Raw genomic sequence first — 224,460 nt, forward strand, 5'->3', positions numbered from 1 at the left:
TGTGGTTACAGCTTGGGGTGATTAATGAACAGGCGGCGGTGCTGGCGCGTGACGCCGGGATGAATGTGGTGATGGATCGCTGTCCGGCGATTGAGATCCCACGCCTGGGAATGGCGAAGTAATAAAAAACCCGGTCAGCCATCGGCTACCGGGTTCTTGTTAGTTACGCAGGCGCGGGGCCTGTAACTGTCTGCGGATCGTTTGCGCCAGTTCATCCATGGAAGGCTGTTCAGGGTGTTCATCCTGCTGCTCGCCACTTAGCTGGGCTTCGGCAAGATAGGTGTGCACGGCCTGGCCTTCGTCGTCTTCCATCACCACGTGGTACCAGGGGGCGGCGCGGAGTTCTGCGTTGACCGCCAGTTCATCCACTGACGGTTCATCGAGAGAATATTCCGGGTCGATATCCACGACCACGCCCAGGTATCCTAACAGGGAGTGGCGGACCTGCTGGCCGATACCGAATTTGCTGGCAATCATAGTCACCTCCCGGGAAACGTTACTTACACTATAGGTGTGGGCAACATTCCACTTTTCAAGTTACATGATGCGACAGGCAAATCCTTTCAGATACAGCCCTTCCGGATAGGTAGCGATCACCGGATGATCGGCCGCCTGACGGAACTGCTCTATAAATTGTACATCACGCCCGGCATCTACAGCGGCATCTGCGACAATTTTCTGGAACAATTCGGTAGTCATCAGGCCGGAACAGGAGAAGGTCAGCAGCACGCCGCCAGGGTTAAGCAGCTGGATCGCCAGCATATTGATGTCTTTATACCCACGACAGGCGCCCATCAGCTGGCTTTTGTTTTCGACGAACTTCGGCGGGTCCATCACGATCACGTCAAACTTCTCGCCCTGATCGCGGTATTTGCGCAGCAGCTTGAAGACATCGTCGCGAACAAATTCGGCTTTGCTCAGATCGAGCTTGTTCAGCTCAACGTTCTGCCTGGCCACATCCAGCGCTTCCTGAGAGGTATCGACGCTCACTACCTGGCTGCAACCGCCCATCAGGGCCGAGACCGCAAAGCCGCCGGTGTAGGAGAAGCAGTTCAGCACGCGTTTATCGGCAACGTACTGGCGGGTCGCCAGACGGCTGTCACGCTGATCGAGGTAGTAACCGGTTTTATGGCCACCCTGAATATCCACCAGCAATTTCATGCCGTGCTCTTCAATCGGCAGCAGGGCAGGTGGCAGTTCGCCCGTCACGGTACCCTGGGTCAGTTCCATGCCCTCTTTTTTACGCACCGCAACGTCGCTGCGATCGTAAATGGCGCACTCTGGATACAGGGTCTGCAGGGCGCTGATTAACGCCGCACGCTGATACTCTGCACCTGCGCTTAACAGCTGCAGCACCAGGAAGTTGCCGAAACGGTCGATGGTCACGCCTGGCAGACCGTCGGATTCACCGGCGATCAGACGATAGCTGTCCAGCCCGTCGCGTTTTGCCAGCCAGTCGCGCCACTGCTGCGCCTGCTGCAGACGACGAACGAAGAAATCGATGTCGATGATTTCATCTTTATCGAAGGTCCAGACGCGCGCGCGGATCTGGGACGCCGGCGAGTATGCGCCGCGCGCTAACCATTTACCCTGATGGTCAACGATATCGATAGTTTCTCCGAGACTGGCTTTCCCTTCCATACGGGCAACCGCACCAGAAAACACCCAGGGATGACGGCGCAGTAATGACTTCTCGCGCCCTTTGGCTAACACTAAACGTACACTCATAATTTGCTATTCTGTCGCTTCAAAAAGATGGCCGCCATTTTCCCGAGTTCGGGGGGGAAATGCAACGCGCCATACACGGATAAGGGGAACGATGATGTCAAAAGTCTGCACAATCGCATGGGTTCACGGCACGGTTCAGGGAGTTGGCTTTCGTTACAGCACGCAGCGTGAAGCTACCGATCTGGGGTTGACCGGGTACGCGCGCAATATGGATGACGGAAGCGTCGAGGTAGTGGCCTGCGGCGAGGCGGAACAGGTCGAAAAACTGCTCGCCTGGCTTAAGGCGGGCGGGCCGCGCATCGCCCGGGTTGAAAAGGTTCTGTCAGAGCCGCATCAACCCGACCGGGACTACGTTAATTTCGGTATTCGCTATTAAATGCATTTCACGGGTTTAGGCAGGCCGGCGATCTTGGTCGCCTGTTTTGCCGGGCCTTTCGGGAACAGACGATACAGATAGCGACTGTTGCCTTTCTCCTCGCCGTACTTATTGGCCATCGCTTTTACCAGCATACGGATGGCGGGGGAGGTATTAAATTCCAGATAGAAATCGCGCACAAACCGCACCACTTCCCAGTGCTCCGGCGTCAGGGCAATCGACTCTTTTTCGGCAATAATAGCCGCCAGGCCTTCGCTCCACTGGCTGGTCTCTTTCAGATAGCCTTCGCTATCGGTCTCAATCTCTTTACCGTCAAAGTTCAGCATAATCATCACAGGTTTATCGAAAACCGCGGCAGTTTACCAAAAAAGAAAGCCCCGCATAAGCGGGGCTTTTTATACAGCACTGTCGGTTAATCGCGGCTGGCGAAGCCCAGGATGCTCAACAGGCTGACGAAGATGTTGTACAGCGACACATACAGGCTCACGGTAGCGCGGATGTAGTTGGTCTCGCCGCCATGAATGATGTTGCTGGTTTCCATCAGGATCGCCCCGGAGGAGATCAGGATGAACACCGCGCTGATAGCCAGGTGCAGAGCCGGCAGCTGCAGGAAGATGTTCGCCACCATACCGACCAGTACCACCACGATGCCCGCCATCAGCATACCGCCGAGGAAAGACATATCTTTGCGGGTGGTCAGCACGTAGGCAGAACAGCAGAAGAACACCAGCGCCGTGCCGCCCAGCGCCAGAGCGATCAGATCGCCCATCCCGGCAGACAGGTAAGTGTTAAGCATTGGCCCCAGGATGTAGCCCAGGAAGCCGGTGAAGGCGAACGCGGACAAAATACCCACCGGCTTGTCAGCAGTTTTGTAGGTCAGGAACATCAGACCGTACATACCGACCAGCGTCAGGATCAGCCCCGGAGACGGCAGCATTAACACGGTGCTGGCGGTTGCCGTCAGCGCGGAGAAGGCCAGCGTCAGGCTCAGCATAAAGTAAGTATTGCGCAGCACCTTGTGGGTGCTGAGTAGCGATGTGCGGTCGCGTGAAGAACTAATAATACGATCCATGAGTCACTCTCTTATGACAGATGTAATTAACGGCAAGAATAGGAAACGACGCGCCGGTTACAAAGTGGTTTTACCCATCTTTACTCAGCGTCTTAGGGTCAGAGCCAGCATGAAATGTTCCACAACGTCCACTATGCAGAACGAACCGCGGTTTGTCGGGATTAATCAGATCAAGCTCTTATAGGTCACTGAAATATATTGCCTTATTCCCGTCGCAACGCTAAGAGTTATTTTGCATCGTCACAACTACACTATAAGGCGAAGGACATGAAATCATCATCACGCGCTACATTTACCCTCTCTTTGCTGACGGCAGGCATCCTTTGCGCAAGCGCAACGGCCTTTGCCGCCAGCGTACCGGCAGGTACTGAGCTGGCAGAGAAGCAGGAACTGGTCAGGAATAATGGCAACGAACCGGCGTCACTCGATCCGCATAAAGTCGAAAGCGATGTCGAATTCAATATTATCAGCGATTTGTTCGACGGGTTGGTTAGCGTCTCCCCGAATGGCGAGATCCAGCCGCGACTGGCGGAAAAATGGGACAACAAAGACAACACCGTCTGGACCTTCCATCTCCGCCCGGGCATTACCTGGAGCGACGGCACCGCCATCACCGCTCAGGATGTCGTCTGGAGCTGGCAGCGGCTGGTGGATACAAAAACCGCCTCGCCGTACGCCAGCTACCTCGGCAGCATGCTTCTGGTGAACGCCACCGATATCGCTGAGGGCAAAAAAAAACCCGACACTCTGGGAGTTAAAGCCCTGAACGATACCACCCTGGAAGTGACGCTGACCCAGCCTAACGCGGCCTTCCTTGCCATGCTGGCGCACCCGTCGCTGGTGCCGGTCGATAAGGTGCTGATTGGCCGCTATGGCGATAAGTGGACCAAGCCGGAACACTTTGTCAGCAGCGGGGCCTATACCCTCAGCCAGTGGGTGGTCAACGAGCGGATCGTTGCCGAGCGTAACCCGCGCTACTGGGATAACGCCCATACGGTGATCAACAAGGTGACGTACCTGCCGATCACCTCCGAAGCCGCCGACGTGAACCGCTACAAGGCGGACGAAATTGATATTGTCTACACCGTGCCGATCAACCAGTTTGCCCAGCTGCAAAAAACGATGGGTAGCGAGCTGGACGTCTCTCCGCAGCTGGCAACCTACTACTACGAATTCAACACCACCCGTCCGCCGTTTAACGACCCGCGCGTGCGTCAGGCGCTGAATCTGGCGCTGGATAAAGACATTATCGCCGGGAAAGTGTTAGGACAGGGGCAACGTCCTGCGTGGGTCATCAGCCAGCCCGATATCGGCGGTGTTAAACTACACAACCCGGACTACGCCAGCTGGCCTCTGGAGAAACGCATTGCCGAAGCGAAGAAGCTGCTGAACGAGGCGGGCTATAACGACAGCCATCCGCTGAGCTTTAAGCTGCTGTATAACACCTCGGAATCGCACCAGCGGATTGCCATCGCCGCCAGCTCGATGTGGAAGAAAAACCTCGGCGTGGAGGCGAAGCTGCAAAACCAGGAGTGGAAAACGATGCTGGACACCATGCATACCCACAACTTTGACGCGGTGCGCTACGCCTGGATCGCCGACTACGACGATGCGGCCACCTTCCTGAATAACTTCCGTACCGGCGACAGTCAGAACACCAGCCAGTACAGCAACCCCGCCTATGACGAGGCGCTGGTCAATGCGGCAAAAGCGAAGACTACCGCCGAGCGCGGCACCTTCTACCAGCAGGCTGAAGATCTGCTCGCCCGGGACGTACCGGCGATCCCGGTTTATCACTACGTTCGTACCCACCTGGTGAAGCCGTGGGTAGGGGGCTTTACGCCGGATAAGCTGGGGTACTACTACACCAAAGAGATGTACATCAAAAAGCACTAAGGGTCGGTGGTAAGATTGCGTGCTGATAAAATGGCCAGAATGTTGTCTATTCAACCGATTAAACGCATTTTGGCTATTTTTCAGGCGAACGATTGGGCTCATACTTTACAGCGTACACGGAGGTGTTTATAGTTCGCCTCACTTAGGAAGCGTGGCCGAGCGGTTGAAGGCACCGGTCTTGAAAACCGGCGACCCGAAAGGGTTCTAGAGTTCGAATCTCTACGCTTCCGCCAAATTTGAAAGCCCTGCGATAGCAATATCGCAGGGCTTTTTCTTTTATTTAATCAAAGCGCGATTCGCTCGCTTCCCAGCTCCAGGCATCATCCGCCGTCAACCTGTCGCCCAGCTCCTGGTAAACGAAGTTATAAAAATCTGCGCTGGCATCGTAACCCGAGTAATCGACCACCGCGAGGCCAACGAAGGCGCCGGTAAAGAACCCACCATAGCTTTGCAGGACATAGTCATCTGAGAGAACCGCGGCATCCAGTTTGACAGGGATCTCAGTGAAAGTTACGCCATCAAAGCTGTATTCATAGGTATAACTCTCCTTGCGAACTTTGGTGCGGAACCAGACGTATTCTGTCCCTGCGGGGATCTTAATCGCGTTATCTTTCAAATAAGAGGTGTATTTACCACGGTTATTTTCACCTATTTCGATGACAGAACCATTGATTTCATTCCAGGTAATGAATACGAAGCTCCAGTGGCGGTCATTATAATAATTCGTCAAACCTGCCATCTGTTGATAATTAAACGGGTTAAATTTGACTTTAACCTGCGCGTCAAAATAAAAGGCTTGCCAGCGTCGGGCGATCAACGAAAGGTCATGGGTATTGGCCAAAGAACCTTGTCCATTTAACGTCAGCTTTCCATCGCCTGTGGTCCCCATTTTTTCGGTGAACGGGACACGAAGCGTATTCCAGTTAATATCCAGTGTCGCAGTGTTGAAATCGTCGTGCTGGCTATGATCTTTTGCGCTTTCGGTAAAAATGGCATCGGATGGCCCTTCGACAAAGGTTTTACCGCCATGACCTCCTTCAATACGTGGCCAGCCATCGTTATCCCAGTAGACTTTCTGAATAGACGTTTCCCGGCCTAGTGTTGACCAGCCCCGCGGATCATAGACTGATTCACCTCGGCGATTCCACGGACGTGCGCAAAGCGAGGCGTAATACCATTCCCCGCTCGGAGTCGAAACTAAAGCGCCATGTCCCTGCTTCTGAATATAGCTATCTGGCGTATCGACGTTGGTTAAGAATACGTCGCCTGGCTCGGTTTCGAAGCTGTTGGCCTCTAAGGTTTTTGAACGTGCCACCACTTCCTGGTGGGTAAAGACAGTCCCACCCTGGGCGGCGAAAAGATAGTAATAGCCGTTCAGTTTATAGAGATGCGGCCCCTCAACAAGGGCAACGGCAGTGCCGCGATAAATAGTCCGCGCGGTCTCCGGTTTTAATTTTAGCGTGCGGGTATCCAGCTCCGTTAAGGTGATGCCATTAAAGGGATGATGGTATTCGCGATGATCCCAGGTTTGTTGAACTAAATATTTACGGCCATCGTCGTCATGGAAGAGTGACGCATCAAATCCGACGCCGTTAAGTTTAATGGGATCTGACCAGGGGCCACGAATATCGGTGGCGGTGGTCAGGTAATTCTTCATGTCCTTAAAAGCACCTTCTGTGATTTTCACATCGGTGTAAACCAACCAGAATTTACCGTCGGCATAAGAGAGTGCCGGTGCCCAAATCCCCCCGGACGAAGGATTGCCTCGCATATCTAAAAGCGCTGTTGTAGAGAGTGGACTGGGCAGCAGATTCCAGTTTTGCAGGTCTTTTGATTCATGTAAACGAACGCCAGGAAACCACTCAAATGTTGAGTTTGCAATATAGTAAGTGTCTTCAACACGGATAATGCTTGGGTCCGGGTTAAAACCAGGGAGTACAGGGTTCTGAATAAGAGACATAGCATTCTACCTTTTAAATTTTACTGACTTATCGTGTTCTGAGGCTTTTCAATGAAAATATAATCAGACGCGGATCTCATCAAGCTGACGATTAATATCTGTGACATGTTTATCTGAGATTGGATAAAGATGGATAACGATCATCGAGATAAAGGCTAAAACGATAGGGATCCAGACCGCGGTGATAATTATACCGTCGATAGCAGTCGCACTTTGCTGCGCACCTGTTTCGTTAAAGCCATAAACAGCCAGTAACCACAGTGGAATCGCGCCGCCGATAGTAAAACCAATTTTGAAAAAGAGACCCATAATGGCATTGATGATGGCAGCATTGCGCTTGCCTGATTTCAGTTCACCATAAGCAATGACTTCAGGGACCAGTGCCCACATAAATCCGGTCGCCGAGGTTAAGCCCCATTGTTTAATAAACGTAGCGATATAAGCCAGCCAGAGTGCATCATGCATACCCTCGCGTGACCAAACGTAAGTCAATAATTCCCCCACAATAAACATGCCCAGGAAAATGTGGAAGAACCCTTTTTTGCCAAAAATTTTCTTAAGCTTTGGCCAGAAAATGGGGAACAGAATGCCCGGAATTGAAGCAACAAGGCCAACGGCGCCCATCCATTCAGAATGGCCGACAACATACTGATTGAAAAAGCCGTTTACCGTGTTCATGAAGAACATGAATGTAAAGGCCAGCATGAAAAAGAGTCCGAGAATAACCAGGGGGCGATTATTTTTGAGTTCGAGGAATAAATCTGTCGTTTTAACGTTCGCCGTTTGCTCAGCAGAGGCAACAACGCGTTCTTTGGTAAATTTGTAGCAAATGAAAAGTGCAACCGCTCCGATTATCATATAAATCGAGTAAACACCAAACCAGGCGTAATTCGCTGAGGGATCGGTGTAATTCCCCATATTGAGTTCAAGCCCAAAAAACCCCGTATCCTTGAGGCTACGATCTTTTGGCGAGGCCATCTGGACAAACATCGGAAAGAGGGTATAGACCAGAAGATTGGCACTGTTTGCCAGCATCATGCGCGTACTGGTCAGTTTATCAATAGATTCAGGATCTCTCGTTAAGGAGGCATTTAGTGAACCATAAGGAATATTCACAACGGAATAAACGAGATCCAGGGCCAGATAAACGATAAATGCAAAGGGAACGGAACCTTTGACGCCAGGAATCGGCGCGAAAAGTAAAGCGGAAAGAATAACCAGCGGCACGCCCGCCCTTAAAATCCAGGGACGATACTTTCCGGCCTTTGAACTTCTTTTGTCAACATAGGTTCCTACCATCGGATCCCAAAACACATTGATGATGCGGACAAAAAGAAATATGAATCCCGCCGTGGCTGTCCCGATAGTATTTACCGTCAGCATGTGAAGCGCCAGAAAACCCCCGATCGTGCCAAATACCAGGTTTTGCGCAAAGTCTCCCATCCCGTAACCAATGCGCTCCCCGCGAGATAATTTATGATATTCATCATGCCGGCTTTGCATTATCGTTTTACTCATTCTAATCCGATCTCCGATTTGTTTTATGAATGTTAGGCTCTTTCTGACACAGGTGGCACGGGAGAATCCATTACGTTTTTAAATTAAGTAATTATGTTTTTTTATTTCTGTGATCGTCGAGGCATAAGGGTATTTTTGCGACGAGGTTCACGTTTGAGCATTATCTTACTCTGATAGTGAAATAACGTAATTGAGCAAGCGGCATGGAAAATGGAGGGTATGTCCCTGTCGATTATTTGCCGCATTCCGCGGTTGGTACAAGCGCGCTTTGAATAATAAATTTGAGTGAAGGAGATAGCCTTACGATAATAGTGTGAATCCTCTGGCCCCTAAAAAATAAAAATCAACTTGTTCTGATGATAGCGACATATTCTGTCCATCCGGAACGGGGTGGTTATTGTCTGAATAAAATTTAAATATATTGAGATAACCATGAATATGATTAAAAAACTTCCCTTAACAATGGCGGTTCTCGCCGCGCTTTGCCCAATTTCTGTCCTCGCGCAGGAATTTACGCAGGAGCAAATCGACGCCATTGTGGCCAAAGCGGTGGATAAAGCCCTGGCGGATCGCCAGGCGAAAATGGATGCCGCGGTGGCGAAAAAAGCCGACGTCATCACCGAACCCCAGAGTGCCGCCCAGTCCCCGGATATGGCGATCCCGTTCGGGATTAAATTTACCGGCTATGCCCGCTACGGCGCGCACTTCCAGGCCGCCGATCAGAAATATGTCGCGGTGGACGGCTCCTACAACGGCGCCTCGGCGATTGGCCGTCTGGGTAACGAAAGCAACGGCGGTGAATTCCAGCTCTCGAAAGTCTTCAAGGGCGAAAACGGGGCCATCTGGGACGTCAACGTGATGATCGACCACTGGGGCGACGAGGTTAACCTGAAAAAGGCCTACGCCGGGGTGACCAACATTCTGGAATCCAACCCGAACGCCTATCTGTGGGCGGGGCGTGACTTCCACCAGCGTCCGCAGCAGGGCATCAACGACTACTTCTGGATGAACCACGACGGCCAGGGTGCCGGGGTGAAGAACTTCGACATCGGCGGCGTGCAGTTTGACGTGGCCACCGTGGCAGCGGTGGAATCCTGTAGCCCGGAAGTGATGGACGATGAAGCCAACCCGTCGCGCATCACCTGTACCGGCGGCTCCGGCACCGGCGACAAAGGCAACTACGCCGCCACCTCCAAAATTCACGGCATGAAGCTCGGCCCGCTCGACCTGGAGCTGTACGCCAACTACGGCTTTGACTCGAAAGCCATCGACACCGACGAGCGGATGAATGCCTGGCAGGGCGGCGTGGTCCTGAGCCACACCAACGACAGCGGCGTCAACAAAGTGATCGCCCGTTACTCCGATAACTCGGACAACAGCGTGTTCAACAAAACCGAGGATCTGACCACGGTGTACGCCAGCTTCGAAGGGCTGCACAAGTTCACCCAGGCGACCCAGGTGGAGTACATTCTGGCCTTCCACGACTACGACAACAGCCGGGACAGCACCGACAACCGCAAGAACTACAACGCCATCGTGCGTCCGATGCACTGGTGGAACGACGTGCACTCCACCTGGCTGGAGGCGGGCTGGCAGCATGTGGATTACGACAACGGCGGGGATAACAAGGGCTGGAAGCTGACCCTGTCGCAGAACATCTCTATCGCCATGGGCCCGGAATTCCGTCCGATGCTGCGCTTCTACGCCACCGGCGGCAAGGTGGATAACGAGCGCACCGCGCGCGTGAACAATACCCAGGACGAAACGCTGGACGACTTCAACGTCGGCGCGATGTGGGAGGCGTGGTTCTAAGGTAAAAGCAAAACGGCAACGCAACGTTGCCGTTTTTAGTGTGTGCGCCCTCTCCCCGTGGGAGAGGGTCGGGGTGAGGGCATCAGACCGCACCGCATCTTGCTGCGCCGGGTGGCGCTTCGCTTACCCGGCCTACGGTTTTTGTAGGCCCGTGCAAGCGCAGCGCCGCCGGGCAGGAGCCGTAGTCCTCCGTTCCACCAGACGCGCCGTAAACACCCGGCTGGCGGGTTGTTCGGCATCCGCGGCGAGCAGCATCTCACAGGCCGCCTCCGCCATCTCTGCCAGCGGCTGGGCGAAAGTCGTCAGCTGATACCCCAGCCAGCTGGCCTGTTCGATGTCATCAAAACCAATAACACTGATCTCCTCTGGAATGCGCAGGCCAAACTCGTGGCGTGCGGCATCGATAAATCCGCAGGCGATTAAGTCAGTGACGCAGAAGACACCGTCCGGCGGTGAGGCCTGGCCGAGCAACGCCCGGGCGGCGAGGACGCCGGTCTGGTAACTGGCGCTGCCGGGGCGGATCAGCGTGACCTCGGTGTTCCTTTCGGCAGCGGCCTCCAGAAAGCGCATTTCGCGGGTAATCATGCTCGGGGAACGGGTGGAGGAGGAGACAACCGCCAGACGGCGGCAATGTGCGGCTATCAGGTGGTCACAGGCCTCCTGCATCGTCAAGCTGTAGTCGATATCAATATTGTCCGCGCTGGGGAACTGCCCCATGCGGTTAATCGCGATCACCTGCTGTCCGCTCTGCAGGCACAGCTCTATCAGGGACGCGGGCGGTTTGCCCGACAGCACGATGGTGGCGGTTGAACGATAGTTCAGGGTTTGCTGCAGTGCCTCTCTGGCGCTCGCTTCGTCGTCGTCGGTGTTGATCACCATCACCGCGCGTCCGGCCTGGTGCAGGCGGCGGGTCAGGTGGTCAAGCAGGCTCGACTGCCAGGGGTACGACAGATTGCCGCCAAGAATGCAGACCGGGCGGCTCTCCTCCCGGGAGAGCCCCCGCGCCAGATGGTTGACGTGATAATTCAGCGCTTCGGCGGCGGCCAGCACCTTACGCCGGGTATCCTCAGACACGCTGCGGCCCGGCGTAAAGGTTCGCGATACCGCAGAACGGGAAACCCCCGCCAGGCGCGCCACCTCGGTGGCGCTGGCGAAGCCGGGATTTTTCCTCAGACTGTTATTGCTCATGACGCTGTTCCACTCCGGCGAGGGCTCGTTCGCGGATAATGGCATGTTCGGCCAGGCGGATCAGCGACGGCTTCGGCGTTTCATACCACTCGTCCGGGTGGAGCTGGCGTCGGTCGCGGATAAGATCGATGGCCGCATCGAGCGTCGGGAAGCGTTCCGGGCACTCCAGATGCATAAACAGCGCCACCAGGGCCACAGAGCGACTGCGTCCGCCGCGACAGTTGACGAGGATATTGCCGCGTTTACGGTTTCGGTAAGAGGCTTTATCCGGGATCTGCTGGAGCAGGGCCGAACGCATCAGCTGATAGCCAGCGTGCAGCATCTCGGGAGCATTGCCTTCGCCGTCCACCAGCCCCAGCTTGTAATAGCGGACCGGGCCTGAACCATGAGCACGCAGTTGTACAGGCGCGCCGGCTTCCGGATGCGTCACCCAGTCGATATCGAGGTTCACCGCGCAGTTAATCACGATCCCGATATCGTGTTCAGCCAGCAGGGCCGCATCGCTTACCCCGCTGGATCCGCCGATATAAATATCCACGTTCCAGCCGGGAAAATCCTCGGCGATCAGGCTGATGGGCGGGCGAGGGTAGTGGCCTGCCTCGGGCTTCGCCTCTGTTTCGATGGTCAGGGGAATACCCGCCGCAGCCGCAAGGTCAGCAGCAATGCCTGGCGCGGCGGCCAGCACCGGCAGGCCGTTGAAAATACCCTCGGCACTGTCAGGAACCACCCCCGTCAGGCCGCCCGCTTCACGCACCAGCAGCAGCCCCGCCAGGCAATCCCAGGCGTTCATATGGATTTCGAGATACCCGTCGGTGCGACCTTCTGCCACCCAGGCCAGCGCCAGCGCCCCGGAGCCGCCCCGGCGCACGCTGGTGCCCAGACTGAGCAACGAGCCCAGCACCTTCAGGTAGTGATTCTGGCCGTGACGGGCAGACCAGCCCAGCTCAACGGCGGCCCGCTGCGGGTCGATAATGGCGGTGCAGCGCAGCGGCTGACCGTTTTTCAGGGCGTAATGACCGCGACGGGCCAGATAGAGCTCCTGGCTGACCGGGTTGTAAACCGCCCCCAACTCGGTCACGCCCTGGTGAACCCACGCCATACAGACGCAAAAGTGGGGGATGCCGCGGGCGAAGTTGGCGGTGCCGTCGATGGGATCTACTACCCACAGGCTCTCCGCGCTGGCAGGCTGGCTGGCGGACTCTTCGCCGAGGATCAGATCGCCCGGGAACGCCCCGGCAAGGGCTTCCAGAATCTGCTTCTCAACGAAAGTATCGGCCTCGGTCAGGATATCCTGATGGCCCTTCAGGGCATACTCGCCCGCTTTCCGCGACTGGAAGAAGCGCAGGGCGGTATCCCCGGCATCAACAATAATGCGCTTCAGGGCGGCTTCCCGCTGTTCAATATCATGAGTAGTCAAAGTGTGCTGCCTGTTCAGAATGAAAATGTACGCTGAAAACTACTTTTTGTAGTTCAGGCTCCAGATGTCCTGCCAGTCCTGGCGGCTTTCCCAGTCCCCCTGGGCGGTGGCGGTCAGGTATTCCATCAGCTCGCCGCGATGCTTCTCAATGCCGGAGGCTTCATCGGCGGGGAGGTTCACCTTCTGGTTAGTGGACATTTTGCCGTCCACCCCCTGAGGCGCAATGCCTTCGGCGGTCAGCAGATAGTGGGCAAAGAGCTTCGCGGTGTTCGGACTTTTACTGCCGGTCGCCACCACGCCGAGGCTCGGGTAATTCCAGCCGATAAACGGCTTGAGGCCGCTGCACAGACCCAGCTTCATCCCCTGCTTGTTGTCGCGGAACTTGGCGGTCGACACCAGGCCGACAAAGTCAGTTTTGCTGTCCGGCGCGCCGATAGCGGATGCGGCATCGTTATCGGAGTGGGTGAGCAGCACACCGTTGGCCGCCAGCGCCTTCACAAAGGCCGCGGTGGCAGACTTCTCGTCGGTTTGCAGCGGCTTGCCAAACGCCTGCTGATAGGCATCGCGAACCTGCTGGTCATAGTGGGTTTCCATCTGGCTGAACCAGTCGGTATAGGCCGGTTTGCTGGTAGGATCCTGCATCGCGACGCGGCCCCGCCATTTCGGCTCGGTCAACTGCCAGAGATTGGTCACCGGACAGGTGGCGTGATGATCGGTGTTATAGGCGAACACGTTCGGGGCCAGCACGACGGTGAGGGGATCCTGATAGCGGGGGGCAATGTCGCCTTTCAGATCGTCCGGGACCCAGCTCTGAACATAGCCTTTTTTGAGTAACTGCGTCATCCCGGCAGGGGCATCTTCAACGATAGCGACATCGGCGCGGACGTTTTTGGCCTGCGCTTCCCGGCTCATGATCTCGATGATCTGCGGCGCATCGGCCTTAACCCCCACGGCCTGTAATCCGTACTGCTCGCTAAAGGCTTTTGCCTGCTGCACGATTTTACCGGTCGAGGCGTAAACGGTAATCGGCTGCTCCTGTTTTGCGGCAGCGATCAGCTTCTGCAGATCGAAGTTTTCAGCCTGAGCGATGGCGCTGCTCAGCAGGGCTGTGGCGATAAGGACGGCGGACAACTTGCGCTTCATGGGATTTCCTTAAGAGTCAATTGAGGTTAATTCGCGGTCACGTCGTGACGCAGTCCGTTGCGGTTAAAAAAGTGCAGGGACGAGGTTGGGAGCTGGCAATGCACCTGCTGACGCGCCTGCCAGCGCGGTCTCAGCTGAGTGGAGTGGAACAGCCGGTCTTCGCCCGCCACCAGCTCAATCACCCAGCTTCCGCCGGTGGGCATAATGTTATCGATGGTCATCGGAACGGCGTTGCTGCACGACTCGGCGCTCAGGACGATCTCTTCCGGGCGAATGCCGCAGAGCTGGGTCTGATCGTGCAGGGTAAAGCGCCGCTGAAGATGCTGCGCCAGCTCGCTACAGGGCTGATGAAGCGGGATCATGTTCAGGCGCGGGGTGCCAATAAATTCCGCGACAAAGCGGTTGGCCGGGGTGGCGTAAATCTCATCCGGGGTGCCTACCTGCTGCATCTGCCCGGCGCTCATCACCGCAATGGTGGTGGCAAGGGTCATCGCCTCCCACTGGTCGTGGCTGACAAACACAATGGTGGTGCCAAAGGTTTCATGCAGGCGACGCAGCTCGGCGCGCATCTCCAGGCGCAGGGTGGCGTCGAGGTTCGAGAGCGGCTCGTCCAGCAGCAGTACGCCAGGATTAACCGCCAGCATGCGGGCCAGGGCCACGCGCTGCTGCTGCCCGCCGGAGAGCTGCGCCGGATAGCGTTTGGCGTAATCGGCGATGCGCAGTTTTTCCATCACGTCCTGGCAGCGGGCGATACGCGTTTTGGTCGGCACTTTCTGCAACCGCAGGCCGAAATCGACGTTCTGCTCGACGGTCATATGCGGCCAGAGCGCATAGCTCTGAAAGACCAGCCCGATGCCGCGTTTTTCCGGCGGTACGTAAGTGCCCCGGGCGATGGAGTCGACAACCCTGTCGCCAATGCTTATCTCCCCGCCGCTGGCGTGTTCGATACCGGCAATCATCCGCAGGATGGTGGTCTTGCCGCAGCCGGACGGCCCCAGCAAACACATAAACTCGCCATCTTTCACCGTCAGGTTGATGTTATTAACCGCCGGAGCATCGCTGCCAGGGTAGGTTTTGCTGAGATTCGTTAAGTGGATAGTGGGCATCTTATTTCTCCAGACCATCAGCCAGACCGGTGCCGGTGATCTTCTGGATCATCACCGTTCCGGCCCATGAAATGAGGGCAATCATCAGCACCACGGCATTGGCCGCCTGCTGGTAGTTGTAGTCAATCAGGCGCAGGGACCAGGTAGTCAGCACGTCCGTGGCGGGGGTGGCGAGGATAACGAACAGGCTGACCCCTTTAATCCCTGAGATAAACGGCAGCAGGATCCCGGTCGCCAGCGGCGCGGCCTGGATCGGGATGACAATACGGCGGAGGCGGGCGAACCAGCCAGCACCGGCAATCCGCGCGGCTTCTTCGGCCTCTTTCCCGAGTTGGGTCATCGCCGCGATGCCGGAGCGGCTGGCATAGGGCATTTTTTCGGCAATCAGCGCGAGGATCAGAATCAGCGGGGTGCCGTACAGCGCCGGAACCGGCCCGCGGGCCACGGCAAACAGCGACAGAAAGGCGGCGGCGAAGGCGATACCCGGCACCAGATAGGGCAGGAAGGTCAGCTGGCGCAGGCAGGCGGCGACCCAGCGGAAGTGGCAGCGCAGCACCGCGTAACCCACCAGCAGCCCCAGCACGCCGCAGGCGAGGGAGGCCGAGCCAACAATGACCAGGGTGTTCCACACCGTGTGCCAGAATTCGCCGCTCAGCAGGATCCCGTTGTGCAGGGCCACGGTATCGAGGTTGCGACCAATCCAGTAATCGAGGGTGAAGTTATCGGCGCTGAAGCGGCCCGGAAGGATCATCACCGTCGACAGGAACAGGGTCAGGAGCGGGATCGCCACCCCCAGCAGGACGAATACCAGCGGCAGGGCGGTCGCGGCGCTGCGCCAGCGTCCCAGGCTGCGGCGGCGCTCCATCACCCCTTTTCCGCCCAGGGTCACGAAGCGTTTCGCCTCGCGCAGCATTTTCATATCCAGCAGCAGGGTCAGCATGCCCATCAGCATGATCACCGCCGCGATCACCGCCGCCACGCCGGACTGGCGCGTGCCGATGGCCCGGTACAGCCCGGTAGAGAGCGTATCGAAATGCACCGGCAGGCCGAGAATATAGGGCAGGGCGAACTCGCCGATACAGTCCGCGAAAATCAGCAGGGCGGCGGAGAGTAGCGCCGGGCGGACCAGCGGGATAATAATTTTAAAGGCGATAACCCGGCGGGACGCGCCGAGGACCTGGGCGCACTCCTCCATCTGGCTGTCCATGCGCTTCAGGGCGTTACCGACAATCAGGATCACCAGCGGGGCGTAGTGCAGCACCATGATGGTCACAATCGGGAAATAGCCGTAAGCCATCCAGTTCGGGGTCTGGATCCCCATCGCCTCCAGCCATCCCGGCTGCCCGCCGATGGCGTGGTTCTTGAAAAGGGTGCTCCACGCCAGGGCGAAGGTCCAGGAGGGCAGCATGAAGGGCACGATAAGCAGGGTGGCAAACCACTTGCGGCCCGCGATATCGGTACGATTCACCAGCCACGCCAGCACGATGCCAACCACCAGGGCGATGGCAACGGTGCTCAGCGCCACCGCGAGGGTGTTAAGTAATGGCGTCCAGAGCAGAAGATCGGACATGCGCGATGTCAGCGTGCGCAGGAGGTAGTACGTGGTAAATGCCCCTTCGGTTGCGCCGGTGCGGCCTTCATCTCCGCTCTGCACCAGCAGCGCATTAATTAACACGGAAACGACCGGGGCCAGGATTATCCAGCTGAACAGACCGAGCAGCAGCACTGCCAGCAGGTTGGCGGGCTCATGACTGATAATCGACAGAGTATGGCGGAGCTTTTGCCACGCGCCGTGGCGTGGGTGGATATCAGATGGGTAAGACACTGGTTTATCCCTGGCTGTGAAAGACAGTCAGGAATATATCGACGCAATGTTACATTTTTGCTAAAAATTTGCACATATGTGCAAAAAAGTGCGCCGGGTGCAAAACCGGAACATTATCAAATTCTTCAATTCCCCTCTTTACATAGCGCGCAGAGATGTTTATAGTGCGCCTCACTTTGGAAGCGTGGCCGAGCGGTTGAAGGCACCGGTCTTGAAAACCGGCGACCCGAAAGGGTTCTAGAGTTCGAATCTCTACGCTTCCGCCAAATTTGAAAAACCCTGCGATAGCAATATCGCAGGGTTTTTTGCTTTTTGCCCGCTATCCCCCGTCGTGACCTGGATACTTAGCTTATTTTGATGTCATCCAGGTTGATATCTTCCTCTTCCTGCTCATTGTTTATAACAACATCACGAGGAACGTCTTTTTTGATGACGGCATAGATAGTTGCTGTTACCACGATATTTACCAGCAATGCCATAACACCCGCCATAGGTTGTGACATGGTAGGGATCATCAAAACACCACCAAAAGGTACTGTTGCATCCGCACCATAAACCATGGTGACCGCACCCCCACAAGCGCCACCGATGGCCGCCGCAGTAATACCGCGCACGATATCATTCATAACGATAGGTATCGATCCTTCAACAATATTGACGACTCCCATAGGAACCGCCGACTTTAACATTTCGATCTCTTCGTTGTTATAGATGTTTTTGCGAAGAAGTTTGGCAATAAAAAATGCAAGTCCTAAACCGATAGGTGTGGCCGTATTAACTAACTGAAGGGCAGTAATAGGCTCATTTATACCCTGCGCCTGGAGCGTTAAGACGAATGCGAAGCAGGTTTTATTGATCGGTCCGCCAAAGTCAATGATACACAACGCCCCAATAACAGCACCCAGGAGTAAATTAGATGACGTCCCCATACTTCTCAGGAAGGAGGTTAGTGCGTCTGTAAATAGACCAATAGGCGTACCAATGATGTAGACCATTATCAGTGCACTGCTAATGGATGCAAAAAATGGAACAATCAATGTAGGCATTAAACCCCGAGCCCAGCCCGGAACCTTGACATTTTTTATGATTGCCAGAGCAATATACCCGGATATGTAGCCCCCGATCATCCCCCCGATAAAGCCCGCTCCTATGGCGTTAGCCGCCAGACCGACGATAAAACCTGGTGCAATACCGGGTTTGCCTGCGATCGAGCCGGAAATACCGATGGCAATGACGACGGGTAAGAGTCCGAGTGCCTTTGCACCCATGGTGGCTAAGGCCTGCCACAGATCAAATTGACCTGGGACTAATGCGTCCTGCACCGTACCCCCAAGACCCATTCCGATGGCAATAATAAATCCAGCCCCACAGACAATGGGGATCAGGAATGAGATAGCCGTCAGCAGATGGCCCTTAGGGTTAGCTGCTTGCCATATTTCTTTTATATTCATAAGTTACGCCCTTGAATTTATATAGGATACGTACAGATAAAAGTTATGAATTGACTAATTCGCTGAGTTTTTCAATTAGCTTATTTGGAGATTTAACCGCCATTTCTGTTGGTACTTTGACGACTTTCTTTCCTGCAAATCGTTCTTCACCAGACACTTTTACATCAGCGGCTAACAGGACGATGTCGGCTTGTGCAATTTCATCCGCGGTTAATGCGTTCTCGATACCTATAGTGCCTTGCGTTTCGATTTTGACATTGTGCCCGGCTTTTTTTGCTGCTATTTCAATTTTCTTCTGCGCAATATAGGTGTGTGCAATACCGACAGTACAGGCGGTAATTCCAACGATATTCATGATATTTCTCCAGGGTTTAATCTATTGCCATGCTAGGGTCGAGGTGGTAATTACATTAAGCGTTAGCGCCTTCATTTTCAGCGTTCAAAAGGTCAATAATTTTCTGGGGGTCGTTTTCCTGCAGTAACTGTTCTATTATTTCCTCGTCTGCCAGCGAACCTGACACCTGGGCTAGTAATCGGATGTGAGTCGCATTTTGATCCACCAGACAAACTGCGAATAAAATAATGCAGCGGACATCGCTACCATCCATCGTTTCCCAGGGGATTTCATATTGGGTTCGTCCAATAGCCAGCGCCGTACGGGCTACGCCTGAGGATTTACCATGCGGGATCGCAATATGATTTTCGAATCCAGTGGACCCTTGCTCCTCGCGCAGCCAGACATCTTTCAGAAAATCATCTTTATTAATAACAGAACCATCCCGTACCAATAAATCCGTTAATTCTTCAATGGCTTCTTCTTTACTTTTAGCCATCATATTTAACTTAATATTATTTATATTAAGCACATTCGAAATATTCATAACGCACCTTCATTAATATAAGAGGGTTACAGCACGCTCAACCGTACAAATCAACAACGAGGGCAAAGAGACAGACCGGTTAAATAGACTCCATGCCCTGCGCCATGGCTCAATACGGCTGAGCGCGCTGCAAGTTTCAGGCGGCGACTTCGCGCTGGTAGATATCGACCATTTTATCCCAGGCATCACTGACATCATCTGCCAGGGAGAACAGCCCCGAGGTCCCGACAATAAACACGTCAACGCCGGATCGGGAGATGACATTAAAGGTTTTCTCGTTGCAGGAGCCGTCAATCTCAGTCAGGTAGTGGTAACCCTGCGCTTCACGCATCGCAATCAGCTGTTTAATTTTATTAAGCGATTCTGGAATAAATTTCTGCCCCGCATAGCCTGGATCAACCGACATAACGGTCACTTTATCCAGCAGATGGGCGTACTCTTTAATCGCATCCGCCGGGGTTGCCGGGTTTAAAACTACGCCACAGCGACGACCCGCATCTTTAATCTGGTTCAGCAGACGGAAGATTTTGTTATTCGCCGTCTCCGGATGGAAGCTGATAATATCGGCCCCTGCATCAATGCACATCGGAATAATATCTTCCGGGTGATTCACCATCAGATGCACGTCAATCGGCACATCGGTAATTTTCTTCAGGTTTTCGATAAAGAACGGTGATAGCGTAATGTTCTTCACATAACTACCGTCCATAATATCGACGTGATAAAAATCAGCCCGCTCGTTCATGGCCGTAATTTGTTCTCTGAACTGCGTTAAATCCATACACATTAACGAGGGCGAAAATTTAGCCGCCATACTGCACCTCCAATAGCATTAATTAGTTAAACAGTGACACGACATGCCCGAGAATGATGCCAACGACGCCGAAGTCCGCATCGCCAAAGGTGGTGGACGCAAAGCCAAGGTCGCCCATCATAGGCAGCAAAATCGCAGGTAAAAATGAGATCAGCAGACCGTGAGCGAAGGCACCCACCACCGCGCCGCGACGACCGCCGCAGATGTTGCCGTAAACGCCCGCCGTCGCGCCGCAGAAGAAGTGCGGCACCAGGCCAGGAACGATGACGCTTAAACCAAACAGTGGGCACAGGAACATACTCACCAGACCGGCGGCAAAGCTTGACAGAAATCCAACAATCACCGCGTTCGGGGCGAACGGAAAGACGGTAGGGCAGTCGAGCGCTGGTTTGGCATCTTTCACCAGCTTGTCGGCGATGCCTTTAAAGGCCGGGACAATTTCGGCAATAATCATGCGCACACCCGCAAGGATGATCCACACGCCTGCCGCGAAGGTCAGCGACTGGATAATGGCGAAGATGATAAAGTTCTGACCACCGCTGATGCTGGTCTCAACAAACTCTTTGCCTGCCACCAGGACCAGAATCACGAACAGGATCATCATCGTCAGTGAGATGGCGACCGAGGAGTCACGCAGAAAGTTGAGTGATTTCGGCACCTTCAGCGCTTCAATCGACGGGCTGCCTTTACCGATCAATTTACCCACCAGCGCCGACAGCAGATAGCCGGTTGAACCAAAGTGGCCCAGCGCCAGGTCATCAGTACCGGTTATTTTGCGGGTGAAGGGCTGCAGAATGGCTGGAGATACCACCATCATGATGCCGAGGATCACCGCCCCCACCAGTACCACCCAGAACGGCGACAGACCGCCGACAGAGAGGATGACAGCCAGCATCGCCGACATATAGAGCGTGTGGTGCCCCGTCAGGAAGATGTACTTCAACGGCGTAATACGGGCCAGGACAATGTTAAACAACATCCCCAGCACCATAATCATTGCCGTCGCGGTACCGTAGTTTTTCTGCGCCAGCGCCGCCATGGCGTCAGTATTGGGTACAACCCCCTGAATATGGAATGAATGCTCAAACAGCTGGCTAAACGTCGTTAACGTAGTGGCGACAATCGCCGCCCCGGAGGTTAATATCACAAAACCCATAATGGTTTTAAGGGTTCCGGAAATAACATCGGAAAAGGCTTTTTTCTGCAATAATAAGCCGATGAGGGAAAACAGACCGACCAGTATTGCTGGTGTGCCTAACACATCATGAATAATAAACTGCAGCATAGAAGGACTCCGTAGGGCCGCAAATAATTAATCAGAGATTTTCGGAGAGAATTTCTTTGATTTTATTGTTATCCAGCAGGTTAGATAAACCAAATACCTGTGCAGAATGGCTGGTCAGATGTTCAGCAATATCCCTGGCGCTAAGAATAATATCGGCGGTTTCGCTTTTTGCCGACGTCAGATCGGTATGGGAAACCTCTGCTTCTTTATTCAACTCTTTAATGATTTTTTTTACGTTCATTTCGACGATAAAGCTGCTGCCTAAACCGTTACCACAAACAATCAGAATCTTTTTCATCTCTACCTCACTATCCATTTATAACCCGTTGAATTGATTCAATTGATGATGCTTTCAGCAGCGCTGAGAGTCGTTCATCATCGCTAAAAATGTCCGCCAGGGCAGTAATCATATTGATGTGCTCATCACCTGAAAGCGCACATAACATAATCACAACGTAAACAGGGTCGTTCTCTTCTGCGTCAAAAGAGACGCCTTGTTTAATATGCAAAAGCGATAACCCATTTTTAATTGCGCCTTGCTCCGGGCGAGCATGAGGCATCGCCAGGCCAGGGGCTAAAACATAATAAGGGCCCAGTTCCTGATGGCTGTTAAAAATGGCTTCAATATATTCTTCAGTAATCGTCTCTTTCGCCAGTAAGGGCTGGGCCGATAACCTAATGGCCTGTTTCCAGTCGCTGACTGAATCCACAATCTGGATATTTTCTGCAGGTAACCAGGTCGTAATCATAAATACCCCGATAGCGTTGAAAGTGAGTTTACTATAGTGGAATGACTTTATGGCTTACCGTGATCTTCCTCTCAAAGTTAGCGCTAACATGGCAATAATGTTAAAATTCTTGTTACCGCTAACTTTATTAACGATACTGCTCATTACTTTGCAGTTGGGCAATGCGCAAAACGCCAAACATCATTTACAATGGCTGCCCAGTCAGGCGAAAGGAGGAGATCAGTGCAGACGTTAGATGCGGACGATAGCGCGAGAGAAAAACGCAGGAAAAACACCGGTAAAATTACGCTCGCTGAAGTTGCAAAACTGGTCGGCGTTAGCACGATGACCGTGTCACGCGCGTTACGTATGCCTGAAAAAGTGAATCCTGAACTGCGCACCCGTATTGAAGCGGCGGTGAGCGAGCTGGGCTATGTGCCAAACCTGCAGGCCCGCAGCCTCGCCTCCGCTGACTCCAGCCTGGTGATGGGCGTCGTCCCCTCTTTTTCCTCTCCGGGCTTTCTTGCCGTCTCTGAAACGCTGCAGACCGTACTCGCGACCCAGGGCTACAGCATGATGTTTATCGAGTCCGGACAGGGGGGGCAGAGTGAAGAAAAAGCGTTTGCGCAAATGCTCGCCTACAACCCGGCGGCGATTGTTCAGTTCAATATCGATAACATCAGCAGTTGTTCGCAAATGATCAGTAACACCGGCGTACCGGTAATTGAGATTGGTGCCATCAATCGTGATGCAAGCTGGGTCAGCATTGGCGTTGACTACGCTGCAGCCATCAAAAAGCTGGTCACATCGCTTGTCCAGGCCGGATATAAAAATATCGGCCTGCTTTGCACTGCTTCCAATAACATTATGTTTCGCCAGGTACTGAGCGGCTGGAACAGCGCTATGCTCTCGGTTAACCACTCTCCGCATCGCGTGGTGACGTCTCACCTGGCAGCAGGGATTACGACCGGTTTAAACCTGCTGGGGGATATTCGTATCACCTGGCCTGAGCTGGATGCGCTGATTTGTACGTCTGATGAAATAGCCTGCGGCTGCATTATGGCCTGCCACGGTGCGGGGCAAAAAGTGCCTGACGCGCTGGCACTGGCTAGTTTGAGTGGGGGCACCCTTGCCGCCGTTTGCTCACCGGCGCTGACTGCGGTCGAATTTCCCTGGAGTGAAACGGGGACTGTCGCCGGAAAAACATTGCTTGATCTACTGGATGGCAAATCGACAGATAACGCCATTGAATTACCCTCAACTTTGCAGGTTCGCGCCAGCACCAGAAAGCCGTCATCCCGGTAAAACAGTTATCCTGCCGACTACGGCAGGATAACTGTGCGTCACTGGATATCCCCTGGCTGATGTCCGCTGCGGCCACGGGTTTCTCTCTGCAAAACGATCAGGACTTGAACAGATTCTTCAGCGTGTGCGGCTGGCAGCGCAGATACTGGTCCGGCGCATGCACCTGGGCACCCAGCTCCGCCGCCGCATGCCATGGCCAGCGCGGATTGTAGAGCGCGCCCCGGGCGATCCCAATGATATCCGCATCCCCGCTGGCGACGATGGACTCCGCATGTTCAGGGTCAGTGATTAACCCTACCGCCACCACCGGAATATTGACGGCAGCTTTTACCGCGCGTGCCAGCGGCACCTGATAGCCGGGGTAGACCTCAATCTGCTGATCGGGATGCAGACCGCCGCTGGAGACGTGAATCGCATCCACTCCGCGGGCTTCCAGCATTTTCGAGAATTCCACGGCCTCTTCGAGATTAAATCCGCCCTCGACCCAGTCGGTTGCGGAGATACGCACGCTGATGGCTTTATCTGCAGGGAAGGCTTCCCGCACCGCGTCGACGATCTCCAGCGGGAAGCGGGCGCGATTTTCCAGCGAGCCGCCGTAATTGTCCGTGCGCTGGTTAGAGAGCGGGGATAAGAACTGATGTAACAGATAGCCATGCGCGGCGTGGATCTGGATCAGGTCGATATTCAGTCGGGCGGCACGTTTGGCAGCCTCGGCGAACTGGTTGCGAATTTCGGCCAGGCCATTGCTGTCGAGAGCGGTGGGGAGGGTATAGCCTTCGCTGTAGGGTACCGCAGAAGGGGCTAAGGTCTGCCAGCCGCCCTGTTGATCGGGTGGGATTTGACCGTGCTTATCCCACGGCTTATAGGTTGAGGCTTTACGGCCCGCATGGGCCAGCTGGATGCCAACAGGAATATCTGACCACTTACGGATAGTGGCAAGCACCCGGCCCATCGCTTCTTCTGTCTTGTCATCATAGAGCCCGACGTCAGCGTAGGTAATCCGGCCTTCAGGGGAAACGGCTGCCGCCTCAATGGTGAGCAGGCCCGCGCCAGACTGGGCCAGTTGCCCCAGATGAAGGGTATGCCAGTCAGTCATACAGCCCTCTTCGGCGGAGTACTGGCACATCGGGGCGATCACGATACGGTTTTCGAGTTCAAGATTGCGGATACGTAACGGTGTAAACAGCTTGGGTTTAGACATACATGTCACTCCAGATTGCAGCGTTAGAAATGGGATGTGGCGATTTTTATACCTGAATATTCATCAACATACCGCACAGCCAGCGATAACAGAACCTCACGTTTGCGCAAAAGTACGTTGCGTCAGACGCAACGCTGCTGAATTTGCACTATTCACTTTCCGACTCCGGGGAAAGATGCGCCATCAGAAAATCGACAAACACCTTCACTTTTTTAGTGTTCCTGCGGGTGGGATGGTAGATGGCATAAATCGCGGAATCATCCTCACCGTCGTTAACTTCCGTGCGCCATTGCGGCAGTAACCTGATCAGCTTCCCGTCCTGAATATCCTTGTCGATCAGCCAGTCAGGCAGGAGCGCAATGCCATAGCCACTTAACACCGCTTCGCGCAAAATTTCTGAGTTGTTGCACTTCAGCGTGCCTTTCACATCAATGGCGATCTGACTCTCCCCATTGAAATACCACTTCGTTTTCCCGGACGAATAGGAAAAGATCAGGCAATTGTGATTCTTCAGATCTCCAGGCACCTCAGGATAGCCATTCGCTTTCAGATAGTCCGGGCTGGCGCAGACGCACCGACGCTGGGAAAGTAACTTACGCGCGATCAGGTTAGGGGAGTCGACCTTACCCAGGCGGACAGTCAAGTCTAGCCGCTTTTCCACCAGATCGACGACCTCATCGGTAAAGGTCAGATCCAGGGAGATTAACGGATAGCGGCGGGAGAAGGGGGCCAGCAGCGGGGCGATATGCAGCCTGGAAAACGAGACCGGCAGGCTGATCCGTAACACCCCCCGGGGCTCCCCGGTCTGGTCCCGCACTTCCTGATTGGCGTACTCCAGGTCGTTGAGGATCCTCACCGCGTGTTCAAAATAGACATGCCCGGCCGCCGTCAGCACCACGCTGCGGGTCGAGCGGGTCAGCAGCTGCGTACCCAGCACCTTTTCCAGCCCGTCGATCTGACGCGTCACCGAAGAGGTCGCCAGCGCTAATTTTCTGCCTGCCGGCGCGAACCCGCCCTCTTCGACGACCGTAATAAAGGCTTCAAGCGATGCCAGCATATCCATTTTACTCTCCCCGAATCGTTGCGCATGGCGCAACTCTGTTAGCTGTTTTAACTATATTATCACCATTAAGTAACAGTGTTAGCCTTCTCCACAGTGAGAGGTGAAACATGAAAATATCCATTACCGTTACGTCAGATTTTATTTGTCCCTGGTGCCGGATTGCGGATGCCCGGCTGGAAAAGGTACTGCAGGCGTTACCCGACGACGTCGAGGTTGAGGTTGACTGGTTGCCCATGGAGCTCAACCCGGGCATGCCGCTGGAGGGCATGGAGCGTGTCGCCTATCGCCGGGCTAAATTCGGCAGCTGGGAATATTCACATCAGCTGGATGAGCACACTGTGGAGAAGGGGAAAACGGACGATGTCACCTTTAACTACCCGGCCATTCAGCGCGTGCCTAACACCTATGCGGCCCATCGATTGATGCGGTTTGCGGCTGCCGGAAAGGCCCGAACCCTGCTGGTTAAGCGTCTGTTTCAGGCGTACTTCGAGGAGGGGAGAGATATTGGCGACCTCAATGTGCTGGTGGATGTGGCTGGCGAGTGTGGGATGGACAAAGAGGCTGCGCGCCAATATCTGTTGAGTACCGCGGGAGAAGCGGAGGTGATCCAGCTGGAGGATCTGGCGCGGCAGGGCGATATCAACAGCGTACCCACCTTTGATATTGCCGGTATCAGGCTGACGGGCGCCGTTCCGGTGGATCAGCTCCGCTATTACATCATGGATGCTTATCGCGACCGGCTTAAAGGGGAAGGAGCGAAATATGAACGGTGAAATGCACCCGAGAAAGCGGGCCCTGATTATCGGCGGCTCGTTAGGGGGATTATTTGCAGGGAACATGCTGCAGCAGGCGGGCTGGGACGTCGATATTTTTGAGCGCTCGGCTCAGGATCTCGACAGCCGGGGCGGCGGCATCGTGCTGCAACCCGAAGTGGTAGCGTTAATCCGCCGCAGCGGCATCGAACGCGACTGGGACAATCTGGGCGTGCGCTCAGCGCACAGAGTGGTGTTTCGCCCTGACGGCTCGGTGGAGCACAAACAGTATGCCCCCCAGGTGCAGACCTCGTGGTCATTGATCTACTCCCTGATGCGCTCGACGATTAGCGATATTCATTACCATAAAAATCGTCTCCTTACGGATATCACGTTTCCTGATGATCATCACGTCACCGCCCACTTTGCAGGGGGCGCAAGGGAGACCGGGGATCTGCTTATCGGGGCTGACGGTAACGGTTCGTTTGTGCGCCAACTGCTGTGGAACGACACGCCGGACTACGCGGGGTATATCGCCTGGCGCGGGCTGGTGCCGGAAAACGCCATGCCCGAACGGGCCAGACAGCAGCTTCATGGCGATTTTGCTTTCGCCAGCAACCTGGGGTCGCACATTCTGGGCTATCTGGTGCCGGGTGCGGATAACGATTTACGGCCAGGCCACCGCTTTTACAACTGGGTCTGGTATCGGGTCGTTGATGACGCGCAGCGGGAAGCGATCATGACGGGTACCGACGGTGTGGCGCGACGTTATTCCGTGCCTGAAGGGCTGCTGGCCGCACGCTGGAAGGCGCATCTTGATACTGAAGCACAAACACTCCTCCCGCCCGGCTTCCGCGACATTGTGCAGGCAACAAAGGAACCCTTTGCCCAGGCTATACGCGATCTCGCGGTCGATAAGATGGTGAAGGGCAGGGTGATCTTACTGGGCGATGCCGCCTCTATCCCCCGGCCTCATACCGCGGCGAGCACCTCAAAAGCGGCCGCTAATGCTCTGGCCTTAGGCGATGCCCTGCAAGCCTGGCCTGATGACACGGACAAAGCCCTGTCTGAGTGGGAACGGGAGCAAATTTTCCGCGGCAAGTATTTACGCAAAGTGGGGATGAGTATGGGCGATCGGCTGCTTTTCGGCCGGGCTTAATCGGGGGCCATGCAGGCTCCCTGGTCCGTTTTACATTCCGCTGTCATGCCTGCAAAATACCGACCTCACTTTTCATAAAAGATACTCCTGATGAAAAAATCCCTGCTGTGCGCGCTCCTTGCTCTTCTGTCCGGCTCCGCCTTTGCGACAACCGAAGAGGCGCAGATCGCGAAGGTGGTGAACCCCACCATTACGGCGCTGATGAAGGCGCAGGCAATTCCGGGTATGGCGGTGGCGGTGGTTTATCAGGGCAAGCCGTACTTCTTCACCTGGGGGCAGGCGGACGTGGCCGGGAACAAGCCCGTCACCCGCCAGACGCTGTTTGAGCTTGGCTCGGTGAGCAAAACCTTTACCGGGGTGCTGGGGGGCGATGCGGTGGCGCGCGGGGAGATTGCGCTCAGCGATCCTGCCAGCAAGTACTGGTCGGCGTTATCAGGCAAGCAGTGGGAAGGGATCACGCTTCTGCATCTGGCGACCTATACCGCGGGCGGCCTGCCGCTGCAGGTGCCGGACAACGTCACCGATGCCGCATCGCTGGAAAAATACTACCAGACCTGGCACCCGGAGTGGGCCCCGGGCAAGAAGCGCCAGTATGCCAACGCCAGTATTGGCCTGTTTGGTGCTCTGGCGGTTAAACCCTCGACGCTGAATTTCGAGCAGGCGCTCACCCGCCGGGTGCTGAAGCCGCTCAACCTCACCCATACCTGGGTCACCGTCCCGGCCAGCGAGCAGGCGAACTATGCCTGGGGCTACCGGGACGGCAAGGCCGTCCACGTCTCGCCGGGTATGCTCGATGCCGAAGCCTACGGGGTGAAAACCTCTATCGTCGATATGGCAGGCTGGCTGCAGGCCAACATCCAGCCGGAGGGCATCCGGGACGCGTCGCTAAAACAGGGGGTGGCTCTCGCGCAATCACGGTACTGGCAGGTGGGGGATATGTATCAGGGCCTGGGCTGGGAAATGCTGAACTGGCCGGTCACCTCCCAAACGCTGGAGGCGGGGGCGGATAATAAGTACGCTCTGGCGGCACGCGATGCCAGGGCCATCACCCCGGCACAGCCGCCGGTAAAGGCCTCGTGGGTGCATAAGACCGGGGCGACCGGCGGCTTTGGTAGCTACATCGCCTTTATCCCCGAGAAGCAGCTCGGCATTGTGATGCTGGCGAACAAAAATTACCCCAACCCGGAACGGGTGAAGGTGGCGTATCACATTCTGGAAGCGTTGCAGTAAATTCGGGGGCCTACAAAACCTGTAGGCCCGTGCAAGCGCCGCGCCGCCGGGCAAAGTACGGCTCAGCAGGTGAATGCCTTTTCCTTCGCCAGCAGGAACGGGCGCAGATAGGCCACGGTATTCGACAGCGGGATCACCTCATCCGCGAGATTAATCTTCAGCACGTCGCGGATGTAGGTCCGGCGAGTCACAATCCGCGCCCATACATCAGGATACGCCGCCTGAATTTTCTCCTGCAATGCCTGGTCCGCAAGGGCGATACTCTCTTCAGCGCTCACCCCGGTGTAGCCCGGCACGGAGGGGATAATATCAATCTGCAGGATCATCCCGCTTTTCAGCGTCTCGGTGGAGTGAGGGTAAATCGGGGAGGACATCCACTCCTCATCGGCGCTGAGATGCCCCGGATTGAGATGCCAGCCGTACTGCGCTTTATTGAGCACCTTTTCGATATGGGCATACATCTCGCCGCCCGGCATCCCGATATGGATAGTCTCAAGCCAGCTGGCGACCGCTGCAAAATAGGGTTTTGCCACCCGATCCAGATAATCTTTTTGCGCTTCAGGCAGCTCGCTCTCATCGGCAATCACAAATCCGGTCCGGCTCGATAGCCCGCCTTTAAACCCGGTGGTCATCGACAGCGGCTGGCCGCGCTCCAGCTTTTTATAGGTGGGATAGAAGTTCGCCTTCTCAAAACGCTGCCCGGTGGCGGCGATGGTGACTACCGTCTGATACTGGCCTTCCGCCGCGAGCAGCGCCCCCAGTTCGGTTTCGCGTATCCCCGGCTCTACCGCGTTCATGGCATTCAGCATGCAGCCGGAGGCGAGGTTGGCACCATATTCATAATGGGCGATTTCGTTCGCATTGTTAGTCACGCGAGCGCCGTTATCGCCGCGGATAAACAGATGTGCAGCGTTCTCAAGCTTCGCGCCAGTGCTGTTTTTCAGCGCCTCGACGATAAAGTGCGGCAGGTCGAACAGTTGCGTATTGTCCGCCCCGGTTGAGGTAAACATTTTCCAGCCAACCAGCCCGATTTTACCCAGCTTGTGAAGGCCGATATCGCTGAACAGCGTCTCCAGCGAAGCCTCATTCTCCATCGGCTGATTCGGCAGCGAAAAATAGGGGCAGTGCTTTAACGTAACCGGGAGCCTGGAATGCTGCGCCATCTTCAGGTTTTCATTGCCCAGAATCGCCGTCGCCGCGCCCGATGTATCAAGGATCAGCAGACCCTCTTCGAAGCGCGGGACAAAGCCGGTCAGGTACTCGAAGTTCCCCCCGTGCTCCTTATCAGCATAAATCACGAGGGCGTCAAAGCCCGCCTCGCTCATGCGGGTCAGCACCTTATTTTTACGCTCAAGCATCGTCGCATCGGTGAGCAACACCGGGGCAACAGCCGTAAAATTGCGTGGTGCCGGGATGGTCTGCAGCTGGATCATCATTTACCTCATCATCAGAAAGCGGGGAGCGTCAGGAACTTTTTTGCGCATGCACCCGCACGGTGGAGGCAGGCGAGTTGATCAGTTTATTGGCCGGGCGCACCGGGCGGCGCACCAGTTCCCCCTGACAGTTGGGGCAGCGATGGTTGAGATGGGTTTCTACGCAGTCGGCGCAGAAGGTGCACTCAAAGGAGCAGATCCGGGCGTCCTGGGCGTCAGGGGGCAGGTCACGATCACACCATTCACAGTTCGGGCGAAGTTCGAGCATAGTTTCCTTCCTTTCAGCAGGTTGCGTCTGCCTCACTATGCCAGAGAGATTGCAACCCCGCGACAGCGATGTCGCAGGGTTGAGATCAGCGTCCACGCTGGCCACCGGGATGAACGAGTACGGCGACCAGCTTAAGCAGTAATCCTCAGCGCGGCAGGTAGCGCGGCGCCGGTTCGCCGGTGCGGGCGCTGGCAAACAGCGCCAGCCGGGCCTCTTCGTAGCGTGCCCACAGGGTTTCATCGTGCATCGGCGGAATGGTGATCAGCTCCCCCTGATCCAGCCCGGCCAGCGCCGCATCCACCATGTTGTCGGTGGTCATGACCGACCCGGCGGGCAGTTCGTCAGCGGTGATGCCGGACAGCTCCCAGATCTCGGTGGCGGTGGCTGCCGGTAATACCGCCTGGATCCGCACCTGGCTGTCGGCAAACTCCTCCTGCAGCCCACGCGTAAAATTCAGCACCCAGGCTTTGGTGGCGCTGTAGAGTGCGCTGCCCGTCCGGGCATGGAGCGACAGCACCGAGGCGATATTAATCAGCGTGCCGCGATTGTTCTGCGCCAGACGCGGTAGCAGGGCATACGTCAGGCGCATCAGGGCGGTGGTGTTGAGGATGTTGATCGCCTGATGCTGCGCCACATCTCCCGCGAGGAAGGGGGCCATCTGGGCGGTCCCGGCGTTGTTGATCAGTGTGTCGATAGCGGTGTTGCTGCGCAGGATCTCCTCCACGGCGCGGATCCCGGTTTCATCGGTAAGATCCGCCGTCAGGGTGGTGACCTTCACGCCATAGCGCTGCTCCAGCTGTTCCGCCAGCGCCAGCAGACGCGCTTCCCGGCGGGCGACCAGCACCAGATCGTAACCGCGGGCGGCGAGACGGTCGGCGTAGACCGCGCCAATCCCGGAAGATGCACCAGTAATCAAAGCCGTTGAACGTTGTGTACTCATTGTAACACCTCAAAAAACGTTAATTGGTTTCAAAATAAAACCAAACAGAGCCTGCGTCATTTGGTTTTATAATGCAACCAATGTCGACAGAATTTTTGATCTTTGCGGTGGGGAGGAGGTGAAGACCCGGCAGGATGTTGGCCGCCGGGTAGGGAGAAACGTTAAATCATTTTACTGTTATGCCGAGCGCGTTGCTTTGTACGCCAGCCACTCGCTCCAGACATTCTCCGGATCTATGTCAGGGTAGCCACGCTCTTTGGCCATATCTTCAGCAATCTCTTCAGGTAGCTCAATGGCCGTGGCGCTGTCGCGAATCAATTCAACCTCTTCCTGGGTCAACTCATGTCCCATTTCGCGCTCTTTAGCCACCAGCACGGCGATCAGGGCAGGAACAAATACAATCGTCATTTCTGATAATCCTCTGATATGTCTGCAAGCCACTGTATCACTGACTGTTATGCCAAAAAACATAAATGCCCTTTCGGGCATTTATGTTTTGACTGAATGTATCCTGTCAGATACCGGTTAGTGCCAGAACAGCGCAATCAGGATAATGATTGGGATCGGGACGCCTAAAAAGAACAGCAGTAATGAGCGCATATAAACCTCCTGGAATAGTAAGTATTAAAGATCGCGTTGACGGCCACCGAAGGTCGCACACAGGCTGGCTACGAAAGCACCGGCCAGCAGAGAGATGAATGTCCAGAGCATAAGATAGCTTGTGGTTTTACGTGCAGTATCAGCCACTTGCTGAGCTTTCTCTTTCGTTTCTTTTAATTTAGCCTGAGCTTTGTCATAGGTGGTTTGTACGCGTTGTTCAGCCTCTTGCTGGCTGATACCCGTACGTTGAGCAATCAGCTGCGCGACATACTGACGATCTTCCGGCGGTAACTGACCGGTGGTGATGCTGTTGGTGAAAATACCGGTAACTTCATTCAACTGTGCTGGAGTGAGATCCTGCTGAGGTGCCGGGGCAGCGGGCGCTGCTGCTGGCGCATCTGGCGATGCTGGGGTAGCTGGTGCGGCAGCAGGTGTACCTGGACGGAACATCGAATTAACGAAGTAGTCCATTGGCGAACCTGAACCTTCAGAGGAGGCGTTAGCCATACCCGCTGCGCCACCTACCGTCGCTGCGGCAGCGCCGCCTGCAACGGAACCCACCACTTTAGCACTTCCACCCACAATGGAACTGACGGTGGAGGTTAACAACATTGCCGAGACCAGGGCAGCAACAGCCCAGGATAAAAACCCGTGGGCGGTATCGCGGAAGTAAACTTCATTGGTATGGGTACCAACCCATTTGGTACGCAGGCGTCCGGCCAGATAGCCCCCCATACCTGACGCCACGATTTGCGTGAACGTCAGCCAGCCTATCGCCGCAATACCTACCGTACCGGCTTCAAGTCCGTCATTTTCCCAGGGCGATACGGACGTCAGGCCTAATCCGGCGCCCAGCATTAGCAGAATTAACGACAAGGATGCCGCTGCCGCCGCGCCCGCAAAGATGGCGCCCCATGATACGGCACTGGTGGTGCTGCTCGCGACGGTTTCAGGCAGACGCGGATCAGGATACTGCGTGTTAACCGTGGAATGATCGTGAATGTGAGTCATAGCTGTTGTCCTTTAAATAATCTTACGCCGGAACGCAGGTCTGTTGTTTGCGTTCAGTACCAGGAACTGATTGAAAAAACAGGAAACCTATCCATCTTCAACATTGAACCGCTTTCAGGACCGATCTATACACCTTATAACGAGGCGATCGCTAAAAGTTAAAGAAAATAAAACAGCTGAAAAGTGAATATAGACATCTATTCAATGATCTTAGGATAGTTGATAATTTTGCTCCGGGCACGTTTTGCTTCAAAGAAATAAGCGTAACGGCAGCGATGACGCTTGAAACACAAATTTCCCGCACAGGCTTTCCGCCTGCAATAATATTTCAGGAGTGTACTGCGCTCATTAAAAATCCGTTACCGCTTAAGATAACGGATTTTATAATATTCCTTACTCTTCATCAGGCGCGCCAGATTTAATAAACCCTTAGGCGACGCCGGTACCACCGTCTGAGCACCAGACCTGACCGGAGGCATAAGAGCTGCTGTCAGACGCCAGCAGAACATACAGGGGGGCGATCTCAACCGGCTGACCGGGTCTGCCCAGCGGGGTATCTGCACCAAACTGTTGCACTTTTTCCTGAGGCTGACCGCCGCTGGACTGCAGTGGTGTCCAGTATGGGCCCGGAGCCACCGCGTTTACCCGAATACCTTTTGGGCCAAGCTGTTTGGCAAGGGATTTGGTGAAGGCCACGTTGCAGGCTTTGGTCTGGGCATAATCCAGCAAGATTTCGCTGGGTTTAAAGGCTTGAACCGAGGAGGTGTTAATGATGGCCGCGCCTTCAGAGAGGTGGCGCAGCGCGGCACGCGTAATCCAGAAGGGGGCATAGACGTTGGTTTTAAAGGTCGCGTCGAAAGCCGCGGTCGTGAGCTCCTCAATGGACTCGCAATACTGCTGTCTCCCGGCATTGTTAACCAGAATATCGAGGCCGCCCAGTTCACTCACCGCCCGTTCAACCAGGGTATCGCAAAACGATTCCACCCGAATATCACCCGGGATGGCGACAGCTTTACGTCCTTCCGCCTGAATAAGCGCGATAACGGCCGCAGCATCAGACTCTTCTTCGGGCAAATAACCAATGGCCACATCGGCACCTTCACGGGCGTAAGCGATCGCTACTGCACGTCCAATTCCGGAGTCGCCGCCGGTAATAAGGGCTTTTTTACCTGCAAGTTTGCCTGAACCAATATAACTCGTCTCGCCATGATCGGGGATTGGCTTCATTTCTGATGCCAGTCCAGGCATTTGTTGTGGCTGCTCCACAAACGGTGGACATGGGTAGTGTTTTGAAGTGTTGTTTCCTGATGTCATCCCGGCCTCCTTAGTTATTGAATATAAATAATAGCCACTGTGACGTGACACACATTTCCGGGAGGTATAATTCAGACTATTCTTCTTTTGGATATATTTTTGCTTTTTTGCTTTTTATGTCATACCCCAAAAACAGCGGCTTCTGCCAAAGGCACTGATAAGATAGGATTGGACAGGGCGTAATAACTCAGTAAGAGGGTTTTATTTTTATCCCTATGATCAACGATAATTATGTGGCGATTTCGTCAAAGATATTTCTTCCGCCAGAGACGCCGCGGAAGTTTTTTAGATTTTATCATCTCGCAGAATACGAAAAATAAATAACCTATGACAACCCAACAGCAGTTCAGCTTTGCCACCCGCCCGCTGGTGCCCTTTGCCCATGATTACACCCATGGCGAAACGGAGCCCTGGCATAGCCACATCTGTGCCCAGCTTCTGCATACCCTCAGCGGGGTGGTGCGCGTGGAGACGGTGCAGGGGTTCTGGATTGTGCCGCCGGGGCGGGGGGTCTGGCTGCCCGCCGGGACGCAGCATCGCCTGCTGATCACCGGCAACGTGGCGGCCCGGACGCTGTTTATCGATCCCTTTGCCCGGGCGGATTTACCGTCGGTTTGCCAGGTGGTACAGATTTCCACCCTGCTGCGCGAGCTGATCATCGCCTCGCTGCAGTTGCCGGAACGCTATGCGGCGGGCAGCCGGGCGGAGCGTATTTATGAGCTGATACTCGATGAAATTCGCGGGATAAGCGTGTTGCCGTTCAATCTGCCCGAACCCGAGGCGCCTGCGTTGCTGGCACTGTGCCGTCAGATTCAGGCCGAGCCGGGCACCCGCTGGACCACGGCGCTGGCCGCCAGCCAGCTCAACATCAGCGAGCGTACCCTGCTGCGGCACTTTCGCCAGCAGACCGGGCTGGCGTTCAGCGAATGGCTGCGCCGGGCGCGGCTGATGGAGGCACTTAACCGCCTCGCCCAGGGACAGTCCGTGCTCCGGGTGGCGCTGGACCTCGGCTATGAGAGTCACAGCGCCTTCAGCGCCATGTTCCGCCGCACCCTCGGCGTGGCCCCGAGCGACTACTTCCAGCCCGAATCGCTCTCCGGCAACGCGTTCAACAGCGCCTGAAGCGACGCCCGGGAAACATCGTTGTCGATGCCGGTTCCCCAGCGGCTTATGCCCTGCTTAAAGCTGCAGCGGATATAGGCCGCGGACCGGCTTTCGCTGCATCTGCCGAGCGTATGCTCGTGATAATCCTCGATCGCAAACGTCAGGTTAAAGCAGCGCTTTATCGCACCGGCGGCGGCCGAGAGCAGCCCGTTGCCTTTCCCCTCTAAGGTCACAATCCCGTCGGCGGTCTGCACACGGGCCCACAGGGCCAGCCCACCGTCCGCCTGGCTTTCGGTCCGGTAGTCCAGCAGCTGGCGCGGGGCGAGCTGATGCGGGCCATACAGCTCGCGATAGAGCTGCCACAACGCACTCAGCGTCATCTCGCTCCCTTCCCGGTCAGTGTGCGCCTGGACGTGGCGGCTGAAGTCCTGCTGCAATGCCCGGGGCAGTACCAGACCATGATTTTGCTCCAGCATCCAGGCCGCGCCGCTTTTGCCGGACTGGCTGTTGACGCGGATCACCGCCTCATAGCTGCAGCCGATATCGTTCGGGTCGACCGGCAGATAGGGCATCTCCCACCGCGGGGAGGCTGACTGTTCCCGGGCGTGAAAACCTTTCTTGATCGCGTCCTGATGCGAGCCGGAGAAGGCGGTAAACGCCAGCTTGCCGGCGTAAGGATGGCGCGGATGCACCGGCAGCTGGTTGCACTGCTCCACCAGCTCCACCACCTGCTTCATGTCGCTGAAATCGAGCTGGGGCGAAACCCCCTGGCTATAGAGGTTCATCGCCAGCGTCACCAGGCAGACGTTCCCGGTGCGCTCCCCGTTACCAAACAAGCAACCTTCCACCCGGTCGGCTCCGGCAAGCAGGGCCAGCTCGGCACTGGCGACGCCGCTGCCGCGATCGTTATGAGGATGCACGCTGATGCAGACCTCACGTCGGCGGGAGAAGTGACGGCAGAAGTACTCAATCTGATCGGCATAGACATTGGGGGTGTTGACCTCGACCGTGGCGGGCAGGTTAACAATCATCGGCCGTGCGGAAGAGGGCTCCCAGACATCCGCCACCGCCTCACAGATTTGCAGGGCAAATTCCGGTTCGGTAAAGCAGAAGGTCTCCGGGGAGTATTCGTAGTTCCAGTGCGTCTGCGGGTTGGCTTCGCACAGGGCGCGGATCTGGCGCGTGGCGCTGACGGCGAGCTGGATAATTTCTTCTTTGCTCTGGCGAAAAACCAGCTGGCGGAACAGCGGCGCGGTGGCGTTATAGAGATGCACCGTGGCGCGTTTAGCCCCCTCCAGCGAGGCAAAGGTGCGCTCAATCAGATCGCTGCGCGCCTGGGTCAGCACCTGAATTGTAATGTCATCCGGGATGCGCTGCTCTTCAATCAGCTGACGGACAAACTGAAAATCCGTCTCTGAGGCGGAGGGAAATGCGACCTCAATCTCCTTAAATCCGCACTTCAGCAGTTGATCCCAGAAGCGCAGCTTGCGCGGGATATCCATCGGCTCGGCCAGGGCCTGGTTGCCATCGCGCAGGTCGGTAGAGAGCCAGCGCGGGGCCTGGGTCAGGATCTTGTCCGGCCACTGGCGGTCGGGTAAAGCAATCGGGGCAAAGGCGGCGTACTTCTGCGAGGGATTAGGCAGCATGGTTTTTCTCCAGGTGATGTTGTGTTGTTATCCTGGCGAAAAAGGGGGCAGGGTACTGGCGCAAAACTGACAACCTGTGGTGAGGATCCGCCACATCAGGTCACCCTGAGCAGCGCCTCCGCCATCAGCTGCTCCAGCAATGTCCGGGCTTTGGTCCCCTCCTTATGTTGCAGGGTGATCCCCAGGCTTCCCGGCGTGGGCAGAACCTTTCCCGCCACCCGCAGATTGCCCGGCATCCCGATCCGGGTGCGCAGCGTGACGCCAAGCCCCGCCTGTACCGCGGCCCAGATCCCGCTCAGGCTGTGGCTGACAAATACCACCCGCCAGGGGATGCCCGTCCGGTTCAGGCAGTCGATGGCATGGGACCGCATCAGGCAAGGGTGATCAAACATCACCAGCGGCAGGGGCTCGCCCCCGGCCAGCAGGGCGCTGATGTCCAGGTCCGGGGGCTGGATCCACGCCATCTGGCTCTGGCCGATCGTCCGACCCTGGCGCTGGGCGTGCGAATCCTGCCACAACAGCACCATATCGAGGGCGTCATCATCGAAGGCATTCAGCAGGGGCTGGTTGCGATCCACCCGGGCGATGATCCGTACCCCGGGATGATAGCGTTTGAACTCTCCCAGGATGCCTGGCATCAGCGACTCGCCAAAATCCTCCTGCATGCCGATGCGGATCTCCTCCTGCAGCTGTTCGCCTTTAATGACGCTCTGCATCTCATCATTCAGGGCCAGCATCCGACGGGCATAGCCCATAACGATCTCGCCGTCGCGGGTCAGCGTCAGGCCGCGACCCCTCTTCATCACTAGCTCCGTTCCGCACTGCTGTTCCAGCTTTTTCAGCTGAGCGCTGACCGCCGAGGTGGAGCGGCACAGGCGGAGAGCAGCCTGGGCAAAGCTGCCGCACTCCATGCCAGTAGCAAAAGTGCGCAGAGCATCAAGGTCGAGGGTTAGGGGAAGTTTGTTCATTATCGTCCTGAAATACGGGATGGTAGGTCACGGATTATTTGATTTTCAGGATGAATATATCGCGCCAGAATCGCCTGACTGTCAATACGGAGAGAACACCATGGCGAAATCACTCACGGCTGAAACCCTGTCCCGCGTCGCGCCAAAGTTGGCCGAGCTGAGCAGAGAGCTCCTGTTCAATGATATCTGGCAACGTGACGGGCTTTCCCGACGCGATCGCAGCTTGATCACTCTCGGTGCTCTGACGGCGTTAGGGCGGGTGCAGCAGCTGCCCTGGCATATCGACTTCGCGCAGCAAAACGGCCTGAGCAGAGAGGAGATCGCCGAAGCCTTCACCCATCTGGCGTTCTACGCCGGCTGGCCTGCGGCGGTGTCAGCGCTTGGCTGTCTGGACGAGGAGTAACGCCGATGCCTTTCACCCGTATCTCCCTGCGACCAGGTTACAGCGATGCGCAGATAACGCAGATCTCGGACATTCTGCAGCACAGTCTGGAGGCAGAGTTTGCCGTCCCGCCCGGGGATCGCTTTCAGATTTTTGAGGAGCTTCCGCCCAGGCTACGCGTGTTTGATCCCCACTACAAAAGCAGAGGGCGCAGCGATAACTTTATCCAGTTTCATATTCTGGCGGGCAAGCCGCGCTCGTGTGAGCAGAAGCGAAACTTCTGCCGCCTGCTCTGCAAACGACTGCAAGCGGTGCTGGATATTCACCCGAATGATGTGATGGTGATGATCCGCTTCAATACCGCCGATGACTGGAGCTTCAGCCAGGGCCGGTTGCTGTCGGAGGAGGGGTTATGATTGTGAGGCGATGCGTTGCCACTCCTCTCGGGTGATTTCCCACAACTCCGTGTCCAGCTCACCGGCAACGTATTGCCCTTTTTCTACACGCACTAACCGCATGCCGCTGCGCTCGGATAAGCTTCTGGACCGGCTATTAATGGCGGCTTTCGGGGCGCGCAACACCTCGCGATCCAGGTCGGTAAACCAGAAGCGGGTTACTGCCTGGCAGGCTTCGGTCATGTATCCCTGACCCTCATATTCCGGGACCAGCCAGAAGCCGCGGTTATTGTCCGGCGTATCCATCAGGCAAATAACGCCGATGACCTCCTGCGGCTCTGCTTTCCGGCGTAGCGTCCAGAACCAACCTTTACCTTCTTTGCTTGCTGGCAACGCCACGTTTTCAACATAGTGCTGCGCCCCGTTATCGGGATAGGGCCAGGGGACGCTGGCGACCAGGTAACGGACAATTTCCCAGCGGGGGAAGATGCGCTGGATCTGGGGGGCATCTTCGAGGGTGAGAGGTTTCAGCAGTAAGCGTTCGGTTTCGAGCGGTGGGGTGGGCATGGCTTATTTTCCTTGTTGAGCGGATAACATCATATGCGGCAAATCATAATGAAGCGTGATAATAAATATAAAGCGTATATGAAAATATATGATATGGATAACTTATCTGAATTAACTCTGATTTTTGCTTTTACGCAGGGGATATCCCGGATGTTTAGAATGAAGTTATATAGGGTTTTTCTTCAGTCTAACACTCAGAGGCATTAAGAGATGTATTACCTTAATTCTGTTAAATGGCCACCTACTGAAGAGGGGGGATTAAGACGATTAAGGCTCGGCGAAATAAATTTAGCCAGCACGCTTTACGGTTACAGTATTTATTACCATAAAGTCTGGGTCCATCGTGATAGTTACCTCCCTTTCAATCTGCAGAATCCTGGGCAGGCAATGGCGCCTAATGGCGAAATGTGGTTTCGGGCCGGAACATATGAGGATGATTTTTCTATGCCTGGAAAGGAAGATACTCCGGGCGCCCAACATGTTTTCTTACATGAAATGATGCACGTCTGGCAGCATCAGCGCGGAATGTGGGTGCGCACTCGTGGCGCGTTTTCGTGGATGGCGGATTATAATTATAGTCTGGATAAAGCAAACCTGAATGAGTACGGTATGGAGCAGCAGGCTTCTATCGTCAGCGACTACTGGTTATTAAAACACTATGGGTTTTGGGGAAATAGCCACCTTTATAAATACAAGGATTATGATCCATCTAAACCTACATTAAGATTATTGCGCCAATACGAAAAGGTATTAGGGGATTTTCCTGGATGAAACAAATCATATTGTTCATGATGCTAGTTCTATTGACGGGATGCCCACGCAGAGGATACGAAGGTGAGGAATTAGGGGTAAATCGAGCAATCTATATAGACGGCAATCGAGTCTGCTTCACTATTGATAAAAATGAGGTGTTAAGCCGTTATGGATTATCCATTAACGGCAAGAAATATAAACGTATTCTGGTTAATGATTTCGTTCACCTGACCTATCCTGACACTTGTTTTAAGGTTAATTTAGAAAAAGGGGTGCGTTATGCGGTGAGCTATACACTTAACGATAAGAACTATAAATACGCTTTAATTATTGATAATGAAGATACTGTTATCGACTTACGGAGATACTAACCATGTCATTACCTGCCTATTTATTTCTTTATGATGAAAACGGAATGTTATTAAACGGTGGAAGCCTGGCGCTGGGTCGCGAAGGCGCGGTCGAGGTGATGAGCAGCAGCTACGGCCTCAGTCAGCCGGTTGATCCTCACACCGGACGAATGGGCGGAACGCGGCAGCACGCACCCTATGTTATCCATAAGCAGGTGAATAAATTATCCCCCTTTCTCGCCAATTGTATTTGTGAAGGTCGGCGGCTAAAAAAAGCCGAGATGAAATATTATGAAACCAACGAGGCAGGCATTGAGCGGGAAATCTACCGGGTCACAATGGAAGGCGTTGTGATTGTATCTGTCAATGCCAATCACACCTATATACCGGGATCCAACAGCCACAATATGATTGAAACCATAGGATTGCGCTATAACAGTATCGAATGGTATTACCTGGATGGGGTGATTAAATATACCGACGCATGGTCTAAGCCTGCACCACAACAGCAACAGACCAATCAATGAATCGCATTCATCTCTGCACTGGACTGATTAATTGAGCGTCTGGTGCAGAAATGCACCCGGAACTGGTGAAGCGAAAGTGCAGCCGCGGGTCCAGCGCAGGAAGATGCGATCTGTATGCACGGATCCGCGTCAGATATCTTGCGGTGATTAGACGGAGGAGGGGGCAGACATCAAAAATAGATGGCAGTAATCAACGATCCTACCAACCGTAGAAACAACCCTATCCTGGGGCTGCACAAACAAATTAAACCTCTGTATTTGTGTGTGTTTATTGGTATCGAATAACCCGCTGGCTTGTTTTTTGTACAAGCAGAATAGGGTTTAACCTGCCCCAAATAACAATTCAGACCTTCCTTAATCCAGTTCAGGAAACGCCAAAGTTTCTAACTCATTGATTTTAATGCATTAAATTTTTAATGGAATTTATTGAATCCATAATGCCCTGGTGACATATATTAATAGCATTATAACTAAATTATACTTCTGTACATACGACGGAAAGGTGAGGCTAGAATGCGGTTAATTGTCTTGTTGTTAAGCTTTGTGATATCCACCCAGGCCTGGGCTGGTGAGCTTTCCAAACCTGCCGGTAAAGTACTTTTAACGATGTCCGGTAATATACAAAATACAAATGAAGACGGAAAAGCCGTTTTTGATATCGCCAGCCTTGAGAAACTGGGCATGGTCAGTTTCCAGACCACTTCTCCCTGGTACGATGGGCGCCCTACCTTTACGGGTGTTCCCGTGCAAAAGCTGATGGATTATGTCGGGGCGAAGGGGACTGTCGTTAAGGTCACCGCGCTTAATGACTACACCACCATTATCCCTCTCAATGATTTCAAAAAATACAACGTTATCCTGGCCTTGAAAATTAACGGAGAATATATGCGTATCCGTGATAAAGGCCCATTATTCATCGTGTATCCTTATGACAGCATACCTGAACTGAACAATCAGATTTACTATTCAAGATCTGCATGGCAGGTCAGCAAAATGACGATTGAATAGGCGTTCAGGAGAGCATCATGAACAGGATACTGGCGGGCATCATTTTTTTCCTCTTTATCTCCACCGGATATATCTCTTTTCTGGTGCATGAAAGGCAACAAGAGTTACAAAAACTGACCCACTACACCGATTCATGGTCTGCTGCGCAGCTGGTATCAGAATATTACCGATTTGAATCCGTGCTGGGTCTATACACTATCGATGACACGCTATCGATCGATGATGTCCGCCTGCGTCTTGACATTATGCTCAGCCAGAGTGATTTAACGAAAGAAGGTGATTTAGGGCGCTATATTGAGAGCAATAAAGCACATCAGGAATTGGCTCTCCACCTCGAAAAGACACTTAAATATCTGGATGTTCATCTTGAAAAAATGACCCGTTCAGAACTCGAAACATACCTGAAAACAATGCACACGCTTGATGCGCCATTAAGCCATCTTTCATCCAGTGCATTGGATAAGGATGTTACCTCGATTAACAGTGCTAACCTCAAAATTCAAACGCTGTATTATATTTATTCAACGACCTCTGTTCTGCTGATTATACTGAGTGCCATATTAGGTACGCTGATATTCTATCAGAACAGAAATATTCTTCAGGCGCATCTTCAGGTAAAGAGCCTTGCTGAAGAGCTTCAGACATCAAAAGAGAAACTACAAATCCAGAATGCGCAGCTGGAATATGATGTCTATCACGACTCCCTTACCGGAATGAATAACCGCCAGTTTTTCTGGGGTAATCTAAAAAAAGTCATCGAGATTGCTGAAAGAAATAATAAAGCTGTAACGGTGATGTTATTTGATTTAGATCGGTTTAAAGAGATTAATGATACCTGGGGTCATGATGCCGGCGATATGCTGTTACGCCAGATATCCGACCGTCTGACGTCAATAGGTCTGACTTCAGAAACGCTTTATCGCTTAGGTGGGGATGAGTTTGCCTGTCTTTCGTCTGGCCTGACCGAGAGCAGCGCTGTCCTGCGGGCCCAAAAAATATGTGAGGCTATCAACCAGCCCTACACGATTGATAATACGATTGTGAATATCGCCACCTGTGTCGGTATCGTTATTTCAGAGACTGAACGCCGCGCCGACTATCTGTATAAATTTGCCGATCTGGCGCTGTATGAAGCTAAAAAAGAGGGCTCCGGTCAGATAAAAGTCTTCCGCCAACGCATGCTACAAAAGCTGCTGGAAAGCCGAACCCTTGAACACGATATGGCCATGGCTTTAGTGAATAAAGAGTTTGTGGTCTATTATCAGCCGATCGTCGATTCGTTCACCCAGGATATTTACAGCTATGAAGCTCTGATTCGTTGGGTGCATCCTCTGAAGGGGCTTCTGTCGCCGGATAGCTTTATTCCGGTGGCTGAAAAAACAGGCATGATTAATGAGATGGGCAAATCTGTGCTGGAAATGGCCTGCAGGGAAGCGGCGTCCTGGGCGGTTCCGGCAAAAATTTCAGTGAATGTCTCTCCTGTTCAGCTAAGCAGCAAAGCCTTTGCCGGGATAGTGTTGTCCATCCTCAAAGAGACCGGCCTTCAGGCCGACCGTCTTGAACTGGAAGTGACGGAATCTTCTCTCTTTGCCGGGAGCAGTACGCCGGTAAATACGCTTAACAAACTCCGGGCCCTGGGCGTGAGAATCTCCATCGATGATTTTGGTACCGGATACTCTTCTCTCTCCCGGCTGAGCAAGCTTGCCTTCGATAAAATCAAAATCGACAAGTCCTTCGTGCATTCGATCTCAACCCAGGAAGATGCCCTGACGATAATCAAACTCATCACGGGTATGGCGAAGTCCCTGAATATGAAGACGGTTGCGGAGGGGGTTGAAACCCAGGAACAGCTGGAAAACCTACAGGCGCTGGGCTGCGATCTCGCGCAAGGCTATCTGTTTGGCAAGCCTCAGCCGGGTATCGATGGGAAAATCAGAAACGGTTAAATCGCGAACCTGCTTCACGCTGTAAAGTGAAGGGGCGATGCCCTGTCATTCCTCGGCCATTGGATACTTCGGCACAACCTCTTCCGGCCCCAGCTCCCGCCCGTCACTCGCCACCATCGCCAGCTTCTGCAGCGGCTTCCGATCGCGAGCATCCACCAGCACCGTCCCGACATCCCCTTCCGCAAACAGATGCGCATTCCCCCACTGGGAGAGCGCCACCAGCACGGTTTGCAGGGCGCGGCCCTTTTCGGTCAGAACATACTCCTGCCATGCGCTCCCGTCAGAGGCGGGTTGCAGCACCAGGATCCCTTCTTCCACCAGCAGTTTCAGCCGGGTTGCCAGCATATTTTTCGCAATCCCGAGGCTCTTCTGGAACTCGCCAAATCGCGTCACCCCGCTCAGGGCATCGCGCACAATCAGCAGTGACCACCAGTCGCCGATAATATCCAGCGAGCGGGCAACAGGGCAGGGACTCTCTTCCAGGCGGGTACGTTTCACGGCGGCTCCTTATCAGTAGTGAGTTTTATTATAAAACCATTCTGGCCCGGCGTACAAAGTAAGCCGTCACTTTGCGGGTGGGCTCCAGGTAATCCGTCACAAATCTGTCACACTGTTTACGACGATAAAACAGAATGAGGAATTAGGGATGAGAAAAGCACTAATCGCTGTCGCCGTAGCGGGCAGCATCGGCTTGTCTGGCGGCGTCCAGGCGCAAACCGCGCCGGAAGGGTATCAGCTGGAACAGGTTCTGATTATGAGCCGTCATAACCTGCGCGCGCCGCTGGCCAATAACGGCAGCGTGCTGGAGCAGTCGACCCCGGAAAAATGGCCGGAGTGGGATGTGCCGGGCGGGCAGCTCACCACCAAAGGCGGGGTGCTGGAGGTCTACATGGGCCACTACATGCGTGAGTGGCTGGCGGAGGAAGGCGTAGTGACCGCCGGGGAGTGCCCGACGGCAAACAGCGTCTATGCCTATGCCAACAGCCTGCAGCGCACGGTGGCAACCGCGCAGTTCTTTATCACCGGGGCCTTCCCGGGCTGCGATGTGCCGGTGCACCATCAGGAACAGATGGGCACCATGGACCCCACCTTTAACCCGGTGATCACCGATAACTCCCCGGAATTCCGCGAGAAAGCCCTGCAGGCGATGAACACCGAGCGTCAGGGGATGAAGCTTGAGGAAAGCTATAAACTTCTGGAGCAGATGACCGACTATAAAGATTCGCCATCCTGCAAAGAGAAACAGGTCTGCTCCCTGGCCGAGGCGAAAGACACTTACAGCGCCGAGTACCAGAAAGAGCCAGGCGTCTCCGGCCCGCTGAAGGTGGGTAACTCGCTGGTGGATGCGTTCACCCTGCAGTATTACGAAGGCTTCCCGCTGGATCAGGTGGCATGGGGCGAGATCAAAACCGACCAGCAGTGGCGGGTGCTGTCCCAGCTGAAAAATGGTTATCAGGACTCGCTGTTCACCTCGGCGGAGGTGGCGCGCAATGTGGCAAAACCGCTGGTCAAGTACATCGACAACGCGCTGGTCACCGACCAGGCGAAAGCGCCGAAGGTCACGCTGCTGGTGGGGCATGACTCCAACATCGCCTCGCTGCTGAAAGCCCTCGACTTCAAACCCTATCAGCTGCCGGGGCAGTACGAACGCACGCCGATTGGTGGCAAGATCGTCTTCCAGCGCTGGCACGACAAGACCGGCAACCGTGATTTGATGAAAATTGAGTATGTTTATCAGAGTACGGAGCAGCTGCGTAATGCCCAGGTGCTGAGCTTAAAAGCGCCTGCGCAGCGCGTCACGCTGGAGCTGAACGGCTGTCCGGTGGATGCGGATGGATTCTGTCCGGTAGAGACATTTAATACGGTGTTGAACACGGCGGCGAAGTAAGTGTAACCCTCTCCCCACCGGGGAGAGGGGGAAAACAATCAGACGTTTTTGCGCTCAATGGTCTGCTCGCCCCAGAACAGCGAGTCTTTGTCGGTTTTGTCGAAGGCGATCACCAGCACTTCATCGCTGCCTTCTTCCCAGATTTTCTCGGCCAGTATTTCGTCATATTTCGCGACTTCAAAAATCGCCTCGGCGATCTCCGGCGACGTATTACGTAAACGCGCGAATTCACCGACGCGATGTGCTTTAGCTTCTTGAGTAGGCATAGCGATCCTCCAGTTGAGAGTTAACCCTTCAGTTTAGCAGCCAGACCGGCAACGTATTCACCCTGATAGCGGGCAATGTTCAGTTCCGCTTCCGACGGCTGGCGCGAGCCGTCGCCACCGGCAATCGTCGTCGCCCCATAAGGCGTGCCGCCGCGCGTCTGAGAAATATCAAACAGCTCCGGTGTTCCGTAGCCGATCGGCACAATTACCATACCGTGATGGGCGAGGGTGGTCCAGGTTGAGGTGATGGTCTGTTCCTGACCGCCACCGGTGCCGGTGGAGCTGAACACGCTGGCGATCTTGCCGTGTAAGGCATTCTTCACCCACAGCCCGCCCGTCTGGTCGAGGAAGGTGCGCATCTGTCCGGCCATGTTGCCGAAGCGCGTTGGGGTGCCAAAAATGATGGCGTCATAATCGCCCAGCTCCTGGGGTGATGCCTCAGGGGCATCCTGCGCTTTTCCCCCGGCTTTGGCAAAGGCGTCTGCCGGCATGGTTTCCGGTACGCGTTTAATCACCACCTCAACCCCCTCGACTTTCCTGGCGCCGTCCGCCACTGCATGAGCCATGGTTTCGATGTGTCCGTACATGGAATAGTAGAGCACCAGAATTCTCGTCATTTCGCTTCACTCCTCGCATGATTTTTAAGGCAGCGGCATGCTGCCCTCTTTTAAAGATATGACGTGACAGCGAGACTGCAAATCTGGACGCCATTTATTTGATTTGCAACATAAAACCGGGCTCCTCCTCCTTCGTAGCAAAATGACACATTTTCGCTATTGAGGATTTCTGGAATGATAAGAAAGGCTTATGGTTCCGTTTCGGCGAGCGTCATACGAAAGGCTGATTTCATATTGCAGAATATTACGGTTAGCTGGATGAATGCGCATACTCCACTAAGCTTAGGTTCACGTGGCGCAGATAAAGAGACTTTTTTAGCGTCGCCAGGTGAAAGAATAGCCTTCACTGAAAGCAGTATTAAGTCTTATGTTTTATAACTCTGGAGGTCCGACATGGCAAACCATCGTGGTGGGTCAGGTAATTTTGCAGAAGACCGTGAAAGAGCATCAGAAGCAGGACGTAAAGGTGGCCAGCAAAGCGGGGGGAACTTCAAGAATGATCCTCAACGCGCATCCGAAGCTGGCAAAAAAGGGGGCAAAAATAGCCATGGCGGCAACAAGAGCAGTTAAGTTGTAGCCAACTGAAGTATGGGTCTCATGACCACAGGCACCCCCCGCCGCCGGGCTCCCCGGCGGTTTTTTTATGCCTGTTATTGAAGTGTTATCAAATTCCTTTCACACTAGCGGATTAACTCTTTTTGCTGGTGTCCCATGTCCTCCTCCCGCTATGCCTTTTCGATCAAACCGCAGGAAGCGATCCTGATCCTTATCACCATGTTCTGGGGTGGGACATTTCTTGCCGTGCAGTACGCGGTCACGCTCAGCGATCCCTTCTTTTTTGTCGGTCTGCGTTTCGCCACGGCGGCCATCGCGGTGGCGATCATCTCGTTGAAAACCCTGCCTGGGCTGACCATGACCGAGCTGAAAGCCGGTCTGGCAATCGGCGTCTCTATTGCGATGGGCTACAGCCTGCAAACCTGGGGATTACAAACCATTCCCAGCAGTAAGTCGGCGTTTATCACCGCCATGTATGTCCCGCTGGTGCCGCTGTTACAGTGGCTCTGCCTGCGCCGGATGCCGGGCGTGATGTCCTGCATCGGCATCGTGCTGGCCTTTATCGGCCTGATCCTGCTGGCGGGGCCCGACGATAACCTGCTGGCACTCGGCAAGGGGGAGATAATCACCCTGGTGGGCGCGGTGGCGATTGCCGCGGAGATTATCTTGATCAGCGCCTGGGCCGGGAAGGTGGACGTTAAGCGCGTCACCGTCGTGCAGCTGGCGACCGCCTCGCTGGTGGCGTTTCTGGCCATGATCCCGGCCGGGGAGTCCGTCCCGCCTATCTCATCCGGGCTGGTGATTGTCGCCCTTGGGCTGGGGATTTTCAGCGCCATCATTCAGGTGACGATGAACTGGGCCCAGCGCAGCGTCTCCCCGACCCGGGCGACGGTGATCTATACCGGGGAGCCGGTATGGGCGGGGATCTTTGGTCGTCTGGCCGGGGAGCGTCTGCCGCTGCTCGCCCTGGTGGGGGCGGCCTTTATCATTGCCGGCGTGCTGGTGAGCGAGCTGAAGCTGAAAAGAAAGAAAAAGGCGCTGGCGGAGGCCGACAGCGCCACGCTGGATCAAGGCTCCTGAGTCACGACATCGCCCTGAGCTACCCCCGCCATCCGGCGGCTGAGCAGGGCGTTGAGCGCAATCGCGCCAAAGGTGGCGGTGCCGATCCCGCCGAGGGTAAAGCCCCCGAGGGAGAGGGCGAAATCACCGGCGCCCAGCACCAGGGTCACGGCGACCATAATCAGGTTGCCGTTCTGACTGAGATCGACCCGGTTCTGCACCCAGATCCGCGCCCCGGCCACCGCAATCAGGCCAAACACCACAATCGACGCTCCGCCAATCACCGCCGCCGGGATGGTGTGGATCAGCGCGCCAAATTTAGGTGAAAAGCCGAGCAGGATAGCGATGACTGCCGCCGCCACGAACACCAGCGTCGAGTAGACTTTGGTCACCGCCATCACGCCGATATTCTCGGCATAGGTGGTCACGCCGCTGCCGCCCACCGAGCCGGAGAGCATGGTCGCCAGCCCGTCACCGACAAAGGCCCGCCCCATATACGGGTCCATATTACGCCCGGTCATCCCGGCCACCGCCTTCAGGTGGCCGAGGTTTTCCGCCACGAGGATCACCGCCACCGGGGCGATCAGCATCATCGCCTGGCCGTTAAAGGTCGGCGAGGTGAGCTGCGGCAGGCCGAACCACGCCGCCTGCTGGACGAGGGCAAAATCGACCGGTTTGCCGAGCCCGAAAACGCTGGTCAGCAGGGCGTAGATCAGGCAGGCGAGGATCAACCCGACCAGGATCAGCAGCCGCTGGATCATCCCCCGGGTAAACACCGCTACCAGGCCGATGCACAGCACCGTCACCACCGCCATCCAGCTGTCAAACGCCGAGCCGGACACGCCTTTCACGGCGATGGGGGCCAGGTTCAGGCCAATCGCCATCACCACCGCCCCGGTGACCACAGGCGGCATCAGCCGTTCGATCCAGCGGGTACCCAGTTTCATCACCACCAGGCCAATCACCGTGTAGATCGCCCCGCAGGCGATGATCCCGCCCAGGGCGACGCTCAGCTGCGGGTTGATCCCCTGACCGCTAAAGCCCGTCGCGGCAATCACCACCCCGACAAAGGCCGCGCTGGAGCCGAGATAGCTTGGCACCCGTCCGCCGGTAATGAAGAAAAACAGCAGGGTGCCGATGCCCGACATCAGTATCGACAGGTTGGGATCCAGCCCCATCAGAATGGGCATCAGCACCGTGGCACCAAACATCGCCACCGCGTGCTGCACCCCCATCACCGCGGTTTGCGCCAGCGGGAGACGTTCATCCGGCGCGACCACGCCGCGTTCATCTGAGGTCGATTTCAACTGCCAGTGAGGAAAACCGAATAGTGCCATCAGCTGCTCCTTAAGGAGGATTAACAGGCGGGTCGCATCAGGGCGTGGTAGCCGCGGTCAAACCACACCAGGCCCTGCGGCACCGGGTGGCGGGTAATTGCAACGATCTCGCAAAACAGAATGTCGTGGGTGCCCACGCTCACCACCTGGCTAATCCGGCAGTCGAACGAGGCCAGCGCGTCCGCCAGGCGCGGACAGCCGGTGGCCCCGATCTGCCACTCAGCAGCGGCAAAGCGATCGGCCATCGGGGTTTTACCCCCGAACAGATTCGACAGCGACTCCTGCCCGGCGCTGAGGGTGTTAACGCACAGGGTGCGGTTATCGTTAAACACCGGCCACACCGAGGCCCCGCGATTGAGGCATACCAGCAGTGTCGGCGGCGAATCGGTGACGCTGCACACCGCGCTGGCGGTAAAGCCCGCCTCGCCGGCCGGGCCGTCGGTGGTGATGATGTTTACCGCCGCTCCCAGACAGGCCATCGCATCCCGGAAGTCTTGTTTATCAAGGTTCATCTTCGCTCCTTATAGCAGCCCGCAGGCGTCGTCAAAACTCAGGCGCGGCAGTCGGCCATACAGCTTGCTGGTGTCGCCGTAGCCAATGTTGATCAGCAGATTGCTTCTCAGGTTGCTGCCGGTGAAGAAGGCCGCATCCACCTTCTCCCGGTCGAAGCCGGACAGTGGCCCGGTATCGAGCCCCAGCGCCCGACAGGCAACAATCAGATAGGCGGCCTGCATCGTGCTGTTGCGAAAGGCGGTCTCCTCTGCCAGCTGCGGGCTGGCGGTGAACCAGCTCCGGGCATCGCCATGGGGAAACAGCTCCGGCAGCCGGTCGTAAAACTGACTGTCCCAGGCGACGATGGCCGTCACCGGGGCGGTAAGGGTCTTTTGCAGGTTGCCGCTGGAAAGCGCCGGGCGCAGCTTCTCTTTGCCTTCCGGGGTGCGGATAAACACCATCCGCGCCGGGGAGCAGTTGGCGGAGGTCGGGCCCCACTTCATCAGGTCGTACACCTCGCGCAATGTCTCGTCGCTGACCGGGCGGTCCAGCCAGCCGTTATGGGTGCGCGCGTCGGTAAACAGCGCGTGCTGGGCGGTCGGGGTGATGGCTTCACTCATGGCAGCTCCTTCGATAAACGTTCGTGGCGGTGCAGCAGGCTGGCGAGCCCGTTTTGCAGCAGGGCGTTGAAAACATCCGGCTCGGTGACGTTGCAGGCGTGGCCGCCCCGGGGCATCACCGTGATAACGCTGTCGGGCAGGGCGGCGTGCAGCTGGGATGAACAGACGGCAGGCACCAGCAGATCGTCGGCGGAACAGATAATCTGCACCGGGCAGCGGATATGCGTTGTCTGACGACTGAAGTCGGCCCGCTTCAGGGCATTCAGCCTGCGCAGCAGGGTGGTTTTGCCCTGAAAATGGGCCAGCGCCAGGGCCTCTTCGGCCTCCATGCGCGGCTGACGGGCGGCCATCCAGTCGGCGGGATAGAGAAACAGCGGCTGAGCCTCCACCCACGCCTGGGCGCCACCGGCATGCAACAGCCGCTCGCGCACCTGGAAACAGCGCCGGGTATGGGGATGCAGCGTCAGCCAGCCGTTGACGCATACCAGCGCCCGGATGGCCGCGGGACGATCTACCGCCAGCTGCAGGCCGATCAGCGCCCCCAGCGCATGACCCACCACGCAAAAGCGCGTTATCCCGGCGGTCTCCAGCGCCTGCCACAGCTCATCGGCCATTTGCGCCAGGCTGTAGGTCTCCGGCAGTTCGCCGGGGTTGTTGCCGGTGCCGCGCTGGTCATAGCAAACCACCTGATACTCCAGCTCCAGGTCAGCCAACTGGGGCAGCCAGTAGCTGCCGCTGCCCCCCAGCCCGGCGATCAGCACCACCACCGGTGCGCCGTCAAAGGGTGGGGGAGAAAGGGAAAGATTCATGGCAACCTCACCGGCCAATGTGGGCGATGGTGGCGATCTCCACCAGCGCCTCGGGTTTCACCAGCCCGCACTGAATGCAGAACCGCGCCGGTTTATCGCCGGGGAAAAACTCGGCGTAGATCTCGTTAATCGCGGCGTAGTTTTTCCAGTCGGTAATAAAGATGCTGTTGAAGGTCACGTCCGCCATCGTCCCGCCCGCCGTTTCGATAACGCGCTGGATGGTCTGTAGCACGTGACGGGTTTGCGCCTTTGGGTCATCGGGAAACACCACGTTGTTGTGAGCGTCGAACGGCAGGGTGCCCGAGACGTAGACCACCCCGTCCGCCAGGGTGCCGGGGACGAAGGGGGCAATCGGGGTGCTGGTGCCCGGGGGAATAATCACAGATTTCGGCATGGTTGAGCTCCTCAGGCGATACGGGCATAAGCGGCGGGGGAAAGGGCATCGCAGAAGGTGGCGACGTCGCTGACCCAGCCAAAAAAGGTTTCGATGTTAAACAGCGCGGCCTGCTGGGCAAACGCCGGCCCGGCCTGATGCGTGGCGTCTTCCAGCACCACGCCGAAATACTCAAGGAAGAAGCCGTCGCGCAGGGTCGATTCCACGCAGACGTTAGTAGCGATGCCGGTAAAGATCAGATGGCGAATGCCGCGGCTGCGCAGCAGGCTGTCCAGCGGGGTATTAAAGAAGCCGCTGTAGCGCGGTTTCGGCAGCACGATATCCCCCGGCTCCGGCACCAGCTCGTTCACCAATTGGTAATCCCAGCCGCCTTTCGCCAGCAGCTTGCCCTGCAGTTCCGGGCGCTGGCGCATGGTTTTCAGCGCATTCGATTTATGGAAGTTGGGCGAGCCGGGGCCGCCCGCCTCTACATACTGTTCATCCCAGCCGTTCTGGAACCAGATAATCTGCATCCCGGCGGCGCGCGCGGCGGCGACGGCGGTTTTGATGTTCTCAATCACCGGCCGGGTAGCGGAGACGTCAAACCCGGCCAGATCGAGATAGCCCCCGGGGCTGGCGTAGGCGTTCTGCATATCCACCACGATCAGGGCGCTGTGCTGCGGGTCGAAGGTGATGGCTTCAGGGCGTGCGGGTAATGTTGTCATTACGCCACCTCCTTCGTTAACGCAGGAATATGAGATCGGCACTGCATCAGAGGCTGAATGCGCTCGCCGAAGGTTTCAATCCCGGTCAGGAAATCATCGAAGGTCAGCAGCACGCCCTCGGCACCCGGCACGCTGGCGACCTCATCGAGCATCCGCGCCACGCTGGCATAGGATCCCACCAGGGTGCCCATATTGATATTCACCGCCGAGGTCGGGTCGGCCATCTGCCGCACGTTGGTATCCGCCCCGGAGCGGGTATCTTTCTGACTCTGCTCGCTGAGCCAGCTCAGGGCTTCCTCGTCGGCCCCGGCTTTGTAGTGTTCCCATTTGGCCCGCGCCGCCTCGTCGGTTTCATCGGCGATGACCATAAACAGCACGTAGGAGCCGACATCGCGCCCGGTTTTCTCTGCCGCCTCTTTCATCCGGGCCGCGGTTGGTGCAAAGGCCGCCGGGGTGTTAACCCCTTTACCGAAGCAGAAGTTGAAGTCGGCATATTTCGCCGAGAATTCCATCCCCGCATCGCTCTGTCCGGCGCAGATCACCTTCATCGGCACCGAGGGCTGCGGGCTGACCCGGCAGTCGTTCATGGTGAAGAACTCGCCTTTGAAATCGCTCTTGCCGGTGCCCCACAGATCCCGCAGAACCTGGACATACTCGGTGAGATAGTCGTAGCGCTTCGAGAAGTACTCATCCCCCGGCCAGAGGCCCATCTGCTCGTACTCCGGCTTCTGCCAGCCGGTGACCAGGTTAACGCCAAAGCGGCCGCCGGAGATGGTGTCGATGGTCGAGGCCATTCGCGCCACGATGGCCGGAGGCAGGGTAAGGGTGGCGGCGGTGGCGTAGATCTGGATCCGCGAGGTGACCGCTGCCAGCCCGGCCATCAGGGTGAAGGACTCCAGGTTGTGATCCCAGAATTCGGTTTTACCGCCGAAGCCGCGCAGCTTGATCATCGACAGGGCAAAGTCGAAGTGATAGTGCTCCGCTTTTTGCACGATGGCCTTGTTCAGCTCGAAGGTCGGCAGGTACTGCGGCGCGTGGGTGGAGATCAACCAGCCGTTATTGCCAATGGGAACGAATACGCCAATTTTCATCACGAACCTCTCTTCATCACAACGTGGGGGTGAAAGTCAGACGTGGCGCTGCATCCTGCATCTCCTGTTCAGCCGCGTAAGCCTGTTTTGCAAAGGCGATGCCAGGTTTGAAATTGCTAATGTTATTAACGTGTTAACGGTTGGTTGATGAAATGCAGGTGGCGAAAGTGGACTGTCTGGTCAAAATAGTTGCACACAAAGCAGGCAGTCGTGCGCGGTGGCGGTGCAGATTGTCGTGGTAACAGCAGGGTTTTTGCTATGCTGGGAGCAGATCAACAAGGAGTGAGCCCATGGCACAAGGCGCAGTGAAAACAACCGGTAAACGTTCGCAGGCGGTGAGCGCGAAAAAACAGGCGATCCTCTCGGCGGCGCTGGAGACCTTCTCGCAGTTTGGCATTCACGGCACGCGGCTGGAGCAGGTGGCCGAGCTGGCGGGGGTGTCAAAAACCAATCTGCTCTACTACTTCCCGTCGAAAGAGGCGCTGTACGTTTCCGTCCTGCAACAGATCCTTGATATCTGGCTGGCGCCGTTGAAGGCGTTTCGTGAGGAGCTCACCCCGCTGGTGGCGATCCAGCAGTATATCCGCCTCAAGCTGGAGGTCTCCCGGGATTATCCCCAGGCATCAAGGCTGTTCTGTCTGGAGATGCTGCAGGGGGCACCGCTGCTGAAAACGGTGCTGAGCGGGGATATGAAATCGCTGGTGGATGAGAAGTCGGCGATCATTGCCGGATGGGTTGCCACCGGCAAACTGGCGCCGGTGGACCCGCATCATCTGATCTTTATGATCTGGGCCGCCACCCAGCACTACGCCGACTTTTCCGCGCAGGTAGAGGCGGTGACCGGCAAGTCGCTCAAGGATGACGACTTCTTCCACAGCACGGTGGATAACGTGCAGCGGATGATTATCGAAGGGGTTCGGGTGCGTTAACTGGCGGGTGGGAGAGGGCAGCTTAAATCGCCCTCTTCGCACTGCATCAGCGAGGCCAGAAAGGCTTCGCGCTCGCTGGTTTTTTCCGTCATGCACTGGTTGACGATCATTGGCTGGACGGAGCCGCCAGCGGTGCCCGAGCCGATAACGGCGCAGTCGGCATCGCGCAGGGCGATCCACGCCTGTTGCGCCTTTTTCAATAGATCGCGCTGGGGTGCGGCGGCACGCTTCATCACAGCCTGGTAAGTCTGGTTCAGGGTTTTATCCGCCGCCTGGTATTGCTGCGCGGTGCAGGTATTCAGGTCCAGTTGGGTGCTGGCGTTAGCGCACTCATCCGCCAGGGCGCTGGTGCTCAGCAGTAACGCGGCACCTGCGATCAAAGCTCGTTTCATGACTCCCTCCGTATAAAAAAGCCGGGTGGCAGCTTCGCCTTACCCGGCCTACAACATCAAAACCGTAGGCCCGGTAAGCGCAGCGCCACCGGGCATCAGGCCGCACAGTGTAGCCCCGGTAAGCGTAGCGCCACCGGGGAGAGATTGCACGCTTAGCCGATGGTCATCAGGCTGGCGTTACCGCCTGCGGCGGCGGTGTTGACGCTGAGGGAGCGCTCCACGTACAGACGTTCCAGCTGCAGATTGTCTTCGCCACGGGCGAAGCCCTGCACCGACACAATCGCGCCGCTACGGGCTGCCACCAGCTCGCACAGCTCGCGCAGCTGGTCGGAATCCCCGTGGTAGATCACCGCATCAAACGGCTGACTGGTCAGCACATCTGCTTTGGCAAAGCGAATACGGTCGGTCACCGCCTTCGGCAGCTGCTTCGCCAGGTCGCGGTGCAGGCCATCTTCCGGCCACAGCACTTCACACCCGGTGGCTAATGCTGCCGCCAGCTGAACCAGCGCATCCTGCTCGTTATCCGCCACGCAGAGCACGCGCTCGCGCGGCATCAGGGTCCAGGTGTTGCGCTCGCCGGTCGGGCCAGGCAGCACGCGCTGGGTCCCGGCCTGCGCCAGCTCGCCATACTGTTGGCACAGGGCGCGCAGTTCAGGGCGTTTCTCTGCCCAGCTCGCCAGCGCTTCCAGCGGCTGCGTCAGGACCGCTTTCACCTGCGTATCCACCGGGTATTGTGCATCCTGACGACCCAGGGTCACGCCGAGGGCGTTGGCCGGACGGTTCGCCAGCAGGCGGTAGAGGTACATTGGTCCCCCGGCTTTTGGACCGGTGCCCGACAGCCCTTCGCCACCGAACGGCTGCACACCCACGACCGCGCCGACCATATTACGGTTCACGTACAGGTTGCCGACCTTGGCGCTGCCGGTCACCTGAGCGATGGTTTCGTCGATACGGGTATGCACGCCCAGCGTCAGGCCGTAGCCGGAGGCGTTGATCTGCTCGATAAGCTGATCGAGGTTGTTACGGTTGTAACGCACCACGTGCAGCACCGGGCCGAAGACCTCTTTTTTCAGTTCGTCGAAGCTTGCCAGCTCGATCAGCGTTGGCGCCACGAAGGTACCGGTCTGCCATTCGCGGGCATCTTCGCTGTTCTCACGCACCGCCTGGAACACCGGGCGGCCCTTGGCGCGCATCGCCTGAATGTGATTCTCGATGTTGGCTTTGGCTTCGGCATCAATCACCGGCCCAATGTCGGTGGTCAGACGGCCAGGGTTACCCATCCGGCACTCGCCCATCGCGCCACGCAGCATTTTCAGGGTGTGGTCGGCGATATCATCCTGCAGGCAGAGCACGCGCAGGGCGGAGCAGCGCTGTCCGGCGCTGTCGAAGGCCGAAGCCACCACATCTACTACCACCTGTTCGGTGAGGGCGGAGGAGTCGACGATCATCGCGTTCATGCCGCCGGTCTCGGCGATCAGCGGAGTCGGACGGCCCTGGGCATCCAGGCGGGTAGCGATATTGCGTTGCAGCAGGGAAGCCACTTCGGTGGAGCCGGTGAACATCACCCCGCGCACGCGATTGTCGGCGGTCAGCTTGGCACCCACGGTCTCGCCGCGGCCAGGCAGGAGTTGCACCACGCCAGCCGGGACACCGGCTTCCAGCAGGATGTTGATCCCCTGGGCGGCGATCAGTGGCGTCTGCTCGGCCGGTTTCGCCAGCACGCTGTTACCGGCGGCAAGGGCGGCAGCAATCTGGCCGGTGAAGATCGCCAGCGGGAAGTTCCACGGGCTGATACAGACCACCGGCCCCAGCGGGCGATGGGTTTCGTTGTCAAAGTCGTCACGGACCTGACCGGCATAGTAGTGCAGGAAGTCAACGGCTTCGCGCACTTCAGCGATGGCGTTACTGAAGGTTTTACCCGCCTCGCGCACCAGAATGCCAATCAGCTGCTGCATCTGATCTTCCATCAGCACCGCAGCGCGCTCCAGGATCGCGGCGCGCTCCTGCGGCGGGGTGGCGAACCAGATTGGCGCGTTGTTTACCGCGCTGTCGAGGGCCAGATCCACTTCCTGTTCGGTCGCTTCCCGGGCAAAGCCGACGATATCTTTCGGCTCGGCCGGGTTGATCACTGGCTGCATTTCGCCGTTGCTCACCGGCTGCTCGAGGATCGGTTTGGCCTGCCATTTCTGCAGGGCGCTGTTGAGCAGCGACGAGGAGAGCGATGCCAGGCGGTGCTCGTTGGCCAGATCCAGGCCGGAGGAGTTGATGCGACCTGCGCCGTACAGCTCGCGCGGCAGGGCAATCTTCGGATGCGGCAGACCAACCTGACCCTCCTGGGCTGCCATCTTCTCGACGGCCTGCACCGGATCGGCCACCAGCTCATCCAGCGGCAGGGTGGCGTCGGCGATACGGTTCACGAAGGAGGTGTTAGCCCCGTTCTCCAGCAGACGACGCACCAGGTAGGCCAGCAGGGTTTCATGGGTGCCAACCGGAGCATAAATACGGCACGGACGGTTCAGTTTGCCATCCGCCACTTTACCGGTGACCTGCTCGTACAGCGGTTCCCCCATGCCGTGCAGGCACTGGAACTCGTACTGGCCAGGATAGTAGTTCTGGCCGGCCAGCTGGTAGATAGCCGCCAGGGTGTGGGCATTGTGGGTAGCGAACTGCGGGTAGATCAGGTTCGGCACGCCGAGCAGCTTTTTGGCGCAGGCGAGGTAGGAGACGTCGGTGTAGACCTTGCGGGTATAGACCGGATAGCCCTCCAGGCCCTCCATCTGGGCGCGTTTGATCTCGCTGTCCCAGTAGGCGCCCTTCACCAGACGAATCATCAGGCGGCGACGGCTGCGGGTGGCGAGGTCGATCAGATAGTCAATCACGAACGGACAGCGTTTCTGGTAAGCCTGAATAACAAAGCCAATCCCGTTCCAGCCCGCCAGCTCCGGTTCGAAGCACAGTTTTTCCAGCAGATCGAGGGAGATCTCCAGACGGTCGGCCTCTTCGGCGTCGATGTTGAGCCCGATATCATACTGGCGGGCCAGCAGGGTCAGGGACTTCAGGCGCGGGTAGAGCTCTTCCATCACCCGATCGTACTGGGCGCGGCTGTAGCGCGGATGCAGGGCGGAGAGCTTAATGGAGATCCCCGGGCCTTCATAAATGCCGCGGCCGTTGGAGGCTTTACCGATGGCGTGGATCGCCTGCTGGTAGGAGACCAGATAGGCCTGTGCGTCGGCGGCGGTCAGCGCCGCTTCCCCCAGCATGTCATAGGAGTAGCGGAAGCCTTTATCTTCCAGCTTGCGGGCGTTGGCCAGCGCTTCGGCGATGGTCTCCCCGGTCACGAACTGCTCGCCCATCAGGCGCATCGCCATGTCCACGCCTTTGCGGATTAAAGGCTCGCCGCTCTTGCCGATAATGCGGTTCAGGGAGCGGGAGAGGCTGGCTTCGTTGTGGGTGGAGACCAGGCGGCCGGTGAACAGCAGACCCCAGGTGGCGGCGTTAACGAACAGCGACGGGCTGCGGCCAATGTGGGAATGCCAGTTGCCGTTGCTGATCTTGTCGCGGATCAGCGCGTCGCGGGTGGCTTTGTCCGGGATACGCAGCAGCGCTTCCGCCAGACACATCAGGGCCACGCCCTCCTGCGAGGAAAGGGAGAACTCCTGCAGCAGGCTCTGCACCATCCCGGCACGGCCGGTGGCGGTTTTCTGGCTGCGCAGTTTTTCGGCCAACTGATACGCCAGGCTGTGGGCCTGGGAGGCAATCGGCTCCGGCAGGCGCGCCTGCTCCAGCAGCATTGGCACGGCGTCGGTCTCTGCGCGGCGGTACGCAGCGGTGATGGCCGCGCGGCTTACCGACTGAGGCAGGATCTGCTCGGCAAATTCGAGGAACGGCTGGTGGATCTCTTCGACAACGTCGCTCTGCTCGTCGCTCTCATTGGCGGCACCGGACAGCAGGGCTGGCAGCTCTGGCAGGGCGTCGTCGCTCTCCAGCTTTTCCAGATAGTTAAAGATGGCCTGCTTAATTAACCAGTGCGGCGTGCGGTCAATTCGCGTGGCTGCCGATTTAATCCGTTCGCGGGTCGCGTCATCCAGCTTAACCCCCATGGTGGTCATGCCCATGCCAAAAACTCCTGTGATTCAGTAGCGCTAGTGTAGTTAACGTGAAATATCCACTATGTTGCAACTTTGTGCAACCTCGTTAAATGTGACCCGGTTTGCAAGCTGGAAAATGAATAGATTGTTACGTCATGGTTAACCATAAAAAAGATGTGGATTTTCGCTGTCAACCCTGGTTTCATGCGGCGCTTAACACTTTTTGAAGGTGCAACCGCGAAAAACGTGAGCGAGTGCAACCTCCAGCAAACTGGTGTGAAACCGGGGATGAAATTGATGTAAATGCAGTGTTAAATCGTTTGTGTCATGGCAACGCATACGGCAGGATACGCGCGGCCAACAGAAACACACATCATCACCCCCTCGTTCCGGGGGTGGAATAAAGACAGCCGGGAAGGCTGTCGAACATCTTTGCGGAGTATTTAAATGGCAATTAGCACACCGATGCTGGTGACATTTCTTATCTATATTTTTGGCATGATCCTGATAGGGTTCCTTGCATGGCGTTCTACCAAAAACTTTGATGACTACATTCTGGGCGGACGCAGTTTAGGGCCGTTCGTGACTGCACTCTCTGCGGGTGCATCGGATATGAGCGGCTGGCTGCTGATGGGCCTGCCGGGCGCCATCTTCCTCTCCGGGATCTCCGAAAGCTGGATCGCCATCGGTCTGACGCTGGGCGCATGGATTAACTGGAAGCTGGTGGCCGGGCGTCTGCGCGTACACACCGAAGCCAACAACAATGCCCTGACCCTGCCGGACTACTTCACTGGCCGTTTCGAAGATAAGAGCCGCATCCTGCGTATTATCTCTGCGCTGGTTATTCTGCTGTTCTTCACCATCTACTGTGCCTCCGGCATCGTGGCCGGGGCGCGTCTGTTCGAAAGCACCTTCGGCATGAGCTATGAAACGGCACTCTGGGCGGGCGCGGCGGCAACCATCATCTACACCTTCGTGGGCGGGTTCCTCGCCGTCAGCTGGACCGACACCGTGCAGGCCAGCCTGATGATTTTTGCCCTGATCCTGACCCCGGTGATTGTGATCCTCTCCGTGGGCGGCCTGGGGGATTCTCTGGCAGTGATCCAGCAGAAGAGCATCGAAAACGTCGACATGCTGAAAGGGCTGAACTTCGTGGCGATTGTCTCCCTGATGGGCTGGGGGCTGGGTTACTTCGGTCAGCCGCACATCCTGGCGCGCTTTATGGCGGCGGACTCGCACCACACCATCGTTCATGCCCGTCGTATCAGCATGGCCTGGATGATCCTCTGTCTGGGCGGGGCCTGTGCAGTGGGCTTCTTTGGGATTGCCTACTTCAACAACAACCCGTCCCTGGCGGGTGCGGTGAACCAGAACGCCGAACGCGTGTTTATCGAGCTGGCGCAGATCCTCTTCAACCCGTGGATCGCCGGTATTCTGCTCTCTGCCATTCTGGCGGCGGTAATGTCCACCCTGAGCTGCCAGCTGCTGGTCTGCTCCAGTGCCATCACGGAAGATCTCTACAAAGCCTTCCTGCGTAAGAACGCCAGCCAGAAAGAGCTGGTGTGGGTCGGGCGCTTTATGGTGCTGGTGGTGGCCCTGGTCTCCATCGCCCTGGCGGCAAACCCGGAAAACCGCGTGCTGGGTCTGGTGAGCTACGCCTGGGCAGGCTTCGGTGCTGCTTTTGGTCCAGTGGTGCTGTTCTCGGTGCTGTGGTCCCGCATGACCCGCAATGGCGCGCTGGCGGGGATGATTATCGGTGCGGTCACCGTGATCGTCTGGAAGCAGTTCGCGTGGCTGGGGCTGTACGAAATCATTCCAGGCTTTATCTTCGGCAGCATCGGGATTGTGGTCTTCAGTCTGCTGGGTAAAGCCCCTTCTGCCACCATGCAGAAACGCTTTGCTGACGCAGATGCACATTACCACTCCGCACCGCCAACGAAGTTACAGGCTGAGTAATTTGTCTTCTCCCTCTCCCTGAGGGAGAGGGCCGGGGTGAGGGGGAACCATCATCTTCGGAATCTAAGCCGGGCATGCCCGGCTTTTTTTATTGCTAATTTCTGCAACTTACGGTCATATCGCTGTGCTAAAAAAATAATGAGGATAGCGAACAATGACATTCAAAACAGGGCTCATGGCTGGCGCAATATTACTGCTGGCCGGCTGCAACGCCCCATCCCACAGCACCGCGGATAACACCTGCAAAGCCGATAATCAGATGCAGCAAACCACCCTCTATTTTGGCCTGAACCGTCCGGCAGGGGAGGCGATCACCGGCCAGGAGTGGCAGCAGTTTGTCGATCAGGACGTGACCCCGCGTTTTCGCGATGGCTTAACGGTGTTTGATGCGCGTGGGCAGTGGCTGGGGAATGACGGGAAAGTGGCGCGCGAATCGAGCAAGGCGTTGATGCTGATCCACGGGAAAGATGCGCAGAGCGAGAGCAACATCGAGACGCTGCGAAGGATTTATAAGCAGCGCTTTGCCCAGGAGTCAGTGATGCGCGTCGACCAGCCGGTGTGCGTGCAGTTTTGATGAAATCTGCCGGGTGGCGCTAGCGCTTACCCGGCCTACGAAACCCGTAGGCCCGTGCAAGCGCAGCGCCGCCGGGCAATAAACTACAACACTAATCCCGCAAAACTCGCCGATAACAGGCTTACCAGCGTTGCGCCGTACACCAGGCGCAGGCCAAAGCGCGACACCACGTTGCCCTGCTGCTCGTTCAGCCCCTTAATCGCCCCGGCCACAATGCCGATCGAGGCAAAGTTGGCGAAGGAGACCAGGAACACCGACAGAATGCCCAGCCCGCGCGGGGTCATCTGTGCCGCGATTTTTTGTAGCTCGATCATCGCCACAAACTCGTTTGCCACCAGCTTGGTCGCCATAATCCCGCCCGCATGCAGGGCATCACTCAGTGGAATGCCCACCAGCCACGCCAGGGGATAGAAGACGTAACCCAGAATCTGCTGGAAACTCAGGCCGAAGATGCTGGAGAAGAGGGCGTTAACGGCGCTGATCAGGGCAATAAAGCCAATCAGCATCGCCAGAATAATCATCGCCACCTTAAAGCCAGCCAGAATATATTCTCCCAGCATCTCGAAGAAGCTCTGGGACTCATGCATCTTCTCCAGCTTAATTTCCGGCTCCGCTTCCGGGCGAGTCGGGTTAATCACCGTCAGGATAATAAAGGTGCTGAACATATTCAGGATCAGCGCCGCCACCACATATTTCGCCTCCAGCATGGTCATATAGGCTCCGACAATCGACAGTGAAACCGTCGACATCGCGGTAGCCGCCATGGTGAACAGACGACGCGACGAAAGATCCCCCAGCACCCCTTTGTAAGCAATGAAGTTTTCCGACTGGCCAAGCGTCAGAGAGCTGATGGCGTTAAAGGATTCGAGCTTGCCCATGCCGTTAACCTTCGACAGCAGGGTGCCAACAACGCGGATAATCACCGGCAGAATACGCCAGTGCTGCAGAATCCCGATCAGCGCGGAAATAAAGATAATCGGACACAGCACGCCGAGGAAAATAAAGGCCAGCCCTTTTTCACCCATTCCGCCAAATACAAAGTTGGTCCCTTCGGCGGCATATTTCAGTAATGACTCGAAGAAGCCTGAGACGTACTGAATAACAAACAGGCCACTTTCGGCGTGGAGGAAAAAGAATGCCAGCGCAATCTCAATCACAATAAGTTGGATAACGTAGCGAATGCGAATGTTGCGGCGGTCAAAGCTGACCAGCCAGGCCAGCGCAAGGATTACCACCAGCGCCAGCAGGAAGTGCAGGAATTGATACATAGTTGATTTTCAGCAGATTAATGAGGCGCTTATTTAGCCACAGCCCGCTGTAACCGTAAATGAACTTTTACGACATAACTTATGAACCCTTTAGTCACCTGAGTGATTATCTTCTGCTTATGGTTTTACATCCTGTCATCAAAACGCAGCATATTTCGCTTGTATTTCTTATTGCCGTAATGATAATCACTATCAAAAGAATTTACTTTTCTTTGCATCAGTTGACCGTGAATAACATTTAAGGTGTCGGCATGTTTGTTCCATTTCTCATTATGTTACGTGAAGGCCTCGAAGCGGCCCTTATTGTCAGCCTGATCGCCAGCTATCTGAAACGTACTCAGCGCGGCCGCTGGATCGGCGTGATGTGGATCGGCGTCTTCCTGGCTGCCGCCCTCTGCCTGGGTCTGGGCATTGCGATCAACGAAACCACCGGGGAATTCCCGCAAAAAGAGCAGGAGCTGTTTGAAGGCCTCGTGGCGCTGATTGCGGTGGTGATCCTCACCTGGATGGTGTTCTGGATGCGTAAAGTGTCGCGTAACGTCAAGGTCCAGCTGGAGCAGGCAGTGGACAGCGCCCTGGCGAAAGGCAATCACCACGGCTGGGCGCTGATCATGATGGTCTTTTTCGCCGTGGCGCGTGAAGGGCTGGAGTCGGTCTTCTTCCTGCTGGCCGCTTTCCAGCAGGATGTCGGCATCTGGCCGCCGCTGGGTGCGGTGCTGGGTCTGGCCACTGCGGTGGTGCTCGGTTTCCTGCTCTACTGGGGCGGGATCCGCCTTAACCTCGGCGTCTTCTTCAAATGGACCAGCCTGTTTATTCTGCTGGTAGCCGCCGGGCTGGCCGCGGGGGCGATCCGCGCCTTCCATGAGGCGGGCCTGTGGAACCACTTCCAGGATGTGGCGTTCGATCTCAGTAATATCCTGTCCACCCATTCGCTGACCGGCACCCTGCTGGAAGGGATCTTCGGCTATCAGGAAGCGCCGAGCGTCAGTGAAGTGGCGGTGTACTTTATCTATCTCATTCCGGCGCTGGCGCTGTTCTTTATGCCATCGCGGCCGGGCACGCAGCCGTCGCATACTGCGCCCTGAAGTGCTCACTGTAGTTACAACATACTTTTAAAAGGGAAAGGTTATGACTATTCAACTTCGTCGCACCGCTTTGCAGGCGGGTATTGCCGCGCTGCTTACCTCCGCGTTTTATGTTCAGGCGGCAGATGTTCCGCAGGTAAAAGTGACGGTCAATGATAAACAGTGTGAGCCGATGACCATCACGGTCAACAGCGGTAAAACCCAGTTCATCATCCAGAACCACAGCCAGAAAGCGCTGGAGTGGGAGATCCTCAAAGGGGTGATGGTGGTGGAAGAGCGCGAGAACATCGCCCCGGGCTTCACTCAGAAGATGACCGCCAACCTGCAGCCAGGTGAATATGACATGACCTGCGGCCTGCTGACCAACCCGAAAGGTAAGCTGATCGTCAAAGGTGCTGCCACCGCCGACGCCGCCAAAGGCGACGCGCTGCTGAGCCTCGGCGAGGCCATTACCGCATATAAAGCTTACGTCACCAAAGAGACGGCGGACCTGGTGGCTGGCACCAAAGCCTTTACCGACGCGGTGAAAGCGGGCGATATCGAAAAAGCCAAATCCCTGTACGCGCCAACCCGTCAGCACTACGAGCGCATCGAGCCTATCGCCGAGCTGTTCTCGGACCTGGATGGCAGCATCGATGCCCGTGAAGATGACTACGAGCAGAAAGCCGCCGATCCAAAATTCACCGGCTTCCACCGTCTGGAGAAAGCCCTGTTTGGCGATAACTCCACCAAAGGGATGGAGCAGTACGCGACGCAGTTGAACAGCGACGTGCTGGAGCTGCAAAAACGCATCAGCGAGCTGGCCTTCCCGCCGTCAAAAGTGGTGGGTGGCGCGGCAGGGCTGATTGAAGAAGTGGCGGCCAGCAAAATTAGCGGGGAAGAAGACCGCTACAGCCATACCGACCTGTGGGACTTCCAGGCTAACGTCGAAGGCGCGCAGAAGATCGTTGACCTGCTGCGTCCCCAGCTGCAGAAAGATAACAGCGAACTGCTGGCGAAAGTGGATGCCAACTTTAAGAAGGTGACCACCATTCTGGCGAAATACCGCACCAAAGACGGGTTTGAAACCTACGACAAGCTGACCGATGCCGACCGTAACGCTCTGAAAGGGCCGATCACCACTCTGGCAGAGGATCTGGCGCAGCTGCGTGGCGTACTGGGTCTGGACTAAGTTGATGAACAAGCATGATGAGTACGACGTTGTGGAACCTTCACGGCGTCGGTTGTTAAAAGGGGTCGGGGCGCTTGGCGGCGCCCTTGCCCTGGCGGGCGGCTGTCTGGTGGCGCATGCGGCAAAACCGCAGAGCGCGCCGGGTACGCTCTCCCCGGATGCGCGGATGGAGTCCCAGCCGTTCTACGGTCCGCATCAGGCCGGAATTTTAACCCCGCAGCAGGCGTCGATGATGCTGGTGGCCTTCGATGTGCTGGCCAGCGACAAAAGCGAGCTGGAGCGTCTGTTCCGCCTCCTGACCCAGCGCATTGCCTTTCTGACCACCGGCGGCCCGGCACCCGACACGCCGAACCCACGTCTGCCGCCAATGGATTCGGGGATTCTGGGGGCCTTTATCGCCCCGGATAACCTGACCATGACGGTGTCGCTGGGGGCCTCGCTGTTTGACGATCGCTTTGGACTGGCACCACAGAAACCAAAATCGTTGCAGAAGATGGTGCGCTTCCCGAATGACTCCCTGGATGCGGCCCTGTGTCACGGGGATCTGCTGATCCAGATTTGCGCCAACACCCAGGACACGGTGATTCATGCCCTGCGGGATCTGATCAAGCACACCCCGGATCTGCTGAGTGTGCGCTGGAAGCGGGAAGGGTTTATCTCTGACCACGCCGCGCGCAGCAAAGGCAAAGAGACGCCGGTGAACCTGCTCGGCTTTAAGGATGGCACCGCCAACCCTAACAGCCAGGATGTGCCCCTGATGGAGAGCGTGGTATGGGTAACGGCCGATCAGGGTGAACCGGCCTGGGCGGTGGGCGGCAGCTATCAGGCGGTGCGTATTATCCAGTTCCACGTGGAGTTCTGGGATCGCACGCCGCTCAAAGAGCAGCAGACCATTTTTGGCCGGGACAAGCACAGCGGCGCGCCGCTGGGGATGAAAAACGAGCATGACGTGCCAGATTACGCCAGCGATCCTGACGGCGAGATCATTGCGCTCGACAGCCACATTCGCCTTGCCAACCCGCGAACGAAAGAGACCGAATCCAACCTGATGATGCGCCGGGGCTACAGCTACTCGCTGGGGGTGACCAACTCTGGCCAGCTGGATATGGGCCTGCTGTTTGTCTGCTTCCAGCACGATCTGGAGCAGGGCTTTTTGACCGTGCAGAAGCGTCTGAACGGCGAAGCGCTGGAGGAGTACATCAAGCCGGTAGGTGGGGGCTACTTCTTTGCTCTGCCTGGCGTGCGTGATAAAAACGGCTGGCTTGCTCAGGGGCTGCTCACGGCCTGAATCCCGTCCCGCTTACCCCTTAAGCGGGACGATTTTTTTATGTTCCGCTATCCCGTTGTTATACTTCTGTAATATTCCCCAGGCAGATTAAGTGACGTTGTCAGGCGATTCTTAAAGTTGCATTCAGGTAAAAATAATGTTGCATTCATGCTAAATCCTGATGTACTTACATTAAGAAAGCGGTAAACCTTACAGTGAATATGCATCACTCTGGAGATCGCGAATGGTTGAGTCCTCACGTGGACATGGTAAACGCAACAACCGCAGCACCCGGCGCGGAGGCCCACACTCCGGCAGCGATCTCTTCACCGAAAAATTCTCCCCCTCCACAGCAAATCCTGATTTTTCCGACCCGCCGTTTGGTGAGCATAGCGATCCGGCTGGGTCATTTAACCAAGTAAGCTCTGGCTTAGAAGGAAGCCAACCCTCAGATGTTTGTTCGCCTAATCGTACCGATGCCGGTACGAGTGATGAATACCAACAACTCAAGGTGCTATCCATGGGAAGACAAAAAGCAGTGATCAAAGCTCGTCGTGAAGCAAAACGTGTGCTGAGACGGGATTCACGTAGCCATAAACAGCGTGAAGAAGAGTCGGTCACCTCGCTTGTGCAGATGAGTGGCGTAGAAGCAATTGGCATGGCGCGGGACAGCCGGGATATGACGCCAGTTGTGGCACGCAATGACGCTCAGGCGCAGTACCTGAATGCTATTGAGAATAAGTCGCTGATTTTCGCCACCGGTGAAGCCGGGTGTGGGAAAACCTGGATAAGTGCAGCCAAAGCGGCAGAGGCTTTGATTCATAAAGACGTCGATAAGATCATTGTCACTCGCCCGGTATTGCAGGCCGATGAAGATCTCGGCTTCTTGCCCGGTGATATTTCGGAGAAGTTTGCGCCATACTTCCGGCCCGTTTATGACGTGCTGGTGAAGCGGTTGGGCGCATCTTTTATGCAGTACTGCCTGCGGCCGGAAATCGGCAAGGTAGAAATTGCGCCGTTCGCCTATATGCGCGGACGTACATTTGAAAATGCAGTTGTGATTCTCGACGAGGCTCAGAACGTAACTGCTGCGCAAATGAAGATGTTTTTAACGCGCCTCGGGGAAAACGTGACGGTAATCGTAAACGGGGATATCACCCAGTGCGACCTGCCGGCCGGCGTCAAATCGGGTCTGAGCGATGCGCTGGCACGTTTCGAGGAAGATGAGATGGTAGGGATAGTGCAGTTTACCAAAGATGACTGCGTGCGCTCGGCCCTGTGCCAGCGGACACTGAACGCCTACTATTGAGTCTGTTACTGTGTGCAGAGCCCGGGAAACCGGGCTTTGTTGTTTGTGCGACCGCTTTGTTCCCTCTCCCCTGGGGAGAGGGTTAGGGTGAGGGGCCCAGACCGCACAGGGTCGCATTAAGCACCGGGAGAATATAAAAAAAAGCCCGCATTTTCATGCGAGCTCTTCTTTAAATATGGCGGTGAGGGAGGGATTCGAACCCTCGATACGTTGCCGTATACACACTTTCCAGGCGTGCTCCTTCAGCCACTCGGACACCTCACCATATTGTTTTGCTGCCTTTCCTCTCGGGGGCAACGGGGCGCTACTATAGGGAGTCAGGCTAAATCGGTCAAGCAGATTTTCCGCTTTAATGCGCGTTCGGTTAAGCAATAATCAGCTCCACGGTTTTTATACCGTGGAGCGAATCATTAACGCTGTGAATCGAGCACTTCGCTGTTCTTCACCACCTCTTGCGCCTTACCGTAGCTTTCCATCAGCAACTGATAGGCCGGGAAGATGTGGGTATAGACTTCCGCCCACTGCGCTGCATCCTCACGATTCCAGGTGCGCTGGATCTCCGAGGCGACCGCGGCGGTATCCATTGGCACTACGCCCGCCTGCACCACCCGCGCCAGGGTGATCTCCTGCGCCATTTTGCTGTAGGTGCCCGAAGCATCAATCACCGCAAACACTTTGTACCCGTCAGCCACCGCGCTGATCGACGGGAAGGCCATGCAGACGCTGGTGATGGTCCCGGCGATAATCAGCGTTTTGCGCCCGGTTGCTTTCACGGCGGCCACGAACTCCGGGTTATCCCAGGCGTTGATCTCGCCTTTACGCGCCACGTACTGCGCATGCGGCGCGTTAGCATGGATCTCCGGGATCAGCGGCCCGTTTGGCCCTTGCGGCACGGAGGCGGTGGTGATCACCGGGATATTCGCCAGGCTGGCAATTTTTGCCAGCGCCGCAGCGCGAGCACGCAGCTCCGGCATCGGCATGTCACCAACGGTCTGGAACAGGCCGCTCTGGTGATCGATCAGCAGCATCACCGCATCATTCACATCAATGACCGGACGCGCACCGTTAAAGTTAGCTGGGGTAGACATCATTCTCTCCTTTATCAGGTTCAGATCTGGCCGAAGCGGCCGGAGTTGAAATCGCGAATGGCTTCTGCGATTTCGGTTTTAGTGTTCATCACGAACGGCCCGTAGCCGACGATCGGTTCATTCAGCGGCTCCCCGGCCATCAGCAGCACTTTGGCGTCGCTGCTGGCTTCCAGGTGCAGTTTTTCTCCTTGCTGACTCAGCACCACAAGCTGGGCTTCACCCGCCCCGGCGGAACCGTTCACCGTCACGCTGCCTTCCAGCACCACCAGCGCGGTGCTCCAGCCTTCAGGCTGAGCGAGCGTCAGATGACTGCCCTGACGCAGGGCGATATCCCAGACGTTCAGCGGGGAGTAGGTGTGCGCCGGACCGGATACATCCTCATAGCGCCCGGCGATCACCCGCAGCGTGCCGCTGTTATCGGGCAATGCCACCACCGGGATCTGGCTGCTGGTGATGCTCTGGTAGCCCGGCGTCGCCATCTTGTCTTTCGCCGGCAGGTTGACCCACAGTTGCAGCATTTTTAGCTCGCCACCCTGCTGCGCAAAGGCGCTGGAGTGGAACTCCTCATGCAGAATGCCGGACCCGGCAGTCATCCACTGCACGTCCCCCGGGCCAATCACGCCACCTTTTCCCGTTGAGTCGCGGTGCTCCACTTCGCCGGAATAGACGATGGTGACCGTCTCAAAGCCCCGGTGGGGATGCTCACCCACGCCGCGTTTTGCGCCATCCGCCGGGAAGCTGTGCGGCCCGGCATAGTCCAGCAGTAAAAACGGGCTCAGCGGCTCGCCGTGGGTCTGGTAAGAAAACATCGAACGCACCGGGAAACCGTCGCCAACCCAGTGCTGGCGGGGTGCGGTATAAATGCCTGTTACGTTTTTCATCCTCTTCTCCTGATGTTCTGTCGATGTAATTAGCTTATATTCAGGTTTAATATCCCGGTAGATAGCAAAAATGACATTCACTGTTCCTTATATGGAACGATGAGGGCGATATGCAGGATCTGAATGATTTCGTATGGTTTGTGAAGGTGGTGGAGCACGGGGGCTTCGCAGCGGCGGGCCGGGCGCTTGACCAGCCTAAATCCAAACTCAGTCGTCGGATTGCCCAGCTTGAGACGCGGCTCGGCGTACGCTTGATCCAGCGCACCACCCGGCAGTTTACGGTGACGGAGGTGGGGCACACCTTTTATCAGCACTGCAAGGCGATGCTGGTAGAGGCCGAGGCGGCGGAAGAGGCGGTTGCGGCGTTGCAGGCCGAACCCCGCGGCATGGTGAGGATCACCTGTCCGGTTACGCTGCTGCATGTTCACGTCGGGCCGATGCTGGCGAGGTTTATGGCGCGCTACCCGGGCATTAATCTGCAGCTTGAGGCGACCAACCGGCGGGTGGATCTGGTGGCGGAAGGCATTGATGTGGCGATCCGCGTGCGTCCGCGCCCGTTCGATGACAGCGATCTGGTCCTGCGGGTGCTGGCCGACAGGGGCCACTGCCTGGTGGCGGCGCCAGCGTTGATCGCCCGGCTGGGAACGCCGGGGGTGCCGTCCGAACTCAGCGTCTGGCCCGGTCTGAGTATGGGGGAGGGGAAACAGGTTCATAAGTGGGCGCTGAGCGGACCGGAAGGGGCGAGGGCGGAGATCCATTTTCAACCGCGGTTGATCACTACCGACATGCTGGCGCTGCGGGAAGCGGCGATGGCAGGGGTGGGCCTGGTGCAGTTGCCGATGTTGATGGTCAAAGACCAGCTGGCCTCTGGGGCGCTGGTAAAAGTGCTTGAGGCATGGGAGCCGCGCCGGGAGGTGATCCATGCGGTCTATCCTTCGCGGCGTGGGCTGCTGCCGTCCGTCAGAACGCTGGTGGATTTTTTGACCGGGGAGTATGCGAGGATGGTGGAGGAGTGAGTGGGTTTGGGTTTTGTAGGTCGGGTAAGCGAAGCGCCACCCGACGCTGTAGACGAAAAAAAAGCCCGCATTTTCATGCGAGCTCTTCTTTAAATATGGCGGTGAGGGAGGGATTGACTCGCTGCGCTCGCCCTGCGGGCAGCCTGTTCGCTGCGCTCTCAGGCTGTCCAACTGGCTGTCGCCAGTTGTCGAACCCCCAGTCGGGGGTTCTCATCCCTCCCTCTCGGGAGAATATAAAAGAAAAGAGCCCGTACTTTCGTACGAGCTCTCATCTCGAATATGGCGGTGAGGGAGGGATTCGAACCCTCGATACGTTGCCGTATACACACTTTCCAGGCGTGCTCCTTCAGCCACTCGGACACCTCACCATATTGTCATCCCGTTGTTGCCGGGACGGGCGCTAATGTAAGGAAAAGCCTTACTTACGTCAATCAACTTTTTCAGTAAATTAGCGCGTTGAGACAAACTTCAACCAACATGATTTCGAATTGTGCTGAATGTGCCTCTTTTATCTACAACCACCCTGGGCGCAAAATTTGTTATGCTGCGATGCAGTTGAAAATGAACGTAAAACCGCGCAACAGAAGGCAATCGCAATGGATATCATTTTTTACCACCCGACATTTGATAACGCTTACTGGATTAAAACGCTTTCGGCGGCGCTGCCGGGCGCACGGGTTCGCGAGTGGAAACGCGGCGATAATGAACCGGCGGATTATGCCCTGGTGTGGCATCCCCCGGTAGAGATGCTGCAGGGGCGCAATCTGAAGGCGGTGTTTGCCCTCGGCGCGGGCGTGGACTCGATCCTCAGCAAACTCAAAGCACACCCGGAGATGCTGGCGGAAAGTATTCCTCTGTTCCGTCTTGAAGATACCGGCATGGGTCAGCAGATGCAGGAGTATGCCGTAAGCCAGGTGCTGCACTGGTTCCGCCGCTTTGATGACTATCAGGCCTTAAAACAGCAGGCCCGTTGGGAGCCGCTGGCTGATTATCAGCGCGAAGATTTTACCATCGGTATCCTCGGGGCAGGGGTGCTGGGTGCTAAGGTGGCCGAAGCGCTGGCACCCTGGGGCTTCCCGCTGCGCTGCTGGAGCCGCACCCGCAAGGACTATCCTGGCGTCACCAGCTTTGCCGGGATGGAGGAGCTTCCGCAATTTTTACAGGGCACCCGGGTGCTGATTAATCTCCTGCCGAATACCGCGGAAACCGTTGGGATCATTAATAGCGGCCTGCTGAATCAGCTGGCGGATAACAGCTATCTGATGAACCTGGCGCGCGGCGTTCATGTGATCGAGTCCGATCTGCTGGCGGCGCTGGAGCGTGGCAAGCTGAAAGGGGCGATGCTGGATGTTTACAGTAAAGAGCCATTACCTGCTGAGAACCCATTATGGGCCCACCCGCGCGTGGCCATGACCCCGCACGTGGCGGCGGTGACGCGTCCGGCAGAAGCTGTGGCCTATATCGCGCGCACCATCACCCATCTGGAAAAAGGCGAGCCGGTCACCGGGCAGGTCGACAGGCAGCGCGGATACTGAGTCAAACCCGGTCATCGCCGGGTTTTTGCTAATAAACGCCTGGGATAACTGCTATCCTTTGGGAAACACGAGAGGAGAAAACGATGTACCCCGTTGACCTGCATATGCACACCGTCGCCAGCACTCACGCCTACAGCAATCTTCATGACTATATCGCCCAGGCGAAGGTAAAGAACATCAAACTCTTTGCGATCACCGATCATGGTCCGGATATGGCAGATGCCCCGCACTACTGGCACTTTGTGAATATGCGTATCTGGCCGCGGGTGGTGGATGGGGTGGGGATCCTGCGCGGCATTGAGGCTAACATCAAAAACACCCAGGGTGAGATTGACTGTACCGGCCCGATGCTGACCTCTCTGGATCTGATCCTCGCCGGTTTTCATGAGCCGGTATTTCCCCCGCAGGACAAAGCCACTAACACCGAGGCGATGATCGCCACCATTGCCAGCGGCAACGTGCATATCATCAGCCATCCGGGTAACCCGAAATACCCTATCGACATTCAGGCTGTCGCCCGGGCTGCGGCTGAACATCACGTGGCGCTGGAGATCAACAACTCCTCCTTTATTCACTCCCGTAAAGGCAGCGAGGCGAACTGCCGTGACGTTGCGGCGGCGGTGCGTGACGCTGGTGGCTATGTGGCGTTGGGCTCCGATTCCCACACCGCGTTTACGCTGGGTGATTTTAGCGAGTGCCGCAAGATCCTCGATGCGGTGGACTTCCCTGAAGATCGCATTCTGAACGTGACGCCACGCCGGTTACTCGATTTCCTGGCGTCACGCGGTATGGCACCGATTGCCGAATTTGCTGAATTTTAACTGTGTAATGGACTAAATAAATGAACGAGTTTTCCATCCTCTGCCGCGTACTGGGTTCTATCTATTATCGCCAGCCGCAGGATCCGCTGCTGGTGCCGCTGTTTACCCTGATCCGCGAAGGCAAGCTGGCGAATAGCTGGCCCCTTGAGCAGGATGAGCTGCTGCAACGTCTGCAAAACAGCTGCGACATGCAGCAGATTTCAGCGGATTACAACGCACTGTTTGTGGGAGAAGAGTGTCGCGTGTCGCCTTACCGCTCTGCCTGGGAAGAGGGGGCGACCGAAGCCGAAGTGCGTGCGTTTCTCTCCACACGGGGTATGCCCCTGACCGATACCCCTGCCGACCATATCGGTACGCTGTTGCTGGCGGCCTCGTGGATTGAAGATCACGCGGCAGAAGATGAAAACGCGGCGCTGGAAACCCTCTTCGGGGAGTACATTTTACCCTGGTGTGGCGCGTTTCTCGGCAAGGTCGAGGCGCATGCCACCTCGCCATTCTGGCGTACCATGGCCCCGCTGACCCGTGACGCCGTTGCCGCTATGTGGGACGAGCTGCAGGAAGAGAACGAAGAGTGATCTGGATCACCTTCTTAATGTAACAGCAAATCTCAATTTGCATATTATGTGTTCTTGATCTCATTTCATGGCCGCGTATCTGCTAAGATGCGCGCCATGAACATATTACTTTCTATTGCAATCACGACTGGCATCCTCTCCGGGATATGGGGTTGGGTTGCTGTCTCTCTTGGACTCCTGAGTTGGGCGGGCTTTCTGGGCTGCACAGCCTATTTCGCCTGCCCGCAGGGTGGCGTGAAGGGGCTGTTTATCTCGGCCTGTACGCTGATGAGCGGCGTGGCGTGGGCGATGATCATCATCCACGGCAGCGCGCTGACGCCTCATCTGGAAATTGTCGGCTACGTCATGACCGGCGTAGTGGCGTTTTTGATGTGCATCCAGGCAAAACATCTGCTGCTCTCTTTTGTCCCTGGCACCTTTATGGGGGCCTGCGCCACTTTTGCAGGGCAGGGGGACTGGCGGCTGGTGGTGCCTTCGCTGGCGTTAGGGCTGGTGTTTGGTTACGCGATGAAAAACAGCGGACTGTGGCTGGCGGCGCGCAGAGAGAGGGCGCGAAGCGTGACGGCGTTAAGCAAATAAAAAAAGGCGAGACCAGAGTCTCGCCTTTTTAATGCGCTTTCTGTCAGGATTCTGGCGGCGTTGACATCTCGCGGTATTTCACCAGAACATCGTTTTTCACTTCGTTCTTGTTTTGCAGATCCCACAGGCCGCGATCGATACCGTCGTTAATCAGGAAGATCACCCCGGTTTCAAGAGCGGACATCAGGCAGAGCATCACCGGTTCGTTAGAGGTATAACCGATTTCGCCTTCCAGCAGTCGCTGATAGTCGATAAAGCGGAACACCCCGGCCTGAACCTCGTACGAGAGAATGGTTTTGCTGGTGGTGACGGAGGATAAGATCTCCCCGGTACTGACGTTGACCACACGCAGGTTCACTGCAATCTGATCAAGCTGGTACTGCGTATTACCGCCGATACCGAAGTAGCGCGCCCCGACACCCCCCGATTTCACATTACTTTCGTAACCGATAATCGAGCCTTCAACCATGACGTTTGCCGCCGTGAGAGAGTGCAATGGAATACGGTTATTCATCGCCACGGTGCCGTTATCCTGCGCCGCACGAATGATTTTGCGTTCGTTGAGCAGGTTTTGCAGCCCCTGACGTTCCAGAGGAATAAACCAGCGAGAATCTTTCAACGCCGTAACCAACATTGCGGTGGCGCTTTGCGGAACAGCGGTAGAGAAGTTACTTGCCGGATAAGGTTTAAATTGACCCGTTTCATCCTGAATATTGTAAACCGACACGTAGATCTTACCCGTTGGCAGTGGTAATTGGGTTAAATCACGATAGCTTTGGGCGCGAGGCATTAATGTCGGTTTTGCTGCCTGATTGGGCGGAGCAGTTAAACAACCGCTCAATAAGCACACTGCAACAAGTATGAGAAAGCGCTGCATGATTATTGTCCTTATCTCGACTATGTCTAAAAGTCGGTGGAATTACTTTGCAAGCCAGCGACCTGAATGGTGGAAGTTCTCCCCGTTTTCCGGTCTGTGACATTTAACTGCATTTGTCCGTCCGCATTGGCGATGTCGACAATAAAGTCGCTGGTCACCATCCGGCCCGGTTTACCGGTGTTGATGTTGGTCAATAATCCGCCCAGAACCTGGGCCTGGATTGCCTGGGTAAAGTTATCCAGAGCGCTTGGGGTCTCAATACCGAAGTCATCGTCGGCGCTCGGATCCCTGTAGGAGTTTTGCGCCTGGGCTGAGTTTAAAAGAAAAGAGCCATTATTGGGGTTGCCCCCGAAGTTAGGATTACGGAACTGAAAAGTCATATTTCCGGCCCAGCTCAACGATGGAATGAGCAGTAAAGCGATAACTGCATAGACAACACGCATGAATGCCTCCGAATTAAAACTCGTCTTGCGCTAAATCGCCGGTACTGAGCAGAGCTTTATCGATCTGCAGACGATTTAATGCTTCTTCGGTTTGAGCCAGAGCGAAGACCACGTTTTGATCCAGGTCTCTTTTCGTTGGGAATAAAAACGTCTGGAAAATAACGTCCTGATTGACCGTTATCGTGATCCAACTCCCCCATCGCGCACTGGGCCGTTCATTGATCGTTAAGTTCCCAGGATAGTCACTTTCCCATTTGTCGCTGAACTCGCGATAAAAAGCATGACCGACAGCCGAGACCGTGTGGTCAGTTAACAATCCTGGGATCTCTACTTCAACCGCATGCAGATTCCCGGCAGCAAGCCATAAACCTGCTGCGGCAATCCAACTCATTGTGCGTTTCATACTGTTAACGCCTGAGGTTATCATTTGCCCATGAAACCGCCTGCGTCCGATTTTTAACAGCTATCTTCTTGAAAAGATTATAAAGATGGGTCTTGACCGTATTTTCGCTGATAAATAACGAACGGGCGATTTCAATATTTGAAGCTCCGATGCGTAATTTATTCAGAATCTCTTTTTCGCGATGGGTCAGCAACGCAGACTCTGAACTGTTATAGCGATAATTTCCGGAATGCGTTATGAGGTAGCTGGCAAGTTTTTGCGAAAAATAGCATTCCCCACGCAGAATGCCCTGCAGGCCCTCAACCACGCGTGTCTCGTCCTCGTTGACATAAAAGACACCATTGATATGCGGCCAGCTTTCAATATCTCTGAATGGATACTCTTCGGGCGTATTCAACAACAACACACGGATATTGTTGTTTTTTCTGCTTAAAATATCTTGCCAGTATTGGATAAGTTTTTTATCCGCTTCCATCATATCGAAAAGAATAATGCTGCCAGGGGCAATGTCATCAAAAGAGCGTTGAATGCTATGCAATTTTCCGCTCAAGGTCAGACTTTGCTTTAAATGCTGTAGTAAGGCTGTCGCCTGCAAAGAAGGTTTGGTCACTAACAATAATGTCTGACCATGAAAACTTTGGACTTCATTAAACATGATGAAACCCCTTTTTTGAAACACCTGGCAGTTGCCCCCAATAATATTATTGGGGGCTCCAGAAGTACTGACAGATGTTGCACTGCTGTGTGTAGAAGAAAGACCATATCCCTTCAAGTAAGGGAAAATAAAATAACAATAGCGAACTTCTGTTTTCAATCTAGCTATTACGGTTTTTAAAGCAAGTGTTAAACGTGTAACAAGATGTAAAAATCAATATTAACTTGTAAAAATTGAGTTCATGAATTGATGAGGATTCATCATAAAGTTGTACACAAAGATATTGATGCACACATTTTAAAAATCATACAAATTATATTATATTATTGATTTTTAAGATTAATTTATTTTATGTTTTATTGTCAGTCAGGTATGAGCCTGGTCAAAACGCTAAGTCTATTTTTACACTGTGTAAACGTCTTAAGAAATCACGCACTTTGTCACGCATTCATGGATATATCGTGATCGCCCCCCTGCAAAGCAGGCGAAACGGCAAATCAGCATTTTCGTCGCTATCCATTTCCAAAATGGGCATATGCCCTTTTAAAAAGGCCTGTTAAATCGCTGTATCGCCACAGTGTTTAATTTTTTTTAATACTTTGGGGTGAAAGGGAGAATAAAAATACAACTGGCGGGTGAGATATTAAAATTGTTTCGGCAGACATACTCTTCATCGTAACGCCGGGTTAACAAAATATTTCGCTTTGTTAACGCAAGTTATTTTACCACCAGGTCCAGGGTGATGACATGAAGAACAGTTTGTTATTGATGTTTACATTACTGGGTGCACCTGGATTTGTTTTCGCCACCCCTGATTTGGCAGCTTCAGAATACAATTTTGCGGTGAATGAATTGAGTAAATCATCCTATAACCAGGCCGCTATTATTGGACAACAGGGCGTTAATAATAACGCGACTGTTCTCCAGCAGGGCTCGAAATTGTTATCTGTAGTTTCCCAGGAAGGCGAAAATAATCGGGCGAACATTGAACAATCAGGCAGTTATAACCTTGCCTGGATTGATCAAAAAGGGAACTCGAACAGTGCGAGTATTAATCAAGGTGCATATGGTAATACCGCCATGATTATTCAGAAAGGTTCTGGTAATAAAGCGAATATTACGCAGTACGGTACGCAAAAAACGGCAGTTGTAGTGCAGAGACAGTCACAAATGGCCATTCGCGTTATCCAACGCTAGCTATTTAATGACGAACTAAATCAATCCGATGGGGGCTTTACAATGAAACTTTTAAAAGTGGCAGTAATTGCAGCAATCGTGGTTTCTGGCAGTGCTATGGCTGGCTCCGTTCCACAATGGGGCAATAATCATGGCGGCGGCAACAATGGTGGTAATAACGTTAGCCCAGAAACGCTGACTGTTTATCAGTACGGTGGTCGTAACAACGTAGACGCTTTGCAGAGCGACGCTCGTGGGTCTGAAATCACCGTAACCCAGAACGGTTTCGGTAACGATGCTGACCTGTCACAGGGCGCTGATAACAGCGAAATCGATCTGAACCAGCGTGGCCAGGGTAACGAAGCGACCATCAGCCAGTGGAGTGGTCGTGACCTGACCGCTAACGTTCGTCAGTCTGGTGGCCGTAACGAAGTTAGTCTGAACCAAACCTCTAACGGCGCTACCGCTAACATCACTCAGGTTGGCTTTGGCAACACCGTTACAGCTGGTCAGTACTAACGCTGACGTCCGAACGATGAAAAAACAGGGCTGAGGCCCTGTTTTTTTTTGGGAGAAGATCATGAATACACTGTTACTGCTTGCCGCGCTGACCAGCCAGATCACTTTTCAGACCACCACAGAGGGCGAGATGTTGACCATTATTCCTCAGGTAACGGTGACGGAACCCTGTCTATGTCAGGTGCAGATCCTTACCTCGCGCAGCGGCCCCGGTGGGCAAAGCACCTCGCGACAGCAAAATACGCTCTCGTTACCGGCCAATAAAACGGTCAACCTGTCCCGCATGACACTAAACTCAGGCCCTGACGATAAGGTCAATGTCATTGTCACCGTGTCGGATGGCAAGTCACTGCATCTTTCGCAACAGTGGCCGCCGTCAAAAGCGTAATGGTTAAAAACATTCATGAAATCAATGTATTGATTAATGTAGCGGAAATGTTGTTATGTGATTATGCTGATGTTACTGGCATCGTCGATGCTGGTCGACAGCCCGGTCCGGGACCTGTTGTTTCATTATCAGGGACGATTGTCATTAAGGATCGCACCGATGGTCTCGTCCCGCATCAAACTTGCCGCCGCGCTCGTGCTGGCGGCTACGTTCACACCGGCTTACGCCAGTAATGTTATCCATTTTATCGGGCAGATTGTTGAAGGTCCCTGCGTCATCTCACCGACATCACGTACTCTTTCGGTATCCTGTCCGCATGAATCAAAAATGCACACTCAACAGGTGAGCTATTCAGATGCCTTATATGGAGCTGCGGTAACGGATCGTGCGACCATCAGTATGAAGTACATCAATCCTGAAAAGTCGCTGGCTATCGTTCAGGTGGATTATCACTGAGGCGGGGCGGTTTTCTGATTACCGGGCTTACACACCCCATCCTCTGCGATACACTTAAGAAAAAAGCGTCAGCAGAGGTTGCTTATGAACTCGCGTATTGAAGTTTTTCTGGGTGATATCACCACCCTGCATGTTGATGTGGTCGTCAATGCCGCCAACCCCTCGTTAATGGGCGGGGGCGGCGTGGATGGCGCCATCCACCGTGCGGCGGGGCCAGCCCTGCTGGAGGCCTGCCGGGTGGTGCGTCAGCAGCAGGGTGAGTGCGCCCCGGGCCAGGCGGTCATTACCCTGGCAGGCGATCTGCCGGCTAAAGCGGTGATCCACACTGTGGGTCCCGTCTGGCATGGGGGCGAGCATCATGAAGCCCGGATCCTCGAAGAGGCCTATCGCAACAGCCTGAACCTGGCGGCAGCCAACGGCTATCACTCCCTCGCATTCCCGGCGATCAGCACCGGGGTCTACGGTTATCCTCGCGCGGCAGCGGCAGAAATCGCCGTTAACACGGTTTCGGATTATCTCACCCGCAAGCCTCTGCCGGAGCGGGTATACTTTGTCTGCTATGATGAAGAAAATGCCCGACTATACAAGCGACTGCTTACCCAGCGAGGACAGGAAACCGACGCATAACACCCGACTCGGGCGTGCTATTGCGCCGGTCAGTTCGGCGCACCCTGGCCTTTGTGGCCTTCTCCCCCTTGATAACAGTCTGGACGCCTTCGCCTGCCGCTACCGGCTGGCGGAGATGGCGGAAAAGACCCTCGATGTGCAGTACTACATCTGGGAAGACGACATGTCCGGAAGACTGCTGTTTTCCGTGCTGCTCTCCGCCGCCATGCGCGGCGTGCGCGTCCGTCTGCTGCTGGATGACAACAATACCCAAGGGCTCGACGCCATCCTGCGCCTGCTGGACGCGCACCCCAATTTCTCGGTTCGTCTGTTTAATCCTTTCTCGTTTCGCTCCCTGCGCGCCCTGGGCTATCTCACCGATTTTGCCCGCCTCAACCGGCGGATGCATAACAAGAGTTTTACCGTGGACGGGGAGGTCACCATCGTCGGCGGCAGAAACATCGGGGATGCCTATTTTGGCGCGGGCGAGGAGCCGCTGTTCTCCGATCTGGATGTGATGGCGACAGGCCCGGTGGTCCAGGATGTGGCCGATGACTTTGAACGTTACTGGAACTGCGCCTCGGTCTCTACGCTCCAGCAGGTGCTGGAACTGTCTGAGACCGAAATCGAAGATAAAATTCACCCGCCTGAAGAGTGGTATCGGGACGATATTACCCGCCGCTATCTGGATAAGCTCCAGTCCAGCGAGTTTATTACTCGTCTGGAAGCGGGGGATTTACCCTTGATCTGGGCGAAAACCCGGTTGCTTAGTGACGATCCCCGTAAAGGGCAGGGGCGGGCAAAACGCCATTCCCTGCTGCCGCAGCGCTTGCTGGACGTGATGGGCTCGCCGGTTGAGCAAATTGCGATTATTTCGGCCTATTTTGTTCCAACCCGGGCGGGGGTGGCGCTGCTGCTGCAGATGGTGCGCAAGGGGGTTAAGGTCGCCATCATGACCAATTCCCTGGCGGCCAACGATGTCGCCGTAGTGCATGCCGGCTATGCCCGCTGGCGCAAGAAGCTGTTGCGCCATGGCATTGAGCTCTACGAGCTCAAGCCGACCCAGGATGGTGTGCCGGTAGTACACGACCGCGGCATTACCGGGAACTCCGGTTCCAGCCTGCACGCCAAAACGTTCAGCATCGACGGGGAAAAGGTATTTATTGGTTCGCTTAATTTTGATCCCCGATCAACGATGCTCAACACCGAGATGGGCTTCGTCATCGAAAGCGAGGTGCTGGCGCGACTGATCCATACGCGGTTTGTACGCAGTCAGCGCCACGAGGCCTGGCAGTTAAAGCTGGATAAACTGGGGCGTGTGAACTGGATTGAGCGCAAGGACGGGGAGGAGATCGTCCATAAAAAGGAGCCTAAAACCCGTTTCTGGCAGCGGATGCAGGTGCGGCTGGCCTACTGGTTGCCGGTAGAGTGGCTGCTGTGAAGTTGCGCCGGTGCATTGACCGGCGCGCAACGGATTAGCTGGTGGCCTGCGGGGTATTATTGGGTTTGCTGGCCGGTTTACCGGAAAACAGGAAGCGCAGGAGCGGAATACGCAGATGGATTTCATACAGCACAATCGCAATCCCGACCACAAACACCAGTCCGGCGATAAAGCCCAGCAGGTTTGAGCTGATATGCGGCGTGATGTAAGCGCCGAAAAACAGCGTCAACGGATGGTGCACCAGATAGATGAACAGCGAAGCGTTAACGAAATAGGTGACGCGCGCGGATTTAAAGTTCAGCAGGCGGTGCCCCAGGGCAAAGACCACATTTACCATCCACAGTCCCAGCAGCATGGTGATCACGCTTTCGGTTTCATACATCCACGCATCGCCGCTGCCATAACGCTGATTCAGCAGATAGGCGACAAACGTCAGGGCTGCTCCGAAGGTGCAGCCGCGCGACGGGGTGGTAAACAGGGCTTTCAGTTGGGGATGGACAAACGCCAGCGCGCCAATAATAAAGAAAGGCAGATAGAAGAGGGTCTGCATCACTACAAAGTTGAACAGGCCGTCGCTGAGGATCGGCGAATAAACGATGAGCAACGTGCGGCGCAGCGCGGCGTAGGCAATGCCCAGCAGTAAAAACAGAACCGACAGTTTGCCCCAGCTGATATCAGCAAAAAACGTCTGTGAACCTGTACTCAGACGGCGGCGCATACGGCTGAACAGCCACAGGCTGACCGTGGTCATCACCACCAGCACCAGCAGGAACCACAGGTGCGAGACCAGCTCCCAGGCAAGCGTATTGTATTTTTCGTACAGCGACAGGTTGTGCCAGGTGTCCGCTTTGCCTTTTACATACTGCAGCATGATGAATTGCGGCAGCGTGAGCAGGGGGATGGCGGTAAGCATCGGGATCCCGACCCGCTCCACGCGCACTTTCCACCAGCGCTTAAGCGGGTAGCGCAGAAAAAGCATGTAGGAAAAATAGCCCGAAATAACGAAAAAGACCTGCATCCGGAACGAGTGGATGAAATCGTTAAACAGCGTCAGCCACCATGAGGACTCGGCGCTATTGACGTGCCAGACGTGGCTCGAATAGATCAAGGAGATGTGAAACGGGATCCCCAGCAGCATCAGCCAGGCCCGAATAGAATCAAGGAAGTATTCGCGTTGTGTGGGTACGGTACTCATATAGCCTTGTGCATTCTCAGACTTATCGCCTTATCCCTAAGAGCAATAGTGGTTACATTCGGAGCCAACCCTACACGAAGTCCGACATACTGTCTCCAGGATAAGCACGCAAAGTGAAAACGGGTTACTTTCATTTGCTTATTCCATGAGCCAGCACGCTGAACAAAGCGGTGATTATGTTGTCGGAATGCCTGATTTTCCATTAAAATGGATCGGATCGATATAAGCACACAAAGGGGGAAGTGCTTACTTATTATGAAACATACACCACATATGATGAAAATGCGTTGGGTAGGGGCAGCCGTCTTGTTGTCTCTGTATACCTCATCGGCCCTGGCCTTTACTATCGACGATGTCGCAAAACAGGCAAAATCGATGGCAGGTAAGGGGTACGAAGCGCCAAAAAGTAACTTGCCCTCCGTTTTCCGCGACATGAAATACGCGGACTATCAGCAGATCCAGTTTAATCACGATAAAGCGTACTGGAATAAGATTAAAACCCCTTTCAAGCTTGAGTTTTATCATCAGGGGATGTACTTCGACACGCCTGTCACCATTAATGAAGTGACATCCAACGCGGTACGTAAAATCAAGTACAGCCCGGACTATTTTAATTTCGGCAATGTGCAACACGATAAAGACACCGTGAAAGATCTGGGCTTCGCGGGCTTTAAAGTGCTTTACCCGATCAACAGTAAAGATAAGAACGACGAAATTGTCAGCATGCTGGGCGCCAGCTATTTCCGCGTGATCGGCGGTGGCCAGGTGTACGGCCTCTCTGCACGTGGTCTGGCGATCGATACCGCCCTGCCTTCCGGGGAAGAGTTCCCCCGTTTCCGTGAGTTCTGGATTGAACGTCCTAAACCGACCGACAAACGCCTGACCATCTATGCGCTGCTGGACTCCCCGCGTGCAACCGGTGCCTATCGCTTTGTCATTATTCCGGGCCGCGACACCGTGGTTGACGTGCAGTCCAAAGTCTATCTGCGCGATAAAGTCGGCAAACTGGGCGTAGCGCCGCTGACCAGTATGTTCCTGTTCGGACCTAACCAGCCGTCGTCAGCTACCAACTTCCGCCCGGAACTGCATGACTCTAACGGTCTGTCGATTCTGGCCGGGAACGGCGAGTGGATCTGGCGTCCGCTGAACAACCCGAAACACCTGGCGGTAAGCAGCTTCAGCATGGAAAACCCACAAGGGTTTGGCCTGCTGCAACGTGGCCGTGATTTCTCTCGCTTTGAAGATCTGGACGATCGTTACGATCTGCGCCCAAGCGCCTGGATCACCCCGAAAGGCGAGTGGGGCAAAGGCAAAGTTGAGCTGGTAGAGATCCCGACCAACGACGAAACCAACGACAACATCGTCGCCTACTGGACGCCGGATCAGCTGCCGGAAGCCGGGAAAGAGATGAACTTCAACTACTCCATCACCATGAGCCGCGATGAAGACAAGCTGCATGCGCCAGAAAACGCGTATGTACTGCAGACCCGCCGTTCCACCGGGGATGTGAAACAGTCGAATCTGATCCGTCAGCCTGATGGCACCATCGCCTTCGTGGTGGACTTCACCGGTCAGGAGATGAGTAAACTGGCACCGGAAACCCCGGTCACCGCCCAGACCAGCATTGGTGATAACGGTGAAATCGTGGAAAACAACGTGCGTTATAACCCGGTCACCAAAGGCTGGCGTTTAACCCTGCGTGTGAAACTGAAAGATGCGAAACAACCGACTGAGATGCGTGCCGCTCTGGTGAACGCTGACCAGCCGTTGAGTGAAACCTGGAGCTATCAGCTACCTGCCAATGAATAAGACAACTGAGTATATCGATGCCATGCCGCTGACCGATATCGAGAAGGCGGCACTGCCGAAGGGTGACATCACTGCGGTGCATACCGCGCTGGATGCCGATCATCATCCGTTTACCCGTGAAGATGATACCCCGCTGGGCTCGGTTAAAAGCCGTCTCGAGCAGGCCTGGCCCGACTCACTGGCCGAAGGCCAGCTGATTCGCGATGACGAAGGGCGCACCCAGCTTGAAGCGATGCCGAAAGCGACGCGCTCCTCAATGTTCCCGGATCCCTGGCGCACCAACCCGGTGGGCCGTTTCTGGGATCGCCTGCGTGGCCGCGATGTGACCCCGCGCTATCTCTCTCGCCTGACCAAAGAGCAACAGGCCAGCGAAGAGAAATGGCGTACCGTCGGCAGTATTCGCCGCTACATCCTGCTGCTGCTGACTATCGCGCAGACCGTCGTCGCCACCTGGTATATGAAGACCATTCTGCCTTACCAGGGCTGGGCGCTGATCAATCCGGCCGATATGCTCGGCCAGGATCTGCTGGTCTCGTTTATGCAGCTGCTGCCGTATATTCTGCAAAGCGGCATCCTGCTGCTGTTCGCCATTCTCTTCTGCTGGGTCTCGGCCGGTTTCTGGACCGCGTTGATGGGCTTCCTGCAACTGTTGATTGGCCGGGACAAATACAGTATTTCGCACTCTACGGTGGGGGATGAACCCCTCAACCCTGAGCACCGTACGGCGCTGATCATGCCTATCTGTAACGAAGACGTGGATCGCGTCTTCGCCGGCCTGCGTGCCACCTGGGAGTCGGTGAAAGCCACCGGAAACGGCGAACATTTCGACGTTTACATCCTGAGTGACAGCTACAACCCCGACATTTGCGTGGCGGAACAGAAAGCCTGGATGGAGCTGATCGCCGAAGTGCAGGGTGAAGGGCAGATCTTCTACCGTCGCCGCCGTCGTCGCGTGAAGCGTAAAAGCGGTAACATCGATGACTTCTGCCGTCGCTGGGGCAACCAGTACAGCTATATGGTGGTGCTGGATGCGGACTCGGTGATGACCGGTGACTGCCTGTCGGGCCTTGTGCGCCTGATGGAAGCCAACCCGAATGCCGGGATCATCCAGTCTTCGCCAAAAGCGTCGGGCATGGACACGCTGTATGCGCGCTGCCAGCAGTTTGCGACCCGCGTGTACGGGCCGCTGTTCACCGCCGGTCTGCACTTCTGGCAGTTGGGTGAATCGCACTACTGGGGGCATAACGCCATCATCCGCGTGAAGCCGTTCATCGAACACTGTGCCCTGGCACCGCTGCCGGGTGAAGGCTCGTTTGCAGGCTCGATCCTGTCCCATGACTTTGTGGAAGCCGCGCTGATGCGTCGTGCCGGTTGGGGGGTGTGGATTGCCTACGACCTGCCGGGCTCCTATGAAGAGCTGCCGCCGAACCTGCTGGATGAACTGAAGCGTGACCGTCGCTGGTGCCACGGTAACCTGATGAACTTCCGCCTGTTCCTCGTCAAAGGGATGCACCCGGTACACCGTGCCGTGTTCCTGACCGGCGTGATGTCCTATCTCTCCGCGCCGCTGTGGTTTATGTTCCTGGCCCTGTCGACCGCGCTGCAGGTGGTGCATGCCCTGACCGAGCCGCAGTACTTCCTGCAACCGCGCCAGCTGTTCCCGGTGTGGCCGCAGTGGCGTCCTGAGCTGGCGATTGCGCTCTTTGCCTCGACGATGGTGCTGCTGTTCCTGCCGAAGCTGCTGAGTATCGTGCTGATCTGGTGTAAAGGCTCGAAAGAGTACGGCGGTTTCTTCCGCGTAACGCTCTCCCTGCTGCTGGAAGTGCTCTTCTCCGTGCTGCTGGCCCCGGTGCGTATGCTGTTCCACACCGTCTTCGTGGTCAGCGCCTTCCTCGGCTGGGAAGTGGTCTGGAACTCGCCGCAGCGTGACGATGACTCCACCCCATGGAGTGAAGCCTTTATGCGTCACGGCTCGCAGATGCTGCTGGGCCTGGTGTGGGCGGTTGGCATGGCGTGGCTGGATCTGCGCTTCCTGTTCTGGCTGGCGCCGATTGTCTTCTCCCTGATCCTGTCGCCGTTTGTGTCGGTGTTCTCCAGCCGGTCAACGCTGGGATTACGCACCAAACGCTGGAAGCTGTTCCTGATCCCGGAAGAGTATTCCCCGCCGCAGGTGCTGGTGGATACCGACAAATATCTGGAGCTCAATCGCAGCCGTTCGCTGGACGATGGGTTTATGCACGCCGTGTTTAATCCGTCATTCAACGCCCTGGCGACCGCAATGGCGACAGCCCGTCACCGGGCGAGCAACGTGCTGGAGATTGCCCGCGATCGTCACGTTGAGCAGGCGCTGAACGAGACCCCGGAGAAGCTGAACCGCGATCGTCGTCTGGTACTGCTGAGCGACCCGGTCACCATGTCGCGTCTGCATCATCGTGTCTGGTCCGCCCCGGAGAGATACTCTTCCTGGGTGAGCCATTATGAGACGTTGAAGATGAACCCGCAGGCGTTGAAAGCGAAGTAATGCCCCGAAGGGCAAATAAATACCGGCTCCAGGGCCGGTATTTTTTTATCAGAGGTACTACTGGATGCGATTTTTGATCGTCATTACGATGGCGTTATTACTGAGCGGCTGCGGAAGTATTATCAGCCGGACTATCCCAGGGCAGGGACATGGCAATCAATACTACCCGGGCGTGCAGTGGGACGTTCGCGATTCTGCATGGCGTTACCTGACGGTTCTGGATCTGCCATTCTCGCTGGTGTTCGATACCCTTCTGCTACCCATCGACGCTCAGCACGGGCCCTATGAGTAATTAACGCTCATCCCACTCATCCGCTGCGGTTTGCCCCTCTTCGGTATCCAGCGGCGGCTCGAGTTGAAATTCGCCCTCATCCCATTCATGCAGGGTGTTCTCTTCCAGCCACTCCTGACGCAATTCAATCTCGTCATAATCGCCATCAAACACTGCCTGGGCCGCTTCACCGCTTAGCACCGGCAGGCATTCGCCGTCTTCGCCATCATCGGCAAAAAACTCGGCCTGCCACATAATGTCCCCATCCTGCATGACATACTTCTGAATATTGAGTTGCTCAATATTCGCGTCCTCTTCCTCAATGCCGGGATTGTCAACGAGGAACTCCTCGCGCGCGGCATCAATCGCTTCCTCTAGAGTGGCAAACATAGTCATCGGCGTCTCCCTGTGTTTTGACATGGTGTTCAGGGAAAGAATAGCTGATTCTCCATAATTGCAAGTATGAAAGCGGCAAAAGCCTTCACGGAGTTGTCTTAATCAGGCGCAGGTGTCTTATCTGGCTGCGGTCGACGAACGGCGCGCGACAGGCTGATCCAGGAGTAAAAGGCGTTAAACATCACCACGCAGGCGGTCACAATAAACACCGCGCGAAAACCGTAGCTGGCGGCTATCCCGGCCCCAAGAAGTGGGCCGGTGACGTTTCCGATATCACGAAACGACTGGTTGTAGCTGAAGATACGCCCGGCGATCTGGTTGGTGGAGTTATAGACCAGCAGGGTCTGAACCGCAGGCAGCAGGGCGCCATCGGCGGCCCCGAGTAAAAAGCGCAGCACACCCAGCTGCCACGGCGATTGCACGAAGGACATCGGGATAAGCAGCAGGACAGAGATCACCAGAGCGACAATCAGGATCCTTTCCGGGCCGATACGATCCCCCAGTTTTCCCAGCCGTGGGGCGCTGATCAGCGCGGCCACGCCGGGGACCGAAGCGATTAAGCCGCTGATAAAGGCGATGTTGCTCACGTGGCCCGCGAGGTCGCGCACGTACAGGGTCAGGATCGGCGCGATGGAGCCGGTCGCCACCTGTATGATCATCGTGGTGACAAACAGGCTGAGTACCAGTTTAGGGTTTTTCAGCGAGGCGAACACCTGACGGGCATGGAGCATCTCTTTTTTGGGCACCGGAGTGAAGTTTTCCCGAATGCAGAAAAAGGTCAGCAGGAAGCAGGCAAACAGGACGCCCGCGGTGATGAAAAAGACCGGACGCAGGCCGTAGCTGTCCGCCAGCAATCCGCCGGCCAGCGGGCCAAGCAGGGCGCCGCTCACCGCACCGGTAGAGAGCGTGCCCAACGCCCAACCGCTTTTATGACGGGGAATTTGCGTGGCGATCAGCGCGTTGGCATTGGGCACAAACCCACCCAGCAGCCCCAGCACGGCGCGTAAGATCAGAAACTGCCAGATGTTTTGCGCCATCCCCATCAGCACCATAATTACCGACATGCCCAGCGCCGAACGCAGGAGCATAATTTTACGCCCCTTACGATCGGCCAGCCCGCCCCAGAACGGAGATGCAATGGCAGAGAAGAGAAAGGTGATGCTGAACACCAGCCCCGACCACATGTTCAGGGCGCTGTGGCCGCTGACGCCCAACTGCTCGACATACAGCGGCAGGAAAGGCATCACCAGGCTAAAGGCGGCACCCGTAAGAAAGCAGCCCAGCCAGGCCACCGTGAGGTTCCGCTTCCAGTTTATTGGCGTTTCTGAGGGAGACATAGCTATCCGCGTTATGATGCGCGGCGGCATCATCATTTTAAGAAGGTAATAAGCCTGCTAATTATGCGCCTGGGTGATGATTGCTGCAATGGCGGAGGGCATGATAAGTCAAAAGGGTGGTGCGGCCGGAGAGGCCGCAGTACAGGAGATTAATAGCGGGAAGGTACGCCTTCAGGGCGGGTTTTAAAGCGGCGATGCAGCCACATATACTGATCCGGTGCCAGCAGAATGCACTTCTCAACCACCTCATTCATCCACGCAGCGGTGGTTTTCGCATCGTCCAGCGGGGGGGAACACTCAGGTTCCAGCATCATCAGTTCATAGCCCTTGCCATTGGCTTTGCGGCGCGGTACGAAGGGCACAATCGCCGCCTGTGACAGACGGGCCAGCGTCCAGGTGCCGGTAGTGGTGGCCGCTTCATCGACGGCAAAGAAGGGTACAAAGACGCTGGCGCCAGGGCCATAGTCATGGTCCGGTGCATACCAGATCACTTCGCCGGATTTCAGGGCCCGGATCATCCCTTTGAGGTCTTTACGGTCGATCATGCTTTTGTTGGAGCGCATCCGGCCCCAGGTCTGCAGCCAGTCGATCACCGGATTGTCGTTCGGGCGATAGACACCAATGCCGGGCGCCTGCATGCCGAACATCCGCGCGCCGATCTCCAGCGTCAGAAAATGGACGCCAATCAGCAGTACGCCGGTTTTCTGCGCCTGGAGCTGATGCACGGGCGCCATGCCGGTGCCGGTCACTTCGGTCCAGCGCGCCATGCGTTTGTCGGACCAGAACCAGGCCATCCCGGTCTCCATCAGCCCCATGCCGACGGATTCAAAATTTTTGACCACCATCTCGTGACGCTCTTGCTGGCTCATTTCTGGAAAACAAAGTTCCAGATTGCGGCGGGCAATGTATGCGCGGCGAGACATAAAGCGCATCGCCAGTCGACCCATGCCGCAGCCAAGGCGGTAGATTAGCGGGTAGGGAAGATGCACCAGTAACCACAATAAACCGATGCCAGCCCAGGTCAGCCAGTAACGAGGATGTAATAGCGCAGTGGAAAATTTAGGTAATTGAGTCATGTCATTCCTGTTTATGATACGTCCTGTTGGCAGATTGTCGCATTATTCGTTTCATATCCAAAACGCACGGCGTCGAAATGTTCATGAAAACAGCAAATGTTATAGCCCCGGCATTTCAGGGTGAGAAATGTAGCGCAAAATGAAGGGATGTAAATTCTCATTGTTTGCTATATGATGCCGCCCGATTTTCATTCTCACTACGATTGCAGGAACCGTACACCATGCCAGTGTTACACAACCTCATTTCGAACGAAGAGCTGAAAGCGCGCATGTTGGCTGAAACCGAGCCGCGCACGACGATCTCGTTCTATAAGTACTTCACCATTGTTAACCCAAAGGCGACGCGCGACGCGCTGTATAAAGCCTTAACTGCCCTGAACGTCTTTGGCCGTATCTATCTGGCGCACGAGGGCATCAACGCCCAGATCAGCGTGCCGGAAAGCAATGTCGACGCCCTGCGTGAATTCCTCTACGCCTTTGATCCGGCGCTGGACGGCCTGCGTCTGAACGTTGCCCTCGACGATGACGGCAAATCATTCTGGGTGCTGCGCCTGAAAGTGCGCGAACGCATCGTGGCCGACGGCATCGACGATCCGACCTTTAACGCCAGCGACGTGGGCGAATACCTGAAAGCGGCCGATGTTAACGCCATGCTCGACGATCCCGACGCCGTGTTTATCGATATGCGTAACCACTACGAATATGAAGTGGGCCATTTCGAAAACGCGCTTGAAATCCCGGCGGACACCTTCCGTGAGCAGCTGCCAAAAGCGGTTGAGATGATGCAGGAGCATAAGGACAAGAAAATTGTCATGTACTGCACCGGGGGCATCCGCTGTGAAAAAGCCAGCGCGTACATGAAGCACCAGGGCTTCAACAAGGTCTGGCATATCGAGGGCGGGATCATTGAGTATGCCCGTCGCGCGCGCGAACAGGGCCTGCCGGTGCGCTTTATCGGCAAGAACTTTGTCTTTGACGAGCGGATGGGGGAGCGTATCTCTGACGATGTGATCGCGCATTGCCATCAGTGCGGCACCGCCTGCGACACCCATACCAACTGTAAAAACGACGGTTGTCATCTGCTGTTTATTCAGTGCCCGGCCTGCGCCGAAAAGTTCAACGGCTGCTGCAGCGAGCTGTGTAGCGAGGAGAGTATGTTGCCGGAAGATGAGCAGCGCCGCCGTCGTGCGGGTCGCGAGAACGGCAATAAGATCTTCAATAAATCGCGTGGACGTCTGAACACCCGCCAGGGTATTCCCGATCCGGAATGACCCTTAAACCTTGCCCGGTCGCGTGATGCTGACCGGGCGAGGGCATTACTTCTGCTGAACCCCTTCCACCGAAATAATCAGCTCCACGTCCTGCGACGCCGGGCCCAGATCGGTGGTGATGTTAAAGTCTTTCAGGTGGATTTTGCCTGACGCTTCAAACCCTGCGCGTTTGCCGCCCCACGGGTCATCACCCTGACCAATCAGTTTTGCATCCAGCTTAACGGGCTTGGTCACGCCGTTCAGCGTCAGATTACCGGTAATATCCAGGCCGTCACCATCCTTTTTCACTTCGGTGGAGGTGAAGGTGGCCTGCGGGAATTTAGCCACGTTGAGGAAATCGGCGCTGCGCAGGTGCTTGTCACGCTCGGCGTGGTTGGTATCCAGACTGTTGGTATTCAGGGTCACATTGACTTTATCGGCCGCCGGATTGCTCTCATCGAAAGTGAAGGAACCGTCGAAATCCTTGAAGGTGCCGTACAGCCAGCTGTAGCCCAGATGCTGGATACGGAAGTTCACAAAGGCGTGCTGACCTTGTTTATCAATTTTGTAGTCGGCTGCCACCGCGGCGCCGGTGGTGAACAGCAGAGAACCTAAGGTTAATCCCAGCAGGCTTTTTTTCATTTTATGCTCCAGAGTCAGGTGATGCTTTGCCCAACATACGTGTCAGGGTGGCATCTTTGTCGATAAAGTGGTGTTTGAAGGCCGCAAGACCATGCAGGACAGAAAGTATGACGACGCCCCAGGCCAGCCACAGATGAATGGTTCCGGCCAGATCGGCCTGCGCTCCGGCATCTGCCAACAGGGCAGGGACGTCAAACAGACCGAAGACGCTGATCGGCTTGCCGTCGGCGGTGGAAATTAAATAGCCGCTGATAAGAATGGCGAACAGCAGCGCATACAGCGCAATATGCGCCGCAGTGGCGATAAGGCGCGTGGCGCGCGACTGGCTTTTCAGCGCCGAAGGCACCGGGGAGAAATGGCGCCACAGCAGACGTACCACCAGGGCCATCATCAGCATAAAGCCGATGCTTTTGTGTAGCTCGGGTGCCTGGTGATACCAGCCATCGTAATAGCTGAGTGTCACCATCCATAATCCAAGGCCAAACATGCCATACACCGCAATAGCCATCAGCCAGTGTAAACTCATGGAAATAACGCCATAGCGTGTGGGGGAATTACGCACCTGCATTGTGAATACCGTTATTAATTCGCAAGCGCTAAAAATGGCGTGGGTGAAACATTAATGCAAATGATATTTACAGATATTCATTATTAATTTTATTCTTTCAGTTATTTTGAATAACAGTTGGCAATAATGGTCAATGTGATTGTTAGTAATATGCGATCGGCGCTGATTACAGGCGGGTTATGACGATTTCATGATGTTCAAATAATTTATTTTGAAATTATAGTTATCTTAAGAATCGTCAATTTATGTCAATATTTTTCATCAGAAAAATACAATGTACAGAATATCGAGCAGCGCGAGGAGCGACCACAGCACAATATAGAGCATCAGATGCTCGCGAATATTATTGACCACATAATTCACAATACGACGCATGAGGGTACCGGTAATGGAAGAAATGAAAGGCTTCGGCAACCCGAAGCCTGACAGCATTATCGGCTAAAGCGCGACAGGGAGAAAGGCGTGAGATCAAACGGCGGGGCGATCTGCCGGGAGAATTGCGCGGCAATCTCCCCCAGCACGCTTGCGAATTTGAATCCATGGCCGCTCAGGCCGGTGATCAGCAGCGTATTGTCATGGCCCGGCAGGGTGTCGATGATGAAGTCTTCGTCCGGCGTGTTGTCATAGGTGCAGGCTGCCCCGTGTAACAGGCCGCCGATGCCTGGCAGCACGTTGCGCAGGAATTTGAAGGCTTCAGAGCCGTCCCCAGGATAAGCCCCAAACGGCTTGCGCTCTTCCGGAGAAGAGATGACCTGGCCGCCGTTGTGTTTACCGATCTTCAGCGCATCTTTCTCGGATGGGAAGCCGTAGAACTGATCCCCATCAGGCAGTTCGCCGGTAAAGGCCGGGAAGTTGTTCTGATGGCTGTAGCGGCCGTCGGCCTGGAACCAGGAGAAGACCTTACGCACCGGCTGAATCGGCAGGTCTGGCACCAGACGCGAGACCCAGGTGCCGGCGCTTACCAGCAGACGGTCTGCGCGGTACGGGCCTTCCGGGGTCTCGACGGTGACGCCGTCATCCTGATGGGAAATCGCAGTGACCGGGCAGTTAAACAGCTGCGCGCAGCCGGCTTCTTTCGCCAGCGCAATCCAGGTTTTGATCGCCAGCTCGCTGCGCAGGACCCCGGACTCAGCCTCAAACAGACCGATATAACCCTCGGGAACCTGAATTTCAGGCCAGCGTTTCATCACCGCCGCCGCATCCAGGCGCTCAAGGTTGAGATTGAACTGGCGGGCGCTCTGCTCAACGTTTGCCAGGAATGACGACCCGGACGGCCCGAGATTGACGACGCCCGTGCGTTCAAAGACCGGCTCACCGCTGATGTCGGCCAGCTCATCCCACAGCGCCTGCGCCCGCAACACCAGCGGCACATAGCGCTCGCCCTCCCCATAAGCGTGACGCATCAGACGGGTGTCACCGTGGTGGCTCCCCTCGGTGTGGGGCGGCATATGGGCATCAATCATCAGCACGTTTTGACCGGCCCGGGTTGCGTAATAACCTGCCGCTGCACCGACAGATCCGCTGCCAATAATAATTAGATCGTATTTCATCAGATTCTCTTTACGCGTTTCGTTGCTTAGCAGGGTAATTAAGACGGGACGGTTATACAAGGGCGAAATAAATGAGGCACCGTAAGGTGCCTTTTTGGGTGAGATTGAGACATTACATTAATGTCGCTGGTACTCATTTGCCTGGTAGTCACTGGATTCTATTTTTGCAATGCCGGCTTCTAAAATAGAAATAAACTGACGTGCGACGTCGGTTGTTAACCATAGCGTCTGCCCAACTTCCGCTTCATCGGTGTCAGGGTGGTTCGGGGTCTGGTAATGCAAACGCAGCATCAGTGCGTCGTAGCTATCTACAGTGCTGATATCCCAGCCAACAAGTGGATGTGTCTGGATGACTTCATTATTCTTTTCCATCATAACCCCCTGAATACGTGTTAAATGACAACGACTGTGAGGTTCAATGCGTGTTTTTCTGAAGCAATTTCAGTATATCAATAAATAAGGCTTCTGAAGGGAAAAAGAAACAGGCAGCACAACAAATTTGTGCCTTTTAGGATTGTTTGAACATTAAAACATCATCTTGCTGATGATTTTTGACGGAGTCAGTCAGATTATTCGCAGTTACGTTAAACAGACGAAAAAAAGCCGGGGCGACCCGGCAAAAAAAAACAATGAGGCATAAAATTAATCGGTAATAAACCAGTCGTCAGCGCTCTCCCAGGTTTCCTGTAAAATTTCGCTGATGCGCTGTTTATCTTCTTTGGCGCCGCCGATCACCGACAGATTATTTGAACTGGCATAACGCACGGTGACAGCACCATCGCGTTCGGGAAAGGAGTCATTAATACGGCGGGATAATTCACCCGCCAGTGCGTCCAGCGCCCCGGCAGGCAAAGTAGTTGTTCTGGCAATGGTCACTTCGATACGCATAGTTGCCCCCTGTGTAATATACTGTTTATTTATACAGTCATATTGTCGAACTTACAACAGGGGGCCAACAATTTTTAGCGTTTTACCGTCCAGTGTACGGTTTCACCCGCGAGGAACGGGATCAGGGTGTCATCCGTCAGGGCTATGGATTCCACCACGCTGCTCTCTTCCCGAACCAGTTCAACGAAGGTCTCATTGACCGGCAAGCCGTAGAAGCGAGGGCCATTCAGGGAGCAGAAGGCCTCAAAGTGCTGCAGGGCGTTCATCTCTTCAAACACCTGGGCATAGCTGGCCAGCGCGGTAGGCGCGTTAAAGCAACCTGCACAGCCGCAGCTGGCTTCTTTGCGGTGACGGGCGTGCGGCGCAGAGTCGGTGCCGAGGAAGGCACGCTCAAAGCCGCTGGCAACCAGTTCACGCAGCGCCTGCTGGTGGATATTACGCTTGAGGATTGGCAGGCAATAGAGGTGAGGGCGCACGCCGCCCACCAGCATGTGGTTGCGGTTGAACATCAGGTGCTGCGGGGTAATGGTGGCGGCCAGAAGCTCGTTACCATCGCGCACGTATTCGGCCGCATCTTTGGTGGTGATATGTTCAAACACCACTTTCAGACCAGGCAGACGCTGACGCAGCGGCTCCATCACGGTGTCGATAAAACGCGCTTCGCGGTCGAAAATATCGATCTCGGCATGGGTTACTTCGCCATGCACCAGCAGCGGCATCCCCAGTTTCTCCATGCGCTCCAGCACCGGCATAATCGCATCAATGCTGGTTACGCCATGGCTGGAGTTGGTGGTGGCGTTGGCCGGGTAGAGCTTGGCGGCGGTGAAGACCCCTTCGTTAAAGCCGCGTTCGATCTCGTTGGGATCGAGCGTGTCGGTCAGATAACAGGTCATCAGCGGGGTAAAATCGTGTCCGGCAGGCACGGCAGCAAGAATGCGCTGGCGATAGGCAATCGCCGCGTCGACCGTGGTGACGGGCGGCACCAGGTTTGGCATGACAATCGCGCGGCCATAAATTTCACTGGTATACGGCACGACGGTGTTGAGCATATCGCCATCGCGAAGATGGATATGCCAGTCGTCTGGGCGGCGAATTTTCAAAACCTGGGATGGTGCAGTCATGGATAGGCTCCGGCTGAGTGAGATGATTTTTGCCGGACACAAAGAATAGAGGGAAACGTTTTCGTTTGCACTCTTTTCCACAAAAAAAAGGCGCCGAAGCGCCTCAGTGGTTAATCGACGAAGGGGATAACAATCTCACCCGGTTTCACTTCGATTCCTTTTGCGTACTTTTTCGCCAGGGCTTCACCCTTGCTGTTATCTTCGCGCAGGATGTAGGCCGGTTGCTGGTTGAAGTAGTTTTGCAGCGACTGATTGAGGTATGGCATCAGGGTTTGCAGAACCGGTTTCATTTTGTCCGGCGACACCACCGCGTCGGTGATCTCCATCTGCTGCAGATAGATGGCGCCCTGATCTTTATTGAAGACCGGCAGCGCTTTTAATTTCAGTTTGATATTGGCTTTCTGGCTGCCGAACAGCGAGTTCATGTCCAGGCTGGCATCCCCGGAGAGCATCACTTTGTTCGGCTCTTCACGGCCAATCTGGCTGGCAAGGTTGGTCAGGACGATATGCGCATCGGCCACGCCCGGAACGCCGATATCTTTCGCAAAGTTATTGCGCTTTTGCAGAGCCTGGTTGATCTCCTGCTCACTGACGGTGTACTGGGTGAGCTGATTACAACCAACCAGCAGGCCGCTGACGATCAACGCAGTGGCAATAACGAATTTTTTCATGGTTTTCCTCGACATAATGTCAGCGCTTCAATCCTGACGCGCCAGTATGTCAGGGGAGAGTGTGTCAGACCAGCAGAAAAAACTGATATCTGTGCGATCAGGCGCCAGGCTCGAGGATGCCGGGCAGGCGACGTTTGTGGCTGAACTGCCAGCCCAGCGCGAAGCAGGTGATCACCCCGATTAAGGCCAGCATCACCCACGGTAACTCCGGCTGATTGAAGGCTTTCCCGGCATCAAATAACCACCCGCCACCGGCATATCCCAGCGCACCACCAATCGCCAGTCCGAGACGGCTAAAGCCCATATAGCTGCCCCGCGCACGCGGGTCGGCCAGCTCGGCGCTCAGGGTTTCGCGGGCCGGTTCGGCAATAATCGAGCCGATATAGAAGGTGCAGATCAGCATAAACAGCTGCTGCAGGGAGCCCACCATCCCAATGGGCAGCATGCTCAGGGACATCAGCAGCAGGCCCGCCATCAGACGGTGCTCAAGGCGGAAGCGTTTTTCGCTCCAGCGGGCAATCGGGTAGAGCAGGGAGAGTGAGAGACAGGCTTCAATGGCGTACATCCACTTCACCGCCGCCGGGGAACCCGCCACATCGTTGACCATGATCGGCAGCATCAGCATTACCTGCACGCCCAGCATGTAATAGCCCGCCAGGGTCAGCACATAGGTGATAAAGCGTTTGTCGTGCCAGACCCGGCCCAGCCCTTCGCGCACCGGCGCTTTGACGGTGGAGAGTTTCCATGCCGGTAACAGCCAGGCGTTGAAGGCCGCGCAGAGGATAAACAGCACTGCGCCCGTGGCGCAGACCAGACGAAAATCATACTGCAGCAGCCAGCTGCCCAACAGCGCGCCCACCACCGCACCGGCGCTGTCCTGCATCATCAGCAGAGAGAAAAAACGTCCGCGATGCTGAGGCCGGATCAGTTTGACCACTAGCGCCGTGCGCGGCGGGTCGAACAGCGTGCCCCCCAGACCGGAGATAACGCAGGAGACCCACAGCAGCCAGGGCTCATGGGCGATAGCCATGGTGGCAAATCCCGCGGCCCGCAGCAGCATGCCGGTGACGATCATCGGTTTGGCCCCGAAGCGGTCGGCAATGGCGCCGCCGAACACCCCCAGCCCCTGCTGAACAAACTGGCGCAGACCCAGCGCAATACCGACCATCAGCGCCGCCCAGCCCATCTGATCGACAAAGCGAATCGAAATAAGCGGGAAAACGACGAAAAAGCCGAGGACAACCAACATGTTATCGACAAGCAGGAAACATTTGCCCAGACGCCGGGCCTGTGAGATACGGGACATTTCCCCTCCAGGGGAACAAAGATGATGAGCGCGCTAATATTCTGCGGTTTCGCCGGGGTTTTTCCCACCGCGCAGGCGACAATATTTTTTTATCGAAAAGGTACTTTGATTGAGGCTTTTCATCGAAAAATGTGAAAAGACATCAAAATGCTATGTCACTGTTTTCCCGAATGGCAACGGCGCAGGTATAGTAAAGCTAACGGGTCAAGGTTGTAACATGAAGGAGTTGTATCCATGTTTGGCTATCGCAGTAATGTGCCGAAAGTTCGCCTGACGACCGACCGGCTGGTGGTGCGTCTGGTGCACGAGCGTGATGCCTGGCGTCTGGCGGACTACTACGCTGAGAATCGTCAGTTTTTAAAACCCTGGGAACCCGTGCGGGATGAAAGCCACTGTTATCCTTCCGGCTGGCAGGCCCGGCTGAGCATGATTGCCGAGTTCCACAAGCAGGGCTCGGCGTTCTATTTTGCCCTGCTCGATCCGGAAGAGAAAGAGATCGTCGGGATCGCCAACTTCTCTAACGTGGTGCGGGGATCTTTTCACGCCTGCTACCTGGGCTACTCCATCGGACAAAAATGGCAGGGACAGGGGCTGATGTTTGAGGCCTTGACCACCGCTATCCGCTATATGCAGCGGACCCAGCATATGCACCGCATTATGGCCAACTACATGCCGCACAATCAGCGCAGCGGCGATCTGCTGGCACGCCTCGGGTTTGAAAAAGAGGGCTATGCCAAAGAGTACCTGCTGATTAACGGCGAATGGCGCGATCATGTCCTGACGGCGCTGACAACCAAAGAGTGGAGCGCGGGGCGCTAAGGAACAGAGATGAAATATCAGTTAACCGCCACAGAAGCGCGCGTTATCGGCTGCCTGCTGGAAAAACAGGTCACCACCCCGGAACAGTATCCGCTTTCGGTGAATGCGGTCACCCTGGCCTGCAATCAGAAGACCAACCGTGAGCCGGTGATGAACCTCGCCGAGCAGGAGGTGCAGGAGCAGCTTGATGCGCTGGTTAAGCGCCACTATCTGCGCACCGTCAGCGGCTTTGGCAATCGCGTCACCAAATATGAACAGCGTTTTTGCAACTCCGAGTTTGGTGCCCTTAAGCTGAACCCGGCCGAAGTGGCGCTCGTCGCCACCCTGCTGCTGCGCGGCGCGCAGACGCCGGGCGAGCTACGCACCCGGGCCGCGCGTATGCACGAGTTCGCGGATATGCAGGAGGTGGAGCAGGCGCTCGAGGGCCTTGCCGCCCGGGAAGATGGGCCTTTTGTCCTGCGTCTGGCCCGTGAGCCGGGCAAGCGCGAAAGCCGCTATATGCACCTCTTCAGCGGTGAGGTTGATACCGCCGTCACGACAGCCGAGGCTGCGGCTCCGGTCGCGGATGAGACCTTACTGGCCCGTGTTGAGGCGCTGGAAAATGAAGTCGAAGAATTGAAACAGCGACTCGATTCGCTGCTGGCACATCTGGGAGACTAACGGTGACAAAATTACGTGTAGGCGTTGTAGGGCTGGGCGGGATCGCCCAGAAAGCCTGGCTGCCGGTGCTGAGCGCCGCAACAGACTGGACGTTGCAGGGGGCCTGGTCGCCTTCGCGGGATAAGGCGCTGCGGATCTGCGAGTCCCTGCGCATGCCTTATTATGCGTCGTTACAGGATCTGGCCCGCGAGTGTGATGTGGTCTTTGTCCACACCTCCACAGTCACCCACTATCAGGTGGTCAGCGAGCTGCTGCACGCGGGCGTCCATGTCTGCGTCGATAAACCGCTGGCCGATAACCTGGCCGACGCCGAGCGGCTGATTGATCTCGCTGCCCAGAAGAAGCTCATCCTGATGGTCGGCTTTAACCGCCGCTTCGCGCCGCTCTATCAGCAGCTGAAAACCCAGCTGAACGGTGCGGCATCCCTGCGGATGGATAAACACCGCGCTGACAGCATCGGGCCCAACGATCTGCGCTTTACCCTGCTGGATGATTATCTGCACGTGGTGGACACCGCCCTGTGGCTGGCGGGCAATGATGCCCGGCTTACCGGCGGTACGCTGCAGACCAACGAGAACGGGGCGATGGTCTATGCCGAGCACCATTTCAGCGCCGGCAATATGCAGATCACTACCTCCATGCACCGCCGGGCGGGCAGCCAGCGGGAGTGGATCCAGGCGGTGACGGATGGCGCATTGCTGGACATTACCGATATGCGCGAGTGGCGCGAGGAGCGGGGGAGTGGCGTCGTTACGCCGGCCATCCCGGGCTGGCAAAGCACCCTTGAGCAGCGCGGCTTTGCGGGCTGCGCGCGTCACTTCATCGAATGCGTGCAAAATCAGACGGTTCCTGAAACCGCAGGCGAACAGGCGATCCGCGCCCAGCGCATCGTGGAGAAGCTCTGGCGCGAGGCCATGAGCGAATAACCTGCGGTAACATCTGCCCATAGCAATTCGCGTTTTTACGAGTAGACTAGGCGCGTTTATTGTCTTGTAGGCCGGGTAAGCGCAGCGCCACCCGGCGAGAATCACGCCTGCTTTGCAGGCGTTTTGCCGTCTGGTAGTGGAAATTCACGTTAATGAACCTATTAAAATCGCTGGCTGCCGTCAGCTCGATGACCATGTTTTCGCGCGTGCTGGGTTTTGCGCGCGACGCCATTGTGGCAAGGGTCTTTGGCGCAGGAATGGCGACTGACGCCTTTTTTGTTGCGTTTAAACTGCCTAACCTGCTGCGCCGTATCTTTGCCGAAGGCGCGTTCTCCCAGGCTTTTGTCCCCATTCTGGCGGAATACAAAAGCAAGCAGGGGGAAGACGCAACGAAGGTATTTGTCTCCTACGTCTCGGGATTGCTGACCCTCGCCCTGGCGATCGTCACGGTGATCGGCATGCTGGCGGCGCCCTGGGTGATCATGGTCACCGCGCCCGGCTTTGCCGATACCGCCGATAAATTTGCCCTGACCTCGCAGCTGCTGCGCATTACCTTCCCCTATATTCTGCTGATCTCGCTGGCGTCGCTGGCGGGGGCGATCCTTAACACCTGGAACCGCTTCTCGGTCCCGGCGTTTGCGCCAACGTTCCTCAACGTCAGCATGATCGGCTTTGCGCTGTTTGCCGCGCCGCACTTCCATCCGCCGGTGCTGGCCCTGGCCTGGGCGGTGACGGTGGGCGGGGTACTGCAGCTGGCGTATCAGCTGCCGCACCTGAAGAAGATCGGCATGCTGGTGCTGCCGCGCATTAACCTGCGCGATGCAGGGGCGATGCGGGTGGTGAAGCAGATGGGGCCGGCCATTCTTGGCGTCTCGGTGAGCCAGATTTCGCTGATCATCAACACCATCTTCGCCTCGTTCCTGGTCTCCGGTTCCGTCTCCTGGATGTACTACGCCGACCGACTGATGGAGTTCCCGTCCGGGGTACTGGGGGTGGCGCTGGGCACGATCCTGCTGCCGTCACTCTCCCGCAGTTTTGCCAGCGGCAACCAGGATGAGTACTGCCGACTGATGGACTGGGGGTTACGCCTCTGCTTCCTGCTGGCGCTGCCGAGTGCGGTGGCGCTGGGGATCCTCGCCAAACCGCTGGTGGTGTCCCTGTTCCAGTACGGGAAATTCAGCGCCTTCGATGCGCTGATGACCCAGCGGGCGCTGGTGGCTTACTCTGTCGGCCTGATGGGGTTGATTGTGGTGAAAGTGCTGGCCCCGGGCTTCTACTCGCGTCAGGACATCAAGACCCCGGTGAAGATCGCCATCGTGACCCTGATCATGACCCAGGTGATGAACCTGGCCTTTATCGGCCCGCTGAAGCATGCCGGTCTGTCCCTGTCCATCGGTCTGGCAGCCTGTCTGAATGCCGGGCTGCTCTACTGGCAGCTGAGAAAGCAGCAGATTTTCACCCCGCAGCCAGGCTGGACGAGCTTCCTGTTACGGCTGGTGATTGCGGTGCTGGTAATGGCTGCGGCGCTGGTGGGCATGCTTTACGTGATGCCGGACTGGGCGCTGGGCACCATGCCTTATCGTCTGCTGCGCCTGATGGCCGTAGTGGTGGTGGGTGTTGTGGCGTACTTCGCGACTCTCGCGGTGCTGGGCTTCAAAGTGAAAGAGTTCGCCCGCCGTACGGCGTAACGCAAAAAGGGGAGCGCCTGTCGGTGCTCCCCGTTCTCTGTCTATCTCATCCGGACAATCAGATCGAAAACTTCTTCCCGCCGCTGCGTGAGCTGGATGTCTGGCCATTGGCGCCATACAGTGCCGGCTCCTGATGCGGCTTCAGCACCTCCAGCGCCTGCTGGTTGCGGGTGATTTGCCCTTCAAGTAGCCAGCCGTTGTGCTGATTGAGGTCGCGCAGATGCTGAGTTTTTTCAGTAATCGTTTGCCAGCGTTCGGCGACATCATCATTGGCACTCTGGCGCGCGGACTGCTCGGTGCGCCGCTGCTGCTCCAGATAATCCAGCGTGGCCAGCAGGGAGCTTTTATCTTCGGTAATGCGCTGCAGCGCGCTGCCGTTCACATTCCCGGCAGAGAGCTGCTGTTGCTCGGCGTCCATTACCGTTTTCAGGTCGTTCAGGACGACCGTCATGTGATCCATTATTTCCGTCAGACGACTCATACGGCGATTACTCTAAGAAACTTTGCGCATCCTGGATCAGCGCGTCAGCGATTTTACTGGTATCCATTTTCAGCTCACCGTTACGGATCGCGGTTTTCAGCGCTTCAACACGTTCCATGTTGATATCGTTGCTGCCCGGCTGCATCAGTTTCGCCTGGGCATCGCTCAGCGTAACGCTGGTGCTGTCGGCCGCTGCTGATTTTTGCAGGCGCGTTTTTGGCGTTGCAGTCTCATTCATTTCGCGAGGCTGTACAGTGCTAACCGGCTTCAGGGGCGATGTACGATCAATGCTCATTGTGGTGTCCTCATCGAGGGTTGGCGGCGTAAGCGCCTGACATTATCATTTGTTAATGATTTATCGGCAGTCGCCGCATAATCTTTAAAAAGATTATAGGTTAATCAGAATATTCCCATCAGAATCGACGGTACCGCTCACAACCTGGCCTGAGGTCATCCTGACGCGGGCGTTTTGCGCAACGGCCGCATTGTTCAGGGCCTGGCCCTGGCTGTTAACGCTAAAGCCCTCGCCAGTGGCGATCACCATCACCCGCTGTCCGGCTTTGATCCGCCATGACTGGCGCAGCATCGACAGTTGCAGAGGTTGCCCGGGCACCAGATCGCGCAAGCTTACGGCGTTCTGCACCTGGTTGATATCCAGAATCGTGCGCGGCGGAAGCTGATCCAGTCTGCCGCGTTTCAGCGTCACGCTACCCGGCTGCAACGCCCCACCCCGGGGGATGTTTTGGGACGCGACAACATAATCGCCCGTCGCCTGAACTGCAACCTGTATAAACCGTTTTTCATTGTCACAGCGTGCCGTCACGCTCACGTTGCCCCACTGTCGGGTGTTGCCAGGGACGCTGAACTGAGGCGTTTCGCAGCCAGGGAGCATGCTGGCTGGCGTGCGGACCTGAACCGACACCTCATCGCTGAATCCTGCCAGTCGTTGGGCAAAAAACGCCGTCAGCTGACCATTCAGATCCTGCGCCTGAGAGAGGGAGCTCCAGAGGAGCAGGGTTGCGGTCACTCCACGTTTGAATGTCATATCGCCCGTTACCGTCGGATTACAGAATGAGCAGGATTCTACCTGTAGCGGGTGGGCATCAACGCAATAAATAGCGACGCATTTTGCGCTTATTCCGTCGATGACGGAGACGGGTTGAGATTTAAGCTATCCACTGAAATTTTGCCATCAGCGGAGGAGACATGCTCGATAAACTCGACGCCGCGCTACGTTTTCAGCAAGAAGCGCTCAACTTGCGTGCCCAGCGTCAGGAGATTCTGGCCGCCAATATCGCCAACGCCGATACCCCCGGGTTTCAGGCGCGTGATATCGATTTTTCCAGTGAATTAAAGAAAGTGATGGAGCGTGGCCGGGCCGAGAATAGCGGTGTTGCCCTTGCGCTGACCTCTGCACGTCATATTCCCGCAGAGACCGTCACTACCCCGAATACCGATTTACTTTATCGCATCCCGGATCAGCCATCCCTGGACGGTAATACCGTCGATATGGACCGGGAGCGTACGCAGTTCGCCGATAACAGCCTCAAGTACCAGATGGGGCTGACCGTTCTCGGCGGGCAGATTAAAGGCATGATGAGTGTTCTGCAGGGAGGCAACTAATAATGGCCTTACTCAATATCTTTGATATCGCGGGTTCCGCGCTGACCGCGCAATCCCAGCGTCTGAACGTTGCCGCCAGTAACATGGCGAACGCCGACAGCGTAACGGGCCCGGACGGTCAACCCTACCGCGCTAAGCAGGTGGTATTCCAGGTGGATGCTGCGCCGGGCGCGCAAACCGGCGGGGTAAAAGTGGCTAACGTGATCGAGAGCCAGGCGCCGGACAAACTGGTGTACGAGCCAGGCAACCCGCTGGCCGACGCCAGCGGCTACGTCAAAATGCCGAACGTGGATGTGGTTGGCGAGATGGTCAACACCATGTCGGCCTCCCGCAGCTACCAGGCCAACGTAGAAGTCCTGAATACCGTGAAGAGCATGATGCTTAAAACGCTCACCCTGGGCCAGTAAAGGAGAGATCAATGTCCATTGCAGTCAATGTAAATGACAGGACGGCTACCACTGGCGTCAGCGGCACCACCGGCAACAGCTCCCTCACCGGCAGCAATGCTTCCGATCTGCAGGGCAGCTTTCTGACCCTGCTGGTGGCACAGCTGAAAAACCAGGACCCGACTAACCCGATGCAGAACAACGAACTGACCACGCAGCTTGCGCAGATCAGTACGGTGAGCGGCATCGAGAAACTTAACACCACGCTGGGCTCTATTTCCGGGCAGATCGACAACAGCCAGTCGATGCAGGCCAGCACGCTGATTGGCCATGGCGTGATGATCCCGGGCTCTACCGTTCTGGCAGGCACCAGCGGTGCCGAAGGCTCGACCACCACCTCAACCACCCCGTTTGGTGTTGAGTTGCAGCAGAGCGCGGACAAAGTGACCGCCACCATCACCGATAAGACCGGTGCTGTGGTACGCACCATTGACATTGGCGAGCTGAAAGCGGGCGTCCATACCTTTACCTGGGACGGGACGGTAACCGATGGCAGCACGGCGCCAAACGGCTCTTACAACGTCGCGATTTCCGCCAGCAGCGGCAGCACGCAGCTGGTGGCACAGCCACTGCAGTTTGCGCTGGTGCAGGGTGTGATCCGCAGCGGCGGCGGTAACACGCTGGATCTCGGGACTTACGGTACCACCACGCTCGACGAAGTTCGGCAGATTATTTAAGCCCTAACATTTACCAGGAGTAACTCATGGCCTTTTCACAAGCGGTCAGCGGCCTGAATGCTGCAGCCACTAACCTCGACGTCATTGGTAACAACATTGCCAACTCCGCGACCTACGGCTTTAAGTCCGGTAGCGCGTCATTTGCGGATATGTTCGCCGGTTCCAAAGTCGGTCTGGGCGTAAAAGTCGCCGGGATCACCCAGGACTTTTCAGACGGTACCACCACCAACACCGGCCGCGGCCTGGATGTGGCCATCAGCCAGAACGGTTTCTTCCGTATGCTCGACAGTAACGGTTCGGTCTATTACAGCCGTAACGGCCAGTTCAGCCTGGACGAAAACCGTAACCTGGTGAACATGCAGGGCCTGCAGCTGACCGGCTTCCCGGCAGCAGGTAGCCCGCCGACGGTGCAGACCGGTGCCAACCCGCAGCCGATCACCATTCCTAATGACCTGATGTCCGCCAAAGCCACCAGCACCGCGGCGCAGCAGATCAACCTGAACTCCACTGACAGCGTGCCGAGCATTGCTTTTGACGCGACCAACGCCAACCCGGATTCAGACAGCTTCAACAAAAAAGGCACCATCACCGTTTACGACGAGCAGGGTAACGCCCACAACATGTATGTCTACTACGTGAAAACGGCAGACAACAAGTGGGATCTCTATACCCAGGACGGCAGCGTCACCAACGGTAAGATCAACAAGTCTGCACAGATGAGCTTCGACCCTAGCGGTAATCTGCAAGGTGTCTATAACTACAATGCTGCCGGCGTGCTGAGCGCTACCCCAAATGCCAACGCGTCTATCAACGTGACCACCGATCCGCTGAGCGGCGCGCTACCGGTGACCTTCTCCCTGAGCTTCCTGAACTCCATGCAGCAGAACACCGGGGCGAACAACATCGTGGCCACCAACCAGAACGGCTACAAGCCGGGCGACCTGGTGAGCTATCAGATCAACGATGACGGTACCGTGGTCGGCAACTACTCCAACGAACAAAGCCAGGTGCTGGGTCAGATCGTGATGGCGAACTTCGCCAACAACGAAGGCCTGCAGTCTGAAGGGAACAACGTCTGGTCTGCTACCCAGTCTTCGGGCGTGGCGCTGCTGGGCACCGCCGGTTCCGGTAACTTCGGTACCCTGACCAACGGCGCGCTGGAAGCCTCCAACGTCGACCTGAGTAAAGAGCTGGTCAATATGATCGTCGCGCAGCGTAACTATCAGTCGAACGCGCAGACCATCAAAACCCAGGATCAGATCCTCAACACGCTGGTTAACCTCCGCTAAGTGGCTGACGGGATAGCTTAATGGATCACGCAATATATACCGCGATGGGCGCTGCCAGTCAGACGCTCAATCAGCAGGCAGTCACCGCCAGTAACCTGGCGAACGCCTCGACGCCGGGTTTCCGTGCGCAGCTCAATGCCATGCGCGCCGTCCCGGTGGAAGGCCTTACCCTGCCGACGCGTACGCTGGTAACGGCATCGACGCCGGGCGCCGACATGACGCCAGGGCAGATGGACTACACCTCGCGCCCGCTCGACGTGGCGCTGCAGCAGGACGGCTGGCTGGCAGTTCAAACCGCCGACGGCAGCGAAGGCTACACCCGTAACGGGAATATCCAGGTGGATGCGGTCGGACAACTGACCATCCAGGGACATCCGGTTATCGGTGAAGGCGGCCCGATCGCCGTACCGGAAGGCTCGGAGATCACCATCGCGGCAGACGGGACCATCTCGGCCCTGAACCCTGGCGATCCGCCGAACACCGTGGCACCGGTTGGCCGCCTGAAGCTGGTCAAAGCCGAAGGTTTTGAAGTGCAGCGTGGCGACGACGGTATGTTCCGTCTGACCCAGGCGGCGCAGGCCACCCGTGGCGCCACCTTACAGACTGACCCGACCATTCGCGTCATGTCTGGCGTGCTGGAAGGCAGCAACGTTAAGCCGGTCGCGGCGATGACCGACATGATCGCCAGCGCGCGCCGTTTTGAAATGCAGATGAAGGTGATCTCCAGCGTTGATGAAAACGCCGGTCGCGCCAACCAGCTGCTGTCAATGAGTTAACAGGACACCTTATGATCAGTTCTTTATGGATCGCGAAAACCGGCCTCGACGCACAGCAAACCAATATGGATGTCATCGCCAACAACCTGGCGAACGTGAGCACCAATGGGTTTAAACGTCAGCGTGCGGTTTTCGAAGATTTGCTTTACCAGACCATCCGCCAGCCAGGTGCCCAGTCGTCTGAACAGACCACGCTGCCATCCGGTCTGCAGATCGGTACCGGTGTTCGTCCTGTCGCGACCGAACGTCTGCACAGTCAGGGCAACCTGTCCCAGACCAACAACAGCAAAGACGTGGCGATCAAAGGCCAGGGCTTCTTCCAGGTGCAGCTGCCGGACGGAACCTCGGCTTACACCCGTGACGGTTCGTTCCAGGTGGATCAGAACGGCCAGCTGGTAACGGCGGGCGGTTTCCAGGTGCAGCCAGCGATCACCATTCCGGCGAACGCCCTGAGCATCACCATCGGGCGTGACGGGATCGTGAGCGTGACCCAGCAGGGTCAGGCCGCTCCGGTGCAGGTCGGCCAGCTTAACCTGACCACCTTCATGAACGACACCGGTCTGGAAAGCATCGGTGAGAACCTGTACATCGAAACCCAGTCCTCCGGTGCGCCGAATGAGAGCACGCCAGGGCTGAACGGTTCAGGTCTGCTGTATCAGGGGTATGTGGAAACCTCAAACGTCAACGTCGCGGAAGAGCTGGTGAATATGATCCAGGTTCAGCGTGCGTACGAAATTAACAGTAAAGCAGTGTCGACGACCGACCAGATGCTGCAGAAACTGACGCAACTCTAAGGTGTAGTCCGGTGTGGTTTACGCTGCACCGGCTCCCTGTTTTCGAAGATGAAGGCAATGCAAAAACTCGCGGCGATTCGTTATCCGATAGTGACCCTCCTGGCCGTTACCCTGACCGGTTGCGCCTGGGTTCCGTCTCAACCTCTGGTGCAGGGTGCGACTTCCGCCCAACCCACTCCTGGCCCGACGCCGGTCGCGAATGGCTCTATTTTCCAGACAGCGCAGCCGATTAACTACGGTTATCAGCCGATGTTTGAAGACCGTCGCCCACGTAATATCGGTGATACGCTGACCATTCAGCTGCAGGAAAACGTCAGCGCCAGCAAGAGCTCTTCAGCGAATGCCAGCCGCGACGGGAAAACCAATTTTGGCTTTGACACCGTGCCGCGTTACCTCGAAGGGCTCTTCGGTAATGCCCGTGCCGATGTCGAGACCTCTGGCGGCAACTCCTTTAACGGTAAAGGCGGCGCCAATGCCAGCAACACCTTTAGCGGCACCCTGACGGTGACTGTGGACCAGGTGCTGGCGAACGGCAATTTACATGTCGTGGGTGAAAAACAGATCGCCATCAATCAGGGCACTGAGTTCATTCGCTTCTCCGGTGTGGTTAACCCTCGCACCATCAGCGGCTCCAACACCGTACCGTCCACTCAGGTGGCCGATGCGCGCATTGAGTACGTCGGCAACGGCTACATCAATGAAGCGCAAAATATGGGCTGGTTGCAGCGTTTCTTCCTTAATTTATCGCCGATGTAAGCGAGGTGACCTATGTTTAAATCCCTCTTCGGGATCCTGTTGGTGCTGGTGGCAACCGTTGTCCACGCCGACCGTATCCGCGATCTCACAAGCGTTCAGGGCGTGCGGGAAAACTCACTGATCGGTTACGGCCTGGTGGTCGGGCTGGACGGCACGGGTGACCAGACGACCCAGACCCCGTTCACTACCCAGAGCCTGAACAACATGCTCTCCCAGCTCGGCATCACGGTGCCGGCCGGGACCAACATGCAGCTGAAAAACGTGGCGGCCGTTATGGTTACCGCCTCCTACCCGGCCTTTTCCCGCCAGGGGCAAACCATCGACGTGGTGGTCTCCTCCATGGGTAACGCGAAAAGCCTGCGTGGCGGTACGCTGCTGATGACCCCGCTGAAAGGGGTGGATAGCCAGGTGTATGCTCTCGCCCAGGGTAATATTCTGGTCGGCGGGGCAGGTGCGTCCGCAGGCGGCAGCAGCGTGCAAGTTAACCAGCTTAACGGCGGCCGTATCACCAACGGGGCGATCATTGAGCGTGAACTGCCGACCCAGTTCGGGGCCGGGAACACCATCAACCTGCAGCTGAACGACGACGATTTCACCATGGCGCAGCAGATCGCGGACACCATTAACCGCGGTCGCGGCTATGGCAGCGCCACGGCGCTGGACGCCCGCACCGTGCAGATTCGCGTCTCCAGCGGCGGCAGCAATCAGGTGCGCCTGCTGGCGGACATCCAGAACATGGAAGTCAACGTTACGCCGCAGGATGCCAAAGTGATCATCAACTCCCGTACCGGCTCGGTGGTGATGAACCGTGAAGTGACCCTGGACAACTGTGCCGTGGCGCAAGGCAACCTTTCGGTCACCGTTAACCGCTCGGCTAACGTCAGCCAGCCGGATACGCCGTTTGGCGGCGGTGAAACCGTAGTCACACCGCAGACCCAGATTGATATGCGTCAGAGTGGTGGCTCACTGCAGAGCGTGCGCTCCAGCGCCAACCTGAACAACGTGGTGCGTGCGCTGAATGCGCTGGGCGCAACTCCAATCGATCTGATGTCGATTCTGCAATCCATGCAGAGTGCAGGCTGCCTGCGCGCCAAAGTGGAAATTATCTGATGCTGACCGATAGCAAACTGCTGAGCAGCGCGGCCTGGGATACCCAGTCGCTCAACGACCTGAAAGCCAAAGCGGGCAAAGATCCGGCGGGTAATATCCGCCCGGTGGCCCGCCAGGTGGAGGGGATGTTTGTCCAGATGATGCTGAAAAGCATGCGTGAGGCGCTGCCGAAAGACGGCATCTTCAGCAGCGATTCAACCCGTCTGTACACCAGCATGTATGACCAGCAGATTGCGCAGCAGATGACCTCCGGTAAAGGACTCGGGCTGGCGGATGTGATCGTCAAGCAGATGGCGGCCGCCCAGGGCGTGCCGCCGGAAGAGGCCCCGCAGCAGGTGCCGATGAAGTTCGATCTCGAAAAGGTGACCAGCTATCAAAACCAGGCCCTGACGCAGATGGTGCGCAAAGCCGTGCCGAAAGCGCCAGAAAGTAACGACGAACCGCTCACCGGGGACAGCAAAGACTTCCTGGCCCAGCTCTCGCTGCCGGCGCGTCTCGCCAGCCAGCAGAGCGGGGTGCCGCATCACCTGATTCTGGCCCAGGCGGCGCTGGAATCCGGCTGGGGGCAACGGCAGATCCGGCGTGAGAACGGCGAGCCAAGCTTCAACATCTTTGGCGTGAAGGCCACGGGAAGCTGGAAAGGGCCAACCACCGAGATCACCACCACCGAATATGAAAACGGTGAAGCGAAGAAAATTAAAGCGAAGTTCCGCGTCTACAGCTCGTATCTGGAGGCGCTTTCAGACTATGTCGGGGTGCTGAGCCGTAACCCACGCTATGCGGCAGTGACCCAGGCCGCAACGGCAGAGCAGGGCGCGCAGGCGTTGCAGAACGCGGGCTACGCCACCGATCCGCAGTACGCCCGCAAGCTGACCAGCATGATCCAGCAGCTAAAAGCGATGGGTGAGAAAGTCAGCAAAGCCTACAGCAACGATATCGAAAATCTGTTCTGAAAGTTCTCAAGTCCGGCTGGGGGCTGCCGATAATCTCCAGCAGGACTCGTGTCTGAAAGTATAAAAGGAACCCCCATGTCCAGTTTGATCAACAGCGCCATGAGTGGCCTCAGCGCGGCACAGGCTGCGCTGAATACCGCCAGTAATAACATTTCAAGCTACAACGTGGCGGGTTATACCCGTCAGACCACGGTGCTGAGCGCCTCAAACAGCACCCTGACAGGCGGCGGTTGGGTTGGCAACGGCGTGTATGTCTCCGGGGTACAGCGCGAATATGATTCATTCATTACCAACCAGCTGCGCGCCGCGCAGAACCAGAGCAGTGCCCTGACCACCCGCTACCAGCAGATGTCTAAAATTGACGACGTACTGTCCGGTAGCACCAACAGCCTGGCCACCACCCTGCAGGACTTCTTCGGCAGCCTGCAGACCCTGGTCAGCAACGCCGAAGATCCGGCAGCGCGCCAGACGGTGCTGGGCAAGGCCGCTGGCCTGGTGAACCAGTTCAAGGTCAACGATCAGTACCTGCGCGATCAGGATAAGCAGATCAATATCGCGATCGGCACCAGCGTTGAGCAGATCAACAACTACGCCAAACAGATTGCTAACCTGAACGATCAGATCTCCCGTCTGACCGGCGTAGGTGCCGGGGCGTCCCCGAACAACCTGCTCGATCAGCGTGACCAGCTGGTGAGCGAGCTGAACCAGATCGTCGGCGTCGAAGTCGCGGTCCAGGATGGCGGCACCTATAACGTCTCCTTTGGCAATGGCTATAACCTGGTTCAGGGCAGCACCTCCAACCAGCTGGCGGCCGTGAAGTCCAGCGCCGATCCGTCCCGTACCACGGTGGCGTTTGTTGACGGCACCTCGGGCCCGGTGGAGATCCCGGAAAAACTGCTGACCAACGGCTCACTGGGCGGGATGTTAACCTTCCGTACCGAAGAGCTCGACACCGCGCGCAACACCCTTAACCAGCTGGCGCTCTCCTTCGCTAACGCGATGAATACCCAGCACGCAAAGGGCTTTGACACAGAAGGTGATGCCGGCGGCAAATTATTTGATATTGGTGCGCCAGCGGTGCTGGGCAACAGCAAAAATAGCGGTTCGGCCGCCGTCACCGCGACGGTAAACCCTGCAGAAAGCGCTAAAGTGCAGGCCACCGACTACAAGATGGAGTTTGATGGCTCCAGCTGGAAAATCACCCGTCTGTCTGATAAAACCACGGTCAATGCCACCAATGACGGTAACGGCAACCTATCCTTCGATGGCCTGACGGTTAACGTATCGGGCGCGGCAAACAATAAAGACAGCTTTATCGTGAAGCCTGTCGCCAATGCCATCGTCAATATGGATCTGGCGATCAGCGATGAGTCAAAACTGGCGCTGGCCTCTGACCCAACCGGTGGTGAAAGTGATAACCGTAACGGTCAGGCGCTGCTGGATCTGCAGAAGAGCAAAGAGGTTGGCGGCAACAAAACCTTTAACGATGCCTACGCCTCTCTGGTGAGTACCGTCGGCAGCAAAACCGCGACGCTGAAAACCAGCAGTACCACTCAGGCAAACGTGACGACGCAGCTGAGCAACCAGCAGCAGTCGATCTCCGGGGTTAACCTCGATGAAGAGTACGGCAACCTGCAGCGTTTCCAGCAGTACTATCTGGCCAATGCCCAGGTGCTGCAAACCGCCAGCACGCTCTTCGACGCGTTAATTAATATTCGCTAAGGCCGAGGTCAACGATGCGTATTAGCACCCAGATGATGTATCAGCAGAACATGCGTGGGATCACCGATTCCCAGAGCAAGTGGCTGAGTTACGGTGAGCAGATGTCCACCGGTAAACGTGTAAACCGTCCCTCTGACGATCCAATCGCTGCGTCTCAGGCCGTAGTGTTGTCCCAGGCGCAGTCGGAGAACAGCCAGTTCAAGCTGGCCCGCTCTTTTGCCACCCAGAAAGCCTCTCTTGAAGACAGCGTGTTAAGTCAGGTGACGACGGCCATCGCTTCCGTACAGGAAAAAATGGTTTATGCGGGTAACGGCACCCTCAGTGACGACGACCGTATGTCACTTGCCGCTGACCTGAAGGGTATTCGCGATCAGCTCATGAACCTGGCTAACTCGACCGACGGCAATGGACGTTCTATTTTCGCCGGGTATAAGACTGAATCTCCGGCTTTCGATGCGGAGACGGGTGACTACCTGGGCGGGGATGTCCCGATCTACCAGCAGGTGGATTCCGCCAGAAACATGATGATTAGCCATACCGGTAAGCAGGTGTTCGAAAGCATTACCAGTAATGCTGAAGAAGTCCCGGGTGGCGGCTATGGGCAGACCAATCTGTTCAAAACGCTGGATACGGCTATCGCGGCAATGAAAGCCCCGGTTGATGATGATCCTGTCGCGGCACAAGCCCTGACAGATGCCCTGACCACTGCCGGTGTGAGCATCAAAAACACGCAGAACAACATTCTGACCGTGGTTGCTGATGTGGGTACCAAGCTGAAAGAGCTGGATAATTTAGACTCACTGGGGGAAGACCGTACGTTAAGTCAGACCCAGCAGATGAGCGATCTCATTGACGTTGACTGGAACGCAGCGATCTCCTCATACACCATGCAGCAGGCGGCCCTTCAGGCATCCTATAAAGCGTTCAGCGATATGCAGGGTATGTCTCTGTTCCAGCTCAACAGATAACAGTTTTGACCTTTGGACATGACTTGAAACTGGTTATGTTCTGTGTGCCCAATCCGTTCTCGCGGATTGGGCTTTTTTTTTCAGGAATTCTGCATTACCGAGGTGCTGGTGCGGGCGCTTTCTGCCAGACGGATAGCCAGCGCTATGCCTGCGGTCACCGTCGCCAGGGCAACCACGCCCGGCCAGCCTGCCATCGTATACAGCTGACTACCCAGCGCCGAACCCAGCGCCATCCCGATAAACACGCCGGTGAAGAGCAGGGCGTTCAGGCGACCACGTGCCTGCGGCTCAAGGCCATAAACCAGGTTCTGATGGGCGACCAGACTTGACTGCAGACCGAGATCAAAGCCTATGGCGGAGACAGCAATCAGGATCAACTGGCCGTGTACCCCGAGGGCGGGCATCAGGAACATCAGGGCGAAGGAGACGGTCACCAGCGCGGCACCGAGCTGGGTGACTTTACCGGCACCGAGTTTATCGGCCAGACCACCTGCCAGCGGCGCTGCAAGCGCGCCTGCGGCACCGGCAATACCGTATCCACCGGCGACCGCACTGCCCAGCTGATAGTGTTCCATCAGCATCACCGCCAGCGTGGACCAGAAGGCGCTGAAGGCAATAGAGAGGAAGCCCTGGGCCAGCGCGGCACGACGCAGCGCCGGGTAGCGACGCCACAGGTGCGCCATGGAGCGCATCAGTTCCGGATAACGCAGATTCGACGGCACCGCGAAGCGAGGCAAAATCAACCACATCATGGCGGCAAGGATCGCAATGCTGCCCGCGGCCAGCTGATACATGACGCGCCAGCCAAAGGCTTCACCCACCACGCCGCTCACCGTACGGGAGAGCAGGATCCCCAGCAACAGGCCGGTCATCACTGTTCCGACAGTTTTGCCCTGTTTGCCAGCCGGGGCCAGAATAGCGGCCGCCGGAACGATATCCTGCGCCATGGTGGCCGCCATCCCAATCAGCAGGCTGACCAGCAGCAGGGAGTGGATCTGTCCTGTCAGGCTACAGGCCAGCAGCAGCCCCGCCAGGGCGATGCTTTTTATCACTATCAGTGTGCGACGGTCATAGCGATCGCCCAGCGGCAGCAGAAAAAGGATCCCCAGCGCGTAGCCTGCCTGGGTAAGCGTTGGCACCATCCCCATCCCTTCAATGCTGAGATGCAGATCGGCCCCCATCAGCGGCAGCAGCGGCTGAGCATAGTAGATGGAAGCGACGCTGAAGCCTGCGCCGATGGCGAGGATAAAAATGACCCAACGGCTGACGGCTGGGGTTAAGGTGCTGGTGTTCATATGCAGTTCCTCATTTCGGGTGTGTCGCTATTCTTTACCAGCCCGACTTGCGGTGGTAGCCGGCACAGTGCTAAAACACTTATACGTGTAACGTATAACCGGATAAATCATGAAACGTTCAGAGCGTATAGACAGGGTCGAACTGATGCGAACCTTCGTGCGCATCATTGAGACAGGCTCCCTTTCTGCCGCCGCCGTGCAGATGGCAACGACCCAGGCCACCGTGAGCCGTCGCCTGCAATCGCTGGAGACGCTGCTCGGCGTACGTCTGATCCTGCGCACCACCCATGCCATGAAGCTGACCGATGATGGCGAACGCTGCTATCAGCATGCCCGACGGGTGATTGACAGCTGGCATGCGCTGGAGGATGAAGTCGGGCAGACAGAAGATGAACCGGTGGGGGTGCTTCGCGTTCGCGCCCCGCATGCCTTCGGGCAGGAGCAGTTGCTGGAGCCGTTAACGGCGTTTCTGCTGCGCTATCCTCGGTTGAACGTGGAGTGGATGCTCAATGACCGCTCGGCCGATTTCCTGAGTGACAATATCGACTGTGCCATCCGGGTAGGGGCGGAGATCGACCCGGGTACGGTGTCGGTATTACTGGCCGAGGTTCCGCGCAGTATTGTGGCCTCGCCGGAACTGCTCGCACGTCATGCTCCGGTTGATAAGCCAGAAGATCTCTCTGCGCTGCCCTGGGTGGCACTCAATACCTTTTATCGTCAGCACGTAGAGCTGTTCCACGCGGGAGCGCCACAACCGCTGCGGGTGGCTATTTCACCGCGGCTGAGTACCGACAGCCTGTACGTGGCGCGTAAAAGCGCATTAACCGGGCTGGGGGTAGCGGTGGTATCAAGCTGGACAGTGGAAGCCGACATTCGTGAGGGCAGGCTGGTACATCTGTTGCCTGCCTGGCAGCCGGCCGCGTTGCCGGTGCATCTGGTCTATCCGTGGTCACGGTATTACCCGGCACGTCTGCGCCGCTTTCTGGAGATGATGCGAGAGGTGATGCCTGAAATCGCCGGCATGCGCAGGCCTGAACAGAGGCAATAAAAAAGCCGACCCGAAGGTCGGCTTTTGCGCTTAAGCAGGCTTATTCAGCCGACTGTGGACGCGTGGCAGGCGCTGTGGCCTGGTGCGTTGCGCTGTGACCACCAGCAGAACCTTTGCCGTCAAAATCAAACGCCGGACGTACCCAGTCGCTGTGACGCGGTGCTTCCGGAACGTATTCCGGTGCCGGGGCGCGGGTCATAGGCGCAGTGGCGTGGTGAAGATCAGCATTAACCTGAGCGGCTGGCGCTGGCTTCACTTCCGGCGCATTGACTTCCACGTCGTCAGATTTAACTTCAGCCACGGCAGGTTTCACCTCAGCGACTTCAGGTTTCACGTCAGCAACAGGTTCAACCTCAATTTCAACCTCAGGTTGAACGTCAGTTTCCACTTCAACTTCCACGACCGGTTGTGGCTCAGCGACTTCCTCGGTGATTTCAACCGGCTCGGCAGCCTTCGCTTCTTCAACTACCTGCTCTGCGACAACCACATCTTCAGACGCGATAATCTGCGGCTGTTCTGTCACAGGCGCGGCAATCACTTCCGGATGTGAAGTTTCGACTTCAGCAACCTGCGGCTCAGGGATAACCACTGCCGCCGCCTCGGTGATAACCTCATCAACAACTGGCGCGACAGGGGCAACCGCGTCAACAGCAACGTTCTGCTCGTCAAACTGCTGCTCCTGAGGACGGGCAACCGGGTAACGAATCCAGGCTTTGCCGGAAGCCATTTCTGGTGACGCACAGGCGATAGCCAGCGGCATCGGTGACTGCAGCGGATAACGCTCATCACGATAACGGCGACGACGCTGACCGCTCACGCGCAGGTGACGCGGAGAGCGACGTGAACGACGCGGCATGCCTGCGTTGTCACGGCCTTCGCCGGTCTCTTCCTGCTCAGGGGCATTTTCGATTACCGCAGGCAGGTCGACTTTCGCCAGTTCGGTGCTCTGGACGGGTTCAGCCTGAGGCGCTACCGCTTCAACAGCCGCTTCTTCGGTCTGAGACTCGAAACGCACTTTCTGGTTGAGCTGACGCTGCTTACGACGCGGCATGACCTGAACACGTTCTTCTTGATCCGCATCCTGCACGGTCTCTTCTTCGCGATTCAGAACTTTAACTTCCTGCTGCGCCTGACGCTTGTCATCATTACGACGACGGTTGCGCTCGCGGCGTGGCTGCTGTTCATCACGCTGTCTGCCTTTGTCGGCGTCTTCGCTGACCGGCTGACGAATTTCACGATCTTCCGTGTTCTGCTGCGGCTTCTCGCGGCGGTTGCGACGGTTATCGTCACGTCCTTCACGGCGTTCACCACGGCCTTCGCGGTTGTCGCGACTCTCACGGTTATCGCGATTGTCACGGCCTTCGCTGCCTTCACGACCTTCGTTATTCTCGGAACGGTTGTCGCGGCGCTCGTTACGATCGCGACGGTTGTTCTGACGCTTACGACGATCCGGTGAACGTTCCTGCTTCTCTTCTTTCTTCTCAACCGGTGCCGGAGCTGGCTGTGGCTCTTCGCCGGCAAACATTTTCTTCAGCGCGCTGAAGAAGCGGTTCAGCAGACCAGGCTGTTCAGCAGGTTGGCTGACTTCTGCCGCCGGTTTAGCTGCTGCGGGTTGAGCTACCACGCTCTCTTGCGCTGGCGCAGGTGGCGCTTCTGGCATCACAAATGCTGCCAGGGCTGGCTGCTCCGGAAGTTTACGCTCGGCGTACTCTTCTTCGGACGGCAGAGCCATCTCCTCTTCATGCAGCTTAGGCAGCATGTAGCTGAGGGTAGAAGTCTCTTCGCCTTTGCGCACGCGCAGTACGGAGTAGTGCGGGGTTTGCATCTGGTCGTTAGGCACGATCACGCAGCGTACGCCGCTCAGACGGGATTCGATAGCCGTTACCGCCGCACGTTTTTCGTTCAGCAGGTAGGAGGCGACCGGTACAGGCACAATGGCGTGTACTTCTTTGGTGTTCTCTTTCAGCGCTTCTTCTTCGATGAGACGCAGGATAGAGAGCGCCAGAGATTCGTTGTCACGCACGGTGCCGGTGCCACTACAGCGTGGGCAGACATGGTGGCTGGATTCACCGAGGGACGGGCTAAGACGCTGACGGGACATCTCCAGCAGACCAAAACGGGAGATATGGCTGATCTGGATACGCGCACGATCCTGACGCACCGCTTCACGCAGGCGGTTTTCAACCGCGCGCTGGTGACGTACTGGCGTCATGTCGATGAAGTCGATAACGATCAGGCCGCCCAGGTCACGCAGACGCAGCTGACGCGCAATCTCATCGGCCGCTTCGAGGTTGGTGTTGAACGCCGTTTCTTCGATATCGCCGCCGCGGGTTGCACGTGCGGAGTTGATGTCGATAGCGGTCAGCGCCTCGGTGCTGTCGATAACGATAGAGCCACCGGACGGCAGACGGACTTCACGCTGGAAGGCGGATTCAATCTGCGATTCGATCTGGTAGTGGCTAAACAGCGGGATCTCACCGGTGTACAGTTTGATTTTGCTGGTGAAATCAGGACGACCCAGCGCGGCAATATGCTGGCGAGCCAGCTCAAGCACTTTCGGGTTATCAATCAGAATTTCACCGATGTCCTGACGCAGGTAGTCACGGAAGGCACGCACGATGACGTTGCTTTCCTGGTGGATCAGGAATGGAGCAGGGCGGCTTTCAGCGGCTTTCTTAATCGCTTCCCAGTGCTTCAGGCGGAAGCCGAGGTCCCACTGCAGCGCTTCGGCAGATTTGCCTACGCCTGCGGTACGGACAATCAGGCCCATGCCGTCTGGCAGTTCAAGACTGGCCAGCGCTTCTTTCAGCTCGGTACGGTCATCGCCTTCAATCCGGCGAGAGATACCACCCGCACGCGGGTTGTTTGGCATCAGCACCAGATAGCTACCCGCCAGACTGATAAAGGTGGTCAGTGCGGCACCTTTGTTGCCACGCTCTTCTTTATCGATCTGAACGATAACTTCCTGACCTTCACGCAGCACATCTTTGATGTTCGGACGGCCATGGGCGTTATAGTTGGAAGGGAAGTATTCGCGAGCGATCTCTTTCAGGGGGAGGAAACCATGACGCTCGGCACCGTAATCTACAAATGCGGCTTCAAGGCTCGGTTCAATGCGGGTGATTTTGCCTTTGTAAATGTTCGCTTTTTTCTGTTCGTGTCCAGGACTTTCGATATCCAGATCGTACAGACGCTGCCCATCCACAAGGGCGACACGCAACTCTTCTTGCTGAGTTGCGTTGATTAACATTCTTTTCATCGTAACTTACTCATTATTCTTACATTGACGACTAAGCTGCGGGCAAGGTGACGCTTTCCGGGGTATGAACCGATGGCCTCGTGTCTATTCACGTCGCCAACCTCACGGTTGTCGCTCGCTTAAGAGGCGCAAAGTGTCGGTTGCCTGTATTTCATACGGAAATACAGCGCGATTATCAGGGGAATAGCCTGGGTAAAACTCTCCAGAGAAGATTCCATTTACCGGTAAGTACTGCAACCCGCAGCCCGCTAACTGTCTGAAAGATCAATACGTCTTACGCCATTGCTGCGTGGATGATCGGTCAGACAAAATTGGTCATTCCGTCGACATCCTTACAAAACCCGGATTTAACGCGGAAAACAACAGCATTATTCCATTGCTAGCCGGGTTATAGCAAGATGACTTTTACCAATTATCACCCGGTTACTCACAGTTTCTTCACTTCTTTCGAATGATTGCTTTAATAACCACCAAATCGATTGCGTGCACGAAACCCTGACCGGGTAGAGGTAAATATAAGCATAGAAAAATGAGTGGCGCTAATGGCTGACGATAATTAGAATCGCCCACCATGAAAACAGAGACTCCAGCCGTAAAAATGGTTGCCATTACCGAAGATGAAGCGGGGCAACGTATTGACAACTTTTTGCGCACCCAACTGAAGGGCGTGCCAAAGAGTATGATTTATCGCATCCTGCGTAAGGGTGAGGTGCGGGTAAATAAGAAGCGCATCAAACCTGAATACAAACTTGAAGCGGGTGATGAAGTGCGCATCCCGCCCGTGCGCGTAGCCGAGCGCGAAGAAGAGGCGGTGTCGCCGCATCTGAATAAAGTTGCCGCGCTGACGAATGTGATTTTATATGAAGACGATCATATTCTGGTGCTGAACAAACCCTCGGGTACGGCGGTACACGGCGGCAGCGGGTTAAGCTTCGGGGTGATTGAAGGTCTGCGCGCGCTGCGCCCGGAAGCCCGCTTCCTTGAGCTGGTTCATCGTCTCGACCGCGATACCTCCGGCGTGCTGCTGGTCGCTAAAAAGCGTTCGGCGCTACGTTCGCTGCACGAGCAGCTGCGTGAGAAAGGTATGCAGAAAGATTACCTCGCGCTGGTGCGCGGGCAGTGGCAGTCCCATGTCAAAGTGGTGCAGGCGCCGCTGCTGAAAAACATTCTGCAAAGCGGTGAGCGTATCGTTCGCGTCAGTCAGGAAGGCAAACCCTCAGAAACCCGATTCAAGGTGGAAGAGCGTTATGAATTTGCCACCCTGGTGCGCTGCAGCCCGGTGACCGGACGTACCCACCAGATCCGCGTTCACACGCTGCATGCGGGCCATCCTATTGCCTTCGACGATCGCTATGGTGACCGTGAGTTTGATAAACAGCTGGCAGGAACGGGCTTGTCTCGCCTGTTCCTGCATGCCGCCGCGCTGAAGTTTACCCATCCGGGTACCGGCGAGGTGATGCGCATTGAGGCCCCGCTGGACGAACAGCTGAAGCGCTGTCTTAAAGTTCTGCGCGGAAATTAATGCCGGGTGCGCTGCGCTTACCCGGCCTACAAAACCGTAGGCCCGTGCAAGCGTAGCGCCGCCGGGCGAAGCAAATGGCTACGCCATCAGCGGGTTATAATGCTCCCGGCGCAGCATCTGGCACAGCGCAATCAGCGGTAATCCCACCAGCGTGTTCGGGTCACGCCCGTCCAGCTTGTCAAATAATGCAATCCCCAGCCCCTCGCTCTTAAAACTGCCCGCGCAGTTTAATGGCCGCTCTTTTCGCACGTAGTCGTCAATTTCCTGTTCGCTGAGATGGCGGAAGTGAACGTCAAAAGGCTCGCATTCGGTCTGCAAATGGCCCGTAGATGAATTATAGAGGGCCAGGCCGGTATAGAAGGTGACGATATTGCCGCGTGCTTTCAGTAGTTGCTGGCGGGCATTCTCTTCGGTGTGCGGTTTACCGGTGATCATCCCATCCAGGACGCAAACCTGATCGGAACCTATAATCAAATGATCGGGGAATCGCGCTGCCAGACTTTTCGCTTTTTCCTGAGCCAGACGGACGACCAGATGGCGTGGCGATTCACCGGGCTGTGGGCTTTCATCCACGTTCGGCGCGGCACATTCGAAGGGTAGGCCCAGCTTTCCCAGCAACACGCGGCGGTAGGGTGACGTAGAGGCGAGAATGAGATTTGGCATATTTTTTTCACCAGATATAGCGTATCGATGCCAGCCATTTTAAACTACAGGCCGCAATGTGTGCGAATAATTGGCAAAAGGCAGCCTGAGGTTGCCTTTTTCTTTGACTCTATGACGTTACAAAGTTAATATGCGCGCCCTATGCAAAAGGTAAAATTACCCCTGACTCTTGATCCGGTTCGTACGGCTCAAAAACGCCTTGATTACGAAGGTATCTATACTCGTGATCAGGCTGAGCGTATCGCCGAATCCGTAGTCAGTGTGGACAGTGATGTGGAATGCACCATGTCGTTCGATATCGATCCCCAGCGCCTTGCCGTGATTACCGGTGATGCAAAGGTGTCGGTCACGCTCGAGTGTCAGCGTTGCGGGAAACCGTTCCCACTTCATGTTCACACAACATATTGTTTTAGTCCGGTTCGTTCAGACGAGCAGGCTGAAGCACTCCCGGAAGCGTATGAGCCGATTGAGGTTAACGAATTCGGTGAAATCGATCTGCTGGCGCTGGTTGAAGATGAAATCATCCTCACCTTGCCTGTGGTTCCGGTGCATGATTCTGAACACTGTGAAGTGTCCGAGGCGGACATGGTCTTTGGGGAACTGCCTGATGAAGCGCAAAAACCAAACCCATTTGCCGTATTAGCCAGTTTAAAGCGTAAGTAATTAAGGAGTAAGGTCCATGGCCGTACAACAGAATAAACCAACCCGTTCCAAACGTGGCATGCGTCGTTCCCATGACGCGCTGACTGCAGTTACCAGCCTGTCTGTAGACAAGACTTCTGGTGAACAACACCTGCGTCACCACATCACCGCTGACGGTTTCTACCGCGGCCGCAAGGTTATCACTAAGTAATCACGCGTCAGCGTGATTAGGCTTAGTGAGGGTTTCCCCGTGCAAACGGGGATATACCGAACCAGGCTGCGACGATACCTTGACACGTCTAACCCTGGCGTTAGATGTCATGGGGGGAGATTTTGGCCCTTCCGTGACAGTGCCTGCAGCATTGCAGGCACTGAACTCTAATTCGCAACTCACTCTCCTTTTAGTCGGCAATCCCGACACTATCACGCCATTACTTGCAAAAGCTGACTTCGAACAACGTTCACGTCTGCAGATTGTTCCTGCCCAGTCAGTTATTGCCAGTGATGTCCGCGCCTCGCAGGCGATCCGCAGCAGTCGCGGAAGCTCAATGCGCATTGCGCTGGAGCTGGTAAAAGAAGGGCGCGCCCAGGCCTGCGTCAGCGCCGGTAATACCGGTGCGCTGATGGGGCTGGCAAAATTACTGCTCAAACCCCTTGAAGGGATTGAGCGCCCGGCGCTGGTGACGGTACTGCCGCACCAGCAAAAGGGCAAAACGGTGGTGCTGGATTTAGGCGCCAACGTCGACTGCGACAGTGTTATGCTGGCGCAGTTTGCCGTAATGGGCTCGGTGCTGGCAGAGGAAGTGGTGGGGATCTCTCATCCCCGCGTGGCCTTGCTGAATATCGGTGAGGAAGAGACTAAAGGTCTCGACAGCATCCGTGAGGCGGCCGAGCGGCTAAAAAATGAGCCGTCCATCAACTATATTGGATATCTCGAAGCCAACGAATTATTGACCGGAAAAACGGATGTACTGGTGTGTGACGGGTTTACAGGAAACGTTACATTAAAAACCATGGAAGGGGTGGTGAGAATGTTTCTTTCTCTGCTTAAATCGCAGGGAGAGGGGAAAAAACGGTCCTGGTGGCTGATTATATTGAAGCGTTGGTTACAAAAGAGCCTGGCGCGGCGATTCAGTCACCTCAACCCCGACCAGTATAATGGCGCCTGTCTGTTAGGATTGCGCGGCATTGTGATTAAGAGTCACGGTGCGGCCAATCAGCGAGCCTTTACCGTCGCGATTGAACAGGCAGTGCAGGCGGTGCAGCGACAAGTCCCACAGCGGATTGCCGCTCGCCTGGGATCTGTATTAGCAAAAAGTGACTGAGCGTACATGTATACGAAGATTTTAGGTACCGGCAGCTATCTGCCAAAGCAAGTGCGAACCAACGCCGATCTGGAAAAAATGGTCGATACCTCTGACGAGTGGATCGTCACGCGTACAGGTATCCGCGAACGTCGTATTGCCGCGCCAGATGAAACAGTTTCCACTATGGGCTACGAAGCCGCACAACGCGCGCTGGAGATGGCGGGTGTTGATAAAGACGACATCGGCCTGATTATCGTTGCCACCACCTCTGCGACGCATGCCTTCCCGAGCGCAGCGTGCCAGGTTCAGAACATGCTGGGCATTAAAGGCTGCCCGGCGTTTGACGTTGCTGCTGCCTGCGCAGGTTTCACCTATGCGCTGAGCATTGCCGATCAATACGTGAAATCTGGCGCCGTTAAGCACGCGCTGGTGATCGGTGCTGACGTGCTGGCGCGTACCTGCGATCCTGCCGATCGCGGGACGATCATTATTTTTGGTGATGGTGCAGGAGCTGTCCTGTTAGGACAATCTGAAGAGCCGGGCATCATCTCGACGCATTTGCATGCGGACGGTAGCTACGGTGAGCTGTTGACGCTGCCAAACGCCGATCGGGTTAATCCGGACAATGCTATCTATCTGACCATGGCCGGTAACGAAGTCTTTAAAGTGGCGGTGACCGAGCTGGCACACATCGTTGACGAGACGCTGGCAGCGAACAATCTGGAGCGTTCTGCTCTCGACTGGCTGGTGCCGCATCAGGCGAACCTGCGCATTATCAGCGCCACGGCTAAGAAACTCGGCATGTCTATGGATAACGTTGTGGTGACGCTGGATCGTCATGGCAATACGTCTGCAGCATCAGTGCCCTGCGCGTTTGACGAAGCGGTGCGCGATGGACGAATTCAGCGAGGCCAACTGGTCTTGCTCGAAGCCTTCGGCGGCGGTTTCACCTGGGGTTCTGCGCTGGTTCGTTTCTAGTATAAGGATAAAAAAATGACGCAATTTGCTTTTGTGTTCCCCGGTCAGGGTTCTCAGGCCGTTGGAATGTTGTCCGGCTTAGCGGAGCAGTATCCGGTCATCGAAGAGACCTTCCGTGAAGCGTCGGATGCCCTGGGCTACGATCTTTGGGCGCTGACACAGCAAGGGCCAGCCGAAGAGCTGAATAAAACCTGGCAGACCCAGCCTGCACTGCTGACCGCATCGGTCGCACTGTGGCGCGTCTGGCAGCAGCAGGGCGGTAAAACGCCAGCACTGCTGGCCGGTCACAGCCTGGGTGAATACTCTGCGCTGGTTTGCGCCGGGGTGATTGCGTTTGCGGATGCCGTGCGTCTGGTTGAACTGCGCGGCAAATTTATGCAGGAAGCGGTGCCGGAAGGCACGGGCGGCATGTCGGCCATTATTGGTCTGGATGATGCGTCCATTGCTAAGGCCTGCGAAGAATCTGCAGAAGGTCAGGTGGTTTCTCCGGTAAACTTCAACTCGCCGGGCCAGGTGGTTATCGCCGGTCATAAAGAAGCTGTTGAGCGTGCAGGCGCTGCCTGTAAAGCCGCAGGCGCCAAACGTGCGCTGCCGCTGCCAGTGAGCGTACCGTCGCATTGCGCACTGATGAAGCCTGCTGCCGACAAGCTGGCGGTTGAGCTGGAAAAAATCACTTTCAGCGCTCCAGCCATTCCGGTTGTGAATAACGTTGATGTGCAGTGTGAAACCGCGCCAGAGGCGATCCGCCATGCGCTGGTTCGCCAGCTGTACAGCCCGGTTCAGTGGACCAAAACCGTTGAGTTTATGGCGTCACAGGGCGTTGAGCACCTGTATGAAGTGGGCCCGGGCAAAGTCCTCACCGGTCTGACTAAACGTATTGTTGATACCCTGACCGCGTCGGCCATTAATGAGCCGGAAGCACTGTCAGCGGCACTCGCGCAGTAAGAAAGAGGAATACCATGAGTTTTGAAGGAAAAATCGCACTGGTCACCGGTGCAAGCCGCGGTATTGGCCGTGCTATCGCTGAAACCCTCGTCGCGCGTGGCGCGAAAGTGATCGGCACCGCGACCAGCGAAAGCGGCGCGCAGGCGATCAGCGAGTACCTGGGTGCGAACGGTAAAGGTCTGATGTTGAATGTGACCGATCCTGCATCTATCGAATCTGTTCTGGGAAATATTCGCGCAGAATTTGGCGAAGTGGATATTCTGGTCAATAATGCCGGAATCACTCGCGACAACTTACTGATGCGAATGAAAGATGACGAGTGGAGCGATATTCTCGAAACCAACCTGTCATCTGTGTTCCGTCTGTCAAAAGCGGTAATGCGAGCTATGATGAAGAAGCGTCATGGGCGTATTATCACTATCGGTTCTGTGGTTGGTACCATGGGAAATGCTGGTCAGGCTAACTACGCTGCGGCGAAAGCAGGTCTGATCGGTTTCAGTAAGTCGCTGGCACGCGAAGTTGCGTCTCGCGGGATTACTGTAAACGTTGTTGCTCCGGGCTTTATTGAAACGGACATGACGCGTGCGCTGACCGATGAGCAGCGTGCGGGTACGCTGGCGGCAGTTCCAGCGGGTCGTTTAGGCGACCCTAAAGAAATCGCCAGCGCGGTTGCATTTTTAGCCTCTGACGAAGCGAGTTACATCACTGGTGAAACTCTCCACGTCAATGGCGGGATGTATATGGTTTAATCACGTTAGAAAATATTTGCGTTATTAGGGCCAATGGCCTCAAAATAACGTAAAATCGTGGTAAGACCTGCCGGGATTTAGTTGCAAATTTTTCAACATTTTATACACTACGAAAACCATCGCGAAAGCGAGTTTTGATAGGAAATTTAAGAGTATGAGCACTATCGAAGAACGCGTTAAGAAAATTATCGGCGAACAGCTGGGCGTTAAGCAGGAAGAAGTTGTGAACTCCGCTTCCTTCGTTGAAGACCTGGGCGCAGATTCTCTTGACACCGTTGAGCTGGTAATGGCTCTGGAAGAAGAGTTTGATACTGAGATTCCGGACGAAGAAGCTGAGAAAATCACCACCGTTCAGGCTGCCATTGATTACATCAACGGTCACCAGGCGTAAGTGAGCATCTCCAGGCGGTCATTCGACCGCCTGTGTTTTTTCTTTTGTAATCCCTCGATTTTCTTTTTTTATCCCTCCCTGGAGGACAAGCGTGTCTAAGCGTCGTGTAGTTGTGACCGGACTTGGCATGTTATCTCCTGTCGGCAATACCGTAGAGTCTACCTGGAACGCTCTCCTTGCCGGTCAGAGTGGCATCAGCCTAATCGACCATTTCGATACTAGCGCCTATGCAACGAAATTTGCTGGCTTAGTAAAGGATTTTAACTGTGAAGAGATCATCTCGCGCAAAGAACAGCGCAAGATGGATGCCTTCATTCAATATGGAATTGTCGCTGGCGTTCAGGCCATGCAGGATTCTGGCCTTGAAATTACGGAAGAGAACGCAACCCGTATCGGCGCCGCTATCGGCTCCGGGATTGGTGGTCTTGGCCTGATCGAGGAAAACCATACCTCTCTGGTAAATGGTGGTCCACGTAAGATTAGCCCGTTCTTTGTTCCGTCAACGATTGTTAACATGGTGGCGGGTCACCTGACCATCATGTTTGGCCTGCGTGGCCCAAGCATCTCGATTGCTACTGCCTGTACCTCCGGTGTGCACAACATCGGGCAGGCGGCGCGTATCATCGCTTATGGCGATGCCGATGCAATGGTTGCAGGCGGTGCAGAAAAAGCCAGTACCCCACTGGGTGTGGGCGGTTTCGGCGCAGCGCGTGCCCTCTCTACCCGCAACGATAACCCGCAGGCGGCAAGCCGTCCGTGGGATAAAGACCGTGATGGTTTTGTGCTGGGTGACGGTGCCGGTATGGTCGTGCTGGAAGAGTACGAGCATGCGAAGAAACGCGGCGCGAAAATCTATGCAGAAATTATTGGTTTCGGCATGAGCAGCGACGCTTACCACATGACCTCTCCGCCGGAAGACGGGGCTGGTGCTGCGCTGGCAATGGTTAACGCGATCCGTGATGCGGGTATCGAACCAGGCCAGATTGGCTATGTGAATGCGCACGGCACTTCCACGCCAGCAGGCGACAAAGCTGAAGCGCAGGCCGTTAAGTCTGTCTTTGGTGATGCAGCCCGTCGCGTGATGGTGAGCTCGACCAAATCCATGACCGGACACCTGTTAGGTGCGGCGGGTGCAGTAGAATCCATCTACTCCATCCTTGCGCTGCGCGATCAGGCTGTTCCGCCGACCATCAACCTGGATAACCCGGATGAGGGTTGCGATCTGGACTTCGTTCCACACGAAGCGCGCCAGGTCAGCGGTCTGGAGTACACCCTGTGTAACTCCTTCGGCTTTGGCGGCACCAACGGCTCTCTGATCTTCAAAAAGGTCTGAGGCTGATTGCCGGGGCGGATAATTACCTTCCCGGCACATCAATAAAAAAGGTCCGCTTGTCGGGCCTTTTTTATTCGGTTTTATTCCCTTGTCCGCGGCCCACCTTCCTGCCAGACTATTCGACCATTCATAAGGAGCCATCATGTTCTTGATCAATGGCATACCGCAGGAAACGCTCCCGGCGAGCGACAGGGCTATTCAGTTTGGTGACGGCTGCTTCACAACGGCACGCATTGTAGCGGGCCAGGTCTGTCTGCTGGATGCTCACCTGCAACGCTTGCAGCAAGCCTGTGAAAAACTGCTCATCCCCTTTGTTGAGTGGGCAGCGTTACAGCGTGAAATGGTTGAGCTCGCCCGCGGGAACGAGCGTGGCGTGCTGAAGGTCATTATCAGCCGGGGAAGCGGCGGCAGAGGATACAGCGCGGCGAACTGCCTGCATCCGACACGACTTCTCTCAGTATCGGCCTGGCCTGTTCATTATGATGGCTGGCGTCGTGAGGGCATCACCCTTGCATTAAGCCCGGTGCGGCTGGGGCGTAACCCGCAGCTGGCCGGGATCAAGCACCTTAACCGGCTTGAACAGGTGCTGATCCGTACCCATCTTGAACAGACCGATGCCGACGAGGCGCTGGTTCTTGACAGCGAAGGGTTCATTACGGAATGCTGTGCGGCGAATTTATTCTGGCGTCAGGGGAAGGACGTTTTTACCCCCCGGCTGGATCAGGCTGGCGTCAACGGCCTGATGCGCCAGTTTTGCCTCCAGCAACTGGCACACTCCGGGTATCGCGTTGTCGACGTGCATGCCCGCGAGGCCGCGCTGGCTGAGGTCGACGAGATGGTGGTCTGCAATGCGCTGATGCCCGTCGTGCCGGTTCGTCAGTATGGTTCTCAACGTTTTTCATCGCGTGAGTTGTACGCATTTTTAGCCCCTCTGTGTGAGCAAACCAGATAGTCATGAAGAAAATGTTGCGCTTTATTCTCCTCATCCTTGTCGTGCTGGGCATTGCCGCTGGTGTGGGGATGTGGAAGGTTCGCCAGCTGGCGAGCAGTCAAATTCTGATCGCTGAAGAGACGATCTTTACTCTGAAACCTGGCACCGGACGACTGGCGCTGGGCGAGCAGCTGTATAGCGAGAAGGTGATTAACCGTCCGCGCGTGTTCCAGTGGTTATTACGCGTGCAGCCGGAGCTGTCCCATTTCAAAGCCGGGACATACCGCTTTACGCCGGGGATGACCGTCAAAGAGATGCTGGAGCTGCTTGAGAGCGGCAAAGAGGCGCAGTTCCCGCTGCGTTTCGTGGAAGGGATGCGCCTGAGCGACTACCTGAAACAGCTGCGCGATGCCCCTTACATCAAGCACACCCTGAAAGACGACAGCTATGCCACCGTCGCTCAGGTGCTGAAGTTTGAGCATCCCGAGTGGGTAGAGGGCTGGTTCTGGCCAGATACCTGGATGTACACCGCAGGCACCACCGATGTGGCACTGCTCCAGCGCGCGCATAAAAAAATGGTCGAAGCAGTGGATAAAGCCTGGGAAGGGCGGATGGAAAACCTGCCGTATAAAGATCAAAACCAGTTCGTCACCATGGCCTCGATCGTTGAGAAAGAGACGGCGGTGGCGAGTGAGCGGGATCAGGTTGCCTCGGTATTTATCAATCGCCTGCGCATCGGTATGCGTCTGCAGACCGACCCGACGGTGATTTACGGTATGGGTGAGAATTACAAGGGCAAGATTTCACGTAAAGACCTGGAAACCCCAACCGATTATAATACCTATGTCATTAGCGGCTTACCCCCGGGGCCAATTGCCACGCCGGGTCAGGCATCGCTGAATGCCGCCGCGCATCCGGCAAAAACGCCGTATCTCTATTTCGTCGCCGACGGAAAGGGTGGACATACTTTTAACACCAATCTTGCCAGTCATAATCGTTCGGTCCAGGACTATCTGAAGGCACTTAAGGAAAAAAATGCGCAGTAATTACATCGTCATTGAGGGGCTGGAAGGCGCCGGGAAAACGACCGCACGTGACGTAGTGGTCGAGACGCTCAAACAGTGTGGCATCGAAGAGATGATCTTCACCCGTGAACCGGGCGGCACCCAGCTGGCTGAAAAACTGCGCAGCCTGGTTCTGGACATCAAATCGGTCGGGGATGAAGTTATTACCGATAAAGCCGAAGTGATGATGTTCTACGCCGCGCGCGTTCAGCTGGTGGAAACCGTGATCAAACCTGCGCTGGCGCGGGGATGCTGGGTGATTGGCGATCGTCACGATCTCTCTACCCAGGCCTATCAGGGCGGTGGACGCGGTATTGACCAGCAGATGCTCGGCACGCTGCGCGACGCGGTACTGGGTGATTTCCGTCCGAACCTGACGCTCTATCTCGACGTGACACCTGAAGTGGGTCTGAAACGCGCCCGCGCCCGCGGCGAACTGGATCGTATCGAGCAGGAGTCGCTGGACTTCTTTAATCGCACCCGCGCTCGTTACCGCGAGCTGGCCGCTCAGGACAGCTCAATCCGCACCATCGATGCGACCCAGTCGCTGGAAGAGGTGATGAACGACATTCGCACAACGGTCACTGACTGGCTGAAGGAACAACAGGCATGAAATGGTACCCATGGTTGCGCCCGCACTTTGAACAGCTGGTGAACAGCTATCAGTCCGGTCGGGGGCATCATGCGTTACTGATCCAGTCGCTGCCGGGCATGGGCGACGAGGCGCTGATCTATGCCATCACCCGTTTTCTGATGTGCCAGCAGCCCCAGGGGCATAAAAGCTGCGGCCAGTGCCGCAGCTGTCAGCTGATGCAGGCGGAAACGCACCCGGATTATTACGCGCTGGAGCCGGAGAAGGGCAAGACTACGCTGGGCATCGATGCGGTGCGCGCGGTCAGTGAAAAGCTCTACGAACGTGCCCGGCTCGGGGGGGCGAAAGTCGTCTGGCTGAAGGATGCCGCCCAGCTTACCGAGGCGGCGGCTAACGCGCTGTTAAAGACCCTCGAAGAGCCGCCGGAAAATACCAGGTTCCTGATGGCCTGCCGTGAACCTGGACGACTGCTGGCGACCCTGCGTAGCCGCTGTCGCCTGCATCTTCTCAGCGTACCGCAGGAAGCCTGGGCTATCAGCTGGCTTGCGCGGGAAGTGACAACGTCACAAGAAGCGGCGCTAACCGCGCTGCGGCTGTGCGGCGGGGCACCTGCTGCGGCGCTGGCCCTGTTGCAGCCCAACGTCCAGACGCAACGGCAACAACTCTGTCAGGCCCTCGGCGCGGTACCGGACAGCGGGGACTGGCTGAGCCTACTGCCGATCCTGAACCATGAGCAGGCTCCGGATCGCCTACACTGGCTGGCGGCTCTGCTGCTGGATGCCCTTAAAATTCAGCAGGGAGCAACTCTGCTTACTAATGCCGATGCCTGGCCGCTCGTCAGTAGTCTGGCGCAGCGCCTGCCGGGTGTGGCATTGCGGACTATTCTTCATGATGTCTGCCAGTGCCGTGAACAACTACTCAGCGTGACGGGGCTGAATCGGGAGCTTGTCCTGACCGACCTGTTACTCACTATTGAGCACTACCTGCAACCGGGCACGACGCTGCCTGTATCCCCTCTCTGAGAGACACATTATGTTTTTAGTCGACTCACACTGCCATCTTGATGGCCTGGATTATCAATCCCTGCATAAAAACGTCGATGACGTGCTGGCGAAAGCCGCCGCCCGCGATGTGAAATTTTGTCTGGCGGTCGCCACGACGTTACCTGGTTACAAATCCATGCGCGAGCTGGTGGGCGTGCGCGACAACGTGGTCTTCTCCTGCGGCGTGCATCCTCTGAATCAGGATGAGGCGTACGACGTTGAAGATCTGCGCCGTCTGGCGGCGGAAGAGGGCGTGGTCGCGATGGGTGAAACCGGGCTGGATTATTTCTACACCCCGGAAACCAAAGCCCGCCAGCAGGAATCGTTCCGCGACCATATCCGCATTGGCCGGGAGCTGAACAAACCGGTGATTGTCCACACCCGCGACGCGCGCGCCGATACGCTGGCGATCCTGTACGAAGAAAAGGTGACGGATTGCGGCGGCGTACTACACTGTTTCACTGAAGACAGAGAAACAGCGGGTAAGCTGCTGGATTTGGGTTTTTATATCTCGTTTTCCGGGATCGTGACGTTCCGTAACGCCGAGCAGCTTCGTGATGCTGCGCGCTACGTGCCGCTCGATCGCATGCTGGTGGAAACAGATTCCCCTTATCTGGCTCCGGTACCGCATCGCGGCAAAGAGAACCAACCCGCGATGACACGGGACGTGGCCGAGTATATGGCCGTTTTGAAAGGCGTCGAGGTTGAAGAACTGGCACGCATCACCACTGATAACTTTGCCAGCCTGTTTCACATCGATCCCTCCCGCCTGCAATCTGCCTGATTAATCTATTTTTTTATGGCTCGTAATTAATAGCCAAAACGAGTAAAGTTCACCGCCCATGTGGGGGCGGTGAAGAGCTTTCTGGAAACATTTGGCAATTAATTTTGTAAAAATCTGAAAGTTTTTCAGCTACCCTGCGCTGAAACGTGATAGCCGTCAAACAAAAATACGCGGATTTATTTTACTCTGTGTAATAAATAAAGGGCGCTTAGATGTCCTGTCCACGGCACGGTTCTCCCCCCGGGCCAATGCGTGAAAACGTAAAAAAAGCACAAATACTCAGGAGCACTCTCAATTATGTTTAAGAATGCATTTGCTAACCTGCAGAAGGTCGGTAAATCGCTGATGCTGCCGGTATCCGTACTGCCTATCGCAGGTATCCTGCTGGGCGTCGGTTCTGCAAACTTCAGCTGGCTGCCAGCCGTAGTTTCTCATGTGATGGCCGAAGCAGGCGGTTCTGTTTTTGCTAATATGCCACTGATCTTCGCCATCGGCGTTGCGCTTGGCTTCACCAATAACGACGGCGTATCTGCGCTGGCCGCTGTAGTTGCATACGGCATCATGGTTAAGACCATGGCTGTGGTTGCACCTCTGGTTCTGCACTTGCCACCTGAAGAGATCGCGTCAAAACACCTGGCTGACACCGGTGTTCTGGGCGGTATTATCTCGGGTGCTATTGCGGCATATATGTTTAACCGCTTCTATCGCATCAAGCTGCCTGAGTATCTGGGCTTCTTTGCAGGCAAGCGTTTCGTTCCAATCATCTCTGGTCTGGCGGCGATCTTCACTGGTGTGATCCTCTCCTTCATCTGGCCACCGATTGGTTCCGCAATCCAGACCTTCTCCCAGTGGGCTGCGTACCAGAACCCGGTTGTGGCGTTCGGTATCTACGGCTTCATTGAGCGTTGCCTGGTGCCATTTGGTCTGCACCACATCTGGAACGTTCCTTTCCAGATGCAGATCGGCGAATACACCAACGCAGCAGGTCAGGTCTTCCACGGCGACATCCCTCGCTACATGGCAGGCGACCCAACTGCAGGCAAACTGTCTGGCGGCTTCCTGTTCAAAATGTACGGCCTGCCGGCTGCTGCGATTGCAATCTGGCACTCTGCTAAACCAGAGAACCGTGCAAAAGTGGGCGGTATCATGATCTCCGCCGCGCTGACCTCGTTCCTGACCGGTATCACCGAGCCGATCGAGTTCTCCTTCATGTTCGTTGCGCCGATCCTGTACATCATCCACGCGGTGCTGGCTGGCCTGGCGTTCCCAATCTGTATCCTGCTGGGTATGCGTGACGGTACCTCCTTCTCGCACGGTCTGATCGACTTTATCGTTCTGTCCGGTAACAGCAGCAAACTGTGGCTGTTCCCAATCGTGGGTGCGTGCTACGCGGTGGCGTACTACACCATCTTCCGCGTGCTGATCAAAGCACTGGACCTGAAAACACCAGGTCGTGAAGATGCATCTGACGACGTTAAAGCGACCGGCACCAGCGAAATGGCTCCGGCACTGGTTGCAGCGTTCGGCGGTAAAGAGAACATCACTAACCTGGACGCGTGTATCACTCGTCTGCGTGTGAGCGTTGCTGATATCGCGAAAGTTGACCAGCCGGGTCTGAAAAAACTGGGCGCAGCGGGCGTAGTTGTTGCAGGTTCCGGTGTACAGGCTATCTTCGGTACTAAATCCGATAACCTGAAAACCGAAATGGATGAGTACATCCGCGGCAACTAAGTTGTGACCTGGGGAGACTAAGGCAGCCGAATGGCTGCCTTTTTTATTGCCTGTGGTTGGGGAAATGCCGGGTGGCGGCTGCGCCTTACCCGGCCTACAAAAGCTCAGACCGTAGGCCGGGTAAGCGTAGCGCCACCCGGCACAAAAAAGGGAGCCATTTGGCTCCCTTAGACGTCTGATGATTTATCAGAACTGATAGCTTGCGGTCAGGCTCACGTTACGCGGTTCGCCATACACAATTTCGCCTTCAACGTTGGTGTCGTAGGTCTTATCGAAGAGGTTATTCAGATTACCCTGCAGGGAGAAGTTCTTCGTGACCTGGTAACGAGTGAATAGATCCACCAGCGCGTAGCTGCCCTGCGATGCACGCCAGGTACCGTAAGGCGTGTCCTGGTAGGTGTAGACGCTGTTCTGCCAGTTAACCCCACCGCCAACGGTCAGCTCAGGCATCGCCGGCAGACGGTAGCTGGTAAACAGTTTTACGGTCGTGCGTGGCAGCTGCGGGTTTACCGCCTTGCCGTTGTTATCTTCCGCAACATAACGCGTTGCACCAAAGGTCATCTGCCAGTTATCCGTCAGCGCGCCGTTGATTTCAAACTCAACGCCTTTACTCACGGTACCGTCTACGCTCTCGTAAGCCACATCCGTGGAGCCCTGAATGGTCCGGCCGGTGCTTTGTCCCAGATTATCCTGCTCAATGCGGAACACGGACAGCGTGGTGGTCAGACGGCTGTTCATCCAGTCGGATTTCAGGCCCGCTTCGTAGTTATTCCCGGTGATCGGATCAAGATATTTGCCCGAGCTGTCGCGGTAGTTCTGCGGCTGGAAGATTGAGGTATAGCTGGCGTAGGCAGACCAGTTGTCATTGATGTCGTAAACCAGACCCGCATAAGGCGTGGTGTGATTTTTCTCCATACCGTAGGTCAGGGTGTCAACGCTCCAGTTGGTATAACGGGCGCCAAGGATCAAATGCAAAGGATCGGCCAGTGAAATGCGCGTCGCGGCATACAGCGATTTCATATTGGTGGTGTCATCCTGAGCCAGCGACTGCGATCCCCAGTTGGTTTCTGGGAAGTAACCGTTATAGTCGTAGAAGCTACCGAACTCATCCGGGTAGACGTTAGCCCATGAGTTGGTGTAACGGTTGGTCTGACGACTGAAGCTGCCGCCAATCATCATGGTGTGCTGGCGACCCAGCAGCTCGTAACCGCCATCAGCAAACAGGTCTACCGCATCGACTTTACGTTTGCCGCTGTTCCAGCCGGTGCCGCCAATGTAATCATAACCTGCACCATAGTTCGAATAAGGGCCTTCCAGCATGCCGGTGCTCTTATTCACAAAGGCATCGATATACATCGCTTTGCTGTCGAATTTCGCTTCGGTATGGGTCGCATTCAGGGTGGCCTGCCAGTCGTCGGCAAAGCGCTGCTTCAGAGTGAAGAAGACCTTATTGAACTCTTTGTCGTTGTAAGCCCAGTCTGGAGACGTGCTGTGTGCGCGATCGTAATGTTTGGTGCTGCCATCGGTGTTCCAGCGCGGCAAACCACCCCAGGTCTGGTTATTGATGTCGATACGCTGATATTCGTAACCAGCGGACAGCGAGGTGCTGGTGCCCAGGTCGGCGTCCAGAATACCGGAGAAGAAGGTGCGCTTCTGATTGTAGTTATCGAGCCAGGAGTCGCTGTCCTGATAACCCGCCACGATGCGGCTGCGCAGATTGCCGTCTTCCGTTAGCGGGCTTTGCATATCCATGACGTAACGTTGTTTGTTCCAGCTGCCGTATTCTGCCGACAGATTGGCCTTAAATTCGCGGCTGGTGGCATGCTTACGCACCATATTGATGGCTGCGGACGGGTTGCCTGTGCCGGTCATCAGGCCGTTGGCGCCGCGTACCACTTCCACCCGCTCAAACAGCGCGGTGTCAGACTGAGAATCACCCAGATTCCAGCGTGATTCGAAATAGGTCGGGATGCCGTCGACCATGTAGTTGTCGATTTCGAACCCACGGGAGTAAAAATTGCTGCGATCGGAGTCCGTGGTGCTTTTGCTGATCCCCATCGTGTTATCCATCACGTCGCCCAGGGTCTGCAGCTGTTGGTCTTCCATGCGTTGTTCGCTGACGATCGTGACCGACTGCGGAATATCACGCTGCACCATCTGCATTTTGGTGCCCGCGGTGGTGGTTTTTACGCTGTAGTCCTGGCTTTCGTCAGCGGTACCCGACGGCGTGGAACCGTCAACAATAACGGTCTCTTCAGCCGGCGCGGCAAAACTGGCAACAGGAGTCAACGCGAAAGCAATACAGGCTGCCAGCAGCGAGGGTTTAGCGACAGGCTGGCGTTGCCCGTCCCTGGTATAATTCATGAAAGACATCAACAAACCTTTCTGAGTGAAGTGTGAATGTGATGCCCCAGATCCGTAAGCACAGTCTGAGGTCGTTTTCTATGTATAAAATGCGCATGTAAATGCAAATGCGAAATATACGCATTGTGATTAAACCTGTAAACAGACGTTTCAGGCGTATCTGAAATTATGTTTTAAGATTTAAGGGGAGGGCGCGGCGAGCGGCAGCGTATAAATTGCACTATAAGGAAAGAATTCGAGGGATAAGGTTGAAAGGATTAGAGAAAGTCGCTCATACTCTTAAGTCGCGTCACATAATATTGCGCCTGCGCCGAGGGTGTTGTCTCCGGGCACGTCGCCAGATTAAATGAACAAGGAAAATCTCATGGCTGAAGAAACCATTTTCAGTAAAATTATCCGTCGCGAGATCCCGGCGGATATCGTCTATCAGGATGAACTGGTTACCGCTTTTCGCGATATTTCTCCCCAGGCACCCACCCACATCCTCATTATTCCTAATATTCTGATTCCGACGGTAAATGACGTGAAAACTGAGCATGAACTGGCTTTAGGCCGTATGCTGACAGTAGCCGCGAAAATTGCTGAGCAGGAAGGCGTGGCAGAAGACGGTTATCGTTTGATCATGAACTGCAACCGCCACGGTGGTCAGGAAGTTTATCATATTCATATGCATCTGCTCGGCGGTCGCCCGCTGGGACCGATGCTGGCGCATAAAGGTCTTTAACATGCCTGCAGGACGGATTGCGATGCTGTTCATGGTGATGGCTCTGGTGGGATGTAAATCTCAGCCAGCGATCCCTGTCAATGATGAGCAAACGCTGGTAATGGAATCATCAGTGCTGGCGGCAGGAATTACTGCCGACAAGCCTTCGCTAACGATCAGTGAAATTCAACCATCCGCTTCCTCTGTGCTGTTCAATGAAAGAGATGAGGCGATTACCGTCCATTACCGTTTTTTCTGGTATGACGCCCGTGGCCTGGAAATGCATCCACTTGAGGCACCGCGCAGCGTGACAATCCCGGCGAATTCGTCGGTCAAACTTTACGGCAGCGCAAACTATCTTGGCGCGCATAAGGTCAGACTTTATCTATATCTCTAAGGGGTGAATTTTGATTAAAAACATCAGTCGTTACACGCTTGTCACGGCTTTTGCACTGTTCCTGTCGGGCTGTATCAGCCGCACTGAGCAACCACCTGCACCGGTAGAAGAGGTGAAACCGGGCGTTGAGCAGCCGGTTCAACCGACCCAGCCTGTGCCAACCGTACCTACCGTGCCGTCCGTCCCTGAGCAACCAGGCCCGATCGAGCATCAGGAACCCGCTCAGCCTGCACCGCGTGAGCGTCATTACGACTGGAACGGGGCGATGCAGCCGATGGTCGGTAAGATGTTGCAGGCCCAGGGCGTCAACGCTGGCAGCGTGCTGCTGGTGGACAGCGTCAACAACCGTACCAACGGCAGCCTGAATGCCGGGGAAGCTACCGAAACGCTGCGCAATGCGCTGGCGAACAACGGCAAGTTTACCCTGGTGTCCGCGCAGCAGCTGGCGGTGGCCAAGCAGCAGTTGGGCCTTTCTCCGCAGGACAGCCTGGGCTCGCGCAGTAAAGCTATCGGCATTGCCCGCAACGTAGGGGCGCAATATGTCCTCTACTCAAGCGCGACCGGCAACGTCAACTCGCCAGCGCTGCAGATGCAGCTGATGCTGGTTCAGACAGGTGAAATTATCTGGTCGGGTAAAGGTGCAGTTCAGCAACAGTAATCTGACGCGCGACACACTGCTGTCGCGCTTTTTCCCGCAGTATCGCCTTATCGCGCCGCAGACCCACGCCGGGTTGAGCGGCGCGAGTTGCATTATTGAGCACGCCGGACAACGCCTGGTGCTGCGTCAGTATCATGCCGCGCTGGCCACGCCAGCCCATTTTCGCCGCCAGTACCATGCGCTCCGCCATCTTCCCGCCGACATTGCCCCTCAGCCCCGCTTTTACAGCCCTGGCTGGATTGCGGTCGATTATCTGACCGGTGAGATCAAAACCAGGTTGCCCGCCGCATCCCCGTTGGCTGCGATGCTGTATCATCTGCATCAACAGCGCCGATTCGGATGGCGAATCACTCTGGCCCCGCTGTTGGAGCAGTACTGGCTGCAGGCCTCGCCGTCCCGACGTACGCCGTTATGGCTACGATGGCATAAGCGGCTGCAAAAACGGGGTGAGCCGCGACCGCTGCGACTGGCACCGCTGCACATGGACGTTCATGCAGGTAATATCGTGCATACGGCCACCGGCTGTCGGCTGCTGGACTGGGAATATGCCGGAGACGGCGACGTTGCCCTGGAGCTGGCCAGCGTCTGGACAGAGAGTGACGCCCAGCGTCAGCAGCTGCTCGCCGCCTACAGCGAGATCGCGCGGCTCGATCTCTCCCGGCTGCAACGCCAGGTGAATCGCTGGCACCCCTGGGTGCTGATGCTGATGGCAGGCTGGTTTGAGCTGCGCTGGCAACAATCGCAAGATAAACAATTTATTACGCTGGCCGATGAGATCTGGCGCCAGCTTGAAACGACAGAATAAGAGAGGTTTGTGTGGGTCCGGTCATGTTGGATGTGGAAGGTTATGAGCTGGATGCAGAGGAGCGCGAGATTCTGGCGCATCCGCTGGTGGGTGGCCTGATCCTGTTTACGCGCAATTATCACGATCCGGCGCAGCTGCGGGAGCTGGTACGCCAGATCCGCGAGGCTTCTCATCACCGTCTGGTGGTGGCAGTGGATCAGGAGGGAGGCCGCGTACAGCGTTTTCGCGACGGGTTTACCCGTCTGCCCGCAGCCCAGTCCTTTGCAGCGTTGCTCGGCCTGGAAGAGGGCGGCAAACTGGCGCAGGAGGCCGGCTGGCTGATGGCCAGCGAGATGATCGCCATGGATATTGATATCAGCTTCGCCCCGGTACTGGATGTGGGCCATATCAGCGCCGCCATTGGGGAGCGTGCTTACCACGAGGAGCCGCAGAAAGCGTTGCAGGTCGCCACCCGCTTTATCGACGGGATGCGCGAGGCTGGTATGAAAACCACCGGCAAACACTTCCCGGGTCATGGTGCCGTTACGGCGGATTCTCATAAAGAGACCCCGCGCGACCCGCGCCCAGAGGCGGAGATCCGCGCCCGGGATATGTCGATTTTCAAATCGCTCATTACCGACAACAAGCTCGATGCCATCATGCCTGCGCATGTGATCTACACCGATGTTGATCCGCGTCCGGCCAGCGGTTCATCGCACTGGCTGAAAACCGTCCTGCGTCAGGAGCTGGGCTTCAACGGCGTGATTTTCTCTGACGATTTGTCCATGGAAGGGGCGGCGATCATGGGCAGCTATGCGGAACGCGGTCAGGCGTCGCTGGATGCGGGTTGCGATATGATCCTGGTCTGCAATAATCGTAAAGGCGCAGTGAGCGTGTTAGATAACCTGTCGCCGATCAAGGCTGAACGTGTTACACAATTGTATCATAAAGGTTCTTTTAGCCGTCAGGAGCTGCGGGATACAGCACGCTGGAAATCGGTGAATGCGCAGCTTGAGGCGCTTCATGAGCGCTGGCAAGCGCATAAAGCGGGGCAATAACCCCTCCTGGCAAGCGTAGTGTGGCGAGGATACGATGATCATCTATTTGCACGGTTTTGATTCGAACAGTCCCGGTAATCACGAGAAGGTCCTGCAGTTGCAGTTTATCGACCCGGATGTGCGGCTGATTAGCTACAGCACGCGTCATCCGAAGCATGATATGCAACATCTGCTGAAGGAAGTGGATAAAATGTTGCAGCTGAATATCGACGAGCGTCCATTGATCTGCGGCGTCGGCCTGGGAGGATACTGGGCGGAGCGGATTGGGTTCTTGTGTGATATTCGTCAGGTAGTGTTCAATCCAAACCTGTTCCCGAACGAGAACATGGAAGGCAAGATCGACAGGCCGGAAGAGTATGTCGATATCGCCACCAAGTGCGTCAGCAACTTTCGCGAGAAGAACCGCGATCGCTGTCTGGTGATCCTCTCCCGCAACGATGAGGCGCTGAATAGCCCGCGTGCCGCGGAACTGCTGCACCCTTACTACGAAATTGTCTGGGATGAAGAGCAGACGCATAAGTTCAAGAATATTGCCCCCCATCTGCAGCGCATCAAAGCGTTCAAGACCTTAGGTTAATTCCTGATTTCACCTCAAGCCCGGCCACGTAACGTGAGCCGGGCTCTCTTTTTGCTAAGCTTGAGTGAATTTTAAGCGGCAAAACTTGATGCACATCAATTTTGGTATGACCAATGCACCGAACATGTTATTCTCATGACGGTTGAATGGTTTCAGTGATGTAACTTGTTGTTAATTAAAGGTTATTTTCATAACTTTTAATTAACAATTGGTTAATAATTTAGGGGGTCACGTTGACTACGCCATTGAAAAAGATAGTGATTGTGGGTGGTGGTGCTGGCGGTCTGGAACTGGCTACGCAGTTAGGTAAGAAGCTTGGACGCGGTAAAAAAGCCAAGGTTACGCTGGTCGATCGCAACCACAGCCACCTGTGGAAACCGCTGCTGCACGAAGTGGCTACCGGTTCACTGGATGAGGGCGTTGACGCGCTGAGCTATCTGGCGCATGCACGCAACCACGGCTTCCAGTTCCAGCTGGGCTCGGTGATGGATATCAACCGTGAAAGCAAAACCATTACCCTGGCTGAGCTGCGCGATGAGAAGGGCGAGCTGCTGGTACCGGAGCGCAAGCTGGCGTATGACACGCTGGTGATGGCGCTGGGCAGTACCTCTAACGACTTCAACACCCCGGGCGTGAAAGAGCACTGCATCTTCCTCGATAACCCACACCAGGCGCGTCGTTTCCATCAGGAGATGCTCAACCTGTTCCTGAAATACTCCAATAACCTTGGCGCAAACGGCAAGGTGAACATCGCCATCGTTGGCGGCGGGGCGACCGGCGTGGAGCTCTCTGCGGAGCTGCATAACGCGGTCAAACAGCTGCACAGCTACGGCTACAAAGGGTTAACCAACGACGCGCTGAACGTGACGCTGGTGGAAGCCGGTGAACGTATTCTGCCTGCACTGCCGCCGCGCATCTCCGGCGCAGCTCACAGCGAGCTGACCAAGATGGGCGTACGCGTTCTGACCCAGACCATGGTCACCAGCGCCGATGAGCAGGGTCTGCATACCAAAGATGGCGAACACATCAAAGCCGATCTGATGGTCTGGGCCGCGGGCATCAAGGCACCTGATTTCATGAAAGAGATTGGCGGTCTGGAAACCAACCGCATTAACCAGCTGGTGGTTGAGCCGACGCTGCAAACCACCCGCGATCCGGACATTTACGCTATCGGTGACTGCGCCTCCTGCGCGCGTCCGGAAGGCGGGTTCGTACCACCGCGCGCTCAGGCCGCTCACCAGATGGCCAGCCTGGCGCTGCATAATATTCTGGCGCAGGCGAAAGGCAAAACCCTGAAGAACTACGTCTACAAAGACCACGGTTCCCTGGTGTCGCTCTCTAACTTCTCCACCGTCGGCAGTCTTATGGGCAACCTGATGCGCGGTTCGATGATGGTAGAAGGGCGTATCGCACGCTTCGTCTATATCTCGCTGTACCGTATGCACCAGGTTGCGCTGCACGGTTACTTCAAAACCGGGCTGATGATGCTGGTTGGCAGCATCAACCGCGTGATCCGACCGCGTCTGAAACTGCACTAAGAACCAAGCCCCTCCGCGGTCGCCGGAGGGGCTTTTTCAGCATATCACACTGCTAATTCCCCCTCAGAAGCCTAAGAGTTCTCCTAATCAGGCTGTTTTCCCGCTTCTTCCCACATTTTTACTCCCTTATCTGATTTGCTAACGACCTGCTTTGGTTGCAGAATTGTTACTAATAGCAATAAAAAGGAGGTTGTCCCATGAATAAATCCATGGTGGCAGGTATAGGGATTGGCGTGGCTGCCGCGTTAGGCGTGGCGGCAGTTGCCAGTCTCAATGTCTTTGAACGTGGCCCACAGTATGCGCAGGTCGTTTCGGCAACACCGATTAAAGAGACGGTTAAAACACCCCGTCAGGAGTGCCGGAACGTGACCGTGACGCACCGTCGTCCGGTGCAGGATGAAAACCGCATCGCGGGTTCCGTACTGGGTGCGGTAGCGGGCGGCGTGATTGGTCATCAGTTTGGTGGCGGACGCGGCAAAGATGTCGCCACGGTGGTGGGCGCGCTGGGCGGTGGTTATGCCGGCAATCAGGCGCAGGGCGCACTGCAGGAGCGTGATACTTACACCTCGACGCAGCAGCGTTGTAAAACGGTGTATGACAAGTCAGAAAAAATGCTCGGCTACGATGTGACGTACAAAATTGGCGATCAGCAGGGCAAGATCCGTATGGATAAAGATCCCGGCACGCAAATCCCCCTTAACAGTGATGGTCAGCTGGTACTGAATAACAAAGCATAAAAAAATCTGTTCTCTGCGTTTAGCTCCCCATTCGCTCAGGCTGGGGAGCTTTTTTTGCGCATAAAAAAGACCTTAGCAGCCGCGCGACTCACGGCAGGAATAAGGTCTTTCCGGGGTAGTGACTGGGCTACAGGGGTTAAAGGTCAAACTCGTTATATTGTCTCAGTAATAAAAATCCTGTTATCAGGACAGACAAGAAAGCAAATAAAACTGACCCACCACATAAGACCCAGAGACCGAATAACAATGTGATCACCATTAACACCTTGAAAAATGGTAATAGCAAAATCATTTTTATTCTCCTTCTGAATGTGAATAGCCAGAACAGCTCCGTTATGACCTATGCGCCTAACCATTAGCACATCAATAATCACCCGTTAAGGATAGCAAGCGGCAAAGATGCGGTGATAGATTTTACCTATCTTTAAGCAGATTTGTCTGAAAGTGGGGCGGGAGCAGGGCGGAAAACCGCCCTGCGGATCAAGCTTTCAGGAGTTCAGGCCACAGGCGCAGGGTGATCTGCGTGATGGTCTGCAGTTTTTCCAGGCTGGCACCTTCCCGGGCGCTGATCGACATTCCCTGCAAAATGCAGCTCAGGTACTGGGCCAGTTTTTGCGGATCGCAGTGTACGGGGATCTCACCGCGCTGCTGGCGCTGTTCGAGGAACCGGCACAGCGTCTCCTCCTGCATCGCATGGCGCGATTTAACCGTGTGGGCAATCTCTTCTGATGACGCCGCCAGCGTGGCTGACGTGTTAATCATAAAGCAGCCTGCGGGCGTCTCTTTGCTGGTAAAGCAGGTCGCCACCGCGGTGAAGTAGTCTTCCAGCGCATCTTCGACACGCTTCTCTTCGCAGAACAGCTGCGCTTCATGGCGGGCGGCGAAACGGCTGATATAGCGATCCAGCACCGCGCGGAACAGCCCCTCTTTATTAGTAAATTCTGCATACAGCGTAGGCGCTTTAGCCCCGGTCGCTGCGACCAGGTCGGCCAGCGATGTGGCTTCATACCCATGCTGCCAGAACAGCGTCATGGCCTTATCCAGCGCCGCTTCCCTGTCGAACACTTTTGGTCGGCCACGGCTTTTCTTTGCGCAACGCGTATCATCGGTTGTCATGAGCCGTTGTACCTCTGTTGGTTTGTTGAACGACCATTATAAAAATAATCCCTCTTTGCAGCCAGCGCTGAATTCATAAAATTAATTTCATTATATCAATATGAATTTTAAAGGTTTTAAATTTATTTTAACGATCGTTATAAAAAGAATTTGACCGTGATGCAGATCACATTTATCATTTAGTTATCGATCGTTAAGTTAATGCTTACGACATCCTGTCACTTGCATAAGGTTCTTATCATGAAAAATGTAAAAACACTGATCGCCGCTGCCGTACTAAGCTCACTCTCGTTTGCCAGCTTCGCCGCTGTACAGGTTCAGTCTACCCCTGCCGATCAACAAAAAGTGGGTACGATTTCCGCGAATGGTGGGACTAACCTTGGCTCTCTGGAAAGCCAGTTAGCGCAAAAAGCGGAAGAGATGGGTGCTAAATCTTACCGTATCACCTCTGTTACCGGCCCGAACACCCTGCACGGTACTGCGGTGATCTACAAATAAGCATGGCTTAACCCTCATTAATGCCACTGCGAAAAAAAGCTCTGCGATTGCAGAGCTTTTTTTTATCTCTAAGGCTTACAGAGCCTGAACCTCCGAATGGCGAGTAACATCCACCGGCATTCCCGAGCGGGCTTCCATCGCACGCTCCATCACCGTTTCGTCTGCGCTGGCTTTAAAGCCCTGCTGGGCACCATTCAACACAATCGGCAAGGTCTGCGGATCGTCATTCAACTGTTTCGACAGGGGTTGATGTACCTCCACCAGCCGCACGCCGCCGGGCTCTTCCGACACCTTGATCGGCGTATTCATGATATTCACTTTGGTGCCGGGCTGAATAACGCGGAACAGCGTCTCGATGTCATTGTCACGCAGGCGAATACAGCCGGAGCTGACGCGCATGCCAATGCCAAAATCGGCGTTGGTGCCGTGCAGGAGATAAACGCCACCGTAGGCCGCAAGGCGGATCGCATGATGCCCCATCGGGTTTTCCGGCCCGGCAGGCACTACCGCAGGCAGGTCAATGCCCTGGGCTTTATAGCGGGCACGGATATTGGCGGTCGGGGTCCAGGTGGGGTTAGCGCGTTTATCCGACACCGTGGTCACCATGGTTGGCGTCAGCGTATCGCCCCCCAGTTGGCCAATGCCGATGGGGTAAACCGTGACCTCATTTTTACCCGGCGGGTAATAGTAGAGACGCAGCTCGGCAAGGTTAATCACAAGTCCTTCCCGCGGCGCATCGGGAAGCAGGGTCTGCAGCGGAATGGTCAGCACGCTGCCCGCGCGGGGTACATAGGGATCCACGCCGGGGTTAGCCTGCAGCAGCGCCAGAAAGCCGACGTTATATTTTTTGGCAATCGCTTCCAGCGAGCCGCCGTCATTTTCCACCACATGAAAGCGGTTTTCGCCCACCAACCGGCTGCCCGCCGGGGGCAGGGGCCAGGTATTGGCCTGCACAGGCAGAGCAAGCGCCAGGGCCGAGAGCAGCGCAACCATCGATATCCAACGGGTAAAACGCGAAGTCGTCATCATCACCAGAATCCATAGCAATAAAGATTATTGTTATCTGAAAGTTAATCGATAATTATGGCGAATAGTCGTGTCGGGAAATCCAGGTGGATTGCAAAGAGTTGTAAATTGCGCGGGAAATAAGGCCGGGCGATCGCAGGATCGCCCGGGAGGGGTCAGGCGACGGCGTTCTCTTCCAGCTGTCGCATAAAATTACGCACCCAGTCCATACGGATTTTCCGTTCCGCCAGGTCCTGGGTGAATTTCAGACGCGTCGGGCCGTCCAGGCGATAATGCTGAGGCTGTTTCTGCAGCAGGCCGATCAGCCACATCGGATCAACATGGTTCTTCTCAGCAAACTCAATCATGCCGCCTTTGTCATTCCCTTCCAGCTTGCGGATCCCCAGCTTCTGCGCCTGCTGGCGTAAGCGGGCAATATCCAGCAGGTTGCGCGCCGGATCCGGCAGTAAACCAAAGCGGTCAATCAGCTCCACCTTAATCTCGTCGAGGCTGGCTTCATCTTTAGCGCTGGCAATGCGTTTATAGAATGACAGACGCGTATTCACATCCGGGATAAAGTCATCCGGCAGCAGGGCAGGCATCCGCAGTTCCACCTCCGTTTGCTGGTTGGTGAGATCTTCCAGCGACGGCTCGCGCCCTGCCTTCAGGGCATCGACGGCGTTTTCCAGCAGCTCCATATACAGCTGGAAACCGATGGTCTCCATCGAGCCGCTCTGATCTTCCCCGAGCAGCTCGCCCGCACCGCGGATCTCAAGGTCGTGGGTCGCCAGCGCAAAGCCGGCACCCAGATCTTCCAGCGAGGCGATGGCTTCAAGACGTTTTTGCGCATCGGTGGTCATCGCTTTCGGATGCGGGGTCATCAGCCAGGCATAGGCCTGATGGTGTGAACGCCCGACGCGACCGCGAAGCTGGTGAAGCTGGGCCAGGCCGAAGTGATCCGCCCGCTCAATAATGATGGTATTGGCGGTAGGAATATCGATCCCGGTTTCGATGATCGTGGTGCAGACCAGCACGTTAAAGCGCTGGTGGTGGAAATCGTTCATCACCCGTTCCAGCTCGCGCTCGCGCATCTGCCCGTGGCCGATGGCGATGCGTGCTTCCGGCACCAGCTCCGCCAGCCGGTCGGCCGCTTTCTGAATATTCTCCACGTCGTTGTAGAGATAATAGACCTGGCCGCCGCGCAGGACTTCACGCAGGATCGCCTCGCGCACCACCAGGTTATCGTATTCGCGCACGAAGGTTTTCACCGCCAGACGACGGGCCGGTGGAGTAGCGATAATCGACAGATCGCGCATGCCGCTCATCGCCATGTTTAGCGTACGCGGGATCGGCGTGGCGGTGAGGGTCAGGATATCGACATCGGCGCGCATCGCTTTAATCCGCTCCTTATGACGCACGCCAAAGCGGTGCTCTTCGTCGACAATCAACAGGCCCAGATCTTTCCACTTCACGTCGCTCTGCAGCAGCTTGTGGGTGCCGATCAGAATGTCGATCTTACCCTCGCTGGCCTCCTCGAGGATCTGCGCCTGTTCTTTGGCGCTGCGGAAACGGGACAGCATCTCAATGCGCACCGGCCAGTTGGCAAAGCGGTCGCGGAAGTTATCGTAGTGCTGCTGCGCCAGCAGGGTAGTGGGCACCAGCACCGCCACCTGTTTGTGGTTCTCGACCGCGAGGAAGGTGGCGCGCATCGCCACTTCGGTTTTGCCGAAGCCCACGTCGCCGCACACCAGTCGGTCCATCGCCAGGGGCTGACACATGTCGCTGAGCACGGCATTGATCGCCTGAGCCTGATCCGGCGTGGTTTCAAACGGGAAGCTGTCGCAGAACAGCTGGTACTGCTCTTTATCGTGTTTAAAGGCATAGCCGGTCTTCGCCGCGCGCTGAGCGTAGATGTCCAGCAGCTCCGCCGCCACGTCACGTACTTTTTCCGCCGCTTTCTGCCGCGCCCGCGACCAGGCGTCGCCGCCGAGTTTATGCAGGGGCGCATTCTCTTCCGCACCGCCCGCGTAGCGGCTGATCAGGTGCAGAGACGACACCGGCACGTAGAGTTTGGCGTCGTTGGCGTACATCAGCATCAGGTATTCGCCCTTGATGCCGCCCGCTTCCAGGGTGGTCATCCCTGCGTAACGGCCCACGCCATGCTCGAGATGGACAATCGGCTGGCCGGGGTGCAGCTCTGCCAGGTTGCGGATCAGCGTATCCGGGTTGATGGTGCGGCGGCTGTCCTGACGACGGCGCGCCACGCGCTCCCCCAGCAGATCGCTTTCGCAGATCAGTGCCAGGTTATTGATCGTATCAATAAAGCCATGCTCGGCGGCGCCGATCATCAGATAACGCCCGGTGCCGCTGGCTTCGTCCAGACGCAGGATGCGCTTCGGCGCCACTTTGATGCGGCTGAGCAGTTCGCCCAATGCTTCACGGCGGCCTTCGCTTTCCACCGAGAAGATCACCGGCCCGGTAAAGGCCTCGAGGAACTTACGCAGGTTATCCAGCGGGGATTTATTCTGCGCCTGCACCGCGAGGTCCGGCAGCGCCTGATACGCCAGATTGGTGTTGGCAGCTTTGTCCGGCAGGTTGTCAGTTTTCAGCTGCACCCGCGGCCAGCGTTTCAGCTCGCTGAACAACTCGTCGGTGCGCAGCCACAGCAGCTCAGGCTCCAGCAGGGGACGCATCGGATCCACGCCACGGTTCTCAAACCGCGCCCGGGTTTCACTCTCAAAACGGTTAGCGCTGGCTTCCAGATCGCCGGTGTTGAGCACCAGGGTATTGGCCGGGAAGTAGCTGAACAGAGGAGGCAGTGGCTCGCTGAAGAACAGCGGCTGCCAGTATTCGATCCCCGTTGGCAGGGTGCCTTTACTCACCTGCTGGTAGATATGTTCCGCGTCGCGTTTAACCTCAAACTTATCGCGCCACTGGCTGCGGAACAGCTCAATGGCGGTTTTGTCGGTCGGGAACTCGTGCGCCGGCAGCAGGTTGATGGCCTCCACTTCCTCCAGCGTACGCTGGGTGTCGGCGTCAAACAGGCGCAGGCTGTCGATTTCGTCATCGAAGAAATCGAGACGGTACGGCAGCGCACTGCCCATGGGGAAGAGATCCAGCAGGGCACCGCGGGTGGCGTACTCCCCGTGCTCCATCACCTGATCCACATGGCGATAGCCGGCGCTGTCGAGCTGGACGCGCAGGGCATCCCGCGACAGGCGCTGGCCCTTTTTCATCACCAGCGCATGCCCGTGCAGATAGCTGTGCGGGCAGACGCGCTGCATCAGGGTATTGACCGGCACAATCAGCACGCCGCGCTGCATGGTGGGCAGCTGATAGAGCGTGGAGAGGCGCGAGGAGATGATCTCCTGGTGCGGGGAGAAGCTGTCGTAGGGCAGGGTCTCCCAGTCGGCAAGACTGGTGACCAGCTGATCGGTAAACTGGCGGATCTCATCATGCAGGCGCAGGGCGTTTTGCATGTCTGGCGCGACCAGCACCACCGGTCCCTGATGGCGCTCTGCGATCTCTGCAACCAGCGTGGCGCAGGCTGCCCCGGTCAGTTCACCCAACTGGCGTTGGTCGCCCGCTTTGCCGGGCAGGGAAAAACGATATTGTTCAGGCATGGCTTTGTCAGGATCTCTTATTGGGCATATCACTGATACACAATGTCTTTATTATCCTTGATCGTTTTACATTAGCAAATCGTAACCGCACACAGCGTGAAAAGCCCCTTCAGGGGCGCTAGCGCGTGGCCTGAGCCGGGGTCAGACGGGCAGGCGGCGTAAAGAAGAAATCCCCGGTCAGCGCAGTGGAGAGTTTACGCGCCCCCAGTCCTACCAGGGTGCAGACCAGCAGGCTGGCAAACGGGTAGATCAGCACCAGGGTCAGCTCTGCCCACACCGGCCAGGTTCCGCTGTTCAGCTGGTGGATCATAACCAGGCTGACCCCTTCGATCAGGATGCGGTGGGTGGTGTAGATGGCAATGGTGTTCGAGCCCACCACGTTCAGCAGGTTGTCAGGCCCCACGGTGAAACGCTGCTCAAGGCGGTAGAACAGGGCCATGATCAGCAGAATCGACAGCAGCGACAGCGGCAAGGGAACGCCCACGAACCACAGCACGACGGAGACCACCCCGAACGCCGCCACCGCCAGCGCGTCGCGGCGCCAAACCCGGGTCTGCATCCACGCCATCAGCTGCACCCCGTACCAGGCCCCGAGGCTGTAATAGATCATATTGCGCACCACGCTGTTCATCCCCCACCACGGCAGCGGCAGGAAGTTGATCGCAATGCTGACCAGGGCCAGCAGCCCGATGAGCGGCAGCTTCCAGCGGCTCAGCAGCTTGCAGAGAGTGAAATAGACCACCAGGGCGTAGAGATACCACAGGCTGGTGCTGGCGGTGAGCATCCCGGTGATAAAGCCGGTCAGCGAATCGGCATAGGCGGCGTTCGAGGCGGTATTCAGATCCCGCTCCGGTGCCAGCCAGGCATTGAGATGGGTTAGCGCCTGCCACTGCAATACGCCCCACAGCGCCAGCACCCAGATGATGCTCCAGAGCCGTTTGTCGAGGCAGGTTTTCCAGTCCACCTCATCAATATAGCGCCGGACCAGATACCCCGAAATAAAGAAGAACACCGGCATGCGGAACGGGGCGAGATAAAGATTGAACGTCACCCAGCATTTAGCGAGCAGCACCGAAAGCGGAGCGTGCAGCGCCTCAAGGTGGGGATAAAAGGTGATCACCGAGTGGTAGATCACCACCAGGCAGATGCACAGCCCTTTTATCTGGTTAATCCATAGTGCTTTTTGTTTCATCGCTTACCGGGTCCTCTGTTTTTAACGTCATCGAGCGGGTAAGTGTGTTGAGCGGCTGACAGGATGTAACGGGTAAGAGTCTGTAAGCGGATGATTTTCAGAAAAACTGCAAAGGACGCGGTATTGAAGGGAGGGGTCAGTCAGCGGGTACTGCCTTGATTTAACCTGTTTTTTCGGATAATTGATTAGCAAAGCTTCGGGTATCAGTCATTTACCCTTAGCGGATTCGCTTATATACTCGTGGGTCTGCTACCAGCAAACAGACGGATTTCATGTACCAACCTGTCGCACTATTCATAGGCTTACGTTATATGCGTGGGCGCGCCGCGGACCGTTTCGGTCGCTTTGTCTCCTGGCTTTCAACCATTGGCATCACGCTAGGCGTGATGGCGCTGGTGACGGTGTTATCCGTCATGAACGGCTTTGAGCGCGAGCTGCAAAACAATATTCTGGGGCTGATGCCGCAGGCCATCCTCTCATCCAGCAACGGGTCAGTGAATCCGCAGCAGCTGCCCGAAAGCGCCGTTAAGTTGCAGGGCGTGAGTCGCGTGGCGCCGATCACCTCCGGTGACGTGGTGCTGCAGAGCGCGCGCAGCGTGGCGGTCGGGGTGATGCTCGGCATCGACCCGGCACAAAAGGATCCCCTCACGCCATTCCTGGTTAACGTCAAGCAAAGCGATCTGGCTCCCGGTCAGTACAACGTGATTCTCGGCGAACAGCTTGCCGGCCAGCTCGGCGTTAACCGCGGCGATCAGCTGCGGGTGATGGTCCCTTCCGCCAGCCAGTTCACCCCGATGGGGCGTCTGCCAAGCCAGCGCCTGTTTAACGTTATCGGCACCTTCGCCGCTAACAGCGAAGTGGACGGCTACCAGATGCTGGTCAATATCCAGGACGCGTCGCGCCTGATGCGCTACCCGCTCGGCAATATCACCGGCTGGCGTTTGTGGCTCAACGAGCCGCTGAAGGTGGATGTCCTGAGCCAGCAAACCCTGCCGGAAGGCACCAAGTGGCAGGACTGGCGCGAACGTAAGGGCGAGCTGTTCCAGGCCGTACGCATGGAAAAGAACATGATGGGCCTGCTGCTGAGCCTGATCGTGGCGGTTGCCGCGTTTAACATTATTACCTCCCTGGGCCTGATGGTGATGGAGAAGCAGGGCGAAGTGGCGATCCTGCAAACCCAGGGCCTGACGCCGCGGCAGATCATGGCAGTGTTTATGGTCCAGGGCGCCAGCGCCGGGATTGTCGGCGCGCTGCTCGGGGCGGTGCTCGGCACCTTGCTCGCCAGCCAGCTGAACAATCTGATGCCGATCATTGGCGCGTTGCTTGACGGCGCGGCGCTGCCGGTAGCCATTGAGCCGCTGCAGGTGGTGGGTATCGCCCTGGTGGCGATGGTCATTGCCTTACTCTCCACGCTTTATCCTTCATGGCGCGCTGCCGCCACCCAACCCGCTGAGGCTTTACGTTATGAATAAGATCCTGTTGCAATGCGACAACCTGTGCAAACGCTATCAGGAAGGCACGGTGCAGACGGACGTCCTGCACAATGTCAGCTTCAGCGTCGGGGAAGGGGAGATGATGGCTATCGTCGGCACCTCCGGCTCCGGGAAAAGTACCTTACTGCACCTGCTCGGCGGGCTGGATACGCCGACCTCCGGGGATGTGATCTTCTCTGGCACGCCGCTGAGTTCGATGTCCTCAAGCGCCAAGGCCGATCTGCGTAACCGCTCCCTGGGCTTTATCTACCAGTTCCACCACCTGCTGCCGGACTTTACGGCGCTGGAAAACGTGGCGATGCCGCTGCTGATCGGCAAAAAGAAACCGGCTGAAATTAACGCCCGTGCCAGCGATATGCTGAAAGCGGTGGGTCTCGGCCATCGCGGTAATCATCGCCCATCCGAACTCTCCGGCGGCGAGCGTCAGCGTGTGGCGATTGCCCGTGCGCTGGTCAACAACCCGCGCCTGGTGCTGGCGGATGAACCGACCGGCAACCTCGACGCCCGTAACGCCGACAGCATCTTCCAGCTCCTCGGGGAGCTGAACGCCTCTCAGGGCACCGCGTTTCTGGTGGTGACCCACGACCTGCAGCTGGCGAAACGCATGTCCCGCCAGCTGGAGATGCGTGACGGTCACCTGAATACCGAGCTGACGCTGATGGGAGCGGATTGATGGCTTCACCGTTATCGTTACTCATCGGCCTGCGTTTTAGCCGCGGTCGTCGTCGCGGCGGCATGGTGTCGCTGATCTCTGTTATCTCCACTATCGGTATTGCACTGGGGGTGGCGGTGCTGATCGTCGGCCTCAGCGCCATGAACGGCTTTGAGCGTGAGCTGAATAACCGCATTCTGGCGGTGGTGCCGCACGGTGAAATTGAGCCGGTGAACCAGCCGTGGAATAACTGGACCGACGCGCTGAATAAAGTGGAAAAGGTGCCGGGCATTGCCGCCGCTGCGCCATACATCAACTTTACCGGGCTGGTGGAGAGCGGGGCGAACCTGCGCGCCATCCAGGTGAAAGGCGTTAATCCCCGTCAGGAAGAGAAACTCAGCGCGCTGCCGCAGTTTATTCAGAAGGATGCCTGGGCCAACTTTAAAGCCGGGGATCAGCAGATCATTATCGGCAAGGGCGTGGCTGATGCGCTGAAAGTGAAGCGGGGCGACTGGGTGTCGATCATGATCCCCAACGCCAGCGCCGATCATAAGCTGCAGCAGCCGAAGCGCGTGCGTCTGCACGTGACCGGTATTCTGCAGCTCAGTGGCCAGCTGGATCACAGCTTTGCCATGGTGCCGCTGGAAGATGCGCGTCAGTATCTCGATATGGGCAGCAGCGTCAGCGGGATCGCCCTTAAGGTTAACGACGTCTTTAACGCCAACAAGCTGGTACGCGACGCCGGGGAAGTGACCGACAGCTATGTCTACATCAAGAGCTGGATCGGCACCTACGGCTATATGTACCGTGATATCCAGATGATCCGCGCCATCATGTATCTGGCGATGGTGCTGGTGATCGGCGTGGCCTGCTTCAACATCGTCTCCACCCTGGTGATGGCGGTAAAAGACAAGAGTGGCGACATCGCGGTGCTGCGTACCCTCGGGGCAAAAGACGGTCTTATTCGTGCCATTTTCGTCTGGTATGGTCTGCTGGCCGGGCTGTTTGGCAGCCTGTGCGGCGTAGTCATCGGCGTGGTGGTGTCGCTACAGCTGACACCGATTATCAACGGCATCGAATCCCTTATTGGCCATCAGTTCCTGTCGGGCGATATCTATTTTATTGACTTCCTGCCATCGGAATTACACTGGCTGGACGTTTTTTATGTGCTGGTTACAGCACTTTTACTGAGTCTGCTGGCAAGCTGGTATCCGGCGCGTCGCGCAAGCCGAATCGACCCGGCGAGGGTGCTAAGTGGCCAGTAATTACGTCATGGTATAGCGGTCGTAAGGCCGCTATATCAGAAAGAGGAATGCACTATGTATTACGGATTTGATATTGGCGGCACCAAAATTGCGCTGGGCGTATTTGATACCCACCTGAAATTGCAGTGGGAAACCCGGGTCCCCACTCCGCGCGAAAGCTACGATGAATTCTTAACCGCCATTGCCGCGCTGGTGGCTCAGGCCGATGAACGCTTCGGCGTGAAGGGCTCGGTGGGCATTGGCATTCCGGGGATGCCGGAAACCGACGACGGCACGCTGTATGCCGCCAACGTCCCCGCTGCCAGCGGTAAGCCGCTGCGCGCCGACCTGACCAGACTCCTCGAACGCGACGTGCGCCTCGATAACGACGCCAACTGTTTTGCCCTCTCCGAAGCCTGGGATGACGAGTTCCAGCAGTATCCGCTGGTGATGGGGTTGATCCTCGGCACCGGCGTCGGTGGCGGGATCGTTGTTGACGGCAAACCGGTTACCGGGCGCAGCTATATCACCGGTGAGTTCGGCCATATTCGTCTGCCGGTGGATGCCCTGGAGGTGGTCGGACGCGATTTCCCGCTCCTTCGCTGCGGCTGCGGCCAGCACGGCTGCATTGAGAATTACCTCTCGGGCGGCGGATTTGCGTGGCTTTATGAACACTTCTATCATCAAAAACGACAGGCGCCAGAAATCATTACGCTGTGGGAGCAGGGTGATGAACAGGCCATTGAGCACGTGGAACGCTATCTCGATCTGCTTGCCGTGTGTCTGGGCAACATCCTGACCATTGTCGATCCTGACCTGCTGGTGATCGGCGGGGGATTATCGAACTTTACGGCCATCGCCGAGCGGTTATCCGGTCGGTTGCCGCGTCATCTGTTGCCGGTCGCCCGCGTGCCGCGCATTGAGCGCGCACGCCATGGCGACGCCGGGGGGATGCGCGGTGCCGCGTTCCTCCATCTCACCCGCTAGTCATACGAGGTTACTATGCTGTCGCGCCGGTCACATCGACTCAGCCGTTTTCGTAAAAACAAACGCCGCTTGCGTGAACGCTTACGCCAGCGAATTTTCTTTCAGGATGGGGCGCTGCCAGAATTGATGGAAAAGCCAAGAGTGTTAGTCCTGACCGGGGCGGGGATCTCCGCCGAGTCGGGCATTCGAACCTTCCGCGCTACCGACGGGTTGTGGGAAGAGCATCGCGTAGAAGATGTGGCGACGCCGGAAGGCTTCGCCCGGAATCCGCAGCTGGTGCAGGAGTTCTACAACGCCCGTCGCCGTCAGCTGCAGTCGCCGGAGATAGCCCCTAACGCGGCCCATCTGGCGCTGGCCAGGCTGGAAGAGGCGCTGGGGGATCGTTTTCTGCTGGTGACCCAGAACATCGACAACCTGCACGAGCGCGCAGGCAACAAGAACGTGATCCATATGCACGGCGAACTGCTGAAGGTGCGCTGTTCCGGCAGCGGGCAGGTATTCAACTGGCCGGGCGATGTCACTCTCGATGATAAATGCCACTGCTGCCAGTTCCCGTCTCCGCTGCGTCCGCACGTGGTCTGGTTCGGCGAAATGCCGCTGGGAATGGATGAGATCTACAGCGCCCTGGCGATGGCGGATGTGTTTATCGCCATTGGCACCTCCGGGCATGTCTATCCGGCGGCGGGATTCGTCCACGAGGCGAAGCTGCACGGGGCGCACACGGTGGAGCTGAACCTTGAGCCGAGCCAGGTAGGCAGCGAGTTTGAAGAGAAAACCTACGGACTGGCGAGCGAAGTGGTGCCGGAGTTTGTGGATAAACTTTTGAAAGGTTTGTAGAAAAAATGCCGGGCGGCACTGCGTTTGCCCGGCCTACGGTTTACGCCGTCGTAGGCCCGGTAAGCGAAGCGCCACCGGGCGTTGTTGTCGGACTTAACGACCTGCCTTCAACTTCTGGTAATACTCTTCATACAGGCGGCTGGCGTCGCCCACGTCGTTCTGCCACTCGCCTTTGCTGACGGTTGCCGCATCCGGGTAGAGCGACTTGTCGTTCGCTACCTCCGGGCTCAGCAGTTTGCGGGCGGCCAGATTTGGCGTCGGATAGCCGATAGTTTCCGCCACCTGTTTTGCCACATCCGGGCGCAGCAGGAAGTTAATCAGCTGCATTGCACCCTCCACATTTTTGGCATTGGCCGGAATTGACAGGCTGTCCATCCAGAAGATCCCACCCTCCTCAGGCCACACCACTTCCAGCGGCGTACCGGCCTGGCGCGCCACGTACGCCGAACCGTTCCACACCATCCCCACGTTTACTTCCCCTTCCATATACGGGTTAGCCGGGTTATCGGAGTTGAACGCCGCGACGTTTGGCATCAGCTTTTGCAGCTCGTGATACGCCGCTTCAATCTCTTTCGGATCGGTGGTGTTGCCGGAGTAGCCCAGCTTACGCAGCGCTACCTGGAACACTTCGCGCGCGTCGTCGGTCAGCAGCAGTCCACCTTTGTATTCCGGCTTCCACAGATCCGCCCAGCGGGTCACCGCTTTAGGATCCATTGCCTCGGTATTGATCCCGATCGCCGTCGCGCCCCAGATGTAAGGAATAGAGTAATCGTTATTGGGGTCAAACGGCTTGTTGAGCATCTCCGGATCGAGGTTTGAAAAATTGGTTAGCTTCGATTTGTCGATCTTCTGGATCATCCCCTCTTTGCGCATCTTGTCGACAAAATAGGTCGACGGGACCACCAGATCGTAGGCGCCATCTTTATAGGTTTTGAGCTTGGCGTACATGGTTTCATTCGACTCGTAGGTGGAATAGATAACCTTGATGCCCGTCTCTTTGGTGAACTGCTCCAGCAGGCCCGGCGGCACATACTCGGTCCAGTTGTAGAAGTAGAGCGTTTTACTGTCGTCCGCGTGCGCAGCGCCCATACCCATTGCGAGAGCGCCTGCCGCGAGCAGGTGGCGTGACCATTTTTTCATTAATACGTCCCCTGAGATTTTGTTTTATCACGAGCAATAAGCTGGCTGGCGATCACCAGAACCAGCGATAACATCAACAGAATGGTCGCCAGCGCGTTCACCTCTGGTGAGACGCCGACTTTCACCATTGAATAGATCTTCAACGGCAGAATTTCATAGCTCGGGCCGGTGACAAACGACGACACCACCACGTCATCCATCGACAGGGTAAAGCTGAGCAGCCATCCTCCGGCCACGGCGGGCATCGCCAGCGGCAGGATAATTTTGCGCAGGATGATCATCTCGCTGGCACCCAGATCTTTTGCCGCTTCCAGCATCCGCACATCAAAGCCCTTCAGACGGGAGTAGACCGTCACCACTACAAACGGCAGGCAGAAGGTGATGTGCGAGAACAGCAGCGACCAGAAGCCCAGTTGTACCCCCAGCAGCATAAACAGCACCAGCAGCGAAATGGCCATCACGATGTCCGGGGACATCATCACCACAAACAGCATCCCGCTGACGAAGGGCTTGCCGCGAAAACGGTAGCGGTAGAGCGCCACCGCGGTCAGAGAGCCAATCAGGGTGGCGAAGGTGGCCGAGAAGATGGCCATCGTCAGCGAGTGTTGCGCCGCCTGTAGCAGGCTGTCGTTATTCATCAGCAGGCTGTACCACTGGGTGGTGAACCCCTGCCAGTTGATGCCAAAGCGCGAGCTGTTGAATGAATTGACGATCAAAATAATGATCGGAATGTAGAGATACGCATAGATGGCGGTCATAAAACCGCCGCGAAGCAGTCGACCAATCATCCGAGTTCACCCTTATTGTTAAGCAAGCGCGAGGCACGCCAGTAGACCAGCAGCATCAGGCCCATCACCACCGTCAGGGTGATGCTGGTCGCCGAGCCGAACGGCCAGTCGCGAATGTTCAGGAACTGGCTCTTGATGACGTTACCGATCAGCAGGTTCTTTGCGCCGCCCATCAGGTCGGAGACGTAGAACAGCCCCATCGCCGGCAGCATCACCAGCAGACAGCCAGCAATGATCCCCGGCATGGTCAGCGGGATGATGATGCGGATAAAGGTCTGCAGCTTGCTGGCACCCAGATCTCGCGCCGCTTCCAGCAGGGGTTTATCCAGCTTCTCGATGCTGGAGTAGAGCGGCATGACCATAAACGGCAGCAGGATATAGACCAGCCCGACGATCACCGCCCCGGGTGTAAACATAATGCGGATCGGGGTGTCTATCACCCCGATCCACAGCAGAAACGCGTTCAGGTAGCCTTTGGTGCTGAGGAAAATCTTCAGGCCGTAGATGCGGATCAGGGAGTTGGTCCAGAAGGGCACAATCAGCAGAAACAGCAGCAGCGGACGCACCTTCGACGGCAGCTTCGCCAGAAACCAGGCGAAAGGGTAGCCGAGCACCAGACAGGCGACGGTGGCGATCAGCGCCATATTGAGCGAATGGAGTAGCACCTGGAAATAGAGCGGATCGAGCAGGCGCGCATAGTTATCCAGCGTAAAGACCAGCGAGACGAAATGGGCATCGTCGCGGGTCAAAAAGCTGGTGGCAATGATCATCAGGTTGGGTAAAAAGACAAATAACACAAGCCAACCGACGATAGTGGCGATCACCACATTCTGGAACTTACTTGTGTTCTTCATCAGCCAGCACAACCTCCCAGCTCTCTACCCAGTTAATGACCATTTTCTGATTGAGCGAGTGGTCGAAGTCAGGATCGTCCTCGTTAAAGAACTCGCTGACGATCACCAGTTTGCCGTTTTCCAGTTCGACCACCGATTCGAGCGTCATCCCTTTGTAGTTGCGCTCGCGGATATAGCCGATCAACCCTTCTGCTTCGGTCTCGTCGTGGATCTCATCGACGCGCAGATCTTCCGGGCGCAACAAGACGTTGAGCTGCTGTCCTGGCTCCACGGTAAAGTTAACGAAGATATTGCAGGCGCGGCCTTCGACGTTAGCTAACACCCGCTGGTCATCGAGGCGTTCAATAACCGTAGCACTGAAGATATTGATTTCGCCAATAAAGCTGGCGACAAACAGGTTTTTTGGCTCTTCGTAGATTTCACGCGGGGTGCCGTCCTGCTCGATTTTGCCGTCGCGCATCACCACGATGCGATCGGACATGGTCAGAGCCTCTTCCTGATCGTGGGTGACGAACACAAAGGTGATCCCGAGCTTACGCTGCAGCGCCTTTAACTCGTTCTGCATCTGCTTGCGCAGCTTGTAATCCAGCGCGGACAGGGACTCATCCAGCAGCAGCAGGCGCGGCTTATTGACCACCGCGCGGGCGATGGCGACGCGCTGCTGCTGTCCACCTGACAGCTGGTGCGGCTTACGCTGGGCGAACGTCTCCAGCTGCACCATGCGCAGGGCATCGGTGACGCGGGGCGTGATCTCACTGGCCGGGGTTTTTTGCATCCGCAGGCCAAAGGCGACGTTTTCGAAAACCGTCATGTGCGGGAAAAGGGCGTAGCTTTGAAAGACGGTATTGACGTGTCGGTGTTCAGCAGGAACCTGCGTGATATCCTGATCTTCAAGATGAATATGGCCGTGATCGACGTTTTCCAGCCCGGCGATAAGGCGAAGCACTGTCGTTTTACCGCAGCCCGATGGGCCAAGCAGCGTAAGAAATTCGCCGTTGTTGATAGTCAAATCGAGGTCGGAAATGACGGTTTTTCCGTCAAAGCTTTTACCAATTCCGGCCAGTTGCACCAACGGTGACAGTGAAGCTGGTTGTGTATTCAATTTTTGATTCAGTCCCATATCGACGCTGCAAATGCTTATCGCAGCGGGGTTTGTGGTTAGCCACCTTGGTAATACGTAATGAGGGCGGACATTCTACGGGAATACGCTGTAATCGCCAATCCTTGTTACCCATTGATAAGCTACATTTATTATCGAAAGCGGCGAAAAACGGAAATATTCTCGTTTACGGGATAAAAGTGACCTGACGCAATATTTGGGTTTTGATGCTTACTGATAATGTTGTCACGAAAAGTGAGGGTGACTGCATGGATAAATTACTTGAGCGTTTTTTACAGTACGTATCGCTGGATACCCAATCTAAACCGGGTGTCCGTCAGGTACCGAGCACCGAAGGACAATGGAAACTGTTACAGCTGTTAAAGACGCAACTGGAAGAGTTGGGGCTGGTCAACGTCACGTTAAGTGAAAAAGGGACGGTGATGGGGACGCTCCCCGCCAGTGTGAGCGGCGATATTCCGGCCATTGGTTTTATTTCCCATGTTGATACCTCACCGGATTTTAGCGGTAAAAACGTCAATCCGCAGATTGTTGAGAACTATCGCGGCGGCGACATTGCGCTGGGTGTGGGCGACGAAATATTGTCCCCGGTGATGTTCCCGGTGTTACACCAGCTGCTCGGCCAGACGCTGATCACCACCGATGGCAAAACGCTGCTCGGGGCCGATGATAAAGCCGGGGTGGCAGAGATCATGACCGCGCTGGCGGTACTGAAGCACAACAAGGTGCCGCACGGGGATATCCGCGTCGCCTTTACCCCGGATGAAGAGGTGGGCAAAGGGGCGAAGCATTTCGACGTTGAGGCGTTCGATGCCCGCTGGGCCTATACCGTTGACGGCGGCGGCGTGGGTGAGCTGGAGTTCGAAAACTTCAATGCGGCGTCGGTGAATATCCGCATCGTCGGCAACAACGTCCACCCGGGCACGGCGAAAGGGGTGATGGTGAATGCACTGTCGCTGGCGGCGCGCATTCATGCCGAGGTTCCGGCAGACGAGAGCCCGGAAAAGACCGAAGGCTATGAGGGCTTCTATCACCTCACCAGCATCAAAGGGACGGTTGATCGGGCGGACATGCACTACATCATCCGCGACTTTAACCGCGACGGGTTTGAGGCGCGTAAACGCAAAATGATGGATATCGCCAAAAAGGTGGGCAAAGGGCTGCACCCGGATTGCTACATTGAGCTGATCATTGAAGACAGCTATTACAATATGCATGAAAAGGTGATCGAGCATCCGTACATTCTGGAGGTAGCGCAGCAGGCGATGCGCGAATGCGGTATCGAACCGCAGCTAAAACCGATCCGTGGCGGCACCGACGGCGCCCAGCTCTCCTTTATGGGATTGCCGTGCCCGAATCTGTTTACCGGTGGCTACAACTACCACGGCAAGCACGAGTTCGTGACGCTCGAGGGAATGGAGAAAGCGGTGCAGGTGATCGTACGGATTGCGGAGCTCACCGCGAAGCAGAAGTAGTGGTTTGAAGCCCGGTAAGCGAAGCGCCACCGGGCATTGTCACGCATGCGTTGTAGGCCGGGCAAACGCAGTGCCGCCCGGCAATAAAGCGACTCAATCCTCGAAGAACCAGTATCCGCTGTTGACCAGTGCCGCCAGCATAGCGAGGAAGGAAGGATCTTCCAGCGCATCACCGAACAGCGCGGCGGTCAGCACCGTATGGCTGGCCAGTGCTTCCAGCGCCGGACGGTGCGGGGAGTCCAGCTGCTCGCCGTTGACATACACCTCTTCGCCAATGCGCAACACGCGTAACCCACCCAGTCGCGCCAGCTTGTCACCCTGCTGCAGCGCATCGTAAATCTCATCCGGCTGATACGGCGGCTCCGGCAGGGAGACGTCCAGCTCGTGGCGGGACTGGCTGATAAACTCCCCGAACCACTGGTTGAAATGCTGCGGCTGGTTGATCATTTCCAGCATCATCCCGCGCAGCTTATCCAACTCCTCGGGCAGGATATCGGCCGGGTGCTCGCGGGCTGGTACGTCCGGATCGCTAAAGCGATGGCTGCCCAGCTCGCGCTGCAGAACGTAATCGGCAAATCCGCTGATCATCTCGCGGCCGCTTGGGGCGCGGAAGCCCACTGAATAGTTCATCGAGTTCTCAAGGGAATAACCCTCGTGCGGGAAGCCCGGCGGGATGTAGAGAATATCCCCCGGCTCCAGCTCTTCGTCGATGATGCCGACGAAAGGATCTACCTGCAGCAGGTCAGGGTGCGGGCAGTGCTGCTTCATCGGCACCTTCTCACCTACGCGCCAGCGGCGGCGACCGGTACCCTGAATGATAAACACGTCGTACTGATCCAGATGCGGGCCAACGCCGCCGCCCGGCACGGAGAAGGAGATCATCAGATCGTCCATCCGCCAGTCGGGCAGGGCGCGGAACGGTTGCATCAGGGCTGCGGCGGGCTGGTGCCAGTGATTGACCGCCTGCACCAGCAGGGACCAGTTGCTCTCGCCCAGGTGATCGAAGCTTTCAAACGGGCCGTGGCTGACCTGCCATTTTCCCTCGTTATGGCTGACGAGGCGGCTGTCGACTTCGCTCTCCATGGCCAGGCCAGCCAGCTCATCGGGAGAGATCGGATCGACGAAATTGGTGATGCCGCGTTTCAGAACTACCGGGCGTTTCTGCCAGTAGCGTTCGATAAAGTCGGGCCAGTTAAGGGCTAATTGATAATCCATATTTATATTCCGCAGGCTTTTACTGACTCGGATTATAACGGAAGCTCAGCGCCTGCGTGTGAGAATCACGCTTTTTTCACCCGGACGCTTTACTCTCGTCGCTTGTCAGATGCTGGCGGGCAAAAATTGCCTCCATGCGCGCGCCACCCAGCAGACTGTCGCCAGTGTCGATCCGGCCGTCGTACTGCTCAACAATATCGCGCGCAACCGACAGGCCAACCCCCTGACCGGGGCGTAAGGTGTCGGCACGCTGCCCGCGATCGAACACCTGGTCACGCTTGCCCTGCGGGATCCCCGGGCCGTCGTCCTCAACGATAATATGCAGCTCATTTTCACCCTGGCGGGCGGAGACTTCGACGAACTCCAGGCAGTATTTACAGGCGTTATCGAGCAGATTGCCCATCACTTCCATAAAGTCGTTCTTTTCACCGACGAAACTGATTTCCGGCGAGATATCGAGGGTGATGTTCACCCCTTTGCGCTGATAAACCTTATTCAGGGCCGAGGTCAGGCTGTCCAGCAGCGGGGCGACGGGGTGCAGCTCCCGGCTCAGCAGGGTGCTGCCGGTTCGCATGCTGGCTCGGTGCAGGTAGTATCCGATCTGCTGGGAGATACGGCTGATCTGCTCCAGCATCACCGGCTCTGCCTCATCGGCGCTCAGTTTCGCGCTGCGCAGGGATCGCATCGTGCTTTGCATCACCGCCAGCGGCGTTTTCAGGCTGTGCGTCAGATCCGTCAGGGTGGTGCGGTATTTGTCGTAACGTTCACGCTCGCTTTTCAGCAGCCGGTTCAGGTTGCGCACCAGACTGGTAAGCTCCCGGGTGGTGTTGGGGTCGAGTTTCTCGCGATGATGCTCTTCCAGCTCACGCACCTCTTTCGCCAGCGACTCGATGGGCCGCAGGCTCCACCAGGCGGCCAGCCACAGGAGGGGGATCACCAGCAGCAGGTTGGCGGCCAGCACATACACGAACCAGTTCCACACCGTATAAGAGCGTTTCAACTCCACCGGAATGGTATCGATGACCACAATGGTCAGCTGCGGCATCTGCATGGTGGCGGGGTAGATATTGACCGCCACCGAGTGGGTCAACTCGCTGTCGTCGTCGTCCTCGCGGATCTCGGCCAGCTCTTTCTGCATGTTCCGGTCGTTACCCACCAGCAGGCTGGTGGCATCCACATCCGCTTCCAGCTCGTGAAAACCGTTGGATTTTAACCACTCCGGGCGAATAGTTTTTATCAGCCAGGGGACATCGCGCTGGGCCCACAGCAGCTTGCCTTTCTCATCGTAAATCAGCGACATGGTCGGGCTCTGGCGATCCAGATGCTCTGGCATATCGATGGTGATCTTATTGTCTTCCCATTTTGCGAGGGTATAGAACAGATTGCTCTCCCCGCGCAGCAGCCGGAAGGTGGTTTTGTCGAAGCTGACGCTGTAGCCCACCAGCGCCACCATCCCGTAGGCCAGCGAGAGCACCAGCACCACCACCGCCGTGGCCAGCAGAAAACGAAACCGCAGCGATAGAGGCAGAAAGTGACGAAAGAGTTTTTTCATTTAGCGTAATTCGAACAGATAGCCCTGACCGCGCACGGTGGTAATGACATCCTCCGGATACTGCGCCTGAATTTTCTTGCGCAGACGCCCCATCAGCACATCAATGGTATGGCTTTCGCGCAGTTCGGCATCGGGGTAGAGCTGGAGCATCAGGGAATCTTTGCTCACTACTTTGCCGCTGTTGCGGATCAACGTTTCCATGATGGTGTATTCAAAAGCGGTGAGCTTGATCACCTCATCATGAATGGCCAGTTCGCGGCGGGAGAGATCCACCTGAAACGGTGGAATGGAGATCACCTGTGACGCCAGGCCGCTGTTGCGGCGCATCAACGCCTGCATGCGGGCGGCGACCTCTTCGATATGGAACGGTTTGGTGACGTAGTCATCCGCGCCGGCGCTCAGCACTTCAACCTTATCCTGCCAGCCTTCGCGGGCGGTCAGGACCAGCACCGGCAGGGAGACATCGTGGCTGCGCCAGCGGCGGATCAGCGACAGGCCATCTTCATCAGGCAGACCGAGATCAACGATGGCGATATCGGGCAGATGTTCATTGAGATAGTAGTCGGCTTCTTTGGCATCTTCGGCATCGTCCACCTGATGCCCCATTTCCTGAAGCTGAACCTTCAGGTGATGGCGTAGCAACGCATTATCCTCAACAACCAGTACGCGCATCATCGCTTCTCCCTAATATGAATGGTCTGAATAGTTTAAGCTGATTATGTTGCGACAGGGATAAACATTTCGTAAACCGGAGGGGAGGGAACCCTCTTTCCGGGCGGAAAGAGGGTAAAAAGCGTTATTTCAGCTCATCAACCATCGCAATGGCGCGGCCGATGTAGTTGGCCGGGGTCATCGCTTTCAGGCGGGTTTTCTCGTCTTCTGGCAGTTCCAGACCGTCGATAAACTGCTTCATGCCTTCGGCGTCAACGCGCTTGCCGCGGGTCAGTTCTTTCAGTTTTTCGTACGGCTTTTCGATGCCATAGCGGCGCATCACGGTCTGGATCGGCTCCGCCAGCACTTCCCAGTTGTGATCCAGTTCGTCGAGCAGGCGCTCGCGGTTCACTTCCAGCTTGCTCACACCCTTCAGGGTAGACTGATACGCAATCAGCGCATAGCCAATGCCCACGCCGAGGTTACGCAGCACGGTGGAGTCGGTCAGGTCGCGCTGCCAGCGGGATACCGGCAGTTTGCTGGCCATGTGTTGCAGCATAGCGTTGGCCAGACCCAGGTTGCCTTCGGAGTTTTCGAAGTCGATTGGGTTAACCTTGTGCGGCATGGTGGAAGAACCGATTTCACCGGCGATGGTCTTCTGCTTGAAGTGGTTCAGGGCGATGTAGCCCCATACATCACGGTCGAAGTCGATCAGGATAGTGTTGAAGCGCGCGATGCAGTCAAACAGCTCGGCGATGTAGTCGTGCGGCTCGATCTGCGTGGTGTACGGGTTCCACTGGATGCCCAGAGAAGTAACAAATTCTTCGCTGAACTGGTGCCAGTCCACTTCCGGGTAGGCGACGATGTGGGCGTTATAGTTACCGACCGCACCGTTGATTTTGCCGAGGATCTCCACCTGCTCCAGCTGGCGGTACTGACGCTCCATACGGTAGGCGACGTTAGCCATCTCTTTGCCGATGGTGGACGGGGTGGCTGGCTGACCATGGGTACGGGAGAGCAGCGGGATATCGCGATACTCCACCGCCAGGGCTTTCACCGCGTCGATGATTTTGCGCCAGTACGGCAGAACCACTTCCTCACGCGCGGTAGAGAGCATCAGCGCGTGGGAGAGGTTGTTAATATCTTCAGAGGTACAGGCAAAGTGAATAAATTCAGATACCGCGTGCAGCGCCGGGACGCTGGCCACTTTCTCTTTCAGGAAATATTCAACCGCTTTCACGTCGTGGTTGGTGGTGCGCTCGATGGTTTTAATACGTGCGGCGTCTTCTTCGTTGAATTCCGCAACGATTTTATCAAGGTAATCGTTTGCCTGGCTGTCAAAAGCAGGAACTTCCGCGATCGCTGCCTGCGCGGCCAGCTTTTGCAGCCAGCGTACTTCAACCTGGACACGGAATTTCAGCAGACCATATTCGCTGAAGATCCCGCGCAGCGCGCTGACTTTATCGCCGTAGCGTCCATCGACAGGGGAAACGGCGGTCAGTGAGGATAATTCCATAGTTCGCAACTCCGGGAGGTTAACAATGAGCAAGAATTTGTTTTGCCTGAGTCGTCAGGCGATTACGATAAAACATTAACTGCAGGCGGCCACCGCCGACCTGTTGCCACAGCACTGCGGCACGAATACCGGCCAGCAGCGAGGCACGCACTTTGGCCTGTACCTGCGGGCTTTGCAGGACGGCAGGGGATCCGGTGACCTGGATCCGCGGCCCCAGTGGACTGATAACATCCACATAAATACCGGCCATGGCGCTGAGTAACGTTTCTGACTGCAAATCAAAATGATCGAGCTGACGCTGAAGACCTGCAATACGATCGCCCAGGGTATCCATCGCCCCTTTGGCAGCGTTCAGTTTGCGCTCCAGCACCATCATGCTGAGGGTGTAACGCGTCAGTTCCGCATTCAGCCCCTGACGGTTGCTGGCATTTAACACACCGAGTAAGGTTTCCAGACCGAGGCGAAGATTCGCTTCGCTACCACCAAAGACGCCGAGAGTTGAACTGGGGTTCAGATCCACGACGCTGTTTAGCGAAACGTGCAGCGCGTCAGCATCGCAATGACCCTGATGCGCCAGCTGTTGCACCAGACGGGCAGACTGGCAAATTCCCGCCAGCGCCAGGGTGATGTCATAAAAGTTCTTCGCCACACTGGCTCCTTTCTGTGTGTAATCGCATTAAACCGCAGTCAGCGGCAGGCGTTGTTCGATAATACCGCCGCCGAGGCAGATCTCACCGCTGTAGAAGACGGCAGACTGGCCCGGGGTTACGGCAGAAACCGGCTCGTCAAAACGCACGTCAATGCGTTCGTCGTCCAGCGCGGTAATAGTGCAGGGAATATCGGTCTGACGATAACGGGTTTTCACCGTGCAGCGCAGCGTGCCTTTCAGCGGCTGGCGATCGACCCAGTGCAGCTGTTGAGCAATCAGGCCGATGGACATCAGACGCGGATGGTCATGGCCCTGGGCCACAATCAGAATGTTATTTTCTACGTCTTTATCGACGACGTACCACGGATCTTCGCTACCCTCTTTGGTGCCGCCGATCCCCAGCCCTTTGCGCTGGCCTAAGGTGTGGTACATCAATCCCTGGTGCTCGCCAATCACGTCGCCATCCACGGTGACGATTTTGCCCGGCTGGGCAGGCAGATAGCGGCCGAGGAATTCACGGAATTTACGCTCACCGATAAAGCAGATACCGGTAGAGTCTTTTTTCTTGGCGGTGATCAGATCCAGCTCTTCAGCGATTTTACGCACTTCCGGTTTTTCCAGCTCGCCCACCGGGAACAGGCTTTGGGCAATCTGTTCGTGGCCGAGGGTATAGAGGAAGTAGCTCTGATCTTTGTTGCCGTCAAGACCGCGCAGCAGCTGGCTTTTGCCGTCGACATCGGCACGGCGCACGTAGTGGCCGGTCGCAATGTAGTCAGCACCCAGATCTTCAGCAGCGAATTCGAGGAAGGCTTTGAATTTGATCTCTTTGTTGCAGAGGATGTCCGGGTTCGGCGTACGGCCGGCTTTGTATTCAGCCAGGAAATGCTCGAACACGTTATCCCAGTACTCTGCCGCAAAGTTGACGGTGTGCAGTTCAATGCCGAGCTTGTCGCAGACCGCCTGTGCATCAGCCAGATCTTCAGCCGCGGTACAGTATTCCTCGCCATCGTCCTCTTCCCAGTTCTTCATGAACAGGCCTTCAACCTTATAGCCCTGTTGCAGCAACAGCCAGGCAGAGACGGAAGAATCGACGCCGCCGGACATGCCGACGATCACTTTTTTTTGGCTTTCAGACATTGGAATACTCACGACATTGAACTTCAAGGCGGCGTATTCTATCACGCGCCCCCGGCATTGACACCCTCTGTAAACGGCCAGTTAAATTCGCCAATCGTCTCCAGCGGCAGACGATTGCCGGTGAGGTAGCAGCGAATACTCTCCGCAACCAGCGGCGAACGCAGATTGGTGGCGGTCAGGATCGTGTCGGCATCCACCCACAGGCAGCGATCGATATCGCTGTCGTGCGGCTCAGTGGCGCACATTTCGCTAAGCTCGATGGCAAACAGGAAGCGCAAAAATGGGGTCTTATCCGGGGCGATCCACTGATGTAAGCGGATGAAGTGCTGCGGTTCGGCATGAATACCGGTCTCTTCCCACAGTTCACGACGCGCGGCCTGAACCAGCGTCTCGTCAGCTTCAAGGTGGCCCGCAGGCTGATTCCACAGCGCGTTACCCTTGATGGTCTCTTCCACCACTAAAAATTTGCCCTCGGCGTGGACAATCGTGGCCACCGTAACGTGCGGCTTAAACATGATGTTCTCCTTGTTCGGTAACGTCCCGCCACTCACCGTTGGCGAGGCTATCCAGCGTGTAACTGCCCATCGCGTAGCGAATCAGACGTAATGTCGGATGCCCGACATGGGCCGTCATGCGACGCACCTGGCGGTTGCGGCCTTCATACAGGGTGACTTTTATCCACGAAACGGGAATCGATTTGCGTTCACGGATGGGGGGATTGCGCGGCCAGAGCCACTCAGGCTCGCTCACTAGCTCAATGCCCGCGGGCAGGGTAGGACCGTCATTCAGCGTGACGCCGTTACGCAATGCGGCCAGCGCGTCGTCATCCGGAATGCCCTCAACCTGCACGTAGTAGATTTTGCCGGTGCGTTTCCCGGGCTGGGTGAGCCTGGCCTGTAGCTCGCCGTCGTTGGTGAGTACCATCAGCCCTTCGCTGTCGCGATCGAGTCGGCCTGCGGCATAAACCCCCTGAATGGGGATGTAATCCTTCAACGTAGTGCGCCCGGCTTCGTCGGTAAACTGCGGCAGCACATCGTAGGGTTTATTGAACACTATGACGCGTGTCGCCTCGCGCGGTTTGCGCGGCCTGGCGGCTTGTCGTGTGCTGAATCGTTCAACCCGGTGATTTCTAAAAGAAGTTTTCTGCATGGTATTTTCAGACGTTATCAATTGCCGCATTATAGCCTAATAACGAATGCCTTTCATGGCGCCAGACATTCAGGTACTATCGAAGGGCTCATTACAAATTATTAACATAAGATCAGTAACAACCAGAAGCGCCCGAAGGAGAGGTTAATGGAAAGCAAAGTAGTAGTTCCGGCGGAAGGTAAAAAGATCACCCTGCAAGACGGCAAGCTGAACGTCCCACACAATCCGATTATCCCGTTCATCGAAGGTGACGGTATCGGTGTTGACGTAACCCCAGCAATGCTGAAAGTGGTGGATGCCGCTGTTGAGAAAGCCTATAAAGGCGAGCGTAAAATTTCCTGGATGGAAATTTACACCGGTGAAAAATCTACCCACGTTTACGGCCAGGACGTCTGGCTGCCAGCTGAGACGCTGGATCTGATCCGTGACTACCGCGTTGCCATCAAAGGCCCACTGACCACGCCAGTCGGTGGCGGTATTCGCTCCCTGAACGTTGCTCTGCGTCAGGAACTCGACCTGTACGTCTGCCTGCGCCCGGTGCGTTACTACCAGGGCACCCCAAGCCCGGTTAAACATCCTGAGCTGACCGACATGGTTATCTTCCGTGAGAACTCCGAAGATATCTACGCGGGCATCGAGTGGAAAGCTGACTCTGCCGACGCAGAGAAAGTGATCAAATTCCTGCGCGATGAGATGGGCGTGAAGAAAATTCGCTTCCCTGAACATTGCGGTATCGGTATCAAGCCATGCTCCGAAGACGGCACCAAGCGCCTGGTTCGTGCAGCGATTGAATACGCGATCACCAACGACCGTGACTCTGTGACTATCGTTCACAAAGGCAACATCATGAAGTTCACCGAAGGCGCGTTCAAAGACTGGGGTTACCAGTTGGCGGCGGAAGAGTTCGGTGGCTCACCGATCGACGGCGGCCCGTGGCAGAAGATCAAGAACCCGAACACCGGCAAAGAGATCATCATTAAAGATGTGATCGCCGATGCGTTCCTGCAGCAGATCCTGCTGCGTCCGGCTGAGTACGACGTTATCGCCTGTATGAACCTGAACGGTGACTACATCTCCGACGCCCTGGCGGCGCAGGTTGGCGGTATCGGTATCGCACCAGGCGCCAACATCGGTGACGAGTGCGCCCTGTTCGAAGCAACCCACGGTACAGCGCCTAAGTACGCTGGTCAGGATAAAGTGAACCCAGGTTCCATCATCCTGTCCGCAGAAATGATGCTGCGTCACATGGAATGGTTCGAAGCCGCAGACCTGATCGTGAAAGGTATGGAAGGCGCGATTAACGCCAAAACCGTAACCTACGATTTCGAACGTCTGATGGAAGGCGCTAAGCTGCTGAAATGTTCAGAGTTTGGTGACGCGATCATCGAAAACATGTAATCCAGATTCTGGGTTATATGCGAACGGGAGCCTTATGGTTCCCGTTTTTTATTATTAGCTTTCGAACGGTTATCAAAAGTTTATCAAAACAAGTTATCAAAACCCCACCCCAAAATCCTATATCGCGATTGTCGTCCAATCCTTCCCACGGTCATCATGATAGCCATCAGTCTGCTGCTGGGACCTATGCCCAAGAAGCTCTTTCGTGTTCACACCCTGCGCTTTATATAATCTTTCCGCTAAAGAACGCTGCTCGTGAAAAGTAGACGGCGTCTTGCCTTCTTCCAGTGGTATCTCTGCTTTGTCACGGGCCTTGCTGAAATTAGTTGTCAGCGTATTGGATCTAACCTGCGAGCCACGTTCCGCTTGAGAGGTGGCTCTGAAAAAATGAACCAGATAAGGACTGACGGCATAATCCCTGCAACGAGAAATTATATCCCGCAAACTCCAGTTTATTGCGTTGAGACGAAGCGATAGAGGGATGGCAATTTTGCTCCCTGTCTTTTCCTGAAGTACGTGCAGGTGATCATCCCAGACATCGCTAAACTTCATATTGGAAATATCACCGAGGCGCTGGCCCGTCACCAATGCCAGCAGCATTGCATTCCCCATATATTGATGGGTGCTGTCTGCAATATCGAAAATCCGCTGCCATTCCTCCAGGCTAAGGCGCTGGCGGGTGATTTTTCGGCGGGGTTTTTTGGTCGCTGAGGCAGGATCGTAACCCGGAGGAACCTCACCCGCATGCTGCGCTTCTTTAAAAATATCAACTAAGACCGTCCGAACTACTTGGGCCATTCGCGGCTGGCCGGCTGTGACATACTCATCGAGCAATTGGGCAATATCCCGGACATCCACTGATGGCAGCAACTTCATTCCGACACGTTCTCGCAATAACGAAACCGGTTTGTTTTTCTGTTTGAACGTGTTCAGTTTGATATCGCCAGTAGCCAGACGCTCTTCCTGAATTTTCCAGTATCGGTCGAGCCATGTTGATACCGTGATCGCCTTACCTTTACTGGTGGCGATCCTGTCGCTGATCGCCAGAATTTGCCGGGTCCTCTGTTCTGCCAGGCGCTCGTTTGCTTCCGTGGCGATCGCTACAGCTTCGGCCTCATCAGTGCCTAACGCATGGAATTTGCCAGTGATTGGATGTTTGTAACGCCAGTAAACCTTATTCACCTTCCTGCTGTAGAGGGGGTAAAGGTTCGGAACAGATACATTGTTTTTACGTGGTCTGGCAGCCATCGTTCAAAATCCTTTGCAGCAATATGGAGTCGTTCTTCTTAACTACCGGCGCGGTCAGTTCACCTACCAGTTCAGCATCTTCACGAACACGCCATAAGCGGCCCTGCTTCATTGCTGGTGGAGAGAACTGATTCTGTTTTGCATATCGTCGAAGTGTCGACAAGCTTGGAGGGTTGCTTCTGTATTTTTCAGCGGCCCACTCTTCAAGAGTTAACATCTGGATCATATGCTTTACCTCATAATGGCCCAGAAACGGGCCATTGGCTGAAAAACTGAAATCAGATTGCTGTCAGGCGCTGCCAGATAGCTGATACGTATTTGACCTGGTGGCGGGCGTCGGCCAGGGCATTATGCTGATCGCCTTCAAAAGGGATGTCGTAGCGCGAGTTCAGCCCAACAGCTTTGCCCAGTTCGACAACAGTACGAACATCCCGATAGTTCCAGTGCGGGATCGGGAAGGGCGTGTCGGCCAGTTCGAAAGCTGCTTCCAGAAGTGGGCAATCGAAAGAGCTACCATTCCCCCAGAGCTGCACATTCTTCGAGTCGTTAGCCGCGTTTTCAGCAATGAAGTCGAGGAATTGCTCCAACGCTTCCACCAGGCCGACCGTATCATCCACCACGATTGCAGATCGTGCTTCCGGCGATTGCTTCAACCACCAGAGGATGGTGCTGGCATCTGGCCTGGCCCCGAATGACATCGACGATTCCAGGCTAATCACCTGATAGTATTCAGCACCGGTTTTCCCGCTGGCCGGGTCAAAGAATACTGCCCCCACAGAAACGAGCGGCGCGCCCGGTTTTTTACCCATTGTCTCGAGATCCACCATCAGGTGCGTGAACATGGTTTCCGATTTTGAGGTATCTGCCCCCAGTGCCTCCAGTTCCTCTTTCAGGCCCCCCTCCATTACCGCATAGGTTGCATCGCCAGCCACGGCACCACAGTCAGGGCAACCGCCGCCACCTTCGGTACCACAGCCAGTGCAGATGGTTCCCGCTACGGCATCTGTTTGCGCAGCAGCTGCATCAGCGCCTTCGTCTGGTGAAACCGCATCACTATTTTCTCCTTCCGCCGGGTTAGTCTCTTCCATCTGCACATCGCTGGTGGTCTCCTCATTAACCGGTGAACGGTCATCATTTTCTGTTTGTTTTTCGTTCATCAGGCCTTCGATGGAGAACATGCCGCCGCCGAGGTTCGCGACCTGCGGCTGACTGGCTAACTCTGCTTTTTCCGCTTCAATCTTCTCGTTAATTTCTTTTTCCCAGCTAACCTCTGGGGTGTGGCGAGCCGCCGCCAGCACTTCCGCTGTAGGATTCTCGTGGTCGGTTTCGGTCAGGTTTGCGTGGATGTGTCCGCGAATATGCTTAGGCTCGAAATGAATCCCTTTAAAAGCGCTACGGATCAGCGCAAAAATTGCAGCGCGGGAGTAATCCAGAATACCGGGCGTTGCGCGCAAAGCTTCAGACCATTCTTTAAACGGACTGTCATTCGCAGCGACGATAGCCTTCGCCTGGCGGAAAACATCACTTGGAATGTCGTAAATATTGAAATCTGCTGACAGCGTTGCCAACGCAATCTCAGTATCGAGCCCGTCAAAGTCGGGTTTGTAGTTAGGGTTGCGATCGGTTTTTCCGCCGCCGCCCGGCTGTGCTGCTGGCACCTCAGGTTCAGCAGCTGGCGCAGGCAGCGGCAGCAACTCAGTTGCAGCATTGAATTCAGCTGTCATCGTCTGGTTAACGAACTCCAGATGCGCAACCGGGTTCAGGTGGATATCCTCCGGCGCGATGCGCACCAGGTTGAAGATCGCCGCGCGGTTCACTGCCAGAACGCCAGGCTGGTTGCGCAGGATCTTGCTCCACGATTTCCACGGCTCTTCTTTGTTCGCGATAATCTCTTTGGCGCGGCGCGCAATGCTGCCCGGGATTTCACGATGGTTGAAGTCCATCGGCAGCAGGGCGCAGGCGATTTCCAGATCAAGGGTGTCCAGGGTATGTTGTGTGTCAGCGCCGCGGTCGGTTACGTATCCACCATCAGCATTGGTCCCTGAGTCAGTGCGCTGCACGAGGTTAATGCGATTGCCGGCGGCCCACTCTCGCGTCAGGATCCCGCGGTCAATGTGTCCGGTGTTGAACCACGCTTTGAAGAACTGGATGACGACAGACAGCTCTGTGCGTTTTCCATCAACTGGGAAGATGGTTTTCAGAGCACTGACCACTTTCCAGATGTCGGGCTCATGTGCTTTCTTGAAGCCCTCAACATTTTCGGCGGCCAGAATAAGGTTCTGCACGTAGCTGTTATCCACATCCAGCTCAAGCTCCAGTATGGCCTTCTTCTGCTCTTCGTCGACGTGGTAGAGATACTGTTTGTCCGCGATGAACTGCGCCAGAAGACGCTGACGGAAAGGCAGGGTGGCGACGGTCGTCAATACCGGAAGTTTGCGCTCGCGGAACTCTCTTACCGCATCACAAACCGTTTCGGTACCATCTGCATCAACAATGCTTTCGCCAGTTTCGATATCCACGCTATCGACGATAGTGGTGTCGGTACCCTCAACAACTTTTCCGTCTGGATGAGGTTGCTGCGCAGTGCCGGCAATCACATTCCAGGTTCGCTGGTCGTCAGCCAGTTCGTAGCATTTGCACCAGGTGTAATCAATCACGCCTTCTTCAGGTAGATCGTTAACAACAGGCATGTCGGTACGAACAGGCTTGGCGTAGTCCTTACCGCGGCCAGTTTCGATACCTACATCTTCCAGCGCGACGTCCAGCTGCAGCGCAGCGCGTGACGCCGTATTGGCACTGAACCAGATAACACCGTCAGGTTTGCCGGATTTCTGAGTCGCCTTAATATGATAAAAAAATTCCATGGTGGAGCCTCGTTTGGGTGTAAGATACCCAACAGCTAATGAGCGCTGCTTAGGTAGTGGTCATTGGTCAAAACTCGATTCCGGAAAGCTTTGGTCGGCTGACCGGGTACTGAACCCGCCTTGCGCGGGTTTTGTGCTTATTGGGCGCTGGGCTTGTTCGCCAGCTGAGAGATAAGCACTCCGTCAAGTGCAACAAGAACCGGGTCGAACGTGGTATTCGACGGGATCTTGCTGACTGCGCGGATGACTGCTGAAACTGAGATATCACCTTCACGAAGGCTATATCCGCCGCCCGGTCCTCTGTGTGAGGTGACCAGCTTGCCGCTGCGCAGCCGCTTAAAAATTTGCTCCAGGTAGGAAACTGAGAGCTTCGATTCTTTACTCAGTGTGGCGAGGGGTACTGGCTTGCCGCAGTAGATTCTTTCCAGAACCGCAACAGCCTGTACAGATGCCATCACTCGTTTCATTCCAAATTCCATAATGGATCCCTTCAGGGCCAGTCAGGCCATTGGTCAAAACTCGATTAAAAATGTAACGCTGGCTGTTGGTCGTCAGCCGGTTTGTACGGGTAACACTGTCCTTTAACGTGCTGCTCTGCGGCAGCTGCTTCACAAACCGCCTCGGTCTTATAAACCCCGAGCATGATGTCTGAGCATTCCCCGGTGAGGGCGCAGACGTTAACGATTAAGGCGAAAAGCGAGTTCATGCGTTGAGCTCTGGATTGCCTTTTTGCGCCATGAAGTAGCAGAACTTGCGGATCAGGACTTCAACAATGTTGAGGCGAATAGCCTGCTGTTTAACGGGATTACGTGCGTAGTCGATCATGGTTATCTCCTGTTTAATTTTGCCTGTCGTATCGCGGCCCTAACTTCAGTGCTATTGTGGTAATTCCCATACTGTAACGAGGGAATTAACTGTGGAAAAAGAAGAGAAGGTCTTGTATTTAACTCGCCTAGCGGTTGATACATATAACTCCTACCGTTCTGCTCAAATCTCATCCGGTCGAAATCTTTCAGACCAACACGATCCTGTTGAAGAGATTGAAAAACTCTATGTAAAATTCGAAGTCTTTCTTAACCAGAAGCTCGCAGAAGACGAATGGAAATAGGGTTATATGCTTTCCAGCCAGACCCATTTCTCCAGAGTGAGCCTTTGCAATGTGCATAAAGCTCACTCTTTCTGATGTCCATGTAATCCACAATTTTTACTCCTATATCAGCCTGTAACGCTGGCAAGCGGAACGGTACTATCTGCTGCGCATTGTTTGTATGTGCTTTGCTGGCGCCCCAGCTGCGGTGGTCAGTCGCTTCTCCGCCTGAAAAACTCGATAAACTCAGCAAATAGCTGGTTCACCGCAAAGCACATTCTCTGGTCATCTCATCCGGTGTTTCATATGCCGCCGGCAGCTACTACGTGGGCGTCCTGCCTGGATGACTGAATTTGTGAAATCAGACTACAAATAAATTTGTCATCAGTCAAACTGATTATGACATATTTTATTTCAATGATTGTTTTAGAAGGGGTTTTAGGTTGGCGGGATACAAAAAAAACGCCGCTAAAAGCGGCGTTTTTGTTCTGTCTTAGTCTTTGTTCGGCGTCGGTTCTATTTTTCTTTTGCTCAAGAACTCTGCCATAAACCTATCGAGCTCTTCGAGGCGATCACTAGCCAACTGAACGAAGCGTGTTTGCTCTACCTCTGGAAGCTGATCAAACACCTCTAACAAAGCAGCCTGCTTTTCAGTTAACACAGTTTTGCTAGCTGTAGTGGCCTTAAGTTGAGCCTCTTCTTCATCAGTCATAAAAAACCAATATAGTGGTTTTCCAAGGGCTTGAGGGAATAATGCAAGCTTTTCCTTGCGAGGAAAGTTACCTGTATTACACCAGTTACTGACTGTTTGAGAATTGACGCCAACTCTTCTGCCTAACTCAGATTGAGATATGCCAGCTTCCTCAAGAGCTCTTAATAGTCGTTCTTCGAAGTTCATATTCGGATCCAAATTAAACCTATCAGCAAGCATACAAAGTTTCTTTTCAGTTGTGATTGATTAAGTTTCTTGACATTGACAAATTATTTATCAATCATGTGATTCCTAAACTAGGAGGAACCATGAACGAAGCCATTCAACAAAAAATAATTTCTTTGTGTGGAAGTCAGTCTGAACTAGCTCGCCGCCTGGGTAAGAACTCGCAGACAGTATCAGTCTGGTTTCGCACACAAGTTGCCAGCACTGAAGTTCTTAATGCCTGCAGGGCTCTGGACTGGCAGGTAACTCCGCACGAGTTGCGCCCTGATCTGTATCCAAACCCCACCGATGGTTTACCTCAAAAGGATGCCTGACCATGCACTCGGTAACTTTTCAACATATTAACCAGCAGAATGCCGCTCCGCTGAAATCGAAAAATCATTATGAACCTCGCCGCAGAGACAACTTACGACGCCAGTCTATCTTGGCAGCTGTTCGTGAATGGGAGCTCACTCTTCCCGGGCAGGCGCAGGACGTTATTACGCAGCTGGTGGCCGAACAGTGGGCCCGGGAGGGTGGCAGAGGGATAACAGTGAACAAGCAGAACCTCTATCGCTACCTGAAAAACGAAACCAACTCCAGCAAGTACACGGCTCACGTCATGCAGCTCGCAAACGCGATCGGTTTGGCAATGCCCATTGAGATCGCCAGAAAGCATGGCCTTCGACAGGGTAAAACCGATATTGAGCTGGTGGCCGATGCAATAAAAGAGACCGGCGAGCATCACCAGGCAAAGTTGCTGGGCCTGCCGAACGCGAAGCAAGCGAAGGAGGGTTTTGAAAACCTACTTGCCAACGCTGCATTGTTACCCGGAGAGCTTGCCGGCGTGATGATCGCCCACCTTCAGGCCCTGGCTCCACTTTTTACGTAATCGAGTTTTGACCAATGACCACCAGCTCGGCTGGTAATACGAGGATTTAGATGGCCCGTATCAGAACAGTGAAACCTGAATACTGGACAGATGAAAAGGTGGTGGAGTGTTCAATTCCAGCACGCTTACTGTTCATCGGGTTGTTCAATTTCGCTAATGACCTGGGCTGCCTGGAACGATCACCAAAGCGCATCAAGATGCAGATATTCCCGGCAGACAGTATCGACTGTGAGCCGCTCATCTGTGAGCTGATCACTCATGGATTACTCATTGAGTATTCAGTGAGTGGTAGCGATTACCTGTGCATTAAGGGCTTTTCCAAGCATCAGAAAATTAATCGTCCTTCAGCCACAAAAATACCCTCGCCACTCTCACTCGCTGAGGCCGAAGTGAAAAACGAGGGTGGAATCAGTGAGGGCTCAGTGAGCCCTCATGGAGTTATCAATGATGGCTCACTGACGGATACGGATACGGATACGGAAGGGAAAGGAATAAACCCCTCTCTTAGCGAGCGCGAAGCAAAAAGTCCGGTTCAGCCTCATCAGGACGAACCTCAAAAGTCGAGATATCTCGAAGGGCTGGATGAGCCGATCGGTAAGTTCACCATGACCAGCGCATGGCTGCCATCCAGAGATTTTCGCCAGCGCGCGGCGATGTGGGGAATAGCTTTGCCTGACCCTGATTACCTTGCCACAGAGCTCGCTGAGTTCGCGTCGTACTGGGAGTCAGAGGGGAAGGTATTCACCCAGGTTCAGTGGGAGCAAAAATTCGCACGGCACATCGTGCTGGTGAGATCGAAAAAACAACCTGAAACCGGAGGTAAGGACAATGCAGGAGTTAGGGGAGAGCCTACAGCATCCAGGGCTGTTCAGCAGATTCAGTCAGCCCACGCAGAGTGGAGACGTCGCAATGGACTTGATGGCAACGGAAACGGCATGGCGCCTGTGGCAGGTCATGGGGGAAATATTCTCGAACCGGTGGACGCAGAAGAATGGGGCGGAGCCGTCGGCGCTCTGGATCGCCCAGATAGGTTCGATGACTGAAAAGCAAATCAAGCTGGTCTGCCAGCAGTGCATGGAACGTTGTGCCGCTGGAAACACATGGCCGCCTGATCTCGCTGAGTTTGTATCGCTCGTTTCAGAGAGCGGCGCCAACCACTTCGGCCTGACGTCCGACAGTGTAATGGGTGAGTATCGCCGCTGGCGTAACGAGTCCTACCGGTACTCAGGTAGCGATAAGTATCCGTGGCCGCAGCCGGTGCTGTACCACATCTGCATTGAAATGCGCAGAACGGGCGTGGAGCGCCAGATGACAGAGGGGGAACTGAAAAAACTGGCAGAGAAGCTGTTAACAAAATGGAGCAAGCACGTCAGTAACGGCCTTTCGGTACCGCCGATACGTCGCCAGCTTGCAGCACCGCAACACCCGGCAGGGCCAACTCCGGCGCAGCTGCTGATGGAAGAGTACAAACGCCGAAAGGCGGCAGGTTTAACCAACTAAATCGAGTGATGACCAATGACCAAACCATTAACCCAGAAAGACCAGGTGGCGATTTTCGTTCGCTACCAGCCGAACTGTGCTGTCGGCGACGTTTCCGAAGCGCTGGATATGTCAGGTGCAACAGCAGGCAAGCTGCTGCGCGAACTGAGTGATGATGGGGTGATAACACGCTCACGTAACAGCGTCCAGTACACCTATGCGGCGGTGCCGCATGCTGATATCCCGGATGTAATCCTTCCATGCATGGAGGAGAAAAGCGACCCGATCAAGATGCAGGCTGCTGAGCAGAAGGCAAAAGCGCTGGAAGAAAAAGGACTGTGGCGCCGCGCTGCAGCGGTTTATTCGGACATGTTCGGCATTGCCTGCAGCTCTGTGGAGGTTGCCTGGATCGCCAAACGCCGTAAAGAGTGCCTGCGCCAGGCGGGGAGGGCCTGACTGATGCCAAGACCAAAAACACACAGGGAACGCACCCTGTTCATCAGCTGGATTATCGAGATGGTGAAAAAGCATGGCCACGCTACGACCAATGATGTCGTCGCCATGTTCGGCCTGCACCGTACTACTGCCGAGAAATACATTCGGGCTGCCGTGAAGCAGGGCCATCTTATCCGCCACGGACGCTGCGGCGTCTTCCGCGACCAGCGGGCAGTTATTGACTTTGACATGGAGCGTTACACCAATCGTATGACGGCGAAATGAAACTAAAGATTGAGAATTAACTATCACCAAGCCGCCCGGAAAGGATTTTTAGGGCGGCTATAAGCGAAAAGCGGATGTTATGCCTGAAATAATGTTCCTTTAGTGTGAAGAGGATTTAAAGGAATAAGATAAAATTTACATGGCCGTCACCCAGTTAATCCCGAAATCCGGCCATGTAAGAACTTTCCAGGTTATGAAGGTAAGTTGATTCTAATTGTCATATTACGGTTAGGCCGTATTTAACGGATGTTAAACCAGCCAGTCGTTTCCTCAATTACGCGCCAGAGTTTCTGGGGTATAGCAAGTTGCTCTACGTCTGATGCAGCAATACTGAGAGCAATTTTTCCTTCAGCTTTGCCATCAACGAATTTAACCCAGTCTGGGTTCATAACCATACCCTGACCTACTGCCGTCAAAGATACCCCTGCTTTTACAGCATCCTCGGCCTGTTCTGGCGTTCGCAACTGCCCGGCAACAATCAGAGGTATACGTCCAGCAAGGTGATTGCGCACGATTTCGATGACTTTGGAGCCATTCGGTGCATCAACTGGTTTGGCTTCAAGTGCATTACCGAGTGATACATGAAGATAATCAATACCCTCATCGACCAGGCGGTCAACCAGCTGAAGCGACTCATCAATGCGCAACCCATCTTCGTAATGCTCATCCAGTGAAATGCGGTATCCCATCAGGAAGGGATCGGTTGCATGCTCAGCAATCGTTTTACGCACACTCTCAATGACGCTGAGCGGGAAACGCATACGGTTTTTAAGGGAGCCGCCCCATTGATCTTCTCTACGGTTGGAATGAGGTGAGAAAAAGTTCTGAAGTAAAAAACCATGAGCACCATGTAACTCAACACCATCAAATCCTGCTTCTATTGCACGACGAGTTGCTTCCCCGAAATCCTGAATAACAGTTTCGACTTCAGTGCATGTCAGTTCACGAGGGGTAACGGACGGTGCGAAAGGACCGGCGTCACCGGGAATAGCGCTTGCAGCTACAATATCCGAAACCAGTTTAGGGCTGGTTTTCACACCTGCATGGAATATTTGTAAGATTGCCGGTGCTCCACCGCTTTTAGCAGCAATAGCAAGGCGCTTTAAACCGGGAATAAATTTGTCGTCATACGCAGCAAACTCTCCCGTAAACCCAATGCCGTTTTCCTGAACATGTGTACAGCCAGTAATGACCAGCCCGATGTCCTGAACGCGTCGACGATAATATGCTTCTTCCTCATAAGATACCGTGCCGTCATCATTACCCGACCAGGTCGTCATCGGGGCCATCACAATACGGTTGCGCAGCGTCACACCTTTTCCAAGTGGAAATCTTTCAAGTAGTGGAGTTTGTTTCATGGAAAGTCATACCTATGCGAGATTTTTCTTGAAGAAAGGAGCCAGCTTACTCGCTGCAACCGTTGCACCCTGACCATCATAGAGGTCCATATGTGTTGCACCCGGAATGATATGCAGCGTTTTTTGGACAGAGGCCGAAGTGTTGTGTAATTCCTGGCTGTGCCAGAGCGATCCTGCTTTACTACCGGCTACAATCAGTAGTGGTTGTGTTAAATAGACATCAGCCCCTTCAAATCCGGTGAAAGACGCCAGCGTACTGATACTTGTCATCAGCATTTGATTGGTAGAAGTCGGATATTTTCCGCGTTCGGTCAGATAGTAGTCCGCAGCTTCCTGAAGATCTTTTGGTGCACTGGTATCACCCAATTTGGGTACATAGTTGACATAAACCGGTGCGCCGCCCGCTGCTTCTGCTGTACGCTGTTTAGCAACAGCATCCAGAGTCGAAATGAGTTCAGATTCAGATGTTGTTCCCTCCCAGCCTTTACGGGTCGCCGCTCCGACATCCACGGCACTGACTGTTGCCAGCGCTTTGATTCGACGTTCCGTCATTGACGCTTTAACCGTGATACCACTACCTGCACAAACACCTAATGCGCCAATGCGATTATTATCGACATAAGGGAGAGTCGTCAGGTAATCGACTGCGCTATAGAAATCGACAACGCGTTTCATGGGATCATCGATAAAGCGCGGTAATCCGCCACTGGCCCCCTGATGGGAGGCATCAAACGCCAGAGTGACAAATCCTTCTTTAGCCAGTTTTAGGGCATAAAGGCCAGCAGTCTGTTCCTTAACGCCACCACCTGGGTGGACAACGACAATAGCAGCGTATTGACGGTTTTCGCTGAAATCCGGAGGGACGTAGACGTTTCCGGACATCATTATTTCATTGTTCCGGAACAGGACGCTGCTGACTGTGACGCCATCTACGTGTGTCGTGGTGCCAGATGTACGAGGGGTAGGTGAGAGCAGGGCTGAAGCATGACCCGCCATCAGTAATCCTGCTGAGGCCACTGAACTCGTCAGGATAAAATTACGGCGACTTAACCCACCTGTTTTTTTACTCATTGCAAGACTCCTTCATATACATGATGGCGGCCCTGGCCGCTGAAAGAACATGGATTGTTTCAGCGGCCATCTTAATCTCTTTAGTATTGAGAAATTAGATGCTTAATTTCGCATGGGCTTAGAAGGAGGTTTTATTAATAGGGTTATAAGTAACTGAGTTCGATATGGACCAGGAAAAACAGTGCTCAAAGGTTATGGGGCACGGAGTGCTTCGAGCACAAGTGCAAATGCCGGAGAATGTTGTAGACGGCTGGGATAGTAAAGATGATAGGGAGGGCGCGGTGGACACCAGTCAGTAAGAACCTGGACTAACATCCCGTTTTCAAGGTAGTTCTCCACGGAATCTAGCGGCAGATAAGCAAGTCCCAGCCCATCTAGAGCGGCCTGCCTCATCATATTTATTGTGCTGAAAGTCGCTCGTCCATCAATACGGACCTTAATTTCCGTCTCATCCTTACGAAACTCCCAGGTATAGAATCCGCCATGAGTGGGCAGGCGTAATCTGATACAGCTATGATCTTTTAAATCACGAGGCGTTACCGGATGGTTTTTTCGCTTGAAATAAGAGGGCGCTGCGACCACTGCAAAACGGAAATCCTTGGCAAGAGGCAGGGAAACCATATCCATATCGACCTGTTCGCCCAACCGAACGCCAGCATCATAACGTTCAGCGACAATATCTTTAAGTCCGTACTCGCTGATAATTTCAATGTTGATATCGGGATACTCAAGCATCACCGGGGCGAGTTTAGGCCAGAGAATTGTATCGGCTGCATGTTCAACGGCAGTAATACGCACAGTACCGGCTGGTTTTTCTCGCAATCCGCTCAGCGCAGCTATCTCACTTTCAATTTCGTCAAAATGGGGTCCTATACGGGAAAGTAGCCGCTCGCCAGCTTCAGTCACAGAAACGCTACGCGTGGTACGGGTAAGAAGACGAAGACCAAGGTCAGCTTCTAGAGTCCTCACCGTGTAGCTCAGCGCCGACTGTGAGACACCTAACTGAGCGGCCGCTTTAGTGAAGCTTTTTTCTCGGGCCACGGCGATAAAAGCTTGATAATCGTTCACATTTTTACGGCGCATTTATTGACCAGGTCCTTTTGGATTAATATTTCTTTCTTATAAAATAATTCCTGGGGTGGAGGTTTGTCTATTGGTAACGATCCGACGTTCCTCATCCATGACAAATATCCATTAGCACTCACTAATGCTCAACTTCCGCTTTTGGCACAAAACGGAAGTTACTCTTCCCTTGTAAGCGGGACTCTGTTGGGGCGTATTGAACTTTACAGACTTAAACGAGCGCTTTGCACACAGTGCGGCAAGCGGGCTTATGCTCTCATTTTTCATAATTCTTATCGGCATTTTGTGTGCCTAAAGCATTGATCAAAACGGCCCATAGGTATACTGTATATTCATACAGTTAATGCAGCGGAGGCTATTATGAGAGTTGAGTTAAGCATTGATAGAACTAAAGAACTTCCTAAGGGCGCTGTCCCGGCTCTGGAAAAAGAACTGTTAACACGACTGCAGGATCAGGTAGGCGATTGCACCCTGGTTATACGACGAACAGGCTCAGATGGGTTAAGTGTTCTGGGCGGTGAAAAGGACGCGAAGAAGAAGGTAGAAAAGATCTTCCAGTAGACCTGGGAAAGCGCTGACGACTGGTTTTATTAATTCAGCATGTAATTAGTTTCCTGGGTGGAAGGGGAGGTTTGGTGAAACAAAAAGAAGAATTTCCAAAAAAGGGTTATGCAGTCATCAGATGTCACGATGGGGTTATCGTTGCACGACTGCACTCATTTCCTGAATGTGACCGTGCGCTGATGTACAGGCGAGGTGATGTGGTGTCGTTTACGCCGCTTCTGGATGATGAGATTGTAGGGTCGCCAACTCTCTTTACGCAGATGCTGGAGCGGGCAGGTTACCGTGTTTCGCTTAATTCTGTTAAACTCCCGTCATAGGCCTGAACAACCTATACCTGCTGCGCCACTGGAGAGATACCATGGCGCAAAAACCTTCCAAACAAGCACTTAAACTGGTTCCTTTCGGAATCAGCGATTTCTTTTTGCCTGCGCACTTACTGGTGACGGCATGAAGAAAACTAGCTTCATTCACACCCAGCTCACGACGAAAGAAGTGGACGAGCTCGAGGCCCGCTATCGCGCTAATGACGTGCGGACTGTGCGCAGCCTTGATTTCGATCTCATCCACTGGACGCTCACCGCTTATCTGCCCGAGGCAAACAGAGCCCCGCGTCAGGATAAGACCTTCCAGCAAAAGCTCTGGAGGGAAGCGTGAAGACATACAACATTACCCCGATGGGTAAGCCCAGAATGACCAGGTCCGATAAGTGGAAAAAGCGGCCGGAAGTTCTCCGGTACCGTGCGTTCTGCGATCACGTTCGGCTGCTGGGCGTTGAACTACCGGAAGCAGGCGCGCACATTACGTTTATCCTCCCGATGCCACCGAGCTGGAGCAAGAAGAAGCGCCAGGAGATGGCGGGGAAACCCCATCAGCAGAAGCCCGACAAAGATAACCTGGAGAAAGCCCTGATGGATGCCATCTATGCCGATGACGCCCACATCTGGGATTCTCGCGTCACGAAGCGCTGGGGCGAAGAAGGGCAGATTATCATCGGGGATATCGACTAATGCGCGCATTGCTGAAACCGGTCATTGCCCGAGAACTTGGCGTAGTGCTGCTGAAACCCGGCAGCGAACTGATGCCTATGTTCATTTCAGGGCGCGTGCTGGTGGAGAGCCAGCCTGCCAGTATGGCCAGCTTTGAGACCGGGCGGGTGCCTGATCTTCGCCAGCCGCTTGCGGCCAACCCGGCGCTGCGTCCGTTCTTCCTCCACGGAAAGGTGATCACCGCTGCTGGTGGGCTGGCTGGCCTGGAATACTGGTTGCTGCGCCACGGCGGCGGCACATGCCAGTACCAGCACAGCGACTACCACTATCACGAACTGACTACCATGCGGCATGAGCCCGGCGCAATTCTTCTTTGTGGCCACTGCGACAACCAGCTGCGCGAACAATTCACCGAGCGCCTGGCGGAGCTGGCGCGTCAGAACGTCATCGACTGGGTGCTGGACACTACCCGGTCGGCGCTGGCGATCGATAAGACCCGCGAGATATCCCTGCCTGAGTTGTGCTGGTGGGCTGTTCGTGTCGGCGTCACTGATGCGCTGCCAGAATCAGTTGCCCGCGAAGCTTTACGCCTGACAGCTGTGAAAGAGACTTACCGTGAGAGCGAGATCGTACCGGCGGTACCGGCCACCAGCATCATCGCCGACAAGGCCCGCGCGCTACCTGAAGTTCGAGCCATTAAGCCAGTAGTGAGCGTACTTGTGGATCCCGAATCCCCTCAGACCCTGATGAAGCGGCCAAAGCGGACCCGCTGGGACAAACCCAAATATCTGGCATGGGTTAAGACGCAGCCCTGCGAGTGCTGCGGCAGACCGTCAGATGATCCACACCATCTAATCGGCTGGGGCCAGGGTGGCATGGGAACGAAGGCGCACGACAGTCTCGTGATCCCCCTGTGCCGCCAGCACCATACCGAACTACATGACGATCCGGTGAAATTCGAGCGTAAGCACGGTACTCAGCCGGAAATGATAATCAGAGTGCTGGACCGGGCATTTGCGCTCGGCGTTCTGGCTTAAGGAGCAGTACAGGATGACACCACGTCAACGCCGCATTCATATCGAAGGTCTGGGTAAAGCAGCTGCTGCACCGAGAAAAAGTTACCTCGGGAAGTTCACGCCTCTTAAGAGTGTTCAGTCTGCATGGATCAAATCCTTGCTGACGGTCTGGGGCGAATGCGTCGGCGGTAAAACCCGCGCGCAATACCGTCTGGAGAATTTCAGCCAGTTCTGGTCTGAGGTTAAGCAATCGGAGTGGTCGGACACTCAGCTGTCGCGCATCACTGAGGCGCTGGGTCAGGCGAGGGAAGAGGGGTTCCGTGGCGTTCAGGCAGCGCTGCGTGCCCGGTCCATTCTGTGGCCGGTGACCCTGTCAGCGCTGATCGAAGAGAGCGAGCGCCGCGATGATGCTGACTTTATCGAGCAGATCATGCTGAACACCTTCGACCTGCACGACCCGGTGTATCTGGTTGGCCGGCAGTTCTATACCACCCGCAAGAAGATGTCCGACATCACGCGGGAGTTGCAGCACGTGGCCCCCTGGCTCACTGACGGCGAAGCGCGTAAGCGCGTGCGGTGGTGCCTTGAAATCTTCCAGGCAAAGGTGTTTCTGACCGTGTGCCGGCAGATGAAAACGGAGCAAAACTGAGAGGCCTCTTAAAAAATATTTCAATTTATGTTGAAAACGGGCCAGAAAGATGAATAATTCATTCATGCTTGGCAGAGCTGCGCCACGATGGCAGCGTCGAAAAGCTCTTATCAAACAAATTACGAAACCTCGCTCCGGCGGGGTTTTTTTATTATTAATAAATAGCAAATGATATGTATCTTTAAAGATGCAAGCCACGTACAGTGCGCGGGTGGTGAATCCCCCTCAGCGGTGGGGCGGCTAGGCAAAACGAGTCGGGTTTGAAGAACGCGGTTCTGTGGTCTAGCGCAGGGTCACCGGGAGGCACCCGGCACCACAACCTCAGTATCATCTATATCTAAGGCTGCCGATTGGCGGCCTTTTTGTTTTACATGATTCTGGACTGCTTAACACCGCTGGCCTTTTTCTTTTTCATACTGAGTAAATAAAGTTAGCTTTGTTGAAGAAAGGCGATTAGGCTGCGCCTGTGGTGAATCCCCCTATGCGGTGGGGCGACTAGACTTGGAGGTGAATGACGCGATTCTGTGATCTAGCATAGAGTCACCGGGAGGCACCCGGCACTACAGTCCAATTACCACAGATTTCTAAGGCTGCCGATTGGCGGCCTTTTTGTTTTATATGACTTTAGCCAGCACAGCACCGCTGGTCTTTTTGGTTATACTGAATAAATACACAGATAAAAATAGCTTTATGGCAGGAAGAGGACTAGGCTGTGCCTGTGATGAATCCCCCTATGCGGCGGGGCGACTAGACATGGCAAGTGAGTAGCGCGATTCTGCGGTCTGGCGCAGCGTCACCGGGAGGCACCCGGCATCACACTCAATAATGAGCTTCTTTGCACGGTTCTGATATAGGCTTTGCCGCCCACATCCCGCATGGATTCCGGTTAACATATCAGATACTGTCGTCTTGATAAGTTCTGTCAGAGCTTGAAGAGGGCGATCATTATGGAACCAGGTTTTTACTGGATACAGTACGGCGGCAGGGTTCAGATTGCTTATTACACTGACGTCGAAATTGAAGACCCTGAAATAGGCAGAATCATTACAGGTATCTGGCATCTCACACAGGGCGATGATATTTGTGATGACGGAGAGGCTGAAATTTTAGCAGGACCGTTAAGGCCACCACATATTTGAAATAAACACCGGTGCGCTTCAATATATGGTATAGACTTTTAAGCGGTGAATCCCCCTGTGCGGTGGGGCAATCCAGTTGAAATATATGTAAGTGTGCTTGCGGCTCGTATAACTGGTAACGAGTCACCGGGAGGCACCCGGCACCTGTCTTAGTATCAATACCTGGGTTTAATATTGCCTGCTTGCAAAAGCAGGCTTTTTTATATGCGCTTCGTTAGTAGTGCTATTATTTAATCGTGAACCAAGCCATAGCCATTAACCTTATATCCTGACCGGTCAGTAACGCTGCTCGACACAGCTGCAATACGGATGGTGGCTAGGCAACATGCCTACCTACTTAGATTTAAACTCAGTTGGGCCCGCTGAAAACGCGGGCCTTTTTTATCTTAGTCTCCCGGAACCGAGCATTCACTTTGTCGGTAATTCATTCGGAGAGCCTGATCCCTTACCAAATAGCACCCGCATCCCAGCGAGGTGAGAGAAATGTCCCGTATGAGCAAACTTGTCACCGGAGTCGCCCTTGGCACCTCAGGAGGAACCATCCTGAACGGCGTCCTCACAAAACTGAGCCCTGACGAATGGAGCGCCATCGGCGTACTGGCTGGCATTGCCGGGATAATCATTACCGGGCTCATTAACTGGTACTTCAAACGTAAAGTTGCAAATGCGCAGGTAAAGGCGCTGGAGAAGTACGGACCTGCTGTCAAAGTCGGAGATGATTAGATGCCAATGACCAGTAGCCTGCGTAACAAACTCATCGCCGCTGCTGGTGGCGGTGTAATGCTTATCGCCTCGCTGTTTCTCGGTGGGCAGGATGGCGTAGAAGGGCGTAAGTACGAAGCGTATAAAGACGTCGTCGGGGTGTGGACTGTCTGCGATGGCCATACTGGACGGGATATCGTGAGAGGGAAGAAATATACCGATCGCGAATGTGACAGCCTGCTATGGAAAGACCTCCAGCCAGCCAAGCGTACGGTAGACAATCTGGTTAAGGCCCCGCTGGGCGAGTATCAGCGCGCCGCGCTCTACAGCTTCGTCTTTAACGTTGGCTCTGACGCGTTCTCGAAGTCAACGCTGCTGCGCAAGCTGAACAAAGGTGATCACGACGGAGCGTGCGAAGAAATGCGTCGCTGGGTTTACGCTGGTGGTATGAAGTGGAAAGGTCTTCAGAACCGACGAGAGATGGAGCGATCCATGTGCCTGGCGGAGAGCAGCAATGACCTTTGACTGGAAGCCTTTGCTTTTACTGGTTGTTATAATGGTATTCGGTGGGCTTGCGTTCTGGTTCTTCGGCAAAGCTGAAGATGAGCGTCAGCGCGCCGACACTGCCGAACACAACCTGAAGCTTGCGAAAGACACAATAAGTGATCTGCAGAAGCGCCAGCGCGACGTTGCAGCTCTTGATGCGAAATACACGAAGGAACTGGCAGATGCCCGGGAAAATATTGATCAGCTTCAACGCGATGTTGCTACTGGTAAGCGCCGGTTGCAACTCTACGCAACCTGTCCCGCGGACGGAGCGTCCTCAACCAGCAGCCTGGGCGATGCTTCCGGCCCCCGACTTACAGGCTCCGCTGAGCGGAATTATTTCACCCTCAGGGAGCGAATAGCCACTGTAACAAAGCAGGTAGATTACCTGCAGGAATTTATTATTACACAGTGCCTGAAGTAGCTGCTTGAAACTATATCCCATATGAAGTTCACAAAAGAAAACCCTTATAAGCAGGAAATTCGGTCTGCTTATAAGGGCATGCAAATGCATATCGTTACTTTATTACCATAATTATTTCGCTGGAATATCTTTATAGGAATAGTCCTGGAAGAGAAGGTGCTTCATACCCCGACAGGTAAGTGGTAACATTAATCAATGCAAACGGATTAAAGTTCGTTTAAAAAAGAAAGGCTAAAATGTTAGCCGGTTACGCTAGTTAGGCGGGATACGACGCTAAAAACAAAAAAAAGCCCCGGTGTGGGGCAACTTTGAGTCAAACTATTTTTCTTCTTATGTGCTTCTTGCTTTCATAGCGCGGGGACAATAACACTTTCGTTAGAAATTGCAATTTATTTGCAACTTTTATCTATTCCGCTGACTTATGCCTTACTAGAAAGTATCCCCAGTAGCGGATAATAGGATCGATATGTCAGCCTAAGGTCAAACGAACAAAACACTCAAAGCGCTAGTTCGCAGCAGCTGTATGGCGGCAAACGCAGAGCAATGGCCTTCTAACGGTTCTCTCATTAGAGAGCCAGCTTAGCCTCTGGTAAAGGTTGATGAGAAAAGCATTACTGAGAGCGCCAATTCCGAGCTGGCTGTGCATGACCACAGAGCGAAGAATCCGCTAGGCGAGCGCGGCGAATGCATGAGTATGGTTGCCATTACAGAGCACACCTGATGATGAAAAACGATAAAGATTTTACGAGGGATTATGGTGTGAAACCAGTTGATTTCGCTGCTTTAGTAGGTTTATTGCGTTAATGTATGCTATAAGTCAACACATTCGACACCTTTTCTTTTTAAAGGATGCTTAACTTTTTTTTATGTATAGACTCAACTCACCACTCCTGAAATGGTTATGAGAAAGGTGTATTGCTTATTTATGAATCGTATTTCGCCTAGCGGCCCCGGAGTAATACGGGCTGGAATATAAGCAGTGCTAATTGAGATCATGTAGCAGCATGGTTTTTTTAAAAGTATCAGCGTTTCTTTGAAGACAAAATGACAATTGCCTGAAAACAGACGCATATGGATTGAGGCAAATCGATGAAAAAAGTTTTGGTTTTCTTCAACTCGCAACAGGTAGAAGTCATAAATGTGCTTAAACCAGTAACATCTATTATACGGAATTACCCAAATGGTGATGAAGTATCGTTAAAAGTAATGCTTACTGAAATACATTCATTAACAGGCGATCACATCGATATTTTTGTTGCTTCTGATCGGGAGCTGAACAAAGAAGAAGTAATAAGTGCAGTGAATAAATACCTTTGAACTGTACGTAAGCGGCATCAATGGTCATTTTCAGTTTATCGATAAGTGAGATGATTTTAGAATTCACAATTTAAAGATTATGGTGGATCCCCCTCAGCGGCGGGGCTAAGTAACCTGATGGCTCTTCTTCACTGGCGCTCATCGTGAAAGACTGAAGCAGCGAGTCACGGGTGGTTGACCCAAAGGCTCACCGGGAGGCACCCGGCACCATATGCCCAAAGCCCTTGTAGAAATACAGGGGCTTTTTATCGTCATCAACGTGAGCAGAACTAACTTAGTGGGGGGCTATGTCAAAGAATTTGAAAGCAAATTCTCTACGTATTCAGCGTATGCAATATTGATAGTCTATAATTTATATCCAGTTATGGGTAAGGACTGTTAATCAGAAATTGTCACCTTGCTTGAAAATGGAAACAGTAAATGAATCAGAAGAGGTAAAAATGAAAATTGAAGCGCTGACGCAAAAGGCAGAAGAAGACATTGCCGCTCTGATAGCCAAGAAAATTTCAGAACTACAAAAAAAAACTGGAAAAGAAATTACTGAAATTCAATTTGTTGCTCGCGAAACGATGACAGGCCTGGAAGGCTATGACGTAAAAATTAAACTTCTATAACCTCACCTTCTAAAGACAAGGTCGCAATAGCGGCCTTTTTTATTGTGCATCGTACGCGCATCAATGCAATTGATATTTATTATCGTTTGCGGGTCCTTTCCGGCATATCGGCTTGGTACGGGGCGGCGACCTCGCAGATTCTCGCTATTTATGAAAATTTCCCAGAAGTAATGTCCGGTTCGTTAAGGAACTAATTGATTGAAAATTAATAAAATATGATTTCCTAGAACCGGACATGCGTTTTTTGTTCATTTTACCGGATGAGACCGTCTTTTAGGTGGGAGAGCAGATCAGGAACAGATGAGGTGACTTGTGGCAACTCAGGTGGAGGTGGCGGAACATTTACGCCTGACGGAACGGCAGTTGCGCAGATTGCAAAAACTACCGGGTGCGCCAGTTTCAAAGAAACGCGGTGAACTCGACATAGATGAGTGGCGCTATTTCTATCTTTCTTATCTTCAACGTAACCGCTACTCACGTACGGATGATGGCAGCGATGATGATCATGAAGAGGCGTTGCTGGTTGCCAGAATTGAGCTGACTTCTGAACAGGCGATCGCGCAGCGTTTAAAAAATCAGATAGCTGAGCATAAGGTGATTGATACGGCCTTCTCCATTTTTGCGCTATCTCGCCTGGCCGGGGAGCTGGCATCCGTTCTGGACAGCATTCCGCTTTCGATGCAGAGACGATTCCCTGAATTAAATGATCGCCAGCTGGCTTATCTCAAAGAGCTGGTTGCAAAGGGAGCTAATAAATGCGTTGAGTCTGCGGAGAGGATGCAGGAGTTTGCGGATGAGTATTACAGAAATACAGATGAATAACTTTGTTCATGCGGTAAGGGAAGGGCTCTCTGTTCTGGTCAGACCCCTGCCAATGACTGCCGTTGAATGGGCAGACGATAACTATTACCTCCCGAAAGAGTCTGCTTATCAGGAGGGACGCTGGGAAACCTTACCCTTCCAGCGTGCGATCATGAATGCCATGGGCAACGACTATATCCGTGAAGTGAATGTCGTGAAATCTGCCCGTGTTGGCTATTCAAAGATGCTGCTCGGGGTTTATGCGTATTTCATCCAGCATAAGCAGCGAAACTCTCTTATCTGGTTGCCGACTGACGGCGATGCCGAGAACTTTATGAAGTCGCATGTCGAGCCGACAATCCGTGATATTCCCACCTTGCTGGCGCTGGCTCCCTGGTATGGCAAAAAACACCGGGACAATACCCTCAGTATGAAGCGTTTTTCAAACGGGCGTGGATTCTGGTGTCTGGGGGGGAAGGCCGCAAAAAACTATCGCGAGAAATCCGTCGATGTGGCGGGCTATGACGAGCTGGCTGCCTTCGATGAGGACATAGAGAAAGAAGGCTCTCCAACCTTTCTGGGTGATAAACGAATTGAAGGCTCGGTCTGGCCCAAGTCCATCCGCGGATCCACGCCAAAAGTCAGGGGCACCTGCCAGATTGAGCGTGCCGCGAAAGAGTCGCAGCATTTTTTGCGGTTCCACGTTCCCTGCCCGCATTGCGGGGAAGAGCAGTATCTGAAATTCGGCGATAAAGAGACGCCGTTCGGCTTCAAGTGGACGCCGGGTGAGCCTGCCAGTGTGTTTTACCTTTGCGAGCATAACGCCTGTGTGATTAAGCAGCAGGAGCTCGATTTTGCGCAGGCCCGTTATCTTTGCGGGGAGACGGGGATCTGGACACGGGACGGCTTGTGCTGGTTTTCATCATCCGGTACCGAAATTGATCCACCTGACAGCGTCACTTTTCATATCTGGACTGCCTACAGTCCTTTCACGACCTGGGTGCAAATCGTCAAAGACTGGATTAAGACAAAAGGGGATACCGGCAAGCGCAAGACTTTCGTGAATACCACGCTTGGCGAAACATGGGAGCCGAAAATTGGTGACCGCCCCGATGCAGACGTAATGGCCGAACGTAAGGAGCACTTTGGTGCCGCGGTACCGGAGCGGGTGGCCTACCTGACAGCCGGTATTGACTCCCAGCTTGACCGTTATGAAATGCGGGTCTGGGGCTGGGGGCCCGGCGAAGAAAGCTGGCTTATCGACAGGCAGATCATCATGGGCCGTCATGACGATGAAGCTACTCTGCTTCGGATTGATGAGGCTATCAACCGGACATATACCCGGCAAAATGGGGTGGAAATGTCGGTTTCACGCATCTGCTGGGATATCGGCGGTATCGATCCGACCATCGTTTACAACCGCTCGAAAAAGCATGGCCTGTTCCGCCTGATACCCATTAAAGGGGCATCTGTCTACGGTAAACCCGTTGCCAGCATGCCGCGCAAACGCAACAAAAACGGTGTTTATCTCACGGAAGTGGGCACCGACACGGCTAAAGAGCAAATCTATAACCGTTTCACCCTCGTGCCAGAGGCCGGTGAACCCCTCGCCGGGGCAGTGCATTTCCCTAATAACCCTGAAATCTATGATTTAGCCGAAGCTCAGCAGCTGACAGCTGAGGAGCAGGTCGAAAAGTGGGTAGACGGTAAGAAAAAGATCGTCTGGGACAGCAAAAAGCGACGAAATGAGGCGCTCGACTGCTTTGTCTATGCACTTGCAGCCCTGCGGATCAGCATTTCGCGATGGCAGCTTAATCTCGATTCTCTTCTGGCAAGTCTGCTGGAGGAAGACAGCGGGCGTAAAAATCACAAAACCCTGGCGGATTACGCCCGGGCATTATCCGGAGAAGAATAATGGCGACACAGGCTGTTCTGGAGGCAGCACGCACTGCATTACATGACCTCATGATGGGTAAACGGGTGGCAACGGTACAGAAAGATGGTCGAAGGGTGGAATTTACAGCTACCTCAGTCAGCGAGCTGAAAAAATACATTGCTGACCTCGAATCTCAGGTTGGCTCCACTTCACGGCGCCGGGGACCGGCAGGGTTTTATGTATGAAATTACCAGCTTTAGTGGGCCCAGACGGTAAAACATCCCTGCGCGAATATGCCGGGTATCACGGCGGTGACGGCGGATTTGGCGGCCAGTTGCGCTCCTGGAATCCGCCCATCGAAAGTGCTGATGCGGCGCTCCTGCCTCATTTATCACGTGGAAACGCCCGTGCTGACGATCTTGTACGAAATAACGGCTACGCAGCAAACGCCGTACAACTTCACCAGGATCACATCGTTGGGTCATTTTTCAGACTGAGTTACTGCCCGAGCTGGCGTTATCTCGGTATTAAAGAAGAGGAGTGCCGCGCGTTTGCCAGGGAGGTGGAAGCCGCCTGGTATGAGTATGCTGAAGATGACTTTTGCGGGATTGATGCCGAGCGCAAGCGAACGTTTACGATGATGATCCGTGAGGGGGTCGCGACGCACGCATTCAACGGTGAGTTGTTCGTGCAGCCCACCTGGGACAGTGATTCAACGCGGCTTTTCCGCACGCAATTCAAGATGGTCAGTCCGAAGCGCGTCAGCAATCCCAATAACATGGGGGACACCCGGAACTGCCGCGCCGGTGTCAGCATAAACGATGCTGGTGCGGCGCTGGGCTACTACGTAAGCGAGGATGGTTATCCGGGCTGGATGGCGCAGAAATGGACGTATATTCCCCGCGAACTCCATGGGGGCAGACCATCGTTTATCCATGTGTTCGAGCCGCTTGAAGACGGGCAAACGCGCGGTGCCAACGTGTTTTACAGCGTGATGGAGCAGATGAAGATGCTCGACACCCTGCAAAATACGCAACTGCAGAGTGCGATCGTGAAAGCGATGTATGCGGCCACCATTGAAAGCGAACTGGATACGCAGACGGCGATGGACTTTATTCTCGGCTCTGACAGTAAAGACCAGCAAAGCAAAATGACAGGCTGGCTGGGTGAAATGGCATCGTATTACACCGCGGCGCCGGTTCGGCTCGGTGGTGCCAAAGTCCCGCACCTGATGCCTGGTGATTCACTGAATCTGCAGTCAGCACAGGATACGGATAACGGTTATTCAACATTTGAGCAGTCACTGCTGCGCTATATCGCCGCCGGGCTGGGGGTGTCATACGAGCAGCTCTCGCGTAACTATTCCCAGATGAGTTACTCCACCGCACGCGCCAGCGCCAATGAATCCTGGGCGTTCTTTATGGGTCGACGCAAGTTCGTAGCAGCCCGGCAGGCCTGTCAGATGTTTGTCTGCTGGATGGAAGAGGCGATTGCGCGCCGGGTTGTCACGCTCCCATCCAAAGCCAGGTTCAGCTTCCAGGAAGCGAGAACTTCATGGGGTAACGCAAACTGGATCGGCTCGGGGCGCATGGCTATTGATGGCCTGAAGGAGGTGCAGGAGGCTGTAATGCTGATCGAGGCCGGCCTCAGCACCTATGAGAAGGAGTGCGCCAAACGCGGAGATGACTATCAGGAAATATTTTCTCAGCAGGTACGTGAAACTATGGAGCGCCGGAGCGCGGGTCTTAAACCCCCGGCCTGGGCGGCAGCCGCTTTTGAATCCGGGCTGAAAAAATCAAACGAGGAGGATAAAGATGACGCCAGAACTGCGTAATCTCCCGCATATTGCCAGCATGGCCTTTAATGAGCCGCTGATGCTTGAACCCGCCTATGCGCGGGTTTTCTTTTGCGCGCTGGCAGGCCAGTTGGGGATCACCCGACTGACGGATACGGTGTCTGGCGCAACGCCTGGTGCTGAGCAGATTGCCGAACCGCTGGCGCTCTTTGGTGATGATGAGGAGATGGTGCCCCGGCCGTCGCGTAGTTACCAGATAACGAACGGTATCGCGGTGCTGCCCGTTTCCGGCACGCTGGTCAGTAAAACCCGTTCGCTGCAGCCTTATTCCGGCATGACGGGATACAACGGGATCATTGCCCGCCTGCAGCAGGCCATGAGCGATCCCGGCGTTGACGGCATTCTCCTCGATATGGATACGCCTGGCGGGATGGTGTCCGGTGCATTCGACTGCGCCGACATTATTGCACGGATGCGCGATATCAAGCCCATCTGGGCGCTGGCAAACGATATGAACTGCAGCGCCGGGCAACTTATCGCCAGCGCCGCTTCCCGCCGTCTGGTCACCCAAACCGCGCGTACGGGCTCAATCGGCGTGATGATGGCGCACAGCAACTACGGCGCTGCCCTGAAAACGCAGGGCGTCGAGGTGACCCTGATTTACAGCGGAGATCACAAGGTTGATGGCAACCCTTACGAAAAACTACCGAAAGACGTTCGCGATGATTTTCAGACGCGGATCGACGCCACGCGCCGGATGTTTGCCGAAAAGGTTGCCGCTTATACGGGCATGTCCGTGCAGTCCGTGTTGGATACCGAAGCGGCTGTATTTTCCGGTCAGGAATCGGTGGATGCCGGTCTGGCTGAAGAGCTGGTCAATAACACTGACGCGCTGAACGTGATGCGCGAGTCACTTAACAAACGAAAAACAATCTCCCCTGGAGGAAATATGGAAAAAGTAACCACCGCATCAGCCGCAGCTGCGGATGCTATTCAAGCAACCGCGTCAGCAGAACAGACAAATACTGTCGAATCCGCTGCTGCAGTTGTTGCTTCCCCGGCAGAGGTCAGTGCCCAGGTCGCCGCAGCGGTGAGTGCCGAAAATGGCCGAATCATGGGGATCCTGAACTGCGAAGAGGCGAAAGGACGTGAGTCACAGGCGCGTGCACTGGCCGAAACGCCGGGTATGACGGTCGAAAGCGCACAGCGCATTCTGGCCGCGGCACCGCAAAGTGCCCAGGCGCGTTCCGATACGGCACTGGATCGCCTGATGGAAACAGCACCTGGTGCGTTGTCGTCAGGTAATGCATCTGCAGAAGCAGGTGACGATTTGTTAAACACCCCCGTTTAAGAGGCTCTTATGGCAACGACTGAAGTTTTTACCCATTTACAGCCGCTCGGCAACAGTGACCCGGCACACACTGCATATGCACCTGGCGAACTGACAGCCTCCACGCCGGCCATGACACCACTCATGCTGGATGCCGCCACTGGCAAGTTAACGGTCTGGGACGGCGCTCACGCTGGCGCGGCATGCGGTATTCTTGCCGTAGCGGCGGACCAGAGCAGCGTGGAGCTGGCATTTTATAAATCCGGTTCATTCCGCATTGAAGATGTTCTCTGGCCTTCAGCTGTGACAGATGAGCATATCAAGCGTAATGCGTTTACCGGCACGGCCGTCAGCATCATCTAAACCCTTTATTAACACTCACTTTCATCCATAAAAGCCGCCTGTGCGGCTTTTTTTACGGGAAAAATCTATGTCAATTTATACCACTGCCCAGTTGCTGGCGGTCAATGAGAAGAAATTTAAGTTCGATCCGCTTTTCCTTCGCATTTTTTTCCGCGAAAGCTATCCCTTCAGCACTGAGAAGGTGTACCTGTCGCAAATCCCGGGCCTGGTTAACATGGCGCTCTATGTCTCGCCTGTTATTTCCGGCAAGGTCATCCGCTCCCGCGGCGGTACAACTTCAGAATTCACGCCTGGTTATGTTAAGCCCAAGCACGAAGTAAACCCGCAGATGACCCTGCGACGCCTGCCGGATGAAGATCCACAGAACCTGGCTGATCCGGCCTATCGCCGCCGCCGCATTATTCTGCAGAACATGAAAGATGAAGAGCTGGCGATTGCGCAGGTCGAAGAAATGCAGGCCGTATCCGCCGTTCTTAGCGGTAAATATACCATGACTGGGGAGGCGTTCGAGCCGGTGGAGGTGGATATGCAGCGCAGCGCCAGAAACAACATTGTTCAGGTGGGTGCTGCGGCGTGGTCCAGCCGGGACAAAGAAACCTATGATCCGACCGATGACATCGAGACGTATGCGGTGAATGCCAGTGGCGTGGTCAACATCATCGTGTTCGATCCAAAGGGCTGGTCACTGTTCCGCTCCTTTAAGGCCGTCAAAGACAAGCTGGATACCCGCCGCGGCTCTAACTCCGAGCTGGAAACCGCACTCAAGGATCTCGGTCAGGCGGTTTCCTACAAAGGTATGTACGGCGATGTGGCAATCGTCGTGTATGCCGGTCAGTACGTTGAAGGGGGTGTGCAGAAGAATTACCTGCCAGATAACACTATGGTACTGGGTAACACACAGGCGCGCGGTCTGCGGACCTATGGCTGTATCCAGGATGTGGACGCGCAGCGCGAGGGCATTAACGCCTCTGCACGCTATCCAAAAAACTGGGTGCAGACCGGTGACCCGGCCCGTGAATTCACCATGATCCAGTCCGCGCCGCTGATGCTGCTGGCAGACGCGGACGAGTTTGTGTCCGTCAAACTCGCGTAACTTCCACCCGGTGGCCCTTCGGGGCCAATTTTTCGGAGTAGCTTCCATGACTGAAAAAGAGACACTCATCGCCCGGCTGAAAGAGCTGGGCAAAATGCTGGGCCGTGACGTGAATACCAGCGGCACCATCCAGGAGCTGTCGATGCGTATTGCTGAGCTTGAAGAGGAGCTGGATGGAGATGCCGGTTCGGTTGACGGTGAAAATGGAGAGGAGAATGCTTCCGGCAGCACCGACAGCACCGACAGCACCGACAGCACCGACGGTGATATTGCTGATGCGGTGAAAGAAAAAACGAAAGCGACCACAACCGATGACCGGGTAACAGTAGAAACGCTGGCAACCCTGCATATTGACGCGCTGCATGCCACGCGTAACGAACCGGTCTCCATCGTTGAGCCCGGCGTGATCATTCGCGTATCCGAACAGGATGCAGACGAGCTGATCGCAAAGGGGCTGGCCAGAGAAGTCTGAAGGGGACCGCATGGCTGATTTCGATAATCTCTTTGACGAGGCCATGTCGCGAGCGGATGGCGCTATCCGCAGTGTGATGGGCGCAAAGGCAAAGGTGATGTCAGGCGCTTTGTCAGGTGTCACCCTGATGGGCGTTTTCGATGATCCAGAGAATATTGGTTATGCCAGTGTAGGGATTCGGGTTGAAGGTACCAGTCCGACCCTGTTCGTGGAAACCGCCACTGTTCACCAGCTGGAACGCATGGACACCCTGATGATTAACGGGCGGGCTTTCTGGGTTGAGCGAATTGGCCCTGACGATTGTGGATCCTGCCATATCTGGCTGGGTAACGGGAGCCCGCCCGCCGGTACCCGCCGTCGTTAAGGAGGCTGCATGTCCATTAAAGGCCTTGAGCAGGCGATAGAGAATCTCAACAGCATCAGCAAAACGGCTGTCCCGCGTGCGTCGGCACAGGCCGTTAACCGCGTGGCAAACCGGGCCGTCAGCCGCAGCGTGGCAGTCGTGTCGAAAGATACCCGCGTACCGCGAAAACTAGTAAAGCAACGCGCCAGGCTGAGACGTGCGACGGTTAATAAACCCCGCGCGCTTATCCGTGTAAACCGTGGCAATTTACCGGCCATAAAACTCGGTACCGCCAGCGTGCGCCTTTCCCGCAAAAAACGGGATAAGAAAGGGGCCAACAGCGTGCTGCGCATTGGACCGTTCCGTTTCCCGGGCGGATTCATTCAGCAGCTTAAAAATGGTCGCTGGCACGTCATGAGGCGAACAGCAAAGCCCCGTTATCCGATCGAAGTGGTCAGCATTCCTCTGGCAGCCCCTTTAACCACGGCATTTAAAGCTGAGCTGCCGAAGCTCATGGACTCGGATATGCCCAAAGAGCTCCGGGCATCCCTTACAAACCAACTCAGGTTGATTCTGACAAAATGAAACACAGTGATATCCGACAGTTGATTCTTGACGCGCTGGAAAGCGCGATTGGTACTGACGCCATTTATTTTGACGGCAGGCCAGCAGTGCTCGAAGAGGGAGATTTCCCGGCCGTCGCCGTTTATCTCACCGACGCGGAGTACACCGGGGAAGAACTGGATGCCGATGTCTGGCAGGCCACTCTTCATGTTGAAGTCTTTCTTCCTGCCCAGGTGCCTGATTCGGAGCTGGATAAATGGATGGAAGCGCGTGTTTACCCGGTTCTGTCGGAGATCCCGGGGCTTGCATCCCTTATCACCAACATGGTGCAGCAGGGCTATGACTACCAGCGCGATGATGATATCGGACTCTGGAGTTCAGCCGATCTGAAATATTCCATCACCTACGAAATGTGAGGACGGTATGACCACACCTAACCCGCTGGCACCGACGAAAGGGGCCGGCACCACCCTCTGGATTTACACCGGAAGCGGCGATCCCTACGCCAGTCCCCTTTCGGATGTTAACTGGCTGCGTCTGGCAAAGATCAAGGATCTGCAGCCAGGCGAACTCACCGCCGAGTCAGAGGACGACACCTATATCGATGACGACAACGCCGACTGGGCTTCATCCATGCAGGGTCAGAAATCAGCAGGCGACACGAGTTTTACTCTGGCATGGCTGCCGGGTGAAAGCGGTCAGCAGGACCTGGTGAACTGGTTCGATGACGGCACGGTTAAAGGATACAAAATCAAGTACCCGAATGGCGCCGTCGATGTCTTTAAAGGTTGGGTGAGCAGCCTTGGAAAGACCGTTTCGGCTAAAGAAGTTATGACCCGAACGGCAAAGATCACCAATAACGGCAAACCCTCACTGGCAGAAGACAGCGGTACTGCGGTAATTGGCGTGACGGGTATCAGCCTGGATAAATCCACTGCAGTGGTTGCTGTCGGTGCGACCACGCAACTGGCAGTGACGGTCCTGCCAGCCAGCGCTTCAGATGCTTCCTTCCGCGTGGCGACTTCTGATCCGTCGAAAGCAACAGTGACGGTCAGTGGTTCAACGCTGACCGTCACCGGCGTGGCGGCGGGCACCGTTGAAATTATTGTCATGACCAATAGCGGTAACTTTGCGGCAATCTGCAAGGTGACCGTTTCCTGAATCCCGGGGCGTGAGCCCCGTACTCCGGAGTAAATATGTTTCTTAAAACTGAACTGCTCGAGCATAACGGCAGCAGCGTGACGCTGTACCAGCTGTCCGCGCTGCAGCGCATTGAACACCTTGAGTACCTGAAAAAGCTGGAAGCGGTTGAAGAAGGTGATTTCCAGACCGCTATCACTCTCACCGTCAAAAATGGTGCTTACCTGGTGGCGTTGTCGCTCTGGCATGGTCATGCGCTGAAAGGTACGCTTCCTGAGGGCGCGCCAGCGGAAGTATCGAAAATTCAGGATGAAGTCCTGCAGACCTGGCCGACGGAGCTTATTGCAGAGGCGGATTTTAAGGTGAAACTCCTCTCCGGCATGATTGAGCCGCAGTCAGAGAGCCCGGAGGGAGAGATTAGCGATCCTGCGGAACTCGTAACTGCGGAAAAGCCCTCGCCAGTGAGCTGACGTTCGTCCTGAAACTGGCGCGTGAGTTCAGTCGCCCTGACTGGCGCGCCATGCTTGCTGGCATGTCCTCTACGGAGTATGGCGACTGGAAAATCTTCTACCAGGATAACTTCTTTCATGATGCGCAGCTGGACGCCCACTTCTCCGGCCTGCTCTACACCATTTCAACCCTGTTTTTTGCCGATCCGGAGCTGACGCCTGCCAGCTTCAGCATTCTTTCACCTGCATCTGAATCCATTGAGGTAGCAGAGACGGACGACGATGCGCTGATGGCGAAGGCGGAAGGTATTTCTGGAGGTATACGCTATGGCCCAGACGGCAGTCGGTGATCTGGTCGTTAATCTTGACGTCAACTCGACGAAATTTAACGAGCAGATCAACTACGTCAAAAAAGAATTCAGGCAAACGGGGGACGCGGCGAACGATTCAGCTTTGCGGATCCAGCAGTCATTCAGCCGCCAGGAGAGCGCTGCCCGCAAGGCAGGCATCTCTGTCGGTCAGTATACCGCGGCGATGCGCATGCTCCCGGCGCAGTTTACTGATGTGGCAACGCAGCTGGCAGGTGGCCAGAACCCCTGGCTTATTTTGCTCCAGCAGGGTGGACAGGTAAAAGATTCCTTTGGCGGTGTTATTCCAACGTTTCGTGCGCTGTTGGGTTCTATCTCGCCAGTTATGCTTGGTATTGGTGCACTTTCGTCCGCGACGGGGGCGCTGTTATATACCTGGTATGCCGGCTCGTCCACATTATCCGATTTCAACAAAACACTGGTCCTCTCCGGTAACACTGCGGGGCTGACTGCCGATCGGATGCTCACGCTTGCGCGAAGCGGCCAGTCCGCCGGACTTACGTTTAATCAGACGAGCAAGGCACTGACGGAGCTGATCAACGCCGGAGTGCGTGCCGGTGCCCATTTTGATGACATGAGTCAGGCCGTGGCCCGCTTCACCGAAGCATCGGGTGTACCAGTCGATAAGGTTGCCGCTGCGTATGGCAAGCTGACAACTGACCCGACATCCGGGCTCATTGCAATGGCCCAGCAATTTCACAACGTCACCGCCGAGCAAATCGCACATGTTGCCCAGTTGCAGCGTGCCGGTAATGAAGCCGGGGCACTTAAGGCGGCAAACGACGCGGCCACCGCCGGATTCAACGATCAGACCAAATCCATTCGCGACAATATGGGGTCGATTGAAACTGCTGCCGATACGCTGAAACGCGCGTTTAAGTCGATGTGGGATGCGGCGCTTGATGTCGGTCGGCCTGATACCGCGCAGGAAATGGTGACAAAAGCAGAAGCCGCTTTCAAAAAGGCCGATGAAATCTGGAACCTGCGAAAGGATGACCGTTATGTAAATGATGAAGCACGTGCGCGGTTCTGGAATGACCGCGAAACGGCCAGGCTGACGCTGGACATGGCGCAGCAACAGGCGGGGATTTCCAAAGCGAATGAGGCGAATGCCTCCCGCGAAGCGGTAGCGGAATCTGATCGTCAGAAATATGCAGCACAGGCGCAGTCTAATTACGCTAAAACGCAGTCAGCGCTGGAGAAATACACTTCACGACAGAATGAGCTGAATAAGGCTCTGAAAGATGGGCGGATCCTGCAGGCGGATTACAACATCAACATGGCGGCGGCCAAAAAGGAATATGAGGACTCCCTGAAAAAACCGACGAAAGGCAGGACGCCTGGAGGCGCTAAGCTCACCGACAGTACCAGTGCGCAGACACTGGAGTTGCAGACGCAGCTTGAGGTTTTGCGTCAGCACAGTGATATCAATGACATGATCAGCCAGCAGCGCCAGCAGTTGTGGAAAGAACAGGCCAGATTTACGGTCCTTGAGCAGGCAGCCAGAACCAGGGCGCTGACCGAAGATGAAAAGTCCCTGCTCGCCAGCAAGGATAAGGTGCTCGCTCAGGCTGAAATCAATGCAAAACTGGGTGACCAGATCGTCACGCAGGAGCGCCTCAACCGTCTGCAGGATACATCGCAAAAATACGTTACCCAGATGGGTGAGAAAACCCGGGCGCTGGCGGAAAGCGCGGGGATGAGTAGTCGTGCTGCACAGCGCCGTAATGAAGAGGCTCAGATACTACAGAGCTGGAAAAATGGCGGCGGATCTGAAAAAGATCAGGGCTACCAGAAAGAGCTTCAGGCGCTACAGGGATATTATCAGGAACAGGATAAAATGCGCGGTGACTGGATGTCTGGTGGGAAATCCGCCTGGGCTGATTACGCCGATTCTGCGGGTGACGCGTACGGCCAGATGAAAAATGTAGCCGCCAGCACCTTTGACGGAATGACGCAAAACCTTGCGGACATGCTTACCACCGGTAAAGCAAAGTGGAGTGACTTCACCCGCTCAACGCTTTCGATGCTGGCGCAAATCGCCCTTAAACAGGCGGGAGTGGGGATCGTGGGCGCTGTCAGTTCGGCTATCGGATTTGCCGGGGGTGGCTATACCGGATCGGGCGGTAAATATGAACCTGCGGGGGTGGTTCATCGCGGGGAGTTCGTTTTTACCAAAGAGGCGACCAGCCGGATCGGGGTGGGGAATCTGTACAGCATGATGCGCGGTTACGCGTCCGGCGGACTGGTGGGTGGCGGCAATATGCCCGCTGCGGCCATGCGGGGGATCAGCGTTTATGCACCGGTCAGTGTCAGTCAGCAGGGGGGTGGCGAATCCAGCCAGGCGGACACCATTGGAACGGCGCGGCAGCTTCAGGGCATTGTTCAGCAGACCATCACTGACCGGCTTAAAAAGGAACTGGGGCCGGGTGGTGTACTTTACCCAAGGAGGTAGCGGTGACAGACACATTCAGCTGGGGCACCCGTAAAACTGCCCGTGGAACGGAAAGCGCCCGTACGCTTCAGTCCCAGTTTGGCGACGGGTATAAACAGATCGCCGGGATGGGGATCAATGACAAGTCCGAAGTCTGGGAACTTGACTGGACGGGCACGCGAAGCGAGGCCTCAGTGCTGCGTGCGTTCCTTATGTCGCACATTACAAAATCGTTCTGGTGGACGAACCCCTGGGGGGAGAAGAAGCTCTATCGGATGAAGGCTGATTCCTTCAGTGTTTCGTTCCCCTCCGGAAAAAAAGCGACAGTAGTGTTCACGTTCGAGCAGTCCTTTGCTCCCTGATTATCTTCAAATCCAGAATGACTTACCGCCTCCGGGCGGTTTTTTTATGGGGTGAATATGAGTTTCACGCAGGATATTCAGCAGCTGGAACCGGGCCAGCTAGTACAGCTGATTGAAATAGACGGCACCGAATTTGGCATGGATACCATTTTGCGCTTCCATGCCCACAATATTGCTTCTGCAGGCTGGTCTGCATTCGCAGCTGACAACCTGCCTGCCATTATCTGGCAGGGTCAGCAGTATGACCCTTACCCTTACGAGCTGAAAGGCCTGGAGCTGTCCAGTACCGGGGCACAGCCCACACCCACGCTTTCCGTGTCGAACGTCGGCAACTACGTGACTGCGCTTTGCCTCGAGTTCGACGACCTGGCGAGGGCGAAGGTGAAGATCCACACCACGCTGGCGAAGTATCTGGACGCGGCCAACTGGACGGCCGGCAACCCGAACGCCAGCCCGGCGGACGAGCGCGTGCAGCTTTTTTACGTCAACGCCAAAACCGCTGAAACGCGGGTGCAGGTCGACTTTGAACTGTGCTCACCCTTTGACATCCAGAACCTGCAGCTGCCCACCCGGCAGATCACGCCGGTCTGCACCTGGTGCACGCGCGGCTGGTACCGCACCGGCACCGGATGTGACTACAACGGGAACCGCTATTTTCTCAAGGATGGCACCCCCACGGATAACCCGGCGCTGGATATGTGCGGCGGCCAGATGCAGGACTGCGAAGCGCGGTTCGGGACGGGTAACCCGCTGCCGTTCGGCGGCTTCCCGGCGGCAAACCTTCAGGGTAAATAACCATGCGAAAAAAACTGATGGAAGCGATCCGCGCCCACGTCGCCGCGGAATATCCGAACGAGGCTTGCGGCGTGGTGGTGCAGGCCGGGCGGGCGCAGCAGTACATCCCGTGCCGCAATATTTCAGTAACGCCCACTGAGGCCTTCACGATCTCGCCAGAGGATAAGCTGGCAGCGTCGGAGCAGGGAGAAATCATTATGGTTATCCACTCCCACCCGGACGTGGTGCAGCTTATGCCGTCCGAAATGGACAGGGCGCAGTGCGACTGGTCCGGAGTAGAGTGGGGCATCATGAGCTGGCCGGATGGTGATTTCTGCACGCTGGCCCCACGCGAAGACCGGGACTACGCCGGGCGGCGCTGGGTGCTGGGCTTTGCTGACTGCTGGTCGCTGATCCGTGAGTGGTTCCAGCGTGAACACGGCATTACCCTGGGCGATTACTCGGTACCGTACGAGTGGTGGGAGCAGGGAGAAAATCGCTACGACGATAACTGGGAGGCAGAAGGCTTTATCCAGGTGGACCCGGCTGATATGCGTCCCGGCGATATGATCATGATGCGTATACAGGCGCCGGTAACCAACCACGCGGCTGTTTACCTTGGTCATCACGAGCACCAGGACAATATCATGCTGCACCATAATTTCGGCAACCTTTCTGCCCGGGTGCCGTATGGCAAGTATTTCCGTGACCGCACCGTTCGTGTGGTCCGGCACAGGGAGCTGATGAATGCTGAAGACACTCATTCTTGAAGGCCGCATGGCGAAAAAGTTCGGGCGCGAACACCAATTTCAGGTTCAGGATCTGCGCGAGATGCTGCGCGCCATGTGCAGCCAGGTTCCCGGCTTTAAACGCTACCTGTCAGAAGGACATATGAAGGGGATCCGTTTCGCTTTCTTCAATGGCAAACACAACATCGGGCTCGACGAGTTCGACATGACCCGCGGCGGTGCGGTGTACCGGATTTCAGCCATTACTGAAGGCTCAAAGCGCGGAGGTGTACTGCAGATCGTTATCGGGGCGGTGGCTCTCGTTGCCGCGTATTTTACCGCGGGTGCTTCGCTGACGGCGATAGGTCTGAGTACAGCTGCCGCAACTGCGACAACAACGGCCCTGACTGGACTCGGCCTGTCGATGATGCTGGGGGGTGTTGTTCAGCTGCTGACACCCCAGCCGAAATACAACGTCGGTGCCTCGTCCAGCACGGACAACAAACCCAACTACGCCTTTGGCGCGCCGGTGAACACCGTGGCTGTGGGTTATCCGGTGCCTGTGTTTTTTGGTGAGCGCGAGATCGGCGGGGCAGTTATCAGCGCGGGGATCTTCTCCAGCGACCAGCAGTGAAATTTATTGTCAGCTACAGGTCACCTGCGGGTGGCTTTTTTTATGGGTGAAATATGCGACTTCTCGAAGATGAAACCCTTATTCAGGGACGTAAAGGCGGTGGCGCTAAACAGCGCACTTCTGTTGAGCATCCGGATGACCTGCTGTCGACAGCAAAATTAAAAATGTTGCTGGCGATCGCTGAAGGTGAAATCCAGGGTGAGCTGACGGCACAGAACATCTTCCTAAACGACACCCCGCTGGCGAACGCCGACGGCAGCTACAACTTCACCGGCGTGAAGTGGGATTTTCGCCTGGGCACTCAGGATCAGGACTACATTCAGGGATTGCCTGAGGTCGACAACGAAATGTCGGCAAACGTGACAGTGACCACCACCGCGCCGTGGACACGCCAGTTCTCTAACCTGATGCTGGATGCCGTGCGTATTAAGCTGAGCCTGCCCGTACAGTACACCTATAAAGACAACGGCGATATGGTCGGGACGGTCACGGAGTACGCCGTCGATCTCTCGACTGATGGTGCTGCCTGGCAGACGGTGGTTAACGGCAAATTCGACGGAAAGACAACCACGGAATACCAGCGAGACATTCGTATTGACCTGCCAGCGGCCACTACCGGCTGGGCTGTGCGGGTGCGTCGCATCACGCCTGATTCCGTGGGTAACTCAAAACTGATAAACGCCTTCAAGGTGTTCTCGTTTGCTGAGGTGATCGACAGCAAGTTACGCTATCCCAATACGGCGCTGCTGTATATCGAGGTCGACTCCAGCCAGTTTACCAGTGGCGCGCCGAAGGTGACCTGCAGGCCGAAGGGGAAACTGGTACGCGTGCCGGACTCCTACGATCCGGTTACGCGCACCTACAGCGGCACCTGGTCGGGTGGCTTCAAAATGGCCTACACCAACAACCCGGCCTGGGTATTTTACGATCTGGTGCTGGATGAGATTTACGGCATGGGTACCCGCATCGATGCTGCCATGATCGATAAGTGGGAGTTGTACGCCATTGCGCAGTACTGCGATCAGAAGGTGTCGAACGGGGCTGGTGGGACCGAGCCGCGCTTCACCTGCAATGTCTACATCCAGAGCCAGCAGGACGCCTACACCGTTCTCAGCGATTTAGCGGCGATATTCAGGGGGATTACCTTCTGGGGCAATGACCAGATTTATGTGCGCGCGGATGTGCCGCAGGATGAGGTTGATTTTACCTACCATGCCTCGAACGTGATCGACGGGTTGTTTACCTACGGCGGCGGCAGCTACAAAAACCGCTACTCGTCTGCTCTGGTGTCCTGGTCTGATCCTCAGAACCATTACAGCGATACTGTTGAGAGTGTCTACGATTCCGACCTGGTGAAGCGGTACAAGGTCAACCAGATGTCGATGACGGCGATTGGCTGCACATCCCAGAGTGAGGCGCACCGCCGGGGCCGCTGGGCACTGCTGTCTAATGCGCGCGACGGAACGGTGTCATTTGGCGTGGGGCTGGACGGTTATATTCCCCTGCCTGCGGAAATTATCGGTATCGCGGACCCGTTCCGCGCCGGCAGGCAGAACGGCGGACGCATCCGGGCGGTAAACGGGCGGAACGTTACGCTTGATCGTCCCGCTGATTACGCTGCTGGCGATCGCCTGGTGGTCAACCTGCCGGACGGCAAGGCGCAGACGCGGACAATCGCGTCCATCAGCGCGGATAAACAGACGGTGACGGTCACCACCCCCTTCAGGCTGCCGCCTGAATCCGGCGCAGTGTGGGCCATCGACAGCGACAACCTGGCTATCCAGTATTTTCGTGTGACATCCATCCGGGCGAACGACGACAGCAACGGTGGTTTCACGATCACCGCAGTTCAGCATGACCCGAATAAATACCGCTATATCGATGACGGTGTGCGCATTACCCCGGCACCGGTCACCGTCACGCCGGTAAGCGTTCTTCCGGCACCGAAAAACATCACCCTCACCGAAACCGACCACATAGAGCAGGGACTTACCGTTGCCACCATGAATGCTTCTTGGGATCGGGTGGATGGTGCTATCCGGTACCAGGCGCAATGGCGCAAGGATAATGGCGACTGGATAAACGTTCCGGTGAGCAGCGCCCAGGGATTTACGGTGCAGGGGATTTACACCGGGAGTTATGACGTGCGGGTGCGAGCGCTGAACGCTCAGGATTCAAGCTCGCCGTGGGGTTATGCTGACACCACCTATCTTACGGGCAAAAACGGCAGGCCTGGAACGCCGCAGGCACTGGCCGCCACGGATGATGTCGTCTGGGCTATCGATATTACCTGGGCTTTCCCGGATGGCTCAGGTGATACGGCATACACCGAGATTCAGCGCGCCACCACTGAAGACAAGGCGAACCCGCAATTACTGGCTCTGGTGCCGTTTCCGGCCACGCATTACCAGCATGGCCCGATGCGGGCGGGCGTCAGTCAGTGGTACCGTGCGCGCCTGGTGGATCGTATCGGCAACACCGGCGACTGGACGGAGTGGGCGGCAGGCCAGTCCAGCTCGAAAGCCGGTGATTATCTCGACATGATCGGCGACACGCTTGAACAGACTGATGGCTATAAAAACCTCGTTTCGGACATTGCCGATCTGGATGAAGATATCCAGTCTGCGCGCGACGACATCACCGCAGTAACGACAGAGTCGGCGGCGACTAAAGCGGGCCTGGCGAAGGAGGTCACGGACCGTAAGAAAGCCATCACCGACGAGGCAACGGCGCGGGGGCAGGCGCTGCTGACCGAGAAGAACGAGCGCGTCGCGGATATCAGCAACGTCAACCAGACAATTCAGACCACCTCTGACTCGCTGGCGCAGCAGATTGCGCAGATTTCGGCAGGCACCGGCTCCCAGTTCGACCCGGCGAAAATATGGTACTTCGATTCGACGGTAGAAGGCTGGACCGGGAACGGGACTCCCATAATCGTTGACGGGTGGATCCGCCCGGCGAACCACGCCACCGATCCGTGGGTGGCATCACCGGGATCACTGGCTATCAACTCCTCGTCCTATCGCTTCGTTAAACTCCGCATCAGGAAAGTCGGTGCGCCGGGCTGGACGGGGCAGCTGCGGTGGCGTGGCACTGGTGGTTTCAACGACACCAACATGATCACCGTCGCCGAGCCTGCCTATGACGCCAACGGTATTGCTACGGTGGAGTTCGACAACATCCCCTGGCTGACCGAAGCCACGATGAATCAGTTCAGACTGGACCTGTCCACCAAACAGGACGCGACGAACTACTACCTGATTGACTGGGTAGCGGTCGGGCGGCCAACACCGGGGGCCGGGATGGCGGCGCTGCAGCAGGAAACGACAGCCCGTGTTACTGGCGATCAGGCGGAAGCCACGGCGCGCGAGACGCTGGCGACGCAGATCCGGGGCGGCTATACCGGTGACGATCCGTCAAAACTGGCATCGGGTCTGCTGTACACCGAACGACAGGCCCGCATCACGGCGCAGGAAGCGGAGGTGACGGAGCGGAAGAAGCTGGAATCGACCGTAAACGATAACCATGCAGCCGTTACTCAGGAACTCGCAACGCTGACGACTGAGCAGGAAGCCCAGGCCACCACGCTTTCGGGCCTGCAGGTGACTGTCGGCAAAAACACCGCCGATATCACGACGGTCACTAAAGCCGTTGCTGACAATAACAAGGCGCAGACCACCGCCCTGGCTGCGGTTAAGGCCACGACCGACCAGAACACAGCGGACATCAGCACGGAAACCACAGCCCGTACGGATGGTGACAGCGCGCTGGGACGCCGTATCGACAGCCTCAAGGTTGAGGTGGACGGTAACACGGCCAGCCGGGATGCCGGTATTGTCGGCAACGTCACCAATGCGCTTGCCAACTTCACCGCATTCTCGGATCAGCGCGTGACGTTTGCCGTTGGCGAAACGAAAACGATGGCCGAGATCACCGATGTCCGGAAGACCTCTGCGGATGCCACAAGTGCCGTGGCGGAGCAGGTCACTACGCTTAAGGCCACGGTAGAGCAAAACGGCCAGACCAATGCTGCAGCCATTACGCGCATTGATAAAGCCGTTACGGATCTGGAGAGCGCCACGGCGACCAGCATTCAGCAGGTCACGGCAGCTATTGGTGATACTAACTCCGCAGTTCAGACAACCAGCCAGGCTGTTGCTGATATCAACGGTAAGCTGAGCGCGCAGTGGGGCGTTAAAGTCCAGGTGGAGGCGAACGGCGTTAAACGCATCGCGGGTATCCAACTGGGCATTGACGGTGCGGGGGCCTCAAACTTCCTGATTTCTGCCGATACGTTCGCGGTTTATAACCCGACGACGAACGGTCAGGAGCTGGTGTTTGCTTCGACTGGCGGCCAGATGTTCATGCGTTCGGTGTTCATCCAGGACGGTTCTATCGACAACGGCAAGATCGGCAATTACATCCAGTCCAGCAACTGGGACGGGACCGGCAATGTCGGCTGGCATATCAATAAATCCGGGTATGCCACGTTCAACGGCGTGACCGTTCGCGGGACGATCTATGCCACTGACGGGAGTTTTAAAGGCAGAGTTGAGGCGACCAGCGGGAGCTTCAGGGGCACGGTTGAAGCGACATCTTTCATTGGAGACGTAGCTAACACAGGGGTGTTCCCCGACTCCAGCAACCGGTCGAATAATGCTGTTTCAACCAGTGTTGCTATGTCGTATACCGACTCCAGCAATAGCGTGTTGAATAAAAACGCCGTCGTAGAGTCATTGGTATATGTGCGAGGACTTACAGGTGCGGTTGCGTCCACCATTCAGGTAACTATCGCGGGTAACGTCCGCACGTTTACTTATGACGTGCCTGTAGGTGGGCTATGGTTCACCGCGCGGCACGCGGTGACCGGGATGGGTGGGCAGCGTATTGATGCCAGCATTGTCGTTTCTTCCAGTAATGCAACAGTGGCAATTTATGCACCAACTATCACTGTGACCCGCGGAACCGGCTCCTTCTCCTGAACCCCATAACCTCAGACCATCCAACCCAGCTCCGGCTGGGTTTTTCATTTTAAGGACATCACGAATGGCCACTATTGATGACGATTTGGCGAAAGCCGTTACAGAAGGTTTTCGCCAGGCGCAAACTGATATCGCCAACCAGGACCTGATCCTGGCGGGTACTGGCGATGTTACCGTAACCCTCGCAGACGGTTCGAAAAAAACGGGGCCAAGCTGGTCTAAGCTGATCACCGCTGCGAACGCGGCAGGGACCAGCGCCGCGGCAGCTGCGACGTCTGCGACAAACGCTAAAACCTCTGAGACGAACGCGAACTCGTCCAAAACTGCTGCGGCAACGTCTGCGACAAATGCCAAAACCTCAGAGACCAACTCCAAGACCTCTGAAACCAACGCCAAAACGTCTGAGACGAACGCAAAGACCTCAGAAACCAACGCCAAAACCAGCGAAAATAACGCAGCAGCATCATTAGCCGCCGCGCAGCTGCTGACTTCCGTCCCTTATGAAGAGGCACCATACCCTGATGTGTGGCTGCCTCTAAATGACAGCCTGAAACTTGATGCAGGTTTTGCACCATATGACACGCTGACTATTTCAGGGAAGGTGCTGGAGCTACCAACAAAGTCAGCAGCTTTTACCCGGTCGACGACGGCGACGTATATTGATAAATCTGGTGTTCTCCAGACCGCCGCTATTAATGAACCACGCTTTGAGCGAGAGGGTTTATTGATGGAGGGGGCTTCTGTTAATTATATTTTAAACAGCAACGATCCGACTAAATGGAGTAACAACGGGACAATTGATAAATTAACCATCACGGATGGTTCAACGCAAGCCGTGACATGCCAGGGGACAATCAACACGGCAACAGGTTCTGCCCAGCTACACGCAAGTTCAAATATCTCTGTTGCAATTGGTGATGCAGTGACTTTATCCGCCACGGCTAAGTCTTCCTTAGGTAGGCTTCGTCTTAGATTCACCCTCGACGGTACTCAAGTGGCTGAAGCTTACTTCGACGGTATAACCGGGGCGGCTCTGACTTCATCTGGAGGGGTTACTTATACGACTACACCCGGCGGGGATGGGTACAGTTATATCAGTGTCACTTTTACTGCAACAGCTGCTGGTAACGTATCAGGAAGCTTCTGGTTTAGCAGTACATCCGGAAACCTGGCTGTAGGGTCTGTCGTTTACTATCAGACAATTCAATGTGAAAAGAATCCAATCGCAACCAGCTATATTCCAACCGGTTCAGCAGCCACTACGAGAACCGTTGATACCCTTGACCTTCAGGCATCCGGTAACGTTGGTTACAGGCTTTCCGGGGACTTAATCAACCGGGTGGTTGCATTTGAACTTTCAGTTAACAGATACGTACAACCGACAGTAGGTTATGCAGATATTGTCACATGCCCTGGAGCAAGGAACGATATCATCACTCGCTTAACCGCTTCGATGATGTATTCGTACCGTGGATCCAGTGGTGCCGGAAATTCGGTTGCTTATGCATTTAGCCAAAAGATTTTCGCTTTATCACAGGATGTAACAGACACCATTACTGCTTATTTTAACGGAAACAGTAATGCTAAAACGCAGGGGCCAACCGTGGCGACAGGAGCGGCAACGTCACTAAGGATTCAAAGTAACTCCTACGTTATTTATCACATCCGTAACTTCCGTATATGGCATCGCCTGTTGACTCCCAATCAAATTAAAGGACTCCGCTGATGAGAGATTTATATTTGCGCGTCACCGACGACTCGCTGGTCCTGGCATCGTTAGACGCCTTCACAGTATTCCCTGACAGCCCGTACCGGGTGTGGGCATAAGGAGCACAACATGGCAAACAGAACAGATACAATCAGCCTGGCCGCTGCGGACATCGCCGGACTGAAATCAGCTGCGCAGCGTGATGTCGGGACGACGTCTGGTAATGTAATGGAGGTTGGCGCGTTTGGTCTGGGAACTACAGTTCTCCAGGCCATAAACCAGGAGCAGCGCCTGGGATTCGGTACTTACCTATCTAAAATGAAGCTTGGCGGCATTGATGATAACGCATCGGTATTGCTCGTCCCCTTTGATGCAAACACAGTTTATCAGGTTGTCATTCCCACCATTGTTGCAACCGCGCCGAGAATGTACTTGCGTATACTTTCTTCTGATGCTGGCACGAACGGGAAACTGTGCGAAGTTTACACCACCACGAACACGACCAAAGCGGCAGACGGCACGCTGAAAGGCGCATCGCCTATAGTGCAGATCTTCCATGATGGCACCGCACAGACCAATGACGAATCAGAGGGGTGTGTCGTAGCGCGCCTGGGTATTGGTGAGTATCTGGTGAGCGGCTGCATGGGCCTGAACGCCGATGCTGAGTGGGGTGGTATAGATGGCGGCTTTGACATCCCGAAAGACCGCAACAGACAGCCGCTGGTATGGCTTGACTATGAAGTGAATGCTGACGGTTCTGTACTGGTGAAAACCTACCATCGCACTCACCCGGGAGCCCCGACCTTCGCCCGCAACGAACGCGAAGGTTTTATCGAGGGAGACCCGATTGATATTCCTGCCGATCAGTTCGTTTCTGTGCGTGTTGAGATGCCTGCTGACAGTATCTATAACAAAAAGCTGGAAGAGGCGGCGCGTATTCAGGCCGAACGTGATGAGGCCAAAAGGCTGGAAGAAGAGGAGGCGGCGCGCGCGAAAGCCGAGCAAGACAAGCTGGAGGCTGAAGCAATAGCGGAACAGGAAAGACTAAGAGCAGAAGCGGAGGCTGCAGCCCATTCTGACGAACAGCCGGATGTTCAGCAGTAATTATCAATAGGCAAGCCTATCTTGATCTGCACTCACATTAAAATTACTGTATATAAAAACAGTATAAAGGAGTGCGCATCATGCCCCGCCGTTCCGACATTCACGCCGCATTTGTGGCCGCAATACAGCTTAACCCCAAGGGCTACCGGTGCTTGCGCACTGAAGACTTTATCCGCGAGTTGGCAAAGGTCCATTGGCATTTCAGCCGGGCCGAAGCCAACGAGTGGATACAGCGCTACCAGCCAGACTTCACGGATAAGACAACTGACGGAACCGACAATCACTACTGGATCCTGCGCAACATGGGGATGGTTCATTGATGGGCTTCGTATCTCCGGCAACCGATTATGTCGAGCAGCGTTTATCCCCGGCGAGTATCTGCACTACGAACGAAAGCCGCATCCTGGAAACTTCGTCAGGTTTTGCTGTTGTCGAACCGGTTAGCCGACTGGTACAGGGGCAGGTGCTGCTGATCCTCAGCGCTGGAAGGACGCAGTTCGCAATTTTCAGAGGTAAGGCGTTAATCACTGATGACGGCGAGGCGATCGAGGGGACAGCGGCGGAAGAGGTCGAAGTTATGGGCAGGGTGACGTACTTTATCAACAGTGTCGATGGTGATGGTGATAATTGCCCGGTGTAAGAAGCGGTGCGTAGTAAGGGGGATCAGATGATCCTCCCTAAGGAGTTTAATGTCCGCTATGAGCGAGGAGCGGACATAGTTATCAGTCATAGAGAAAATTCCATTTTAAGGCATATCAAACCATCAGACCTCCCCGACCCAGATAGAATATATCAGTTTCTGAATCATATGGGAGCAAAGGAGTTGAAGACTAACATTTTGTAATCGCCTAATAATTCACCGACCGAAGGAAGATTATAACTAAAAAAGTCGTATATTAAACACTTATGTAAATAATAAAACGCCCTCTATCAGAGCGGGCGTTTCGAGTTGCACTCTAAAAACTAAAATTCTTGTTAGCACTAATACACTGAACGCCTCTCATCCATCGATTCAAATAAATTTCCTATTTCGACAGGTAAAAACTGAGGGAATTCTGCAATAACTTCAGCCAACCCAAGTTTCAGAGCTGAATCTCCCTGCCCCCGTGAGATAGCACGAAGCTCAGTAAATTTACTCTGGATAAGAGTTTCATAATTATGCCCTTGATGGAGCAAAAATGCCTGTGGATAATTGAGTTGATAACCGTTTTCCAGCGTGACCGGAACAAGATTATTCAGGGTAATTTCCAGTGCAGTTAGGAAATTGTCAATCAGTATCTGACATTCTGATTCGGTTAAGTATGCTGCATCTGGGTAAGATACCTGAGTCGACACCCCAAAATCCAGATAGGTTGCCTTACCGTATCTGATTAACGCCAAAACTATGTATAACGGATCTAAAAGGTAGTTTTCAATGGCATAGCGTCTACCTTCGCCCAGAACCAAAATAGTATCTCTGGCAACATTACCCTCATCAAAGTCTATTATCCCCCAAACTAAATCATTGCCAGAATCTCGAAGCTTTTCCACTATATTGATAACATCCGTACAATTTGATGTACCGCTATGTGGCTCCATAAAAATAGGTTGATAGTTAAATTTACGCCTACGGTTTAGAGTGTCAAATAATTTTTCGAAATATATCACATCATATTTACTTTCAACAAAAACCTGACGTCTTTTTTCATAAGATACCCGAAGAAAATCGATTCCATAAGTTAAAATTGTTACAGCTTTTCCAGGGCTTATCATCGCCGGAATTTTTGAATCCCGACTAATTTCATACACACTGTTATCTGGGGCGATTGCGACTGTTGTAGGTGAATGGGTTGTCAGAATAACTTTAACACCGGCGCGCTCAACGATTGTCTCAATTAGCGTTTCAATCATCAAGTGCGAATACTGCGGATGTAATGGTGCGTCAGGTTCATCCAGAAGCAGTAACTCAGGACGCACGCCACCTTCCCCGATATTATAAATAGCCAGCGCAAGGGACATTAGTACTTTTTCACCAGACGATAAGTCGTTTACTGATATATCATTCCCAGTCGTTCTGTCTACAAGTTTTAAAGTATATGCGAGTTCAGGGCTTGAAATCCCTGGACTAGGAAATTCGTAGGGTAGTCTTGCTTTTTCCAAAATCTCATTAATTAGGGTCCATGGTGCAGGACCAAATTTTTTAATGAAGCTTTCATCATCTAAAACAGGATATTTATCTGTTTTTTCTTCTGTATTGAGAAATTTGTTAAACTTATTTCTCTCCCAGCGCATATGATAACCTTTGAAAATCATTGCGCATTGAGTAAAAAACAAAGATCCGTCATTACCCTCTGAAAAACTCATATTATCGAATATATCACTTTCAATAATATCTTCCAGATTCTTATTTGTTTTCTTTAAAACCATCTGTAAAACAGAATCACGTGGCGAATTTTGGCCGAAGTGTGGAGTAATATACTCACTAAAAATATCATTAAAAATACGTTGACCTAAAAAGTGCTGTTTGTAATGCTGAATTATCTGGTCTATTTGGCTCCACCATGAACGCGCAGCCTGAACAAGTTGATGTGATTCACAGCGGTCGTTAATCTGCGGATTAAGAGCATTATATCCAACATGCAAAATATTAGTCAGATTTTGTCCATCAGATATCACCTCTGAAATCTGTCGATTGGCAATGGCTTCAAGTAAATGGCTTTTGCCACTGCCATTTCTTCCGGTTAATATGCAAAAATCTGGAATATCAAATTCTAAACCAGCGGGTATTGACTTATATTCTTTAACGATCCTAATTCTCATTTGTATTCCTTTATTATAACGGAAAGTTTATTTTGCCCATCATAATTAAAAATATATTTTAAGTCACTAGAAAAAATTCTAGTCAAGGATTATTTTTGATGCTTACCGCGCTGTGCTGCATTTATTGCTCAGGTGTTATGAGTTGCAACCTCTTAATACATGAGGTTATACGCTTCTGCCCTGCCAGTTTCTGTAATAACAGGAATCCATTGATCTACTGCGGGAAGATTGCCCAGAGCACAGCGTGACAGCCTTTCTACTCTCATCATCTAGGTAAAAGCGCTCCTGTAATGATCGTGGCACCTGTTATCTACAACCCTTTTATAGCATTTATTTAGAAAGCGAGAATCCAGCATGCCGTGCTCTGTGGTTTTGTTTCTTGGCAACAGGACAGCAGTACTGACCAGCTCCCAATAGTTTTAGCAACATCCGCTTCTGGCACTTAACAGACAAATAGTTATGAGCGAGTAAGGCACTCTTAGCCTTTAAAAGTGGTTATCAAAACTCTAAGCATTTATCGCAAAAACAAAGGGTTATAAAGCAGGTCAAGCAACCCATGAAATCTGTTTTTGTGTTATCATTCGTATGGAAATTAATGGCTTACAACGATTGCGTGGAACTACTGCTGCGTCATATGGAATGGTTCGAAGCCGCAGACCTGATCGTTAAAGGTATGGAAGGCGCGATTAACGCCAAAACCGTAACTTACGATTTCGAACGTCTGATGGAAGGCGCTAAGCTGCTGAAATGTTCAGAGTTTGGTGACGCGATCATCGCGAACATGTAATCTGAATCTCGGGTTATATGAAAACGGGAGCCGATGGGCTCCCGTTTTTTTTATTCATAGCCCTCAAACGGTTATCAACATCAAGATAGCTTCAGGGATGATGGGTTCGTAAATATTTTAAACAGGGTCATCTAATGCGTACCGCAAATATCCGTGCAATGATCGGAGGAACTCTTTTACTGATGTCAATCTTAGTCCCCGCGTCGGCTGCTCAGTCTCCGACCAGGGCTTCAGAACAACCAAACTCGCAGCGCATCTCTGTACAGACGCAAGGCACAGGAGCGGATGTCATATTGATTCCGGGGCTGGCGTCGTCTCGCGACGTTTGGGCCGATTTAGCCTCAGGTTTACGTACGAGCCACCGCATTCATCTTGTCGAACTTGCGGGATTTGCGGGTACACCTGCTATTTCCAACCCGGAGGGGAAGGTCATCGCTCCGGCAGTTGATGCCATCGCGGAATATATCAACACCCAGCACATCAAAGCCCCTGTGATCATTGGCCACTCTCTTGGGGGAGAGATCGCCTTGATGCTGGGGGCCCGTTATCCCGACCTGGTCGGTCGCTTGATGATCGTCGATGCTTTGCCGTTCTATACGTTGACGATTAACCCTGCGGCGACCAGCGAAACGGCGGTCCCGCATGCAACCGCCATGCGGGACTGGCTACTGTCCCAGTCGGCGGAGCAATTCGTAGCGTTTCAGAATACCTCCATTGCCCGTTTAGCCAGGACCGAGGCGGTGAGACCTGCTCTGGTGGCGGCGGGGATCAATTCTGATCGCAAAACCGTTGCGGATGCAGTGTATGAACTGATGGTAACTGATTTGCGTCCCGAGCTTGGCCGCATTCGGGCGCCTATTGAGATCGTGTATGCGTATGACCCTTTATACGGGATACCTTCAGCCAGCGTGGATATGATGTACCGTCAAGCCTATGCCGCTGCATCCGAAATCCATTTCACGCGTATCGATGACAGTTTTCATTTTGTCATGCTCGATCAGCCAGAACGGTTCTCCAGCGCGGTTGCGTCATTCTTAAATCAATAAAAGATGACAAATGAAAAATACGTTCTAAGATTTTCAAGAAACAAACCTGAGAACATGGAGTTTCTTATGACAATTGCGTTGCTGGCAGCCTTATCCGCGCTTCTGATTGTGTCGGGGCTTATCTACGTTTTGCGGCAGTTAATGAATGCCTGGTGTGAACCGGAACGCCACTAGGCTACCCACTCTATTCTTCTTCACTTCCGTACAAGATCTGCCCTACGCCGCGGTGGGTTCCGTCTCTGGAACCCATTCTGCGTTTAGTGACGCTAATATCCAGGAGGAGGGACCATGATTGACGACACATGGCTTCATCGTCTCACTACAGGCGACATCTCCGCACCAACGCCTGCCACTCTTGCAGATCTTGCCGCCGAACTGCTCTCCCTTCGCCAGGAGAACGCCAGGCTGAAACAACAGCTCGCCACAGAAGTGAAGCTCCCTTATACCAGCGCCAGCCCGGTGTGCGATATCGAAGCCGGATACGCCGCAGGCGTCACAGACTGCAAGGAGGCGATACGTCGCGCGGGATTCTTGATCGAAGGGGATGATTAAGGCGAAGAACCCGGCGGGGTGCCGGGCCTGCTCACATTAAAACCAGTTAAATTTGTCAGAAAGAATCAACAACAACGAACTGGCACAAACAAGGTTAATACAGATCACGAATCGACTGGTTACGTTCATGTTATCAACACCATTCTGGCTATGAATGAATTGTGCTGATAAGCGTAATAGCAAATAGCGGAACGATCAAATCACCCGGGCAGAGCAAAAAAAAGCCCACGTAACGTGGGCAAGAAATACTGGAAGCAATGTGAGCAATGTCGTACTGAATACCTGAGTGATTTGCTCAACTATTCAGTATTGAGAAAGATAATATTTCTCATTAACGATTGCAACCCCAATGTTTGTGCGGAACGTCGGTTTATCGCTTTTTTCTTAAATTTCTCACGTGATGGTAATCACAAACTTGCAATTCTGAATCCTGTGCTAAGCTTTGTGTGTATTTGATTTGACGACAAAAACCATACAGAGAGGAAAGCAGCTATGGGAATCATATCCTGGATTATCTTTGGGCTTATCGCGGGTATTCTGGCTAAGTGGATCATGCCGGGCAAAGATGGCGGTGGATTCATCGTTACGGTCATACTAGGGATCATCGGTGCCGTCGTTGGGGGCTGGATCAGTACCCTTTTCGGTTTCGGCAGAGTCGATGGCTTCAACTTCGGTAGCTTCATGGTAGCGGTGGTTGGCGCACTGGTAGTGCTGTTTATCTACCGTAAAGTGAGAAGCTAAACCGACGCTTCAGACAAAAAGACCGCCATTATCGGCGGTCTTTTTGCATCTCTTACCACCAGCCCAGTTGGCTACCGGCAACGGCCGCGATGGCGACAATCAGCATAATAATGGTCGTTTTTCTCACTTATCCCCCGGGCGCAGCGTAACCGCCGACAAAAAACCACGTTAAAAAGATGACCGCCGTGATAAAAATCACGATCGGAAAAAGAATACCAAGCCGCATGCTACCACCTGTCTGTAAATGCAAAACCCGTCGAGTTTACGGGGTTAGTCGATATTGAGAAAGGGCGTTTTAAGTTTGCCTTTCTTATCGCTGTACATGGCAGCATCGGCTGCCCGCAGCGCGCTGTCGGCATCAAGTTCAGCAGGATCCACCTCAATCACCCCGAGGCTGGCACCCGGATAGACAAGGTGCACATCCCCCAGCCAGTATTCACCGGCAATCTGCGCGCTCAGCTGCGTTTTCACCAGGCTTAATGAGGCCTGCTCGCCGCTCTCGCGATCCTGACAGAGGCAGGCGACGAGGAATTCGTCCCCACCGAGCCGGCCCACGATCTCATCGTCGCCGCGCCCGTCGTTCAGGCGCTTGCCCACCTCAACCAGAAACTGGTCGCCCGCCTCATGACCAAAGCGATCGTTAATCAACTTAAAATCATCCAGATCGATGTAGGCGATAATGGCGTTACGGTTCAGATGGCGCGCCAGCGAGAAGAGGGTGGTGAGATTTTCAAAGATGGCGCGGCGGTTTGGCAGACCGGTCAGTGCATCGGTATAGGAGTAAGCGATCAGGGCGGCATTGGCTTCGCGCAGCTGCCTGACCAGCGACTCTTTCTCGATGTTCTGGGCGATAAGCCCGGCGAAGAGTTTCAGGACGTGCTCGCCGCGTTCGCTCAGGGGATGTTTGCTGGAGCTGGCGGCGCACAGGGTGCCGTACAGGGAACCATCCGTCAGATGAATCGGTATGCTCATGTAGGTGGTGATGCCCAGCGATTTTGCCGCATCACAGTCACCCCAGTGTTCGGCCACGTTATTGCTGAAGAAGCAGTCAGAATCGATTGCCCGCTTGCACAGGGTCTCGCCCCAGGGAACGCTCAGCCCTTCCGGGATCTGCATCTGTTTGCTGTTTCGGGCGTACAGAATATGCTGCAGGCGGGCATTAATATCGATTTTGGTGAGATAGGTCGACTCCATGTCGGTGACCACTTCAAGCATTTCGAGCAGCTGACGCACCAGGCTCTCAAGTGATTGCTCAGTGCTAAGCGTTTCTGAAACACGGGCAAGAATAATATCCGACATGACGCTGCTCAACTCCCCTACAGAAGACCTCTGTACCTGTCTGTTTTGCTGAAAGATTCGACTGCGGGTAGTAGAACATGAATTGACGACATTTCATATATTCTGGCGTGGAACAGTAAATTCGGGCGGATAAAAAAATCCCCGGCACGCGCCGGGGAAAATAGATCTTGATTACGGAATGATGTTCTCTGGTCAAGTGAGAACAGCGCCACTCTAGCAAGGAAACTTGTCACCATGATGAAGAAATCATGGAGAACAGATCACCCCTTCACCCTGGTGACAGGGCCTGTTGGCTGAGATACACTTTGCACTAAGATTATTCCTAAGTATTCAGCAGCCAAATTCGAGGAAATATGTTTCAGTTAAACCCGGGCAACCTGGCGATGATTATCGGTGCCCGCACGCCAGCAGGGCGTCGCAATATCGGAAAATCCGTTGAGTTATTCAGCCTCTGCCAGCCGGGGCAGCGTTTTCTGAACCCCGTCAACGGGATCGTGACAGAACTGCCGCCGGGTGCAGAACGTGCCCTGTGGCTGGTGACCGGCGACGTGTTTTCGTTTGATAATCAGATGGGGTTTGCGTTTGTGCGCCCGGAACATCTGATGCCGATCACCCCTGAACAGGCGCCGGAAACCCTCGACGCCCTGATGCTGGATTGATTTAAAGCTGACGCAGCCAGTCGGCTAACACCAGAGCGTGATTCTGCTGCCGGTCTTTCGCCCCATACAGCAGCGTCACGGTCTGCTTGTCCGCCAGGCGGGCAATCCGCAGCCCCTCCTCATGATGCCGCGCCAGCTCCTGACGATAGGCCTGGCTGAAACTGGCAAAGTCGATCGTCTCGTTGTGAAACGCCTTGCGCAGATCATTGGATGGGGTCAGCGTTTTACACCACTCATCGTACAGTAGCGCCTCCTTTTTCATCCCCCGCGGCCAGAGCCGGTCCACCAGGATCCGGTAGCCATCCTCTTTACTGGCCTCATCATACAGACGTTTGCACTGAATCATTTTTTTGCTCCTTCTCCCTGCCACGCTATAGCGCTTCAACGCTATCACATTCTGCCCACGTATTTTAAGGTGTTGTGATATCAACGAAAGATCGGTAGTCTGAGGTTCCTTATGTTATCTGATATTTGTCTGGCATAAGGATCACTCTATGGAACTCTCCGCGGTAAAAAATACCCTCCGAATTGCACTGGTTGGCGACTACAATCCTGACGTTCTGGCTCACCAGGCGATCCCGTTGGCCATTGACGATGCCGCAGCGGTGCTGGACATCACGGCCGACTACGACTGGCTGGCGACCACCGAATTAACCAGCCCGGAAGATCTGGTCGGCTACGACGCTATCTGGCTGGTGCCGGCCAGCCCGTACAAAAATGTTGACGCCGCGTTTATTGCCGCACGCTACGCCCGTGAAAACAGCGTCCCTTTTCTTGGCACCTGCGGCGGCTTCCAGCATGCGTTAATAGAATATGCCCGTAACGTCCTGGGCTGGCAGGATGCGGCCCACGCCGAGACGGATACCGAAGGCCGGATGGTGATTGCCCCGCTGACCTGCTCGCTTGTTGAGCAAAGCGACACCATTGAACTGCGCGCCAATACCCTGATTGCCAAAGCCTATGGCCAGGAAGAGATCGAAGAGGGTTATCACTGCAATTACGGCGTTTCGCCTGAGTTCGCGCAGGAGCTGGAGAAGGGCGATATGCGCGTCACCGGCTGGGACGCGCAGGGTGAGATCCGTGCCGTAGAGCTGGTGACGCACCCGTTCTTTATCGCCACGCTGTTCCAGCATGAGCGCGCCGCGCTGGCAGGCCGACCGGCCCCGCTGGTGCACGCTCTGCTTCGCGCAGCACAGAATTACTGAAGGCTGACTTAGCCGGACGTGATCTCCCGGTCACGCCCGGCCAGCATCCCGCAGAGGGCCATCACCACTGAAACCAGCGCACAGGCCAGCAGCGGGATCCGCCAGTCGCCGTTGGCATCGTGGATTTTCCCCATCAGCGGGGGGCCACAGGCAGCCAACAGATAGCCGACCGATTGCGCCATCCCTGAAAGGGCCGCGGCCTGATGCGCCGAGCTGGCGCGCAGACCAATAAAGGTCAGGCCGAGGATCATGGTGGCCCCGGAACCGAAGCCAAAAATTAGCGTCCACATCACCGCCAGATCCGGCATAAACCACAACCCCGCGGCACTCACCGCACACATCATTGCCGACAGTCCGGCCACGCCACGTTGATCCTTCAGCCGAAGCAGGATCAGCGGCACCACAATCCCCGGCGCGGCGGTTGCCAGCTGTAACAGCCCGTGCAGGGACCCGGCTTCGGTTTCGCTGTAGCCGTGGCTCTGCAGGATCGCCGGCAGCCAGCCAATAATTACATAGTAGATAAGCGAGTTGATCCCGAGGAACAGCGTCACCTGCCAGGCCAGCGTTGAGCGCCAGATGCCCCGGCTATGCAGCGCCCGCGCACCGCTCAGCGACCCCACAGGGCGCTGGCGCCACTGCGGCAGCCACAGGAGCAGCGCCAGCAGGGGAAACACCATCAGCATCAACAGCGCACCGTGCCAGCCTGCACCGCTCAGGGCGACGGGCACTACCAGTGCTGAACCGAGCGCCGCCGCGGCCCCCATCGTCAGGGAGTACGCCCCGGTCAGTTTCGCCACCTGGCCGGGGAAATCACGTTTAATCAGCCCCGGCAGCAGCACGTTGCCGAGCGCAATACCGCAGCCAATCACCGCCGTGCCGCCAAACAGCAGCATTGCGGAGGGCAGGGAGCGCAGGGCGATCCCGGCGACGATCAGCAGCAGGGCGATAAACAGGCTGCGCTCCATGCCGATGCGGCGGGCGAGACCAGCCGCCAGGGGCGAGATCAGCGCAAAGGCCAGCAGGGGGAGCGTAGTGAGCAGTCCGGTCTGGGCGGTAGTCAGGCCATAATCGGCGCGGATAGCGTCCAGCAGCGGCGCAGCGCCGGTAAAGGTCACCCGCAGCGAGGTGGCAATCAGCAGGATCCCAGCAATCAGCAGCGCCCGCTGCTTGCCGGTAGTCGGAAGGGCTGTGGTCATTTTTATCTCTTACGTCGAAATGAGGCTACAGGATACGCATTTTCAGCACGGTTGAA

233 protein-coding genes, 4 tRNA genes, 1 other RNA gene and 5 pseudogenes (1 of these 243 running past the window's edge) are annotated in these 224,460 nt (G+C 55.3%); 140 read left to right on the forward strand and 103 right to left on the reverse strand.

What is annotated here, in order from left to right; genetic code table 11:
* Positions 1-122, forward strand: partial view of a CoA-binding protein gene (locus tag SOM40_RS07820; RefSeq protein WP_106992629.1) — the 3' portion only. It extends 292 nt beyond the left edge of the window; only the last 122 of its 414 coding nucleotides appear in the window; the start codon falls outside the window, past its left edge; its stop codon occupies positions 120-122.
* A gap of 37 nt (positions 123-159) precedes the next feature.
* Here SOM40_RS07820 and hspQ read toward each other — a convergent pair whose 3' ends face one another.
* Together hspQ and rlmI are read right to left on the reverse strand one after the other, a co-directional pair.
* A complete protein-coding gene (gene hspQ, locus SOM40_RS07825; protein WP_106992630.1) occupies positions 160-477 on the reverse strand; it encodes a heat shock protein HspQ in 318 nt (105 codons plus the stop codon).
* A gap of 60 nt (positions 478-537) precedes the next feature.
* Entirely contained in the window at positions 538-1,728 is a 1,191-nt protein-coding gene (gene rlmI, locus SOM40_RS07830) for a 23S rRNA (cytosine(1962)-C(5))-methyltransferase RlmI (protein ID WP_320457101.1), read from the reverse strand.
* A gap of 94 nt (positions 1,729-1,822) precedes the next feature.
* Here rlmI and yccX point away from each other — a divergent pair, with 94 nt between their 5' ends.
* Positions 1,823-2,104, forward strand: a complete 282-nt coding sequence (yccX, locus tag SOM40_RS07835) for an acylphosphatase (protein WP_320529778.1) — start codon at positions 1,823-1,825, stop codon at positions 2,102-2,104.
* Here the strand turns inward: yccX and tusE are convergent.
* Together tusE and yccA are read right to left on the reverse strand one after the other, a co-directional pair.
* Positions 2,101-2,430 (reverse strand): sulfurtransferase TusE, encoded by a 330-nt coding sequence (gene tusE, locus SOM40_RS07840; RefSeq protein ID WP_106992820.1) that lies wholly within the window; start codon positions 2,428-2,430, stop codon positions 2,101-2,103. The two genes, yccX and tusE, sit on opposite strands and share 4 nt — an antisense overlap.
* Positions 2,431-2,516: 86 nt before the next feature.
* Positions 2,517-3,176 carry an FtsH protease modulator YccA gene (gene yccA / locus SOM40_RS07845; protein WP_166182057.1) on the reverse strand — a complete coding sequence of 220 codons (660 nt, stop codon included), beginning with the start codon at positions 3,174-3,176 and terminating at the stop codon, positions 2,517-2,519.
* Between the two features lie 267 nt (positions 3,177-3,443).
* Between yccA and SOM40_RS07850 the strand changes: the two genes are divergently transcribed.
* Positions 3,444-5,072: an ABC transporter substrate-binding protein gene (locus SOM40_RS07850; protein ID WP_262673160.1), complete on the forward strand. Its 1,629-nt coding sequence runs from the start codon at positions 3,444-3,446 to the stop codon at positions 5,070-5,072.
* A gap of 145 nt (positions 5,073-5,217) precedes the next feature.
* A tRNA-Ser gene (locus tag SOM40_RS07855) sits at positions 5,218-5,305 on the forward strand.
* A gap of 47 nt (positions 5,306-5,352) precedes the next feature.
* On the opposite strand, the gene SOM40_RS07860 is transcribed toward SOM40_RS07855, so the two are convergent.
* Both SOM40_RS07860 and SOM40_RS07865 read right to left on the reverse strand, forming a co-directional pair.
* Entirely contained in the window at positions 5,353-7,032 is a 1,680-nt protein-coding gene (locus SOM40_RS07860) for a glycoside hydrolase family 43 protein (protein ID WP_320457100.1), read from the reverse strand.
* A 63-nt stretch (positions 7,033-7,095) separates the two neighbouring features.
* Complete coding sequence (locus tag SOM40_RS07865) at positions 7,096-8,535, reverse strand: MFS transporter (protein WP_320529777.1); 1,440 nt, start codon at positions 8,533-8,535, stop codon at positions 7,096-7,098.
* A gap of 447 nt (positions 8,536-8,982) precedes the next feature.
* On the opposite strand from SOM40_RS07865, the gene SOM40_RS07870 reads away from it, so the two are divergent.
* The gene (locus SOM40_RS07870; protein WP_501050614.1) at positions 8,983-10,362 is read left to right on the forward strand and encodes a carbohydrate porin; all 1,380 of its coding nucleotides are present in this window, start codon (positions 8,983-8,985) and stop codon (positions 10,360-10,362) included.
* 132 nt (positions 10,363-10,494) lie between these two features.
* Here the strand turns inward: SOM40_RS07870 and SOM40_RS07875 are convergent, their stop codons facing one another.
* The 5 genes from SOM40_RS07875 to SOM40_RS07895 are packed head-to-tail and all read right to left on the reverse strand — an operon-like array spanning position 10,495 to position 17,041.
* Positions 10,495-11,550 (reverse strand): LacI family DNA-binding transcriptional regulator, encoded by a 1,056-nt coding sequence (locus SOM40_RS07875; protein WP_320457098.1) that lies wholly within the window; start codon positions 11,548-11,550, stop codon positions 10,495-10,497.
* Positions 11,540-12,967: an inositol monophosphatase family protein gene (locus SOM40_RS07880; RefSeq protein ID WP_320457097.1), complete on the reverse strand. Its 1,428-nt coding sequence runs from the start codon at positions 12,965-12,967 to the stop codon at positions 11,540-11,542. The genes SOM40_RS07875 and SOM40_RS07880 overlap by 11 nt, the downstream gene beginning before the upstream one ends.
* A 39-nt stretch (positions 12,968-13,006) precedes the next feature.
* Positions 13,007-14,110, reverse strand: coding sequence for an ABC transporter substrate-binding protein (locus tag SOM40_RS07885; RefSeq protein ID WP_320457096.1), 1,104 nt, complete (start codon positions 14,108-14,110; stop codon positions 13,007-13,009).
* 26 nt (positions 14,111-14,136) lie between these two features.
* Positions 14,137-15,216, reverse strand: a complete 1,080-nt coding sequence (locus SOM40_RS07890; RefSeq protein WP_106992643.1) for an ABC transporter ATP-binding protein — start codon at positions 15,214-15,216, stop codon at positions 14,137-14,139.
* Position 15,217: 1 nt separating this feature from the next.
* Complete coding sequence (locus SOM40_RS07895) at positions 15,218-17,041, reverse strand: ABC transporter permease (RefSeq protein WP_166182064.1); 1,824 nt, start codon at positions 17,039-17,041, stop codon at positions 15,218-15,220.
* A gap of 178 nt (positions 17,042-17,219) precedes the next feature.
* Here SOM40_RS07895 and SOM40_RS07900 point away from each other — a divergent pair.
* A tRNA-Ser gene (locus SOM40_RS07900) sits at positions 17,220-17,307 on the forward strand.
* Between the two features lie 78 nt (positions 17,308-17,385).
* Here the strand turns inward: SOM40_RS07900 and SOM40_RS07905 are convergent.
* From SOM40_RS07905 to SOM40_RS07935, 7 genes are all read right to left on the reverse strand, one after another.
* On the reverse strand, positions 17,386-18,492 hold the full coding sequence (locus tag SOM40_RS07905) for a PTS fructose transporter subunit IIC (protein ID WP_320457095.1): 1,107 nt from the start codon (positions 18,490-18,492) through the stop codon (positions 17,386-17,388).
* 43 nt (positions 18,493-18,535) lie between these two features.
* Complete coding sequence (locus SOM40_RS07910) at positions 18,536-18,847, reverse strand: PTS fructose transporter subunit IIB (RefSeq protein WP_225759122.1); 312 nt, start codon at positions 18,845-18,847, stop codon at positions 18,536-18,538.
* Positions 18,848-18,902: 55 nt separating this feature from the next.
* Positions 18,903-19,373, reverse strand: coding sequence for a PTS sugar transporter subunit IIA (locus SOM40_RS07915; protein WP_313824703.1), 471 nt, complete (start codon positions 19,371-19,373; stop codon positions 18,903-18,905).
* Between the two features lie 136 nt (positions 19,374-19,509).
* Positions 19,510-20,187, reverse strand: a complete 678-nt coding sequence (alsE, locus tag SOM40_RS07920; RefSeq protein WP_313824704.1) for a D-allulose 6-phosphate 3-epimerase — start codon at positions 20,185-20,187, stop codon at positions 19,510-19,512.
* 22 nt (positions 20,188-20,209) lie between these two features.
* Entirely contained in the window at positions 20,210-21,472 is a 1,263-nt protein-coding gene (gene ulaA, locus SOM40_RS07925) for a PTS ascorbate transporter subunit IIC (protein WP_225759119.1), read from the reverse strand.
* Positions 21,473-21,503: 31 nt separating this feature from the next.
* On the reverse strand, positions 21,504-21,770 hold the full coding sequence (locus SOM40_RS07930; RefSeq protein ID WP_320457094.1) for a PTS sugar transporter subunit IIB: 267 nt from the start codon (positions 21,768-21,770) through the stop codon (positions 21,504-21,506).
* A gap of 10 nt (positions 21,771-21,780) precedes the next feature.
* Positions 21,781-22,221, reverse strand: a complete 441-nt coding sequence (locus tag SOM40_RS07935) for a PTS sugar transporter subunit IIA (RefSeq protein WP_320457093.1) — start codon at positions 22,219-22,221, stop codon at positions 21,781-21,783.
* Between the two features lie 222 nt (positions 22,222-22,443).
* On the opposite strand from SOM40_RS07935, the gene SOM40_RS07940 reads away from it, so the two are divergent.
* Entirely contained in the window at positions 22,444-23,505 is a 1,062-nt protein-coding gene (locus SOM40_RS07940; protein WP_225759116.1) for a LacI family DNA-binding transcriptional regulator, read from the forward strand.
* A gap of 97 nt (positions 23,506-23,602) precedes the next feature.
* Here the strand turns inward: SOM40_RS07940 and SOM40_RS07945 are convergent, their stop codons facing one another.
* Both SOM40_RS07945 and SOM40_RS07950 read right to left on the reverse strand, forming a co-directional pair.
* Positions 23,603-24,706, reverse strand: coding sequence for an NADH:flavin oxidoreductase/NADH oxidase (locus SOM40_RS07945; protein ID WP_312079209.1), 1,104 nt, complete (start codon positions 24,704-24,706; stop codon positions 23,603-23,605).
* A 148-nt stretch (positions 24,707-24,854) separates the two neighbouring features.
* Entirely contained in the window at positions 24,855-25,769 is a 915-nt protein-coding gene (locus tag SOM40_RS07950) for a LysR family transcriptional regulator (RefSeq protein WP_320457092.1), read from the reverse strand.
* 107 nt (positions 25,770-25,876) lie between these two features.
* Here SOM40_RS07950 and SOM40_RS07955 point away from each other — a divergent pair, with 107 nt between their 5' ends.
* The 3 genes from SOM40_RS07955 (at position 25,877) to ampC (ending at position 28,910) form a co-directional block, all read left to right on the forward strand.
* Entirely contained in the window at positions 25,877-26,542 is a 666-nt protein-coding gene (locus SOM40_RS07955; RefSeq protein ID WP_320457091.1) for a DsbA family oxidoreductase, read from the forward strand.
* Complete coding sequence (locus SOM40_RS07960; RefSeq protein ID WP_320457090.1) at positions 26,532-27,680, forward strand: FAD binding domain-containing protein; 1,149 nt, start codon at positions 26,532-26,534, stop codon at positions 27,678-27,680. Before SOM40_RS07955 ends, SOM40_RS07960 begins: the two co-directional genes overlap by 11 nt.
* Before the next feature lie 87 nt (positions 27,681-27,767).
* Positions 27,768-28,910, forward strand: a complete 1,143-nt coding sequence (gene ampC, locus SOM40_RS07965) for a CMY2/MIR/ACT/EC family class C beta-lactamase (protein WP_320529776.1) — start codon at positions 27,768-27,770, stop codon at positions 28,908-28,910.
* A gap of 62 nt (positions 28,911-28,972) precedes the next feature.
* Here the strand turns inward: ampC and SOM40_RS07970 are convergent, their stop codons facing one another.
* The 6 genes from SOM40_RS07970 to SOM40_RS07995 all read right to left on the reverse strand — a co-directional run bounded on the left by SOM40_RS07970 (position 28,973) and on the right by SOM40_RS07995 (position 34,476).
* Entirely contained in the window at positions 28,973-30,346 is a 1,374-nt protein-coding gene (locus tag SOM40_RS07970) for a M24 family metallopeptidase (RefSeq protein WP_320457089.1), read from the reverse strand.
* 28 nt (positions 30,347-30,374) lie between these two features.
* Positions 30,375-30,611 carry a DUF1272 domain-containing protein gene (locus tag SOM40_RS07975; protein WP_106992650.1) on the reverse strand — a complete coding sequence of 79 codons (237 nt, stop codon included), beginning with the start codon at positions 30,609-30,611 and terminating at the stop codon, positions 30,375-30,377.
* Positions 30,612-30,756: 145 nt separating this feature from the next.
* Positions 30,757-31,551 carry an SDR family NAD(P)-dependent oxidoreductase gene (locus SOM40_RS07980; RefSeq protein WP_320457088.1) on the reverse strand — a complete coding sequence of 265 codons (795 nt, stop codon included), beginning with the start codon at positions 31,549-31,551 and terminating at the stop codon, positions 30,757-30,759.
* A 177-nt stretch (positions 31,552-31,728) separates the two neighbouring features.
* Complete coding sequence (locus tag SOM40_RS07985; RefSeq protein ID WP_225759110.1) at positions 31,729-31,959, reverse strand: hypothetical protein; 231 nt, start codon at positions 31,957-31,959, stop codon at positions 31,729-31,731.
* Between the two features lie 216 nt (positions 31,960-32,175).
* Positions 32,176-33,162, reverse strand: a complete 987-nt coding sequence (locus SOM40_RS07990) for a hypothetical protein (RefSeq protein ID WP_320457087.1) — start codon at positions 33,160-33,162, stop codon at positions 32,176-32,178.
* 429 nt (positions 33,163-33,591) lie between these two features.
* Positions 33,592-34,476: an SDR family oxidoreductase gene (locus tag SOM40_RS07995; protein WP_166182073.1), complete on the reverse strand. Its 885-nt coding sequence runs from the start codon at positions 34,474-34,476 to the stop codon at positions 33,592-33,594.
* A 327-nt stretch (positions 34,477-34,803) separates the two neighbouring features.
* Here SOM40_RS07995 and SOM40_RS08000 point away from each other — a divergent pair, with 327 nt between their 5' ends.
* Positions 34,804-35,598: an AraC family transcriptional regulator gene (locus SOM40_RS08000; RefSeq protein WP_106992653.1), complete on the forward strand. Its 795-nt coding sequence runs from the start codon at positions 34,804-34,806 to the stop codon at positions 35,596-35,598.
* On the opposite strand, the gene leuA is transcribed toward SOM40_RS08000, so the two are convergent.
* Together leuA and SOM40_RS08010 are read right to left on the reverse strand one after the other, a co-directional pair.
* Positions 35,550-37,226 carry a 2-isopropylmalate synthase gene (gene leuA / locus SOM40_RS08005; protein WP_320457086.1) on the reverse strand — a complete coding sequence of 559 codons (1,677 nt, stop codon included), beginning with the start codon at positions 37,224-37,226 and terminating at the stop codon, positions 35,550-35,552. The two genes, SOM40_RS08000 and leuA, sit on opposite strands and share 49 nt — an antisense overlap.
* 95 nt (positions 37,227-37,321) lie before the next feature.
* The gene (locus SOM40_RS08010; protein ID WP_320457085.1) at positions 37,322-38,194 is read right to left on the reverse strand and encodes a LysR substrate-binding domain-containing protein; all 873 of its coding nucleotides are present in this window, start codon (positions 38,192-38,194) and stop codon (positions 37,322-37,324) included.
* Positions 38,195-38,294: 100 nt separating this feature from the next.
* On the opposite strand from SOM40_RS08010, the gene SOM40_RS08015 reads away from it, so the two are divergent.
* Positions 38,295-38,597: a carboxymuconolactone decarboxylase family protein gene (locus SOM40_RS08015; RefSeq protein ID WP_166182077.1), complete on the forward strand. Its 303-nt coding sequence runs from the start codon at positions 38,295-38,297 to the stop codon at positions 38,595-38,597.
* A gap of 5 nt (positions 38,598-38,602) precedes the next feature.
* Positions 38,603-38,992 (forward strand): tautomerase family protein, encoded by a 390-nt coding sequence (locus SOM40_RS08020; protein ID WP_312191187.1) that lies wholly within the window; start codon positions 38,603-38,605, stop codon positions 38,990-38,992.
* Here SOM40_RS08020 and SOM40_RS08025 read toward each other — a convergent pair.
* Positions 38,987-39,538, reverse strand: coding sequence for a GNAT family N-acetyltransferase (locus tag SOM40_RS08025; protein ID WP_320457084.1), 552 nt, complete (start codon positions 39,536-39,538; stop codon positions 38,987-38,989). The two genes, SOM40_RS08020 and SOM40_RS08025, sit on opposite strands and share 6 nt — an antisense overlap.
* A 210-nt stretch (positions 39,539-39,748) precedes the next feature.
* Here SOM40_RS08025 and SOM40_RS08030 point away from each other — a divergent pair, with 210 nt between their 5' ends.
* From SOM40_RS08030 to SOM40_RS08050, 5 genes are all read left to right on the forward strand, one after another.
* Positions 39,749-40,309 carry a type IV secretion protein Rhs gene (locus tag SOM40_RS08030; RefSeq protein WP_320457083.1) on the forward strand — a complete coding sequence of 187 codons (561 nt, stop codon included), beginning with the start codon at positions 39,749-39,751 and terminating at the stop codon, positions 40,307-40,309.
* On the forward strand, positions 40,306-40,662 hold the full coding sequence (locus SOM40_RS08035) for a putative T6SS immunity periplasmic lipoprotein (protein ID WP_320457082.1): 357 nt from the start codon (positions 40,306-40,308) through the stop codon (positions 40,660-40,662). The genes SOM40_RS08030 and SOM40_RS08035 overlap by 4 nt, the downstream gene beginning before the upstream one ends.
* Positions 40,663-40,664: 2 nt before the next feature.
* Positions 40,665-41,168, forward strand: coding sequence for an Hcp family type VI secretion system effector (locus SOM40_RS08040; RefSeq protein WP_106992657.1), 504 nt, complete (start codon positions 40,665-40,667; stop codon positions 41,166-41,168).
* A gap of 513 nt (positions 41,169-41,681) precedes the next feature.
* Positions 41,682-42,176, forward strand: coding sequence for a putative pterin-binding protein (locus SOM40_RS08045; protein ID WP_106992658.1), 495 nt, complete (start codon positions 41,682-41,684; stop codon positions 42,174-42,176).
* Positions 42,177-42,193: 17 nt separating this feature from the next.
* The gene (locus tag SOM40_RS08050) at positions 42,194-44,122 is read left to right on the forward strand and encodes a putative bifunctional diguanylate cyclase/phosphodiesterase (RefSeq protein ID WP_320457081.1); all 1,929 of its coding nucleotides are present in this window, start codon (positions 42,194-42,196) and stop codon (positions 44,120-44,122) included.
* Between the two features lie 45 nt (positions 44,123-44,167).
* Here the strand turns inward: SOM40_RS08050 and SOM40_RS08055 are convergent, their stop codons facing one another.
* Entirely contained in the window at positions 44,168-44,620 is a 453-nt protein-coding gene (locus tag SOM40_RS08055) for a winged helix-turn-helix transcriptional regulator (RefSeq protein ID WP_320457080.1), read from the reverse strand.
* Between the two features lie 148 nt (positions 44,621-44,768).
* On the opposite strand from SOM40_RS08055, the gene agp reads away from it, so the two are divergent.
* Entirely contained in the window at positions 44,769-46,010 is a 1,242-nt protein-coding gene (gene agp / locus SOM40_RS08060) for a bifunctional glucose-1-phosphatase/inositol phosphatase (protein WP_312079185.1), read from the forward strand.
* A gap of 38 nt (positions 46,011-46,048) precedes the next feature.
* On the opposite strand, the gene SOM40_RS08065 is transcribed toward agp, so the two are convergent.
* Both SOM40_RS08065 and wrbA read right to left on the reverse strand, forming a co-directional pair.
* On the reverse strand, positions 46,049-46,276 hold the full coding sequence (locus tag SOM40_RS08065; protein ID WP_106992661.1) for a YccJ family protein: 228 nt from the start codon (positions 46,274-46,276) through the stop codon (positions 46,049-46,051).
* Positions 46,277-46,296: 20 nt separating this feature from the next.
* Positions 46,297-46,893 (reverse strand): NAD(P)H:quinone oxidoreductase, encoded by a 597-nt coding sequence (wrbA, locus tag SOM40_RS08070; protein ID WP_166182086.1) that lies wholly within the window; start codon positions 46,891-46,893, stop codon positions 46,297-46,299.
* 393 nt (positions 46,894-47,286) lie between these two features.
* On the opposite strand from wrbA, the gene SOM40_RS08075 reads away from it, so the two are divergent.
* Complete coding sequence (locus SOM40_RS08075; protein WP_032617468.1) at positions 47,287-47,463, forward strand: con-10 family general stress protein; 177 nt, start codon at positions 47,287-47,289, stop codon at positions 47,461-47,463.
* Positions 47,464-47,604: 141 nt separating this feature from the next.
* A complete protein-coding gene (locus tag SOM40_RS08080; protein WP_166182087.1) occupies positions 47,605-48,528 on the forward strand; it encodes a DMT family transporter in 924 nt (307 codons plus the stop codon).
* Here SOM40_RS08080 and rutG read toward each other — a convergent pair.
* The 7 genes from rutG to rutA are packed head-to-tail and all read right to left on the reverse strand — an operon-like array spanning position 48,516 to position 53,954.
* On the reverse strand, positions 48,516-49,844 hold the full coding sequence (rutG, locus tag SOM40_RS08085; RefSeq protein WP_166182088.1) for a pyrimidine utilization transport protein G: 1,329 nt from the start codon (positions 49,842-49,844) through the stop codon (positions 48,516-48,518). The two genes, SOM40_RS08080 and rutG, sit on opposite strands and share 13 nt — an antisense overlap.
* Before the next feature lie 20 nt (positions 49,845-49,864).
* Positions 49,865-50,356, reverse strand: coding sequence for an NADH-dependent FMN reductase RutF (gene rutF / locus SOM40_RS08090; RefSeq protein WP_320457079.1), 492 nt, complete (start codon positions 50,354-50,356; stop codon positions 49,865-49,867).
* A 9-nt stretch (positions 50,357-50,365) separates the two neighbouring features.
* Positions 50,366-50,956: a malonic semialdehyde reductase gene (locus SOM40_RS08095; RefSeq protein ID WP_320457078.1), complete on the reverse strand. Its 591-nt coding sequence runs from the start codon at positions 50,954-50,956 to the stop codon at positions 50,366-50,368.
* Positions 50,953-51,765: a pyrimidine utilization protein D gene (gene rutD, locus SOM40_RS08100; protein ID WP_320457077.1), complete on the reverse strand. Its 813-nt coding sequence runs from the start codon at positions 51,763-51,765 to the stop codon at positions 50,953-50,955. Before rutD ends, SOM40_RS08095 begins: the two co-directional genes overlap by 4 nt.
* A gap of 7 nt (positions 51,766-51,772) precedes the next feature.
* Positions 51,773-52,159: a pyrimidine utilization protein C gene (rutC, locus tag SOM40_RS08105; protein ID WP_106992667.1), complete on the reverse strand. Its 387-nt coding sequence runs from the start codon at positions 52,157-52,159 to the stop codon at positions 51,773-51,775.
* A gap of 11 nt (positions 52,160-52,170) precedes the next feature.
* The gene (rutB, locus tag SOM40_RS08110) at positions 52,171-52,863 is read right to left on the reverse strand and encodes a pyrimidine utilization protein B (RefSeq protein WP_320457076.1); all 693 of its coding nucleotides are present in this window, start codon (positions 52,861-52,863) and stop codon (positions 52,171-52,173) included.
* Positions 52,863-53,954: a pyrimidine utilization protein A gene (gene rutA / locus SOM40_RS08115; RefSeq protein WP_106992669.1), complete on the reverse strand. Its 1,092-nt coding sequence runs from the start codon at positions 53,952-53,954 to the stop codon at positions 52,863-52,865. The genes rutB and rutA overlap by 1 nt, the downstream gene beginning before the upstream one ends.
* 290 nt (positions 53,955-54,244) lie before the next feature.
* Here rutA and rutR point away from each other — a divergent pair, with 290 nt between their 5' ends.
* Positions 54,245-54,883 (forward strand): HTH-type transcriptional regulator RutR, encoded by a 639-nt coding sequence (rutR, locus tag SOM40_RS08120; protein ID WP_106992670.1) that lies wholly within the window; start codon positions 54,245-54,247, stop codon positions 54,881-54,883.
* Here the strand turns inward: rutR and SOM40_RS08125 are convergent.
* Both SOM40_RS08125 and putA read right to left on the reverse strand, forming a co-directional pair.
* On the reverse strand, positions 54,880-55,275 hold the full coding sequence (locus tag SOM40_RS08125) for a lysozyme inhibitor LprI family protein (protein WP_166182092.1): 396 nt from the start codon (positions 55,273-55,275) through the stop codon (positions 54,880-54,882). The genes rutR and SOM40_RS08125 overlap by 4 nt on opposite strands.
* A 152-nt stretch (positions 55,276-55,427) precedes the next feature.
* Entirely contained in the window at positions 55,428-59,390 is a 3,963-nt protein-coding gene (gene putA, locus SOM40_RS08130; protein ID WP_320457075.1) for a trifunctional transcriptional regulator/proline dehydrogenase/L-glutamate gamma-semialdehyde dehydrogenase, read from the reverse strand.
* Between the two features lie 420 nt (positions 59,391-59,810).
* Between putA and putP the strand changes: the two genes are divergently transcribed.
* Entirely contained in the window at positions 59,811-61,319 is a 1,509-nt protein-coding gene (gene putP, locus SOM40_RS08135; RefSeq protein ID WP_106992673.1) for a sodium/proline symporter PutP, read from the forward strand.
* 154 nt (positions 61,320-61,473) lie between these two features.
* On the forward strand, positions 61,474-61,893 hold the full coding sequence (locus tag SOM40_RS08140) for a DUF3574 domain-containing protein (protein ID WP_320457074.1): 420 nt from the start codon (positions 61,474-61,476) through the stop codon (positions 61,891-61,893).
* A gap of 83 nt (positions 61,894-61,976) precedes the next feature.
* Here SOM40_RS08140 and SOM40_RS08145 read toward each other — a convergent pair whose 3' ends face one another.
* Positions 61,977-63,161, reverse strand: coding sequence for a NupC/NupG family nucleoside CNT transporter (locus tag SOM40_RS08145; protein WP_262673190.1), 1,185 nt, complete (start codon positions 63,159-63,161; stop codon positions 61,977-61,979).
* A gap of 251 nt (positions 63,162-63,412) precedes the next feature.
* Between SOM40_RS08145 and efeU the strand changes: the two genes are divergently transcribed.
* From efeU to phoH, 4 genes are all read left to right on the forward strand, one after another.
* Positions 63,413-64,246: an iron uptake transporter permease EfeU gene (efeU, locus tag SOM40_RS08150; RefSeq protein WP_166182095.1), complete on the forward strand. Its 834-nt coding sequence runs from the start codon at positions 63,413-63,415 to the stop codon at positions 64,244-64,246.
* Between the two features lie 43 nt (positions 64,247-64,289).
* Positions 64,290-65,417, forward strand: coding sequence for an iron uptake system protein EfeO (gene efeO / locus SOM40_RS08155; RefSeq protein WP_262673191.1), 1,128 nt, complete (start codon positions 64,290-64,292; stop codon positions 65,415-65,417).
* 4 nt (positions 65,418-65,421) lie between these two features.
* Positions 65,422-66,705 carry an iron uptake transporter deferrochelatase/peroxidase subunit gene (gene efeB / locus SOM40_RS08160; protein WP_320457073.1) on the forward strand — a complete coding sequence of 428 codons (1,284 nt, stop codon included), beginning with the start codon at positions 65,422-65,424 and terminating at the stop codon, positions 66,703-66,705.
* 499 nt (positions 66,706-67,204) lie between these two features.
* Positions 67,205-67,993: a phosphate starvation-inducible protein PhoH gene (gene phoH / locus SOM40_RS08165; protein WP_181247219.1), complete on the forward strand. Its 789-nt coding sequence runs from the start codon at positions 67,205-67,207 to the stop codon at positions 67,991-67,993.
* 176 nt (positions 67,994-68,169) lie between these two features.
* Here phoH and SOM40_RS08170 read toward each other — a convergent pair.
* From SOM40_RS08170 to SOM40_RS08180, 3 genes are all read right to left on the reverse strand, one after another.
* A tRNA-Ser gene (locus SOM40_RS08170) sits at positions 68,170-68,257 on the reverse strand.
* Between the two features lie 146 nt (positions 68,258-68,403).
* Complete coding sequence (locus SOM40_RS08175) at positions 68,404-69,081, reverse strand: isochorismatase family protein (protein ID WP_106992680.1); 678 nt, start codon at positions 69,079-69,081, stop codon at positions 68,404-68,406.
* A gap of 20 nt (positions 69,082-69,101) precedes the next feature.
* The gene (locus SOM40_RS08180; RefSeq protein ID WP_106992681.1) at positions 69,102-69,962 is read right to left on the reverse strand and encodes a pirin family protein; all 861 of its coding nucleotides are present in this window, start codon (positions 69,960-69,962) and stop codon (positions 69,102-69,104) included.
* Positions 69,963-70,072: 110 nt separating this feature from the next.
* Here SOM40_RS08180 and SOM40_RS08185 point away from each other — a divergent pair, with 110 nt between their 5' ends.
* Complete coding sequence (locus SOM40_RS08185) at positions 70,073-70,978, forward strand: LysR family transcriptional regulator (protein WP_225759091.1); 906 nt, start codon at positions 70,073-70,075, stop codon at positions 70,976-70,978.
* Between the two features lie 96 nt (positions 70,979-71,074).
* On the opposite strand, the gene SOM40_RS08190 is transcribed toward SOM40_RS08185, so the two are convergent.
* A non-coding RNA gene (locus SOM40_RS08190) (RtT sRNA) lies at positions 71,075-71,213 on the reverse strand.
* Positions 71,214-71,258: 45 nt separating this feature from the next.
* Positions 71,259-71,346, reverse strand: a tRNA-Ser gene (locus SOM40_RS08195).
* Positions 71,347-71,574: 228 nt separating this feature from the next.
* On the opposite strand from SOM40_RS08195, the gene ghrA reads away from it, so the two are divergent.
* The 4 genes from ghrA to SOM40_RS08215 all read left to right on the forward strand — a co-directional run bounded on the left by ghrA (position 71,575) and on the right by SOM40_RS08215 (position 74,488).
* A complete protein-coding gene (gene ghrA, locus SOM40_RS08200) occupies positions 71,575-72,513 on the forward strand; it encodes a glyoxylate/hydroxypyruvate reductase GhrA (protein ID WP_261642705.1) in 939 nt (312 codons plus the stop codon).
* Between the two features lie 83 nt (positions 72,514-72,596).
* Entirely contained in the window at positions 72,597-73,334 is a 738-nt protein-coding gene (locus SOM40_RS08205; RefSeq protein ID WP_166182103.1) for a phosphatase, read from the forward strand.
* A 20-nt stretch (positions 73,335-73,354) separates the two neighbouring features.
* Positions 73,355-73,909, forward strand: a complete 555-nt coding sequence (locus SOM40_RS08210; RefSeq protein ID WP_225759088.1) for a TorD/DmsD family molecular chaperone — start codon at positions 73,355-73,357, stop codon at positions 73,907-73,909.
* Positions 73,910-74,005: 96 nt separating this feature from the next.
* Positions 74,006-74,488, forward strand: a complete 483-nt coding sequence (locus tag SOM40_RS08215; protein WP_312080315.1) for a DUF1097 domain-containing protein — start codon at positions 74,006-74,008, stop codon at positions 74,486-74,488.
* Between the two features lie 43 nt (positions 74,489-74,531).
* On the opposite strand, the gene csgG is transcribed toward SOM40_RS08215, so the two are convergent.
* Genes csgG through csgD form a run of 4 tightly spaced genes read right to left on the reverse strand, consistent with a single transcriptional unit; the run spans position 74,532 to position 76,866 of the window.
* Positions 74,532-75,365: a curli production assembly/transport protein CsgG gene (gene csgG / locus SOM40_RS08220; RefSeq protein ID WP_106992686.1), complete on the reverse strand. Its 834-nt coding sequence runs from the start codon at positions 75,363-75,365 to the stop codon at positions 74,532-74,534.
* Between the two features lie 26 nt (positions 75,366-75,391).
* Entirely contained in the window at positions 75,392-75,808 is a 417-nt protein-coding gene (csgF, locus tag SOM40_RS08225; protein ID WP_106992687.1) for a curli production assembly/transport protein CsgF, read from the reverse strand.
* Between the two features lie 13 nt (positions 75,809-75,821).
* Complete coding sequence (gene csgE / locus SOM40_RS08230; protein ID WP_106992688.1) at positions 75,822-76,211, reverse strand: curli production assembly/transport protein CsgE; 390 nt, start codon at positions 76,209-76,211, stop codon at positions 75,822-75,824.
* Between the two features lie 4 nt (positions 76,212-76,215).
* Complete coding sequence (gene csgD, locus SOM40_RS08235; protein WP_106992689.1) at positions 76,216-76,866, reverse strand: biofilm master transcriptional regulator CsgD; 651 nt, start codon at positions 76,864-76,866, stop codon at positions 76,216-76,218.
* A 747-nt stretch (positions 76,867-77,613) separates the two neighbouring features.
* Between csgD and csgB the strand changes: the two genes are divergently transcribed.
* The 6 genes from csgB to SOM40_RS08265 all read left to right on the forward strand — a co-directional run bounded on the left by csgB (position 77,614) and on the right by SOM40_RS08265 (position 81,452).
* The gene (csgB, locus tag SOM40_RS08240) at positions 77,614-78,063 is read left to right on the forward strand and encodes a curli minor subunit CsgB (RefSeq protein ID WP_320457072.1); all 450 of its coding nucleotides are present in this window, start codon (positions 77,614-77,616) and stop codon (positions 78,061-78,063) included.
* A 42-nt stretch (positions 78,064-78,105) separates the two neighbouring features.
* The gene (gene csgA, locus SOM40_RS08245) at positions 78,106-78,561 is read left to right on the forward strand and encodes a curli major subunit CsgA (RefSeq protein WP_106992691.1); all 456 of its coding nucleotides are present in this window, start codon (positions 78,106-78,108) and stop codon (positions 78,559-78,561) included.
* A 61-nt stretch (positions 78,562-78,622) separates the two neighbouring features.
* Positions 78,623-78,949 (forward strand): curli assembly chaperone CsgC, encoded by a 327-nt coding sequence (csgC, locus tag SOM40_RS08250; RefSeq protein WP_106992692.1) that lies wholly within the window; start codon positions 78,623-78,625, stop codon positions 78,947-78,949.
* Positions 78,950-79,012: 63 nt separating this feature from the next.
* On the forward strand, positions 79,013-79,405 hold the full coding sequence (locus SOM40_RS08255; RefSeq protein WP_501050848.1) for a YmdA family protein: 393 nt from the start codon (positions 79,013-79,015) through the stop codon (positions 79,403-79,405).
* A gap of 84 nt (positions 79,406-79,489) precedes the next feature.
* On the forward strand, positions 79,490-80,032 hold the full coding sequence (ymdB, locus tag SOM40_RS08260; protein WP_166182106.1) for an O-acetyl-ADP-ribose deacetylase: 543 nt from the start codon (positions 79,490-79,492) through the stop codon (positions 80,030-80,032).
* Positions 79,968-81,452 (forward strand): phospholipase D family protein, encoded by a 1,485-nt coding sequence (locus SOM40_RS08265; protein ID WP_166185161.1) that lies wholly within the window; start codon positions 79,968-79,970, stop codon positions 81,450-81,452. Before ymdB ends, SOM40_RS08265 begins: the two co-directional genes overlap by 65 nt.
* Positions 81,453-81,486: 34 nt before the next feature.
* Here SOM40_RS08265 and mdoC read toward each other — a convergent pair whose 3' ends face one another.
* Positions 81,487-82,647: a glucans biosynthesis protein MdoC gene (mdoC, locus tag SOM40_RS08270; protein WP_320457070.1), complete on the reverse strand. Its 1,161-nt coding sequence runs from the start codon at positions 82,645-82,647 to the stop codon at positions 81,487-81,489.
* Between the two features lie 273 nt (positions 82,648-82,920).
* Between mdoC and mdoG the strand changes: the two genes are divergently transcribed.
* The 3 genes from mdoG (at position 82,921) to SOM40_RS08285 (ending at position 87,269) form a co-directional block, all read left to right on the forward strand.
* On the forward strand, positions 82,921-84,456 hold the full coding sequence (gene mdoG, locus SOM40_RS08275; RefSeq protein ID WP_106992698.1) for a glucans biosynthesis protein MdoG: 1,536 nt from the start codon (positions 82,921-82,923) through the stop codon (positions 84,454-84,456).
* On the forward strand, positions 84,449-86,977 hold the full coding sequence (gene mdoH / locus SOM40_RS08280) for a glucans biosynthesis glucosyltransferase MdoH (RefSeq protein ID WP_106992699.1): 2,529 nt from the start codon (positions 84,449-84,451) through the stop codon (positions 86,975-86,977). The genes mdoG and mdoH overlap by 8 nt, the downstream gene beginning before the upstream one ends.
* Positions 86,978-87,041: 64 nt before the next feature.
* Positions 87,042-87,269 carry a YceK/YidQ family lipoprotein gene (locus SOM40_RS08285; RefSeq protein ID WP_106992700.1) on the forward strand — a complete coding sequence of 76 codons (228 nt, stop codon included), beginning with the start codon at positions 87,042-87,044 and terminating at the stop codon, positions 87,267-87,269.
* Here SOM40_RS08285 and SOM40_RS08290 read toward each other — a convergent pair whose 3' ends face one another.
* The 3 genes from SOM40_RS08290 to SOM40_RS08300 form a co-directional block, all read right to left on the reverse strand.
* Positions 87,270-87,644, reverse strand: a complete 375-nt coding sequence (locus SOM40_RS08290) for a MysB family protein (RefSeq protein ID WP_106992701.1) — start codon at positions 87,642-87,644, stop codon at positions 87,270-87,272. It abuts the gene before it with no gap.
* A gap of 98 nt (positions 87,645-87,742) precedes the next feature.
* Positions 87,743-88,981: a multidrug efflux MFS transporter MdtG gene (gene mdtG / locus SOM40_RS08295; protein WP_225759083.1), complete on the reverse strand. Its 1,239-nt coding sequence runs from the start codon at positions 88,979-88,981 to the stop codon at positions 87,743-87,745.
* Positions 88,982-89,130: 149 nt separating this feature from the next.
* On the reverse strand, positions 89,131-90,057 hold the full coding sequence (locus SOM40_RS08300) for a Kdo(2)-lipid IV(A) acyltransferase (protein ID WP_166182125.1): 927 nt from the start codon (positions 90,055-90,057) through the stop codon (positions 89,131-89,133).
* 221 nt (positions 90,058-90,278) lie between these two features.
* Here SOM40_RS08300 and trhO point away from each other — a divergent pair, with 221 nt between their 5' ends.
* Positions 90,279-91,328, forward strand: a complete 1,050-nt coding sequence (gene trhO, locus SOM40_RS08305) for an oxygen-dependent tRNA uridine(34) hydroxylase TrhO (RefSeq protein ID WP_320457069.1) — start codon at positions 90,279-90,281, stop codon at positions 91,326-91,328.
* 45 nt (positions 91,329-91,373) lie between these two features.
* Here the strand turns inward: trhO and SOM40_RS08310 are convergent, their stop codons facing one another.
* The 9 genes from SOM40_RS08310 to mdtH all read right to left on the reverse strand — a co-directional run bounded on the left by SOM40_RS08310 (position 91,374) and on the right by mdtH (position 98,053).
* A complete protein-coding gene (locus tag SOM40_RS08310) occupies positions 91,374-91,949 on the reverse strand; it encodes a YceI family protein (RefSeq protein ID WP_262673202.1) in 576 nt (191 codons plus the stop codon).
* A gap of 1 nt (position 91,950) precedes the next feature.
* The gene (locus tag SOM40_RS08315; RefSeq protein ID WP_166182127.1) at positions 91,951-92,517 is read right to left on the reverse strand and encodes a cytochrome b; all 567 of its coding nucleotides are present in this window, start codon (positions 92,515-92,517) and stop codon (positions 91,951-91,953) included.
* A 261-nt stretch (positions 92,518-92,778) separates the two neighbouring features.
* Positions 92,779-92,892 carry a YceO family protein gene (locus tag SOM40_RS08320; RefSeq protein WP_106992824.1) on the reverse strand — a complete coding sequence of 38 codons (114 nt, stop codon included), beginning with the start codon at positions 92,890-92,892 and terminating at the stop codon, positions 92,779-92,781.
* A 56-nt stretch (positions 92,893-92,948) separates the two neighbouring features.
* Positions 92,949-94,067 carry an N-methyl-L-tryptophan oxidase gene (gene solA, locus SOM40_RS08325; protein WP_312079950.1) on the reverse strand — a complete coding sequence of 373 codons (1,119 nt, stop codon included), beginning with the start codon at positions 94,065-94,067 and terminating at the stop codon, positions 92,949-92,951.
* A 117-nt stretch (positions 94,068-94,184) separates the two neighbouring features.
* A complete protein-coding gene (gene bssS, locus SOM40_RS08330; RefSeq protein ID WP_106992707.1) occupies positions 94,185-94,439 on the reverse strand; it encodes a biofilm formation regulator BssS in 255 nt (84 codons plus the stop codon).
* Positions 94,440-94,709: 270 nt separating this feature from the next.
* Positions 94,710-94,955 (reverse strand): DNA damage-inducible protein I, encoded by a 246-nt coding sequence (gene dinI / locus SOM40_RS08335; protein WP_166182129.1) that lies wholly within the window; start codon positions 94,953-94,955, stop codon positions 94,710-94,712.
* A 74-nt stretch (positions 94,956-95,029) separates the two neighbouring features.
* The gene (pyrC, locus tag SOM40_RS08340; RefSeq protein WP_225759080.1) at positions 95,030-96,076 is read right to left on the reverse strand and encodes a dihydroorotase; all 1,047 of its coding nucleotides are present in this window, start codon (positions 96,074-96,076) and stop codon (positions 95,030-95,032) included.
* A gap of 110 nt (positions 96,077-96,186) precedes the next feature.
* Positions 96,187-96,747 carry a lipoprotein gene (locus SOM40_RS08345; RefSeq protein WP_106992710.1) on the reverse strand — a complete coding sequence of 187 codons (561 nt, stop codon included), beginning with the start codon at positions 96,745-96,747 and terminating at the stop codon, positions 96,187-96,189.
* Between the two features lie 97 nt (positions 96,748-96,844).
* Complete coding sequence (mdtH, locus tag SOM40_RS08350) at positions 96,845-98,053, reverse strand: multidrug efflux MFS transporter MdtH (protein WP_320457068.1); 1,209 nt, start codon at positions 98,051-98,053, stop codon at positions 96,845-96,847.
* A 234-nt stretch (positions 98,054-98,287) separates the two neighbouring features.
* On the opposite strand from mdtH, the gene rimJ reads away from it, so the two are divergent.
* From rimJ to murJ, 4 genes are all read left to right on the forward strand, one after another.
* Positions 98,288-98,872 (forward strand): ribosomal protein S5-alanine N-acetyltransferase, encoded by a 585-nt coding sequence (gene rimJ, locus SOM40_RS08355; protein ID WP_106992712.1) that lies wholly within the window; start codon positions 98,288-98,290, stop codon positions 98,870-98,872.
* Between the two features lie 9 nt (positions 98,873-98,881).
* Positions 98,882-99,532: a YceH family protein gene (locus tag SOM40_RS08360; protein ID WP_320457067.1), complete on the forward strand. Its 651-nt coding sequence runs from the start codon at positions 98,882-98,884 to the stop codon at positions 99,530-99,532.
* A 2-nt stretch (positions 99,533-99,534) separates the two neighbouring features.
* A complete protein-coding gene (locus SOM40_RS08365) occupies positions 99,535-100,458 on the forward strand; it encodes a Gfo/Idh/MocA family protein (RefSeq protein WP_320457066.1) in 924 nt (307 codons plus the stop codon).
* 152 nt (positions 100,459-100,610) lie between these two features.
* Positions 100,611-102,146: a murein biosynthesis integral membrane protein MurJ gene (gene murJ / locus SOM40_RS08370; RefSeq protein ID WP_225759076.1), complete on the forward strand. Its 1,536-nt coding sequence runs from the start codon at positions 100,611-100,613 to the stop codon at positions 102,144-102,146.
* Between the two features lie 58 nt (positions 102,147-102,204).
* Here the strand turns inward: murJ and flgN are convergent, their stop codons facing one another.
* From flgN to flgA, 3 genes are all read right to left on the reverse strand, one after another.
* A complete protein-coding gene (gene flgN, locus SOM40_RS08375; protein ID WP_106992716.1) occupies positions 102,205-102,627 on the reverse strand; it encodes a flagella biosynthesis chaperone FlgN in 423 nt (140 codons plus the stop codon).
* 7 nt (positions 102,628-102,634) lie between these two features.
* A complete protein-coding gene (flgM, locus tag SOM40_RS08380) occupies positions 102,635-102,922 on the reverse strand; it encodes a flagellar biosynthesis anti-sigma factor FlgM (protein WP_166182135.1) in 288 nt (95 codons plus the stop codon).
* Between the two features lie 93 nt (positions 102,923-103,015).
* Entirely contained in the window at positions 103,016-103,672 is a 657-nt protein-coding gene (gene flgA, locus SOM40_RS08385; RefSeq protein WP_225759075.1) for a flagellar basal body P-ring formation chaperone FlgA, read from the reverse strand.
* Between the two features lie 161 nt (positions 103,673-103,833).
* Here flgA and flgB point away from each other — a divergent pair, with 161 nt between their 5' ends.
* From flgB to flgL, 11 genes are all read left to right on the forward strand, one after another.
* On the forward strand, positions 103,834-104,250 hold the full coding sequence (gene flgB / locus SOM40_RS08390; RefSeq protein ID WP_032617531.1) for a flagellar basal body rod protein FlgB: 417 nt from the start codon (positions 103,834-103,836) through the stop codon (positions 104,248-104,250).
* 2 nt (positions 104,251-104,252) lie between these two features.
* Positions 104,253-104,657 (forward strand): flagellar basal body rod protein FlgC, encoded by a 405-nt coding sequence (gene flgC / locus SOM40_RS08395; RefSeq protein ID WP_106992719.1) that lies wholly within the window; start codon positions 104,253-104,255, stop codon positions 104,655-104,657.
* An 11-nt stretch (positions 104,658-104,668) separates the two neighbouring features.
* Positions 104,669-105,373, forward strand: coding sequence for a flagellar hook assembly protein FlgD (gene flgD, locus SOM40_RS08400; RefSeq protein ID WP_106992720.1), 705 nt, complete (start codon positions 104,669-104,671; stop codon positions 105,371-105,373).
* 26 nt (positions 105,374-105,399) lie between these two features.
* Complete coding sequence (gene flgE, locus SOM40_RS08405) at positions 105,400-106,662, forward strand: flagellar hook protein FlgE (protein WP_312189819.1); 1,263 nt, start codon at positions 105,400-105,402, stop codon at positions 106,660-106,662.
* Between the two features lie 20 nt (positions 106,663-106,682).
* Entirely contained in the window at positions 106,683-107,438 is a 756-nt protein-coding gene (locus SOM40_RS08410) for a flagellar basal body rod protein FlgF (protein ID WP_320457065.1), read from the forward strand.
* An 11-nt stretch (positions 107,439-107,449) separates the two neighbouring features.
* Entirely contained in the window at positions 107,450-108,232 is a 783-nt protein-coding gene (gene flgG, locus SOM40_RS08415; protein WP_032617536.1) for a flagellar basal-body rod protein FlgG, read from the forward strand.
* Between the two features lie 57 nt (positions 108,233-108,289).
* Positions 108,290-108,988 (forward strand): flagellar basal body L-ring protein FlgH, encoded by a 699-nt coding sequence (flgH, locus tag SOM40_RS08420; protein WP_320457064.1) that lies wholly within the window; start codon positions 108,290-108,292, stop codon positions 108,986-108,988.
* A 12-nt stretch (positions 108,989-109,000) separates the two neighbouring features.
* Positions 109,001-110,098: a flagellar basal body P-ring protein FlgI gene (locus SOM40_RS08425; protein WP_106992724.1), complete on the forward strand. Its 1,098-nt coding sequence runs from the start codon at positions 109,001-109,003 to the stop codon at positions 110,096-110,098.
* A complete protein-coding gene (gene flgJ, locus SOM40_RS08430; RefSeq protein ID WP_166182140.1) occupies positions 110,098-111,051 on the forward strand; it encodes a flagellar assembly peptidoglycan hydrolase FlgJ in 954 nt (317 codons plus the stop codon). The genes SOM40_RS08425 and flgJ overlap by 1 nt, the downstream gene beginning before the upstream one ends.
* Before the next feature lie 75 nt (positions 111,052-111,126).
* Positions 111,127-112,773: a flagellar hook-associated protein FlgK gene (gene flgK, locus SOM40_RS08435; RefSeq protein WP_166182141.1), complete on the forward strand. Its 1,647-nt coding sequence runs from the start codon at positions 111,127-111,129 to the stop codon at positions 112,771-112,773.
* Positions 112,774-112,787: 14 nt separating this feature from the next.
* Complete coding sequence (gene flgL, locus SOM40_RS08440; protein ID WP_106992727.1) at positions 112,788-113,741, forward strand: flagellar hook-associated protein FlgL; 954 nt, start codon at positions 112,788-112,790, stop codon at positions 113,739-113,741.
* Between the two features lie 80 nt (positions 113,742-113,821).
* On the opposite strand, the gene SOM40_RS08445 is transcribed toward flgL, so the two are convergent.
* Positions 113,822-115,036: an MFS transporter gene (locus tag SOM40_RS08445; RefSeq protein WP_320457063.1), complete on the reverse strand. Its 1,215-nt coding sequence runs from the start codon at positions 115,034-115,036 to the stop codon at positions 113,822-113,824.
* A 109-nt stretch (positions 115,037-115,145) separates the two neighbouring features.
* Here SOM40_RS08445 and SOM40_RS08450 point away from each other — a divergent pair, with 109 nt between their 5' ends.
* The gene (locus tag SOM40_RS08450; protein WP_225759072.1) at positions 115,146-116,084 is read left to right on the forward strand and encodes a LysR family transcriptional regulator; all 939 of its coding nucleotides are present in this window, start codon (positions 115,146-115,148) and stop codon (positions 116,082-116,084) included.
* A gap of 40 nt (positions 116,085-116,124) precedes the next feature.
* On the opposite strand, the gene rne is transcribed toward SOM40_RS08450, so the two are convergent.
* A complete protein-coding gene (rne, locus tag SOM40_RS08455; RefSeq protein WP_320457062.1) occupies positions 116,125-119,343 on the reverse strand; it encodes a ribonuclease E in 3,219 nt (1,072 codons plus the stop codon).
* Between the two features lie 571 nt (positions 119,344-119,914).
* Between rne and rluC the strand changes: the two genes are divergently transcribed.
* Positions 119,915-120,865 carry a 23S rRNA pseudouridine(955/2504/2580) synthase RluC gene (gene rluC, locus SOM40_RS08460; RefSeq protein ID WP_106992731.1) on the forward strand — a complete coding sequence of 317 codons (951 nt, stop codon included), beginning with the start codon at positions 119,915-119,917 and terminating at the stop codon, positions 120,863-120,865.
* A gap of 78 nt (positions 120,866-120,943) precedes the next feature.
* Here the strand turns inward: rluC and SOM40_RS08465 are convergent, their stop codons facing one another.
* Positions 120,944-121,528, reverse strand: coding sequence for a Maf family protein (locus SOM40_RS08465; RefSeq protein ID WP_320457061.1), 585 nt, complete (start codon positions 121,526-121,528; stop codon positions 120,944-120,946).
* Between the two features lie 141 nt (positions 121,529-121,669).
* Here SOM40_RS08465 and yceD point away from each other — a divergent pair, with 141 nt between their 5' ends.
* The 14 genes from yceD (at position 121,670) to ptsG (ending at position 134,018) form a co-directional block, all read left to right on the forward strand.
* Entirely contained in the window at positions 121,670-122,191 is a 522-nt protein-coding gene (gene yceD, locus SOM40_RS08470; protein WP_106992733.1) for a 23S rRNA accumulation protein YceD, read from the forward strand.
* A 16-nt stretch (positions 122,192-122,207) separates the two neighbouring features.
* Positions 122,208-122,381: a 50S ribosomal protein L32 gene (rpmF, locus tag SOM40_RS08475; protein WP_106992734.1), complete on the forward strand. Its 174-nt coding sequence runs from the start codon at positions 122,208-122,210 to the stop codon at positions 122,379-122,381.
* 79 nt (positions 122,382-122,460) lie between these two features.
* The gene (gene plsX / locus SOM40_RS08480; RefSeq protein ID WP_225759070.1) at positions 122,461-123,495 is read left to right on the forward strand and encodes a phosphate acyltransferase PlsX; all 1,035 of its coding nucleotides are present in this window, start codon (positions 122,461-122,463) and stop codon (positions 123,493-123,495) included.
* A gap of 6 nt (positions 123,496-123,501) precedes the next feature.
* Positions 123,502-124,455, forward strand: coding sequence for a beta-ketoacyl-ACP synthase III (locus SOM40_RS08485; RefSeq protein WP_106992736.1), 954 nt, complete (start codon positions 123,502-123,504; stop codon positions 124,453-124,455).
* Between the two features lie 15 nt (positions 124,456-124,470).
* The gene (gene fabD / locus SOM40_RS08490; protein WP_320457060.1) at positions 124,471-125,400 is read left to right on the forward strand and encodes an ACP S-malonyltransferase; all 930 of its coding nucleotides are present in this window, start codon (positions 124,471-124,473) and stop codon (positions 125,398-125,400) included.
* Between the two features lie 14 nt (positions 125,401-125,414).
* A complete protein-coding gene (gene fabG / locus SOM40_RS08495) occupies positions 125,415-126,149 on the forward strand; it encodes a 3-oxoacyl-ACP reductase FabG (RefSeq protein ID WP_032617552.1) in 735 nt (244 codons plus the stop codon).
* Positions 126,150-126,303: 154 nt separating this feature from the next.
* A complete protein-coding gene (acpP, locus tag SOM40_RS08500) occupies positions 126,304-126,540 on the forward strand; it encodes an acyl carrier protein (RefSeq protein ID WP_003857954.1) in 237 nt (78 codons plus the stop codon).
* Positions 126,541-126,631: 91 nt separating this feature from the next.
* Complete coding sequence (fabF, locus tag SOM40_RS08505) at positions 126,632-127,873, forward strand: beta-ketoacyl-ACP synthase II (RefSeq protein ID WP_320457059.1); 1,242 nt, start codon at positions 126,632-126,634, stop codon at positions 127,871-127,873.
* Positions 127,874-128,015: 142 nt separating this feature from the next.
* Complete coding sequence (gene pabC, locus SOM40_RS08510; protein ID WP_320457058.1) at positions 128,016-128,825, forward strand: aminodeoxychorismate lyase; 810 nt, start codon at positions 128,016-128,018, stop codon at positions 128,823-128,825.
* Positions 128,826-128,827: 2 nt separating this feature from the next.
* Positions 128,828-129,850, forward strand: a complete 1,023-nt coding sequence (gene yceG / locus SOM40_RS08515) for a cell division protein YceG (RefSeq protein WP_312078254.1) — start codon at positions 128,828-128,830, stop codon at positions 129,848-129,850.
* Positions 129,840-130,481 (forward strand): dTMP kinase, encoded by a 642-nt coding sequence (gene tmk / locus SOM40_RS08520; protein WP_106992741.1) that lies wholly within the window; start codon positions 129,840-129,842, stop codon positions 130,479-130,481. Before yceG ends, tmk begins: the two co-directional genes overlap by 11 nt.
* Positions 130,478-131,482 (forward strand): DNA polymerase III subunit delta', encoded by a 1,005-nt coding sequence (gene holB / locus SOM40_RS08525; protein WP_320457057.1) that lies wholly within the window; start codon positions 130,478-130,480, stop codon positions 131,480-131,482. The genes tmk and holB overlap by 4 nt, the downstream gene beginning before the upstream one ends.
* A 10-nt stretch (positions 131,483-131,492) precedes the next feature.
* The gene (locus SOM40_RS08530; protein ID WP_106992743.1) at positions 131,493-132,287 is read left to right on the forward strand and encodes a metal-dependent hydrolase; all 795 of its coding nucleotides are present in this window, start codon (positions 131,493-131,495) and stop codon (positions 132,285-132,287) included.
* Positions 132,288-132,584: 297 nt separating this feature from the next.
* Positions 132,585-134,018 carry a PTS glucose transporter subunit IIBC gene (gene ptsG / locus SOM40_RS08535; protein WP_106992744.1) on the forward strand — a complete coding sequence of 478 codons (1,434 nt, stop codon included), beginning with the start codon at positions 132,585-132,587 and terminating at the stop codon, positions 134,016-134,018.
* Positions 134,019-134,204: 186 nt separating this feature from the next.
* Here ptsG and fhuE read toward each other — a convergent pair whose 3' ends face one another.
* Positions 134,205-136,391, reverse strand: coding sequence for a ferric-rhodotorulic acid/ferric-coprogen receptor FhuE (fhuE, locus tag SOM40_RS08540; RefSeq protein WP_225759065.1), 2,187 nt, complete (start codon positions 136,389-136,391; stop codon positions 134,205-134,207).
* A gap of 355 nt (positions 136,392-136,746) precedes the next feature.
* Here fhuE and hinT point away from each other — a divergent pair, with 355 nt between their 5' ends.
* From hinT to SOM40_RS08580, 8 genes are all read left to right on the forward strand, one after another.
* Positions 136,747-137,106, forward strand: coding sequence for a purine nucleoside phosphoramidase (gene hinT / locus SOM40_RS08545; protein WP_146145498.1), 360 nt, complete (start codon positions 136,747-136,749; stop codon positions 137,104-137,106).
* A gap of 1 nt (position 137,107) precedes the next feature.
* Positions 137,108-137,482 (forward strand): YcfL family putative periplasmic lipoprotein, encoded by a 375-nt coding sequence (locus SOM40_RS08550; protein WP_106992747.1) that lies wholly within the window; start codon positions 137,108-137,110, stop codon positions 137,480-137,482.
* 10 nt (positions 137,483-137,492) lie between these two features.
* Positions 137,493-138,140 (forward strand): penicillin-binding protein activator LpoB, encoded by a 648-nt coding sequence (lpoB, locus tag SOM40_RS08555; protein WP_106992748.1) that lies wholly within the window; start codon positions 137,493-137,495, stop codon positions 138,138-138,140.
* A complete protein-coding gene (thiK, locus tag SOM40_RS08560) occupies positions 138,121-138,945 on the forward strand; it encodes a thiamine kinase (RefSeq protein WP_320529775.1) in 825 nt (274 codons plus the stop codon). The genes lpoB and thiK overlap by 20 nt, the downstream gene beginning before the upstream one ends.
* Before the next feature lie 11 nt (positions 138,946-138,956).
* Positions 138,957-139,982 carry a beta-N-acetylhexosaminidase gene (nagZ, locus tag SOM40_RS08565; protein ID WP_320457056.1) on the forward strand — a complete coding sequence of 342 codons (1,026 nt, stop codon included), beginning with the start codon at positions 138,957-138,959 and terminating at the stop codon, positions 139,980-139,982.
* 34 nt (positions 139,983-140,016) lie between these two features.
* The gene (ycfP, locus tag SOM40_RS08570) at positions 140,017-140,559 is read left to right on the forward strand and encodes an alpha/beta hydrolase YcfP (protein WP_106992751.1); all 543 of its coding nucleotides are present in this window, start codon (positions 140,017-140,019) and stop codon (positions 140,557-140,559) included.
* 233 nt (positions 140,560-140,792) lie between these two features.
* On the forward strand, positions 140,793-142,097 hold the full coding sequence (locus SOM40_RS08575; RefSeq protein ID WP_166182157.1) for an NAD(P)/FAD-dependent oxidoreductase: 1,305 nt from the start codon (positions 140,793-140,795) through the stop codon (positions 142,095-142,097).
* A 197-nt stretch (positions 142,098-142,294) separates the two neighbouring features.
* Positions 142,295-142,834, forward strand: coding sequence for a glycine zipper 2TM domain-containing protein (locus SOM40_RS08580; RefSeq protein WP_106992753.1), 540 nt, complete (start codon positions 142,295-142,297; stop codon positions 142,832-142,834).
* Positions 142,835-143,314: 480 nt separating this feature from the next.
* On the opposite strand, the gene SOM40_RS08585 is transcribed toward SOM40_RS08580, so the two are convergent.
* A complete protein-coding gene (locus SOM40_RS08585) occupies positions 143,315-143,950 on the reverse strand; it encodes a TetR/AcrR family transcriptional regulator (RefSeq protein WP_106992754.1) in 636 nt (211 codons plus the stop codon).
* A 240-nt stretch (positions 143,951-144,190) separates the two neighbouring features.
* On the opposite strand from SOM40_RS08585, the gene bhsA reads away from it, so the two are divergent.
* On the forward strand, positions 144,191-144,448 hold the full coding sequence (gene bhsA / locus SOM40_RS08590; protein WP_106992755.1) for a multiple stress resistance protein BhsA: 258 nt from the start codon (positions 144,191-144,193) through the stop codon (positions 144,446-144,448).
* A gap of 75 nt (positions 144,449-144,523) precedes the next feature.
* Here bhsA and ldtC read toward each other — a convergent pair whose 3' ends face one another.
* The 3 genes from ldtC to SOM40_RS08605 form a co-directional block, all read right to left on the reverse strand.
* On the reverse strand, positions 144,524-145,477 hold the full coding sequence (gene ldtC, locus SOM40_RS08595) for a L,D-transpeptidase LdtC (RefSeq protein WP_225759063.1): 954 nt from the start codon (positions 145,475-145,477) through the stop codon (positions 144,524-144,526).
* 152 nt (positions 145,478-145,629) lie between these two features.
* On the reverse strand, positions 145,630-149,076 hold the full coding sequence (mfd, locus tag SOM40_RS08600; protein ID WP_312078269.1) for a transcription-repair coupling factor: 3,447 nt from the start codon (positions 149,074-149,076) through the stop codon (positions 145,630-145,632).
* Positions 149,077-149,194: 118 nt separating this feature from the next.
* Positions 149,195-150,268, reverse strand: a complete 1,074-nt coding sequence (locus tag SOM40_RS08605) for an acyltransferase family protein (RefSeq protein ID WP_106992758.1) — start codon at positions 150,266-150,268, stop codon at positions 149,195-149,197.
* Positions 150,269-150,540: 272 nt separating this feature from the next.
* On the opposite strand from SOM40_RS08605, the gene lolC reads away from it, so the two are divergent.
* Genes lolC through cobB form a run of 5 tightly spaced genes read left to right on the forward strand, consistent with a single transcriptional unit; the run spans position 150,541 to position 155,481 of the window.
* Entirely contained in the window at positions 150,541-151,740 is a 1,200-nt protein-coding gene (lolC, locus tag SOM40_RS08610; RefSeq protein WP_166182161.1) for a lipoprotein-releasing ABC transporter permease subunit LolC, read from the forward strand.
* Positions 151,733-152,434, forward strand: coding sequence for a lipoprotein-releasing ABC transporter ATP-binding protein LolD (lolD, locus tag SOM40_RS08615; RefSeq protein WP_106992760.1), 702 nt, complete (start codon positions 151,733-151,735; stop codon positions 152,432-152,434). The genes lolC and lolD overlap by 8 nt, the downstream gene beginning before the upstream one ends.
* Complete coding sequence (gene lolE, locus SOM40_RS08620; RefSeq protein ID WP_312078272.1) at positions 152,434-153,678, forward strand: lipoprotein-releasing ABC transporter permease subunit LolE; 1,245 nt, start codon at positions 152,434-152,436, stop codon at positions 153,676-153,678. Before lolD ends, lolE begins: the two co-directional genes overlap by 1 nt.
* Before the next feature lie 54 nt (positions 153,679-153,732).
* Positions 153,733-154,644, forward strand: a complete 912-nt coding sequence (gene nagK / locus SOM40_RS08625; protein WP_106992762.1) for an N-acetylglucosamine kinase — start codon at positions 153,733-153,735, stop codon at positions 154,642-154,644.
* Between the two features lie 15 nt (positions 154,645-154,659).
* A complete protein-coding gene (gene cobB, locus SOM40_RS08630) occupies positions 154,660-155,481 on the forward strand; it encodes a Sir2 family NAD+-dependent deacetylase (RefSeq protein WP_106992763.1) in 822 nt (273 codons plus the stop codon).
* Between the two features lie 93 nt (positions 155,482-155,574).
* Here cobB and potD read toward each other — a convergent pair whose 3' ends face one another.
* The 4 genes from potD to potA are packed head-to-tail and all read right to left on the reverse strand — an operon-like array spanning position 155,575 to position 159,383.
* Positions 155,575-156,621, reverse strand: a complete 1,047-nt coding sequence (gene potD / locus SOM40_RS08635) for a spermidine/putrescine ABC transporter substrate-binding protein PotD (RefSeq protein WP_166182164.1) — start codon at positions 156,619-156,621, stop codon at positions 155,575-155,577.
* Positions 156,621-157,409, reverse strand: a complete 789-nt coding sequence (gene potC / locus SOM40_RS08640) for a spermidine/putrescine ABC transporter permease PotC (RefSeq protein WP_320457055.1) — start codon at positions 157,407-157,409, stop codon at positions 156,621-156,623. Before potC ends, potD begins: the two co-directional genes overlap by 1 nt.
* The gene (potB, locus tag SOM40_RS08645) at positions 157,406-158,263 is read right to left on the reverse strand and encodes a spermidine/putrescine ABC transporter permease PotB (RefSeq protein WP_320457054.1); all 858 of its coding nucleotides are present in this window, start codon (positions 158,261-158,263) and stop codon (positions 157,406-157,408) included. Before potB ends, potC begins: the two co-directional genes overlap by 4 nt.
* Complete coding sequence (gene potA / locus SOM40_RS08650) at positions 158,247-159,383, reverse strand: spermidine/putrescine ABC transporter ATP-binding protein PotA (protein ID WP_320457053.1); 1,137 nt, start codon at positions 159,381-159,383, stop codon at positions 158,247-158,249. Before potA ends, potB begins: the two co-directional genes overlap by 17 nt.
* A 248-nt stretch (positions 159,384-159,631) precedes the next feature.
* Between potA and pepT the strand changes: the two genes are divergently transcribed.
* Positions 159,632-160,858, forward strand: coding sequence for a peptidase T (gene pepT, locus SOM40_RS08655; protein ID WP_225759059.1), 1,227 nt, complete (start codon positions 159,632-159,634; stop codon positions 160,856-160,858).
* Between the two features lie 93 nt (positions 160,859-160,951).
* Here pepT and SOM40_RS08660 read toward each other — a convergent pair whose 3' ends face one another.
* From SOM40_RS08660 to rluE, 8 genes are all read right to left on the reverse strand, one after another.
* The gene (locus SOM40_RS08660; RefSeq protein WP_166182168.1) at positions 160,952-162,073 is read right to left on the reverse strand and encodes a ribosomal protein uL16 3-hydroxylase; all 1,122 of its coding nucleotides are present in this window, start codon (positions 162,071-162,073) and stop codon (positions 160,952-160,954) included.
* A gap of 76 nt (positions 162,074-162,149) precedes the next feature.
* Positions 162,150-163,625: a two-component system sensor histidine kinase PhoQ gene (gene phoQ / locus SOM40_RS08665; protein ID WP_106992770.1), complete on the reverse strand. Its 1,476-nt coding sequence runs from the start codon at positions 163,623-163,625 to the stop codon at positions 162,150-162,152.
* On the reverse strand, positions 163,626-164,297 hold the full coding sequence (phoP, locus tag SOM40_RS08670; protein WP_032617646.1) for a two-component system response regulator PhoP: 672 nt from the start codon (positions 164,295-164,297) through the stop codon (positions 163,626-163,628).
* Positions 164,298-164,421: 124 nt separating this feature from the next.
* A complete protein-coding gene (purB, locus tag SOM40_RS08675; protein ID WP_106992771.1) occupies positions 164,422-165,792 on the reverse strand; it encodes an adenylosuccinate lyase in 1,371 nt (456 codons plus the stop codon).
* Positions 165,793-165,811: 19 nt separating this feature from the next.
* Positions 165,812-166,441, reverse strand: a complete 630-nt coding sequence (gene hflD, locus SOM40_RS08680; protein WP_106992772.1) for a high frequency lysogenization protein HflD — start codon at positions 166,439-166,441, stop codon at positions 165,812-165,814.
* A 27-nt stretch (positions 166,442-166,468) separates the two neighbouring features.
* A complete protein-coding gene (gene mnmA, locus SOM40_RS08685; RefSeq protein WP_146145499.1) occupies positions 166,469-167,578 on the reverse strand; it encodes a tRNA 2-thiouridine(34) synthase MnmA in 1,110 nt (369 codons plus the stop codon).
* Between the two features lie 41 nt (positions 167,579-167,619).
* Positions 167,620-168,093 carry an NUDIX hydrolase gene (locus tag SOM40_RS08690; protein ID WP_320457052.1) on the reverse strand — a complete coding sequence of 158 codons (474 nt, stop codon included), beginning with the start codon at positions 168,091-168,093 and terminating at the stop codon, positions 167,620-167,622.
* Positions 168,086-168,757 carry a 23S rRNA pseudouridine(2457) synthase RluE gene (gene rluE / locus SOM40_RS08695; RefSeq protein ID WP_106992775.1) on the reverse strand — a complete coding sequence of 224 codons (672 nt, stop codon included), beginning with the start codon at positions 168,755-168,757 and terminating at the stop codon, positions 168,086-168,088. The genes SOM40_RS08690 and rluE overlap by 8 nt, the downstream gene beginning before the upstream one ends.
* A 117-nt stretch (positions 168,758-168,874) precedes the next feature.
* On the opposite strand from rluE, the gene icd reads away from it, so the two are divergent.
* Entirely contained in the window at positions 168,875-170,125 is a 1,251-nt protein-coding gene (gene icd, locus SOM40_RS08700) for an NADP-dependent isocitrate dehydrogenase (protein ID WP_106992776.1), read from the forward strand.
* A 117-nt stretch (positions 170,126-170,242) separates the two neighbouring features.
* On the opposite strand, the gene SOM40_RS08705 is transcribed toward icd, so the two are convergent.
* The 6 genes from SOM40_RS08705 to SOM40_RS08730 all read right to left on the reverse strand — a co-directional run bounded on the left by SOM40_RS08705 (position 170,243) and on the right by SOM40_RS08730 (position 175,062).
* Positions 170,243-171,373, reverse strand: coding sequence for a phage integrase Arm DNA-binding domain-containing protein (locus SOM40_RS08705; RefSeq protein ID WP_106992777.1), 1,131 nt, complete (start codon positions 171,371-171,373; stop codon positions 170,243-170,245).
* Positions 171,354-171,599: an excisionase gene (locus tag SOM40_RS08710; protein WP_106992778.1), complete on the reverse strand. Its 246-nt coding sequence runs from the start codon at positions 171,597-171,599 to the stop codon at positions 171,354-171,356. The genes SOM40_RS08705 and SOM40_RS08710 overlap by 20 nt, the downstream gene beginning before the upstream one ends.
* 52 nt (positions 171,600-171,651) lie before the next feature.
* Positions 171,652-174,237, reverse strand: a complete 2,586-nt coding sequence (locus SOM40_RS08715; protein WP_262673231.1) for a 3'-5' exonuclease — start codon at positions 174,235-174,237, stop codon at positions 171,652-171,654.
* 137 nt (positions 174,238-174,374) lie between these two features.
* On the reverse strand, positions 174,375-174,716 hold the full coding sequence (locus tag SOM40_RS08720; protein ID WP_181247213.1) for an Rrf2 family transcriptional regulator: 342 nt from the start codon (positions 174,714-174,716) through the stop codon (positions 174,375-174,377).
* Positions 174,717-174,760: 44 nt separating this feature from the next.
* Complete coding sequence (locus SOM40_RS08725; protein ID WP_166182175.1) at positions 174,761-174,943, reverse strand: DUF1482 family protein; 183 nt, start codon at positions 174,941-174,943, stop codon at positions 174,761-174,763.
* Complete coding sequence (locus tag SOM40_RS08730; protein ID WP_255474660.1) at positions 174,940-175,062, reverse strand: hypothetical protein; 123 nt, start codon at positions 175,060-175,062, stop codon at positions 174,940-174,942. Before SOM40_RS08730 ends, SOM40_RS08725 begins: the two co-directional genes overlap by 4 nt.
* A gap of 91 nt (positions 175,063-175,153) precedes the next feature.
* Here SOM40_RS08730 and SOM40_RS08735 point away from each other — a divergent pair, with 91 nt between their 5' ends.
* Positions 175,154-175,345, forward strand: coding sequence for a hypothetical protein (locus tag SOM40_RS08735; RefSeq protein WP_146145500.1), 192 nt, complete (start codon positions 175,154-175,156; stop codon positions 175,343-175,345).
* A 472-nt stretch (positions 175,346-175,817) separates the two neighbouring features.
* Here the strand turns inward: SOM40_RS08735 and SOM40_RS08740 are convergent, their stop codons facing one another.
* Complete coding sequence (locus SOM40_RS08740; protein WP_032617649.1) at positions 175,818-176,222, reverse strand: helix-turn-helix domain-containing protein; 405 nt, start codon at positions 176,220-176,222, stop codon at positions 175,818-175,820.
* Between the two features lie 122 nt (positions 176,223-176,344).
* Here SOM40_RS08740 and SOM40_RS08745 point away from each other — a divergent pair, with 122 nt between their 5' ends.
* From SOM40_RS08745 to SOM40_RS08770, 6 genes are read left to right on the forward strand one after another with little or no spacing between them, the layout of a single operon-like run.
* On the forward strand, positions 176,345-176,575 hold the full coding sequence (locus SOM40_RS08745; RefSeq protein WP_166182176.1) for a transcriptional regulator: 231 nt from the start codon (positions 176,345-176,347) through the stop codon (positions 176,573-176,575).
* Positions 176,576-176,577: 2 nt separating this feature from the next.
* A complete protein-coding gene (locus tag SOM40_RS08750) occupies positions 176,578-177,132 on the forward strand; it encodes a toxin YdaT family protein (protein WP_106992781.1) in 555 nt (184 codons plus the stop codon).
* A 50-nt stretch (positions 177,133-177,182) separates the two neighbouring features.
* The gene (locus SOM40_RS08755) at positions 177,183-178,175 is read left to right on the forward strand and encodes a DnaT-like ssDNA-binding domain-containing protein (protein ID WP_320457051.1); all 993 of its coding nucleotides are present in this window, start codon (positions 177,183-177,185) and stop codon (positions 178,173-178,175) included.
* Positions 178,087-178,632, forward strand: a complete 546-nt coding sequence (locus tag SOM40_RS08760) for a replication protein P (protein WP_241261874.1) — start codon at positions 178,087-178,089, stop codon at positions 178,630-178,632. Before SOM40_RS08755 ends, SOM40_RS08760 begins: the two co-directional genes overlap by 89 nt.
* 15 nt (positions 178,633-178,647) lie before the next feature.
* Positions 178,648-179,067 (forward strand): PerC family transcriptional regulator, encoded by a 420-nt coding sequence (locus SOM40_RS08765; protein WP_106992782.1) that lies wholly within the window; start codon positions 178,648-178,650, stop codon positions 179,065-179,067.
* Between the two features lie 3 nt (positions 179,068-179,070).
* Complete coding sequence (locus tag SOM40_RS08770; RefSeq protein WP_106992783.1) at positions 179,071-179,331, forward strand: DUF977 family protein; 261 nt, start codon at positions 179,071-179,073, stop codon at positions 179,329-179,331.
* A gap of 239 nt (positions 179,332-179,570) precedes the next feature.
* Here the strand turns inward: SOM40_RS08770 and SOM40_RS08775 are convergent, their stop codons facing one another.
* The 3 genes from SOM40_RS08775 to SOM40_RS08785 all read right to left on the reverse strand — a co-directional run bounded on the left by SOM40_RS08775 (position 179,571) and on the right by SOM40_RS08785 (position 182,843).
* On the reverse strand, positions 179,571-180,689 hold the full coding sequence (locus tag SOM40_RS08775; RefSeq protein ID WP_320457050.1) for an NADH-dependent flavin oxidoreductase: 1,119 nt from the start codon (positions 180,687-180,689) through the stop codon (positions 179,571-179,573).
* Between the two features lie 12 nt (positions 180,690-180,701).
* Positions 180,702-181,760: an alpha/beta hydrolase gene (locus tag SOM40_RS08780; RefSeq protein ID WP_242389632.1), complete on the reverse strand. Its 1,059-nt coding sequence runs from the start codon at positions 181,758-181,760 to the stop codon at positions 180,702-180,704.
* Positions 181,761-181,952: 192 nt separating this feature from the next.
* Positions 181,953-182,843, reverse strand: a complete 891-nt coding sequence (locus SOM40_RS08785; RefSeq protein ID WP_049079938.1) for a LysR family transcriptional regulator — start codon at positions 182,841-182,843, stop codon at positions 181,953-181,955.
* A 360-nt stretch (positions 182,844-183,203) separates the two neighbouring features.
* Between SOM40_RS08785 and SOM40_RS08790 the strand changes: the two genes are divergently transcribed.
* From SOM40_RS08790 to SOM40_RS08970, 37 genes and pseudogenes are all read left to right on the forward strand, one after another.
* A complete protein-coding gene (locus tag SOM40_RS08790; RefSeq protein ID WP_106992785.1) occupies positions 183,204-183,404 on the forward strand; it encodes a DinI-like family protein in 201 nt (66 codons plus the stop codon).
* Between the two features lie 74 nt (positions 183,405-183,478).
* Positions 183,479-183,724 carry a hypothetical protein gene (locus SOM40_RS08795; RefSeq protein WP_072010775.1) on the forward strand — a complete coding sequence of 82 codons (246 nt, stop codon included), beginning with the start codon at positions 183,479-183,481 and terminating at the stop codon, positions 183,722-183,724.
* A 130-nt stretch (positions 183,725-183,854) separates the two neighbouring features.
* Complete coding sequence (locus SOM40_RS08800; protein ID WP_032651386.1) at positions 183,855-184,061, forward strand: hypothetical protein; 207 nt, start codon at positions 183,855-183,857, stop codon at positions 184,059-184,061.
* On the forward strand, positions 184,058-184,414 hold the full coding sequence (locus SOM40_RS08805; RefSeq protein ID WP_261642829.1) for a RusA family crossover junction endodeoxyribonuclease: 357 nt from the start codon (positions 184,058-184,060) through the stop codon (positions 184,412-184,414). The genes SOM40_RS08800 and SOM40_RS08805 overlap by 4 nt, the downstream gene beginning before the upstream one ends.
* Positions 184,414-185,430 (forward strand): DUF968 domain-containing protein, encoded by a 1,017-nt coding sequence (locus SOM40_RS08810; protein WP_106992786.1) that lies wholly within the window; start codon positions 184,414-184,416, stop codon positions 185,428-185,430. The genes SOM40_RS08805 and SOM40_RS08810 overlap by 1 nt, the downstream gene beginning before the upstream one ends.
* A gap of 13 nt (positions 185,431-185,443) precedes the next feature.
* Entirely contained in the window at positions 185,444-186,058 is a 615-nt protein-coding gene (locus tag SOM40_RS08815) for a hypothetical protein (protein ID WP_106992787.1), read from the forward strand.
* Positions 186,059-187,005: 947 nt separating this feature from the next.
* A complete protein-coding gene (locus SOM40_RS08820; RefSeq protein WP_106992788.1) occupies positions 187,006-187,197 on the forward strand; it encodes a hypothetical protein in 192 nt (63 codons plus the stop codon).
* Between the two features lie 492 nt (positions 187,198-187,689).
* Positions 187,690-187,920 carry a class II holin family protein gene (locus SOM40_RS08825; protein ID WP_166182177.1) on the forward strand — a complete coding sequence of 77 codons (231 nt, stop codon included), beginning with the start codon at positions 187,690-187,692 and terminating at the stop codon, positions 187,918-187,920.
* 6 nt (positions 187,921-187,926) lie between these two features.
* A complete protein-coding gene (locus SOM40_RS08830) occupies positions 187,927-188,424 on the forward strand; it encodes a lysozyme (protein WP_320529774.1) in 498 nt (165 codons plus the stop codon).
* Complete coding sequence (locus SOM40_RS08835) at positions 188,414-188,869, forward strand: lysis protein (RefSeq protein ID WP_106992790.1); 456 nt, start codon at positions 188,414-188,416, stop codon at positions 188,867-188,869. Before SOM40_RS08830 ends, SOM40_RS08835 begins: the two co-directional genes overlap by 11 nt.
* A 1,089-nt stretch (positions 188,870-189,958) precedes the next feature.
* Complete coding sequence (locus SOM40_RS08840) at positions 189,959-190,186, forward strand: hypothetical protein (protein WP_166182178.1); 228 nt, start codon at positions 189,959-189,961, stop codon at positions 190,184-190,186.
* Positions 190,187-190,626: 440 nt separating this feature from the next.
* Positions 190,627-190,800, forward strand: a complete 174-nt coding sequence (locus SOM40_RS08845) for a GnsA/GnsB family addiction module toxin (protein WP_166182179.1) — start codon at positions 190,627-190,629, stop codon at positions 190,798-190,800.
* Between the two features lie 312 nt (positions 190,801-191,112).
* Entirely contained in the window at positions 191,113-191,622 is a 510-nt protein-coding gene (locus tag SOM40_RS08850; protein WP_166182180.1) for a terminase small subunit, read from the forward strand.
* A complete protein-coding gene (locus tag SOM40_RS08855) occupies positions 191,594-193,516 on the forward strand; it encodes a phage terminase large subunit family protein (RefSeq protein ID WP_320457049.1) in 1,923 nt (640 codons plus the stop codon). The genes SOM40_RS08850 and SOM40_RS08855 overlap by 29 nt, the downstream gene beginning before the upstream one ends.
* Entirely contained in the window at positions 193,516-193,722 is a 207-nt protein-coding gene (locus tag SOM40_RS08860; RefSeq protein WP_320457048.1) for a phage head-tail joining protein, read from the forward strand. The genes SOM40_RS08855 and SOM40_RS08860 overlap by 1 nt, the downstream gene beginning before the upstream one ends.
* A complete protein-coding gene (locus tag SOM40_RS08865) occupies positions 193,719-195,311 on the forward strand; it encodes a phage portal protein (RefSeq protein WP_320457047.1) in 1,593 nt (530 codons plus the stop codon). Before SOM40_RS08860 ends, SOM40_RS08865 begins: the two co-directional genes overlap by 4 nt.
* Positions 195,292-196,623, forward strand: coding sequence for a S49 family peptidase (locus tag SOM40_RS08870; protein ID WP_320457046.1), 1,332 nt, complete (start codon positions 195,292-195,294; stop codon positions 196,621-196,623). The genes SOM40_RS08865 and SOM40_RS08870 overlap by 20 nt, the downstream gene beginning before the upstream one ends.
* A gap of 9 nt (positions 196,624-196,632) precedes the next feature.
* Complete coding sequence (locus tag SOM40_RS08875; RefSeq protein ID WP_262673243.1) at positions 196,633-196,965, forward strand: head decoration protein; 333 nt, start codon at positions 196,633-196,635, stop codon at positions 196,963-196,965.
* Positions 196,966-197,032: 67 nt separating this feature from the next.
* Complete coding sequence (locus SOM40_RS08880; protein ID WP_320457045.1) at positions 197,033-198,058, forward strand: major capsid protein; 1,026 nt, start codon at positions 197,033-197,035, stop codon at positions 198,056-198,058.
* A 46-nt stretch (positions 198,059-198,104) separates the two neighbouring features.
* Positions 198,105-198,530, forward strand: coding sequence for a DNA-packaging protein FI (gene gpFI, locus SOM40_RS08885; protein ID WP_320457044.1), 426 nt, complete (start codon positions 198,105-198,107; stop codon positions 198,528-198,530).
* A gap of 10 nt (positions 198,531-198,540) precedes the next feature.
* Positions 198,541-198,894 (forward strand): head-tail joining protein, encoded by a 354-nt coding sequence (locus SOM40_RS08890; protein ID WP_320457043.1) that lies wholly within the window; start codon positions 198,541-198,543, stop codon positions 198,892-198,894.
* A gap of 9 nt (positions 198,895-198,903) precedes the next feature.
* Positions 198,904-199,458: a phage tail protein gene (locus SOM40_RS08895; protein WP_320457042.1), complete on the forward strand. Its 555-nt coding sequence runs from the start codon at positions 198,904-198,906 to the stop codon at positions 199,456-199,458.
* Complete coding sequence (locus SOM40_RS08900) at positions 199,455-199,853, forward strand: phage minor tail U family protein (RefSeq protein WP_320457041.1); 399 nt, start codon at positions 199,455-199,457, stop codon at positions 199,851-199,853. The genes SOM40_RS08895 and SOM40_RS08900 overlap by 4 nt, the downstream gene beginning before the upstream one ends.
* A gap of 7 nt (positions 199,854-199,860) precedes the next feature.
* Positions 199,861-200,598, forward strand: a complete 738-nt coding sequence (locus tag SOM40_RS08905; protein WP_320457040.1) for a phage tail protein — start codon at positions 199,861-199,863, stop codon at positions 200,596-200,598.
* A 35-nt stretch (positions 200,599-200,633) separates the two neighbouring features.
* Positions 200,634-201,047 (forward strand): phage tail assembly chaperone G, encoded by a 414-nt coding sequence (gene gpG / locus SOM40_RS08910; protein WP_320457039.1) that lies wholly within the window; start codon positions 200,634-200,636, stop codon positions 201,045-201,047.
* Positions 201,044-201,370 (forward strand): annotated as a pseudogene (locus SOM40_RS08915) (phage tail assembly protein T); the annotation flags it as partial. The gene gpG and the pseudogene SOM40_RS08915, both read left to right, overlap by 4 nt.
* Positions 201,354-203,849, forward strand: coding sequence for a phage tail tape measure protein (locus SOM40_RS08920; RefSeq protein WP_320457038.1), 2,496 nt, complete (start codon positions 201,354-201,356; stop codon positions 203,847-203,849). The pseudogene SOM40_RS08915 and the gene SOM40_RS08920, both read left to right, overlap by 17 nt.
* A gap of 2 nt (positions 203,850-203,851) precedes the next feature.
* Positions 203,852-204,190, forward strand: coding sequence for a phage tail protein (locus tag SOM40_RS08925; RefSeq protein WP_320457037.1), 339 nt, complete (start codon positions 203,852-203,854; stop codon positions 204,188-204,190).
* Between the two features lie 57 nt (positions 204,191-204,247).
* Positions 204,248-204,985 carry a phage minor tail protein L gene (locus SOM40_RS08930; protein ID WP_320457036.1) on the forward strand — a complete coding sequence of 246 codons (738 nt, stop codon included), beginning with the start codon at positions 204,248-204,250 and terminating at the stop codon, positions 204,983-204,985.
* A gap of 2 nt (positions 204,986-204,987) precedes the next feature.
* Positions 204,988-205,734 carry a C40 family peptidase gene (locus SOM40_RS08935; protein ID WP_320457035.1) on the forward strand — a complete coding sequence of 249 codons (747 nt, stop codon included), beginning with the start codon at positions 204,988-204,990 and terminating at the stop codon, positions 205,732-205,734.
* The gene (locus SOM40_RS08940; RefSeq protein ID WP_320457034.1) at positions 205,712-206,326 is read left to right on the forward strand and encodes a tail assembly protein; all 615 of its coding nucleotides are present in this window, start codon (positions 205,712-205,714) and stop codon (positions 206,324-206,326) included. Before SOM40_RS08935 ends, SOM40_RS08940 begins: the two co-directional genes overlap by 23 nt.
* A gap of 53 nt (positions 206,327-206,379) precedes the next feature.
* Positions 206,380-208,843, forward strand: a pseudogene (locus tag SOM40_RS08945) (TipJ family phage tail tip protein); the annotation flags it as partial.
* A gap of 1,673 nt (positions 208,844-210,516) precedes the next feature.
* Positions 210,517-211,308, forward strand: a pseudogene (locus SOM40_RS08950) (phage tail tip fiber protein); the annotation flags it as partial.
* Between the two features lie 64 nt (positions 211,309-211,372).
* Entirely contained in the window at positions 211,373-213,034 is a 1,662-nt protein-coding gene (locus SOM40_RS08955; RefSeq protein WP_320457033.1) for a phage head spike fiber domain-containing protein, read from the forward strand.
* A gap of 459 nt (positions 213,035-213,493) precedes the next feature.
* Positions 213,494-213,946: pseudogene (locus SOM40_RS08960) on the forward strand (phage tail fiber protein); the annotation flags it as partial.
* A 254-nt stretch (positions 213,947-214,200) separates the two neighbouring features.
* Positions 214,201-214,440 carry a hypothetical protein gene (locus SOM40_RS08965; RefSeq protein WP_320457032.1) on the forward strand — a complete coding sequence of 80 codons (240 nt, stop codon included), beginning with the start codon at positions 214,201-214,203 and terminating at the stop codon, positions 214,438-214,440.
* Positions 214,440-214,760: a hypothetical protein gene (locus SOM40_RS08970; RefSeq protein WP_320457031.1), complete on the forward strand. Its 321-nt coding sequence runs from the start codon at positions 214,440-214,442 to the stop codon at positions 214,758-214,760. Before SOM40_RS08965 ends, SOM40_RS08970 begins: the two co-directional genes overlap by 1 nt.
* A gap of 341 nt (positions 214,761-215,101) precedes the next feature.
* On the opposite strand, the gene SOM40_RS08975 is transcribed toward SOM40_RS08970, so the two are convergent.
* Positions 215,102-216,919 carry an AAA family ATPase gene (locus tag SOM40_RS08975; protein ID WP_320457030.1) on the reverse strand — a complete coding sequence of 606 codons (1,818 nt, stop codon included), beginning with the start codon at positions 216,917-216,919 and terminating at the stop codon, positions 215,102-215,104.
* Positions 216,920-217,535: 616 nt separating this feature from the next.
* Here SOM40_RS08975 and SOM40_RS08980 point away from each other — a divergent pair.
* The 3 genes and pseudogenes from SOM40_RS08980 to SOM40_RS08990 all read left to right on the forward strand — a co-directional run.
* Positions 217,536-217,706: pseudogene (locus SOM40_RS08980) on the forward strand (isocitrate/isopropylmalate family dehydrogenase); the annotation flags it as partial.
* Positions 217,707-217,840: 134 nt separating this feature from the next.
* Positions 217,841-218,752: an alpha/beta fold hydrolase gene (locus tag SOM40_RS08985; RefSeq protein WP_320457029.1), complete on the forward strand. Its 912-nt coding sequence runs from the start codon at positions 217,841-217,843 to the stop codon at positions 218,750-218,752.
* 288 nt (positions 218,753-219,040) lie between these two features.
* Entirely contained in the window at positions 219,041-219,304 is a 264-nt protein-coding gene (locus SOM40_RS08990; RefSeq protein WP_106993573.1) for a hypothetical protein, read from the forward strand.
* 36 nt (positions 219,305-219,340) lie between these two features.
* On the opposite strand, the gene yncL is transcribed toward SOM40_RS08990, so the two are convergent.
* Entirely contained in the window at positions 219,341-219,433 is a 93-nt protein-coding gene (gene yncL / locus SOM40_RS08995; protein ID WP_501050673.1) for a stress response membrane protein YncL, read from the reverse strand.
* A 363-nt stretch (positions 219,434-219,796) separates the two neighbouring features.
* Between yncL and SOM40_RS09000 the strand changes: the two genes are divergently transcribed.
* Positions 219,797-220,045 carry a GlsB/YeaQ/YmgE family stress response membrane protein gene (locus SOM40_RS09000; RefSeq protein WP_106993575.1) on the forward strand — a complete coding sequence of 83 codons (249 nt, stop codon included), beginning with the start codon at positions 219,797-219,799 and terminating at the stop codon, positions 220,043-220,045.
* A gap of 127 nt (positions 220,046-220,172) precedes the next feature.
* On the opposite strand, the gene SOM40_RS09005 is transcribed toward SOM40_RS09000, so the two are convergent.
* The gene (locus tag SOM40_RS09005) at positions 220,173-220,271 is read right to left on the reverse strand and encodes a YoaK family small membrane protein (protein WP_032617670.1); all 99 of its coding nucleotides are present in this window, start codon (positions 220,269-220,271) and stop codon (positions 220,173-220,175) included.
* A gap of 44 nt (positions 220,272-220,315) precedes the next feature.
* Entirely contained in the window at positions 220,316-221,344 is a 1,029-nt protein-coding gene (locus SOM40_RS09010; protein WP_261642880.1) for a sensor domain-containing diguanylate cyclase, read from the reverse strand.
* Positions 221,345-221,697: 353 nt separating this feature from the next.
* Here SOM40_RS09010 and SOM40_RS09015 point away from each other — a divergent pair, with 353 nt between their 5' ends.
* On the forward strand, positions 221,698-222,003 hold the full coding sequence (locus SOM40_RS09015) for a hypothetical protein (protein WP_106993577.1): 306 nt from the start codon (positions 221,698-221,700) through the stop codon (positions 222,001-222,003).
* A gap of 1 nt (position 222,004) precedes the next feature.
* Here the strand turns inward: SOM40_RS09015 and SOM40_RS09020 are convergent, their stop codons facing one another.
* Positions 222,005-222,349 (reverse strand): DUF488 domain-containing protein, encoded by a 345-nt coding sequence (locus SOM40_RS09020; RefSeq protein ID WP_312078345.1) that lies wholly within the window; start codon positions 222,347-222,349, stop codon positions 222,005-222,007.
* Between the two features lie 148 nt (positions 222,350-222,497).
* Here SOM40_RS09020 and SOM40_RS09025 point away from each other — a divergent pair, with 148 nt between their 5' ends.
* Positions 222,498-223,208, forward strand: a complete 711-nt coding sequence (locus SOM40_RS09025; RefSeq protein WP_106993579.1) for a CTP synthase C-terminal region-related (seleno)protein — start codon at positions 222,498-222,500, stop codon at positions 223,206-223,208.
* 8 nt (positions 223,209-223,216) lie between these two features.
* On the opposite strand, the gene SOM40_RS09030 is transcribed toward SOM40_RS09025, so the two are convergent.
* The gene (locus SOM40_RS09030) at positions 223,217-224,404 is read right to left on the reverse strand and encodes a CynX/NimT family MFS transporter (RefSeq protein ID WP_320457028.1); all 1,188 of its coding nucleotides are present in this window, start codon (positions 224,402-224,404) and stop codon (positions 223,217-223,219) included.
* Positions 224,405-224,460: the final 56 nt, after the last annotated feature.

Source organism: Leclercia sp. CFBP8987 (genome assembly GCF_034044995.2).
Lineage (GTDB): Bacteria > Pseudomonadota > Gammaproteobacteria > Enterobacterales > Enterobacteriaceae > Enterobacter > Enterobacter tamurae.

Bases quoted from the DNA above. Each gene is read 5' to 3' on its own strand.
- hspQ (WP_106992630.1), bottom strand. From the start codon at position 477: ATGATTGCCAGCAAATTCGGTATCGGCCAGCAGGTCCGCCACTCCCTG.
- rlmI (WP_320457101.1), bottom strand. From the start codon at position 1,728: ATGAGTGTACGTTTAGTGTTAGCCAAAGGGCGCGAGAAGTCATTACTG.
- yccX (WP_320529778.1), top strand. From the start codon at position 1,823: ATGTCAAAAGTCTGCACAATCGCATGGGTTCACGGCACGGTTCAGGGA.
- tusE (WP_106992820.1), bottom strand. From the start codon at position 2,430: ATGCTGAACTTTGACGGTAAAGAGATTGAGACCGATAGCGAAGGCTAT.
- yccA (WP_166182057.1), bottom strand. From the start codon at position 3,176: ATGGATCGTATTATTAGTTCTTCACGCGACCGCACATCGCTACTCAGC.
- SOM40_RS07850 (WP_262673160.1), top strand. From the start codon at position 3,444: ATGAAATCATCATCACGCGCTACATTTACCCTCTCTTTGCTGACGGCA.
- SOM40_RS07860 (WP_320457100.1), bottom strand. From the start codon at position 7,032: ATGTCTCTTATTCAGAACCCTGTACTCCCTGGTTTTAACCCGGACCCA.
- SOM40_RS07865 (WP_320529777.1), bottom strand. From the start codon at position 8,535: ATGCAAAGCCGGCATGATGAATATCATAAATTATCTCGCGGGGAGCGC.
- SOM40_RS07870 (WP_501050614.1), top strand. From the start codon at position 8,983: ATGAATATGATTAAAAAACTTCCCTTAACAATGGCGGTTCTCGCCGCG.
- SOM40_RS07875 (WP_320457098.1), bottom strand. From the start codon at position 11,550: ATGAGCAATAACAGTCTGAGGAAAAATCCCGGCTTCGCCAGCGCCACC.
- SOM40_RS07885 (WP_320457096.1), bottom strand. From the start codon at position 14,110: ATGAAGCGCAAGTTGTCCGCCGTCCTTATCGCCACAGCCCTGCTGAGC.
- SOM40_RS07890 (WP_106992643.1), bottom strand. From the start codon at position 15,216: ATGCCCACTATCCACTTAACGAATCTCAGCAAAACCTACCCTGGCAGC.
- SOM40_RS07905 (WP_320457095.1), bottom strand. From the start codon at position 18,492: ATGAATATAAAAGAAATATGGCAAGCAGCTAACCCTAAGGGCCATCTG.
- SOM40_RS07910 (WP_225759122.1), bottom strand. From the start codon at position 18,847: ATGAATATCGTTGGAATTACCGCCTGTACTGTCGGTATTGCACACACC.
- SOM40_RS07915 (WP_313824703.1), bottom strand. From the start codon at position 19,373: ATGAATATTTCGAATGTGCTTAATATAAATAATATTAAGTTAAATATG.
- alsE (WP_313824704.1), bottom strand. From the start codon at position 20,187: ATGGCGGCTAAATTTTCGCCCTCGTTAATGTGTATGGATTTAACGCAG.
- ulaA (WP_225759119.1), bottom strand. From the start codon at position 21,472: ATGCTGCAGTTTATTATTCATGATGTGTTAGGCACACCAGCAATACTG.
- SOM40_RS07930 (WP_320457094.1), bottom strand. From the start codon at position 21,770: ATGAAAAAGATTCTGATTGTTTGTGGTAACGGTTTAGGCAGCAGCTTT.
- SOM40_RS07935 (WP_320457093.1), bottom strand. From the start codon at position 22,221: ATGATTACGACCTGGTTACCTGCAGAAAATATCCAGATTGTGGATTCA.
- SOM40_RS07945 (WP_312079209.1), bottom strand. From the start codon at position 24,706: ATGTCTAAACCCAAGCTGTTTACACCGTTACGTATCCGCAATCTTGAA.
- SOM40_RS07950 (WP_320457092.1), bottom strand. From the start codon at position 25,769: ATGGATATGCTGGCATCGCTTGAAGCCTTTATTACGGTCGTCGAAGAG.
- SOM40_RS07955 (WP_320457091.1), top strand. From the start codon at position 25,877: ATGAAAATATCCATTACCGTTACGTCAGATTTTATTTGTCCCTGGTGC.
- SOM40_RS07960 (WP_320457090.1), top strand. From the start codon at position 26,532: ATGAACGGTGAAATGCACCCGAGAAAGCGGGCCCTGATTATCGGCGGC.
- SOM40_RS07970 (WP_320457089.1), bottom strand. From the start codon at position 30,346: ATGATGATCCAGCTGCAGACCATCCCGGCACCACGCAATTTTACGGCT.
- SOM40_RS07975 (WP_106992650.1), bottom strand. From the start codon at position 30,611: ATGCTCGAACTTCGCCCGAACTGTGAATGGTGTGATCGTGACCTGCCC.
- SOM40_RS07980 (WP_320457088.1), bottom strand. From the start codon at position 31,551: ATGAGTACACAACGTTCAACGGCTTTGATTACTGGTGCATCTTCCGGG.
- SOM40_RS07985 (WP_225759110.1), bottom strand. From the start codon at position 31,959: ATGACGATTGTATTTGTTCCTGCCCTGATCGCCGTGCTGGTGGCTAAA.
- SOM40_RS07990 (WP_320457087.1), bottom strand. From the start codon at position 33,162: ATGACTCACATTCACGATCATTCCACGGTTAACACGCAGTATCCTGAT.
- SOM40_RS07995 (WP_166182073.1), bottom strand. From the start codon at position 34,476: ATGACATCAGGAAACAACACTTCAAAACACTACCCATGTCCACCGTTT.
- SOM40_RS08000 (WP_106992653.1), top strand. From the start codon at position 34,804: ATGACAACCCAACAGCAGTTCAGCTTTGCCACCCGCCCGCTGGTGCCC.
- leuA (WP_320457086.1), bottom strand. From the start codon at position 37,226: ATGCTGCCTAATCCCTCGCAGAAGTACGCCGCCTTTGCCCCGATTGCT.
- SOM40_RS08010 (WP_320457085.1), bottom strand. From the start codon at position 38,194: ATGAACAAACTTCCCCTAACCCTCGACCTTGATGCTCTGCGCACTTTT.
- SOM40_RS08015 (WP_166182077.1), top strand. From the start codon at position 38,295: ATGGCGAAATCACTCACGGCTGAAACCCTGTCCCGCGTCGCGCCAAAG.
- SOM40_RS08020 (WP_312191187.1), top strand. From the start codon at position 38,603: ATGCCTTTCACCCGTATCTCCCTGCGACCAGGTTACAGCGATGCGCAG.
- SOM40_RS08025 (WP_320457084.1), bottom strand. From the start codon at position 39,538: ATGCCCACCCCACCGCTCGAAACCGAACGCTTACTGCTGAAACCTCTC.
- SOM40_RS08030 (WP_320457083.1), top strand. From the start codon at position 39,749: ATGTATTACCTTAATTCTGTTAAATGGCCACCTACTGAAGAGGGGGGA.
- SOM40_RS08035 (WP_320457082.1), top strand. From the start codon at position 40,306: ATGAAACAAATCATATTGTTCATGATGCTAGTTCTATTGACGGGATGC.
- SOM40_RS08040 (WP_106992657.1), top strand. From the start codon at position 40,665: ATGTCATTACCTGCCTATTTATTTCTTTATGATGAAAACGGAATGTTA.
- SOM40_RS08045 (WP_106992658.1), top strand. From the start codon at position 41,682: ATGCGGTTAATTGTCTTGTTGTTAAGCTTTGTGATATCCACCCAGGCC.
- SOM40_RS08050 (WP_320457081.1), top strand. From the start codon at position 42,194: ATGAACAGGATACTGGCGGGCATCATTTTTTTCCTCTTTATCTCCACC.
- agp (WP_312079185.1), top strand. From the start codon at position 44,769: ATGAGAAAAGCACTAATCGCTGTCGCCGTAGCGGGCAGCATCGGCTTG.
- SOM40_RS08065 (WP_106992661.1), bottom strand. From the start codon at position 46,276: ATGCCTACTCAAGAAGCTAAAGCACATCGCGTCGGTGAATTCGCGCGT.
- wrbA (WP_166182086.1), bottom strand. From the start codon at position 46,893: ATGACGAGAATTCTGGTGCTCTACTATTCCATGTACGGACACATCGAA.
- SOM40_RS08075 (WP_032617468.1), top strand. From the start codon at position 47,287: ATGGCAAACCATCGTGGTGGGTCAGGTAATTTTGCAGAAGACCGTGAA.
- SOM40_RS08080 (WP_166182087.1), top strand. From the start codon at position 47,605: ATGTCCTCCTCCCGCTATGCCTTTTCGATCAAACCGCAGGAAGCGATC.
- rutG (WP_166182088.1), bottom strand. From the start codon at position 49,844: ATGGCACTATTCGGTTTTCCTCACTGGCAGTTGAAATCGACCTCAGAT.
- rutF (WP_320457079.1), bottom strand. From the start codon at position 50,356: ATGAACCTTGATAAACAAGACTTCCGGGATGCGATGGCCTGTCTGGGA.
- SOM40_RS08095 (WP_320457078.1), bottom strand. From the start codon at position 50,956: ATGAGTGAAGCCATCACCCCGACCGCCCAGCACGCGCTGTTTACCGAC.
- rutD (WP_320457077.1), bottom strand. From the start codon at position 51,765: ATGAATCTTTCCCTTTCTCCCCCACCCTTTGACGGCGCACCGGTGGTG.
- rutC (WP_106992667.1), bottom strand. From the start codon at position 52,159: ATGCCGAAATCTGTGATTATTCCCCCGGGCACCAGCACCCCGATTGCC.
- rutB (WP_320457076.1), bottom strand. From the start codon at position 52,863: ATGACAACATTACCCGCACGCCCTGAAGCCATCACCTTCGACCCGCAG.
- rutA (WP_106992669.1), bottom strand. From the start codon at position 53,954: ATGAAAATTGGCGTATTCGTTCCCATTGGCAATAACGGCTGGTTGATC.
- rutR (WP_106992670.1), top strand. From the start codon at position 54,245: ATGGCACAAGGCGCAGTGAAAACAACCGGTAAACGTTCGCAGGCGGTG.
- SOM40_RS08125 (WP_166182092.1), bottom strand. From the start codon at position 55,275: ATGAAACGAGCTTTGATCGCAGGTGCCGCGTTACTGCTGAGCACCAGC.
- putA (WP_320457075.1), bottom strand. From the start codon at position 59,390: ATGGGCATGACCACCATGGGGGTTAAGCTGGATGACGCGACCCGCGAA.
- putP (WP_106992673.1), top strand. From the start codon at position 59,811: ATGGCAATTAGCACACCGATGCTGGTGACATTTCTTATCTATATTTTT.
- SOM40_RS08140 (WP_320457074.1), top strand. From the start codon at position 61,474: ATGACATTCAAAACAGGGCTCATGGCTGGCGCAATATTACTGCTGGCC.
- SOM40_RS08145 (WP_262673190.1), bottom strand. From the start codon at position 63,161: ATGTATCAATTCCTGCACTTCCTGCTGGCGCTGGTGGTAATCCTTGCG.
- efeU (WP_166182095.1), top strand. From the start codon at position 63,413: ATGTTTGTTCCATTTCTCATTATGTTACGTGAAGGCCTCGAAGCGGCC.
- efeO (WP_262673191.1), top strand. From the start codon at position 64,290: ATGACTATTCAACTTCGTCGCACCGCTTTGCAGGCGGGTATTGCCGCG.
- efeB (WP_320457073.1), top strand. From the start codon at position 65,422: ATGAACAAGCATGATGAGTACGACGTTGTGGAACCTTCACGGCGTCGG.
- phoH (WP_181247219.1), top strand. From the start codon at position 67,205: ATGGGAAGACAAAAAGCAGTGATCAAAGCTCGTCGTGAAGCAAAACGT.
- SOM40_RS08175 (WP_106992680.1), bottom strand. From the start codon at position 69,081: ATGTCTACCCCAGCTAACTTTAACGGTGCGCGTCCGGTCATTGATGTG.
- SOM40_RS08180 (WP_106992681.1), bottom strand. From the start codon at position 69,962: ATGAAAAACGTAACAGGCATTTATACCGCACCCCGCCAGCACTGGGTT.
- SOM40_RS08185 (WP_225759091.1), top strand. From the start codon at position 70,073: ATGCAGGATCTGAATGATTTCGTATGGTTTGTGAAGGTGGTGGAGCAC.
- ghrA (WP_261642705.1), top strand. From the start codon at position 71,575: ATGGATATCATTTTTTACCACCCGACATTTGATAACGCTTACTGGATT.
- SOM40_RS08205 (WP_166182103.1), top strand. From the start codon at position 72,597: ATGTACCCCGTTGACCTGCATATGCACACCGTCGCCAGCACTCACGCC.
- SOM40_RS08210 (WP_225759088.1), top strand. From the start codon at position 73,355: ATGAACGAGTTTTCCATCCTCTGCCGCGTACTGGGTTCTATCTATTAT.
- SOM40_RS08215 (WP_312080315.1), top strand. From the start codon at position 74,006: ATGAACATATTACTTTCTATTGCAATCACGACTGGCATCCTCTCCGGG.
- csgG (WP_106992686.1), bottom strand. From the start codon at position 75,365: ATGCAGCGCTTTCTCATACTTGTTGCAGTGTGCTTATTGAGCGGTTGT.
- csgF (WP_106992687.1), bottom strand. From the start codon at position 75,808: ATGCGTGTTGTCTATGCAGTTATCGCTTTACTGCTCATTCCATCGTTG.
- csgE (WP_106992688.1), bottom strand. From the start codon at position 76,211: ATGAAACGCACAATGAGTTGGATTGCCGCAGCAGGTTTATGGCTTGCT.
- csgD (WP_106992689.1), bottom strand. From the start codon at position 76,866: ATGTTTAATGAAGTCCAAAGTTTTCATGGTCAGACATTATTGTTAGTG.
- csgB (WP_320457072.1), top strand. From the start codon at position 77,614: ATGAAGAACAGTTTGTTATTGATGTTTACATTACTGGGTGCACCTGGA.
- csgA (WP_106992691.1), top strand. From the start codon at position 78,106: ATGAAACTTTTAAAAGTGGCAGTAATTGCAGCAATCGTGGTTTCTGGC.
- csgC (WP_106992692.1), top strand. From the start codon at position 78,623: ATGAATACACTGTTACTGCTTGCCGCGCTGACCAGCCAGATCACTTTT.
- SOM40_RS08255 (WP_501050848.1), top strand. From the start codon at position 79,013: ATGCTGATGTTACTGGCATCGTCGATGCTGGTCGACAGCCCGGTCCGG.
- ymdB (WP_166182106.1), top strand. From the start codon at position 79,490: ATGAACTCGCGTATTGAAGTTTTTCTGGGTGATATCACCACCCTGCAT.
- SOM40_RS08265 (WP_166185161.1), top strand. From the start codon at position 79,968: ATGAAGAAAATGCCCGACTATACAAGCGACTGCTTACCCAGCGAGGAC.
- mdoC (WP_320457070.1), bottom strand. From the start codon at position 82,647: ATGAGTACCGTACCCACACAACGCGAATACTTCCTTGATTCTATTCGG.
- mdoG (WP_106992698.1), top strand. From the start codon at position 82,921: ATGATGAAAATGCGTTGGGTAGGGGCAGCCGTCTTGTTGTCTCTGTAT.
- mdoH (WP_106992699.1), top strand. From the start codon at position 84,449: ATGAATAAGACAACTGAGTATATCGATGCCATGCCGCTGACCGATATC.
- SOM40_RS08285 (WP_106992700.1), top strand. From the start codon at position 87,042: ATGCGATTTTTGATCGTCATTACGATGGCGTTATTACTGAGCGGCTGC.
- SOM40_RS08290 (WP_106992701.1), bottom strand. From the start codon at position 87,644: ATGACTATGTTTGCCACTCTAGAGGAAGCGATTGATGCCGCGCGCGAG.
- mdtG (WP_225759083.1), bottom strand. From the start codon at position 88,981: ATGTCTCCCTCAGAAACGCCAATAAACTGGAAGCGGAACCTCACGGTG.
- SOM40_RS08300 (WP_166182125.1), bottom strand. From the start codon at position 90,057: ATGACTCAATTACCTAAATTTTCCACTGCGCTATTACATCCTCGTTAC.
- trhO (WP_320457069.1), top strand. From the start codon at position 90,279: ATGCCAGTGTTACACAACCTCATTTCGAACGAAGAGCTGAAAGCGCGC.
- SOM40_RS08310 (WP_262673202.1), bottom strand. From the start codon at position 91,949: ATGAAAAAAAGCCTGCTGGGATTAACCTTAGGTTCTCTGCTGTTCACC.
- SOM40_RS08315 (WP_166182127.1), bottom strand. From the start codon at position 92,517: ATGCAGGTGCGTAATTCCCCCACACGCTATGGCGTTATTTCCATGAGT.
- SOM40_RS08320 (WP_106992824.1), bottom strand. From the start codon at position 92,892: ATGCGTCGTATTGTGAATTATGTGGTCAATAATATTCGCGAGCATCTG.
- solA (WP_312079950.1), bottom strand. From the start codon at position 94,067: ATGAAATACGATCTAATTATTATTGGCAGCGGATCTGTCGGTGCAGCG.
- bssS (WP_106992707.1), bottom strand. From the start codon at position 94,439: ATGGAAAAGAATAATGAAGTCATCCAGACACATCCACTTGTTGGCTGG.
- dinI (WP_166182129.1), bottom strand. From the start codon at position 94,955: ATGCGTATCGAAGTGACCATTGCCAGAACAACTACTTTGCCTGCCGGG.
- pyrC (WP_225759080.1), bottom strand. From the start codon at position 96,076: ATGACTGCACCATCCCAGGTTTTGAAAATTCGCCGCCCAGACGACTGG.
- SOM40_RS08345 (WP_106992710.1), bottom strand. From the start codon at position 96,747: ATGAAAAAATTCGTTATTGCCACTGCGTTGATCGTCAGCGGCCTGCTG.
- mdtH (WP_320457068.1), bottom strand. From the start codon at position 98,053: ATGTCCCGTATCTCACAGGCCCGGCGTCTGGGCAAATGTTTCCTGCTT.
- rimJ (WP_106992712.1), top strand. From the start codon at position 98,288: ATGTTTGGCTATCGCAGTAATGTGCCGAAAGTTCGCCTGACGACCGAC.
- SOM40_RS08360 (WP_320457067.1), top strand. From the start codon at position 98,882: ATGAAATATCAGTTAACCGCCACAGAAGCGCGCGTTATCGGCTGCCTG.
- murJ (WP_225759076.1), top strand. From the start codon at position 100,611: ATGAACCTATTAAAATCGCTGGCTGCCGTCAGCTCGATGACCATGTTT.
- flgN (WP_106992716.1), bottom strand. From the start codon at position 102,627: ATGAGTCGTCTGACGGAAATAATGGATCACATGACGGTCGTCCTGAAC.
- flgM (WP_166182135.1), bottom strand. From the start codon at position 102,922: ATGAGCATTGATCGTACATCGCCCCTGAAGCCGGTTAGCACTGTACAG.
- flgA (WP_225759075.1), bottom strand. From the start codon at position 103,672: ATGACATTCAAACGTGGAGTGACCGCAACCCTGCTCCTCTGGAGCTCC.
- flgB (WP_032617531.1), top strand. From the start codon at position 103,834: ATGCTCGATAAACTCGACGCCGCGCTACGTTTTCAGCAAGAAGCGCTC.
- flgC (WP_106992719.1), top strand. From the start codon at position 104,253: ATGGCCTTACTCAATATCTTTGATATCGCGGGTTCCGCGCTGACCGCG.
- flgD (WP_106992720.1), top strand. From the start codon at position 104,669: ATGTCCATTGCAGTCAATGTAAATGACAGGACGGCTACCACTGGCGTC.
- flgE (WP_312189819.1), top strand. From the start codon at position 105,400: ATGGCCTTTTCACAAGCGGTCAGCGGCCTGAATGCTGCAGCCACTAAC.
- SOM40_RS08410 (WP_320457065.1), top strand. From the start codon at position 106,683: ATGGATCACGCAATATATACCGCGATGGGCGCTGCCAGTCAGACGCTC.
- flgG (WP_032617536.1), top strand. From the start codon at position 107,450: ATGATCAGTTCTTTATGGATCGCGAAAACCGGCCTCGACGCACAGCAA.
- flgH (WP_320457064.1), top strand. From the start codon at position 108,290: ATGCAAAAACTCGCGGCGATTCGTTATCCGATAGTGACCCTCCTGGCC.
- SOM40_RS08425 (WP_106992724.1), top strand. From the start codon at position 109,001: ATGTTTAAATCCCTCTTCGGGATCCTGTTGGTGCTGGTGGCAACCGTT.
- flgJ (WP_166182140.1), top strand. From the start codon at position 110,098: ATGCTGACCGATAGCAAACTGCTGAGCAGCGCGGCCTGGGATACCCAG.
- flgK (WP_166182141.1), top strand. From the start codon at position 111,127: ATGTCCAGTTTGATCAACAGCGCCATGAGTGGCCTCAGCGCGGCACAG.
- flgL (WP_106992727.1), top strand. From the start codon at position 112,788: ATGCGTATTAGCACCCAGATGATGTATCAGCAGAACATGCGTGGGATC.
- SOM40_RS08445 (WP_320457063.1), bottom strand. From the start codon at position 115,036: ATGAACACCAGCACCTTAACCCCAGCCGTCAGCCGTTGGGTCATTTTT.
- SOM40_RS08450 (WP_225759072.1), top strand. From the start codon at position 115,146: ATGAAACGTTCAGAGCGTATAGACAGGGTCGAACTGATGCGAACCTTC.
- rne (WP_320457062.1), bottom strand. From the start codon at position 119,343: ATGAAAAGAATGTTAATCAACGCAACTCAGCAAGAAGAGTTGCGTGTC.
- rluC (WP_106992731.1), top strand. From the start codon at position 119,915: ATGAAAACAGAGACTCCAGCCGTAAAAATGGTTGCCATTACCGAAGAT.
- SOM40_RS08465 (WP_320457061.1), bottom strand. From the start codon at position 121,528: ATGCCAAATCTCATTCTCGCCTCTACGTCACCCTACCGCCGCGTGTTG.
- yceD (WP_106992733.1), top strand. From the start codon at position 121,670: ATGCAAAAGGTAAAATTACCCCTGACTCTTGATCCGGTTCGTACGGCT.
- rpmF (WP_106992734.1), top strand. From the start codon at position 122,208: ATGGCCGTACAACAGAATAAACCAACCCGTTCCAAACGTGGCATGCGT.
- SOM40_RS08485 (WP_106992736.1), top strand. From the start codon at position 123,502: ATGTATACGAAGATTTTAGGTACCGGCAGCTATCTGCCAAAGCAAGTG.
- fabD (WP_320457060.1), top strand. From the start codon at position 124,471: ATGACGCAATTTGCTTTTGTGTTCCCCGGTCAGGGTTCTCAGGCCGTT.
- fabG (WP_032617552.1), top strand. From the start codon at position 125,415: ATGAGTTTTGAAGGAAAAATCGCACTGGTCACCGGTGCAAGCCGCGGT.
- acpP (WP_003857954.1), top strand. From the start codon at position 126,304: ATGAGCACTATCGAAGAACGCGTTAAGAAAATTATCGGCGAACAGCTG.
- pabC (WP_320457058.1), top strand. From the start codon at position 128,016: ATGTTCTTGATCAATGGCATACCGCAGGAAACGCTCCCGGCGAGCGAC.
- yceG (WP_312078254.1), top strand. From the start codon at position 128,828: ATGAAGAAAATGTTGCGCTTTATTCTCCTCATCCTTGTCGTGCTGGGC.
- tmk (WP_106992741.1), top strand. From the start codon at position 129,840: ATGCGCAGTAATTACATCGTCATTGAGGGGCTGGAAGGCGCCGGGAAA.
- holB (WP_320457057.1), top strand. From the start codon at position 130,478: ATGAAATGGTACCCATGGTTGCGCCCGCACTTTGAACAGCTGGTGAAC.
- SOM40_RS08530 (WP_106992743.1), top strand. From the start codon at position 131,493: ATGTTTTTAGTCGACTCACACTGCCATCTTGATGGCCTGGATTATCAA.
- ptsG (WP_106992744.1), top strand. From the start codon at position 132,585: ATGTTTAAGAATGCATTTGCTAACCTGCAGAAGGTCGGTAAATCGCTG.
- fhuE (WP_225759065.1), bottom strand. From the start codon at position 136,391: ATGTCTTTCATGAATTATACCAGGGACGGGCAACGCCAGCCTGTCGCT.
- hinT (WP_146145498.1), top strand. From the start codon at position 136,747: ATGGCTGAAGAAACCATTTTCAGTAAAATTATCCGTCGCGAGATCCCG.
- SOM40_RS08550 (WP_106992747.1), top strand. From the start codon at position 137,108: ATGCCTGCAGGACGGATTGCGATGCTGTTCATGGTGATGGCTCTGGTG.
- ycfP (WP_106992751.1), top strand. From the start codon at position 140,017: ATGATCATCTATTTGCACGGTTTTGATTCGAACAGTCCCGGTAATCAC.
- SOM40_RS08580 (WP_106992753.1), top strand. From the start codon at position 142,295: ATGAATAAATCCATGGTGGCAGGTATAGGGATTGGCGTGGCTGCCGCG.
- SOM40_RS08585 (WP_106992754.1), bottom strand. From the start codon at position 143,950: ATGACAACCGATGATACGCGTTGCGCAAAGAAAAGCCGTGGCCGACCA.
- bhsA (WP_106992755.1), top strand. From the start codon at position 144,191: ATGAAAAATGTAAAAACACTGATCGCCGCTGCCGTACTAAGCTCACTC.
- ldtC (WP_225759063.1), bottom strand. From the start codon at position 145,477: ATGATGACGACTTCGCGTTTTACCCGTTGGATATCGATGGTTGCGCTG.
- mfd (WP_312078269.1), bottom strand. From the start codon at position 149,076: ATGCCTGAACAATATCGTTTTTCCCTGCCCGGCAAAGCGGGCGACCAA.
- SOM40_RS08605 (WP_106992758.1), bottom strand. From the start codon at position 150,268: ATGAAACAAAAAGCACTATGGATTAACCAGATAAAAGGGCTGTGCATC.
- lolC (WP_166182161.1), top strand. From the start codon at position 150,541: ATGTACCAACCTGTCGCACTATTCATAGGCTTACGTTATATGCGTGGG.
- lolD (WP_106992760.1), top strand. From the start codon at position 151,733: ATGAATAAGATCCTGTTGCAATGCGACAACCTGTGCAAACGCTATCAG.
- lolE (WP_312078272.1), top strand. From the start codon at position 152,434: ATGGCTTCACCGTTATCGTTACTCATCGGCCTGCGTTTTAGCCGCGGT.
- nagK (WP_106992762.1), top strand. From the start codon at position 153,733: ATGTATTACGGATTTGATATTGGCGGCACCAAAATTGCGCTGGGCGTA.
- cobB (WP_106992763.1), top strand. From the start codon at position 154,660: ATGCTGTCGCGCCGGTCACATCGACTCAGCCGTTTTCGTAAAAACAAA.
- potD (WP_166182164.1), bottom strand. From the start codon at position 156,621: ATGAAAAAATGGTCACGCCACCTGCTCGCGGCAGGCGCTCTCGCAATG.
- potC (WP_320457055.1), bottom strand. From the start codon at position 157,409: ATGATTGGTCGACTGCTTCGCGGCGGTTTTATGACCGCCATCTATGCG.
- potB (WP_320457054.1), bottom strand. From the start codon at position 158,263: ATGAAGAACACAAGTAAGTTCCAGAATGTGGTGATCGCCACTATCGTC.
- potA (WP_320457053.1), bottom strand. From the start codon at position 159,383: ATGGGACTGAATCAAAAATTGAATACACAACCAGCTTCACTGTCACCG.
- pepT (WP_225759059.1), top strand. From the start codon at position 159,632: ATGGATAAATTACTTGAGCGTTTTTTACAGTACGTATCGCTGGATACC.
- SOM40_RS08660 (WP_166182168.1), bottom strand. From the start codon at position 162,073: ATGGATTATCAATTAGCCCTTAACTGGCCCGACTTTATCGAACGCTAC.
- phoQ (WP_106992770.1), bottom strand. From the start codon at position 163,625: ATGAAAAAACTCTTTCGTCACTTTCTGCCTCTATCGCTGCGGTTTCGT.
- phoP (WP_032617646.1), bottom strand. From the start codon at position 164,297: ATGCGCGTACTGGTTGTTGAGGATAATGCGTTGCTACGCCATCACCTG.
- purB (WP_106992771.1), bottom strand. From the start codon at position 165,792: ATGGAATTATCCTCACTGACCGCCGTTTCCCCTGTCGATGGACGCTAC.
- mnmA (WP_146145499.1), bottom strand. From the start codon at position 167,578: ATGTCTGAAAGCCAAAAAAAAGTGATCGTCGGCATGTCCGGCGGCGTC.
- SOM40_RS08690 (WP_320457052.1), bottom strand. From the start codon at position 168,093: ATGTTTAAGCCGCACGTTACGGTGGCCACGATTGTCCACGCCGAGGGC.
- rluE (WP_106992775.1), bottom strand. From the start codon at position 168,757: ATGCGGCAATTGATAACGTCTGAAAATACCATGCAGAAAACTTCTTTT.
- icd (WP_106992776.1), top strand. From the start codon at position 168,875: ATGGAAAGCAAAGTAGTAGTTCCGGCGGAAGGTAAAAAGATCACCCTG.
- SOM40_RS08705 (WP_106992777.1), bottom strand. From the start codon at position 171,373: ATGGCTGCCAGACCACGTAAAAACAATGTATCTGTTCCGAACCTTTAC.
- SOM40_RS08710 (WP_106992778.1), bottom strand. From the start codon at position 171,599: ATGATCCAGATGTTAACTCTTGAAGAGTGGGCCGCTGAAAAATACAGA.
- SOM40_RS08715 (WP_262673231.1), bottom strand. From the start codon at position 174,237: ATGGAATTTTTTTATCATATTAAGGCGACTCAGAAATCCGGCAAACCT.
- SOM40_RS08720 (WP_181247213.1), bottom strand. From the start codon at position 174,716: ATGGAATTTGGAATGAAACGAGTGATGGCATCTGTACAGGCTGTTGCG.
- SOM40_RS08725 (WP_166182175.1), bottom strand. From the start codon at position 174,943: ATGAACTCGCTTTTCGCCTTAATCGTTAACGTCTGCGCCCTCACCGGG.
- SOM40_RS08730 (WP_255474660.1), bottom strand. From the start codon at position 175,062: ATGATCGACTACGCACGTAATCCCGTTAAACAGCAGGCTATTCGCCTC.
- SOM40_RS08740 (WP_032617649.1), bottom strand. From the start codon at position 176,222: ATGAACTTCGAAGAACGACTATTAAGAGCTCTTGAGGAAGCTGGCATA.
- SOM40_RS08745 (WP_166182176.1), top strand. From the start codon at position 176,345: ATGAACGAAGCCATTCAACAAAAAATAATTTCTTTGTGTGGAAGTCAG.
- SOM40_RS08750 (WP_106992781.1), top strand. From the start codon at position 176,578: ATGCACTCGGTAACTTTTCAACATATTAACCAGCAGAATGCCGCTCCG.
- SOM40_RS08755 (WP_320457051.1), top strand. From the start codon at position 177,183: ATGGCCCGTATCAGAACAGTGAAACCTGAATACTGGACAGATGAAAAG.
- SOM40_RS08760 (WP_241261874.1), top strand. From the start codon at position 178,087: ATGGGGGAAATATTCTCGAACCGGTGGACGCAGAAGAATGGGGCGGAG.
- SOM40_RS08765 (WP_106992782.1), top strand. From the start codon at position 178,648: ATGACCAAACCATTAACCCAGAAAGACCAGGTGGCGATTTTCGTTCGC.
- SOM40_RS08770 (WP_106992783.1), top strand. From the start codon at position 179,071: ATGCCAAGACCAAAAACACACAGGGAACGCACCCTGTTCATCAGCTGG.
- SOM40_RS08775 (WP_320457050.1), bottom strand. From the start codon at position 180,689: ATGAAACAAACTCCACTACTTGAAAGATTTCCACTTGGAAAAGGTGTG.
- SOM40_RS08780 (WP_242389632.1), bottom strand. From the start codon at position 181,760: ATGAGTAAAAAAACAGGTGGGTTAAGTCGCCGTAATTTTATCCTGACG.
- SOM40_RS08785 (WP_049079938.1), bottom strand. From the start codon at position 182,843: ATGCGCCGTAAAAATGTGAACGATTATCAAGCTTTTATCGCCGTGGCC.
- SOM40_RS08790 (WP_106992785.1), top strand. From the start codon at position 183,204: ATGAGAGTTGAGTTAAGCATTGATAGAACTAAAGAACTTCCTAAGGGC.
- SOM40_RS08800 (WP_032651386.1), top strand. From the start codon at position 183,855: ATGAAGAAAACTAGCTTCATTCACACCCAGCTCACGACGAAAGAAGTG.
- SOM40_RS08810 (WP_106992786.1), top strand. From the start codon at position 184,414: ATGCGCGCATTGCTGAAACCGGTCATTGCCCGAGAACTTGGCGTAGTG.
- SOM40_RS08815 (WP_106992787.1), top strand. From the start codon at position 185,444: ATGACACCACGTCAACGCCGCATTCATATCGAAGGTCTGGGTAAAGCA.
- SOM40_RS08820 (WP_106992788.1), top strand. From the start codon at position 187,006: ATGGAACCAGGTTTTTACTGGATACAGTACGGCGGCAGGGTTCAGATT.
- SOM40_RS08825 (WP_166182177.1), top strand. From the start codon at position 187,690: ATGAGCAAACTTGTCACCGGAGTCGCCCTTGGCACCTCAGGAGGAACC.
- SOM40_RS08830 (WP_320529774.1), top strand. From the start codon at position 187,927: ATGACCAGTAGCCTGCGTAACAAACTCATCGCCGCTGCTGGTGGCGGT.
- SOM40_RS08835 (WP_106992790.1), top strand. From the start codon at position 188,414: ATGACCTTTGACTGGAAGCCTTTGCTTTTACTGGTTGTTATAATGGTA.
- SOM40_RS08840 (WP_166182178.1), top strand. From the start codon at position 189,959: ATGAAAAAAGTTTTGGTTTTCTTCAACTCGCAACAGGTAGAAGTCATA.
- SOM40_RS08845 (WP_166182179.1), top strand. From the start codon at position 190,627: ATGAAAATTGAAGCGCTGACGCAAAAGGCAGAAGAAGACATTGCCGCT.
- SOM40_RS08855 (WP_320457049.1), top strand. From the start codon at position 191,594: ATGAGTATTACAGAAATACAGATGAATAACTTTGTTCATGCGGTAAGG.
- SOM40_RS08860 (WP_320457048.1), top strand. From the start codon at position 193,516: ATGGCGACACAGGCTGTTCTGGAGGCAGCACGCACTGCATTACATGAC.
- SOM40_RS08865 (WP_320457047.1), top strand. From the start codon at position 193,719: ATGAAATTACCAGCTTTAGTGGGCCCAGACGGTAAAACATCCCTGCGC.
- SOM40_RS08870 (WP_320457046.1), top strand. From the start codon at position 195,292: ATGACGCCAGAACTGCGTAATCTCCCGCATATTGCCAGCATGGCCTTT.
- SOM40_RS08875 (WP_262673243.1), top strand. From the start codon at position 196,633: ATGGCAACGACTGAAGTTTTTACCCATTTACAGCCGCTCGGCAACAGT.
- SOM40_RS08880 (WP_320457045.1), top strand. From the start codon at position 197,033: ATGTCAATTTATACCACTGCCCAGTTGCTGGCGGTCAATGAGAAGAAA.
- gpFI (WP_320457044.1), top strand. From the start codon at position 198,105: ATGACTGAAAAAGAGACACTCATCGCCCGGCTGAAAGAGCTGGGCAAA.
- SOM40_RS08890 (WP_320457043.1), top strand. From the start codon at position 198,541: ATGGCTGATTTCGATAATCTCTTTGACGAGGCCATGTCGCGAGCGGAT.
- SOM40_RS08895 (WP_320457042.1), top strand. From the start codon at position 198,904: ATGTCCATTAAAGGCCTTGAGCAGGCGATAGAGAATCTCAACAGCATC.
- SOM40_RS08900 (WP_320457041.1), top strand. From the start codon at position 199,455: ATGAAACACAGTGATATCCGACAGTTGATTCTTGACGCGCTGGAAAGC.
- SOM40_RS08905 (WP_320457040.1), top strand. From the start codon at position 199,861: ATGACCACACCTAACCCGCTGGCACCGACGAAAGGGGCCGGCACCACC.
- gpG (WP_320457039.1), top strand. From the start codon at position 200,634: ATGTTTCTTAAAACTGAACTGCTCGAGCATAACGGCAGCAGCGTGACG.
- SOM40_RS08920 (WP_320457038.1), top strand. From the start codon at position 201,354: ATGGCCCAGACGGCAGTCGGTGATCTGGTCGTTAATCTTGACGTCAAC.
- SOM40_RS08930 (WP_320457036.1), top strand. From the start codon at position 204,248: ATGAGTTTCACGCAGGATATTCAGCAGCTGGAACCGGGCCAGCTAGTA.
- SOM40_RS08935 (WP_320457035.1), top strand. From the start codon at position 204,988: ATGCGAAAAAAACTGATGGAAGCGATCCGCGCCCACGTCGCCGCGGAA.
- SOM40_RS08940 (WP_320457034.1), top strand. From the start codon at position 205,712: ATGCTGAAGACACTCATTCTTGAAGGCCGCATGGCGAAAAAGTTCGGG.
- SOM40_RS08955 (WP_320457033.1), top strand. From the start codon at position 211,373: ATGGCCACTATTGATGACGATTTGGCGAAAGCCGTTACAGAAGGTTTT.
- SOM40_RS08965 (WP_320457032.1), top strand. From the start codon at position 214,201: ATGCCCCGCCGTTCCGACATTCACGCCGCATTTGTGGCCGCAATACAG.
- SOM40_RS08970 (WP_320457031.1), top strand. From the start codon at position 214,440: ATGGGCTTCGTATCTCCGGCAACCGATTATGTCGAGCAGCGTTTATCC.
- SOM40_RS08975 (WP_320457030.1), bottom strand. From the start codon at position 216,919: ATGAGAATTAGGATCGTTAAAGAATATAAGTCAATACCCGCTGGTTTA.
- SOM40_RS08985 (WP_320457029.1), top strand. From the start codon at position 217,841: ATGCGTACCGCAAATATCCGTGCAATGATCGGAGGAACTCTTTTACTG.
- SOM40_RS08990 (WP_106993573.1), top strand. From the start codon at position 219,041: ATGATTGACGACACATGGCTTCATCGTCTCACTACAGGCGACATCTCC.
- yncL (WP_501050673.1), bottom strand. From the start codon at position 219,433: ATGAACGTAACCAGTCGATTCGTGATCTGTATTAACCTTGTTTGTGCC.
- SOM40_RS09000 (WP_106993575.1), top strand. From the start codon at position 219,797: ATGGGAATCATATCCTGGATTATCTTTGGGCTTATCGCGGGTATTCTG.
- SOM40_RS09005 (WP_032617670.1), bottom strand. From the start codon at position 220,271: ATGCGGCTTGGTATTCTTTTTCCGATCGTGATTTTTATCACGGCGGTC.
- SOM40_RS09010 (WP_261642880.1), bottom strand. From the start codon at position 221,344: ATGTCGGATATTATTCTTGCCCGTGTTTCAGAAACGCTTAGCACTGAG.
- SOM40_RS09015 (WP_106993577.1), top strand. From the start codon at position 221,698: ATGTTTCAGTTAAACCCGGGCAACCTGGCGATGATTATCGGTGCCCGC.
- SOM40_RS09020 (WP_312078345.1), bottom strand. From the start codon at position 222,349: ATGATTCAGTGCAAACGTCTGTATGATGAGGCCAGTAAAGAGGATGGC.
- SOM40_RS09025 (WP_106993579.1), top strand. From the start codon at position 222,498: ATGGAACTCTCCGCGGTAAAAAATACCCTCCGAATTGCACTGGTTGGC.
- SOM40_RS09030 (WP_320457028.1), bottom strand. From the start codon at position 224,404: ATGACCACAGCCCTTCCGACTACCGGCAAGCAGCGGGCGCTGCTGATT.